The sequence below is a fragment of the Marinobacter sp. S6332 genome (assembly GCF_023016045.1).
In the GTDB taxonomy this organism is placed as follows: Bacteria; Pseudomonadota; Gammaproteobacteria; order Pseudomonadales; family Oleiphilaceae; genus Marinobacter.
Window position 1 is genome coordinate 1 of the sequence record NZ_JALKAP010000007.1, and the last position, 230,686, is coordinate 230,686.

Below are 230,686 nucleotides of genomic sequence, written 5' to 3' on the forward strand. Positions count from 1 at the left end.
CTAGTGTAACGTTCGGTTAATTCGCTCATTTATTATCAATTAAACTCAGCTTTGCCCGAGCCACTGACGTCATAATCGATTCTGCGCTTTTATGCCAACGGAACGGCTTTGCCAGTTTTTCGTTGTGAACCTTGATGAACTTTTTAATCGCAGACTTTAATTCGCCGACGCTGGTGAAAATACCGCGGTATAGGGCTCGTCGTTCCAGTTGGCCAAACCAACCCTCGACCGCATTCAGCCAGGAAGCGCTCGTGGGCGTGAAGTGCAGCTTGAACCGAGGGTGCTCGGCCAGCCAAGCTTTGACTTCCGGCGTCTTGTGAGTCGAGCTGTTATCCAAGATCAAGTGCAGATCCAGACCCTTCGGAGTTTCCCGGTCGATCTGTCGCAAGAAGTCTAAAAACTCCTTGGCTCGGTGACGCTGAGTGATTCGTCCGATCACCTGACCCGTCAGCGTATTGAATGCAGCGTACAGGCTGGTTGTGCCATGACGTTTGTAATCATGTGTCTGTCGCTCAACTTGTCCCGGGCGAAGCTGTAATTTCGGCTGGGTTCGGTCAAGAGCCTGAATCTGGGTTTTTTCGTCAACAGACAGAACCAGTGCATTGTCCGGAGGATTCATATAAAGCCCGACAACATCGCACACTTTTTCAGCGAAGTGGGGATCGTTGCTGATCTTGAACGTTCTGAGCCGGTGCGGCTTCAAATCGGCTGCTTTCCAGATCTGGTGCACTTGCCAGCGCGTTACCCCGGCATGCTCTGCCATGAGACTGATACTCCAGTGTGTGGCCTCTTTCGGAACTTTATGGACTGTGTCGTCTAAAATTTTCTTGACGGTTTTACCGTCGAGTTTTCGAGGCTGGCCAGGTCGCGGCGCATCATGAAGCCCCTCAAGACCTCGATCACTGTAGCGTTTGCGCCACTTGAAGACCGTTTGGGTGCTAACCTGAAGAGACTCTGAGATTCCTTTTGGGGTCTGACCTTCATTCAGTAACAAAAGTATCCTGGCGCGTTGCGCCAGATGCTGGCTCAGCGTATTGGTTCGGCACCAACTTTCGAGTTCCAATTGATCGTTTACAGTCAGATTAAATGGCGCTGCGGGTTTGGGCACAATGGGAACCTTTTATTGCTGTTTGACGATTCCTATTATAACAAACATGCGCCAGCGAATTAACCGGACGAAACACTAGGCAGTTAGGCGGCGACGCGCCGTTGATGGCGGGTATTATCAGTGGCCAGACGCTTCTGGCCATGGTGTCTATTCCTCTAATGCTGAGCATTCTCTGGTAGGCATTTGAGCACAGCGTCGGCGATGCTTTGCTGGAAAGCCGCATAGCCGTCTGCCGTTGCCTCAATATCTGTGGCCAACGGGTCCCAAGTGCTGAAGGTAACATCAAGCCCTTCGGTAATGGAGCGCCACCATTGCCGGTTGAATTGTGGCTCTGTCAGCAAGCAAGGGTGGTTCGCGCTGCGCAGGCTATCTTGAACCTCTGCGATATGCCGGGCACCCGGGGAGCGCTCCGGGTTGAGTGTGAGCACGCCTTCAACCTTTAAGTTGTAGTGTTCGGCAAATCGAGTGAAAGCACTGTGATACGCGAATAGGCTGATATCTTGCATCGGCTCCAATTGCTCCCGAATTTCCACTTCTTTCGCGGCAATCGAGGATTCAAAGGCGCTAAGATTGCGATCCAGAGCCTGTTTGTCTGCTCCGCCTAGTCGCGCCAGAGTATCCCGAATGGTCTCTGCCATGGTAAGCGCCATGTGGGGGTCTACCCAGATGTGCGGGTCTTCTCCATCTCCGTGGTCGTGCCCATGATCTTCGTGAGTATGGTGTGTGTCTTCGTGATCCTGAATCGAGCTCACATCTTCGTTAGCGCCAGTGTTGGCGCTTTCGTCTATGAAAGCAACAGAGCGCTCGCCAAACTCACTGCCTGTTAAAAGGCGGGTTAAAAACGTTTCCATATCAGGGCCCACCCAGAAGATTACGTCTGAGTTTTCTAGCGCTCGGCGCTTGGACGGCGCCATAGAGTAGTTGTGTGGACTAGCGCCGGGAGGTACCAATGTGGTGGTTTGCGTGCCCTCGGTCGCAATGGCGCGAACCAGAAGTTCCAGCGGCTTGATGGAGGCCAGCACACGTGTATCGGCAACGACGGTGCCGCCATACAGAAGGGCAATGGCGCCTAGGGTTAACGAAAGGGCTGTGTTGATAATACGCATAACTGATTTAAGTCCTGGTCACTGGCTGCAATGTTATAATATAACCCTAAAGGGCGAGTAATCGCAAAACCTAAAGTGGGTTTAGAGAATTAGCATGACGATACGCGTGGTGCCCATGGGAAATAACGCTCGGGCCGGTATAATACCGGGTTAACTAAACGGCCACCGATTACAGGAAGGTTTCATGACTGTACGTACCCGAATTGCCCCATCACCCACCGGTGATCCACACGTTGGTACCGCTTACGTGGCTCTATTCAACTTGTGTTTTGCCCGGCAGCACGGCGGGCAATTCATCCTGCGTATTGAAGATACCGACCAAGCCCGCAGTACCGCAGAATCCGAACAGGATATTCTCGGGGCGCTGCGTTGGCTTGGTCTTAATTGGGATGAAGGCCCAGATGTAGGTGGTCCCCATGGACCGTATCGGCAGTCTGAACGCAAGCATTCCTATGGCCAGTACGCCGAAGATTTGGTGACAGCGGGCCATGCATTCTATTGCTTCCGTACTCCAGAGGAGTTGGATGTTATCCGCGAGGAGCGCAAAGCGCAGGGCTTGAACCCCGGCATCAAAGGAAATCTGGAGCTCTCCCAAGAAGAAGTGAAGCGCCGCTTGGATGCGGGTGAGTCTTACGTGATTCGTATGAAAGTGCCTGATGAAGGCATTTGCGAAATTGACGACATGCTCCGGGGCACCATTGAAATCGACTGGTCTCAGGTGGATTGCCAGATATTGCTGAAATCCGATGGCATGCCGACTTACCATCTTGCCAACGTGGTCGACGACCATTTGATGGAAATCACCCACGTGCTGCGCGGCGAAGAGTGGATCAACTCTGCACCCAAGCATAAGCTTCTGTACGAGTATTTTGGTTGGGATATGCCGGTACTATGCCACCTACCGCTGTTGCGCAATCCTGATAAGAGCAAGCTGTCGAAGCGCAAAAATCCAACCAGTATTAATTTTTACGAGCGCATGGGCTTTTTGCCGGAAGCCGTAACCAACTATCTTGGCCGTATGGGTTGGTCTATGCCCGATGAACGTGAAAAGTTCACTCTGGATGAAATGATCGAGAACTTTGACATTCAGCGTGTGTCTCTTGGCGGCCCTGTTTTTGATGTGGAGAAGCTGCGCTGGCTTAACGGCCAATGGTTGCGGGATGAACTGACAGAAGACCAGTTTGTCGAGCGTATGAGTCAGTGGTGGTTCAATAAAGACGCTCTTAAGGCGCTGGTGCCCCATATCAAGGGCAGGGCAGATGTATTCTCCGACGTAGCACCCATGGCTCAGTTCATGTTCTCTGGCATGCTTGGTTTGAAGCCGGAAGACTTTGCGCATAATAAGCTGGAAGAAGGTCAGATTAAACGTGTGCTCCAGTTCACCTTGTGGAAACTCGAAGCGCAGCGTCATTGGAGCAAGGAAACTATTTTCGCCGATATCAAGTTTTTGGCCAAAGCCATGGACCTGAAAATGGGTGACTTTATGTTCTCTGTATTTGTGGCCATCGCTGGTACGCCAAACTCTTGGTCGGTTATGGATTCCATGGAAATGCTCGGCCCGGATATGACCCGTGCCCGTTTGCGTCAGGCTTTGGAAGTACTGGGAGGCTTCTCCAAGAAGGAAACCAAAAAGGTGGAAAAAGAGTACGCCGCACTGGGTACATAATGATCACTTTGGTGAAGAAGTAAGCGGTATGGGCAGGGAAGCTCAGAAAACCGAAAAAAAGTGAGGCAAAAGGTTGACGCCCATAGGGCGGATCCTTAATATACGCAGCCGTTGGGGGCCATAGCTCAGCTGGGAGAGCGCAACACTGGCAGTGTTGAGGTCGACGGTTCGATCCCGTCTGGCTCCACCAATTTCTAGTCCCCTTCGTCTAGTGGCCTAGGACTCCGCCCTTTCACGGCGGCAACAGGGGTTCGAACCCCCTAGGGGACGCCAATACGGCTTGACGGTTTAGTCCACCGGATAGCCATCAAAAAAACCGCCTTCGGGCGGTTTTTTTGTGTCTGAATGATTATCGAGTAATTGCCAGAGAGCGTGAGCAGGGTGCCGCCACCCAAAACACGCCGTGAACCCGTCCGTGGGGGCTTGGTGTTGCCATCCATGGCAACACACAGTTTTGGGCGGCGGCACCCTGCTCACTTGGCTTTGGCGTAGCCTGCTTTCCTGATTTTCTGCTTCAGCGAGAGGCTATGGCGCCTTTACCTACGCCTTCGTAGGCTTTGATTAAAATCGTGTCCGATGGAAATTCTGATTTCAGTTGGTTGGCGATGTGCGCAGCGATTAATTCGACTGTGGTGTCAGTGCTCATCATGTAAACTCGTTTCTCAGGCAGGGTAAGCGCAAACTCGCCTTGATTGGCCTCGTACTCAAAGGTTATGTAAGCCGTCCCATCTTCTTCAACATAGCGTCGCACTACATCCTCTTCAGAACCGACGTAGATGTCTTCCCATAGCTTTGCCCAAGAATGCTCCAGCTCTTCATCGCGTTTGCCGTTACGGTCAATGCGGATGGGTGAGCGGTGGCCGTGGGCTATGCGTTGACAGTTGCCCAAGTGTTTTTTAAGGCCGTGAACATAATGGTAGTAAGCGCCTTCTATGATGTCTTCTCGAAGGTTAATCTCCACCGATGTCACATTCGCAGGCAACACTGCCATTAACTCACGTTCAAGCAAGGCTGCAACGGCAGAGGGTATGACTCGCTCAGCGGAAAGCCATACAACGGCTTCATCCGGCGACCGGTGCACAATATGGCTTCCGTCAGTCAAAGTCCAAGTGAAGGTGTCAGGCGTGTCCTGATTCCAGGATAGGCCCTCGTAGCCTCGGGGTATGACTAGCCGGTGATCCACACGCTCGTCGATGATGCGCTTTATGGTGCGCTTCACATTGCTGAAATCGAATACCATACCCTGATCATCAAGCTCGCCTCCTAGCACCACGTCTGCAATCCAGCTTTCCCCGACTAATCCACGGGTAGGATCCAGGTAAGCGAAATCAATAACAGTGAGGTTGTCTACAAACAGGTGGTTCATTAAATTTCCGGGCGGGTAGGGTTGAATGATGGGTGGATTCTAGCAAAAATCCATGGGCGAGTGTCTTGTGACACTAGCACAAGCCATTTCCTGCCACTCTTTTCGTTTTCATCTTTATATCAGGAGAGACATCATAGCGGCCTCTAGCCATGACATCGATCAGGAGTTTCCGGCACTTATTCTTGCTGCCGGTGCTTCCAGCCGGTTTGGGCGCCCTAAAGCTTTGTTAAGTCTGAATGGCCATGTTGGTGGAAGTCAAACTCTGCTGGATTGTGCCATTGGTCAGGGCAGGGTGCTTAGCCGAGATGTGCGCGTTGTTTGTGGTGCTTGGTATCCATTGATACGGTTTTGTTGCCGTGTGCAGCCGTCTCGTTGGGTGCCTGTGGCTGACTGGCGCGAAGGTATGTCGGCTTCGTTGGGGGCAGGTATCCGAAGCCTTGGCCCTCAGGTAAAAGGTGTCTTTGTTTTGGTTGCGGATCAACCATTGCTAGACGAAGACGCACTTCGGGCATTTGGTGAAGCGGCGAGAGGTTTTCCCAGATTGCCAGCTGCCGCTGATTACGGGCGGCGACCAGGGGTGCCAGCGTATCTGCCCCGTTGGTTATGGCCCCAGGTGCTGGGGCTAGGGGGAGATCAAGGGGCTGGTCGTTTGTTGATGGAGGCGAAGGCGACTAGGTTTATCATTCCGGGTGTCCATGATGACATAGACACCCCGGAGGATTGGGTGAGGGTTCGCGAGTTGCTCAACCAAACAAGCCAGCAAGCCAGGCGATTCCCAAACTGAACACCCCAAGGCTTACGGCAAGGCCAACGGTGTAGAGCTTGGATGAGGCAGAACGCTGCTGTGATACAAACAAATCAATCGTACGTTGTGCAATATCTTCAGCAGTCTCGCGGGAAATTTCGTGGGCTTGTTGAATTGCTTCCGATTGCAGGGTTTGCCAAAACTCGGTGTCGATTGTTTGTACGCTGGTAATGTGATCCTTCAACTCGGCCAAATGGTCGTTTGTAAAGCCGGAGCTTCCGGAAAGTTCCTTTTTCAGATTCGCAAGTTCCCGGCCTAGGTTGAGGTTTACTTCTGCTGCTACATCGTCGCGAAGGTTTCGGGTGCGCTCTTCTATTACCCCGCTCATGGCGCCCAAGCGTTCTTCAATCATGGCCTCCTGCTTGCTCCGTGATTCTTCCAGGGCACGCTTCAGGTGGTCGAATTGCTCATCAAATAAAGAGCTGAGCAGCTCGTGGAGGCGATTGTTTACGTGAGTTTTCACGGCAGATCGGGAAATTTGCTCGATTAAATCGCTGGTTAGCGGGACGCTAGTAGCCGAGTTGCTATCACTGAGGGTTTTTTCGTTTTCTGCCTGATTTGATGGCATTTCCAGAGAGGCGTCCTCCGGGATGCTCGTGAACAGATTTTCCGCTTCAGGTTCGGAATCAACAAGGGGCGCGGTTGGTAGCGTGCCTTCGCTCACATCAATTGCCAACTGCTCCAGAACCAAGCCGAGTCCGTCGGGCTGTGTTGGCTTAGTCAGAATATTGTAAACCCCAAAATTCTTCGCTTCTTTGGTGAATGAAGACGATTTTTGGGACGTGCACATAATGATGGGTATGCTGGAAGTTTCTGGATTGCTTTTAATGGCCTTGGTAGCTTCTACGCCGTTCATTCCAGGCATCAGGTGATCCATGAAGATGACGTCTGGATGTTCGTTGCTATTGAGGAAGTCCAAGGCTTCTTCCGCAGAGCCCGCCATATTGACGTTCATGTCGCGGCTTTCCAGCAGTTTGCTCAGCGCAAACCTGGCTACCTTGGAGTCGTCCACCAGAAGAGCATTCTTGATCGCCATCTTACTACCTCAAGCTGTTACATCAATCGCATTGGTTATCGGGCTGGTTTGATTACTAAAACTACCAGCCTTCCAGTTTCGGGCACTGTGTTGCCCGGTAGCTTTTGTCCCGATAACAAACGCCGGGCTCTGTCGTGCGGGCTGTGAAAATTTCACCGGCCGCGGTGGTCAGGCGAACCTGGCCGTAGGGTTCACCGTAGCGAAAAGTCGCCTCGATGGAGCTGCCATTCGGGTTGCGCAACAAGCCGTTTCCGTGGAACTTGCCGTCTACATACTCGCCTTCGTATTTCTTGCCGTTGGCGAAAACTTCCGAGCCGCGGCCGTGGAAAGCTCCGTTGGAAAAGCTGCCCTCATAGTGGCGGCCATCCGGGTAGGTTAGAGTCCCTCGCCCATGAAAATCACTGTTGCGAAAGCCGCCCACGTAAAGCATGCCGTCAGCGGTTGCCAGCGAGCCGTGGCCGTTAAGCCGCCCCTGAGCCCACTCTCCAGTTAGGATATCACCATTGGCAAGCGTGAGAGTGCCTTGACCAAAAAAAGCATCGTCTTTGAATTGGCCGGTATAGCGCGAGCCATCTGCATCGCGCCACACACCTTCGCCGGCGCGCTTGCCATTCTCCCAGTCACCCTCGTAACGGCTGCCGTCCGGGTACCAGGCGGTGCCCGTTCCGTGAAAAGCGCCGTCTACGAACTGGCCTTCGTATCTCAGTCCATCGCTATCTTCGTAGGTTCCGTCACCGGTTTTTACGCCGCCTCTCCAATTGCCGTTTTGGAAATTGACGGTGGTATAGGCTTCGAGCTTACCTACCAGAGTTAGTTCGTTCCCAGCATCAAGAGCAACACTTTGTTGCCAGGGCTTGAAGCCGTCTTTGCTGATTGTTATGTCGTAATTGCCGGGTGCCAGTTCCAGATCCAAGCGTGTTGCGCCGTAGTTCTTGCCGTTAATTTCAACCTGATCTCCCTCCACATTCGAACGCAGGGTAAGAGAGCCTGTTTTCGGGGGTGGCTCAGGTTTTGGCTTAGCTTCGGCCTTGGCAGTGCCTGTGGTTTCGGCAGCCATAGCCTCTGGCGGCTCTACTGATGCCACCACCAGAGTTTCTTCCGGGAGTTCGGGAATACTAAAAGGTTCCGCGTTAACGGGCGGTTGAGCGGGCGGAGCCTCAACTTCCTCTGGAGCCTCTGCAACTATTTCAGTTTCAGGTGCGGGTTCAGATGTCTCAATAATTGTTTCAATGTTTGGCGTAGGCTTTGGCGCTTTCGCAACGGGTTCTGGGTTGTCTGCCTCAACGGGTGCGCTAACGACTTCCGGCGTTATGTCTTGCTCCACAGGCTCAGACTCTTGAGTGGCCGGGGCTTGTTGCGCAGTTTTCTGGGTAACGTCTGTGGCTGGCAGGTCGCTACGAACAGCAGCGAAACCGGCGGTTACCAGAAGCATAAGAGCCAGAGCATTCAAAAACAAAAGTGGTCTGAAATCGACCATGGCGGAACCTCTTAATCCTGCAATCTACGAATTCGGTAGCAGATTCATCTTACCCAGCGAGAGCGGAGATATGTAACTGAAAGTGCTTGAAGTTGGCGAGAATGCTGGCCAAATCACACTTTGTCCGGAAGTTGTTCATGATTAAGCTGCTCCCACGCCCTCATGTAGACGTCGGCTTCATATTCGTAAGGCGACCTGAACGGTGTAAGAACAAAATCAAAAATCAGAAAGAAAAAGCCGACCGACACCCAAGCAATGGCCACGGTGCTAAGTGTTGTGGCTTGAACCTCTGGGTTGGCGCTTACAAAATCCTGAAGCAGGGGGATCAAATCGGAAGCCAACACAACAGGGTTGAAACTGGACAGCACCAAAGGCACCCAAAAAGCCATGAAGATTGGAAAGAACCCGAAAGACCAAAGTAGGCGGCGCGCAAAATAGATAGCTACTTCCCGCCAGAAGCGCTGCCGCACCTCGGGGGATTTCCGGATGCGTTCAAGATACCGGCGGCGCTCTGCCCAGTAGGCGGCGACTTCGGGAGCCTGATTGGCATTTGCTGGGCCTGACGATGTGCTCATATTCCTGTTAGATGCCTTTATCGCTGGGGTGACGGATACAGGATAACTGATAGTACGTGTTACCCTGTCATTCTCCAATTATTTAAAGATAGGATAGTTTGAATGGCTGCAGTGATCGATAACGCAACCCATCCGGCTTTTGAGAAGCTTCGCAGTCACCGGATTGATACGCTTAATCTTAACGTAGAAGAGTATCGCCATAGAAAAACCGGTGCCCGCCATCTCCACCTCGCGGCGGATAACGATGAAAACGTGTTTTTTGTGGCGCTGAGAACCTTCCCTATGGATTCTACCGGCGTTGCCCATATTCTTGAACATACGGCGCTGTGTGGTAGTGAGCGTTACCCGGTTCGCGATCCTTTTTTTATGATGATCCGCCGCTCTTTGAACACCTTTATGAATGCGTTTACGAGCAGCGACTGGACGGCTTACCCCTTTGCCAGCATGAATCGAAAGGATTTTGATAATCTGTTATCGGTTTATCTGGATTCGGTGTTTTTCTCCAAACTAGACCCGCTAGACTTCGCTCAGGAAGGGCATCGGCTGGAGTTTGAGAAGCCGGATGATCCAAGCACAGATCTGGTATACAAGGGCGTTGTTTACAACGAAATGAAAGGCGCCATGAGTTCGGCAACCTCTCAACTTTGGCAGAATCTGAGCAGCCACCTGTTCCCGACGACAACCTACCACTACAACAGTGGCGGAGAGCCGGATCATATTGTTGATTTGAGCTATGACGACCTTATTCGGTTCTATAAGCACCATTACCACCCAAGTAACGCCATTTTCGCCACTTACGGCAATATTCCAGCCCGCGAACATCACGAGCGGTTTGAAGAGTTGGCTCTCAAGCGCTTCGACAAACTGGACATTGAACTGCCCGTACGCGATGAAAAGCGCATGTTTGCGCCCGTGCGTGTGGAGCAGGGCTATGGCGTGAACGAGGGTGAAGATACTGCCGGTAAAACCCACATTGTTATGGGTTGGCTGCTGGGCCATAGTTTTGACCTGCAAGAGAATCTGGAAGGCCAATTGTTGTCGTCTGTTCTGCTGGAAAACAGTGCATCACCTTTAATGCGCGCGCTGGAGACAACCGATATTGGTCAGGCGCCTTCGCCCATGTGTGGGCTGGAAGACTCCAACCGGGAAATGACGTTTGTTTGTGGCATTGAAGGGAGTGAGGCGGAGAAGCAGAGAGATCTTGAGGCACTGATTGAGGGCACGCTTCAGAAAGTGGTTGAAGAAGGTGTCAGTGAAGAGCGCTTGGAAGCTATCCTTCACCAGCTTGAACTGCATCAGCGGGAAATCGCCGGGGACAGCTTCCCTTATGGCCTGCAACTGATCATGAGTGCCATAGCTCCCATGGTCCATGGTGGGGATCCGGTTGAACTTCTGGATTTAGAGCCGGTTCTTGCGTCTCTGCGCGAAAAAATTCGTGATCCGCAATACATTCCGAATCTGATTCGCCGCAAATTGCTGGATAACCCACACCGGGTTACGCTCACTCTGCGCCCGGATGACAAGTTGGACGCACGACGCCAGCAGGCTATTCGGGAAGCTCTTGCGAAACGCAAAGCTGAGCTCACAAGCGAAGAAGTCTCTCACATTGTCGAGCGTGCGAAAGCCTTGGAAGAGCGCCAGATGCGCAAGGATGACGATTCCATCTTGCCAAAGGTGGATTTGACTGACGTTCCATTGCAAATGCCAGAACCGGAGGCCCGCTTTGACGGCGACATTTCTGCCACGGTCTATGCTCGCGGAACCAACGGGCTGATTTATGAGCAGGTGGTGCTGCCCCTGCCGGACTTGACTGAAGATGAACTTTTGCTCTTGCCGTATTACGGCGCACTGATCTCCGAAGTTGGCTGCGGTGGCTTGGATTATCTACAGATGCAGGATCGGATCTCGGCAGAATCCGGCGGCATCGGTGCCTCTTTTACCGCCAAGGGCCGTATTGACGATGTTCAGAACCTGTCTGGCTATATGATCTTCAGCGGCAAGGCTCTAGCCCGTAACCGAACGGCTCTGACGAAGTTGCTTCGTGACGTTTATACCAGTGCGCGTTTCGACGAACACGATCGCATTCGCGAAATCATTTCCCAAATTCGAGCCCGCAGGGAGCAGGCGGTAACAGGTAGCGGACACGCTCTGGCCATGGGCGCAGCGGCTCAGGGCTCGAGCCCGGGGGCTTGGCTATCTTTCCGTCTGGGCGGTCTGGCCGGAATTCGTGGCACCAAAGAGCTGGATCAGGCCCTGAAAGACCCGGCGGCGCTTGAAGGCTTTTGCCAGAAACTGGCAAATCTGCACGACAGGATTCGTCAGCAGGCTCGCGAGTTTCTGGTTATCGGCGAAGAGGAGCAGCTTCCAGCATTAATCGACGACCTCAAATCATCCTGGCAAGGCGATGCAGGCGCGGAATCATCCCGTTGGACAATGGAGCCGGTGAGCTTTGTAACCCGTGAAGCATGGCTTACCTCCACTCAGGTAAATTTTTGTGCGCGAGCCTACAGTACGGTTCCCGTTGATCACCCGGATGCGGCTGCACTCACCGTACTTGGTGGTTTTTTGCGCAATGGCTATTTGCATAGGGCAATTCGGGAGAAGGGCGGCGCTTATGGCGGCGGGGCGTCTCAGGATAGTGTGAATGGCAATTTCCGCTTTTTCTCCTATCGTGATCCACGCTTGGCTGACACCCTCGATGATTTCGACAAGGCGCTGGTGTGGCTTCAGGAAACGGAGCATGAATATCAAGAGCTGGAAGAGTCTATTCTGGGTGTAATCGGCCAGCTGGATCGGCCACGGTCGCCTGCTGGTGCCGCACGCCATGCTTTCCACAACAAGTTGTTTGGGCGCAGTGCTGAGCAGCGTGCGCGCTTCCGTGAGCGGGTGTTGTCAGTGACGCTTGATGATCTCAAGCGAGTGGCAGCAGCTTGGCTTGTGCCTGAAAAGGCGAGCACAGCTGTGGTAACCGGGCCGGAAAATCGTGCTCTGGTTGAAGGGCTAGGTCTGGCTGTTCAGGAGTTGTAAATTGCGGTGCAGGCGGGCCGGTAAGGGCCTGCCTGCATGTTCAGCTGGTTACACTTTAGCGGTTCCGTTTTAAGCCCGTTGAAACCATGATGCGTGTTGAAATTTCTTCAACAGAATACGCTGTGGTATTTAGAAACGGAATGCGCTCCCTCCGGTACATCAGCTCTATTTCTTCGATCTCGTGCATGCACTGCTGAATGGATGAATAGCGTGAATTGGGCCGCCGTTCGTTGCGGATGGTAGCCAATCGTTCGGGCTCGATTGTCAGGCCGAAGATCTTTTCCTTGTGGGGCCGAAGCGCTTTGGGCATTTGCTGGTCCAGGAGGTCTTCTTCGGTAATCGGGTAGTTGGCTGCTTTTACGCCATATTGAAGCGCCAAGTACAGGCAAGTGGGGGTTTTACCGCTACGGGACGCGCCCACCAGAATCAGGTCTGCTTCATCATAGTGTCGTGTGCGTGCGCCATCATCGTTATCCAATGCAAAGTTCACTGCGTGTATGCGCCGTTCGTATACGCCTTCGTTGTTGATAGCGTGGGATTTGCCAACAGAATATGACGAAGACGACTCCAGTTCTTGCTCAAGGGGGCTAAGAAACGTTCCGAAGATATCAACCATGAAACCTTGCGCATCTGAAATGACTTCCCGAATCGTGCTGTCCACTATGGTGTCGAATACCAGAGGACGGGCGCCATCAGATTCAGCCGCACTGTTTATGCGTTTGACCATATTTCGGGCTTTTTCAACATCGTCAATATAGGGTACGGTAACTCTCTCGAATTCGATTTTTTCGAACTGGGCTAGAAGGCTGTGCCCAAGAGCCTCGGCGGTAAGGCCGGTGCCGTCGGAAATAAAGAAGGCTGTACGTTTCATGATGGTTTTCCGGTTCCGTATGGGGCGAATTTCATGGCGCATTTGTCAGGCCAGCACGGGAAAGTAGAGTGTACTTTCTCGGAGCCTCCCTAGGTAAATTCCGAAGGTTACAGTATCATACACGCCAAGTTCGAGACTCCGCAGTGGTTGTTGTCCGCTTTTAATACTTGATACCACTCGCCCGGTTTTATTCTTTGCCATACAGATTAGAGGGAGACACGCTTTGGAAGATTACATAATCTGGTTTGATCATCTGGGAATGTCCGATGTTGACCGGGTAGGCGGAAAAAACGCCTCCCTCGGTGAAATGATCAGTAATCTCGCCAACGCTGGTGTGACCGTTCCCGGTGGCTTCGCTACCACCGCCCATGCTTACCGTGAGTTTCTGGCCAAAGATGGCCTAAAGGATAAAATCGATAACCTCCTCGACAGTCTCGATATTAACGACGTGAACGAGCTTGCCCGCGTTGGCGCCAAAATACGTCAGTGGATTATCGATACACCCTTCCCGGATGCGCTGGAAGACGCTCTTAAAAAGGCTTACAGCCAAATGCTCAACGGCAACGATAAAATGGCCGTGGCTGTGCGCTCCTCCGCAACCGCCGAAGATCTACCAGATGCGTCCTTCGCAGGTCAGCAGGAAACCTTCCTGAATGTGGTTGGGCTTGAGCAGGTACGCACCTCGGTGAAAGAGGTTTTTGCCTCCCTGTTTAATGACCGCGCCATTTCTTACCGTGTTCACCACGGTTTCGATCACAAGCTTGTGGCTTTGTCTGCCGGCATCCAAAAAATGGTGCGCAGTGAAACCGCTTCCAGCGGTGTCATGTTCACGCTGGATACGGAATCAGGTTTCCGTGATGTTGTGTTTATCACTGGCTCCTATGGCCTTGGTGAAACAGTGGTTCAGGGAGCAGTTAACCCGGATGAATTCTATGTCCATAAGCCGACCCTAGCGGCGGGCCGTCCTGCTGTGTTGCGTCGTAATCTGGGTAGCAAAGCCATCAAAATGATTTACCACTCGGAGCCGAGCACCGGCCAGCTAGTGGAGACCGTTAAGGTAGACCCGGAAGAACGCGGTCGGTTCTGTATTTCCGATGCAGAAGTGGAAGAGCTTGCCAAGCAAGCCATGATCATCGAGAAGCACTACCAGAGGCCCATGGACATCGAGTGGGCCAAAGATGGCGACGATGGCAAAATCTACATCGTGCAGGCCCGTCCGGAAACGGTTAAGAGCCGGGCGTCCGCCAATGTTATGGAGCGCTATCTACTCAATGAAACCGGCACAGTGCTGGTGGAAGGCCGCAGTATTGGTCATAAAATTGGTGCAGGCCCGGTCAAAATCATCACCAGCATTAAGGAAATGGACCGCGTACAAGATGGTGATGTGCTGGTAACTGACATGACAGATCCGGATTGGGAACCTGTTATGAAGCGTGCATCCGCGATCATCACCGATAGAGGTGGTCGTACCTGTCACGCAGCGATCATTGCCCGGGAACTTGGAATCCCAGCGGTTGTAGGCTGTGGCGATGCAACGGAGATATTGAACGACGGCCAAGAAGTTACTGTGTCCTGTGCTGAAGGTGACACCGGCTTGATTTACGAGGGTGCGCTGGACTTTGAACTGCGCGAAAACACCGTAGACTCCATGCCCAATATTCCGTTCAAGATTATGATGAACGTGGGTAACCCGGATCGCGCCTTTGATTTCCAGTCGCTGCCCAACGAAGGTGTTGGCTTGGCACGGCTTGAGTTTATTATTAACCGCATGATTGGTGTGCACCCGAAGGCGCTTCTGAATTTCGAGGGTCTGCCCCGCGACATCAAGCAAACGGTAGAAAAACGCATCTCTGGCTATAGCTCACCGGTTGATTTCTACGTAGACAAACTGGTTGAAGGGATTTCCACTCTGGCAGCCGCATTTTCGCCGAAGAAGGTTATCGTGCGTTTGTCTGACTTCAAGTCCAACGAGTACGCCAACCTGATTGGTGGCACCCTATACGAGCCGGATGAAGAAAACCCGATGCTGGGCTTCCGTGGAGCCTCTCGCTATATCTCTGAAACCTTCCGTGATTGTTTCGAGCTTGAGTGTCGTGCCCTCAAACGTGTGCGCAATGACATGGGCCTGACCAACGTTGAGATTATGGTGCCCTTTGTACGCACCGTGGGCGAAGCAGAGCAGGTGGTCAATTTACTAGCCGAGAATGGTCTCAAGCGTGGCGAGAATGGCCTACGTGTGATCATGATGTGCGAGTTGCCAGGCAACGCTTTGCTGGCGGAGAAGTTCTTAGAGCACTTTGATGGATTCTCCATCGGCTCCAACGATCTGACCCAGCTAACTCTTGGGCTCGACCGCGATTCCGGCATCATTGCGCACTTGTTCGACGAGCGCGATGAGGCCGTCAAAATCCTTCTATCCAACGCTATTCAGGCGTGTAAAAAGGCGGGTAAATACATTGGCATTTGCGGTCAGGGGCCGTCTGATCATCCGGATCTTGCAAAATGGTTGATGGATCAGGGTATTGATACCGTATCGCTCAACCCGGATTCGGTTCTGGATACCTGGTTCTTTTTGGCTGACGAAAAAATCGACTGAGTTTACTTCTGCACATAAGGAGAGCGATAAGGTGGCAACAATTATTACCCCGGATCTGTGTGACGAGTTCCCGGAAGTTGAGGTGGCTGCGCCCGGATTCAATAACTACGGCGGGATAAAAGCTTTCGGTGGCGAAATCGTCACCGTAAAGTGCTTTGAAGACAACTCGGTGGTGAAGGAACAGGTCGGTTTGCCGGGAAAGGGTCGCGTAATGGTGGTGGACGGAGGCGGTTCAATGCGCCACGCGCTATTGGGCGACATGCTGGCCGAGAAAGCTGCCAGCAACGGTTGGGCGGGCTTGATCATATACGGCTGCGTGCGGGACGTTGACGAAATCGGGAAAACAGATCTTGGGGTTCAGGCGCTGGCTACCTACCCCCGAAAAAGCGAAAAGCGTGGTCTAGGTGATTTGGACGTGCCGGTAACCTTCCACGGCGTGACCTTCCGCCCGGGTCATTATGTATACGCTGATAATAACGGGATTTTGGTGTCAGAAAAGCCTCTGGTCTAGCTTTTTTAAATCCTGTTAAGGCAAGAAACTAGCGGGTGACTTCGCTGATGTTGGTTCCCAACAAAAAGCCGTCACCTTCTGGTTCGCACCGTATTACCTCACAGACAGTCTCCAGCGGGGGGAATTGATCACTGCTCGGGTGCAGTACTGTACTCAGCTCTTCCCCAACCATTACCGGTTGCTTCACAAGCAGCTGCATACCCGTAGCACTTAGGTCTTTGCAAATGCCTGAAAAGGTTTTGCCTTTGCTATCCGTGATTTCGATTTCTGACTCAACTTGCATTCGATGAAAATCACGTTTTTCCGAATAGTCCTTCATAACATTTACGCCCAGTTATCGGTTTTTCTTGTAGGTTTGAGCATTGGAATCACCAGTGCTAGAAATACACCACCAAACACCAAAATACCACCGAAAAGCATCATGTCTGAGTCATTGCTGGCCTCAAGCCGCTCATTCTCCGCTATCAGCACTTCCAAATCATTGCGCAGTTTTTGATTTTCTTCCAGTAATTCACGGTTGCGGTTTACCAGATTTATCGAGTCCGAAGCTATGTTTTTGATGCGCCTAAGTTCTTTCTGCAACTCCTCGGAGCGGGCAGAAAGAGATGACTCCGCGTTACTCAAGGTGTCTCTTTCGGTGGATACGTCTTGTAGTTTTTCCTTAACAGCAGACAGCTCGGTTTGTGCCTGTTCGAGTTGCCGGCTAACAGTTTTCAGTCTATCAGCTGCAATGGGTGTATCGCTCAGGTACTGGCTGGAAACCCAACCGTCGTTGCCTTTTGGGGTGCGCACTCGCGTATAGCCGGAATCAGACGTTTCGATAACTTCCAGAGCTGTGCCGCTGGGGACGGCATTTTCAATAATGCGGTACTGGGAACCTGCGCCAGAGCGGACCGGCAGGTAAAGTTGGTCATCCACCCAGACGGTTTTCGCCTGAACAGCTGCTATGGAGGAGAAAATAAAAAGCGCACTGATGGCAAGGCGAAAAAGCGTCACTGGCAAGGTTCCCGAAGTATTCAGTTTAAAAAGCTCGTTTGTGCTAAAGCCGCAATTCTGTCATAGATATGCGCTTGTTCAAGCGAGCTGTCATTACAAAAAGCTCATCGAACTGTATCGGCAGCGTCAGGGTAGAACCACCTTAAAAGGTTTAACCGTTACTTTACTGTAAACGCCGGCATCCATGTAGGGATCGCTGTCTGCCCAGTTCTGAGCTGCTGCAAGGGAATCGAATTCCGCCACTACAAGGCTACCTGAAAACCCGGCATCGCCAGGGTCTGAAGTGTCGATGGCCGGATGCGGCCCAGCTATCAGAAGTCTACCCTCCTTTTTTAGCGTCTGCAGCCGTTCAATATGCGCGGGTCTTGCTGTTTGGCGCAGCGGAAGGCTGTTGTCGACATCTTCACTGATAATGGCGTAATACATACGGAGCTCCGGTTCCTTGGCTGGCTTGGAAATTAATGCATGGAGTGGTGGGGCTGGTACACTGTACGCTTTGGCTGGTTTGATTTGGTCGAGCCTGTCTTGCTATTCGCGCCGCCACTCATTTCAATTGGAAATTTTTGTGACTATACCGCAAGACCCTGTTTTGTGCATTGATCTGCATTGCCATAGCACCGCGTCGGATGGTGCTCTTTCGCCCACGGAACTGTTAGGCCGTGCTGCGGAGAAAAAAGTAACGCATCTGGCTCTTACAGACCACGATACGATTAGCGGGCTTGCCGAAGCTCAGGTCGCGGCAACTGCTAACGGGGTTGTGCTGATTCCCGGTGTAGAGCTTTCCTGCTTATGGCGCAGCCGCACGATACACGTCGTCGGCGTGGATTTTGATGTCGACAACGGTGCCTTTCACTCTGCACTGGAGCAACAAAATCGCAATCGCTGGGCTCGCGCGGCTATGATTGCCGAGCGTTTGAGTAAACTCAATATTCCGAACCTTCTGGAGCGGGCTACTGAGCAAGCGAATGGGGATGTGCCAGGGCGACCACACTTTGCGCGAGTTATGGTTGAGTCTGGTACCGTCAAGAACGCTGCGCAGGCGTTTAAGCGCCATCTGGGAGCCGGGAAGGTAGGGGATGTTAAGGCATACTGGCCGGAGCTACAGGAAGTTGTGCAGTGGATTAATTCGGCCGGCGGGATTGCGGTACTAGCCCACCCAAGAAAATACCAGCTTACGGCAACAAAGCTACGGGAGCTGACTGCAGATTTTCGCCGCGCAGGGGGGCAGGCTATTGAGGTAATTACCTCCGGGCAATCCAGTGGTGACCTCGGGTTTTTAACGGAATTGTGTAGGCGGGAGAAGCTACTAGCGTCTCAAGGCAGTGATTTCCACTTTCCCGGCGCGCCTTGGTGCGAGTTGGGGCGGATAACAAAAATGCCAGACGGGCTGGACCCGGTCTGGCATCATTTCAAGCAGGTGCCTGACGCTAACGCACTGGTTTAATCCGGTGCGTGAAATAGCAGGTATAGGTCAGTCAGTGAGTCAGGGATGGCATCAGCCATTTGGCTCGACAGTTTTTCGCTATTGCGAACGTTCTGAAAATCCTCATCGTCGAACAGGCCTGACAACGTCAGCATCGGCACCATCAGGTCAGCGGTTTCTTCTTCGCTCGCGGCATCCAGCCACTGATCTTCATATTCCATGAAGGTATCCACAAAGCCCGCGCACCAGTTTTCCAGCGCGTTCATCGGGTCACCATCTTCCGGTTCCGGAAGCTCAATGGCCTGCCCCATATCGAGAGCTTTGACCATGTCTCCCGCCAGTTGCGTAACGCACTGGCGGAAAGTGTCCGGAATTCCGCCGCCGGGCGTTTCATCGGTGCCTGTTACAAGGCGGAACACTGTTTCCACGCTCAGTTTCGCAGGGCCGATGACGCTGGCGCAGACAACCCCATGAAAGCCAAAGAAGTCTAGAGCATCGTCGCCCCAGGGATCGGCAAACAGTATGTCTTCCAGTGCTTCAATATCGGAATTGGATAGCATGGATTAGTTGCCCTCTGATTTTTTAGCTGCTTCGGCTGCTCGTTGGCGCTTGCGCACTTCGCGAGGGTCATTGTATGCACGACCCGGAGTGACCGGAACTGTCGTTTCAGTGGAAGGCTTGTCAGCAGGCGCCGACGCTGAGTTGCTTTGCTGGGCCTCCGTTTTCGTTTCAGCTGCCTTAGAAGTAGGCTCTTCTGCCGCTGCTTTGGCTCGACTTCTCGCAGGTGCTGATCTCGGCTTGCGCGCAGGCGCTGCCTTGTTTTCACTCTCGGCAGAGTTGTCTTCTGCTTTGGCAGGAGGTGTTTCTTCTCCTTTTTTGGCCGAAGGCTCTCTATTTTCTTTCGCTGAAGGCTCTTTACCTTCCTCGGCTGAGGGCTCTTTACCTTCTTTAGCTGAGGGCTCTCTACCTTCTTTAGCTGAGGGCTCTCTACCTTCTTTGGCGGAGGGCTCCTTACCTTCTTTAGCCGACGGCAGCTTAGCCTCTTGAGCTGATGGCTCCTTCGTTTCTTTGGCCGGGGCCTCTTTCGCTTCTTTGGTGCCGTCGTCTTTTGCAGCGGGCTTTAGAGCTTCTTTGCTTGCACCGGACTTTTGCTCTGCCGCGACGTCTGGCTTCTGCTCAGCGTCTGCGGAAGGCGTGTTGTCAGGCTTGGCGGTGGGCTCTTGCGCGCTTTGGACCGAGGGCTCTTTCTCTTTGGGGGCAGAGGGTGCTTTGGCCTCTTCAGTTGGAGCTTTTGGTGCGGCTGCTTCAGCGGACGCTTCGGCATTTACCTTTGCTTCACCGGTAACAGGTGCCTGTGAGCTTGGCGCCTGCAAAGACTTTTGCTCACTCTTTTCCAGCGCGGAGGTTTCATCTGCCTTGTTTGCTATCGGATCTTTCTTCTCGGCTGCTGATGGCCTTTGCTGAGTTGCCGGAGCCTTGCCCGTTGCTTGATCAGCGCTCTTTTCAGAGACGACAGCAGCTTTCACATTAGCGTTGTCGCTACTTGTTTCAGGCTGAGTGTCCTTCTGGTGCCTCTCGTTACGGGTATTCTTTCGTGCCGCAGGCGTAGACGCCGGGCTTTCGGAGGGCGAACCGTCCCTGTTACGGGGACGACGTGGTTTGCGGCGACTGTCATCAGAGCTCGACTTGTCAGCAGTTGCCTTTTGAGGTGCGTCTTGCTGGGCAGTATCTTTCTGGTCACTGTTATTTTTGGCCTCGCGCTGTGGGCGGTTACGACCCTGGCCACGGTTCGAGCCGTCTTTGCGGTTATCCCGGCGGTTGTCCCCACCGCGGCTGTCTGTATTTTTGCTATCCGAACCCTTGTTGTCAGTGCCCTTGTCGGCTGATTGACGGTTCTGGTTAGGGCGGTTCTGGTCGTCGTTGCGGTTGCGGCCACGTGAACGGTTATCATCACCACGGTTTTGCTGGTTGCTGCCCTGCCGGCGTTCGTTGCCGTTACGCTTATTTCCACCGGAACTTTGATTATCGCGGGGGTTGTCGCGGGCAACGCGCGTTTTACGGCGGTCCTGACGAGCCTGATTGCGCTGGTCTTCACGATTGTTGCCGGCTTTCGAGCTTTCGCGGGTTTCGCTGCTCTGTTCATCTTCGCCGCTAAAGAAGCACGCTATCTTGCGACCAATTCTGCGAAACAGGCCATCGTCTTGTTCGGCGGCTTCTTGTGCTACTGGAGCTGTGGCAGCCGGAGTAGGGGCGGGCGCACTCGGGCGGATGGCTCTTACTGCGGCCTGTTCACGAACCGGCTTATCAGCGGCTGGCGCCTCAAACACCTCCTCTTCGCGTTCGCTGTATTCCTGCGCCACCTGATGGCTTGAGATGTGCTCAGGCGTTGTTTCGTCGTCGCGCATACGCAGGATTTCGAAGTGTGGCGTTTCCATGTGGGGAACTGGAACGACCACAATGCTAACTTCTTGGTTGGCCTCTATATCTGCAAGCTGCTTGCGCTTTTCGTTAAGCAGGAAAGTGGCAACAGATACCGGCACCACTGCACGGACTTCTCCGGTTTTGTCTTTGGAGGACTCTTCGTAGATCAGGCGCATGATGCTCAGCGCCAGAGACTCGATGCCACGGATTGTGCCTTGGCCTTCACAGCGAGGGCAGACTTCACTGCGGGTCTCTCCAAGGGACGGGCGCAGCCGTTGACGCGACATTTCCAAGAGGCCAAAGCGGGAAATTTTGCCAACCTGAACCCTTGCCCGGTCGATCTCCAAGGCTTCGCGAACTTTTTGCTCGACTTCGCGTTGGTGTCTGGCGGGTGTCATATCGATGAAGTCGATGACGATCAAGCCACCCATGTCCCGCAAGCGTAGCTGGCGAGCAATTTCCTCTGCGGCTTCCAGATTAGTCTGGAAGGCTGTTTCTTCGATATCCTGACCTTTAGTGGCGCGGGATGAGTTGATGTCGATGGACACCAGCGCCTCTGTTGGGTCAATAACGATCGATCCACCAGATGGGAGTTTTACTTCCCGCTGGAAAGCGGTCTCAATCTGGCCTTCGATTTGGTATCGGCTAAACAGAGGGATTTCGTCTTTGTATAGCTTAATTTTGTTCTCGAACGTAGGCATTACGGCGCGAACGAAATTCAGTACGTCCTCGTAAACGCCCTCCGAGTCTATCAGAACTTCTCCGATATCCTGGCGTAGATAATCCCTAACAGCGCGGATAATAACGTTGCTTTCCTGATGAATCAGAAAAGGCGCTTTGCGCTCGCCAGCGGCTTGAGTAATTGCTTCCCAGAACTGTACAAGGTAATCGAGATCCCATTGCAGCTCTTCAGATGTTCGCCCAATGCCAGCGGTGCGTACGATAATGCCCATAGATTTTGGCACTTGCACCTGATTCATGGCTTCTTTCAGGTTCGCCCGCTCTTCGCCTTCGATGCGGCGGGAAATGCCGCCAGCCCGGGGGTTGTTGGGCATTAGAACGAGATAGCGACCGGCTAGAGAGATAAACGTTGTGAGGGCGGCGCCTTTATTTCCGCGCTCTTCCTTATCGACTTGAACGATAACTTCCTGGCCTTCCGCAACGACTTCCTTAATGTTCACCTTGCCTTCGATTTGGCCTGGTGACTTTTTGAAGTAATCTCTGGAAATTTCCTTTAGAGGAAGAAAACCGTGGCGATCAGCACCAAAATCAACAAATGCGGCTTCCAGGCTCGGCTCTACACGAGTGATGCGGCCTTTGTAGATGTTGGATTTTTTCTGCTCACGTGAGCTGGATTCGATATCTAGGTCAAACAGGCGTTGGCCGTCAACTAGGGCGACGCGCAACTCTTCTGGGTGAGTTGCATTGATGAGCATTCTTTTCATGGGAAAAGTGGATTTCCTGTCGTTAGATTTTGACAGAAAACCGATAGGCGTCGCATCTGCGAAGCAGGATGTGCGTGCCGCAAGCCCTGCTGTGCAGGGGTCGAGCGACGGACAGACGAATCACGCCCTGTCGGGGTGTGATCCTATTGGTCTGAGACCGCCGACAACGTACCGCCTGCCTGGTGGCAGCGAAGTGTCGTGTAGGGTTCTTGTCTGTTGACGCATATAATCCGTTTTCAGGTTCACACAAGTGCTTGGGTCTCACGTCGTATTCGTAAGCTGGACGGCCCGGCCTTGCGTGGCAGTGATTCTTCGCGATGTCGCCCGGCGGTTTTCCGCGCGGTTTTAGTTATTTCCGGTGCCAGTTCGCCGTTCTTTTACGGGTATTCCTAGGCACTTCGGAAGCATTTCATACGCCGTGCCCGATAGTGATTGGGCGCTCGGCGTTCAAACTCTTGAATAGTGTCGGTATACTTCTGCCGCTCCGGCTTCTGACTAGAGTAGGTCAGGCCGTAGACAAACGACAGATCACGCTGGAATATAACAGTAATCAGGTACTCGTTCAATCCTGCTTGTGCCGCCAGTTCCGTCACCTCTTAAAGGAATCTTATGTCCCGTAAACCAGCTACCGGAAAGCCAGCTAAAACTCGGGCCAAAAAACCGACGCCTCACCCGGTGCGCAGTGCTGGTGCGCGGAAAGCAGATCCCGCCCGGGAGCCGGTTAAACAGGGCGTTTTGTGGGTGACGGTTGACGAAGACAACCACGGGCAACGGCTAGATAATTTTCTGCTGGCTCAGCTTCGCGGTGTGCCTAGAAGTATCATTTACCGTATCGTCCGAAAGGGAGAGGTGCGGGTTAATAAGGGTAGGGTAAAGCCTGATACGCGCCTTGTAACGGGCGATCAAGTGCGGATTCCGCCAGTGGTTCGAAAAGAAAAGGCGCCTCAGGCGGCCCCCGGGAGCCGCGTTCAGGGCGTTATGGAAGCGGCGGTGGTATTCGAAAATGATCAGATGCTGGTGGTTAACAAGCCTTCCGGCATAGCGGTACATGGCGGTAGTGGCCTCAGTTTCGGTCTGATTGAAGTGTTGCGCTCAGCTCGCCCGGAAGCGCGCTTTCTTGAGTTGGTACATCGATTAGATAGGGATACATCCGGGTTGGTTATGGTGGCCAAAAAACGTTCTGCTTTGCGGTACTTGCAAGACGAACTCCGGCAGCGACGAATTCGTAAGCAGTACCATGCACTGGTGGCAGGAGATTGGCCCGATAAACTTAACCGTGTTGGTGAGCCTTTGTTGCGTTATGAAATGCCGAATGGGGAGCGTAGAGTAAAAGTTGATGAGGCTGGCAAAGCATCGCTTACAACGTTTCGCTGCCTGACGCGCTTTAAAGGCTATAGTCTGGTGGAGGCGTCTCCGATTACTGGTCGCACCCACCAAATCCGTGTGCACAGCCTTTGTGCCGGTCATCCAATAGCAGGGGATGACAAGTATATGGATGATGTAAGCCTCAAAGCTTTTCGAGCCGTTGGCGGTCAGCGCCTAATGCTACATGCCCGTGCTCTCGAGTTGGCCTTGCCTGTTACCGGTGAGGCAGCTCGGTTTGAGGCTCCTTACGATGAAGTATTCAATCACGTGCTAAGCAGGCTTGAAGTGCGTGCAACGGGAGCAGGTTGATGGATGTTAAAGCTGTTATTTTTGATTGGGATGGCACGCTGGTGGATTCCGTAGACCATATCGCGGAAAGTCTCCATCAAGCGGCTACCGAGTTGGGATACCCCGCTCTGGAGAGAGAAGCCTATCGAGATATTATTGGTCTGGGCATGGTGGAGGCTTTAGGGAGGCTGTATCCCGGTATTAGCCACGATGAGATGACGGCCATTCGAGAGGGTTACGCCAATTATTTCTTTCGTAAAGTCACAACGCCGCAAAACTTGTTTGATGGTATGGCGGATGTGGTGCTGGATCTTCAGAGTTCGGGGCGCGGGTGTTCTGTGGCAACCGGGAAGAGTCGCAGAGGCTTGGATCCTGCACTGATTTCCAGTGGGCTGGGAGCGCATTTTGATATTACCCGCTGTGCTGATGAAACTCGGTCCAAGCCAGATCCGCGCATGCTTGAGGAGATTCTTCTTTTTTACGGAATTGAGCCTGCACAAGCCGTTATGATTGGTGATACGCGTTACGATCTTGAGATGGCGCAGCGTATTGGTATGCCCTCTATTGGGGTTGAGTGGGGTGTGCATAAGCGTGATGTGCTTGGTGGCTATGGGCCTCACGCCATCGTGGATTCAGTTTCGGATCTTCGCAGTGTGCTTGGTTTGTAAGTGATTTTGGTGAATTTACGTCTAACAGGAAAAACGCATGAGTGACTGGGATTCTGAAAAAACCCCGGAATGGGGTGATAAACCTGTAGAGCCGCGTTCCGGACGAAACCAGCCGCGCCTGCCGCCCGAATCCGGCCGCGACTGGAAGTTGATCGAAAAACTTGTGATGTCGTTACAGTCCGAGCAGCGTCGTAGCCGACGTTGGGGGGTGTTTTTCAAGTTTCTCACGTTTGCCTACCTGTTTGCTTTGCTGGTTATTGTCTGGTCGCCGTTTGGCGGCAGCTTGGAGGCGACAACGGGCAAGCACACCGCAATTGTCGAGATTAATGGCCCCATATCCGCTGATGAGCTTGCCAGTGCTGACAATATTGTTGGGTCTCTGCGTTCTGCGTTTGAGCAGGATAACGCCGTAGCGGTGATCTTGCGTATAAACAGCCCGGGCGGCAGTCCGGTTCAGTCCGGCTATGTGTACGATGAAATTAAGCGGTTGCGGGGCGAGTACCCCGAAAAGAAAGTCTATGCGGTGATCTCGGATATCGGAGCGTCCGGTGCCTATTATATTGCTGCTGCAGCTGATGAAATATACGCAAACCGGGCCAGTCTTGTTGGATCTATCGGCGTTGTGGCGGGTGGTTTCGGGTTTACCGGCGCAATGAACAAATTGGGTGTAGAGCGTAGGCTTTATACTGCAGGCGAGAACAAAGCGTTTCTAGACCCTTTCTCTCCCGAGCAAGAGGGAGAGGTGGAATTCTGGCAAAGTGTGCTTGAAAATACTCACAAGCAGTTTATCGAGGCCGTAAAACAGGGTCGCGGTGATCGTCTGGCAAACGATGAGCGCTTGTTCAGTGGTCTGGTGTGGAGCGGAGAGCAGGCGCTTGAGCTTGGGCTTGTGGATGGGTTGGGCAGCGCCTCCCATGTTGCTAGGCAGATCGTTGGTCAGGAGGAATTGATCGACTACAGCCGCCGCAAAGGTCCGTTGCGCGATCTTGTTGATCAGCTTGGCGTGTCTTTTGGTCAGGGCGTTGCCAGTCAGCTCGTTGAGTCGCGTCTGGAGCTGCGATAATAATTTGGGCGGGCTCGCTAGCCTTCCAGAAGCGGGTTTCTGCCCCAATCAATTAACATATTGTTGAGGGCGATTAAGGGAAGGCCAATAAGGCTGTTTGGGTCCTGCCCTTGCAGCTCTCGAAAGAGTGTTATGCCGAGGCCTTCCATTTTAAAACTGCCTGCGCAGTCGTAGGGTTCTTCTTTGCGAAGGTATGCCTCGATTTCCTGGGAAGTCAGGTTTCGGAAGTGCACGGTAAAATTTTCGCAGCAGGTTTGCAGTTTTCCGGAATCGGCGTCTAAAAGCGCCAGACCGGTCAGGAAGTTCACACTCTTGTTGCTGCTTTGCTCCAATTGCTGAATGGCTTTTGAATAGGTTCCCGGTTTGCTCAGCAAGGTGCCGTCGGGCAGTGTGGCCACCTGATCCGAGCCGATAACCCAGTGCCCCGGGTACTTGGGAGCCAGGGCTTGGGCTTTACTTCGAGCCAGGCGAATGGCTAGTTCTTTTGGGGTCTCTCCTTTTTTTGGGGATTCATCAATACTTGGACTGGCGCATGAGAAGGCGAGACCAAGTCTTGCAAGAAGCTCTTTGCGGTAGGGTGAGGATGAAGCCAGTAGCAAATGTTTATGGGGTATGGGCGATCCTTTAAGAATTTGCGCCAGTTTTTGAAGCGCATATCGTAGAATACACCTACGGAAACCGGAACCCCTGAGCAAAAGCCGACGAAGTCTTTGACAGCGGCGAGCTTCGCCCCTAGAATTGCGCGCCTATGTCAAATGCGTCTAGTGCCGAGTTGCCAAAAATAGTCGATCCGTACAAGTTGGCGGAACACGAAAGCATACTGGAGGGAGAAATTCCTCTCGATGCCTTGCCTCGTTTCCGTGAAGCTGTTTTGGGGTTCGATGATGGTGCTGTCTGTCGCGTAAAGCTGTCTTTTTATAAAGATAGCCAGCGTCGCCGCATTGTTACGGGGGAATTGGAGGCTCCGGTTAATCTGGAGTGTCAGCGCTGCATGGGGCCTATGAAGTCTGTTTTGGCTTCTCGGTTTACACTGGGGCTGGTGACCAGCGACGAACAGGCGCAGGGGTTACCAAAAGATCTTGAGCCATTTCTGACTGATGATTTCAGTGCGGATCTGTGGTCAATGACCGAAGACGAGTTGCTGCTGGTGTTGGCTCCTTATCCGCTTCATGACCGGGGTGACTGCCCTGCGAGTGAAGAGTTGGAAGCTTATGAGTCAGATGATTCTTCTGAAGTGCCAGAGAAGAAGCAAGCCGACAACCCGTTCAGTGTGCTAGCAGGGCTCAAGAATACAAAGCATTAATTAGGGCGTGGGCCTTCTGATGAAGACCGGCGCAATCAACGAACAAACGTTATTCGTATCCCTATCCAAGTAAAGTTTACGTTAACAGGTCAGGAGTAGAACCATGGCTGTACAGAAGAACCGTAAGACTCGTTCCAAGCGTGGCATGCGTCGTGCCCACGATGCTCTCAGCACTGCAGCTCTGAGCACTGATTCAACAACCGGTGAAGTTCATCGTCGTCACCACGTGTCTCCGGACGGGTTTTACCGTGGTAAGCAGGTGATCGAGTCTAACGACGAGTAATCTCGTTGCATTACCGCACAATCCTCAGTCGAGTGGGCAAGCGGTGAAGCCGGTTACCATAGCGATTGATGCTATGAGTGGCGATCGGGGTGCCGCAGTAGTTGTTGCTGCAGCCCTCGAAGCGGTGCGCGAAAACAAAGCCTTGAGTTTTATTCTGGTGGGAATCCGGAGTGAGCTTGAGGCTTTTTTGCATGATGGGCATCCGCGAATTCGCATTGTTGAAGCTGCAGATGTCGTGCGCATGAATGAGCGCCCCTCCCATGCGCTGCGGCATAAGAAAAACTCGTCTATGGCGATTGCTTTGAGCCTGGTCCGTGATGGCGAAGCTCAGGGGTGTGTTAGTGCGGGTAATACCGGTGCTTTAATGGCGTTTGGCCGCTCTATTATCCGCATGTACCCGGGTATTGAGCGCCCGGCAATAGCCAAGTTGATACCTTCGCTAAGAGGGCGCTGCCATGTTCTGGATCTTGGCGCCAACGTGGATTCCAGCGCCGAGAACCTCTATCAGTATGCGTTGATGGGTTCTTTGATGGCCTCGGCAATCTGCAGCCAGGGCGAGCCCCGCGTAGCTTTGCTGAATGTGGGCGAGGAAGAAATAAAAGGCAACGAACAGGTTCGTCTAGCCTCCCATATGCTTGCCCAGTGTGATTCGATTAACTACATCGGCTATGTAGAGGGTAGTGATTTGTTCCGCGATGTCGCGGATGTAGTGGTGTGCGATGGCTTTGTGGGCAATATTGCACTGAAAACCGGAGAAGGTGTCGCCGGGCTATTGATTGAACTTATGGAGCAAGCATTTACCCGCACGCTATACGGTCGCTTTGTGGGCCTGCTGGCTCGCCCCATCATTGGGCGTCTTCTGCGCTTGATGGACCCTTCCCGCCATAATGGCGCGAGTCTTCTTGGTCTTCAGGGCGTGGTTATTAAAAGCCATGGCAATGCCAATGAACGCGCTATGCTGGCCGCCATTCGTCAGGCGGTTCGTGAAGTTGAGCTTGAAGTGCCAAGGCGCATTAACGAGCGCCTTGATGATCTGATGCTTTGAAAGCATAAAGCTTGGCCGCTTGGCCCGGCTTACTCGCGCAAACATCAGTCAGGTTGTACTATTGGCTAATCTCCTGAAACTTCCAATAACGATAAGATCCCGCTTATGAAATCAGCCTTTATATTTCCCGGACAGGGTTCCCAATCGGTTGGCATGCTATCCGGTGCTGCCGATTCTTGGCCCATGATCAACAAAACCTTCGCTGAAGCGTCTAACGTGCTTGGCTACGATCTGTGGCACCTGTGCCAGAAAGGCCCGGCAGAAGAGCTCAATCAGACTATGAATACCCAGCCAGCAATGCTAACGGCCAGTGTTGCACTATGGCGGGAATGGTTTGTGGCGGGTGGGCCGCGACCGGATTTTCTGGCGGGCCACAGCTTAGGCGAATACAGTGCGCTAGTGGCGGCTGAAAGCCTCGATTTTGTTGAAGCTGTCAAACTTGTGCGCTTGCGCGGCGAATTGATGCAAGAAGCCGTTCCTGCAGGCGAAGGCAAGATGGCTGCTATTCTTGGATTGGAAGATGCAGACGTTGTTGCGGCCTGTGAAGAGGCGGCCAACGGCGATGTAGTGTCCGCAGTGAACTTTAATGCGCCTGGACAGGTGGTGATTGCGGGTTCGGCTGCAGCAGTTGAGCGCGCCATTGAAGCCTGCAAGGCAAGAGGCGCCCGTAAGGTCATGCCTCTGCCAGTTAGTGTTCCCTCTCACTGCGCTCTAATGAATGATGCCGCAGAAGAATTGGCTCAGGCTCTGGATGACGTTCGTTTTAACGATGCAGTCATTCCTGTAATACAGAATGTTAACGCTGCAGCTGTTACAGATTCGGCTACACTGAAGGCTAATCTCATAAAGCAGCTTTATTCGCCGGTGCTATGGGCGGATTCGGTGCGTACTCTGGTTGGGAGCGATGTTAAGGTTGCTCTTGAGTGCGGCACTGGCAAAGTGCTGGCCGGGCTGGCCAAGCGGATTGATCGAGGGCTTGCCGTTCATGGCATGGAAGATCCCGAATCACTGAAGGCTGCGCTTGCTGCATTTGAACAGTCATAAGGATGTCTTGAGAACATTCTTAAAATGCTTTGAAAACGTCATGATAAATAAGTCGTGGTAAAAGGGAGTCCTAAATGTCTCTGGAAGGCAAGACAGCACTGGTAACCGGTGCTACCCGTGGAATCGGAAAAGCCATCGCTCTAGCACTTGCTAGTCAGGGTGCGGAGGTTGTGGGTACTGCAACCAGCGCTGATGGCGCAGCAACCATTACAGAGACCCTCAAGTCTGCGGGTGCCAATGGTTATGGCATTGTAATGAACGTAGCTGATCCTGAAAGCATCGAAGCGGGTCTGAAAGAGATTGCAGAGAAATCAGCAGCCCTTCTGATTTTGGTCAATAATGCAGGCATCACCCGTGATAATCTGCTGATGCGGCTTAAGGACGACGATTGGGCATCGGTGCTCGAAACCAACCTCTCAAGCGTGTACCGTACGAGTAAAGCTGTTATTCGGGGTATGGCAAAGGCACGCTGGGGACGCATTATTAACGTCAGCTCGGTGGTGGCAAGCATGGGTAATGCCGGGCAGGCCAACTATTGTGCCGCAAAGGCCGGTGTTGAGGGCTTTACCCGCAGTCTAGCCAAAGAAATGTCGAATCGGGGTATCACAGCGAACAGTGTTGCGCCCGGATTTATCGACACAGACATGACAAAAAAACTGGACGACAAGCAACGCGAGGCTATGCTGGAAATCATACCCGCGGGTCGTTTGGGGCAGCCTGAAGAAGTAGCGGCTATTGTTGCTTTTCTGGCATCGGATGCTGCCGGTTACGTGACTGGAGAAACCATTCATGTAAACGGTGGGATGTACATGGGATAAGCTCCGGTTTCGGGGCTCGTGCGCAACTCCTTGTCGCACAACATGTTTAACCGGATCCCTGCTTGTTTGCAGGTAGGGTTTACACTAAACTGGCAGCACTTGAGTTGCTTGGTAGATACACAAAGTGAGGACATTATGAGTACAGTTGAAGAGCGCGTTAAGAAGATTGTTTGTGAACAGCTGGGCGTTAAAGAGTCCGAAGTTCAGAACTCATCTTCTTTTGTTGAGGATCTAGGCGCTGACTCACTGGACACCGTTGAGCTGGTGATGGCACTGGAAGAAGAATTTGAAACTGAAATTCCAGACGAAGAAGCCGAGAAGCTAGCCAGTGTTCAGGACGCGATCGACTACATCGTCGCGCATACCTGATACTCTGCATTTTAGTTAGCCAGGCTAGAAGCCGTCCTTGTCATTCAATGAAGGACGGCTTTTTTATTGCCAAAAATTGCCCGTGATTCGGGTCTTTTCAGTAATGCCGATAGATGAAACGATCAGGTGAGTGGAGCTATGAGTAAACGGCGGGTTGTTATCACTGGTATGGGAATGCTGTCCCCATTGGGAAACGATGTTACATCTTCCTGGGAGGGTATTTTAGCTGGACGCAGCGGAATCGGAATGATCGACCGTTTTGACGCGTCTGAGTACAACACTCGCATCGGTGGTGCAATCAGAGATCTGGATCTGGAGTCTTATCTCTCCTCCAAAGAAGCTAGAAAGCTGGATGCGTTTATTCACTACGGTTTGATCGCAGCCCAACAGGCCGTTGATGATAGTGGTCTAGCGAGCTACGAAGCTCTGGACCTTTACCGGGCGGGCATTGCTATCGGTTCGGGTATTGGCGGGCTGGAATACATCGAAAAAAGCGTTCTGACGATGGACAAGTCTGGCCCGCGCAAGGTATCGCCGTTCTTTGTTCCAGCCTCCGTTATCAACATGATCTCAGGCAACGCAGCCATTCGTTTCGGATATCGTGGGCCGAATATTGCCATCGTGACGGCCTGCACCACGGGTACACATAATATCGGATATGCTGCACGCACTATTGCCTATGGCGATGCGGATGTCATGTTGGCCGGTGGCTCTGAAATGGCAACCACTCGCACAGGCGTTGCTGCGTTTGCTTCAGCTCGCGCACTTTCAACCCGAAATGACGAACCAGAGAGAGCCAGCCGCCCATGGGATAAGGATCGCGACGGATTTGTGCTAAGCGACGGTGCTGGCGTTGTAGTCATGGAGGAGCTGGAGCATGCTAAAAAGCGGGGAGCCACTATTTATGGTGAACTAGTCGGCTTTGGCATGAGCGATGATGCCCACCACATTACAGCACCGCCGGAAGCCGGTGAGGGTGCTGCTCGGTCAATGCAGAATGCGTTGCGGGATGCGGGCCTGAAGCCTGAAGATGTTGATTATATCAATGCCCATGGCACCTCAACACAGGTCGGCGATGTGGCCGAAATTGCAGCGGCCAAACGCGTATTTGGCAGTCACGCGGCTCGACTGGCTATGAGCAGTACCAAATCCATGACCGGGCATTTGTTGGGTGCTGCTGGTGCCGTTGAAGCTATCTTTTCTCTGCTGGCTATACGCGATGGTGTGCTGCCGCCAACGATAAATCTCGACAACCCGGATGAGGGCTGCGACCTAGATCTGGTGCCCAATACCTGCCGCAAATCTGATGTTCGTGTAGTTTTGTCTAACTCGTTCGGCTTTGGTGGCACCAACGGCACTTTGATTATGCGCCGCTTCGAAGGCTAGGGCGCAATGTTCAACCTGTACTGGGCTGATGAAAGTGGCTTTCCCGCAGGTGACCGAGGCGCCGCATACGGTGACGGCCTTTTCGAAACCATAAGAATGCACGGCAATCGAGGTGTGCTTTTATCGCGCCACCTCGACCGCATGATTCGCGACGCGGGAAGGTTAGGTATCCCAGTTGCCCCCAGAGATCTAAGTAAAGCCTACAGCGCCGCCGTTAGCCGTTATGCATCTCGATTCACTGGTAAAGCAGGCGACGACTGGGTTCTCAAGTTGACCCTAACCAGAGGGGAGGGGGGGCGTGGGTACCAGCCCGGTGCCGGTATACGGCCGAATTTAATGGTGTCCGCCAGCCCCATGCCTGCATTGCCATCCCCCTCAGGTGTTGCGGTGGATTTCTCCCGGGTTCCGCTTACGGTGAACCCCCTGCTTACCGGCATAAAATCACTCAACCGGCTGGAGCAAGTGATGGCTGCTAGAGAGATTGAAGGTGAGCTGTTTGAAGTCATTATGGCTGACAATGACGGGAATCTGGTTGAGGGTACCCGTACCAACTTACTTCTCAAGGTGCCTAATGGCTGGGTTACCCCGCCCACCAAAAGCCTTGCCGTCGCCGGTATACTGCGGCAGTGGTTGTTGGAACGACTCCGTGCAAATGGGGAGCTTGTTTTAGAGCGCGCCATGGGTATCGGGGATGTTATGGCTCCGGATTGTGAGGGGCTTTACCTTCTGAATAGTGTTTTGGGCATTGTTCCCGTGCGCCAACTTGCTGGTCAGGATTTGCCTGCAGATGATGGAGTTGCGACAATCTTTAATCCTCTCGAACTGTTGGAATAATTCGCTTGTTCAAGAAATTTCTTATCGCGGTAATTTGTGCTGCCGTGCTTGTTGTTGCGGGCACGGGGCTGTGGGTGTGGCACGGGCTTGGTTCTCTGTCTAAACCGGTTACTTTGACCGAGCCGGTGCTGTTTGATGTTCCCAGCGGCACAGCTTTTAATGATGTTGCCCGGCAGTTGCACAGCCGCGAACTGGTGGACGATAGCCTGTGGGTACGAATTTATGGTCGCTTGTTTCCCGATCAGGCCAGAATAAAGGCAGGGGAGTATGAGTTTACCGATGGCATGAGCGCTGAAGCTATGCTTTCTAAAATGGTTGCGGGCGATACCAAACATTGGTCAGTGCAGTTTATAGAGGGCTGGACCTTCCGCGACATGCGCTCAGCCCTCGCAGCCACTGAGCGCCTTGAGAAGCTTACGTCTGAATGGTCGGATGCTCAAATCATGGAAGCTGTCGGTGCTGAGGGAGAGCATCCCGAGGGGCGGTTTTTCCCCGACACTTACCTGTTTACCAGCAGCGAGTCAGACCTTGATTTGCTCCGGCGTTCCTTTCGTCGTATGGAGTCCGTGCTTGCCGATGAGTGGGAGAGCCGCGCCGAGGGCCTGCCATACGATAATGCATACGAGGCTTTGATTATGGCATCCATTGTAGAGCGCGAAACCGGTGCGCCCCACGAGCGAGATCAGGTAGCGGGTGTATTTGTTCGGCGGTTGAAAAAGGGGATGCGATTGCAGACGGATCCTACCGTAATCTACGGCATGGGTGATAAGTACAAAGGCCGTGTAGGCAGCAAAGACCTGCGCACCCACACGCCGTATAACACTTACCGCATTAGCGGGTTGCCCCCAACACCCATTGCTTTGCCGGGCCGTGAAGCCATACATGCATCCTTGCATCCGGGCTCCGGCAAGGCTTTGTATTTTGTTGCCCGCGGTGACGGTACCCATAAGTTTTCGAACACATTAGCTGAGCACCAAAAAGCCGTTCGTGCGTTTCAACTCAATCGCCGGTCGGATTACCGGTCTTCACCTGCTCCCGACAAGGATGAGAACAAATGACTGTCCGTGGCCGTTTTATTACCTTCGAGGGAACCGAGGGTGTGGGCAAGTCGACCCAGATCACTAACGCTGCTGAAACCCTTAAAGAACTGGGGATTGACTGCATAGTGACCCGAGAGCCGGGTGGCACGCCCATGGCTGAAGCGATTCGAGAAGTGCTTTTGGCGCCCCGAGACGAGCCGGTGAACGATCTCACTGAACTACTACTAATGTTTGCTGCCCGCGCACAGCACTTGCACACGCTTATTCTTCCGGCGTTAGAGAAGGGGCGGTGGGTGCTTTGTGATCGTTTTACTGATGCCACATTTGCTTATCAGGGCGGGGGCCGTGGTGTACCAATCGAGCGTATTGCTCTGCTGGAAACCTTAGTGCAGGGGGAGATACGTCCAGATCACGTGGTGTTATTGGATGCGCCAGTCGAAACCGGCATGATGCGGGCGAGGCATCGGGGGCAGTTGGATCGTTTTGAACAAGAGGCGATTTCTTTTTTTCAGCGTATTCGCGATACCTATCTGGCCCGCGCTGGTGCCGAGCCGTCCCGCTATAATATCGTGGAAGCAGCGGGCTCAATCGAGCAAGTCAGTACCCATGTTCGCGAACTTATGTGCAAGTTCGGGTCGGATCTGCTTTAATTGAGTTACATTCTCACTCAAAGGTTCCGGTTGCGTCTATGCTGGATGCCCGTTTACTTAAGCTCCCAATTGCATCTCACCAGCACTGCCATGAACATCATCAGATAGTCATTGGTGTTCAAGGTGAGGCAGATTTGAGTGTTGACGGAACCGGCTCTCATCTTGACACCTGGAAAGCCTGTTTGGTGCCTACAGAAGCCAAACATGATTACTGCGGTGACCAACAAAATCACATGATGGTCATCAATCTTGACCCTTCTACTCCTGCTATGACTACTCCGAACCATGCCGACTATGAGCGCATGGTTCGTGTTTTCGAAAAGCCCCGAACGATCCAAATGGATAGCAGTTTGCAGGGGCTGGTTCAGTTTGCAGCTGGCGAGTTTGACCGTTCGCCCGGCAATCTTGCAATGCACGGCCATCTTGCCGCTAGCATCCTCTATTGCATGGCTGACAGAGTCGTAGACCCTAAGGTGGTGCCCCATCGCCACAGTCTCAGTCCAGATGCCATGCAGCGCTACATACGGGCCAATCTGCATCGGAAGATTAGCGTAAAGGAGTTAGCCAGTGAGGCCTGCTTGAGTGTGAGCCGCTTTCACGAAGTATTTCGCGAAGTGGTTGGAACTACGCCGCACCAATTTTTGTTACAAGCACGTCTCAATCAGGCTGTTAATCTTTTAGCCTCAACATCACTTTCGGTGTCGGAAATCAGCTATCGTGTCGGCTTCTCGTCTCAAAGTGCCCTGACGAATGCGTTGCGTAAACACAAGGGTACGACCCCCACGAGACTGCAAGCCCGTGACGTTGTTGCCTGACCGGTTTTGAAATAAACCTACTCCCGTAGAATTCTATAAAAGAATCGTAGGATTTTGTAAGCCGCAAATACGTAGTAATACTAGGCTTGTCGTGTCAAATCCCGTCCTGTCGAGCTGTTGGCCGGGGTGGTCGCAAATTGCCAATACTTAACTATAGTTAAGGCAAAGAGTGCGACACGTTGCCTCGCTCAAGTTCGAAAGGCATCCCAGTAAACAAGAAGAATCACACAGTAAGCTGGCGCTCGCGCCAGATCTGTGCTTTTGCGAGCGGATATAATCCGACTCATTAAACCGGAGGAGTTCCATGGCTATTGGTGTTTGGATTAGTCTATTTGCTTATTTTGCGGTGATGATTGGCATCGGCCTGTTTGCGATGCGCACATCTACTTCCTCATCCGAGGATTACATGCTTGGCGGCAGGGGGCTCAGTCCCAAGGTAGCAGCTTTGTCTGCGGGCGCGTCGGACATGAGTGGTTGGTTGCTTCTGGGTCTTCCGGGTGCGATGTACGTATCGGGTCTGGCTTCTGCCTGGATCGGTGTTGGTCTGTTTGTTGGCGCATTTATTAACTGGGTTCTCGTTGCACCCAGATTGCGCGCACAGACAGTTCATTATGGCAACGCACTGACTATTCCAGCCTTCCTGGCCAATCGCTTTCCCACTAAGGCCCTACCACTTAGAACTGTAGCAGCGGTTGTTATTGTCGTGTTCTTCTCGGTTTATACAGCCTCCGGCCTGGTAGCAGGTGGCAAGCTGTTTGAAAGTGCATTTGCCGGAATTTTCAACTTCGGTGGTTTGGGTGATTACGGCGTAGGTATTGTCATAACGTTGGGTGTTGTACTCGCCTATACAGTAGTTGGCGGGTTCTTGGCTGTAAGCATGACCGACTTTGTTCAGGGCTGCATCATGATGGTTGCGCTGGTACTCATGCCGGCCGTTGTTCTATTTGGCGAAGGCGGTGGCGGCTTTGCTCAGGCGACTGCAACGTTGAATGAAGTGGATCCCACTCTACTTTCCTGGACAGAGGGGCTTACCTTTATTGGATGGCTCTCAGCAGTAACCTGGGGTCTGGGTTACTTTGGTCAGCCGCACATTATCGTCCGCTTTATGGCAATCCGGTCAGTTAAAGAAGTCCCGACAGCTCGCAACATCGGCATGTCCTGGATGGCAATTTCCCTGATTGGTGCGATTGGTCTTGGTATCTTCGGCCGTGCTTACGCAGTGCGCAATGGCATGCAGATTGACGACCCCGAAACCATCTTCATCATTCTTGCAGACTTGCTGTTCCACCCGCTGATTACAGGCTTCCTGTATGCAGCCCTGTTGGCCGCCGTTATGAGTACTATCTCCAGCCAGCTTCTGGTGGCATCTTCGTCACTGACAGAAGACTTTTACCGCTTGTTCCTGCGTAAAGAAGCAGGTGATCGCGAGTGTGTAAACGTTGGCCGTGTGTGTGTCGTTTTGGTTGGTCTTGTGGCTGCTGTTATCGCCTCTGACCCCAATTCAAACGTTTTGAGTTTGGTTGGTAACGCATGGGCAGGCTTTGGTTCGGCGTTTGGACCTCTGATTATTCTCGCACTCATGTGGCCGCGCACCAACGGTGCTGGCGCACTGGCCGGTATGATTGCAGGTGCAGCTACTGCGATGATCTGGGTGTCCTTGGGCTGGAACGGTGAATTCATGGGTGGCCCTGGCGTTTATGAAATCATGCCTGGCTTCGTGGCCTCGTTCATTGCTATCGTGGTGGTAAGCCTTGCTACTTCCGATGCCAATGAGTATCAGGCAGTCGATCATAGCTAAGCAGTTGAGCTAAAGATTGAGACGTTAGAAATGAGAAAAAGGGCTCCTGCGGGGGCCCTTTTTATGCTTAGTGCGCCCATTCCTAAAAGCCTTCAGTGGCTCGGTAGAATAAGGAATTAGCCAGACGGGATACTAGGGACTATCTTTAATGGGCTAGATTTAGACGAATGCGCTAAAAATAATGATAAATGGAGCAGTTTTATGAGAAATAACAAGATGTTGAAGTGTGCGTCGGGGCTGTTGGCGGCGGCGATGGTTACGCTTTCGGTCGGGGTTCAGGCCGAGGGCAACTACGTTATGGGTACTGCTACAACGGGTGGAACCTACTACCCTGTAGGCGTGGCTGTTTCAACGCTTATCAAAGTGAAGCTCGAGCCCTCAACGAATATATCGGTTTCTGCGATCAGTTCCGCAGGTTCTGGCGAAAACCTAAAACTTATGGACGAAGACCAGATTCAATTCGGCATTCTCCAGGGGCTTTACGGTGCATACGCGTGGAATGGTTCGGGGCCTGTCCCCAAGGCCTATAAAAACCTGCGTTCCGTATCCATGCTTTGGCAGAACGTTGAGCACTTTGTAGTGACCAATAAGGTTATGAAAACTGGCACCATTGAAGATATGAAGAACCTCTATGGGGAGAGTTTTTCCATTGGTGCTAGAAACTCAGGAACCGAAGGCTCTGGCCGCTTCATTTTGGGTAAGGTCGGCATTGATCTGGAGAAGGTCAATCTTGCTTATCAAGGCTACGGTCCGAGTGCGGATGCTCTACAGAATGGCAATATTGATGGTATGAACATACCGGCAGGCGTACCCGCAGCGGCAGTGACAAGAGCGTACGCTAACATGGGCGAGAAGCTTACTACTCTGGATTTCACGCCGGAGCAGATTGCACAGGTCAACAGTGATTTCGAGTTATGGACAGCCTACACCATTCCTGCGGGCACCTACCCGAAGCAAAATGAAGACATTAACACCATAGCCCAGCCTAACATTCTGGCAGTCCGCGACGATGTGTCAGAAAACGATGTTTACGAAATCACCAAAACCATCTATGAAAACCTACCTTTCCTAAACAACATCCACCCGGCAACCAAGGCGATGGCTCTGGAAAAAGCGATTGCTGGCTTACCTATGCCACTCCATCCCGGCGCGGCGCGTTTCTATAAGGAACAAGGGTTGAAGATTCCTGATCGTCTGATTGCGCAGTAATGGTGGCAGATAATACACATAACGAGCCTGTCGTTGCGGTTCGTGACGAGAGCGCAAGCGAGGCGGCTGAGCGTTTAGAGCACCGGCTAATCGGGCCGGTGGTCTTCTGGCTTGCAATTGCAACGGCTCTCGTTCACCTCTACTTCAACACGCTCTCCACCCTGTCGGAGTTGTGGAGTTCTGCTCTACACTTCGGCCTCTTTGGACTGATTTGTACTCTGACCACGCCCATGCTTAAGGCCCGCTCCGCCAGCGGGCAGCGGTTTGTGCTTGGCATTGACCTTATGCTCGGGTTTACCGCGCTTGCCTGTGCTTTTTACCTGATCATCTTTGAGGATGATTTGTATCAGCGAGGGTTTAATTTTGACACCGGCGACTGGCTTGTATCCATCGTATCAGTCGCACTGATATTGGAGCTGGCGCGCCGCACCGTGGGCTGGTTTATCCCCGTTCTTTGTGTGGTGGCGTTAACCTATGTGGCTTGGTGGGGTCAGTATGTTGACGGTATTTTCAATTTCCCCGGCTTGTCTTGGGAAACGGTTTTGTATCGTTCCTATATCGGCGGCCAAGGAATGTTAGGCTCCATCGCCCGAATTTCCTGGACCTACGTGTTCATGTTCATCTTATTCGGTGCTTTTCTGGTTAAGTCTGGGGCAGGGGATTTCATCATAGAATTGGCGCGCTGCGCGGCGGGGCGTTTTGTGGGTGGCCCTGGGTTTGTCGCGGTATTTGCTTCCGGCCTTATGGGGTCGGTCTCGGGCTCCAGTGTTGCCAATACGGTTTCTACCGGCGTGATTACCATTCCGCTGATGCGGAAGGCGGGCTTTCCAGCGCGTTTTGCGGCCGGTGTAGAAGCGGCAGCCTCCACAGGTGGCCAGCTTATGCCTCCGGTGATGGGGGCAGGGGCATTTATCATGGCCTCGTATACTCAGGTGTCCTACCTCACCATTATTGGCGTTGCGGCTCTGCCTGCACTTCTGTATTTCATTTCCGTAGCCATGTTTGTTCGTATTGAGGCCAAGCGTAGCCATGCAGTCAAATTGGAAGACGACGCCGCACCGTCACTCAAAGACGTTCTCAAAGGTGGTTGGCATTTTCTCTTGCCCTTGATCGTTTTGGTTGCGGCCCTTGTGTATGGATTCACTCCAACTTACGCGGCGGGGATAGCCATTGTGTCGGTTATAGTTGCGTCTTGGCTTTCAAAGAACCCTATGGGGTTTAGGGATATCCTCGACGCTCTGGCGATGGGTACCCGAAATATCACCACTACTGCGATATTGTTGATCACAGTGGGCCTCATTGTGATGGTTGTGTCCACTACGGGTATAGGCAATACCTTTTCGCTGATGATTACCGACTGGGCCGGTGGAAGTTTGTTAATTACCATCCTTCTAGTGGCTTTGGCTTCGCTCATCTTGGGGATGGGGCTGCCTGTAACCGCTGCCTATATTGTGCTCGCGACACTTTCGGCACCGGCAATTTACAACCTCATCGCTCAAAGCCAGTTGGTGGAGCTCATGGTAAACGGCAATTTACCGGATCAGGCGAAAGCCATTTTTATGCTTGCCGCCCCTGAGCGCCTGCCGCTGTTAGACGCGCCTATGGATGTGGCAACCGCCCGCGAGATGCTCGCTCTGGTGCCAGACACCTTTAGTGGCCAACTTTTGGAACAGGCGTTATCTCCGGCAGCTCTTTCGATGTTGTTGGTGGCAGCCCACATGATTATTTTTTGGTTGTCGCAGGATTCCAACGTTACGCCACCGGTTTGTTTGACCGCCTTCGCTGCTGCCGCTATTGCGGGAACGCCACAGATGCGCACTGGGTTTACCGCCTGGAAGCTTGCCAAGGGTTTGTATATAGTGCCTTTGCTGTTTGCCTACTCCCCTCTTATTACCGGAGATTTCACCGAAATGATTCAGGTGTTCTGTTTTGGGCTGTTTGGTATCTACGCCATTATTGCAGGCCTTGAAGGCTATCTTGAGCACAAGCTCAACCTGCTGGTGCGGGTTCTAATGTTTCCCCTCGGCGCCCTTATGCTATGGCCCCATGGCCAGATATTGGTTGATGGTGCGGGGCTGATTGTTTTTCTTACAGTGTTGGTCTGGAGTAGTCGAGCGCAGCATGACAGCGCTTGATGTAATGGCACTGCTGGCGCTTGGCGGTATTGCAGGGTTCATTAACGTGCTTTCGGCTGGCGGCTCTATGCTAACTCTGCCGCTTTTAATGCTTCTGGGTTTGCCGCCACAGGTAGCCAACGGCACCAACAGGGTTGCAATCATTCTGCAGAGCACAACAGCGGTGGCGGGCTTCAAACGCCTCGGCCATGGCAATCTCCGGGTAAGCCTGCATCTGGCTGTGCCAGCTGTTCTAGGGTCGCTATTAGGGGCTTGGGTAGCGACTTGGGTCGCTGATGCCGTATTTGAGGTGGTGCTGATCGCTGCCATGATTGGTGCGTCTGTGTTTATGCTGCTGCCCCAGCCTAAGCTGGATACCAATCCGCTAACACCAGAGCGGCTTGGACCGGTTATTTATGCCGCCATGTTTTTGATTGGCGTCTACGGTGGCTTTATTCAGGTGGGTGTAGGCGCTCTGTTTATCGTTGTTTTGTACCGCATGCTGCGCATAGATCTTCGGCAGGTCAATGTGTTCAAGGTGTCTATTATTTTATTATACACCGTCCCAGCTTTGATGGTGTTTGCCATTAATGATCAAGTTCGGTGGGGCATGGGCTTGGTTCTCGCCGCTGGCAACATCACGGGCGCGTTTGTGGCCGTTAAAGTGAATTTGAGTGAGAAGGGCGCGCAATGGGTAAAGTGGATTACCTTGTTTATGGCGGGCGCAATACTGGTTCGGCTGATGTTCTACTAACGAAACAGAGACAGCGGCCATAAAAAACGCCAACCCGGAGGTTGGCGTTTTTCGTGGAGCTAACCCTTAAAGGTTATTGCTTATGCAATGTTCGCTTCAGCAGCCTTCTTGGTGTAGTTCTCCATCTGGTCGAAGTTCAGATACTTGTAGATCTCTGAAGACATACTGTTCAAATCCTTTGCGTACTCCATGTACTCCTGAGGAGTAGGGAGTTTGCCTAGAATTGCGCCTACAGCTGCCAGTTCCGCAGACGTCAGGTACACATTTGCGCCATCGCCCAGACGGTTCGGGAAGTTACGGGTAGATGTAGACAGAACGGTAGACTTGGGAGCTACACGCGCCTGGTTACCCATGCACAGGGAGCAACCCGGCATCTCGGTGCGAACACCGGCCGTGCCGTAGATGTTGAAGTAGCCTTCTTCCATCAACTGGGCCTGGTCCATCTTGGTGGGTGGTGACATCCACAGACGGGTGCTCAGGTTGCCCTTATGTTGCTCAAGCAACTTACCAGCGGCACGGAAGTGACCGATGTTGGTCATGCAGGAGCCGATAAATACCTCGTCTACCTTGTCGCCAGCCACTTCTGACAGGAAGCGTGCGTCGTCCGGATCGTTCGGGCAGCACACGATCGGCTCTTTGATATCCGCCAGGTCGATTTCTACAACGTGTGCGTACTCAGCGTCTTTGTCAGCACGCATAAGCTTCGGATCGGCCAGCCACTCTTCCATCTGCTGTGCACGGCGCTCCAGAGTGCGCGGGTCGCCGTAACCTTCAGCGATCATCCAGCGCAGCATAGTGATGTTGGAGCGCAGGTACTCTGCTACAGACTCTTCAGACAGGTTGATGGTACAACCCGCAGCGGAGCGCTCGGCAGACGCATCAGACAACTCGAATGCCTGCTCAACGGTCAGGTTCTCAAGGCCTTCGATTTCCAGAATGCGGCCGGAGAATTCGTTGATTTTGCCTTTCTTCTCAACGGTCAACATGCCTTGCTTGATACCGTAGAGAGGAATGGCGTGTACCAAGTCACGCAACGTGATACCCGGCTGCATTTCGCCTTTAAAGCGAACCAGTACGGACTCAGGCATGTCCAGAGGCATAACGCCGGTTGCTGCAGCAAAAGCGACCAAGCCAGAACCGGCCGGGAAAGAAATGCCCATTGGGAAGCGGGTGTGGGAGTCACCACCGGTACCAACAGTGTCTGGCAGTAGCATGCGGTTCAACCAGGAGTGGATGATGCCGTCGCCAGGACGAAGGGCAACACCGCCACGGGTTTGAATGAAGTCTGGCATGGTGTGCTGCATTTCAACGTCAACCGGCTTCGGGTAGGCCGCCGTGTGACAGAAAGACTGCATAACCAGATCTGCCTGGAAGCCCAGACACGCCAGATCTTTCAGTTCGTCGCGAGTCATCGGGCCAGTTGTGTCCTGAGAACCCACGGTGGTCATGTGTGGCTCGCAGTAGGTTCCGGGGCGAACGCCTTGGCCTTCGTCCAGGCCACAAGCCTTGCCGACCATCTTCTGGCCTAGAGTAAAGCCTTTGGTTCCAGCTTCCGGATCTTTTGGAAGGCGGAAGAGGTCGGTTGCGCCCAGACCCAGCGCTGCGCGCGCCTTGGCGGTCAGGCCACGGCCGATGATCAGAGGAATACGGCCGCCAGCCTGAACTTCATCCAGAATAACGTCAGATTTGAAATCGAACTCGGAGATGGTTTCGCCGGCTTCGTTCAAAATCTTGCCTTCGTATGGGCGGATTTCAATAACATCGCCCATGTTCATGTTGTCTACAGGTGCTTCGAATACCAGCGCGCCCGCATCTTCCATTGTGTTGAAGAAGATCGGGGCAACCTTGTTACCAATACAAACACCACCGGCACGCTTGTTCGGCACACCTGGAATGTCTTCGCCGAAAAACCACAGCACCGAGTTGGTAGCAGATTTACGGGAAGAGCCAGTACCGACAACGTCGCCAACGAAAGCAACTGGCAGGCCTTTGGCTTTGATTTCATCAATCTGGCTCATAGGGCCAGTAACACCGGGTTCTTCCGGCTTCAGGCCATCGCGTTCCATTTTGTAAGCAGCGCGGGCGTGCAGCGGGATGTCCGGGCGGGACCAGGCGTCCGGAGCCGGAGACAGGTCGTCAGTGTTGGTTTCGCCGGTAACCTTGAATACCACCATCTTGGTGCTTTCAGGAACCTTGTTTTTGTTAGTGAACCACTCGGCGTTGGCCCAAGACTCAACAACAGATTTAGCAACGGCGTTGCCAGCATCCATTTTTTCTTTAACGTCGTTGAATGCGTCAAACATCAGCAGTGTGTGCTTTAACTCTTCACCGGCCAACTCTGCCAGTTCGGCGTTGTCCAGTAGGTCAACCAACGTGGAAATGTTGTAGCCACCCTGCATCATGCCTAGCAGCTGTACCGCTTTTTTATTGTCGATCAGAGGGGAAGAGGCTTCGCCTTTAACAATCGCGCTCAGAAAAGCAGCTTTTACATAAGCGGCTTCATCTACGCCTGGCGGAATACGATTTTCCAGCAGGTCTACCAGAGTTTCTTCTTCACCGGCTGGTGGGTTTTTCAACAGTTCAACCAGAGCTGCAGTCTGCTCGGCGTTCAATGGCTTGGGGGGGATGCCCAGGGCAGCACGTTCTGCAACGTGTTCACGATAAGCTTCTAACACGATATGAACCCTCATCAGTTGGTATGTCCCGCACATTTGGCAATACGCCTGGCGGGAGTTTTATGGCGGAAAGACCGTAAGTTGGCGCTGCATTCTATAGGAAAGCCCTTATAAAGTTAAGCTGGACAGAGGTCGGAGAAAGCTGATAGCTGCGCTATAATCGCCGGCCCTTTGAATTGACGTTGCCGCTTCTATGAACCAAAAAACCGATTCCATGACCCAAGCGCTCCAAGAAATCCATGAGTTTCTGCCGTGCGTTACGCCGCAGCAATGGATTGATAACGCGCTGGCCAATCAGGATTTGATGCTGATAGACCACGCCCATTGCGAGAAAAAAGCCGCCTCTACAGCGCTCAGCTTGATGTACCGCTATGTTGATAACAGCAATCTGCTCAATAAAATGTCCCGGTTGGCCCGGGAGGAATTGCGCCACTTCGAGCAGGTTTTGGCGATCATTGATAAGCGCGGCGTGGCCTATTGCCACCTGACTCCTGCGCGGTATGCCGCAGGCTTACGTAAGGAGGTGCGCACGGATGACCCCGGGCGGCTGGTGGATGTGATGATTGTGGGTGCTATCATCGAGGCCCGCTCATGTGAACGGTTTGCCGCTCTGGTTCCCTTTTTGGATGAGGAACTGGCGGCTTTCTACAGCAGCTTGCTCAAGTCCGAGGCGCGCCATTACCGGGACTATCTGGAGTTGGCTGTACAGGCCAATCAAGGCCCGGTAGATGAGCGGGTTGCAGAGTTCACGGCAATTGAACGGCAGCTCATTCTGGAACCGGATAGCGAGTTCCGCTTTCACAGCGGGCCGGTGAGCTGACATTTGGGAAGAGAGTCAGGCAAGCGCACGGCACAGCCCGATCCATGCATCAATGCCTGCACTCCGGTACTTTTGTTTGTGCAGTATGAAATAGAACTGGCGTTCAAAGTTCCGGCTTTCGGGCGTTTTCAGTGGCACCAAGCTGCCGCGCTTGAAAGCATCTTCAAGTACCACCTCCGACAAGCAGCCTATGCCCAGATTTGCTTCTACGGCGCGCTTTATGGCTTCTGTATGCTCCAGTTCCAGTAAAACGTTAAGGTTTGGAAGCAGGCCGTGCATGCCGCGATCAAAGCTCTGGCGAGTTCCGGAGCCTTCCTCCCTCATGATCCAGGTCGCATCGCGAAGATCCTCGTCTGTTAATGTTCCTTTTTTCGCCAATGGGTGCGAAGGTGAACAGAACACTACCAATTGATCGCCGCGCCAAGGCAAGACTTCAAGTTCTGATGATTGCAGTTCGCCTTCGATAAGGCCGATATCAAGTTCGAAGTCTTTGACGCGGCGCGCGATGGTGCTGGTATTGGCCACCTCCAACGACACTCTGGGCTGAGTAGGGGTATTCATGTATTGGGCCATAACGCCAACGGCCAGATAGTTACCTATTGTTAAGGTGGCGCCAACTTTCAATGCGCCAACTTCGGAATGTTTGCTAAAAGCCTGTTCCAGCTCCGTCGCTTGAGCCAGCACAGCTTCTACCTTGGGTCGGTATAGCCGCCCGAGCTCATTCAGCTGCAGGCGCTTGCCAACACGATCGAACAGTTGGATATCAAACTGGTTTTCCAGTTCTTTGAGTGCGCTGCTAGCAGCAGACTGAGACATAGCCAGCGATTCAGCCGCACGGGTAATATTTTGGAAGTGCGCTGCCGCTAAAAAGACTTCGAGTTGCCGGAAGCTGTATTTCATAACAAAATGCTCTAAATCGATGTAGCCGAATAAGGTTATGGGAATATCCCATTTCATCGATAGGTTAGAGATGGGATAGACTTTAGGCAATTCATATTTGCAACATTCGCCGTCAATAGCGAACCGGACAGGCAAGAGGTTTTCATGAGTAACTTGGCAAAAGAAACAGTGACCAGCGTTCATCACTGGAACGATACCCTGTTCAGCTTCAAGACCAGCCGTGACCCTGGATTCCGATTCAAAAACGGCCACTTTGTAATGATTGGTCTGGAGTCTGAAGGCAAGCCGCTGATGCGTGCTTACAGCATCGCCAGTGCAAATTACGAAGAAGAGCTAGAGTTCTTCTCAATCAAGGTGCAAGACGGCCCGTTAACGTCCCGTTTGCAGAAGATTCAGGTCGGTGATGAAATTCTGGTGAGTCGCAAGCCTACCGGAACTCTGATTTTGGATAACCTGCTGCCCGGGAAAAATCTCTGGTTGATCAGTACCGGTACCGGGCTGGCGCCGTTCATGAGCATCATCAAAGACCCTGAAGTGTACGAGGCCTTTGATAAAGTTATCCTCACCCACGGCGTGCGTTATGTTTCAGAGCTTGCCTATCAGCAAGAGATTGAAGAATTACCCGAAAACGAGTTTTTCGGTGAGATGGTTAAAGGCAAGCTGGAATACTACCCAACCGTTACCCGTGAGCCTTTCCGCAACGAGGGCAGGCTTACTCGGGCCATGCAGAGTGGCAAGATAACCAGTGATTTTGGTTTGCCTAAGTTAAACCCTGAAGATGATCGATTCATGATCTGCGGAAGCCCGAGCATGCTGAAGGATACCTGCTCCATTCTTGATGAAATGGGCTTTAAAGAGGCCAGAGGCGGTGACATGGGGCACTACGTGATTGAGCGGGCGTTTGTTGAGAAGTAAGGCTGCAGCTCGGAAGTTCAGTGCCAGTAACGGCAAACGCTGCGTGGCATTAGTGTGCAAGCAGGGCGGGAGTATAGTTCCTCCCTGCTTGCTTTCAGAAGCGCTCGCCGTCACGTTGGGCGCTGAAGATTGAAGCGGTTAACTCAGATCGCGATTCCCCCCAACTTTGTTTCCAGATATTCTCCAATACCTTCCTGAGCACCTTCCCGACCAAGCCCGCTATTTTTCATGCCGCCAAATGGCGCCGCTGCGCTGGTTGGGTTGATGTCGTTAATACCAATAATGCCGAAATCCAGAGCTTCAAATGCGCGCATCGCTGTCGTCATGTTGTTGCTGTAGATGTAAGCCGCCAGCCCAAACTCTGTGTCGTTGGCCATGGCAATCACATCGTCTTCTGAGCGATAGGTGATCACAGGAGCGACTGGGCCAAAGGTTTCTTCGCGGTAGATTTTCATGGCTGGCGTTACGCCGGAGAGCACGGTTGGCGCATAGAAGTAGCCGTTTGAAAGGCCGTTTTCTGTTAAACGCTGCCCACCGGTTTCCAATGTCGCGCCTTGGGCAATTGCATCCTGAACCTGAGCATCGACCTTCTGGATGGCGTGTTCATTGATCAACGGTCCGATGCCAACGCCTTCGGACATCCCATTACCTGCTATCAGGCGATTGGCCCGGCTGGTTAGTTCCGAAATAAACGGTTTCAGGTGGTCCTCGTGCACAAATATCCGGTTAGGGCTAATGCAGGCCTGACCGGTATTAAGAAACTTCACCAGAGACAGACCTTTCGCTGCGTGCACTGGATCGGCATCGGGGAACACAATGGCGGGTGCATGTCCGCCAAGTTCCATAGATACTCGCTTCATGTTGGCTGCCGCCAGCGCGTTCAACTTTTTGCCAACGGGAGTGGAGCCGGTGAACGTCAGTTTTCGGACTCTTGGGTCAGTACAAAAAGCATCGCCCACCCGCTCTGGATCCCGCACAGTGAGCATGTTGATGACGCCAGCGGGAAAGCCTGCTTCTGCAAAGATCTCGACCATGGCCTTAGCGCACAAGGGCGTGCTTTCAGCGGGTTTCAGTATTACCGTGCAGCCGGCAGCTAATGCAGGTGCCAGCTTGCGCGTAATCATGGAAATCGGGTAGTTCCACGGTGTTATTGCGCCGACCACACCCACGGGCGATTTCTGGACAATAAAGCGCTGATTTTCACGGGCGGAAGGAATGCTTTGCCCATATACACGTTTGGCTTCTTCAGCGAACCACAGCAGGAAATCTGCACCGTACTGTACTTCGTTGAGTGATGCTTTCAGGGGTTTTCCCTGTTCGCGGGTCATCAATTCAGCTAGCTCACGCTTCTGCCGAATCATCAGCTCCCAAGCCCGGTAAAGCAGTTGGGAACGATAATAAGCCGTGGTTTTCTTCCATTCTTTAAAGGCGCAATCTGCGGCCGCGATGGCGGCCTCAATGTCTTGGTTTGTGCAATTGGGCACTTGCCCGATGATCTCGCCCGTTGCCGGATTGGTGACCGAGAGCTCAGAGCGCCCGGTTAACCATTCACCGTTTATGTACATGAGGCTTTACCTTCTGGCTGGTATTAGAATTCAATCTCTGGAAGCGCCATTATGGCATCGTCACCAGATCGTATCGCGCTCAGATGTGATGAACAACGCGGTAAGATGTGGTCAATAAAAAAGCTGGTTGTCGCCAGCTTGTTGGCTGCAAATGTGCTCTGGTCACCCAGATCATTTGCCGCAGCGATAGCTGCTTTCAGCATCAACCAGCCTGCCGTTACTGTGGAGCTCAACATAAGGTAGTCGAATGCAACGGCACCGGTGAATTGGTCGTCATTACCCCGCTCGAGAACCACGCGTGTCGCATCCTCAAGGAAGGCGACTGCCTGGTCAAATTTCGCTTGGCGTTCAGCGGTTAACACACAATTGCGTTGCAGTGAGCCAGTGAATGGGCGCATGTCTCCAATCAGTTCAGCCATTGCCTGACCCTGATCACGAACGGTTTTCCGACCAATCAGGTCCAGTGCCTGAATGCCGTTTGTACCTTCGTAAATCGGCAGAATTCGGGCATCACGATAGTGCTGTGCAGCGCCAGTCTCTTCAATAAATCCCATGCCGCCATAGCATTGGATGCCCAAAGAGGTAACTTCCTGGGCGATTTCTGTGCACCAGCCCTTCACCAGAGGTGTGAGCAGGTCCACTCGGCGCTTGTAACGAGCCCTGATACTGTCTGGCAGGCTTTCCGTATTGGCGTAATCGACGGCCACGCAGCCGGTGTAGGCGAGCCCGCGTGCAGCTTCGGTCAAGGTTCTCATGATCATCAGCATACGGCGTACGTCCGGGTGCTTGATGATAGGTGACACGCCTTGTTCGCCGGGAGCGGTGCCCTGAGTGCGCTCCAAGGTATAATCCCGGGCCTGCTGATATGCGCGCTCGGAAATGGACACGCCTTGCAAACCAACGGTCAGGCGGGCGTTATTCATCATTGTGAACATGCATGCCAAACCACGATTTTCCTCGCCTACCAAATAACCGACGGCGCCTTCATTGTCGCCAAAACTCATTACGCAGGTGGGGCTGGCGTGGATGCCGAGCTTGTGTTCCAGCGAGACCGCCTGGCAGTCGTTTCTTTCGCCGGGCTCTCCGGAAGCATTCGGGAGATATTTGGGTACGGCAAACAGTGAGATGCCTTTCACCCCTGGAGGGGCATCAGGCAAGCGAGCGAGCACAAGGTGGATAATGTTCTCCGCCATGTCGTGCTCACCCCAGGTGATGAAAATCTTTTGACCCTTTATCCGGTAAACATCGCCATCCGGACGGGCCTGAGTCCGAATGCCCGATAAATCCGAGCCAGACTGGGGTTCGGTAAGGTTCATGGTTCCGGTCCATTGACCGGAAATCATTTTCGGCAGTAACAGCTGTTTAAGCTGATCGCTGCCCTTTTCTGAAAGCGCTTCAACCGCGCCCTGAGACAACAACGGACAGAGCCCCCACGCCATGTTTGCGGCATGCCACATTTCCTGAACAGGAATGGCCAGTGAGAAAGGCAGGCCTTGGCCACCAAACTCCGGGTCAAACTGCAGGCTGGCCCAACCACTCTCGGCATACTGCTGGTACGCGCCCCGGAAGCCGTCCGGAGTAACCACGTTGTGGTCCGAATCCAGACGCACACCGGTATGGTCTCCGGTGACGTTGGTTGGCGCGATGACGGAACCGGCAAAACGCGCGGCTTCTTCAAGAATGGCGGCGACGACATCCTCGGAGGCATCTTCATAACCGCAGGCTTTGGCCATTTCTGAAAACCCGGCGACGTGCTGCAGGGTGAACTCCATCTCCCGGGTGGGTGCTCTGAACGCTGTCATGGTGTACTCCCTTAGCTCATGTACTGGCCGCCGTTGACCGACATGTTGGTGCCGGTCACGAAGCTTGCTTCGTCCGCTGTGAGATAGACAACGGCTCGGGCAATGTCTTCAGGCTTGCCAAGGTGGCCAACAGGGATGCCCGCAACAATGTTATTCAGCACTTTTTCGGGTACCTGACGCACCATGGGGGTGTCGATGTAGCCGGGGGAAACCGAGTTTGCAGTTACGCCTTTGCGGGCGCCTTCCTGAGCAATGGATTTGGTGAATCCGTAAATGCCTGCTTTGGTTGCGGCATAGTTGCTTTGGCCAAACTGGCCTTTCTCTCCATTGAGCGACGAAATGTTAACGATGCGGCCAAAACCGCGCCCGCACATGTTTTCGAACACTTGCTGGCACATATTGAACATGGAAGTCAGGTTCACATTGATAACCTGATTCCACTGTTCTGGCTGCATTCTCTTCAACGGTGCGTCGTTGGTGATACCGGCGTTGTTGACCAGAATGTCGATGGGGCCCAAATCCTGTTCTACAGCGGCTGTGAATGCTTTACAGGCTTCAAAGTCGGTTACGTCGAGCGGGTAGATAGCCACGTCAACACCCTCTTCACGAAGGTTGGCCTGCCAGTCTTTTGCTTGGGCTGTGAACTCTTCACCGGGTAGGTGAGTGCCCACCACTTTCCGGCCCTGAGCGGCCAGTGCCTTACACATGGCGGTACCCAGGCCACCGGCTGCCCCGGTAATAACTGCGATACGATTAGTCATGGTGTTCTCCTTACTTTTCAGGGTGGTTTATTTCAAAAGTTTCTTGATATTGGATGACAGGGAAATGGTTCCCTGTGAGGTGTACTGGTTACTGCGATGTACGATTTTTGGAAGCTCGTATAGATAGTTCACCATCAACCCGGCTGATTGCTTTAGGCCTTTATCCGATGTGTCTGCCATCCAGTTGAGCCGCGCGAGTTGCGCACCATTGCTCAAATGGAAGTTTGCGACAGGATCGTTCGCACGGGAGGTGCCAGGCTTGGTCGAGCTTAGATAGGTCGCAGCCAGTTTCATGATGGCTTCTTGCTGGGTGCCAGTGGCATCCCCCTGACTAGCGAGCACGGGATCACGTGGCGGCGGTGTGTTGAGCCACTGTTCACCCCCAGGTAACAGCATTAGCTGGTCGGCTGGCGTGCTGTCCAGCCAGCGGCGGAAGCCGGGGATGGGTGACAGGGTGGCGAACTGTTTAAGCTGAGGGAACTCCACTTGCAGCTTGCTGACCACTTGTTTGATCAGGAAGTTACCGAAGCTGATACCCGCCAAGCCTTGTTGGGCGTTAGAAATCGAGTAGAAAATGGCGGTGTCGGCTTTATCGATGTCCTCTGTTGGCGCGTGCTCGTCCAGAAGCCTTTGAACATTGTCGGCAAGGCCATTTACCAAAGCCACCTCCACAAAAATCAGTGGTTCGTCTGGCATGTTCGGGTGAATAAAGGCGAAGCAGCGACGGTCGAAGTCCAGTCGGTTCTTGAGGTCGCTCCAACTTTTGATGGCGTGCACGGCTTCATAGGCGATCAACTTTTCGAGCATGGCACCACTGGAGTTCCAGCTGATCTCTTCCAATTGCAACAAACCGATGTCGAACCACGTGGCGAGCAGGTCGCGAAGATCCGTTTCCAATGGCTTCAGCTGTGGATAATCTTTGCGCAGGCGAAGCAGTTCCTCTCGCATATCAACCAGGAATTTCACCCCGGAAGGTACCCCGTTGAACTGCTTCAATAGTGCCGTTCGGCTGGGTATCAAAGCCTTGCGTAAGGACTGGGCGGCTTCTGTTTTCTCGTTGTGCTTGGCGTTGTGCCATTGATCGATAGCGCTCTCGACGGATGCCTCGTTAACGCCGTAATGCTCTGCAAGCAATCCCAGGAAGCGTGTCCTTCCGGTCGTAGTCAGCTTCAGATAGGCGCGGCCCAACAAGGCGGCCCGCTTGCGAGCTTCTACCTGACCGCCATTCTCAGAGAGGCAGTCGTCTATCCACTCCTTAACGATTGCGATGTCAGATTCCGGGAGGTCTTCCGCAACGCTCAGGATGTCTGAGCCACGTCGGCCTACGGATTCCAGTCCACCTGAAACCAGCTTCTTGAAGGCCCTTTCAAAAATGCTTACGGGTTGCCTCTGCATGACTGCGACTCCCTTGGTGCAAAGCGGGGTTGTTTGGATTGATGAGAGAAGGCTACCAGAGCATTTTGAAAAAACCAAGTAAAAGTACTTGGTTTGATGGATATAAACCAGTAGTGTAGTCGGTGAATGGATCAACATGAGGAAGCACAATGCAAGAATTACACGGGTACTATCTGGAAGATCTGGAAATTGGAATGGAGGCGTTCTACGCCAAGACTATTACTGAAGCAGATGTGGTTTTGTTCGCGGGCATCAGTGGTGACGACAATCCGGTACATATTAACGCTGAGTACGCGAAGACCACGCCGTTCAAAGAGCGGATTGTTCATGGCATGTTCAGTGCAGCACTGATTTCAGCTGTATTGGGTACGCGTATGCCTGGCCCTGGGGCGATCTATATAGATCAGCAGATTAAATTTAAAGCACCGGTTCACATTGGCGATACGGTGGTTGCGTCTGCAAAAGTTATTGAGATAAACGAAGAGCGTCGCCGAGTAAAGTTGGAAACCATCTGCAAGGTGGGAGATAAGGTTGTTGCGGAAGGTGTCGCCACCAACATGGTTGATCGCCGCCCTGCGTGAGTCTGGAGACTATTATGTTAATGGATATAGAGAAGTCCATCGTTGCGGTTATTGATGTTCAGGCCCGACTATTGGGTGGAGTGCATGAAGCCGATAAACTGGTGAATAACTGCAGTTGGTTGGTTCGTCTGGCAAAGCTGATGGATGTCCCAGTAGTGGGATCGGAGCAATACCCGGATGGGCTGGGGCCCACTGAAGAAGGTTTGCGTGAATTGGTCGGCCCGGCCAATATATACGGCAAAGCTTACTTTTCCTGCATTGACGACCCCGGGTTCGAAAAAGCATTCCAGGCGCATGATCGAAAACAGATTGTCCTGTGCGGCATGGAGTCTCAAGCCTGCGTGATGCAATCAGCCGTCAGGTTGCTGGAGAAGGGGTTGGACGTATTTGTGGTGGCTGATGCCATTTCTGCACGTAACTCATACGATACCGAAGTAGCACTGCGTCGTATGGAGCAGGCCGGTGCCAGAATTGTCACAAAAGAAATGGTCGGATTCGAGTGGATACGACGTTCTGATGCGGCTCAATTCAAGGCTTTCAGCAAAGAGTTCCTGCGCTAGTAAGTCACGGGGTCCTGATGCCTTGTGGCTAAGGGCCCCGGAGACCGTCAGAATAGGGTCCGACCAGGCAACCCGCGTTCCGAGAACCCGTTACCCATGAAAAAACCGTTACCCATGAAAAATCGCACCCCGGAAGAAGGGCTTACCGCCCTGACCGACGACGCTGAGCGCAACCGCTTGCTGGCGGAAATGGCTGAGCAGTCTACCGATATGATTTCCCGGCACACACCGGAGGATTGGCTGTTTATCTATGCGTCTCCGGCGGTTACGCATTTGCTGGGCTATACGGTTGAAGAAATTGTTGGTATCTCGGCTTACGATCTCTACCATCCAGACGATGTTGAAGACTTCCGGTTACGGGCACCCACGGTGAGTTATGACCGGGGGTTGTACACCCATACTTATCGCTTTCGCTGTAAAGATGGACACTACATCTGGTTGGAAAGTACCAGCCGGTCCATTCGAGACCCGGAGACCAATGATATCCGGGAAATCCTTGTGGTGTCTCGGGATGCAACCCATCGAATCATGGCAGATAAAGCAAGCCGGCGTTTGGCGCGGGTGCTGGAGAGCACTCAGGACCTGGTTATATTTGCCAATCTGGATTTTACCGTTTCGCACCTTAACGAAGCCGCCCGGAAAGCTCTTGAAATGGAGTGCATGGAATACAGCTCTTTCCCGCTCTCGAGGCTTGTGACCGAGAAGGGCCTGGCCACCTTGATGGAAGAAGGCTTTCCGGCAGCAAAGGAAACAGGGAGTTGGCGTGGAGAGCTAACGATGCAAAACCTGAACGCATCTCGCATACCGGTCCTGCTCGAGCTCTTGGCTCACCGCTCCTTGCATGGGGATATTGAGTATTTCTCACTGGTCGCTCACGATCTCACCGAGAAAAAAGCAGCTGAAGACCAACTCAAGCAGTATCAGGCCGAAATTGATCATGCCAGCCGGCTGGTCACTATGGGTGAACTGGCATCGAGCCTGGCCCATGAGTTGAACCAGCCACTCTCCGCTATGGTGAATTATCTCCGGGGCATTGAACGGCGTTTTGCGGACAAGCCCACTCTCGCGTGGAGCGATGTGGAACTGCCGATTACTCGAAGCATCCGGACGGCGTTGAGAGCAGGTGAGATCATCCATCGGATGATGGATTTCACGAGAAAGCAGGAGCCAGTCGTTACTCGCCTCAATTTACGGGATTTGATCGGGGAGATGATCAACTTCTGCGAGAGTACGGCGGAAAGGCACAATGTGTCCGTAGTTTTTGAGCCCGACTTGAAGTTGCCAGACGTTAAAGGTGATCGGGTGCAGTTGGAACAGGTAGTGTTGAACCTGATCGTGAATGCTGTGGAGGCGAGTGGTTCTGCTGATCGTGACGACGCTGCCATTGTGCGAGTCAGAGTTGTGCCTCATGAGAGTGGGCAATTAAGAGTAGAAGTTGAGGATCAGGGGCGGGGGATTTCCGAGGTAGATATGTCTCGTCTTTTTGATCGCTTTTTCTCAACCAAGGAAACTGGGCTAGGAATGGGGCTGGCCATAAGCCGTTCATTGGTAGAGAATCTTGGTGGCGAGCTTTGGGCAGAAAACCTCCCTACGGGCGGCGCACGTTTTTCATTTACTCTCAATATTACTGACTGATAATTCATGACCTCTAAAAACGACGCACAAACAGTTTTCGTTATTGATGACGACACGGACGTGAGAGATTCATTGAAGTGGTTGCTTGAGTCTGTAGGTCTCAATGTTCAAACCTACGAGAATGCGATGGCGTTCTTTGAAGCTTTCGATACCGGCGCGAGTGGTTGTATCGTGATGGATGTGCGAATGCCAGGATTGAGCGGCATTAACGCTCAGAAAAAGCTGCCGGAATACAATATTGAGCTGCCGGTGATCATGATTTCGGCCCACGGTAATGTCGATATGGCGGTGACGGCCCTGACTCAGGGTGCCATTACATTTATCGAAAAGCCATTTGATGACCAAACTCTGATCGATCATGTGCATAACGCATTGGAAAGAGATAGGAGCCGGTCTGTTCATCGTCGCTCACAGTCTCGTATACGGGACTGTTATGAACGCTTGACCCGGAGAGAGCGCCAAGTACTAGAGTTGATCGTTAAGGGGTTGTCTAACCAGGAGGCGGCAGACGAACTCGGTATTAACAGGAAAACAGTTGAAGGCCACCGGGCCAATATGACCGCAAAGATGAAAGTAGATTCGTTTGCGGAACTGGTACAGGTAGCCATCGCGCTAGGATTGGTACAGGGTATTACAAGCTTGTAAATCCAACCGCACAACGGGTCAAAGCCGAGCGAGGTTTTCTCTTGCAGCGTCCGGTAACCTGATCGGTCTTTGGATGTTGTCGTCAACGCAAACAATCACCGTTTCAGCGGTCGCGCAACACACCCCATCTTGAAAGATGCCCTGATATAGCTGTATCGAGCTGTTGCCAACACGCGTGACGGCCGTTCCAATATCTACGATTCCTGGCCAGTGAATTTCAGCGCGCAGTTGCAAATTCAGATTGACGATTACGAAGGATGTACCAGGTGAAGTGAGTGGTGCTTCCGAATCGTAGATCAGCTCAACTCGCCCCGTTTCAATAAACGTTGAAAATACCGCATTGTTCACATGCCCCTGTCGATCCGTGTCTGCATAGCGCAGTTTGTCGTAGGTGCGATGCGGAAACTGTTCCAGAGTCCAATCTTTAGTCGCGTCAGCTGCCATTTTCGGTTCCCCCTTTCGTCTGGGCTAAAGGAGTCGGAGCATTGCGCACGGCAGTATGTATGTCAAATTGTCCGTCCCTTCCTGGCGCGTAAGCCAGCTTTGGCATAGGTACGTCATGCCGACCCCCGTCGTGCCTGAGTGCATACCCATACAGGTATGAGTATTTACGCTTAATTAAATTTGCACAAACCGAGTACAACTACTTGCTTTTGGTCTATGCTGTCTTTTCCTAATAACAAAATGAAGAGGGCTCAACCTATGCCATTTGAGCACGCGAAAAAAGGGACGCTTACCAGTAGTCATTGGGGAACCTATCGAGTTCATGCAGATAACGGAACTATTACCGCTTTAGAAGGGTTCGAGCGGGATGAAGATCCATCGCCCATCGGACAAGGTATCGTTGATGTGCTGGACGGGCCGATGCGTATTAAAAAGCCAATGGTTCGACGTGGATGGCTGGAAAACGGGCCGGGAAATGCAGGGGGCGCTCGGGGAGCCGAGGAGTTTGTCGAGGTATCCTGGCCTAGAGTAATCAAGTTGGTGGTGGAAGAACTAAATCGTGTGCGCGATCGCTATGGTAACCAGGCCATCTATGGTGGGTCCTACGGCTGGTCCAGTGCAGGCCGTTTTCATCATGCCCAGAGCCAGCTAAAGAGATTTCTCAACTCGGTTGGTGGGTACACCTACTCACTGAATACATACAGCTATGCAGCGGCTGAAGTCACTTTGCCTCACGTGCTCGGGGACTTCTATTCCATGGTCAATGGCGCAACCAGTTGGGACGTTATCAAGGAGCACACAAGCCTGTTCGTGGCATTTGGTGGGGCGCCCGCCAAGAATGGCCAGGTGACCAATGGAGGGGTTGGTCGTCATGTGCAGAAGCAGGGCATGCTGGATGCAGCTTCTAACGGAGTAAAGGTCGTGAATGTTAGCCCCTTGCGTTCAGATGTTCTGGATGAAATGGACGCAGACTGGGTCGCTCTTTATCCGGGCAGCGATGTGGCACTTCTACTGGGTATTGCCCACATCCTTCATACTGAAAATCTGGCAGATACTGAGTTTTTGTCGACCTATACCGTGGGCTACGAACGCTTTCAGCAGTATTTTATGGGCGAGACCGATGGTGTCGTTAAAGACTGCTCTTGGGCCGCGATCAAGACGGGAATCGCAGCTTCTCGCATCCGGGATTTGGCGCGAGATATGGCTCGCCAGCGCACAATGATCTCTGTGAGCTGGTCTCTTACCCGACAGGACAACGGTGAGCAACCCTATTGGGCCGCAATCGCAGTTGCTTCCATGTTGGGGCAGCTGGGGCTACCCGGTGGTGGTATTGGTTTTGGCTATAGTGCGATGAATGCTATCGGTGCCAACTATCACGGTATTCCCGGTGCCTCTCTTCCCCAGGGTAAAAACCCGATAAAGAGCTTTATTCCTGTCGCTAGAATTACGGACCTACTTCTTCATCCCGGTAAGCGCTTTGAGTACAACGGCGTGGTTGGAACCTATCCGGACATTCGGTTGGTTTACTGGGCGGGGGGCAACCCGTTTCATCACCATCAGGATCTCGTGCGCATGAGGAGGGCGTGGCAGAAGCCCGAAACGATTATTGTGCATGAGTGGTGCTGGAATGCTCAGGCTAAACACGCAGATATTGTGCTGCCGGCCGCGACCTTTCTAGAGCGTAATGACATTGCTTCATCCAGTCGGGATCCTTTCCTTGTGTACATGCAAAAAGCCGCTGAGCCTGTAGGTCAAAGCCTGACAGACTATGAAATTTTCAGTGCGCTGGCGGAAGAACTGGGCGCACGTGAAGTTTTTACAGAAGGTCGTGACGAAGAACAGTGGTTGCAGGTGATTTATGACGGAACCCGGAAGAAGGCGAGTGGTAGTGGTATTAATCTACCGACCTTTGAGGAATTTAAAACAAAGGGTTGGTTTGAAAACGCGATGCCAAAAGAACCTCAGAATTTGTTGAAAGCTTTCCGCGAGAACCCTGCGGCGAATCCACTTGGAACGCCAAGTGGGAAAATAGAGATATTCTCTGAAACTGTCGCGGGCTTTGGTTATGAAGAATGCCCAGGCTTTCCATTTTGGAATGAGCCGAAAGAGTGGTTAGGGCAGGAATCCCCCGAATACCCCTTGCACCTGGTTTCCAATCAGCCGAAAAACAAACTGCACTCTCAATTGGATCACGGTTCTTATAGCCGGAAGTCGAAGATAAATGGCCGAGAGCCAGTGGTTATCCACCCGGTTGATGCAAAGGCCAGAAACATAGTAGATGGCAGCTTGGTTCGCCTCTTCAACGGACGCGGTGCCTGTTTATGCTCTGCCGTCGTGAGCGACGAGGTGCGCCCAAGAGTTTTGCAGCTGAGTACGGGAGCCTGGTTTGACCCGCCACTGCCTGGAGACTCAGCGATATCTTGCCAGCATGGTAACCCGAATGTTCTTACCCGGGATCAAGGAACATCACGCCTGGCCCAGGGACCGAGTGCATTGTCATGCCTCGTGGAAATTGAATTGTTCGAGGGGGAAGCGTCGGCTATGCCGATGGGTGCCTTTTCACCGCCTAAAATCCGTAGCGAAGCTGTTCCGGGCTCCTAAACCTCCAGTTTTTTACCTGTGCAGCACCTAGTCAGTGACAAGAAATGTGCTCGCGCTGTTGAATGGCATCTGGATTTAAGTATATGTGCTCAAATTTCCGAGTAAAAACCCTTGATTGAAAAAGGGTTAGTGTCTAGTATTTGGGCGGAGATAGTCTCTTCGCTATGCAATTCGAAATTCAGTTGGATGGAGAACAACAACAATGTCCCTAAAAAAGAGATCAACTGGCGGTGAGCAGCCGTCAGCCCTGGGCGCACTAAACCTTCGTGTGCCCTTTGTGCATTACAAAATAGAGATTCCCGATATTCTGCAAGGTGCGATCTTGTGTGTCGTTCCGCTGAGTATTACCGCATTGATGACATCTGTTCTGGGGATTCCGTTTGAAATTGCGGTTGCTTTTGTCCTCTTGAACAACATTCTCTATCTGGTCCACACGCATTTCGGTGATCCCACGGTTGCCGGTTGGATTACAGCCGGGATTCCCTTGTATGTAGCCTTTTTATCAAGCTATCCAGAGGGGGACGCCAGAATACTGGCGTTAATTGCTTTACAGCTAACCGTCTCAGGTATTTTTCTTGGTCTCGGGGTGTTCAAGGGGGCTGACGCGCTGGTGCGGAAAATGCCCGCGTCATTGAAATCCGGGATTTTAATTGGTGCGGGTATTTCGGCCATTATGGGTGAGTTTGGCTCAGACGGCCGGGTCTGGACTATGCCGATTACCATTCTGACCGGCGCGGTGCTGGGGTTCTTCATGTTGTTCTCGGAAACTGCCGGTCCCTTGCGTGCACGCTACGGTTTTTTCCGCTTTGTAGCTCAATACGGCATTGCTGTGCCTTTCCTGTTTGCTTACGTCTTGGGCATGATCATCGGTGAGGTAGATACGCCGGTCATTGAGTGGGGGTTCACTACCATTCCCATGGGCACTATCTTGAGCGAATACAGCATTTTTGGGTTGGGTATGCCGCCACTTCAATACTTTATTGATGCCATCCCTTTGGCGCTGGCGGCTTACATTATTGCCTTTGGCGATATTCTGGTAATGGACTCCCTGTTCAAAAATGCTGATGCTGTTCGCAAGGACGAAAAGCTGGTATTTAGCCCACGCCGTAACAGTTTCATCGTCGGGATTCGCAACCTTGTGCACGCGATCTTTGCGCCCTTCATCAGCTTGTCTGGCCCCGCGTGGACCGGTGGTCAAGCGTTGGTGATTAACCGCTACATGAACAACCCACGTTCGGTGATGGACAGTTATTGGGGTGGTGCGACCAGTCTGTACTGGGGTATGACAATCGCTGTTGTGCTGGTGCCTGTAGTGACCTTGTTCAAGCCGGGCCTGAACATCGGTATGGCGCTGACGCTATTGATTCAGGGTTATCTATGCGGGTATTTGGCTATCGAAATGCTGGATCGCCAGACCAACCTTGAGCGTGGCATTGCCGTTATCGTCGGTTCGGTGCTAGCCGTGCAGGGTGCGGCCTGGGGGTTGGGAGTCGGCCTTGTACTCTGGTTCTTCCTCGAGAAGAACTGGTTTGCGGACGCCTATGTAGCAACTCATCACCAAGACAGTGGAGAGGCAGCGGACGATTCAGTAACCGAAAAAACTAATTGATCGCGACAAAGCTTGTTTGGAAGGACAACTAAAGGTTTAAAACAATGGAAAACATGTTTGAGCTCGGGCTCGATAAAACAGATGCTAGCTACACGCCCCTGACGCCGATTTCATTTATTCAGAGAACGGCTCTGGCGCATCCAACCCGTACCGCGGTTATCCACGGCAGCATCCGTCGTACGTGGGCGGAAACCTATCAGCGGTGCGTTAAGATGGCATCGGCATTGCGTAAGTTGGGTGTCCGGAAAGGGGATACAGTGGCCGCACTGCTACCAAACATTCCGGAAATGCTGGAATTGCATTTTGCAGTGCCAATGATTGGAGCTGTTCTGAACGCCCAGAACACCCGGCTTGATTCCAAAACCATGACCTTCATGCTCAACCATGGGCGTGCAAAAGTGTTCTTTACCGACATGGAGTACAGTGATCGGTCCCGTGATGCTCTTGTTGGTTGTGACGCCAAGTCGATTGTTATTGATGTTGATGACCCGAATTTCGCTGGCGGCGAACTGATCGGCAAGATGACATACGAAGATTTGTTGGCGACGGGTGACGACGATTTCGCGTGGGATATGCCTGACGACGAGTGGCAGGCAATTGCCCTGAACTACACGTCGGGCACTACCGGAAATCCAAAAGGTGTGGTTTACCATCATCGTGGTGCGCATTTGAACGCTTTGAGCAATATCATCGGTTTTGGGCTGCCATCAGGTGCGGTTTACCTCTGGACACTCCCGATGTTTCATTGCAATGGTTGGTGTTATCCATGGGCGGTAACCGCTGTGGCAGGAACTCATGTGTGCCTGCGCTCTCCACAACCTAAGCCAATATATGATGCCATTGCCGAGTACGGGGTTACCCATCTTTGCGCTGCACCGGTTGTGTTGAATATGCTTATTAACGCCCCCGAAGAATATAAAAAGCCGTTCAGTCAGCAGGTAACCGCCGCGACAGGTGGCGCGGCACCTCCCGCGGCAACGATTGCAGCTATGGAGTCCATGGGGGTGAAAGTAGTGCACCTGTATGGTTTGACAGAAACCTATGGTCCGAGCTTGATTTGCGAATTCCAGGATGAGTGGCATTCTCTGGATGGCAAGGACAAAGCGGCGAAGATGGCTCGGCAGGGGATACTGTCATTGTCCATGGCGGACATGATGGTGGCGGACCCTGTGACCCTCGAGCCAGTGGAACAGAACGGCAAAGCGATTGGAGAGTTGTTTGTTCGGGGCAACTCCGTTATGAAGGGGTATCTGAACAACCCGGAGGAAACTACCAAATCCTTTGCTGGAGGCTGGTTCCATACTGGAGATTTGGGGGTATGGCACTCCGACGGCTACGTGGAAATAAAAGACCGCTCCAAAGATATTATCATTTCGGGAGGGGAGAATATTTCGACCCTTGAGGTGGAAAGTACGCTCTACGACCATCCTGCGGTACTGGAAGCGGCGGTTGTTGCGGCACCCGACAACCACTGGGGTGAAATACCCTGTGCGTTTATCACCTTGAAATCCGGCAACGATCACCTCACCGCATCGGATATTGAAATTTATTGCCGGGCAAACCTCGCGGGCTTCAAGGTGCCCAAGAAAATTATCTTTGTAGATGATTTGCCGAAGACATCGACGGGAAAATTACAAAAGCATGTGCTGCGCGAACAGCTCACCGGTTAAAGGTTTTCTTGCTCTATCATAGACACAAATTTTCCCCGGCCAATGCTGGGGTTTTTTGTAAATGCGCACCGAAAAAGTCTACAGTTGGCATGTTCAATCATCTGTTGCTCACGCTGTTATAATAGCCATAATCTCTTCATACTACTCATCTGTTTTCGTGGGTGAGGGACGTGATTTGACTAGAGTGCTTGGGTGGTTTTGTTTGTTAACAATCGTAGGGCTTTCGGGCTGTGATTCCGACAACAATTCCGGAAATGCAGATGCAGTAACGGGTGCTATAGTCAAGGAAATTGGCTTGGCTTCAGAGCAACCTTTTAGTGACATATCTCTTGCCCTCAAGCCTGCACAGTTAGACTGGGTTGGCCAAAAAATATTTCAGAACGAGTGCGCAGGCAAGTACGAGTGCCTTGTTCATTGGAATGAATCGGAGGCATTCCCTTCGCTGGGTATTGGTCATTTTATCTGGTATCCGGAAGGGGTTAACGAGCGATTTGTTGAGAGCTTCCCTGCCCTTTATGAGTATATGGAGCAGCGCCAGCGCAACATTCCTGAATGGTTGCGGGAGCTAGAGCCTTTTGATGCACCTTGGCCAGACCGGGCGACTTTCCTGAAAGTGGCGGATTCCCCCGAAATGGCGGAGCTAAGGGAGTTTCTCGCAGGAACCCAGGGCGTTCAGGCGGAGTTTATATTTCGCCGGGCAAAGGAATCTCTGGTCAAAATAATTGATGCAGCGCCTGACGAGCGCCGGGCTGATGTAAAAAGGTATTTGCAGACGTTGAGCCAGACCCCGGGCGGCGTTTACGCGATTATGGATTACGTGAACTTCAAGGGGGAGGGGCTATCTCCCGAAGAACGCTACAACGGTGAAGGTTGGGGGTTGTTGCAGGTTTTGCTGGCTATACCTGTCAAGGTAACGAAGCCCCCCGGTACAGATGCTGTTGATTCAGTGAAAGCAGCCCCGAGCATGTTGGAAGAGTTTCGTGAGGCGGCGGGTGATGTGCTTACGCGCCGCGCTCAAAACGCAGAAAATCCGGTTGAGCGGGATCGCTGGTTGGCCGGCTGGCTAAAGCGCTTGGAAACCTACCGGGAGCCCGTAAATATGCGTTCAGTTCCGGGCGTATCCTCAAGCTGATATGAATAGTCTGCCTTAGCCATTCTTCTGGGGTTCAGGCAGGGTGCGAACATGAATATCCCGCTGTGGGAAGGGGATATTTATACCAGCTTCCATCAACGCTCTTGTGATTGCTGCGTGTATTTCATGAGACAGCGGCATGATATCCAAAAGGTCTTTTACAAAAACCCGAACTTCGAAGTTGATGCTGCTATCCGCAAGCCCGACACAAAAGACCTCGGCGGCGGGGTCATCCACAACCCGCTCGTTATCATGGGTAACCCGAGTGAGTATTTCTTGAACCTTGTCTATATCGGTACCATAGGCGACGCCGACGCGAAGGACGACACGGGTGATTGGATCAGACAGTGTCCAGTTGGTAAGGTCTTGGGTTACAAAGGTTTTATTGGGAATGATTTGTTCTTTTCGATCCCAGTCTACCAGTGTTGTCGCTCGGATACGTATACGTGAAACCGTGCCGGTAATACCATCAATTGTGACCGTATCGCCAACCCGGATGGGCCGTTCAAATAATAGAATGATGCCCGACACAAAATTGGCCACGATTTCTTGTAACCCGAAGCCGAGCCCTACCCCGAGGGCCGCAACGAGCCACTGCAATTTTGACCATTGCACTCCGATAACTCCAAGGCAGGTGATCACGCCAAGAAGCACAAGAACATAGGTGGTGATTGTGGTGATCGCGTAGCCAGAACCAGGCTCTAGATTCATCCGGCTTAGTATTGTGACTTCCAGAGTTCCGGGAAGATTCCTCGCAGCGAGAACCGTGCCAGTTGCTACCAGTATGGCGAGTAGAGCGTCGGCAAGAGTTATGGGTAAGGGATCGCCTCCTTTAAGGTCTGTGGCAATCGTCCACAGCGTAATCTCGTTAAACAGTTGCAATGCAGGTATAACGCTTGCCCAGAGAAATAACAGGCCGGTTACTGCCAATGCCGATATTATTATCCTAAGCAAAGAGGAGCTCTGTTGGCTGATATCCTTCAGGTTCATTTCTGGCATGTCCAGATTTGAGAGGGCTCCGTCTCCAATGGAGTCAGATGTCTCTCTGGCTTCTGCCAGTCTGCGCTCGGCCGCTCGCTGCTCCTTTAAGCGCTCAAGGGTGAGCCTGCGTTCGCGCACGGAAAGCGCGCGCAAGCCTATATAGTAGAGCAGTGCGTTAAAGGCTAGCCAGCAAATCGTGATGAACAGATTGCGCTCAAGTTGCAGGGCTGTGTAGTGGTAACCAATAAGTGATGCGGATGCCAGCACTAGAGGCGCCGCAACTGCAATAACATGCAAGAAAAGCAGAAAGCGCCCGTGGGATTTGTAGGCTCTTACGGTCGTCATTATGCGCTGAGCAAAGACAGCGAGCGCGATGGAAACAAGAGTGAAGAGAAGCCTACCTAGGCTGTCATCAAATTTTGCGCCTTCCGGTGTTGAGCTGGCAGAGGTTGTGATAACCACAACGGGGATTACAAAGGCCATTAGCAGAGGTAATTCTCGTCGGATAACCAGCAGGGAGTTGGTGTTCCAGTGAAAGTGGCTTTCTCCCAGTCCCTGTTTGCGTGCAATATTACGGATGAAAGCGAGCAAAAACATGACAAAACTGGCTGCTGTGAAACCTTTCGAAAGTGCAGAGAAAAATTCGTTTCCTTCCATTAGCAGCAGTGCTGCCAGAGCGAAGGCCAGAACCCCCGGTAGTGCCAGAAGAATCGTGTTTACGAGCGCCAGAAGCGTAAATGCTGTTCTGTCATGGCCAACATTGCCGATATGACTGCTGTTGGTCAGTAGGTTGTTTGTGATGGCTCTGCGCCTAAATAGGAGCACGGCTAAGAGCAAAACTACCAATGCAATGCGAGTACCACGAGCACTCACTGACAGTGTAACCGCTTCGCTTAAAGCGCTATAGCGAAGCTGAGCAACAAACCATTTTGCAGACTGGTACAGCTCGCCCGCTGTATCTGCACTGATTGCCTTAGCGCTTGGCAACCAAAAAAGTCGTTGCTGCAGTAGCTCTTGATAGCTTTGTACTTGGTCCTGGAGTGTTGTCACCGTGCTGTAGTATTCATTGAGCACATTGATATGTTCGGTAACCGCTTTATGAAGCTCCCTCAACAGCACGGAGCGGCGGCTTCTCAGTTGCCCTCCGGTACCTTCATTTGGTTCTGCTATGGCTTCAAACTCTTCCAGCCTTAACTGCTCTTCCCGGGCTGTAGAAAGCTTGTTTTCTATTCCTTCAATCAAGTCGCTTGCAATGCTTTGCCTTTGCAAACGCTCCAGCCGCTGCTTTAAAAGTTCCGCGTAGTTGGCTGTTAGGTTAAGTCCTGCCTTTTCAAGCCTCAGCTCAAAGCTCTCGTATTCGTCCTGTAGCCGGGTCAGAATAGACTCGGCGTAGGTTAGCCGTCCTCGGCTTTCTCTAACTGCCGCCTGACGTTGTTCGAGCGAGGTCTGCAATGCCCGAACCTGCTCTTGTATGTCGGTATCAACGGTGTCTGGTAGTTTTATTTCCGGTGGGGTGTCTGTGCTGGCTTTCAGTTCTGGCTGAACGGCTGGGCGAGCTTCTTCCGGCTTTTCCTCCTTGTTGTCGCTTTGCTCCTGCACTTCACCTGATTGCTTGGCGGTGTCTCCAAATTCTTCGGCTTGCGCAGAAAGTGCCAGCATGCAGATTAGAAGCAAGCTGGTTAGGTAGGTTGCCAGAGCAGTATGGCGGGGCGGGCGCTGCTTCATGTTTTGCAATCCTCGTAGGTTGCGCCTCCGAACCTCTAAGCAGGCGGGTTTCAGAAACTTGAGATCGCGGCCTTTTTCAGCTCAGGCTCTTGCCCGGGGTTTGCCTCCAGCCACCAAACGTTTTTGTCCCAGTCCCCCAGAACAATCCGCTTAGCGGTTTCGCCGTTCACTTCTAAGCTGTGCACGGCTGGTCTATGGGTATGGCCATGAATCAATAGCGGCACATTGTACGACTCCATGGTGCGCACAACGTCCTCAGGCGTAACGTCCATAATGTCTTCTGCTTTGCCTTGGTTCGTTGCCATGCTCATTTCCCGCAGCTGCCGTGCCATTTGCTGACGGTCTTCGAGGGGGCGGGCCAATAGCATTTTTTGCATCTGTGGATTACGTATTTTTGCGCGAAATTTTTGGTACTCCACATCGGCCGTGCAAAGGCTATCGCCATGCATGAGCAAGGAAGGTGTGCCGTATAAATCGATATGCGTGGGATCGTCCAACAAGGTGGCGCCCGCTCGAGCACAGAAATCCTCGCCCAGCAGAAAATCCCGGTTACCATGCATTAGAAATATGTCCGTGCCGCTGTCGCTCACAGCACGCAGTGCTTCCGCAGCTTGGTCTTGCAGCGGGGTGCGCTCATCGTCTCCGATCCAGGCTTCAAAGAAATCGCCAAGTATGTATAGCTGCTCGGCACCTTGAGCCTTGCTCTCAAGAAATTTAAGAAACGCCCCGGTGATGTCGGGGCGTGACTCTTCCATATGTAGATCGGAAATAAACAGCGTGGTCACGCCGCGCCTCCGTCCTCTACAACACTGGCTTTCTCAATCACTACGTCTTCGTAGGGTACATCTTGATGACCCGCGTTCATGGTTGTGCGCACGGCCCGGATGGCGTTAACCGTTTCCATGCCTTCTACGACCTTGCCGAACACGCAGTAGCCCCAGCCTTCTGCATTTTTTGCGGTGTGATCCAGAAATCCATTGTTCTCTACGTTAATAAAGAACTGCGCCGAGGCGGAGTGAGGGTCCATGGTGCGCGCCATGGCAACGGTGCCTTTCATATTGCTCAGGCCGTTATCGGCTTCGTTCTTGATTGGCTCACGGGTTTTGCGTGCAGTCATACCGGGCTCAAAGCCACCGCCCTGAATCATAAAATTGCTAATAACCCGGTGGAAAATTAGGCCGTCATAAAATCCGTCACGGACATACTGCTCAAAATTTTTGGCGGTTTCGGGTGCTTTTTCGTAGTCCAGTTCGAGCTTGATATCGCCGTGATTGGTTGTCAGCAGAATCATCAGGGTTTCCTGTTCGTAGGGTTAGAATCGGTTAAAGCCGGTATTGTACTCAAGAGTTTCCGGTGATGCATGAGTCCGGCCCGAATTTGTGAGTATAATAGCCGGTTTACGACCCACTTCTTTTAACAGAGATTGTATGAGCGCCGAGCCGAAGAAAGCCCATAACTTTATTCAGAGCCTGATTGAAGACGCCGTTACCAAAGGCGAGCATACCGGTCAGGTTGTAACCCGCTTCCCGCCTGAGCCCAATGGTTACTTGCACGTTGGCCATGCGAAATCCATCTGCCTTAACTTTGGTATTGCCCAGACGTTTTCCGGTATATGCAATCTGCGGTTTGACGACACCAATCCGGAGAAGGAGAGTCAGGAGTATATCGATGCCATCAAGCAAGACGTTGAATGGCTGGGTTATACCTGGAACGGCGATGTACGTTATGCCTCCGATTATTTTGATTCTATCTATTACTTTGCCGAGGAATTGATTGAAAAGGGCAAGGCCTACGTGTGCGCACTGTCTGCGGAAGAAATGGCGGAGTACCGTGGCTCCCTAACAGAGCCGGGCAAAAATAGCCCATACCGCGATCGCCCTGTTGAGGAAAGCCTGAAACTTTTCCGCGACATGCGTGACGGAAAATTCCAAAATGGCGAGCTGGTGTTGCGGGCGAAAATTGATATGGCGTCCCCCAACATTAATATGCGCGACCCCATTCTTTACCGCATTCGCTATGCCGAACATCACCAGACGGGCGATAAGTGGTGCATCTACCCGATGTACGATTTCACCCACCCCATTTCCGATGCCATGGAGGGAATTACCCACTCCCTGTGCACACTGGAGTTTGAAGACCATCGCCCTCTTTATGATTGGGTGCTGGAAAATATTACCGCTCCTTGCCAGCCGAGGCAGATAGAGTTTGCCCGCCTGAACCTGAACTACACCATCACCAGTAAGCGTAAACTCAAGCGTCTGGTGGATGAGCGTTTGGTTGATGGCTGGAACGACCCGCGCATGCCCACCATTTCCGGTATGCGCCGCCGGGGCTACACGCCAGAATCCCTGCGTACCTTCTGCGACATGATAGGCGTTAACAAGGCTGGCGGCACTGTGGATATGGGTATGCTGGAATTCGCTATTCGGGAAGACCTGAACACTCGGTCTCCCCGCGCCATGTGCGTGATGCGCCCGTTAAAAGTGACACTCACCAACTACCCGGCTGGCAAGTCAGAAACCCTCAGCTTGCCGGTTCACCCGCAGAACCCGGATATGGGTCAGCGGGAAGTGGTCTGGAGCCAGACTCTGTTTATCGACAGGGAAGACTTTGTTGAAGAAGCTCCGCGTAAATGGAAGCGTTTGGCGCCGGATCAGGCGGTTCGCCTACGCGGTGGCTATGTGATGACCTGCAAGGAAGTGGTTCGGGACGCCACTGGTGAGATTGTGGAGCTGCGTTGCGAATACGATCCGGCTACTCTCGGTGTGAATCCAGAGGGTTATAAGCCGAATGGTGTTATCCATTGGGTATCCGAAAGCAACAGTGTGGATTGCGATATCAACCTTTACGATCGCCTGTTCAACCACGAATCACCGGACAGTGATAAGGAAGGCGATTTTCTGGATCATGTAAATCCAGAGTCACTGGTAGTGCTCAAGGGAGCGAGGGCAGAGCAGAATTTGGCCACGCCGCTTACAGATCTGCCGTACCAGTTCGAACGCGAAGGGTACTTCTTTTGCGATCAAGAACTGACTGCCAAATCCGGTAAACCGGTATTCAATCGCACCGTTACCTTGCGGGATTCCTGGGGTAAGTAAGGGATAGCATTCTGGAGACCAGCTTTGATCAAAATTTATAATACGCTCACCCAGCAAAAAGAAACCTTCACGCCCATCGAGCCTGGCAAGGTTCGCATGTATATGTGCGGAATGACGGTTTACGATTACTGCCACCTGGGCCACGCCCGGGTGCTGGTGGCGTTTGACGTGGTATCACGCTACTTGCGTAGCCGCGGGTACGATGTGACCTATGTTCGCAATATCACCGATATTGACGACAAGATTCTTCGCAGAGCTGAGGAAAACGGCGAGCCGTTCACTGATTTGACCGAGCGCATGATTGACGCGATGCATGAAGATGAAGCTAAACTCGGTGTGCTGCCACCTAGCAAAGAGCCCCGTGCTACGGATTACATCGCTGAGATGATTGCGATGATTAAAACTCTGATTGAGTCCGATCATGCCTACGTGGCTGATAACCGAGATGTGTATTTTTCCGTAGAATCTTTTGAAGATTACGGAAAACTCAGCAAGAAAAAACTCGAAGACCTGCTGGCAGGCGCGCGCATTGATGTTCAAGAAGCCAAGCGCAGCCCGGCGGATTTTGCGTTATGGAAGGCGGCCGATGAAGGCGAAGTAAGCTGGCCTTCGCCTTGGGGTAATGGTCGGCCTGGTTGGCATATTGAATGCTCTGCCATGTCGACACACTGTCTCGGTGATACCTTTGATATTCATGGTGGCGGGCCGGATTTGATGTTTCCCCACCATGAAAACGAAATTGCCCAGTCCGAGTGCGCCACCGGGCACAGGTTTGTGAATACCTGGATGCACGCAGGCGCCATCCGAGTGAATAAGGAAAAGATGTCCAAGTCCCTTGGCAACTTTTTCACCATACGGGAAATACTGGAAACCTATCCGCCCGAGGTCGTCCGCTTCTTTTTGGTTTCAAGTCATTACCGAAGTCAGGTCGACTATTCCGAAGACAACCTTGCGGAAGCGGGACGTTCTTTGGCCCGGCTTTACCATGCGTTGCGTGGCATAGAGCCGATGCGTTCAGAGGATGTGTCGGAGACAGAGCATGATCAGCGTTTTGTTGAGCTCATGAACGATGACTTCAATTGCCCGGGTGCCATCTCCGTTTTGCACGGGCTTGCCAATGACATAAATCAACACCGCCGTGAAGGTCGTGAAGATGAAGCAAGGCAAGCGGCGAGAGTATTGATCAGGCTTGGCGATATTCTTGGCATTTTGCAGCAAAATCCGGATGCGTTTTTTCAGGCGGATACCGGTGGTGAGCTGACCGCAGAAGACATTGAGGCGAAAATTCAGGCCCGAGCGGATGCCCGGAAAGCCAAAGACTTTGCTGGCGCTGATCGCATTCGTGATGAGCTCGCAGAGCAGGGCATTATTCTGGATGACTCCCGTGAGGGAACAAGTTGGCGGCGAAGCTAACGCCAATACCAAGGTCGTGTTGTGCTCGGGGAAATGACCTTGTAAGGAAATTCCCGTATAATGCGGCCTTCGATTTTTCGAGCCCGACTGCCAAATAGTTGTCGGGACAGGGCTAACCCACTGAGGCTAAAAACGATGACAGAGCGCGTACAACTCGGCGGCATTCAAGTCGCAAAGAATTTGTATGACTTCGTTAATAACGAAGCAATTCCGGGCACCGGACTGGATGCCGATAAATTCTGGGCGGAATTCGACAAGATCGTTAACGATCTGGCGCCCCGTAATCGTGAATTGCTGGCCAAACGTGAGTCCATCCAGAAACAAATGGATAGCTGGAATCGCGACCACAAGGGCCAGAAGCTGGATATGGCAGCCTACAAGAGCTTCTTGAAAGAAATCGGCTATTTGGTCGACGAGCCAGCGGATTTCCGTATCTCTACGGCCAATGTTGATCCGGAAGTTGCCATCATGGCGGGGCCTCAGCTTGTGGTACCCATCATGAATGCCCGTTTTGCGTTGAACGCGGCAAACGCCCGTTGGGGTAGTCTGTACGATGCACTTTACGGTACGGATGCCATTTCGGAAGAAGGTGGCGCAGAGAAAGGGCGCGGTTATAACCCGGTCCGTGGTGCCAAGGTTATTGAGTTTGCTCGTAACTTGCTGGATAACTCTGCACCTTTGGCTGCGGGCAGCCACAAAGATGCAGCTTTGTATCAGATTGCTGATGGCAAGCTGTCTGTCAAATTACAGAACGGTGACGTGACAGGTCTGAAAGATGAATCTGGTTTCGTGGGCTACACAGGAGCGGCTGATGCACCTACCGGTATCCTGCTGGTTAAAAACGGCATGCACTTCGAAATCCAGATCGACGCCAGCCACCCGATTGGCAAAGATGATGGCGCTCACGTCAAAGACGTACTGATGGAGTCTGCACTGACTACCATTATGGATTGTGAAGACTCGGTTGCCGCTGTGGATGCTGACGACAAAACTTTGGCCTACAGCAACTGGCTCGGCCTCATGAAGGGCGATCTGGAAGAAACCTTTGAGAAGGGTGGTGAGCGTCTGACCCGTAAAATGAATGCGGATCGCGAATACACTGCTGCCGATGGTAGTCAGATCAAATTGAAGGGTCGCAGCCTGATGTTTGTTCGCAACGTTGGTCACCTGATGACTAACCCGGCGATCTTGCTGAAAGACGGTAGTGAAGTGCCAGAGGGTCTGATGGACGGCCTTATGACCTCGCTAATTGCCATTCATGATTTGAAGGGCAATAGCAAATTCCAGAACACCGCAACCGGCTCTGTGTACATTGTTAAGCCTAAAATGCACGGCCCAGAAGAAGTGGCGTTTACCAATGAGTTTTTTGGTCGTGTTGAAGATGCCCTTGGTCTGCCGCGCTTTACCCTGAAAGTCGGCATTATGGACGAGGAGCGCCGCACCACCGTTAACCTGAAGGCTTGTATTCACGCTGCTAAGGACCGTGCAGTATTCATCAATACTGGCTTCTTGGATCGTACCGGTGATGAAATGCATACTTCCATGGAGCTTGGTCCGTTCATTCGCAAAGGCGAAATGAAACAGGCGGCATGGATTGGCGCTTACGAGCAGTGGAATGTGGATATTGGTCTGGAAACCGGCTTCCGTGGCGTTGCCCAGATTGGTAAAGGTATGTGGGCCATGCCGGATTTAATGGCGGGAATGCTTGAGCAGAAAATTGGTCATCCGAAAGCAGGTGCCAATACGGCGTGGGTACCCTCGCCAACGGCGGCTACTCTGCATGCTACCCATTATCACCAAGTGTCTGTGGCCGATATTCAGAAAGATCTGGAAAGCCGCGTCCGCGCCAGTCTGGACGACATTCTCACCGTGCCGGTGATGGAAGATCCATCCAAGCTGACAGAAGCAGATATTCAGCAGGAGCTGGATAACAACGCTCAGGGTATCCTGGGTTACGTTGTGCGCTGGATTGATAGTGGTGTGGGTTGCTCCAAGGTGCCCGACATCAACGATATTGGCCTTATGGAAGATCGCGCAACCCTGCGTATTTCCTCACAGCATCTGGCTAACTGGCTGTACCACGGCATCTGCACCGAAGCGCAGGTTGAAGAAACAATGAAGCGAATGGCGCAGGTTGTGGATAAGCAGAATTCAAACGATCCAAGCTACCGGGCTATGGCGCCCAGCTTCGTTGACAGCGTTGCGTTTCAGGCTGCAATGGATTTGGTTTTGAAAGGTCGCGAGCAACCAAGTGGCTACACTGAGCCGCTGCTGCACGCTTATCGCCTCAAAGCGAAAGAGAAGTTTGGCCAGTAATATTGGCTGACACTAAAAAACCCGCTTCGGCGGGTTTTTTAGTTTTTATCCAGGGGAGAAGGTTAAGGGTGCTGAATAATCACTCGCTGTGCAGTTCGTTTGCTGCGTACAGGGTGTTTTGTAGGAGAGTAGCAATTGTCATGGGGCCCACGCCACCCGGCACTGGTGTGATGTAGGCTGCGCGGGTAGAGGCGGCTTCGAAGTCCACGTCGCCTTGCAGTTTGCCGTTTTCCATACGATTTATACCCACATCAATCACGGTTGCGCCAGGCTTCACCCAGTCGCCTTTAATTAGGCCGGGTTTGCCTACCGCAGCAATCAAAATATCGGCTTCACGGACAAACTTTTCTAAATCCGGTGTGAAGCGGTGGCACACTGTGGTGGTTGCGCCTTTGAGCAGTAATTCCATGGTCATAGGGCGGCCGACAATATTGGATGCGCCTACAATCACTGCGTGCTGCCCTTTGTAGGGGGTGTCGATGCTATCGAGTAGGGTGATCACGCCAGCCGGTGTACATGGCCTGAGTGCAGGCTTACGCTGCACTAGGCGCCCTATGTTGTAGGGGTGAAAGCCATCTACATCTTTATCTGGCCGAATTTTCAGTAAGATCGGGTCTGCATCCAGATGGCTGGGCAGTGGAAGCTGCACCAGTATTCCGTCTACTGCAGGATTGTCGTTCAGCTCATCGACCAGAGCTTCTAATGCTTGCTGTGAGGTGTCTGTAGGTAGGTCGTAGGACAGCGAAAGAATCCCTGCGGCGTCACACGCTTTGCGTTTATTGCCTACATAGACTTCGGAAGCCGGGTCGTTTCCTACTAGCACTACAGCTAGGCCTGGCGCGCGCAGGCCCCTGCGGGTGCGGGCTTCTACGCCGGCAGCGACTTGCTGTCGCACTGCGGCGGCAATTTCTTTTCCATTGATCAGTTTGGCGCTCATGTTTGGTCTTGTCGGTTGGCATGGGTAAATAAAAGGGGCAGTATTGTCTCACGCTTGTCGCCTAACTCCAATTAGTGGAGCTCTGGGTTAAAGTCGCGGTTTGCCGGTCAGTCGAGTTTGAAAATTACTGATTTAAGAGAGAAATTGATTTTCTTTGTTGACGAAGTGGATTGGCGACGGTAATATGCGCGCCAACTTTGCTGAAGCACGAATTGATCAGTCAAACGGGGTATAGCGCAGTCTGGTAGCGCGCCTGCTTTGGGAGCAGGATGTCGGGAGTTCGAATCTCTCTACCCCGACCATTTTCTGAATGTTCAGCTAGGCCAACGGTCAAGCGCCCGTAGCTCAGCTGGATAGAGCATCGGCCTTCTAAGCCGAGGGTCGCAGGTTCGAGTCCTGCCGGGCGCGCCATTAAAGCGTCGGCTTGATCGAAGCTGGTTTAGCACTCATGTTTTTGTGCTAAGTAAGTTGAACAGCAGCTTTAGAGAGCTGTAGGAATATACCGAAAGGTATTTCCCTATGTGGTGGACGTAGCTCAGTTGGTAGAGCTCAGGATTGTGACTCCTGCGGTCGAGGGTTCGATCCCCTTCGTCCACCCCACTTTTTCTTAGAATTCCGGGTTGTGGCGAAATTGGTAGACGCGCCAGATTTAGGTTCTGGTTCCGAGAGGAGTGGGAGTTCGATTCTCCCCAACCCGACCATATTAAAAGGCTCTTAGAGATGATCTAAGAGCCTTTTTTCTTTTCAGTTTTTGCCCCAAACTCCTACACATAGAGTGTGTCGCTGTTGTCACGAACCCTGAAACTACCTCGGTAGGTGATTCTCTCACTGGGGTAAACCGTGATAAACTGTCGGCTTTTAATTTTGGGTCCTTTCCGGGGAAACCTCCCAGAAACGGACTTTTGGTTTTAATTTCATTCACATACCGAACCCGAAATTTGAGGATCTTCCATGCAAGTGTCTGTTGAAACGACCTCCAACATCGAGCGTCGCATGACGATTGGTGTGCCCGCCCAGGAAATTGAACAGGCGGTTCAGAAACGCCTGCAGGAAACTGCGCGCACTGTGCGCCTGAATGGTTTCCGCCCTGGTAAAGTGCCCATGAGCGTGGTCAAGCGTCGTTTCGGTGACAGTGTTCGCCAGGAAATTGTCGGCGAAATTATGCGCGACAACTACATTAAGGCACTGCAGGAGCAGGATATTAATCCGGCGGGTTGGCCAAAGCTTGAGCCTAAAACAATGGAAGCTGGCAAAGATCTGGAATTTGTTGCCATTTTCGAAGTGCTTCCTGAGATTGAATTGGGCGACCTGAGCAATGTCTCTATCGAGAAAATGACTTCTGAGATCACCGATAAGGATATCGACACCATGATCGATAACCTGCGTCGCCAGCAGGCCACCATGAAGTCTGTGAAGCGTAAGTCCAAGAACAAGGACGTGCTGACCATTGACTTCAAAGGCTTCATTGACGGTGAAGAGTTCGAAGGCGGCGCTGCAGAGGGTCACAAGCTGACTCTGGGCTCGGATCAAATGATTCCGGGTTTTGAAAAAGCGATTGTTGGTGGTAAGGCCGGTGAAGAGCTGGAAATCGAAGTGACCTTCCCAGAGGACTATCACAACGAAGACCTCAAAGGTAAGCCAGCGAAGTTTGAAATCAAAATTCACGAAGTTGAAGAGCCTCAGCTGCCTGAATTAAATGCCGAGTTCTTTACCAAGTTCGGTATTGAGGCGGAAGACGAAGCTGCGTTCCGCGAAGAAGTGAAAAAGAACATGGAGCGCGAGCTCAAACAGGCTGTGTCTAACAAGGTTAAAAATGACGTTGTAGACGGTCTTCTCGAATCAACTGAATTCGAGGTTCCTGCTGCACTAACAGATCAGGAAATCGATCGCCTTCGTCAGGACGCAGTTCAGCGCTTTGGCGGACAGGTAGACTTTCAGCAGTTGCCTAAAGAAATTTTTCAGGAGCAAGCTGAGCGCCGCGTGAAGACCGGCTTGTTGTTCCAGGAAGTTGTTAAGGCAAACGATCTGAAAGTTGATGCTGCCAAGGTCGATGAAAAGATCCAAGAAATTGCGTCAACGTATGAACAACCTGACGAGGTTATTGCTCACTTCAACGGTAATCCGGAGCAAAAGAGCCAGATTGAGTCTTCTGTGCTGGAAGATCAGGTTGTTGACTATGTTCTCTCTCAGGCTAAGGTCAAAGAGAAGAAAGTTAAGTACGAAGAAGCTATTCAGGCAGGACAGCCCCAGCGCTGATAAGCCGGGGCATTGGTGTCAGGGCCAGATATACGTCTGGCCCGGGCTGGCCGAACAGAGCTAACAGCCGGCATGTCCGGCTGTTTTCATCTTGGCTTGCCACTGGCACAGTACAAGAATACTGAAGAAGTAGCCGTGGTGTGAAGCCACGTTCCATCTGTCCATAAGGAGTTCAGGCGCATCATGATGCAGAAACCGATTGATGATCCCGCAATGCTTACCAGATCCGCTCTGGTGCCGATGGTTATTGAGCAGACCGCTCGTGGAGAGCGTTCGTTTGATATTTATTCCCGTCTGCTCAAGGAGCGGGTGATCTTCATGGTTGGGCAGGTGGAAGATCACATGGCGAACCTGATCGTGGCTCAGCTTCTGTTCCTGGAGTCTGAAAATCCGGATAAAGATATCCACCTGTACATCAACAGCCCAGGTGGGTCCGTAACAGCTGGTATGTCTATTTACGACACCATGCAGTTCATCAAGCCGGACGTCTCTACTTTGTGTGTTGGCCAAGCAGCTAGCATGGGCGCCTTCCTTTTGGCTGGCGGCGCGCCTGGTAAGCGTGCTTGCTTGCCTAACTCGCGGGTTATGATTCACCAGCCTTTGGGTGGTTATCAGGGACAGGCAACTGATATTGAAATTCATACCCGTGAAATTCTTAAAATCCGGCATACGCTGAATTCCATACTGGCCCATCACACCGGTCAGGATTTGGAAACGCTTGCACGAGATACGGATCGCGATAATTTTATGGATCCGACACAGGCTAAAGAGTACGGGCTTATTGACTCGATACTTGATAAGCGCGTGCCGAATAAATAATACTGGTAGTAATAGCATCACCCCTGGCCAGCGCTCGACTATCTGAAGCGCTGGCAAAACGAGATCAGAGGTATTTCAATGGCAGATGAAAGAAACGGCAGAGGCGACGATAACGGCAAGTTGCTCTACTGCTCGTTTTGTGGAAAGAGCCAGCATGAAGTCCGTAAGCTCATTGCAGGGCCTTCGGTGTTCATCTGCGACGAGTGTGTCGACCTGTGCAACGATATTATCCGCGAAGAAATTCAGGAGAACGCACAGGAGGAGCCGAGTGATCGCCTTCCGACGCCGGCTGAAATCCGCAATACGCTGGATGAATATGTCATTGGTCAGGATCGTGCCAAAGTTGTACTCGCAGTAGCGGTTTATAACCACTACAAGCGCCTCCGTTATGGTGAAGGTAAAGGCGACGTAGAGCTTGGTAAGAGTAATATCCTGCTGATTGGGCCGACTGGTAGCGGTAAAACGCTGCTCGCAGAAACACTCGCGCGTATGCTCAATGTACCCTTTACCATCGCAGATGCCACAACGCTTACCGAAGCAGGCTATGTGGGTGAGGATGTTGAGAATATCATCCAGAAGCTGCTCCAAAAATGCGACTACGATGTAGACAAGGCCCAGCGCGGTATTGTGTACATTGACGAGATCGATAAGATTTCTCGCAAATCTGATAACCCGTCCATCACCCGGGATGTTTCAGGTGAGGGTGTGCAGCAGGCGCTGCTGAAGCTGATTGAAGGTACGGTTGCATCGGTTCCGCCCCAAGGCGGGCGCAAGCATCCTCAGCAAGAATTTTTGCAGGTTGACACCGGCAATATGCTATTCATCTGTGGCGGTGCGTTTGCAGGCCTCGACAAAGTTATCCGTGACCGCACTGAAAAGAGCAGTATTGGCTTCTCGGCAGCAGTCGCCAGTCGAGAAGAAAGCAAAAATACTGGTGATGTTATCAAGGATGTCGAGACCGAAGATTTGGTTAAGTACGGTCTGATCCCCGAGTTCGTCGGTCGTTTGCCGGTCGTGGCCACTCTGATGGAGTTGGATGAAGATGCTCTGGTGCAAATTCTGACAGAGCCGAAAAACTCCTTAACCAAGCAGTATCAGAAACTCTTTGATATGGAAGGTGTAGAGCTGGACTTCCGGGACGACGCACTGCGTGCAGTAGCTGGCAAGGCTCTGGAACGCAAAACCGGTGCCCGTGGCCTTCGTTCCATCATGGAAGCCACGCTGCTGGATACTATGTATCAGATTCCTTCGGAGCACGACATCTCCAAGGTTGTGATTGACGAAAGTGTGATCAAGGGCGATTCAGAGCCGTTCAAGATATACGCCAACAACGATCACGCTAAAGCAGTGCCGGATGATTGATCAGGCCCCACTGAAAAGTGGTTAGCGACTTAGAGAAATAAAAAAGGGGCGGGAACGCCCCTTTTTTAATGGTTTGTATCAACAGCGCTTTACGCTGTGTCGTTTGGTAAAAAGATTGCAATTTCAGAGGTCGCCCCAATGAAGGGTGGTATGCTGAAAGAAACATCGTCAGAGGATTCCTTATGACCCGGATACCCCAAGATATTGTGCAAGAATACCCGCTACTCCCGCTTCGGGATGTGGTGGTGTTTCCGCACATGGTGGTCCCCCTGTTTGTGGGCCGCGAGAAATCCATTCAGGCTCTTGAAGCCGCAATGGAAGGAAGCAAGGAAATCCTTCTAGTGGCCCAGCGAGACGCCTCTACGGATGAGCCTGGTCCAGGTGACGTTTTTGAAATGGGTACGCTGGCAACCGTGCTGCAAATGCTGCGGCTTCCGGACGGCACCGTTAAGGTATTGGTCGAGGGTAATGCCCGGGCTGCGATCAGTAATATAACAGAAGCGGAATACCTGTCCGGCGGGGCTACCCTGATGGACGAAGAGGGCCTTCCTGAGCGCGAAGAAGATGTGCTTATGAAGACCCTTACGGACGAATTCGAAAAGTACGTGAAGCTGTCCCGAAAAGTCCCTTCGGAAGTCTCCAATGCGCTGACTGGAATCGAAGAGCTCGAGCGCCTTGCCGACACCATGGCTGCCCATCTTGAGATGCGCATTCCAGAAAAGCAGGAACTTCTGGAAGCACTGGATATTAATGTTCGCGTTGAACTTCTACTCGGGAAACTGGATGGTGAAATCGACCTTATTGAGGTTGAGAAACGCATCCGTGGGCGAGTTAAGAAGCAAATGGAGCGCAGCCAGCGAGAGTATTACCTGAACGAGCAAATGAAGGCTATCCAGAAAGAGATGGGTAACCTGGGTGAGGGTAATAACGATTTTGAGGAGCTGGAACAAAAGCTCGAAGAAGCTGGTCTGCCTGAAGAAGCCCGCAAAAAGACAGAATCTGAACTGAATAAGCTCAAGATGATGTCGCCGATGTCTGCTGAGGCTACGGTTGTTCGGGGCTATATCGATTGGATGCTGGCCGTCCCCTGGAAAAAACGCAGCCGGGTGCGCCACGATATCGAAAAGGCTCGAGAGATTCTCGATCAGGATCACTACGGCCTTGATGAGGTCAAGAAGCGTATCCTTGAATACCTTGCGGTGCAAAGCCGTGTCAAAAAGGTGAAAGGCCCTGTGCTGTGCCTTGTAGGGCCTCCTGGTGTTGGTAAAACATCTCTAGGACAGTCTATTGCCAGAGCGACAAACCGCAAGTACACGCGAATGGCTCTTGGTGGTGTGCGTGATGAAGCCGAAATTCGCGGCCATCGAAAAACCTATATTGGTGCCTTACCGGGCAAGCTGCTGCAAAAGCTGTCTAAAGTCGGTGTGAAAAACCCTCTATTTTTGTTCGACGAAATCGACAAGATGGGTATGGACCACCGGGGCGATCCCGCCTCCGCATTACTTGAAGTGCTGGATCCTGAGCAGAATCACACGTTCAATGATCACTATCTGGAAGTAGATTACGATCTTTCCGACGTTATGTTTGTGTGTACTTCCAACTCTATGGATATCCCGGCAGCACTGCTGGATCGCATGGAGATTATCCGGATCCCGGGTTATACCGAGGATGAAAAAGTAAATATTGCATTGCGCTATCTGTTACCGAAACAGATCAAGGCCAATGGTTTGCGTAAAGATGAGCTCACTCTGAGCGAAGCCGCGTTGCGGGATATTGTGCGTTATTACACTCGCGAAGCCGGTGTGCGTGGCCTGGAGCGGGAAATTGCCAAACTATGCCGTAAAGTAGTGCGTGAGCATGTGGAAGCCAACGAGAAAGCCGTCATCACCATCGAGCCTGACATGCTCGAGCACTATTCCGGAGTGCGCAAGTTCAATTACGGGTTGGCGGAGGAGACCAACCAAATTGGGCAGGTAACGGGTCTTGCTTGGACTCAGGTGGGAGGCGAGCTGTTGACCATAGAGTGTGCACTTACGCCGGGTAAGGGCAGAGTGGTTAAAACAGGCTCACTTGGTGACGTGATGCAGGAGTCTATCCAGACCGCGCTTACCGTTGTAAGAAGCCGAGCGCCGGGGCTGGGTATCGCCGACGATTTCCACGAAAAACACGATCTTCACGTGCACGTACCAGAGGGCGCTACGCCAAAAGATGGCCCAAGTGCCGGTATTGGCATGTGTACAGCGCTTGTTTCTGCATTGACGAAAATTCCGGTTCGAGCAGACGTCGCGATGACCGGTGAGATCACACTCCGGGGGCGGGTGCTGCCTATTGGAGGGCTTAAGGAAAAGCTTCTTGCAGCTCATAGGGGTGGTATCAAAACGATTGTGATACCTGATGAAAACGTTAGGGATCTCAAAGAGATACCGGATAATATCAAGGAGTCACTCGAGATAATTCCGGTCAAGTGGATTGATGAAGTGTTGGATATTGCGCTTGCCTATGCGCCCGAGTCGCACAACGACAGCTCATCGTCTGAAGCAGGGTCAAGCAAGCCTCGTGACGACGAAAGTGACAGTGCAGAACGCATAAATACACATTAAACCCAACATGAGTTGTTGACATGCCGGAGAGCCCATTGGTATAACTGTTTCGCCGTGAAGCAGCCAATACCAAGGGCTCCCGCGCCATATGTGCCTATTCCGAACACCGGTTGAACGCCGAAAGGAATAAGAAAACCGAAGAATGGAATTCTCCGACCGCTTATGCGATAGTCGAGAGCATCCGAGAAAAAAATAATCCGACCTAGAACATCTTCAACCTGACAGCGAAGGGGTTTAGTGTGAACAAGTCCGAACTTATCGATGCAATTGCAGAATCAGCAGATATTTCCAAAGCCGCCGCTGGCCGCGCTCTGGACGCAATGACCAACTCTATTACCGGTGCCCTCAAAAAAGGCGATCAGGTTACTCTGATCGGTTTTGGTACTTTCTCCGTGAAAGACCGTGCTGCGCGCACGGGCCGTAACCCGCAAACGGGTGCCGAGATCAAGATTGCGGCTTCCAAAGTGCCCGGGTTTAAAGCAGGTAAGGCCCTGAAAGACGCCGTTAAGTAACGGTTCTTTCTCCGGCGGCTCCAGCTAAAAGGAGCCGCCAAGAAGAATTCAAGGCGCATTCCTACAGGGTGCGCCTTTTTACGTTAAGTTAATCGGTATAGGGGTTTGGGAGAAACATGCTTCAAGATATACGGGAAAACTCCCAGGGAACGATTGCCAAGATCATCATCGGTCTGCTGGTCGTGTCCCTCTCCATTTGGGGAATGGACGCCATTGTTGGTGGCTTCTCGGGCGAGCCGGAAGTGGCAACAGTTAACGGTGAAGATATTACCGAGCGGGATTTCTTGCGAGTTGTGCAGCTGGAAAGCCAGCGCCGCTTGGGTGAAATGGAGCGTCCAGATCCTGCTTTGCTTAATGAAGACCAGATTCGTAAAGACGTTCTTGATCAGCTGATTCAGGAACAGGTTTTGATTCAGGATGCCAGCGCCCAAGGCCTTTCACTCAATGATGCGGATATTGATGCTCTGATTACGCAAATGCCGCAATTTCAGGTGGATGGGCAATTCAACCGCGATCGATTTGTCGCATCAGTGCGCAATTTGGGCATGGGTGTGGGCGAATTCCGGGAGGCCATGCGTAAGCAGTATGTGGTCAACCAGATTCGCGCAGGTCTTATGCAAAGCGGCCTTGTTGCCGACGAGAATGCCGCACAGCTTCTACGAATCCAGAACCAGACCCGGAGTTTCCGTGTTCTTCAGGTTCCGGCGAGTGCGGTTTCCGATGACGTAGAAGTCACAGATGCAGATATCGAGGCGTTTTACCAAGAGAACGGTTCGGTATTTAGACAGCAGGAGCAGGTTGATGCTGCCTACATCACTTTGTCTTTGGGCTCTCTCGCCGAGAACATCGAGATCACTCAGGATGAGCTTGAAGCATATTACAAGCAGCGTGCTGGCGATCTGGCGCGGGAAGAACGTCGTGCCTCCCATATTTTGGTGGAAGCCGGTGACGCAGAACAGGCCATAGGCTCGATTCAGGAGCGCCTGAAAGCCGGAGAGAGCTTTGAGGATTTAGCAAAAGAATTCTCCGTGGATACTGTGTCTGCAAAAGAAGGCGGAGACCTCGGTTTTGCTGGCCGTGGTGTTTACGACGAAGCCTTTGAAGAAGCTTTGTTTGCGCTTGACGAAGGGCAGGTGTCTGACCCGGTATCAACCAGCTTTGGTGTTCATCTGATTCGTTTAGATGAGGTTCGTCGCTCCGAAGTGCCACCGTTGGCTGACTTGGAACAGAAGCTCCGTGAAGAGCTTGCTCGAGAACGCGCTGCGACAGAATTTGCTGAGGTACGTGCAGAGTTAGCGGATTCCGCATATGAGGCAGACGATCTTGCTGGCCCGGCGCAAGAACTAGGTCTGGAAATTCGTGAGGCTAATGGCATCACCAAAGATGGCGGCCGTGCGCCGTTTGATCACGCAGGATTGGTGCGTCAGTTGTTCTCCGAAGATGTGCTTGAGGGTGGCTACAACACCGAGCTCATAGATGTTGGTGATAATGTTTCCGTTGTTGCCCGTGTTCGTGAATATCGCGAAGCTCAGCAGCTTGCGTTGGAAGATGTGCGCGATGATATTCGCAGGACTCTAGAGGCACGTAAGACCCAAGAGCTTCTAAACGAACGTGCAGATGCAATCATCGCAGGTCTTGAGGAAGGCGAGTCATTGAGTACTCTGAGTTCTGGTGATTGGAAATCGTTCGAGGATCAGCCACGTAATGCGTCGGGGCTAGATCCTCGGGTTATTCAGGCAGCCTTTTCTATAAAGCGGCCAGCAGATGGCGAGCCGAGCTATGGTTCTGCAATGACGCATAATGGCGTTGAAGTGGTTGCGCTGGACGCCGTTAACGAGGGCGATGCGGAAACCAATGATAGTGATCTAGGTCAGTTGCGAAGCTTTCTTGCATCACTTGAAGGCCAGCGTGAATACGCCGCTTACCAGCAGTTCCTAAGAAACACGGCTGAGGTATCTCGCCCGTAAGCTAAGGCAGAAGCAATAAAAAACCCGAACAAAATGTTTGTTCGGGTTTTTTATTGCCTTGAATAACCTCAGGCAACAATTTCATCACCCGGGAGCAGACGGAATACGTGTAGGCATTAGGCTGTCTTTGATTTTTTTGAGGTGGCTTAAAAAGTCTGCGCCACGCTTTAGCGTAACGCCCGTAGCCAGAATATCGATCACTGTTAGATGAATAATTCTGGACGACATGGGCATATAAACCTCGATATCCTCCGGCGCCGTAATTTCCAAAGCGGTGGTGCAAACGTCTGCGAGTGGCGAGTTTGGCGTCGTAATGCCAATAACCGTCGCCCCGTTATCCCGTGCAATGCGCGCAATTTCAACGGTCTCTTTGGTGCGCCCGGTGTAAGAAATCATCACGATGACATCGCCAACTCTTGCGCCTGCGGCGACCATTCTTTGCATCAGTGCGTCATCGTAAGACATCACGGGAATGTTAAAGCGAAAAAACTTGTGCTGTGCGTCCAGCGCCACAGAAGCGGAGCCGCCCATGCCAAAAAAATTGATTTGTTTGGCCTGAATTAGATAGTCGATTGCGGTTGCCAAGGCATTAGGGTCCAACGCTTGGCGCGCTTTGTCCAAGTTTGCAATGGTGCTTAGCATGATTTTGTCTGCAAACTCAGCAACCGTGTCGTCAGGTTCAATGTTTTGACCAATATAGGGCGTGCCGGTGGCAATGCTCTGAGCGAGACGGATTTTGAAATCTGGGAAGCCTGTTGCTGAGAAACCCCTGCAAAACCGATTAACGGTGGGCTCGCTGACATTTGAGGCTCTTGCCAGAGCAGCAATGCTATAACGCGTAGCTGCGCTTGGGTCCCGCAGGATAGCCTCTGCGACTTTGCGCTCTGATTTGTTCAGAGTGTCCAACCGGGACTGGATATCCTCCAGCAGATTATCGTCACGATGTGCCTGTTTCGGGGCCATCAAAGCTACTCCCTGAAATCTGGATGGAACTTTTGTTAAGTATTTGATGATTATAGCGGGATTCTAAAGCATTTTGGGTAGTAAACGTATCAGTGCGATGGTCTTGCTCTTGGAATAATTCAGCTCAAGTGCCATTATTTGGATAAAATTACTACATTTATTATCGAGTGTGAGCCACAAGCGTGGTCTGACTCACCGGAGAGAAGCGTGCAATGGCCAATAAAATAGCAACCCGCTGCGACATCATGTTATTTGGTGCTTTGGGTGATCTGGCGCAGCGTAAGCTGTTTCCCGCTCTATACCAACTCGAACGAGCTGGTTTATTGGCCGATGGGAGCAGAATACTGGGACTTGCCCGCAGGGAGCTCAGTACAGATGACGTGCGCAAGGAGCTGAGGGAAGGACTAAAGCAGTACGTTAAATCTGAAGAGTTTGACTCTTCAGTTGTCGAAGCCTTTTTGCAGCGGGTTGAGTACCAGATTCTGGATTTCAATAACGAATCTGGATTTGGGGTGTTGAACAGCTGGCGGGACGAAGAGAACAGCGAGCTTATTGTGTATTTAGCCAGCCCGCCTGCCATGTACGGTGTGATTGCCCGCAACCTTCGTTCCGCCAGTTGCTGTACCGAAAAGACCCGGGTTGTTGTTGAGAAGCCGATTGGTCACGATTTGGAGTCGTCCCGTGTTATCAATGATGAATTAGGCGAGGTTTATAGAGAAAGCCAGCTGTTCCGAATTGACCATTATTTGGGTAAGGAAACAGTTCAGAATCTGATTGCGTTGCGTTTTGCCAATAACCTGTTCGCATCCCAATGGGATCAAAACCATATATCCCATGTGGAAATAACGGTTGCCGAGAGCGTGGGAATTGAAGGGCGTTGGGGTTATTTCGACAAAGCGGGTCAGATTCGCGACATGATCCAGAACCATATGCTGCAGCTTTTATGTCTGATTGCCATGGATCCTCCCTCGGACTTGTCTGCAGATAGTATCCGAGATGAAAAGGTAAAAGTGCTAAAAGCACTGCGTAGGATTACGCCGGATATGATGGAAACCTATGTGGTTCGGGGCCAATACACAGCAGGAACCAGTACAGGAAAGCCGGTTCCGGGGTATCTGGAAGAAGAGGGTGCCAACAAAAGAAGCGAAACGGAAACCTTTGTGGCCTTGAAGGTCGAAATAGACAACTGGCGCTGGTCAGGCGTGCCTTTTTATATCCGTACTGGCAAGCGCCTCCCGGAAAAGTTGTCGCAGATTATTATCCACTTCAAGCCTGCCCCCCATTACATCTTTGATCCGGATCAGAAGCATTTGGCGAATAACAAGCTGATTATCAGGTTGCAGCCGGACGAGGGTATGTCGCTGAAAATACTCACCAAGGATCAAGGTTTGCATAAAGGCATGCGCCTACGGCAGGGGCCATTGGAGCTTACTTTCTCAGAAGCATTTGAATCCGAGCGAATCCCGGATGCTTACGAACGCCTACTTTGGGAAATTATGAAAGGAAACCAATACCTGTTCGTGCGCCGTGACGAAGTTGAACATGCTTGGCATTGGGTTGACCGGATTATTCAAAACTGGAGCGATGGTGGTGATCCGCCTAAGCGATACGCGGCAGGAACCTGGGGGCCGGTGGCGTCCATAGCAATGATCACCCGTGATGGAAGGAGTTGGTATGAAGACGCCTGAACTGGATTTGCCGTCTGGTATAGAGACCCACTTTTCAGAAACGCCACAGGAGGTTGGGCAGCAGCTTGCTCACACGGTCGCCGAGCTCCTGAGAGGCCGTCTTCATAGTGCAGAACGCGCGAGCCTTGCAGTGTCTGGAGGCTCTACACCCTTGCCCTTTTTTCAGGCATTGTCCCGCAAAACACTCGACTGGGGCAGGGTAGACGTGTTGCTTGCAGATGAACGCTGGGTAGACGAGGCCGACGAGGACAGTAATACCAAGCTGGTCAAAGAAAATCTGTTGCAGAAAAACGCTGCAGTGGCACAGTTCTTATCTATCAAGCAATCAGGAAATACGCCTGAGGAAAGTTTGGGCGCCGCAGAAGCTGAGCTCTCCAAGCTAATGCGCCCGCTGGATGTTCTGATTTTGGGGATGGGGAATGACGGCCACACCGCATCGTTATTTCCGGACGCCCCCGAGCTTGCCCACGCTATGAGTGTTGAAAACCGTAATGCCTTGGCGGCCATGACCCCGCCCTCTCAGACGCACCAGCGTATTACGCTGACCTATGCCTTAATGCGGGAGGCTCGTTTCATCGCGCTTCACCTTAAGGGTGAAGATAAGCTAGAAACGCTGAAGCGTGCGTTCAGTGAACCGAATGATGTGCTCGAGATGCCGGTTCGTGGATTCCTTAAATCTGGCCTTCGAGTTTTCTGGAGCCCCTAAAACATAGTTAGCCCTACTAAGCCCCTGTGGAGAGAACCATGAATCATGTATCCGGCTTTCACCGCGAGCGCATCAGATCTGTTCTGGGTGCTTCACAGATAATGCCTGTGATCACCATCAAGCATCCTGACGATGCCGTCCCGCTTTGTCAGGCGCTCTTTGAGGGCGGTATACGAGTAATGGAGATAACCTTGCGAACGGAGCATGGGCTTAAGGCGATTAAAAGTGTACGAGAGGCTCTACCAGAAGCCTGGGTTGGTGCTGGTACGGTTACTTGCATTGCCCAGTACCGTCAGGCGGAAACTGCTGGTGCACAATTTATCGTCACCCCCGGCGTTACCAAAGCGATGCTTGATTTTGCATTGACGTCGGAGGCGGCGCTTTTACCCGGAGTGTCTACGGCATCCGAGCTAATGCTGGGCTATGGTTTGGGCTATCGTGAGTTTAAGTTCTTTCCAGCAGAGGTGGCGGGAGGCATTCCTGCGTTGAAAGCCTTTAGCGGCCCCTTTCCGGATGCAATCTTTTGCCCGACCGGTGGCATTCGCCGCGACACCGCCAGAGGGTATCTGGATTTGAACAACGTGCAAACCGTAGGGGGCAGTTGGCTGATCCCTGACGATGCGGTTGCAGCGAAAGACTGGGCTAAGATTACCGAGATTGCGTCGGGTAGTTTGCGTGATATCAGCTGATATCAGAGCCAACCCGCACAATCTTCATGGTGTTGGTTCCGCCTTGAGCGTTTACATAGTCACCTTTGGTGATGACCACTAAATCGCCTTTGCCTACGGCTTTCCTGTTTACCAATTCCGATATAGCCAGCGCATTGGTTCGTTCATTCGGTATCTTTGCGGAATCAAAGGGGACCGTTTGAACGCCGCGATACATCACCACTCGATGCTGCGTTGAATGGTGCCGGGAGTACGCGAAAATGGGTAGGCTAGATTTGATTCGTGACATAAGTCTGGGCGTTGCACCTGTTTCCGTCATACAAATAATTGCCGTGACACCATCTAGGTGATTGGCTGCATACATAGCAGACAAAGCAATGGCTTCATCTACGTGTTCCATGCTTTCGTGTATGCGGTGGTTCGATTGGTGCATCGTAGGGTGCTTTTCTGCACCTATACATATTCGGACCATTGCTTCTACGGCTTCTACCGGATAATCACCAACCGCTGTTTCCGCCGACAACATAACGGCATCTGTGTAGTCCATAACAGCATTGGCCACATCGGATACTTCAGCTCGCGTCGGCATTGGGCTGGTGATCATAGACTCCATCATCTGGGTTGCAGTAATCACTGCGCGATCCAGCACTCGAGCTCGCGCAATAATATGCTTCTGCACACCCACAAGCTCTGCGTCACCTATCTCGACGGCAAGGTCGCCACGGGCCACCATCACAACGTCGGATGCTTCGATAACCGCATCCAGTGCTGCCACATCGTGGGCTAATTCGGCCCGCTCGATTTTTGCAACCAAACCTGCATCAGAACCGGCTTCTTTAAGCAGTCTGCGAGCGGTGTGCATGTCCTCGGCCGTGCGGACAAATGAAACGGCTACGTAGTCGGCTCCAAGGCGTGCGGCCGTTACGATATCCTGCTTGTCTTTATCGGTTAGCGCATCGGCGGAAAGCCCGCCGCCACGCTTATTGAGCCCTTTATTATTGGAGAGGGGGCCGCCGATCAGAACCAAAGATGTGATGCTGTGACTGTCAACCGACTGCACTTCCATTTCGATACGGCCGTCGTCCAGAACAAGAATGTCGCCCGGCTTTACATCGTTAATCAGCTGTTCATAGTCGATGCCTACACGCTCTTCCGTACCCGCCTCTTTATCCATTGAGGCATCCAGAACGAAGGTTTGCCCTGTTTTCAGAGTCACCTTGTTGTTCGCAAAGCGTGCAATGCGTAGCTTTGGACCTTGCAGATCGGCAAGTATAGCCACGAACCGCCCCTGTGCTGCGGCCGCCTTGCGCACGTGTTTGGCGCGCTCCAAGTGTTCGTCAGCGCTGCCGTGGGAAAAGTTTAACCGGGTAACATCTACTCCGGCGCGGATGATGGCAGCCAGCGATTCTGGTGTGTCTGTGGCGGGGCCGAGGGTGGCGACTATCTTGGTACGCCTGAGCATATTTCGTGTCCCTTTGATGTTCGAGTTAATGTCGCCCACGTGTGCGGGCGATTGCGGGTTGATCGATTCTATTGGCTGGCCTTCATCAGCGCGAGTGCGTTGTCTAGCATTCGGTTTGAAAAGCCCCACTCATTATCGTACCAAGCCATGACTTTTACATGACAGCCCAGCACGCGAGTGTGGTTGGCGTCGAAAATGCTAGAAAGTGCATTATGGTTGAAATCAATACTAACCAATTTCTCAAGGTTGTATCCCAGCACCGGATTTGATTCAGCAGCGGCTTTTACAGCTGCATTGACCTCTTCTACCGATGTTTCTCTACTTGCGATAAAGCCGAAATCAACCAAAGATACGTTAATAGTCGGTACCCGAACTGCCAGCCCGTCAAGCTTTCCCGAGAGCTCAGGGATAATTTTGCCAATTGCGGCTGCAGCACCGGTTTGAGTTGGAATCATCGACTGAGTTGCAGAGCGTGCACGGTAAAGGTCTGAGTGATAGACGTCGCTCAAATTTTGATCGTTGGTGTATGAATGTATTGTCGTCATTAAACCACTTTCGATACCAATGGTCGTGTGCAGGGCTTCGGCAACCGGTGCAAGACAATTAGTTGTGCAGGAGGCACTCGAAATAATAGTGTGCTTTGCTGTAAGAACGTCGTGGTTAACACCATAGACGACCATGGCATCAGCATCCGGACTTGGTGCAGAGATAATGACTTTTCGGGCTCCGGCCTTTAGGTGGCCTTCTGCTTTAGCGCGCTTGGTGAAGAGCCCTGTGCACTCGAAGACAACGTCAATATTGAGGTCATTCCATGGCAGTTCTTCCGGGTTGCGGGTGGCAGTAATGACAATTCGATCGCCGTTTACGGTGAGGGAGTCCGCATCGTGGCTGACTTCAGCATCAAACCGCCCGTGTACACTGTCATATTTGAGTAGGTGGGCGTTGGTTTCTGCATCCCCAAGGTCATTGATGGCGATGACCTGAAGTTTGTCGCGGTAGTTGTTTTCATAAAGTGCCCGTAAAGTGTTGCGGCCAATCCGCCCAAAACCATTGATCGCGATACGAATTGTCATAGTCTGAGTCCTGATCTAGATGTTTTTGTTCGAGTTATGTTTGTGATGTAGTAAATATAACAAAATAATGCTCGAATATGAACATTGAAGCGATGTTGGGCGAAAAAAGAAGGTAAAATTACGTAGTATTTATTGTGATTGCATTTGTTTTGAGACTGGAGCTCCACCATGCACCCGACTGTCCAATCAGTAACGCAAAGAATTATCGACCGCAGCCGCGCTTCTCGACAGGATTACCTCGAACGCATGCGTGAGCTGAAAGCCCGCTCCCCCCATCGGGGCACGCTTTCCTGCGGTAATCTTGCCCACGGTTTTGCAGCCTGCGGCCAGAGCGACAAAGACACCTTGAAGCTGATGAACAAGGCCAATGTGGCGATGGTTTCTGCCTATAACGACATGCTCTCGGCACACCAGCCTTATGCGGCTTTTCCGGACGTTATCCGTGACGCGGCTCATGGCATGGGGTCCGTGGCACAGTTTGCCGGTGGCACGCCTGCTATGTGTGACGGAGTGACTCAGGGGCAGCCGGGGATGGAGCTCAGCCTGTTCTCGCGGGACACCATTGCCATGAGCACAGCGGTGGCACTTAGTCACAACATGTTCGATGCCACACTGCTATTGGGCATTTGCGACAAGATTGTTCCGGGGTTGTTGATTGGCGCACTTAGTTTTGGCTACTTACCCAGCATTCTAGTGCCTGCAGGCCCTATGCCGTCAGGCCTGCCAAATAAGGAAAAGCAGCGTATCCGGCAATTGTATGCAGAGGGAAAAATTGACGAAGGCCAACTGCTAGAGGCTGAGAGCCAGTCCTATCACAGCCCGGGAACCTGCACATTCTATGGCACAGCAAACAGTAACCAGCTTCTGGTGGAAGTTATGGGCTTGCACTTGCCGGGCGCCGCTTTTATCCATCCGAACACACCACTGAGAGAACAGCTGACCCGTGCAGCGACAGAGCAGGTTATTCGGTTGTCCAAACCTCAAGGTGGGGAGCTTGGCCTTGGCGATATGGTTAATGAAAAAAGCATCGTCAACGCACTGGTTGCGCTTCTGGTAACCGGAGGATCAACCAATCATACGTTGCACTGGGTTGCGATTGCCCGTGCCGCGGGCATTATCATTGACTGGGCTGATTACGCCGATCTGTCCTCCGTTGTGCCCTCCATGACCCGAATATACCCCAACGGCGAAGAAGATATTAATGCGTTCCACGAGGCAGGTGGTACGCCATTTCTGATTCGTGAGCTGCTTGAAAAGGGGCTGTTGCATAACGATGTAGAGACGGTTGTCGGGCATGGTCTTGAGCGATATACCCGAATGCCAGAGCTTGAATCTGGCAAGCTGGTTTGGAAGCCAGCACTCAGAGAGAGTTTGCGCCCGGACGTGCTCAGTAGTGCGGCAGAGCCTTTTGCACCAGACGGTGGCCTAAAGGTATTGGACGGGAATTTGGGGCGGGGCGTTATCAAAGTATCTGCGGTTGCGCCAGAGCATCATCGAGTTGAAGCACCTGCTGTCATATTCAATGATCAAAACGAGTTAAAAGCGGCGTTTGAGGCTGGAGTGCTTGATAAGGACTGCGTTGTTATTGTGCGTTTTCAAGGCCCGAGATCGAACGGCATGCCTGAGCTACACAAGCTGACACCCTATCTTGGTGTGTTGCAGGACCGCGGGTACAAAGTTGGTCTGGTAACCGATGGCCGTATGTCTGGCGCTTCAGGCAAGGTTCCGGCGGCGATTCATGTGTATCCCGAAGCACTCGACGGTGGCCCCCTTGCAAGGGTTCAGGATGGCGACCTGATTTGTCTGGATGCCGATAGAGGTATCTTATCGATTGTGATGGATGAGGCCGAGTTCGCAAAGCGAGAGCCAGCTAGGCCGGATTTATCGGCATATCAGCAGGGCTACGGCAGAGAGCTGTTTGGCTGGATGCGGCGCGCGGTGAGCACGCCGGAAGAGGGCGCCAGCGTTTTGGGTGTCAGTAGCCCCTGAAAAATCAGGGGCAGACCGCCGACAGGCTTTTTACAAGTAGTGAACGAGAGTTTTCTGATCGAATCTGTACTGGCGGTTATATACGCCGTTTTCGGCGCGACGGCCAGCCGCCAATACCATGGTTACCAGCCCTTTGGAGGGTAGGTTCAACAGTTTCTTCACGCGGCATTCGTCCATTCCTTCCATGGGGCAGGAGTCGAAACCGTGTGCGCGCAATGCCAGCATCAGGTTCTGTGCGGCCAAAGCGGTGGACTTGGTTGCCCACACCTTCATTTCATTCACTGAATAGGGTCCTCGGGGAACCGGTCGAGCTAGGCCCACAGCCAGCCCAGCGGTCTTTTTGGCCACGCCCAGAAGCCCGAACGGCCCTTGATTGTAGTGAATGGGTGCGATTTTTTTATAGTACTTCTCAACGATAGAAGGCAGTTTTTCGTCCTTTGGCCAATCTTCTATCGCAAGTTGAGCGTGCTTGCGCCATGTGTCCGGGCGCGCAACGATGGCGATCAGCACCGGGGCAGTGGTGGCTGCATTCTGGCCCAGACAAGCTTCTGCTAGTTTGCTTCGCAGTTCTGGTGTTCTTACGACGTAAAATTCCCAAGGTTGCAAATTGCTGGAGTTTGGCGCCAGCGTGGCCAGCTCCAAACAATCTTCAAGTACGGCATCCGGGATGGGCTCATCTGTGAAGCGCCGAACAGACCTGCGGCTGCGAACAACCTTTCGGAACTCTTCAACATCAATCTCTGGCAAGGAAAGTTCACCAACTTTTGCGTTCATTGTTCATTCCTGAATTATGCAGTTGTTCCGGAGATCAGCACCAGCTTGCTGCATTGAATTTTGAGCTATATGGTTACGGGAAAACGCTTTGGTTGCAATCGCCCGGATGACGCAGAGCCTATGACGCAAACCCTTGAAGAGCTATCTTTTGAAGAACTAGTTCAACAGGTGCGAGCCTGCACGATTTGTGCGGAGGCTTTACCCTATGGACCCAGGCCTGTGGTGCAGCTATCACCGGGCTCTCGTATTCTGGTGGTGGGTCAGGCACCGGGTAGGCGTGTTCATGAAACCGGGTTGCCGTTCAATGACCCCAGTGGAGACCGCCTTCGGCAATGGATGGGTATAACACGAGAGGCGTTTTATGACGACCAGAAGCTGGCCATTTTGCCCATGGGTTTTTGCTACCCGGGCACAGGCAAATCCGGTGATTTACCGCCCAGGCCGGAGTGTGCCCCGGCTTGGCGTAACGCTTTGCTGCAGCGATTACCCAATATAGGGCTGACACTGGTGATTGGCCAGTATGCTCATGCCTGGCATCTTTCAGGCGCAAAAAAATCCGTTACTGAAAACGTCCAGAACTGGCGACAATACTGGCCAGATGTACTGCCTATGCCTCACCCGAGCCCGCGTAACAACCTTTGGCTGCGCCGGAATCCTTGGTTTGAAAAAGAGGTGATTCCGACACTTCAGGAACAGATTGCGTCGTTGCTATAACTTTGCTTCCAAGGTAGGTGTCAAGCGCATCGACATCGCTGGCAGATGCATAGAGCCCCTGTTTGGTTCTACGCCAGAGTATATCCTCTGAGGTCATAGCCCACTCGTTTTCCACAAGATGCTGAACCTCTTTCTCATAAAGCGTACCAGCGAAAAGCTCACCTAGGTCGGCTATTGAGGTGCAGCCCTGCAAAATGTCCCGGGAAGTCGTGCCGTAGGTTCGCACATAACGGCTTAGAACAGCCTCGGGTAACCAAGGAAACTCCTGTTGAAGCGCCGCAGTGAGGTTGTCTTGATTATCGAAATCGCCACCGGGCAAAATAGCGGTTTTCGTCCAATAGCCACCAGCCTCCGGAAAAAAGTGGCAGAGTTTGTTAGTTGCTGCCTCTGCAAGCTTCCGGTAAGTGGTGATTTTCCCTCCAAACACAGAAATCAGGGGTGCTTTGCCTTTCTCTTGGTTAACTTCAAAAGAGTAGTCCCGGGATGCTTTCTGCGCGTTTTCCTCTTCGCCATCCATTAGGGGTCTCACACCGGAGTAGGACCAAACCACGTCGGAGGGCCTCAGTTGACGAACGAAATGGGCATTTACAATATCCAGAAGGTAGTCTGTTTCTTCCGGTGAAATCTTCGCTTCCTTGGGGTCACCTTCGTACTCAACATCTGTAGTTCCCACCAGAGAGAAGTGATCCTCGTAAGGAATTACGAACACAATACGTTCGTCTTCGTTTTGCAGAATATAGGCTTCCTGCTCACTATTGAGCCGGGGCACAACAATATGACTGCCTTTGACCATGCGGATCATCTTGGGCGCAGGCATGGAGAGAGTTTCACCAAATAGCTTGCTCACCCAAGGGCCGGATGCATTAACAATAACCTTGGCCGAGACAGTTTTCTCTTCCGCGCTCACCGTATTGCGCAGCGTGATCTTCCAGTTTTCGTCCCCTCGCTCAGCATGAACACACTTGGTTCTTGTCATGATAGTTGCGCCGCATTGCTGAGCTTTCTTGGCGGTTAGTACAACCAGTCTGGCATCATCAACCCAGCCATCGGAATACTCAAAGCCTTTGGTAATATCGGGCTTTAGCGGACCTGATCCATCAAAACGGATCGACCGCGATCCGGGAAGGATTTCACGCTTTGCAAGATGATCGTATAGAAACAAGCCTGTACGTATCATCCAGGCTGGCCGCAGGTGGGGACGGTGAGGCAGGCGAAAGCGCATTGGCCACATGATATGGGGTGAGTTTCTCAACAGAGACTCACGTTCAGCCAAAGCTTTTTGCACAAGCCGAAACTCGTAGTGCTCGAGATAGCGTAGCCCACCGTGAATGAGCTTACTGCTGTTCGACGAAGTCGCGGAGGCCAAATCGTTCATTTCACAAAGCAGTACCTTGAGGCCACGACCTGCGGCATCCATCGCTATACCTGTTCCATTGACGCCGCCCCCAACGATGACAACGTCATACTGTTCATGCCCCATAGTCATTGCTGGTCATCTCCTGCTGCCAAACGAAAGGCATCTTTTTGAAGTGAAATGTTCGATATTAAAATGCGTTATCGAACAGTATGCGAAAGACGCAGATATTCGTAAAGGAAAATTTAGAAAATAAACGAAGATTTAAGCGTGAAGCAATAGATGGCAAGCTGCCTAAACATCTCCTGTATCTGTCGGGCTGGTTAAACGAGGTGAAGCTTGATCCCTTGCTCGTTCAGAAGCTGGGATATTTCAGCGGGGGGCTGTTGGTCGGTAAATACATGATCGGCTTGAGTAATATTGCCTAGCCTTACCATTGCATTGCGGCCAAATTTCGAGTGGTCTGCAGCGAGCAGTACTTGGCTTGAGTTGGCAATAATGGCCTGTGCGACACGGACTTCCCGGTAATCGAAGTCTAGTAGAGAGCCGTCATTGTGAATGCCGCTGATTCCGATAATGCCAAAATCCATCTTGAACTGGTTGATAAAGTCCCGCGTGGCTTCGCCTACAATGCCGCCGTCACGACTGCGCACTTCGCCACCCGCGATAATTACGTGGAAGTCCTCTTTTGCGGAGAGGATGGAGGCAACATGAAGATTGTTGGTTACCACCTGCAAGTTATTTTTTTCCAGCAGGGCTTTAGCGATGGTTTCAGTAGTGGTACCAATATTGATGAACATTGAGGAATTGTCTGGTATGAGTGCGATCATGGCAGAGGCAATGCGTTCTTTTGCCTCCAAGTCCATGATTTTTCTCGCCTGATAGGCAGTGTTCACGGTGCTCGAGTCGATTCCGGCGCCGCCATGGTGACGTCGGAGCTTCTTCTCTTTTGCGAGTTCGTTCAAGTCTCTGCGGATGGTTTGAGGCGTTACTTTGAATTGCTCTACTAGCTGCTCGGTTGTCACAAAACCGTTTTGCTGGATCAGCTCCATAATCAGATCCTGTCGCCGCCGCTGCGCCATTAAACTAACCTCCACTCTGTCGCTTTTCTTATTCGAAATAATGAGCGTTTGTAAACTCTGCTAGAATAAAGTTTAGTCTTTTTGGCGTTTTTTTACAGCCTTTTGAGAGGCTTATCTGCTCGGTAGCTGGCGCGGTTTGCAAAACTTCTTGGCATTCATATTCAAAAAGGCAAAAATGCGAACAAATAAGAAAGCGAGGACGAAAACGAAATGAGCCAGTACCTACTGTCCATTGATCAGGGAACAACGAGCTCTCGAGCCATACTTTTTGACTTGAGAGGGAATATACACGCCGTTCGCCAGCAGGAGTTTCCCCAGCATTTTCCAGATAGCGGATGGGTGGAGCACAATCCTGATGACATTTGGTCCTCTGTAAAGCAAACCTGCAACGACCTTATGTCGGAAGAGTGCGGTGAGGGCGATGAAGTGGTTGCTGTCGGTATTACCAACCAGCGGGAAACCACTATCGTCTGGGACAGGAAGACAGGTAAGCCGGTTTATAACGCAATTGTTTGGCAAGATCGACGAACAGCCTCATATTGCAGATCACTCAAGAGCGCGAGCCACGAGCCGGGCGTTCATAGCAAAACCGGTTTGTTAATTGATCCCTACTTTTCGGCCACTAAAATCCGCTGGATTCTAGACAATGTTCCGGGGGCTCGTGAACGCGCGGAACGTGGAGAATTGGCATTCGGAACAGTCGACTGCTTTCTGCTGTGGCATCTGACCGGTGGGCGCGAGCACAAAACCGACGCCACCAATGCAAGCCGAACCTTGCTTTTTAATATCCATACCCAGCAATGGGATCCAGAGCTGCTCGAATTATTCAATATACCAGAATCGCTGCTGCCAGAGGTGATGGACTCGGCCGATGATTTTGGGGAAATTGTGGATGGCGGGGCGCTTAACGGGGTACCTGTACTTGGGGTGGCAGGCGACCAGCAGGCCGCTCTGTTTGGTCAGACCTGTTTCGACGTTGGCATGGCGAAAAGCACCTACGGCACCGGGTGCTTTCTGATGCTTAATACCGGCGATAAGGCACTGAAATCTGAACACAGGCTCCTAACCACCGTAGCCTACCGCCTAAACGGTAAGCCCACTTACGCTATGGAAGGCAGTATTTTTGTAGCCGGCGCGGCGATTCAATGGTTACGGGATGGCCTTCAGCTCATTCAAAACGCCTGTGATACAGAACCTTTGGCAGAGGGCACGCCAGTGGATCACGGTGTTTATTTGGTTCCGGCTTTTACCGGTTTGGGTGCGCCCTACTGGGACCCAGACGCACGCGGCGCCATTTTTGGCTTAACCAGAGATACTGGCATCAAGGAAATCGTCACTGCGGGTTTGCAGTCTGTGTGCTACCAAACCAAAGATCTACAAAAGGCCATGGAAAAAGATGGTATGCGGCCAATCAACCTGCGAGTTGATGGCGGCATGGTAACGAACAACTGGGTTTTGCAGTTCCTTGCGGATATTTTAGGTGCGAGGGTTGATCGGCCGTCAGTGGTAGAAACAACGGCTTTAGGGGTGGCTTATTTGGCTGGGCTTAAAGCAGGCGTTTACAAGTCGCTGGATGAACTCGCCAGTTTGTGGCGATGTGATCGGAGCTTTGAACCGATCATGACAAAGGAGAAACGCGACGCTTTGTATGAGGGCTGGATTAAAGCTGTCCATAAACTCTAAGCCGGGCTTGTGATGGGGTGGGGGTTAACGAACCCCCAGTTCCCGGAGTCGCTTGTATAGCGTATTTCGGCTGATGGATAACTCTCTAGCCGCGCTTGATACGTTGCCTTTGCACTTATGATAGACCTGTAAGGTTAGAGCGTTGCTGTGTTGATCCCCGTTTTCCTGTCGATGTCCTGTTGGGGTTTTGGGATTTTGAGTAGAAGCAACAGGAAGCTCGTTAGTTTCCGTTTGGGTGGATGGGGTAGTGGTGTCAAATTCCGCCAGAAAATCCGCAGGCAAGTGCCAGATCTGCACATCGTCGCCGTCGGCAATAGCGATAGCCACCCTCAAAACATTGGTCAACTGGCGGATGTTGCCTGGCCAGAGGTGATTTTCCAAAGCTGATAATACTCTCGGAGTTAGAGATTCACTCTGCACCGGATCACGATGCTGCCTGTAGATATGCTGAATCAGGTTGCGTTTGTCTGTGCGGTTCCGCAGCGCCGGCAGCTCAACACATAGCCCGTTAATTCGGTAATAAAGGTCTGCACGAAACTGGCCCGATTCAATGCTGGACAGCGGCGAGCGGTTGGTGGCGGTGATAAGCAGGATATCCACAGGGATGCTCTCCGTGGCACCAACCGGTGTCACCACACGCTCCTGCAGCACACGAAGAAGTCTTGACTGGGCGGATAGGGGCATCTCGCCAATCTCATCAAGAAATAGAATGCCTTTGTGCGCCTTGCGGATGAAACCGAGGGAGCCTTGCGCCCGGGCGCCTGTAAAAGCCCCGGCTTCATAGCCGAATAGCTCCGATTCCACTAACTCTGGTGGGATAGCGGCGCAGTTCACTGCAACCAAAGGCTGGTCTCTGCGGTGTGTTGCCTTGTGCAGAGCATTTACCAAAACCTCTTTGCCAACACCGGTCTCCCCGGTTATCAAAATTGGCACGCCCCGTTCGAGGACTTTCAAGCTTTGCTCGGCACAGCGACGTACTGATACATCACCGTATTCGAGGCCAGAAAAGCTGGCCGGCTTGCTCCGGAGGTCTGGTTTCTGAGTGCCTCGTCCAGCCTCCAAGGGCATTGTTTCAACTGGGGAAGGCCGCTTCACACGGGCGCTTAGCCTCACCTTGCCTTTGGTCATTAGTTGAAGTGGCGAATGTTCCGGATACCCGAGAATATCGTTGCGGTGAGTGGTGAAGAGGTCATCAAGCCAGACGTCTGTGGTTTGCGTGCCTAGAAGTTGATCCGCACGCTGATTGCTGGCAACAACCTTGCCCGACTCATCGCATATAAGAATGCCTGACCAGGGGCTGTCAAAGTTGTCGGCAGTTGTGTTTAGCGTAATCTGAAAGTAGTCCGCCTCAAACTGCCGGTTTAATAGGCGGTTTTCAACCGACTGGGCAAGCAATTTTACCATGCCAAGGGTATGGGCTTGCGGTAGGTAGGCATCACTGAAAACGCTCAACACACCGGTAAGCTGTTTTCGGGTGTCAAAAATAGGAGCAGCAGAGCCAATAATGCTTCGGTGGAATTTAAGAAAGTGCTCGTTTCTCTGGATCTGTATCGCTTTGCCGCTGGCAATGGCGGTTCCGATGGCGTTGGTGCCGCACTGTTGTTCCTGCCAGTTGGCACCTTCCTGAAAAAAGGGCCTGAGGCCGGACTCCGTAATGCGCTGGTCGCCCCAGACTTTCAATACGGTGGCATGTTGGTTTGCCAGAAGGATTAAGCACCGGCTGCTGGAGAGCACATTGGCGTAATAGGGAACTACCTCCGCCTCTGTGCTGGAGACCAGTTCATTGTGTTGGCAGCTTAGGTCTTCCAGCCGCATATCACTGAATGCTGGTGGTGTGGGCTGGTGTTCCGGGTCAAGTCCCCACGCAATACAGCGCTCCCAAGATAACGCAATGTCATTTCGGTCATCCAAATGTTTGTTCTTCCGCATCAGGTTACTTCCCTGTGTTCATTTTCTTATCTGAAACTGTTCAATACTCTGTGCAAATAGTGTTTGCGTCAATGTTCAATTTGAACAAAGTAGTGTTAAACGAACATTTGTGTTTTCGGTTTAGAAATGGGTCATTAATTAAATTGCTTTTTAAATCAAAGATGTAGGGGTAAACACCTAGCCTCTATATGAGTTTGGTACGAGCTTTGCGTTCAAAAAATAGAAATTGAATTCCCGGGCGTTCGTTTTCGTACCCGGGCACGCTTCCATAAGAACAACAAGGAATGCACATGTCCCTAACGCTGGAGAACCTCTCCCGAACGGTTGACGGTATTGATTATGTTCGGGATGCCAACCTCACTTTTGAGGCGGGATCCTTCAATGTTCTGCTTGGCCGAACTTTGGCTGGTAAAACCTCGATGATGCGGCTGATGGCCGGCCTTGATAAGCCGACGGAAGGTCGTGTGCTTCATAGAGGTGAAGATGTTACCGGGCAAAGCGTACAACGCCGGAACATTTCAATGATTTATCAGCAATTCATTAACTACCCCACACTCACCGTTTACGAAAATATCGCCTCCCCACTGCGGTTGGCTAAGATGGCAAAATCCGAGATTGATCGCCGAGTCAAAGAAACGGCGTCAATGCTACAGATTGAACCACTTCTCAAGCGCTACCCCCTTGAGTTATCCGGCGGCCAGCAGCAACGGACCGCTATGGCCCGCGCTCTGGTAAAAGATGCAACTTTGGTGTTGTTCGACGAACCTCTGGTAAATCTGGATTACAAGTTGCGGGAAGAACTTCGCGCCGAACTAAGGGAGCTGTTTCGGGAGCGGCAGTGTATTGCGGTGTACGCAACCACTGAAGCCAACGAAGCTTTGGCTCTGGGTGGCACAACCACCTTGTTACATGAAGGTCGAGTGGTTCAGACCGGGCCAGTTATGGATGTTTACCGTGCGCCGACGAACACTTTGGCTGCGCAGCTGTTCAGCGAACCACCGATGAACATGATCCGCGGGCGTGTGACGTCTACGGAAGTGACCTTCGATGAGTACTCTCATCACGCGTTGACTCAGGAACTGGAGAAACTAACGCCCGGCGATTATTGGTTTGGCATTCGCCCCAGCCATATTTCATTGGTGCCCACCAACGATGACGACCTAGAAATGTCCATGGAGGTCGCGCTGAGCGAAATCAGCGGTTCCGAGACCTTTATGCATGTTGAAAACAGTCACTTTGAGATGGTCATGCAACTGATGGGTGTTCACCAATACCACACAGGTGCTCCTGTAAAGGTCTACTTGCCCGTTAATAAACTCTTTGTTTTCGATAGCAGTGAGCAGTTGGTGCATACACCATCCCGGGTTTCAGGAGGCGCGCTCTAATGGCTGAAATTCAATTAAAAGCTTTGGCTCATAGTTACATCGCAAACCCAGTAGGACCTGATGATTACGCCATTCGCCAGCTTGACCACATTTGGCACAAAGGGGGTGCCTATGCACTGCTTGGGCCTTCCGGATGTGGCAAGAGCACTATGCTGAACATTATTTCCGGCTTGGTTCAGCCCTCTGAAGGTGAGGTGCTGTTTGATGGGAAACGTGTCAATGAGCTGTCACCGCGGGACAGAAACATTGCACAGGTGTTTCAGTTCCCTGTGATCTACGACTCTATGACCGTTTACGAGAATCTCGCGTTTCCGCTCAAAAACAACAAAGTGCCCGCAGCCAAAATCAAAGCGCGAGTACAAGAAATTGCAGAGGTTCTGGAGATCGAGGACAAGCTGCATAAAAAGGCGAAGAACCTGACGGCAGACGAAAAGCAGAAGGTGTCTATGGGGAGGGGGTTGGTTCGAGAAGATGTCTCGGCAATTTTGTTTGATGAACCTTTGACGGTAATTGACCCTCAGCTTAAGTGGAAGTTGCGCAGGAAACTCAAACAGATTCACGAGCAGTTCGACATTACTATGGTGTACGTCACGCACGATCAGCTTGAGGCGTCGACATTTGCCGACAAAATTGCAGTGATGTACGACGGACAAATTGTGCAGTTCGGCTCGCCAACAGAACTTTTTGAGGCTCCCAATCATACGTTTGTCGGTTACTTCATCGGAAGTCCGGGTATGAATATTGTTGAGGTTGAGCGTTGTTCTGGAGGTGTGCGTTTCGGCTCTATCGTGTTGCCGCTTGAAGCATGGCAGCTCGAACTTCTCGAGCGCATCAAATCCAGAAACGTGAAGGTTGGCATAAGGCCCGAGTTTATCGAGATTTCACCTGTAGTCTCTGATGAAACCTACGCGGCGGAAGTGCTGGATATAGAAGATCTGGGCACCTATAAAATTGTGACTACACAGCTTGGCGGGCAGGAGATGAAAGTGCGCCAGAATGAAGAGTTTGATGCCACTATTGGTGCCCGCATAGACCTGTTATTCCCAAAGCAGTGGCTCTTGCTGTATGTGGATGAATTTCTGGTACAGGAGAAGCAGCCATGAATAAAATACCCGATAACCGCGCCTGGTGGCTGGTTCTTCCGGTTTTCCTTTTGGTTGCCTTTTCGGCACTTATTCCTCTTATGACGGTCGTCAATTACTCGGTTCAAGATATATTCGGTCCGGGTCAGGCCTACTATGTGGGCACCGAGTGGTTCAAAGAAGTGCTGGCGGATGAACGTCTTCGGGACTCTCTGGTTCGGCAGTTTGTGTTCTCTGGCTTCGTATTGTTGATACAGATTCCATTGGGTATTGGTGTGGCTTTGATGATGCCGAGATCCGGCATCAAGGGCTCCTTGTGCCTGATCCTAATTGCCATACCATTGTTGATTCCCTGGAACGTGGTAGGCACGATTTGGCAGATTTTTGCCCGCGGCGATATTGGGCTGTTCGGCTGGGGTATCAACCAGCTTGGCATAGATTACAACTACACCGGCGACACTTTGGACGCCTGGCTGACGGTGCTTTTGATGGATGTCTGGCACTGGACGCCTTTGGTTGCGCTACTCTGCTATTCCGGCCTGCGCGCTATCCCTGAGGCCTTTTATCAGGCAGCCGAAATCGACCGTGCTTCCAAGTGGGCAGTATTCCGCTACATCCAGTTGCCGCGTCTGAAGAGCGTATTGATCATTGCTGTGCTGTTGCGATTTATGGACAGCTTCATGATCTATATCGAGCCATTCGTTCTTACAGGTGGCGGCCCCGGGAGCTCGACAACCTTCCTGAGCCAGACGCTCACAACCATGGCAATAGGGCAGTTCGACCTGGGGCGTGCAGCCGCATTCTCTTTGATCTACTTCCTCATTGTATTGCTGATCTCTTGGTTGTTCTTCACTGCCATTACTCACGCCGACAAAGAAAAATAAGGAGAGAGCGATGAGACAGACACGTTCCAAAAATATAGGGATTACAATATACATCCTGTTATTGCTCACGCCGGTCTATTGGTTGTTGAACATGTCATTCAAGACGAGCAGGGAAATTCTGGGAGGGCTTACCCTGTGGCCGCAGAATTTCACATTTGATAATTACGTTGTGATCTTTACAGACCCTAGTTGGTACAACGGCTACTTAAATTCAATGGCGTATGTTTCTATCAACGTCGTCATTACACTGCTGGTTGCCCTGCCTGCGGCTTACGCGTTCAGCCGATATAAGTTTCTAGGTGATAAACACCTATTCTTTTGGTTGCTCAGTAACCGCATGGCGCCACCTGCAGTATTCCTGCTGCCATTCTTTCAGCTGTACTCATCCATCGGTCTTTTCGATACCCACATTGCCGTCGCTTTGGCGCACTGTCTGTTCAACGTGCCATTGGCGGTGTGGATACTTGAAGGGTTTATGAAGGGTGTTCCGCGTGAATACGACGAGATGGCTTACATCGACGGCTACAGCTTCCCGCGATTCTTTATCAAAGTGTTTTTGCCGATGATTCGATCTGGCATAGGCGTAACAGCGTTCTTTGCCTTCATGTTCTCTTGGGTGGAGTTACTTCTCGCGCGAACACTAACTGCCGTCGATGCCCAGCCTATAGGTGCAATCATGACCCGTACCATTGGGGCGAGTGGTATTGATTGGGGTGTGCTAGCGGCAGCTGGCGTTCTAACAATTATCCCCGGCTTGCTGGTTATCTGGTTCGTTCGCAACCATGTGGCCAAGGGCTTCGCTCTTGGGCGCGTTTAAGGAGAATTTGTATGATTGCTTGGATGAACTGGACACCCACCGTCATAGTGTTTTTTGCCGTTATTGCCGCGATTCTTTCGATAATGACCGTTTACGAAATTGTTTCGCCCTGCACGGAGCGAAAAGGCTTTCTGCCGATTGAAACAACGCGCGGAGATCGTTTGTTTATCGGGTTGCTTTCGGCGGCCTATATCCATCTAACGTTTCTTGCAGTGAGCGATATAACACTGTGGGTCGCGCTGGCGGTCTCTGTTGTTTGGCTACTGGTACTGTTGCGTTGGGGTTAAAAAACGGCCGGAAGCGCGTTTTAAAGGTTGTAAAGAATTCGAAAGCGAACTAGTTTTTAAGCCATGATCGAAAACGATCACCGATTGCTTTTCGCAAAGGCAATTTTCATCAGTTTAAGTGCTGTAACAAGCCTAAACGGAGTGCGGATTTACCTCGCTCCATTCACAAGAAAGTAAACGAGGTTGGGTATGTTCAAAAATAACAAATATCCGAAGAGGCTACTGCTGGGCGCTGCAATCGGTGCTGTCAGTATGGGACTGAGCCTGCAGGCTAGTGCTGATCAATACTCAGACGCGGCTGAAAAGTGGGTAAACGACGAATTCAAAAAGTCGACTCTTACAAAAGAACAACAGATGAAAGAGATGGCATGGTTTACCAAGGCCGCGGAGTCTTTCCGTGGCATGGAGATCAATGTTGTTTCTGAAACCATTGCCACCCACGAATATGAATCTAGTGTGCTGGCCAAAGCGTTCACTGAAATTACGGGTATTAAACTCAATCACACCCTGATTCAGGAGGGTGATGTGATTGAAAAGCTACAGACTCAAATGCAGTCTGGGCGTAACATTTACGATGGTTATGTGAATGACTCAGACCTAATCGGTACGCACGTTCGGTACGGCAAAGTCGTAGCAGTTGAAGACATAATGAACGGTGAAGGAAAAGAGTTTACGCTTCCTACACTGGACCTCGAAGACTTCATCGGTCTTGATTTCACGACAGGGCCTGATGGCAAGCTCTACCAGTTACCAACTCAACAGTTTGCCAACCTTTACTGGTTCCGCGCTGACTGGTTTGAGCGTGAAGATCTAAAAAAGCAATTCAAAGAAATCTACGGCTATGAGCTGGGTGTTCCTGTCAATTGGTCCGCTTACGAAGACATTGCAGAGTTCTTCTCGGTTCACGTTAAAGAGATAGACGGCGAAAAAGTATACGGCCACATGGACTACGGCAAGAAGGACCCCTCTCTGGGGTGGCGTTTCACAGATGCCTGGTTCTCAATGGCTGGAGCAGGCGACAAAGGATTGCCTAACGGTTTGCCTGTAGATGAATGGGGTGTTCGGGTAGAGGACTGCCACCCAGTTGGCTCTGATGTCTCTCGTGGTGGTGCTACAAACAGTCCAGCCGCGGTGTACGCAACTCAAAAGTACATTGACTGGATGGGTAAATACGCACCGCCAGAGGCCACAGGTATGACTTTCTCTGAGTCTGGGCCAGTTCCGGCACAAGGGAATATTGCGCAGCAAATCTTTTGGTATACCGGCTTTACAGCCAGCATGATCGAAGAAGGTCAGCCAGTGGTTAATGAAGATGGCACCCCGAAGTGGCGCATGGCTCCTTCCCCCCGCGGACCATACTGGGAAGAAGGCATGAAGCTTGGGTATCAGGATGTGGGATCATGGACATTCCTGAATTCAACCCCGGAGAAACGTCGCTTGGCAGCGTGGTTGTATGCGCAGTTCACGGTTTCGAAAACAGTGTCTCTTGAGAAGCTAGTTGCTGGCCTTACACCTATTCGTGATTCCGATATCAATTCAGATGTCATGACCGAGATGGCCCCGAAGTTAGGCGGCCTAGTTGAGTTCTACCGCAGCCCAGCGCGTGTTCAGTGGACGCCTACGGGCACCAACATTCCTGATTATCCGAAAATGGCCCAGCTTTGGTGGCAGTACGTGGCTCAAGCCGCGAGTGGTGAAGCCACAGCTCAGGAAGCACTTGATGGTCTAGCAAAGGCGCAGGATAGAGTTATGGAGCGGCTTGAGCGGGCTAATATTCTGGCCACTTGTGCACCGAAACTGAATGAGCCTCGTGATCCCCAATACTGGTTCGATCAGCCTGGCGCACCTAAGCCGAAATTGGCTAATGAGAAAGTTCAGGGCCAAACCGTTTCGTACGATGAGCTAATTAAAACGTGGGAGAATGATCGCTAAAGCTTAGTTTTAAAATGAAATGCCCGCCGCAACAGGTTTAGCTGTTGCGGCGGGTACTGTCATATTGGTCTTAAGTAGCCTTGCTCTAATAAGAGTTGGTGAGTTCACAAAGTCACTGGCTTGCCCGCCTCCCTGCGACGAGCTTCCCATTCTTCACGGGTCTGTGCGGCGTTATCGCCAGACATAGAGCCGATGATGCTGAAGTAATCCGCACCATACTCGTCGGCCATAATAGCTGTCCGGGGCTTAACTTTAACCACGTAAACAGACTGTACGTTTTGGTGGTCAAAGTCACGCCAGTACTGTTCGTCTTTCAGGAACGTGTATCTATGCCCTTCAAGGGCTCGAATCAATGCTCGGGTATCGGTTGTTCCGGCGCGTTCTACCGCGCTTTTGTATTGGTATACAATGCTGTAAGCGGAAGCAGCGGCGGTCGATGGCCGCATTTCATAGCGCTTTGAGAAGGCTTCAACAAATTCTTTACCCCGTGAATAGTTCATTTCATAGGGGACGTTCCATACCCATGGGCTACCACCAACAACACCTTCCATGATGGTTGGGCCAACCTGAATTGCCATGCCCAGAGTAAGGTTGGGAACAACAATCTGCATTTTTTTAGTCAGGCCCATTTCGTAAGCTACGTTGAGGGCGCGAACCATGTCATCCCCAAACAGTACCAGCATAAGCACTTTCGCACCGCTTGCATCGGCCTGTTCCAGAGCATTCTGGAAGTCGTTTACCAGAGCTCGTGGAAAGGGAGTTTTTACACCGGGATGGCGTTCTGTGTCTTCCGTATCAGAAAATTTGCGCACTGACTCCTCAACCGACCAACCCCATGTGTAATCAGACGTAATATAGAAATAATTCTCACCGCCATGGTTTTGTTTTAGATACTGACTGAGAACCTTAGCCGTCATCCAGGCATTATAAGGTTCGCGGAACATGTGAGTGTGTGCAGCGCTTCCGGTGGTCGCATTAGAATATGTAAGGGTGCCGAAATATAGCCGGTCGCGCTCGCGGGCGGCATTTCCCGAGGCAATTGCAACGGAGCTGGATACGCCACCAAACACCATTTGAACGCCTTCGTTGTCGATCATTTCAGCCGTGTTTCTTGCACCTCGGGCGGGCTTTCCGCGGGTGTTGCGAATCACCAGTTCCAGAGGTTGCCCCATGACACCGCCGGCTTTGTTGATTTCATCTACCGCCAAAAATGCCCCCAGCCTTTGTTGCAGGCCCTGATCTTTGTAACGACCTGTTTGCGGATAATTCAGGCCGATTTTTAGTGTTTCAGCACCAAGGGTGCTTGCCGAAAGCAGAAGCAAACAGACGGTTAAAAGGGCTTTTCCGGGTAGCATAAATGGCTCCAGCTTTAGGGGGTGGCCAAGTGAGAAACACTCGGGCCAGCGCTCTGGTTGTTTTGGTTTGATTATTGGTGAGGCTGAGGGTTAGTTTCTTTTTTTGAGGCAGAGCGCGGCAATCAGACAAAAGTGGGAATTTGCGTAAATATTTGTACGTTTGCACACTCACTTACATGAGTCATACTGCGTTTGCTGGTGTCGAGAGCGATTGAAAAACCGGGAAACCGAAACCGAGGAGCTTTCCATGACGGGTAAGAATGCGCAGGACGAAACGATCACCTGGCAGACTGGCCACTGCTATCTCGGTGAAATTCTAGTTGCCTGCACATCTCAGGGCGTATGTGCTGTTCTGCCGGGTGACTCGGTAGAAGAGTTAACTGCAGATCTCGCTCGTCGCTTCCCCAACGCCTGTTTTGCTCATGCAAATAATTCCCGCGCAGAGTGGTTTTCCAGCGTGATGAGTTATCTGATTGATAGCCGCAAACCGCTCACCGCTCAGCTTGACCTTCGTGGAACGGATTTTCAGTGCAAAGTTTGGCAGGCGTTGCAGGAGATACCTTCGGGCAGTTCATCCACTTATGGCGACATTGCACGGCGCATGGGAATGCCTACCGCATCAAGAGCAGTAGCCGGAGCCTGCGCCGCCAACCCCCTTGCGGTGGTGGTGCCGTGCCATCGTGTGCTCCGTGGCGATGGCAGCCTTTCTGGCTATCGCTGGGGTGTTAAGCGCAAACAAGCGGTGCTTAGCCATGAGCAGGGGCTGTCTGAACGATAATGTCGGTCCCTACTTTGTATCTCCTTCAGATTCGCCGACTGTTTGGCGCGTTTCCCTCTGCGCTTGTCATGCTTGGTTTGCTGCTGCCCGTGACGTCGTATGCCCAGTGGTTTCGGTATACAGATACCGCCATGACAACGCCCGTGGAGCTGGAGTTCTGGTTTTCTGACCGGAGTGCCGCCGATGCAATTGCGGAGGACGTGCTGGCGGTATTTCATCAAGTAGATAGGGATATGAGTCGCTACCGGGAGGATTCCGAACTTTCCGCTCTTAACCGCCAAGCTGCGGAGCACCCAGTGCCCGTAAGCGCCGGTCTTTTTCGGGTACTCAAAAGAGCCGAAGACGTAGCCGTGCTCAGTGATGGGGCATTCGATATCAGTTTCGGCTCTGTTGGTTATCTTTATGACTTCCGTGAGCATCAGCAACCGTCGGAAGAAGATATTCAGGCAAGGCTAAGCCATATTAACTATCAGGATATTGTTTTGGATAAGGCCGAACACACGGTTTGGTATCGGCAAAAAGGGCTGTTGATTGATTTAGGCGGCATTGCAAAAGGCTATGCGGTAGACCTTGGGATCGAGCAACTGATACGGGCTGGGGTTCGCCATGCTCGGCTCAGTGCTGGCGGAGATCTCCGGCTGCTTGGAGACAAACGTGGCCGACCTTGGTTAGTGGGGGTTCGCGACCCTCGTTCAGAGAAGCGCAATGCGGTGGTGTTACCTCTTGAGAACCTTGCCATTTCCACCTCTGGCGATTACGAGCGGTTTTTCATCAACGGGCAAGGCGAACGGGTGCATCATATTCTGTCACCCGGTACGGGAAAGTCTGTGCGCGGCGTACAGAGCGTGACTATTATTGGCGAGAGCGCACTCACAACGGACGGGTTGTCTACGGCCGTTTTTGTTCTCGGGCCGGAAAAGGGCTTGAAGATGATTGAAAAACTGCCGGGTGTTGATGCGATCATTATTGATGATCAGCGTGTAATGCACTTTTCTGAAGGGCTGGCGCCTCCGGAGTCAGAACACTGATTCCGAGGCATTTTCACCCCTCAATGCGTTAGCGCCTCGGTGGAATGGTTCCGCTGACCACATCAGAGAATGCAATCAGCCTGTCCTGACTAGCCGCATTGCCTAACCCATGGCCAAGAAACTTTGATGCGAAAGCACCTTGCTCTCCGTGAAGTGCCATATAGTTCAGCAGAACCGTTTGTACCAACTGGTTTACATTGTTTGCAGCCGGGCTGGATGCGGTTTCCACAGATGCGTCGGGGCGCATAAAGCCAATCTGGTTGCGTATCGGGGTAGGGCGCCCGTTGGGGTTATAAACCAAGAAAAACGAGGCTGCGGTCTGCTGGTTATCGCCGGTCCACTCGCCTTTACCACGGCCGTCTTCAGAATCGTCCAGGCGACCGTTGCTGGACACGGAACCATCACTGAACACGTACAGCATGAGTGGTACCCCAACCCTTGCCGCGTATTCGAGGCAGGCGCCCATGCAACGGCCAGCCAGTTCATCGCGGCGCTCACCGGTTGCCCGCTCGCCCGTATGGTAGTCATAGCCGCCCATGGTTACGGTGCCGGCACCTGCGTAGCCGTTCATAACCAATTTCATTACAGAGGCAGTCTTTTGGAACTCTCGGTTGCTTTCGAATTCGGTACTCGAGAATATCCCGCCGGGGCCCACAATATCGGTATCCAGCATAGGGTCAAGAATGGCTGGGTTGCCGTAATTCTCGATTAGGTTCGCACTCTTGGCGTAGCCGCAGCGCACCAACTTTTTGATGTCTGCGTCGGCACCAGAACCGAGTTTGGTATTCACCTTATCCATTTTTGCATCACTGATGCGCTGAACAGCCTCCATCACTGAGACGGCATCGGATTGATTCAGGATAGACGTCAGATCGCCCACATCCACCAGACCTTTTGCATCCGACGGGCGGTCTATTTTAGTGGGGCGCACTTTCGGGTTGATCATGCTCATTGGCGCCATGGAGTTGCCGCCTGATTGCGAGCTTTGAGAACCAATCAGCGAGAGTAGAGATCCGTCGGCACCGGCCTGATAGATGCCATACATAGGATTGTGCGGGTTGTTGCCGGTATCGTTTTCGGAGCGTGCAGCAATAACGGCACCATTGATTGCCGCTCGGGTTCCGGCGCTGGTGCTTTGTTGAATTCCCCGCAAGAAGCCGCTGTCGGAATGGAACGCAAGCCCAAGCTCCTCATTCACAAAAGCTGGGTCATTAGGAAGCATGTCTCCAGGCAACCCCAGTTTGTTGTACCCAGCAGTGCTTAAAAAGTCCTTTTGGCCGCCGCTTCCACCCATAAGCACGTTTGAGCCTGCAATGCTGGCGCCTCCGGCAAGATCAAAACAGATAAAGGGGATTTTTCCCGCACCGGGTATGCCGATGCCACAGCTGTCTTTTAGCTCCTGCGATAGTTCTGCGGCGGCCATTCTTGGATTGGCGAATAGGCTAAACATGGATGCGCCTAACACAGTGGCAGTGCCAGCCATCATGCCTTGGGCAATGAACTCCCGCCGGGTCTTTGGTCGCGAGTGGTCGCTGTGGAGGAGGGGCTCACCATTGGCCAGGGGCCGTTTACGAGATTTGCGTATAAACATGAGCGTTGTCCTCTACTGAACCAAGGTGGTGGCGCTGCCAAGCACCGCGGCACAACTTGCTTTAACAATGGTTTCGGTGCGGTCCGCCGGGCAGGTGGCGCCGCCACACTGCGACAGGGTGTCTATGAGGCTGTCCAGCTCCCCTTCGATTGACTGTGTGCTGGGCTGAGTTCCAAGATTGTCCCCCACAAATCGCTTCAACAGAGGGCCGGTAATCTGGCGCTTGCCGCTGGTATTAAACGCAGTGGCTGCAGAGGCGGAGAAGTTGAAATCTGGGAAGAAGGCCTGCCTTTTCGAAGCGTCTGCAACCAACGCGTCACAATACTGAATGGCCATTTGAGTGATGGCCATTTGGTGTGAGGAAAGAAAGCCCTCAACATTCTCCACGGTTGGCAACTGCTGCTTCACGGTGTTGAAGGTGTTTGCAACTGCCTCGTTGGTCCGGGGAATGCCCGTCATGCGTGCCATGGATGCATTAATCTCATCGAAGGTTTTTAGTCCAATGTCCGATGAAGGCGGCAAAATTTGCGGCGCTACGGTTCCGGGCAAGGGAGGCTCAGAGCGCGAGAACGTGCTGCTTCCGAGTCGATCAAAGGTTAAAAAGAACTCATCGCTGGCAGGGCCATTTTCTAGGGCGATGATCGTACCTAGCCGCGATAAGGATTGGCCGGTTCCGGGTAGGTATGTTTCGCTATCAAGAGTTACATCAAGGTTTGCCCAAGATTGCCCCACGGTTGCTTCTTTGCCGTTAATACCCAAACGCATGCCCTGAAGCGGGATATTCGACGGCTCTGCATTCTCATCCAAGCTGATAAAGAAGGGGGCCGTGAAGCGATAGCTGTAGTTATCGAATACGCTAACATCGAAAACAACGAAGCTTTCAGGCACGTCAATCAGGTGGGATACGCCAAACAGCAAGTAGAACTTCTGCCCCACACCCACATCATAATTGGTTCTGATTTGTTCCGGCGTCAGCGACCGACTATGAAAGGCAACCATGCGAATGGCACCCTGCCAAGGTGAGTTGCCGTCGGTTTCGTTGCCTAGAACCAGCGCAAAACTGTTATCCCATTCGGACAGCAGGCCTGCATTGTCCGGGTCGACATCGCCAGAGTGCTGGCCGTTAATAAAGATTTGCCGTCCGGTGCCCGGGGCATAGTTAATCACCACATGCTGCAGTGTGGCTTGCAGGAGCTTGTCGCCGTCTTGAGTAGCGAATGGGGTGTTCTCATCGCTGGTGGTGCTGCGATGAAGCACTTCATAGCGTTGCAGGCTTTGGCTTAGCGTAAGATTACGCGTGGTGGCAGAGCCGGAGTAGGTGATGATTCGTGCGTCTTCCTGAGTAATATTGCCCGGCGCGACCCAGGCTTCGATGGCATATTCACCAGAGCCGGTTAGCATGGTATGCAGTTTGCGGCTGTTGGCGGTAGAGCCCTGAGCTTTGCCTGCAGGTGTTACAGGGCCGCTTTGTGTTTGGACTTCGGGGCCAATATTGATGCCCCAACCCAACACCCAGTCCACGTTGCCGCTGAGTGTAAGGTCCAGAGCCGTGGAAACGCCGCTGGTATCATAAGCGATTTGGCCTTGTCCGGCCTTGAACTCGTAGAGCGCAATGATGTTGTCTTCAAAACGACCGCCGGAATTCGCCAATAATCCATCCTGCTCCAGCACTAGTGCCCTGCTGGCAACCAGAGCTGGGTCGACTGGAGTGGGTGATAAAGGTTGAGCGAATTCTTCGATCGCCATTTCCATCATGCCTGCCGACCAATCGCAGTCTGCTTCGCCTTGATTCGCCCAGCAGTTGTGGAAATCCCTTTTCAAGCGAACAACAAAACGGGAGTTTTCAGGAGTGTTTAGGTCCATTCGGCTCTTGGACTGTTGGTAGGCAACGTCCGGATTCTCACTAGCAATGTAAGGCGTTTGCCCGCCGTCGCCGTGGCAGTCGGTACAGTGTGCTTTCAGAACCGGGTACACGGTGTTTTCAAAAGCACTACTGTCTGTTGGGAAGGCAAGGGTGGCTCCCGGAGGCCTCAGAACGGGTGCCTTTAACTCAATGGTTTTAAGGGAGCCGGTTCCCCCGTCAGCCCATTTGGAAAGGTAGGTGATTATAATATCGGCGCAGACTGAATCGCTGGTTGTCCAACAATTATGGCCACCGGCGACCTTGGTAACCATCTGCGACTGCGAAGGCGTAGCGAGATTCACAATGCTATTTGCTTGGGCATAGGCGCTGTTGATGTCTTGCTGGTTTACAAACGTAGGCGATTGGCCACCAGCACCGTGGCAAGAGCCGCATCGGTTATCTTGTACAAGCTTATCCCAAACATTGAGTTTGAAACTTTGTACATCGCCTGTGGCGGGTGGCGGGCCACTGTAATTTGCAGCGCCGGAACCGGATGACGTGTTGGGCAGTGCTTCTGTGGCCTCACCGCCGCAAGCGCTTAACAGCAGAGCAGCGAATACCATTGAGGCAATGGACAGTGTTGATTGGCGTTGGCCTGAACGGGGGTAGGTTAGTGGTCTCATCAGGTATCAATCCCCCGCACAGTAAACAGCAGATTCAGCAAACACCTGCTTCAGATTGAAATTATGGGACCTGAAGCTCGCCACCATGTTGCTGACCTGTGAGTGATCCGCGCTGGTGGAGGGTGGCCTGAGACACACATTTTTGAACACTTTTTTAACCTGACATTCGGCGAACGCATCAGAGTGCGCCAACTCCTTACCCAAGCTCTTTGCACCACTGCCTGAGCCGGGCAGGCTTGCATCCCAGCCCATTCTCCGGTTAGCACCCTGACGCCAGTAATTGTCCCACTGATCGTCAGGGGTTACATAGCCTTGTTCGAAGGTTGTCGAATTGATGTGGTACTTACCCTGAACCCGCGACTGAGTATCCGGGTCGATGTCGTTGACAGTGTTATACACCAGCTGGCCTAGAGTACCATCCGGGTCGTTGTCGGGGTTGTAATCATAATCGTAGTAAGCGAACGCCTGTGTCATCGGGTCCATGCCTGTGTGGCAACCCACGCAGTTATTTAAAAATACGCGGCTGTCGCCTCCAGGGCTGCGGGAAACGTCCTGACGAATTCTGTCCGGCGGCAGGTTTACATCGGCCACTTGCTCCAGATCGCGGCACATGTGGTTGATGAGCGTAAACCGAAACATGGCGCGGTTGGTTCCAGCACTGAAAAAGGCTCTGGCTGCCGCACGGGAGGTCAGTACGCCTGCGGTTGCTGACGTGGGCAGGCCGTTATAGGCGGATTGGCTTACACCTTTGAAATTTTGCGTGTCAGACAGGTCGTAACCAAGCTGATCTATCTGCTCATAATGCGTGTTGTCCGAATTTGAATAGGGCGACAAACCACTCCAGATGCCGACGTATAGCGTGTCGTCATATAGCACTTTACGAAAATCTGCACCGTCCCTCACTAGGCCAATCACCGTGGCGGTGTAATCGTTTAGCGGCACGAAAGGCGTCATCGCCTCGTTCGTCCAAGGTGCTGCAAAATTTTTCAGAGTTATGTTGTAAAAAGCTGGATCAGCCAATGCGGTATAGGCCGCATCAAGTTTGCGACCGGACAAAATGTCCTGCTCCATACTATTAAGCACAGAGGGCGCTGGCGGTACGCCTGCAATTCGGTCATGAATTCGCTTGGCTTGTTCCCGCGCTCCGGCGGTAGCCGCACCTGCATGTGTAGCGGCAAACAAAATCAGGAGTGACATACCGCACGCCTTGAATGCGCTGAATCGCACTCCCACTTTGGCTTTCATGTCGCCGTCCTCGATAATTTTAGCTGGTGCACAATAGGTCAATTTTACAATTGTTAATAGTTTATACTTGCAATTTACTACGGTAGTTGTGGGGTGCGCCACGGAATTACATTTGCTTACGCAAAGCCCGTAGAGATATACAGCGGCACAGACTTAGTTTATGTCATGCATTTCGTTCGCTGCAGAGCAGTGACAACGTTTTTTACTGGAGCTAGGGCGCGTGCCTTACATACCGAAAGAGCTCATTGGGGTGATACTTTCTATCTTCAGAGCACTGCTTTGCCTTGGCCTTGTAGCTTCTCTTGCAGGCTGTTTGTCGGGCACGGATAGCCAGCAGACTGACCCTGTAGTGCTTGAGAATCCGGTTCTTTTTGTAAAGCGGCCATTGCTGGTCGACGGCAATGGGGCGCTGGCTCGAGATAATCTGGCCGATCCTTCGGCCTTCCGCCCGGGCGCCCAGTTGTATTTAAAAGCCAATGCATCCGTTGACGCCAGTGCAGTCGATGTATCTTCTAGAGCCTTTGCTAGCCCGGAGTTTCTAGATGATACGGGCCGCTTGCGTTACGACGTGAAAGACTTGCACGTTTCCCATGATGGCAATCGCGCGCTGTTTGCCATGCGCGCTCCGGAAATAGAAGGCGCCGATGACGAAGATCAGCCCACATGGAACATCTGGGAATACAATCACGCGAACGATTATCTGCGCCGAATCATCACCTCAAACGTCATCGCCAAAACAGGTCAGGACGTGGCACCGGCCTATCTGCCGGACGGGCGCATTGTGTTTTCTTCCACCCGACAGCTTATATCCAAAGCCATCTTGTTGGATGAAGGTAAAGGCCAGTTTGCGGGCTTGGATGAGAACCGGAATGCGCCAGCGTTTGTGCTTCATACCATGGACGACGACGGCAGCGATATTCAACAGATTACGTTTAACCAGAGCCACGACCTATACCCATTGGTAACTGATGATGGCTCGATTCTATTCAGTCGTTGGGACAATGCGGGTCAAACTCGCAACAACGGGGTTAACCTTTATCGTGTAAATCCCGATGGCACAGGACTGGCTTATCTCTACGGGCGAAACTCTCACGATTCTGTTCCAGCGGCTCCCGACATCGAGTATCTGAAGGTACGCAAAACCGACTCAGATTCTGTGCTGGTGCCCTTGCGTCCTTTTGCAAGTGACAGTTATGCCTCCATGCCGGTCGAAATTGATGTCGACAATTATGTGGATGCCGAAATACGTATCGACGGCACTGAAGGAAACGGCCAAGTTCCTTTGGTTGCGGGTGTCAGGCTTGATGGCGAGTTGACGCTGGAGGGGCGCTATAGCTCCATTTCGCCCCTTATGGATGGCACCGGCAGGTATCTTGTGAGCTGGACTCCATGCCGACTCGAAGAGGCAGCATCTGGCCGAATCGTGAATTGCACCGAGGCGCGACTGGCATCTGACGCCTATGTTCCCGCGCCGCCGGTATACGGTATTTGGCTTCTGGATATTACAAACGGAACCCAAAAGCCCGTTGTGGTGCCCTTGGAGGGTGAGCAGTTTGACGAGGCCGTTCTAATGCGGGATCGTCCCTTGGAAGACTATATTCCTGACTCACAGTATACGGGGGAGGCCGCTCAGTTAGCGGATTCAGGCTACGGTATTTTACACATTCGCAGTGTGTACGATGTAGACGGTGTCGATATGGCGCCAAACGGTATCGTGACAACGGCAAATCCCTCCATCACACCAGCTGCGCAGCGCCCGGCCCGGTTCCTGCGCTTGGAAAAGCCTGTTTCCATGCCTGATGACAACGTATGGGACTTTGATAACAGCGCGTTTGGCCGCAGCCGTGGCCAGCTTATGCGGGAAATTCTCGGGTATGTGCCGGTAGAGCCGGATGGCTCGGTAAAAGTAGCTGTGCCGGCAAATGTCGCCTTTGCGGTCAGCGTGTTGGACGCTCAGGGGCGCAGGATCAGCGATCGCCACCAAAATTGGCTGTCGGTGCGCCCCGGTGAAACTGTGGAATGTCAGGGTTGTCACGATTCCCAATCGTCCATTCCCCATGGCCGCCCCGGGGCGGGTCCGGATCCTGTGTGGGCTGGTGCGAGCACAACGGGCCTGCCTTTTCCGGGGACGGACCCGGCCCTGTTTGCCGATATGGGCGAAACCATGGCAGAGGTCTATGCGCGGACACAGCAGCTGCGTCGGCCACTACCAGATCCGATATACAGCGAAGGTGAGTGGACGAACCTTGCCGGGAGTGTAGAGGATCGAACACTGGCCTATGAAAACCTGCAAACACCGCCTCCTGTTTCCGCAGTGTGTGCCAACGATTGGACGGCCAATTGCCGGACGGTTATCAACTACGAAGCCCATATTCATCCGCTTTGGGGCTTGAACCGCGATGTTCTAGGCGTTGATGCAACATGCATTAGCTGCCATACCAACGCCGACGCTGCCGGTGTGCCATCCATTGCAGCGGCACAACTGGACCTTACAGACGGCCCTTCCGATGCCGAGCCGCTGCATTTTAAAGCCTATCGAGAGTTGCTCTTTCCTGATAACGAGCAAGAGCTCAGCGACGGTGTTTTGCGAGACCGGCTGATCGACTCGGGCGAGGTGCTTAGAGATGAAGAGGGCGTGCCTATTCTGGATGAAAATGGTAATCAGCAACCTATTCTCGTTCCTGTGCCGGTGAGGTCCAGCATGTCTGTCAATGGTGCCCTTGCCAGCGATGGGTTTCGGGGTGCATTCGGAGCGGAGGGCTCCCATAGAGGTTTCCTGTCACCTGCGGAATTGCGTCTTGTAGCGGAATGGCTAGATTTAGGTGCCCAGTATTACAACAACCCATTCGCTGCTCCAGAAAACTGACCCGGGACCCACAACACACTCATGCCCATTGTCATTGTGTTACTTATGCTCTGTTTACCTGCGACTGTATGGGCGGGCTGGTTGTGGAGTGACGATGAACCTGCGCAGGTGGTTCAGGTTGTGGAGCCGTTTGTTGCTTGGCGCACAGGCCCGGCGGTGGGGTATCCCGTATTTCACAGCAGTGAAAAGGGCGAATGGCTGACACTTTTACAACGCAAAACCGGCTGGGTAAAAGTACGGGACCGCAAAGACCGTGAGGGTTGGGTGGCGGTGGCCGATATTGCCCAAACAAGGGATGCAACCGGTGAAAGGGTTACCCTCAGTGTGCCGGACTTAGCCGCGTTCAGTGAGCGGAATGTTGAAGCCGGAATAATGATGGGAAGGTTCCAAGGTGCGCCGGTAACCGCCGGTTATGGAGGCTACTGGTTTACGCCCAATCTCGCCGCAGAGCTCTGGGGTTCGCAGATGCTGGGCAGCGCTTCGGAAATGTTGATGGTAAACGCCAACATTGTGCATCAGCCATTTCCCCATTGGCGGGTGTCGCCGTTTTTCACCCTCGGGGTAGGACATATTTGGGTGGACCCGAAAGCAACCTTGGCGGTGCCAGAGGAACGAGACAACAGCGTTGGCCATGCTGGTGTGGGGTTGCGAGCCTACATCTCAGAGCGTTATTTCATACGGGCCGAGGTTAAGGACTACAAAGTCTTTACCAGCCGATCAACCAATGAAGAAGCGACAGAATGGAAAATCGGACTAAGCATCTTTTTCTGACCGGGTTTTGCCTTGCACACCTTATGGCTATTGCGCCTTCGGTGTTAGCTGCAGATGAAACCGAGCGCGACGACCGGCCTTTAATCGAGCCGGATGTAAAGCCTGTGCCCGTTGATCAAGCGCTCATTGATACCGAAAACTTCGAGATAGGCGCCTTTGCGGGTGTGCTCAACATTGAGGATTTTGAATCGTCGTTTGTGTACGGCGGCAAGCTTACCTACCACCTGAGTGAATCGTTTTTTTTCGAGGCTGGGTTAGGCTTTGCCGAGGCCGGTGCAACCAGTTTCGAGAATCTTGCGGGTAACGTACAGGTGCTAACAGATAGCGAGCGTGATTGCAGCTATTACAACATCAATCTGGGCTACAACATTCTGCCCGGGCAGGCGTTTCTTACTGAAAACTATGCGTTCAATACCAATTTCTATCTGATTGGCGGTACTGGTGCAACCGAGTTTGGAGGCGATACCCGATTTACTATCAACGCCGGAGCTGGCTACCAAATTTTGCTTACAGACAGCCTTGCGATACACCTTGGTGTACGCCAGCACTATTACCAGATTGATGTGGTGGGCGCGGAGAAGACATCCATGAACACTGAGATCAGCACCGGGCTGTCGGTCTTTTTCTAAACACAGGAGCCTTGAAATGAACAACCCCGTTAAAGCTGCTGCATTGGTACTGGCATTGTCTGGCGTTGCAACCTTGGCGCAGGCAGAGGCGATTAACGTTCCGGCTCCGGATTTTACGTTGGAAAGCCGAGCTGGGGACAATATTCGGCTTGAAGATCATCGCGGCGAAGTGGTTATGCTTAATTTCTGGGCTTCCTGGTGCGGCCCTTGCCGACAGGAAATGCCATTAATGGACGATCTCTACGGCCGTTATCAGGATTTAGGTTTTACTATTTTGGCGGTGAATGTAGATGAAAACCGGGGTGAGGCCTTACGTTTTCTGGACAAGGTTCCGGTGAGCTACCCGATCTTGTACGACCCGGAAAGCTCAGTTAGCGAGCTTTACGAGGTGCCTGCCATGCCAACGACCGTGATGATCGATCGCGATGGCAACGTCCGCTACATTCACTATGGCTACAAACCCGGTTACGAAGACGAGTATGAAGCCCAAATTAGAGAGTTGGTGCGAGAGTGATTCCCGGGTGGGCAAGTGTAATGTTTAAAACAACCGCCATTATGCCTTTGCTTGTGGCATTAATGCTGTCGGCGACCGCTGGGTGTAGTTCTATAGAGCCTTGGGTAAAACCCTATGAAAGGGATCGCTTAGCCGACCCAATCATGAGCCTGAGCCGCCACGGCAAAGCGGATTCCTACATGAACCATGTGTATCAATCCAGAGAGTCTGCCCGTGGAGCGGAAGGTGGCGCGGGAGGTGGTTGTGGGTGTAACTGATGGCCGCAGGTTGTTCAGGCTGTTGTGGGCAAGTTTCACAGCCATGGTTCTATTCCCGCTTGGCCCGCTTGCCCATGCTGCAACCCTGCCGGTTGATAGCGTAGACATGCTATACCATCGCTATGATGGCGGCGGAATGGTGATCGACGGTCCGGTACTTTTAGCGCGCAAAAGTGTTGGGCCGCAAGTGTCGGTGTCTGGGCAGTATTACGTGGATATGGTGTCTGCGGCCTCTGTCGATGTACTGGCAACCGCAAGTGCGTACAAAGAAGAACGCACTGAATACACACTCGGTGTCGACTATTTGTACGACCGGGCGATTATGAGTCTGGGCTTTACCAACAGCTCGGAGAACGACTACGAAGCCAATACCCTCTACTTCACTGTAAGCCAAGAGTTCTTTGGCGGAATGTCTACGCTCACTCTTGGCTATGCAGGTGGCTGGGATGAAGTTGGCAAGCGTGGTAACGACAGTTTTAGTGAAGACGCCGACCGCCGCAACTTCCAACTCGGTTTGAGTCAGGTGCTAACCCGCAACATGCTGGTTGGGCTGGATTTGGAAGTGGTTACAGATGAGGGGTTTTTGCAGAACCCCTATCGCCAGAACCGGTATTTGGATCCGAATGATGCCACTGCATTTCTTTACCAGCCCGAGCGTTACCCGGAAACCCGAACCAGTACAGCGGTGGCTGCACGAGCGATTTATCACCTGCCTTATCGAGCCTCCATTCGTGGCGAGTACCGGTATTTTACGGATACCTGGGGCATTCAGGCCCATACGGTTCAATTGGGCTATGTGCACGGTCTGAACCAACACTGGTCGTTGGAAGGCTCGGTTCGTTATTACCGCCAGAGTGAGGCGGATTTCTACAGTGATCTATTTCTCTATGAAAACTCACAGAACCATTTGGCGAGAGACAAGGAAATGAGTGCGTTTTCGGGCACAACTCTGGCAACCGGTGCGGTCTATGAGTGGAAGCAAACATCCTTGCCCGGCATCAAACGCCTGCAATTCAGCTTGCTGCTGGATTGGCTGAATTTCGATTATGACAATTTCCGGGATGTAACCGCTTCGGGCAATTACTTGCCGGGAGAGGAGCCGCTTTATTCATTTGATGCACTGGTGACCAGAGCATCACTGATTCTTGAATATTGAGTAAGCAGGAAACCAGATTATGACGGATTCATTGAAAACCTTGGCCGCCGCTTTACTGGCTGCATTGATGCTGCTCACGGGTGCTGCTTTGGCAGCCGAACCTGATGCAGCCAACGATAGCAGAGCCGTTGCGGAGCGCGTTGAGGATCTCAAAAAGAAAGTCATTCGCCTTAACCGGGATCTTTTTATTCTGGAAGAGGATCTGTTGTTTCCCGCTAGCACCCAATTTGCCGTTTTCCTAAGCGTCGACGCAGGTGAATTCTTAAAGCTGGACGCGGTGAAGTTAAAAGTTAACGGCGAGATTGTAGCTTCCCACCTCTATACGGAGCGTCAGGTCACTGCTCTTGAACGGGGCGGCATGCAGCGTTTGTATATGGGTAACCTCAAAACCGGAACCCACGAGGTCACGGTTTTTGTAGAAGGTATGGGGCCAGACAATCGCGCCTACAAGCAAGCAGCCACTCTGGCGTTTGATAAGGGTACCGAGACGGCGGCTCTGGAAATTCGTATTCAAGATCGTTCATCGAATTACCAGCCAGTGGTTTCTATTGTGGAGTGGGAGTGACCCAGCCTGTGGTTTTCCTCGCAAGAGCAACTAGGACTGATATAGGCGCGCGTCTAGTCGCGTTAGCTGCCGTGTGCTTGTTGTTTATGCTTGATGCGGCTTTGGTTAATGCTGATGTAGCACCAGCAAGGGCTAAGGATCCTGCGTACGGCCGGGTACTCTATAACTATCATCAAGGCGAGGCACTCAAAGCGCTAACCTTGCTGGAGGTTGCCCGTGAACGTGGCCGCATTCGTGGCCATGGAGCCTATCCGGAATTAGTCGAAGGCGGGCTAATGCTTTCCTACGGAATGCCGCGGGAAGCTCGCGATCTCTTCACCCGGTTACTTGAAGAGACCAAGGCTACTGACACTCAACCTGACATAAATGAAAGCAGTGCAGGTGAGCGCGGCGCAGACTCTGGCGTAACTCTGGCGCCCGGTATACGCAGCCAAGCGTGGTTTTATCTCGGTAAAGTCTTCTACTTAGAGGGTGACTACCCTCAAGCCCATGAAAACTTTCAAAAGGTGGATGCTCTGGTACTAGAAGAAAGTAACTCAGAGTTATACGCAGAGTGGCTCTACCTGAGAGCAAGGTTAGCCATGTTGTCCGATAGCGATAACGGCAGTTACGCAAGCTCTCATGAAAGCCCTCGTGAAAACCCTCGTGAAAACCCTAGCATGAATGCGAGCGGCGAGACGCTGGTGGAGCACTTGCGCGCACAACTAAAACACTCAGGCTTATGGGCTCACTATTTGAGTTACAACATAGCTATGGCAGAGGTTTCGGCCGGTGATGCCGAGAAAGCACAGCAAAGTCTGCGAGAACTGATTTCCGGTATGGAAGGCGAGACGCCAACAGGCGATAGGGGTTCAGAGTATCGCGCTTTGTTGGATAAAAGTCGGTTATCGCTCGCCCGGCTATACCTGAGAGAAAGCCGATTTGATGACGCATTGAGGCTATTAGGCGCAATGCCTCTGGACGGCGTATTTTCCGATACAGCATTATACGATTACGCAGTTGCAGCGGCAGAGCAGGGGCAGTTGCAACGGGCTTTGGATGCGTTGGAGGCACTGTCGCAACGCACCTTGTTTTTATCCTGGCGGGAGCAGGTACCTTACGCCCGGGGATACGTGCTTGAACAGTTGAACCAGCCCCGTAAGGCGCTAAATGCCTTTGCTCAGGCTTCCGAACACTACGAATCTCGTGGTCGAGAGCTCATTGCGGCGCGTCAGAGTCTGACTGAAGAGAGTTTGATGGCGCGCTTGAGCTTTCTCCGGAACAACGACGACATTGCAACAGACGCCTACGGTCGCCTGCGGGTGATGCCTTCGGATTTTGGCATTTCAGATGTGCTGGCAACGGAGCCTTTCCAGCAGGCCTTGAGCGAACTCAATGAGCTTTACCAGGTGCAGGCCTTGCTGATACAGCGGGAAGGCCAACTCGGCACCTTTGAAACTATGTTGGAAACCCGCCGGGTGCAGCGCGAACGCCGAAGTCGTGAGGCGCGCTTTGAGCTGGAGCAGCAAAAGGCGGATGAATGGGTGGAGCAAAAAAACTCCTTTCGCGTTGAGATTGAAGCTGCCCTTGCGGCTGAAGATGTCGGCTTCTTTATGACAACGAAGCAGAAAGAACTCAAGGCTAGGCTGGAGAGGGTTGCCGCGACCCTTGCACAGCTTCGTGACGGCTCACTTGGCAACGACAAGAGTGCTGAGCGCCAGCGCGATAAGTATGCGCGAATGAAAGCCTACTTCGATTGGACCCTCGCGAACGATTACGGCGTAAATCGCTGGGCCGCCCAGAAACAGTTGCGTGAACTGAACGCGGAAATGCAACAGTTTGAGAATCAAAGAGCGGCCATAGAAGCTCTGATGGCAGGGGATGAAAAGCATAACGAGTTGGCTGGTCGGCTCATCCGCAAAGGCGAGGACATTCAATCGCTGAAAGCGCAGGTACGAGAAGCCATCGCGCAAGCACGCAGCATTCTCGTGGGGCGCTTGGATAAGGCGCTTGAACAGCAGGGCAGGGATTTGCGGCGCTATCTGGTGGCATCACGCCATGCTCAAGCACGGCTGGCGGATCGACTGTTCCGGGCAGGCCAGAGCACGGAGGCCGCTAATGAGTAAGAGGCGCCTAACCTGTGAGTTTTCGGCCTGCAATTATTCTCTCAAAGCTGCCCGAGCGTTAACGCCGATAGTGTCGGCTCTGCTGATTACTGGGTGTCAGACTCTATGGTGGGGGCAGAGCGATGGCGATATCCCCGTTGCCGAGCCGGGAACCTTTGCTTCTCTTACTTCTCGAAATACAGAACCCGCTTCAGAGCTTAAAGAGCGTGGGGCAACGCCGGATCAGTTACCAGCGGATCGGGTCTCCCTTGAAGCCGTGATGCGCAGTTATCAGAATTTACTGCCGCTGGTGGAAGACCCCAACAAACAGGTCACGATTCGACACAGGCTTGCCGATCTCGAATTCACCCGGGCCGAACGCGTACTGACTGAAACCGCAGAGGATGATCTGTCTGGTGCCATCGCTTCATATACGGGTTTGCTGTCGGACTACCCGGAGCGTGACGGTAACGATCAGATTTACTACCAGTTGGCCCGAGCCTATGAGTTGCGGGGCATGACCAGCGAACAGCTGAGTGCGCTGGATACTTTGGTAGCAAATTATCCGGGGTCAGCTTACTGGGAAGAAGCCCAGTTTCGGCGTGGGGATATCCTGTTTATAAACGGCCGCTATCCGGAAGCGGAACAAGCGTTTAACAGGGTTACTCAGGCGAGAATCGAGCGTAACTCAGATTCATCCTTCTTAATGAATGCCCACTACATGAAAGGGTGGAGTCAGTTTAAACAGGGCGACTATCAGCAAGCACTTTATAGCTACATCGCTGTGCTGGATTTGATCATGCCAGCTGAAAGGGTGGCAGAAATGCCGGATCAGCCTTATCAAACCCTTACTGAAGACCTGTTCCGGGTTTTTGGCCTTTCACTATCTTATCTGGATGGCGCTGAAACCCTTCAATCCCTATTTCGCCAAACAGGCAGCCGACCCTACGAAACACTGGTGTACGAGCGCTACGCCACCTTGCTTGTTGCGCGTGAACGATACAGCGACGCGATTGCGGTTTTTGATGCTTTTATTGAAGAGCGTCCGCAAAGCCGGTGGGCCCCACGTTACTCTATGCGAGCAATCGACACGCTCGAGTTAGCCGGTTTTGATAAGTTTGTTCCTGGTCGTAAAGCAGGGTTTATTGCAAGCTATGGAATATACAGCGACTTCTGGCCGGAGGCTGATTCTGAAACGCAGGCCTATATTGAAAGCCAACTTGAAATACTGCTGCCAGAGTTAGCAGACCGCCACTATTTGCTGGCAGGGGAAAAGCGACGGCAAGGGCGCAAGCCACAAATTTCTCAGAACCGCGAGGCAGATAGAGGGGAACGAAGCTTGAGTGCTGAGGAGCATTACCGACAGGCTGCGGCTTACTACGCGGAATTTGCCGCTACTTTTCCGAACCACCTGCGTACGCCGGAGCGGTTGTTTCTGTTGGCTGAAACCTATGTAGAGCTACAAGAGTGGCCAGATGCCATCAGCGCATTTGAGCGCGTTGCCTATGATTTTCCAGCTGTTGGTACTGTATCTGACCGTGCTGCGGAGGCGGGTTATGCCTCGGTGCTGGCATACCGGGAATATGCCCGCAGTTGGATGAGTGAAACAACGGTGGATCTTTTTGCTTTGCAGGAGATGCAACAGCTTAATCGCCTTCGATTCGTCAATGCTCACCCGCAAGACCCCCGAGCGCCAAGCGTTTATTACATCGCTTTGCAACGGGAATTTGACCAGCAAAACCTTGAAGAGGTCATTCCCATGGCCGAGCGCTTGGCCAACTGGGCGCCAGCAGCAGATCCTATGCTGGTTACCGAGGCTCTACTGCTGGCGGGCCACAGTCTGTTTGAGCTTGGGCGCTACGCTGAAGCCGAACAAACCTACCATGATGCATTGGCTATGATGGCCGCTCAAGACGACAGGCGATCCGGCATAGAAGAAAACATGGCGGCAGCGGTATTTCGTCAAGCAGATCAGCTGGCAAAGGCTGGAAATTTAGACGCTGCCGTAAGTGAGTACCTGCGTGTTGGCGCCGTTGCGCCAGCTTCTATACTGAATGCCAATGCGCAATACGATGCGGCCTCTCTTTTGGTTAGCGCCGCACGCTGGGAACAAGCGATTAACGTACTAACCGGGTTTCGCTCGCGTTTTCCCGAGCATGAGCTGGTTGATACTGTGCCAGCAAAACTGGCCCTTGCTTATCGGGAAACGGGACAATGGGAAAAGGCCGGAGACGAGTTGAATCTAATGGTGGCAATGGCCACCACACCAGAGGAACGAAGGCAAAACCTGCAGATAGCAGCAGAGCTTTACGATCAGGCCGGTAATCACGCCAAAGCTATAGATACCTGGCGGCAATACGCCAATCGTCACCCCGAGCCAGCGGACATCTATATGGAAGCGGCTAACCGACTGGCCGAGCTTTACCAAATCCGTGGTGACATTGAGAAGCGTAATTTCTGGTTAAACCGGCAAATGGAAAAGGTTGATCAAAACCCCGAGCTTGTAGATGAACGCATGCGCTACTTGGCCGCATCTGCCTCCGCAACTCTGGCGCGGGATGCTTTGGCACGCTACGACAGTATCCGCCTGACCTTACCTCTGAATAAAAGCATGGTGGCCAAAACGAATGCATTGGAAACGGCTGTGCGTGCCTACCAAAAAACAGCGAGCTATGGGCTGTCGTCGTATGCCACAGAAGCTGGCTTTCAGATTGCTCACATATACAGCCGCCTCGGCGCAGATTTGATGGATTCCGAACGTCCGGAAGGCCTCAGCGAACTGGAGCTTTCGCAATACGAGCTCTTGTTGGAAGAGCAGGCTTATCCATTCGAAGACAACGCTATAGATATCCACGAACAAAACATACTCCGTGCCCGTGAGGGTATTTTTGACGAGTGGGTACAACGTAGCTATGAATCCTTGCGTCGCTTGCTTCCCGGCCGCTACAACAAGCCTGAAGTTACCGCCGGGGTGGTTCATGAACTGGGATAAGAATCTAAGCGCGACGCTTCTGCTACTGTTGCTTCTGTCTGGTTGTGCGCTGGGGCCCGGGGGGGTGGATACACCAGAAAACAAGGACGCTCTGAAAGAATCGGAAGCGCAATTGCAGGCGGCATTCGCCGAAGCCGTTGTGTTGATGCAAAATGGCGATACGGATGAGGCCGAAGCCCGCTTTGAGCAGATGGCTGCACAGTACCCCCAGCGGCCTGGCCCTATTGCCAATTTAGGCTTGCTGGCCTTTCAGGCAGGTGACATGGGACTCGCCCGAAACCGGTTTGAACAGGTTTTGGACATGGACCCGGCCCATATCGTTGCGCTCAACCATCTTGGTGTTATTGCCCGGATGACCGGTGATTTCCCGGTAGCTGAACAACATTACCGGAAGGCGCTTGCTGCAAACCCCGAGTACTTGCCCGCAATACTCAATTTGGCATTTTTGTTGGACATATATCTTGGGGAACCAGCCAAGGCTCTGCCGTTGTATGAGCAATATAAAGCACTTGCAGATGACCCGGACCCACGATTGAAAGACTGGATATTCGATGCAAAAAGCAGAATTTAATGCGAGGTACAGGGTGTGAGTCCAATAGGAAAAAGAATCCTTTTTGTGGGCCTGCTATTGCTTAGTGGTTCGTTTGCCCAAGCTCAGGAGTCGAACATAGTGACTATTGAAGGCACCCGTATTCGGGGCGATCAGGAGGTGCCTACTGTGATGTATTTGGTGCCCTGGCAGCCAGCAAAAGTAGAGGAGCTCCGGGCACCCGACGAGCAATTAATAGTGGAGCACCAATTTGCGCCGTTAGAGCGCTACGAGTTTCAACGGTTTGTCCGCTATCATGACGCATTCAATAGTGAGCAGGGCGCAGTGAAACCGGAGGTTCAGTGAGATGTGTGTCACAGTGTATCTGTGCCCGAGTGCAAACTACAACAAACCACAACAAAGACTTCTGCTAACTTAGCCCCTTTAAGGCAGAGCAGCGCTTAGACTATCTCAAAATTCGGACTATGGAGTGCCCAGAATATGATCGATACCGCCGTTCGCTTCTTCCAGGAAGGTGGCTTTTTTATGTTTCCGATCGCCGTTGTGCTGATCATCGGACTCATTGTAGCCATTGAGCGATACGTATACTTATCTGCTCAAAAGATAACCAATCGCAGGGATTTCAACCGTCTGCACCAGATGATTGCAAAGCGGGATTTCAAGGGGGCGCTCAATTACGCTCAGGAATCCGGTACCGGCATGTCGACCATGATCGGCTATGGACTTCAGCGGTTAGCACGTCGTCAGGGCCGTGAAGACATAGAATACGCGATGGAAGAGGGGCTACTGGATGTTATTCCGCGCCTTGAAAAGCGCACTCAATATCTTGCAACCCTCGCCAATATTGCAACACTGCTTGGTCTATTGGGCACCATCATTGGTTTGATTGCCGCGTTTACGGCGGTTGCAGCCGCTGACCCTGCACAAAAAGCCAGTTTGCTGTCCCAGAGTATTTCCGTGGCCATGAACACCACTGCTTTTGGCCTTATGTCGGCAATTCCCATGTTGTTGGTTCATTCCGTTCTGCAAACCAAGACCAATGAAATTGTAGACAGCTTTGAAATGGCCGGTATAAAGGTTCTTAACCTGCTCAGCGATGGCTCGGGATCGCGCCCGGGTGCCCCGGTGCAAGCTGCATCACCTGCTACCCCGGCGGCAGCGTCGGCCTGATAACCAGTTGAAGGATTTCAGGCTATGAGACGGAAACATCGTCGATTACAGAGCGAGCCGGATCTCGACATCACGCCATTCATGAATCTCATGATCGTGCTTGTACCGGTGTTGCTTTTGAACATGGTGTTTGCACACACCAGTGTTCTGGAGCTCAACTTCCCCACCGGCGAGAGTCTTGCGACAGAGCAGGCTGAAGAGCTGCAAATACAGGTGGTGATCCATGAGGATCGTTTTGTGGTTGCGGATAATCAGGGCGGCGTTATCAAAGCCATTGCGCAAAACAACGGCGAGTACGATTTCGCCGTACTCAAAGACGTTATGAAGGAGCTGAAAAGCCGCGTTCCCGAGAAAAGGGATGTAATCATCATGCCGTCTCAGGAAACCTCGTATCAGGTTTTGGTCAGCGTGATGGATACGGTTCGCTCCTACGATGCCGTGGTTGCAGGCAATCTGGTGGAAGCAGAGCTGTTTCCCGAGATTTCCCTGGGTGATGCGCCGGTAGTGAATACTGACGAAGCGCAAGAAGCCGGGGGCCAATCATGAAAGAATCCGCAAAAGCCCGCCGTTTGAAGCGCCATCATAGGCGCAACAAGAGCCAGAGTAAGATGAATCTGGTGTCGTTAATGGACATCTTTACGATTCTTGTCTTCTTCCTGATGGTTAACTCATCGTCTGATGTGCAGGTGCTTAACCAGAGCAGTACTATCAAGTTGCCGGACTCTTCGGCTGTGCAACCGCCGGATGATGTGCTGGCACTGATAGTGACCGATCAGGACATCCTCATCAACGGCCGCTTAATTATCAAGCGCGAAGCGCTGCAAAACCTTGAAGGGCAGGTAGAGCCGGGGCTTAAACAGGAGCTGGATTATCAGGCTAGCCGGTCGGGTGCACCCGCACCGGAAGCTGGGCGGGCGATTACCATTTTGGCAGACCGCGAACTGCCCTACGATCTACTCAAAAAAATCATGTCGACCTGTGTGGATGCAGGGTATGCGAGCATATCGCTAGCGGTTAACCAACGCTCTAAAGAGAGCACCGGGGTATGACCCGGAATCAGGCTGAGTATCGGTATAGGTTGCCTTGGAGTCAGGAGAGTGGAGAGCGCAAGCGGTTGCTTTCTACTGCTCTGGTTGTGGCCCCGTTGTTCGTCGCCTTTGCCGGTTACGTCAGCTTGATTGAGTTGCCTGAACTAGATAGGCAAGTGGCGGAAGCCTTACCGCCGCAATTGGCCAAATTGGTGATCGAGAAGAAAGAGCCCCCCAAGCCGGTTTTACCCGAGCCAGAGCCCATACCTGAGCCAGAGCCGGAACCTGAAATAAAGCCGGAAGAAAAGCCGGTTGAGGTAGAGCTTGCTAAACCGGAACCCCAGCCCGAACCTAAACCCGAGCCTCCGGTGCCTGAGCCAGAGCTAAAAGAAGCACCGAAGCCTGAAGCTGTTGCCCAAGCCCGTGAAAAAGCAAAAAACACAGGTGTTTTGGCGATGGGTGACGAGCTTTCAAAGCTCAGTTCACTGGCTAACTCGATAAAGCTGGATACACCGTTGGCGCAAACTGCCGAGCCAATCACCAGAAAAACCGAAGATACTTTGGCTGCTAGAGCTACCACCAATGCGCGCAGTGCAGGTGTTCAGGACGCTGCGCTTGAGCGCGAAAGCCGTCAGCTTGCGTTGGCAGAGCGCGAAAGGGCAGAAGTAGCGGAAGCTGAACGTGTTGCCGAAGCTAGAGAAGTTGTACGGCGCGAAAAGCAGGAAACCGCCTCCAGAACACGGAGCAAGGAAGATATGAGGCGAACAATGGATACGAACAAGTCCGCTATTTACAGCATCTACAACCGTGAACTTCGGCGTAAACCGTCACTGCAGGGAAGCATTACCCCTGAGTTGGTTATTGAGCCCAGTGGCGTTGTGTCCAAATGCTCGGTGGTTGAATCGACACTGGGTGAGCCGGGACTGGAGAATAAAATCTGTAACCGGCTAAAGCTTGTGAATTTCGGATCGCGGCCCGGAATAGGCCAGACAACGATCCGTTACCCGATTGAGTTGCTGCCCGGCTGACGGCTTTCAATTTATTGGAAAGCCCAATACACCGGAGAGCGCCTAAGCTTCAAATTTTCCTGCTTTAGGGTTTTACCCAGCGGCTTCTGCCGCCTTCACCCGCACATAGCTACCGGGTGCGTCTTCGATGACTTCAAGTTCGCCATCCCCGGGCACCCTAGCGGCGACAGGCTCACCTGCATATTGCTGTATCCATTCCAGCCAATGAGGCCACCAGGACCCCGGGTGATCCTCTGCGGTTTCAAGCCATTCATCGGGGTTCTCGCTCATGGTTTCGTTTGTCCAATAGCCGTATTTTTCTTTATATGGCGGGTTAATTACCCCCGCAATGTGGCCTGAACCAGACAAGACGAAACGCACATCGCCGCCATGAACAAGCGCGCCCTTATAGGTGGTTTTCCACTTGGCAATATGATCCTGCCGTGCCGAAAGAAAGAACGAAGGCACATCGATTTCCTTCAGGTTAATGCTCTCCCCTGCAAAGCTAAGCGCATCTGGTTCAACTAGCTTGTTGTTGAGGTACATCTCACGCAAATAAAAACTGTGCATGGCTGCGGGCAGGTTGGTGCCATCCGTATTCCAGTACAGTAGGTCAAAGGCCGATGGCTTTTTCCCTTTCAGATAGCTGTTTGTCCAGAACGACCAGAAAAGCTCGTTCTCCCTAAGCAAATTGAAGGTAAATGCCATGGCGCGGCCATCGAGATAGCCTTTGTGTTCCAGCATGCGTTCAATGCCGCGGATTGAATGCTCATTGATGAACACGCCAATGCCGCCTGGATCGGAGAAGTCCAAAAGGCTGGTCAAGTAAGTCGCACTAACGACTGGCTCTTTCCCTTTCTTCTTTAGCCAAGCCAGAGTTGAAGCCAACAGGGTTCCGCCAATACAGTAGCCGAGAAGGTTCATCTCGTCTTCGCCGGTGGCCGCAGTTACTGCCTCCATAGCCGCCAAAGGGCCTTCCAGCATATAGTTTTCCCAAGCTTTATCTCGCATCTCCGGCCCGGGGTTGCGCCAGGATATAACAAAAACTGTTTGGCCCTGATTAACCAGCCACTGTATGAAAGAGTTTTTGGCTGTGAGATCGAGGATGTAAAATTTGTTGATCCATGGCGGCACAATAAGCAAGGGGCGCTTACTCACACTTTCTGTTGTCGCCGTGTATTGGATAAGCTGCATCAGGTCATTTTGATACACCACTTTGCCTGGCGTGGTAGCAAGGTTACCGCCCACTTCGAACGCCGACCTATCAGTCATGCCGACATTGAATAGCGAAGGGTTTTGGCGGAAATCGTCAATAAGCAGCCGTGTGCCATCGACCAGATTCATCCCCTTGCGCTCCCAGGTTATTTTCAGCGCTTCGGGGTTTGTTATAAGAAAGTTGGCAGGGGAGAGGGCACTGGTGAGTTGGCGCGCATAAAACATCATCTGCTCACGGCCTGCGGGTGGCAGGCCTTCCATCTCTTCAACCCAATTAAGAAATGCTCTGGAATTGATCAGGTAAGATTGGTGCAGGACATCGAAGGGCAAACGAGTGTGCCATTCCTCTGCTTTAAAACGCCGGTCATCTGGATCTGCTTTGGCTACCTGCTCCTTTTCCTGACCGGTCAGCCGGGCTAGAGCATAAGCCCCAAGGGCCGCGTGCTTGCGGGCGAGATCTACTTCAGCGCCGACAAAGCGTAACGGATGCAGAAGCAGGTCTTCAGCCATGGCTCGATAGGCATCTGACATTTCAGTCAAGGTGGAGAGTTTGGCGGCATCCATCATGCCGGAATCTCCAAGCAGTTTCTCGAGCTGCTTTTGACCTTCGCGCACTTTTTTCTCAAATGTACCAACCAGTTGGTTGGTCTTTTTTCCTAGCAGATCCAATCCCAGCATAGTGTGCTCCAGCTACTTGGTATCGGGGGTTTCTTCAGATTCACCAGAGACGGCTTGCTGCATCTCGTCGCGGGCTTCCTTAAGGTAGCTCTGCCATGCCTTCCAATCCTCAGTGAGTTGTTCACTCATAGTTTTCAAGGTTTCTGCTTGGTCGCCAGTAACCGTCTTGAGGTCTTCAAGGTTGCGTACTTCCGATACTTTCTTCGCCTGCTCCATGGTTACGTCAGCGTAACGACGGAAGGCGCTCATCTGCATTTCTGCAGCCTTGCTGAATTGCTCAAAAAGTGCCTGATTAATGCGTGTAGCTTTTTCAAACATATCGTTGGTCATTAGAACAGCTCCTTTGTGTATGATGATTGCATCATCCTTATTGTGACTGCTCCAGCATGCCATAATCATGACGAACATCAACTAAAGGGTCTGCTTATACTCTGGCGAGACCTATAACTTTTAGTTAAGAAGCGGAGCTGAGTGTTTCCATGTCTGAGCAGCATTTAGATGTCGTGCAGGGCTATCCCAAAAGCCGGTTGATCGGTTTGATTCTGGGTGCCGGTTTTCTTTTGATGACAATTCTTGTACCACCACCTGAATCCATGGCGGTAGAGGCTTGGTCGGCACTTGGCTTGATGCTGCTGATGGCAACTTGGTGGTCAACAGAAGCCATCCCTATACCCGCCACGGCTCTACTGCCCATTGTGTTGGTGCCAGGGCTCGGTTTAGGGAGTGTGTCTCAGGCGACGTCCCCTTACGCCCATCCCATCATCTTTCTTTTTCTAGGTGGTTTTACTCTGGGTCTGGCTATGCAGCGTTGGGATCTTCACCGCCGCATTGCCTTAATGACGCTCAAGGCAGTTGGCAATCAACCGAAGCGCCAAATTGCCGGCTTCATGTTGGCGACGGCCTTCCTGAGCATGTGGGTGAGCAATACCGCAACCGCAATCATGATGCTGCCGATAGGTTTGTCGGTTATTTCGATGATGGGTAATGGCCAGTCGGAGAATGTCCAGCGTTATGCTACGGCATTGCTGCTGGGTATAGCATACGCCGCCAGTGTAGGTGGCATTGCCACTCTTATTGGTACTCCGCCCAACGCACTTCTGGCAGCCTACCTGAGCGAGACCCAAGGGGTATCTGTGGGGTTTGCCCAGTGGATGCTGCTTGGTGTTCCCGTTGCCACAGTCATGCTGGTTCTAATTTGGTGGTGGCTAACCCGTAGAGATTTTGGCCTATCTGCACAGGAAGGTGCCGGTCAGGCTATTGATGATGAGCTTGCGGCTCTCGGCGACATGAGTCGAGGCGAAAAACTGGTGGCTGCGGTGTTTGTGCTAACAGCCAGTGCCTGGATCTTCAGGCCACTGCTCTCTGCCAGTGTCATGCCTTGGCTTACGGATACCGGCATTGCTATATCCGCAGCGATTGCCATGTTTATTATTCCGGTCAATGTGCGCCAACAAACGTTTGTTCTAGACTGGGACACGGCCAAAGCGATTCCATGGGGTGTGCTCTTGTTGTTTGGCGGCGGACTTGCCATGGCCGGAGTTATCAGCAGTTCCGGGCTGGCTAGCTGGATTGCTGCGAGCATGGGCGCGGCAAGTTTACTGCCGGTGATTGTTATGATTATGCTGGTGGTGGCGGTCATTATTTTCCTCACGGAAGTAACCAGTAACACGGCAACTGCAGCTGCCTTTTTGCCCCTTCTTGGTGCGCTGGCACTCTCTCAAGACGCGTCGCCTCTACTGTTGACAATTCCAGCGGCTATTGCTGCGAGTTGCGCATTTATGATGCCAGTCGCAACGCCGCCCAACGCTATAGTGTTCTCTAGTGGCCATATGAAAATCGGCGATATGATCCGAGCCGGGTTTGCGCTGAATGTTATGGGCATTGTGGTTGTAACTTTGCTGTGTTATCTGCTTATGGATTTTGTTTTCAAGATGTGACCGCAGTGCTGTCGCGGCGCCAGATTTGAGGCACAGTTATCTTTAAACACGCTGCTATTTCGGTATCTTCCCGTAACAATATGTAATCCGATAAATGCTACGGATAACAACAAACAGGGATTTCGTCTGACATGCTAATGGTGCTCGCTGGGTCCATTCTTACATTCGCCATAGTGCAAGAAGCTACTGTGGTAGAACCCTTTGAAAAGGGTTCTGTTGTCATCGAACAAAAGGTCGATGCTAGCCCGGTGGAATTGCGTTCGGATTTTCGCATTGAGCCGCTGGTTGAGCAGAAGTTCCGGAATATTGTGCGTCAGGCCTACGACTACAGTTGCGGAAGTGCAGCCCTGACGACCATTCTCAATTTTTATTTGGGGCGCACTTTATCTGAGCGCCAAGTAATGGAAGGCCTGCTGCATTACGGCGAAAGCGACCGTATCGTCTCGCGCCGGGCCTTTTCCATGCTCGATATGAAACGCCTAGTGACGGCGCTTGGTTATCCGTCGGGCGGCTTCCGCGCGACCATTGACGATCTGATTGATCTTGACCACCCGGCTATTGTTCCAATACACCATGCGGGCTTTAAGCACTTTGTTGTGCTCAGAACCATTCGTGACGGGCGTGTATACATGGCGGATCCGGCCGTAGGTAATTTGTCGTTTACGCTGGCTCAGTTTGAGGAAAAGTGGGACGACAACGTTCTGTTCATCGTTTTCCCGGGCAGTGATAAGCCGCTAGACAATCTGGAACTCAAGGAAGAAGACCTGCGCTTTGTAGATGACCAAACCATGACGCTACTGGCTCTGGAACGAATGCCAGTGTTTCATGAATCGACAGCTAGACGTATCCAGAACGTACTCGAACGTCAGAAAAACAACCCTGACGGCAGTGTTGAGAATACCCGAAAGCAATTGCATTACCGTCGCAATTAACATTTGCCCGGCACATTGTCTGGCTTAGAACTATTACCAATAAAAATTAAGGGAGTTAGGATGAATCGTTGGTTTATGCGAGGTCTTATCCTTGTTTCCGCGGCAGGTTTGCTTCCGGGCATGGCCCTGGCGCAGGACGACAATGTAGGTCAGGCGAGGGATGCACTCGCAAAGCAGGAGGGGGATGAAGACTCTTCGCGCCAGCTTGAGGAAGTGTTTCAAGCTGCGGAGAAAAACTACTCCCTGCAGAAAAAAGGGACCCACTCCCTTAACTATTCGTTCGATTATTCCTATACCGCCGACCAGCGGCTGGATCTTGCGATTACAAACGGCTCTGTGCGGAATCTGGATGTGGTGCCCTCCGCAACCCACAACTTCACTAATTCTTTTTCCTACGATTTCGGTCTTTTGGACAACCTGACGGTTGGTGCCAGAGTACCTTTGGTCGTGAAGTACGATACTGAAGACGAACTGAACGTTTACGATTTTGGCGATATCTCCTTCACAGGTCGTTGGCAGCCTTTCTCCTACGTGCCGGGCAAGATGTCGACCACTCTATTCGGCACCTTTACCAGTAAAACTGGTGTTAGCCCTTACGAAATAGATATCAATGAGCAGCTCTCAACCGGTAGCGGTTACTACTCTGTTGGCGGTGGTGCAAGCCTCTCAAAAGTGCTTGATCCGGTTGTGGTGTTCGGATCCATAAGTGTTACCTACAACCTGCCTGCTGAGGATCTACAGCAAGTACGTGGTGCGCGGCTGCTCGACAAGGTTGAACCAGGGTTTGGTCTTTCCGGCTCTGCCGGGTTTGCCTACTCGCTCTCCTACGATATCTCCCTGAGCATTTCGGCTCAGTTGAGCTACAGCGACGAAACTGTTCTCACATTCACGAACGGTGACCAAGCAATGGCGCAGGATCAGATGACCGGTTTCCTGAGCATGTCGCTAGGGACACGGGTTAGCGATACCACTATCGTGAACACCAGTCTTGGTATCGGCCTGACTGAGGACGCACCGGACTTCTCTCTGGGTGTATCCCTACCCATCAATTTCTCCGGCCTAAAAGAGTGATTGGCGCCGCTGACGTTTTAACGGGAAGGGTAGGATTTCATGGGACATAATAGCCACAAGCGGCAACTTCTCGCGGCAATGGTAGCCACAACCTTATCGTGTGGGGTTCAGGCTCAGCTCGCGCAGAACTTGACCATTCACCCGAAGGCACTGGCGCTGGGTAATGCGGTAACCGCGGACCCACCCGGAATTATGGCGGTTCACTACAACCCGGCAGGTCTGACAAAGCTGGACGGCCGCCAGTTTGAAGTCAATTTGTTGAGTATATACCTTGATGTCGATGCTGATTTTACAGCTCCTGAAGGCTATGAAATATTTGGCATTGACGGCCTTGAGATTGACCCTAATACGGGCAAGCAGCGGGATCCAGTTGCAAATTCACACAGCCACTCCAATACGGTTGCTTTGTATGTTCCCGGCTTTGGTATTCTTCGCACGCCTTCAGGGCCCGCGGTCGCGCCATCTGCGGGTTTTAGCATCAATCCGCCAGGATCTAAGCTGACCTTTGGCAATGCTTTTTATCTACCAATGGCGGCGGGCTTCTATCGGGACAAAAATGATCCCGCTCGTTACCAGCCTCAGGCTGCAGCACTGCAGCGTACAACCTACCTGGCCCCAACCGTGGGTTACAAAATTAACGATGAGTGGTCGGTGGGTGCCGGGATTCACCTGTCCCACATGGGCATTGCTGCTGACCAGTATATGCGTGCGCCCAACATGCTGCTGGGCGTTGCGGAAATTCTGCAGGACGCATTCAACTGTGAAAGCGGTGACGAACCATTGCAGCCCTGGCTTGCTCTCTGCGGCGGTAACGTGGGTCCTTGGGATGACATTGGAGCCATGAGCCTTAACGTTCAGGAAACTCTGTCACCCACCTATACGCTCGGGGTGATGTGGGATCCTCTGGACTGGTTCACTTGGGGGGCAAGCTATACCTCCGAAGCTGAAATGAACATGAAGGGCACCTTCGAGATCGAGTACACCGATAACTGGTCTGGATTTTGGCAGAGTGTTAACGGATCGGTTCTGGGTGCCATTACTTCCGCCATTCTTAGCTTGCCGTCCGGTGCTCCCCGGGAGGCCGGTAACGTCAGTATGGATTTGGTTTACCCGCAACATTTTCAAACCGGCATTAGTGTAGATCTGCACCCGAAGCTGACATTTAATGTTGATGTGGGCTGGACTGACTACAAACAGTGGGATGCCTTTCTGTTCCGCTTTGATCGAAACCTTGAATTTCTTAACGCTGCGCGGATTTTGTCTCCAGACAACGCCACACCGAACACACTCAAGCTGCCGCTGGGCTTTAGTAGTCAGTGGAACTGGGCATTTGGTGCAGAGTTCCATGCTTCATCGCGGCTTGATTTGAGAGCAGGTGTTGAAATCCGAGATTCTGTTATACCGGACGACCAGCGTTCGGTAATGGCACCCTTTGGTGGTGCTAACCTGTACAGTGTCGGTATGGGGTATAAGTGGGACAAAAATACGGAAATTGATATGAACCTCAGTTATCTGCATTCTGTTGAAAGCATTCCGGCGAATACCAGTTGCAACATTAACTGCGATAATATTACCAACATCATCTACAACCCCTATGCCGGGTTGGATGTGAAAACCTCTTTGCGGGTTGTTATGGCGGGTCTTAGCTTCCGGAAGAAATTCTGACTGCACGCTGCTTCGTGCTCAAAAGGGCATATCCGTGACAACACATAAACTCCTGACAGCAGTTACTAGCATGCTTTTGGGCGCACTGCTGTCCGGCTGTCAGGTTGGCGGTTCAATAGTATCAGATAGGGAAGGCTATTTTTCTTGGGTGGATGAGCAGGGGCGCGTGCGATATTCGCCTATCGTAGAAGCGCTTGCTCAGGAAAAACCCGTCGCCAGTCAGGCTGTGGCAGAGGATGAATTTACCACCGACAACTACCCAGACGCGGAAGAGCTTCGGCGCAAGGGGTACGTGCGAGAGGGCGATGGTAAGCCATATTTTATCTGGCGCGATGCTGACGGTAATCTCCGAACCAGTTATTACCAGCCTGACACTCGCACGGATGAAGAAAAAGGGCGTGTAGCACTGCCTGTTGAGACAACTCCGGCAACGGTATATCACGCAGAGGATACACTCCTTGAGTCAACGCCCGTGGAAGGCCACGACCCCAACGCTTTTGCCATTCTGGGCATTAAAGACAGCGGCGACGCCTATCTAACACGCTTCGCTGAAACTTGTTGCCAGACACTAGATACCCAGAACCATGAGCGCTGGCAGGAAGGTCGCGAATTTGGCGTACAGCTGACTGAAAACTCTCCGGAACACCAATTTCTTACTGGGCTAAGCCCCTACCAACTGATTGCGCTGCCCCAAGAGGAGCCGGGCGAGGAGCGGGTGTTCCGTTTGCGCTCATACGCTAGCAAAGGTGTGTTTGTGCCATCGGTGGTATTTCTTGATGGCCAATTAAGACCGGTTAGGCTGGTCACAGAAATGGTCTCGGATTTTGAGCCGGAGAATTGGCATCGTCGCGGCTACCTTGAAGCGCGGATCCCGGTTTCAAGCGCCAGAAAAGAGCGCTGGATGCTCATCTTTACGCGCAACGATGATCTCGAAGGCCAGACGGTTATTGAAACCCGTCGTGGCCCTCGCAAGATACCCCACGTAAAAAACGGCGAAATCGGCCTGATCTTGGTAGAAGCTCGTTGAGTCCGCTTCAATCTTCCGGTTGGCTCAAATCCAGCCACTGCTGAGATAGCCAATAAAAGCCGCCCCCTTGAGCAGGGTGGGTGCAGTTATAGCGGAACCGACGGCTGTTGAAAGGTCCCGGTGCCGTTATCGAAATCGAGTCATCCAATACGTCAAAATCAATCCGTCCCATACCCGATGCGAAGCAGGTTAGCCTGCTGGGCTGAATCTCGTCCACCAGCGGCAGAGTAAGGGTTGGAGGATTCTCATCCATGACGCCGTCAGGCAGCTTGCCAGTATCTACAGGAAACGCTTTACTGGTCAGCTTGTCTCTAAGGCCATCGAGCTGACCGTAGGTATTCGCCATAGGAAATCGGGGTAAGCGCGTTTGCCCGGAAAGCGGGCCTATGGCTCCCGATTGCTGTCCATATCCGTACCAGCCCCTTTTCGCTACCTCTGCCTCAAGAGCTTCATCGAACTCGCCATACGGATATGCAAATAGAGGTAAATCGGCTCCGAGTCTTCGCTTTAGCTCAGCCTGCGCAGTATCCAAACTGTGGGTTATTCGTTTTTTCCAGTCGCCTTCTGCCTCTTCAGGGCGCCGCGCTAGGTGGCCATGCCCGGAACTGTGGTTTGCAATGCTTACACCATCCCGTTTAGCCAGTTCTTCGAGTTGCTGCCAAGTCATATACCCATGGCTTCCAATGGCGGCTGTATCGACAAAAATGGTGTAGGGCAAGCCTCGTTTCTGGAGGATCTCTGCGCCTTTGCTATAAACCGACTCATAGGCATCGTCAAAGGTAATTGCGATGCGCTGGTTGGTTGATGGGTCATCAGAAAACTGGTTTTCTGTGGCATCGCGCAGGTCTGCAACCTCAAGGCTTAGTTCTGAGATTAGATCAAGCTGCGCGTTAAATAGAGATGCGGATGTACTGGTAGAAGGCGGTGTCGTGTCGCTGATGTGATGGTATTGAAGGACGACCAAATCAGCTTTTACGGTGGCGCTTGCTAGAAACATTGTAAATAGAGTGCCCGACATCCTAAATTTTCCGGCTTTCATGTTTGCTCCATCATTTGACTGAAATGTGTCTTCAGGACGGTAAAGGCTTCATTAAGAGACTGTATTTCTTCGGTCTTCCCGCCTCGATCTGGATGGGCGTGCATGACGGCCCGACGAAATGCCTGTTTTACGGTGTTAAAACAATCGGGAACTGAATCGAAACCCAATACTCTTGCCGCGTGTAGAGTCTCTGGCTTACTTGGCCCCAAGCCCTGATAGCCCGCCCAAAAACGATCCATCATTTGTTGAATGGCATCCTCTGGCAGCTTGTATTGGGATAGGTCCAAATAGAAATTACGGAGGCTGTCCACTGCCCCGGGCAAGCCAGTGCCAGCAACGGTATCCTGAGGTTCAATAATAATGCGTAAGGGCGATATCGTCAGATGCTCTCCGGCTTCCATCAAGGTGTCTTTTAAGCGGTAAAGCACGTGGAATAGCAAAAAATGTACAGGATAAAGTTTTTGCGTGTCGTGAAACTCTAAGTCACCGATCAAAAACCACGGTGGGCGCTGAAGTGTTTTAATGAGGTTGAGTTCATCAGTGCCTTCAGGGGCGTTACGGAGCTCATGTTCAACCGCTATCAGCATATGTTGGATCTGCTGATCCAATATTTCATCTGACGCAGTCGCAGGTAGGCTGTGCAAGAGCTGCGGGGAGGCAGAAGTGTCTTTCATAGGCCCATGTTAGGCCAGTCAATGCGTTCAGGGAAGGGCAGCTAGCCCGGGTAGCCCGCCTTTAAATAGCGCTGTTGCCATTTCGGCCGCGCGCGCTACTTCAATACTGGCCCGTTCTGGGTGTTGATACACACGCCGAGCAACCATCAGACCGGTCTCATAAGCCACACCGAAGAACGCGGCGCACAAGTACTCCTGATCGACATTCGGCAAGATGTTTTGGTCAATCGCGTCCCGAACATCGTCTTCAAGGGATAACATGATAAGTTCGAGTATTCCGGAACCAAAGAGCTCTTTCAGGGCACGGTCATTACGGTGGGCAAGTTCGTAAACAAGTGGGTCACTTGCAGTGGCGCTGTATACGGCGAGATAGGACTGATGAATGAAGTCCTCCGCGGTGTCTGCCGAACGCCGCGAGTGGGTTAGGTTCTCGTTGAGGCCGCCCAGAAAGTCGGACAGCAGTGCGGCAAAGATGTCTTGCTTGCTGCGGAAATAGTTGTAGAAAGTACCCGAGGCCAGATGTGTATGTTGGATGAGGTCACGTATGGTGGTATTTTCGTACCCCTTCTCCTGAAAGCAGAGGCGAGCGGCTTTGAGTATCGCCGCGCGGTTGCGCAGGCGGTTGCGTTCGCGTTTTCCTTTGGCTTCTTGCCCTGAACTCAACATATCCATGTCAGTAACCTGTCCCTAAAAGAAGTGGATGCGTATAATCTCACGATCATTTCCCCACTGAACACAGTTGATATGCCCGAAGCGATAAGTGACAGCCCCGAACAAACTTATAGTTCAGAATACGAACGCCGTCAGAAACTGGAGCAGAATAAACTGCAGAAACGCCTGCGCCGAGAGGTTGGTCAGGCGATTGCAGACTTTTCAATGATCGAAGCAGGCGATAAGGTAATGTGCTGCCTGTCCGGTGGCAAGGATTCCTATGCCATGCTGGATGTCCTGCTGAATTTGCAGAAAAGCGCACCGGTATCGTTTGAGCTGATTGCTGTCAATTTGGATCAGAAACAGCCGGGCTTTCCGGAAGACATCCTGCCGAATTATCTGGCTGCCATAGGCATCGAGTATCACATTATTGAGAGAGATACCTACAGCATCGTCAAAGACAAGGTGCCGGAGGGTAAAACCACCTGTGGTTTATGTTCGCGTTTACGCCGAGGTATTCTCTACAACTTTGCCGAAGAGCAGGGTGTTACCAAAATCGCACTGGGGCATCACCGTGACGATCTGTTGGAAACCCTGTTTTTGAATATGTTTTACGGGGGCAAGCTTAAAACCATGCCGCCAGTGCTGCACAGCGATGATGGCCGGAATACCGTTATCCGGCCTTTGGCATACAGTCGAGAGAAGGATATTGCCAGATATGCAGAGCTTAGGCAGTACCCAATCATACCCTGCAACCTATGCGGCTCTCAGGAAAACCTGCAACGCCAAGTTATCAAGGATATGTTCCAACATTGGGACAAACAACACCCTGGGCGACTTGAGACCATGTTCCGGGCTTTATGCAATGTGGAACCATCGCACCTTGCTGATACCAACCTTTATGATTTTCGCGAAGGCAAACGCCTTGGTGGCAAGCGTCAGGCGGTACAGACTGCGTCACCCGGGCAAGAGCCCGAACAGAGCTTTGGCCGTTTGGATGTATTAAATATCTAGACCCATGAACCCCGAGACCTGTGCGAAGGCCACTTTTAGTGGCCCATTAACGCCATCAGAGGCAGAGTCCAAAGCCCGAACAGAATCAGCAGAGCACCGGTAAACTTCCGGAATTTCTGATTGCTTTTTAGCCCGTTGATCCAGCTGGCGGCATAGCCAGCTGCAAGCATGGAGGGCAAGGTGCCCAGCCCGAAAAATACCATGGTGAGTGCAGCCGAGCCAACGGTTGGCTGCAGTGCGGCCCAACCCAAGGTGCTATAAACCAATCCGCAGGGTAGCCACCCCCACAGCGCGCCGAGAGCAAGAGCTTGACCGGAGTGATGAATAGGGAGAATCCGTCGGGAGAGGGGTGATAAACGCTCCCAAAGGGGTGCGCCAATTCGTTCCACATAACGGATTCCTTGCCACCATTGCCCCATGGATAAACCCATAGCAATAAGTAACAAACCCGCTACCGACCGCAAAACCATGCCAAGCTGCGCCCATTGGTTGGCGGCTGTAGTGCTCAAAAGTGCAATAAGTGCTGCGATCAGTGCATAGCTTGCAATTCGCCCGACGTTATAGGCAAGCAACAGAAAGGATTGTCGCGTACGAAAGCCCTTGCCAACGGGCAGCGCCATGGACAGAGAGGCGCTGATTCCTCCGCACATGGCAAGGCAATGTGTGCTGCCAAGCAGCCCGATGAGAAATGCACTGGGGTAGCTTAGGTAAAGTTCCGGCGTCATGATCTATCAGGTTTGTCTTCTGGGCTTTCCGCTTTGTGTGGTTTGTTCTGGCGTGCATCGTCCGGGATCATGTCTTCGTCGTCGTCGTATAGAATCCGGTGTGCGGGGCCTTCCAGATCGTCGTACTGGCCATTTTTAACCGCCCAGGAAAACAGCAAGATACCCATCACCACCAAAATTAGCATGACTGGTACCAAAAACATTACGATTTCCACGGCATAAACCTCATAGTTAGAGCTCGGTGTTTACGGTATCAGGGCTAAACCTGCGCGCCAACTTGTGGTGCTTTGATTCTAGCTTTTGCGCGGGGTTGGGTTCCCAGTCGCAACGCGTTCAGTACAACAATTAGAGAGCTGAGTGACATGCCTATAGCGGCTAGCCAGGGCGCTACTAAACCGGCAGCGGCAAGGGGTAGGGCACAGACGTTATAGATGAGTGCCCAAGCCATGTTTTGGCGGATGATTTTGCGTGTGCGACGGCTGGTATCCAGCGCCTCTACCAATTGCATCAGCTGACCATTAAGTAGCACGGCATCCGCTTTCAGTTGCGTGAGATCTGCTGCGGTTCCCATGGCAACCGAGATGCCCGCACCCGCCATAGAGGGAAGGTCGTTAAGGCCGTCTCCAACCATCATAACCTGACGACCTTCGGATTTCAGTCCTTGGAGGACCTCAAGCTTTTGTTCTGGCGAGGCTTGGCCTATGGCCTCGTCAATACCCAGCATGTCCGCAATCTCACGCACATGGCCGGAGCGGTCGCCACTCAGCAGCAGGGTGCGAATGCCCAAGCTTTGAAGGGCTTTCACGGCCTGTGCTGCATCCTCTCTGGGCTGGTCATCAAGTCGGAAGCAGGCAAGCCACTCGTTTTCTGATGCTAGCCAGATCTCCATACCCGAGTGTTGCTCAGACTCTGGCTCCGGAGCGCTTAAATGCTCGGCAACAAAGTCTCTATGGCCTATGAATAGTGCCTGACCATCGTAATGGCCGGAAAGTCCGCCCCCAAGATGGTTTTTAACCTGATCAATGGCGGCCGCAGGGCGGTTATGGAAGACTCGTGCAATCGGGTGTTCTGAGTGCTGCTCCAAACCCGATGCCAGACGCAAGCATGTGTCTCTGTCTCTACTGCCTACAATATGGGTGTCGATCAGGCTTAGTTCGCCTCGGGTCAGGGTGCCGGTTTTATCGAAGACCACCGTGTCGATGGAGTTCATGGATTCCAGTGCATGGCCCCGGGTGGGCAGAAAACCCAAACGACGCAGCTTTACGGTGGCAGAGGTAATTGCGGTAGGCGTTGCGAGCGACAGGGCGCAGGGGCAGGTGACCACAAGCACAGACAATGTAATGTCAAAGGCGTTGTCGGCACCGGCAAGCCACCAGCCAACCCATACCACCGGGGCAAGAATAAGTACGCGACCGACAAACTTACCGGCAATGCGGTCGGCCATAAGGGCTACCCGTGGTTTTTCTGACTGCACGCGGTCCAGTATCCGCAAAATGCCGGAGAGTCGGGTTTGGGCTCCGGATTTTTCTACCTTAATGTCTAAGGGGTTTTCGCCGTTAATGCTACCGGCATGTACGAGGTCTCCGTGCACTCGGGTTTCGGGCAAATATTCGCCTGTTAAGGCCGATTCGTTGAGGGTGGATTGCCCCCGAAGGATGGTGCCATCAACGGGTAGGGTTTCGCCGGGCCTAATGCGAACCACGTCCCCGGGCTGTACCTGATGTGCGGGAATGATCTCGGTGTGTTCGCCTTGCACCCGGGTGGCAACTGTTGGTTGGAAGCCTGCCAGCGCGTTACCGGTAAGCCCTGCACGATACCTTGCTTGTACCTCAATATAGCGCCCGAGCAATAGGAAAAAAGTAAACATGCACACGGATTCAAAATAGACCTCTTCACCGCCCATAACCGTTACCCAGGCGCTCGCGAGGTAAGCCAGACCTATGGCGATAGCGACAGGTACATCCATGGTCAGGTGACGGGTTTTGACATCCCTTTGCGCATTGCGGAAAAACGGTCCAGCGCTGTAGAACACGACCGGCGTGGCGACCAGTAGCCCGAACCAACGAAAAAACGATACAAACTCCGGCGACAAACCGCTGATCAGCTCAAAATAAAGCGGGAAGGCCAGCATCATGCTCTGGAACATGCCAATGCCAGCAACCGCCAGACGAATCAGCATGGAGCGGTGCTCTGCTTTCAGTTGGTCTTCAATGGCATCAGATTGATAGGGGCGGGCCGTGTAACCGAGCTCATGAATGGCAACCAGTAAATCGCTCAGAACTGCTTTATCTTGGGCCCAAACAAGCCGCGCTCGCTGGGTTGTATGGTTTACGGAGAAAGAAAGCACTCCCGGTTGCTTTTTCATGTGGTTCTCAAGCAACCAAATGCAAGCGGCACAGGTGATGCCACCGATCAAAAGCTGGGCTTCTTGGCCAGCTTTAACCGGAGAAACAAAGGCTTGCTGTACCAGAGGGTGATCCAGCTCTCTGAGCCGGTCCAGTTCTGAGCTCGTCAGCTGGCGAGGTGTAACTGCGGGCTCGGTACGGAGTTGGTAAAAACCAGTCAGGCCTTCACTGTGAATGGTTTCGCACACTGCCTTACAGCCCTGACAACAGAAGAGTCGTGTTTGGCCATCAAGCTTCAGCGTAATGCGCGGCTCACCGTCAGCCGGTTCGCCGCAATGAAAGCAATCCACAGGGGTCACCCTTGGGCGGATCCTTTCGGGCCCATATGAAGGCTGCCGTCGGTTGGTAGCCAAGCTTCGCCTTTGAGGCGCCATTGGTTGTCTGGCCCGCGAAGTTCGTAATACCAGCGCCCCTTAATGTCATCAAGCAGGCTGCCTGTGTAATGGCCGTTTCCGTCGCTGCGGAACTGGATGGTACGGTCGTTTTGGGCAAGTGTTGGATGAAACAAGTTGAGTATCAGGTAGGGGAATTCCGCTGGCCCTTGCTGCGTTTTTACATTTAGCAGAATACTGCGTTCCTCAAATGCCATGTCGGCGTTGAGACCCATATCGCTTGCTGCCTGATCACGGGCGATCTCTAAGTTAATACCACGGCCTTCTTTCGAATAGTCGTCGGTCACCATCGTATCTTTCATATTTGACGCAACAAACAGCATGAACATGCTAAAGGTGATTGCGGATAGCGGTGCAATGGTCAGAAACCAGAACCAGGGTTGCCGATACCAAGGTGCTACAGGTACTTCTTGATTCATAATGCTCAGTCTCGTCTGTTTACAGGTTGCCAGCGGTGACCCAGAGGATCACTGCGTTGGACCGACAAATCGGCTTTCGGTTTCCAGCTTCAGTGAAGCATCCGTTTCAGACTGTGCATGGAATATTATTTCGTTGTTTGATTGCGGAATAGACTCGGGTGGTACATCTACAACGGTTGGAAGTGAACGGTTTTCACCGCTATCCACTGAAACCTGAGTCTCGGTCAGAATACGAATGCCATCCATGCCTTGCACAGATAGGCTGAAGGTCTGAGGTACTTCCGACATGTTCACGATTTTCAGTGTGTAGGAGTTCTCAATGCGCCCCTCTCCGTTGAAGCTAAATAGCGCACCGCGGTCCCGCAAGACGTCCATTTGAGCGGGTACACGAGTTGCGATCACGAATACAATCGTACCAATCATGGCAGTGAGAACGGCGCCATAACCAAAGGTGCGAGGCCGCAAAAGTTTTGATGGTTTGCCTTCGAGTTCGTTTTCAGTGGTGTATCGAATCAGGCCGCGGGGGTAGTCCATTTTGTCCATGATTTCATCACAGGCGTCGATGCACAGGGCACAACCAATGCACTCGTACTGAAGGCCGTCGCGGATATCAATACCAGTGGGACACACGTGAACACACTGCCCGCAATCAATGCAGTCGCCTAAACCTGCCTCTTCAGGCTTTACGCCCTTTTTACGCCCCCCACGAGGCTCCCCTCGATTGGGGTCGTAAGAAACAATACGTGTGTTCGGGTCGAACATAACGGACTGGAAACGGGCGTATGGGCACATATACAAGCACACCTGTTCTCGCATCCAGCCCGCATTGAGATAAGTGGCAACTGTGAAAAACGCTACCCAGAAATAGGCCCAGCCATTGGCTTGTAAGGTGAAGATGTCGGCAATTAATTCACGAATCGGATAGAAATACCCAACAAACGTTAGGCCGGTTAATAGTGCGATAATTAGCCAGATCGTGTGCTTAGCGGACTTCTTGAATATTTTTTCTTTAGAGTTGGGCGCTTTATCCAACTTCATGCGCTTGTTACGGCTGCCTTCAATGCGCTCCTCCACCCACATGAAGATGAAGGTCCACACCGTTTGGGGGCAGGTGTAACCACACCATACACGGCCAAAGAGCGTGGTTATAAAAAACAGGCCAAAGGCACTGATAATCAGCATGCCTGAAAGTAAAAAGAAGTCTTTGGGGTAGAAGGTTACGCCGTAAAGATGGAACTCACGAGCAGGCAAATCAAAATGAATCAGTGGGGCGCCGTCAAGAGTAAGCCACACGAACAAGAAATACATACTCATAAGGAGTAACAGGCTGACTGTTCGGATGCGCTGGAACAGCCCCGTTACTTCTTTAACGTAGATCTTTTTGCGACTGGCGTAGAGCTCGACTGTTTTTGTGCCCTTGTTGTCGCCCGAGGGTTCTGAGGAGGGGTCGATCTGTTTGACCGGGATTTCATTACTCATGAGTACCTCCAGATGGAGTAGTAAAGCGGGCGCGGTGCCTTTTTAGGGGCAGGTGCTGATCTTTTCAAGCCTGTGCCCGCAAGGGCAGACACAGGGTTGAACAGACCATGCCGAGCCAAAAGCTCGGCAGGAAAGTCAGTTGGACAAGCTGTAAACGTACGCAGCCAGAATCTGGATCTGATCGCTGGAGAGGCGGCCGCTTTGAGCCGGCATCTCGTTCTGGCGACCATGCAGAACCGTTTCCTTGATCCACTCATAGTTGGAACCGTACAGCCACACGTTATCCGTGAGGTTGGGTGCTCCCATCGCTTCTATGCCCTTGCCTTCAGGACCATGACAAGCCACACAGCCTTGTGCGAATACAGCTTTACCCGCTTCAGCGGCTGCAGCATCTTTTTCGCGACCACTGAAGCTCAGCACGTAATTCACTACTTGATCAACCTGCTCGTTAGTCATGTTGGGCATTACGCCCTTGGCTGGCATGTTACCCATGCGACCATTGTGCAGTGTTTGCAGAATAGCCTCGGGTGTACCACCCCATAACCAGTCGTCGTCTGTCAGGTTCGGGAAGCCGACCTGTCCGCGAGCGGCAGAGCCGTGGCAAACAGAGCAGTTATTAGCAAACAAACGTTGACCAATTTTTAGCGCGTCTTCATCTTGCGCAAGTTCTACGACAGGGGTCTGCCCGTACTGAGCGTATATTTCACCATACTTTTCATCAGCGGCGGCAACTTCGGCTTCCCACTGGTTCGTAGATGTCCAATTTAGAAGCCCATTGAAGTTACCTAGACCCGGGTAGAGGGCTAGATAACCAAGCGCAAACACGCACGTACTTAAGTAAAGGTAGAACCACCACTTTGGAAGCGGGTTGTCATACTCTTCGATGCCATCGAAAGAGTGACCCACGGTTTTCTCGGTTTCCACATCGGTTGTCTGGCTCTTGCGAGTAGCGTATAGAAGCCACCAACAGCCAAAGACGGTACCGAGCACGATCACACTGACCCAGATGCTCCAGAAGGTACTCATTGTTTTTTCTCCGTTTTTTCCTGTTCAAGAGTACGCTTTTCCACTTCTTCATCATCGAAGGGAAGATGGGCTGCTTCTTCATTTGCTTTTTTACGGTGCGCACTGAAGGCCCACCAGATGATGCCGATAAAAACCGCCATCACTAAAAGCGTATGCATGCCGCGTAACTCGTTAATATCCATCAAATCACCGTTTGTCTGAAAGAACGGTACCCAGCTGTTGCAAGTATGCGACTAGGGCTTCGATCTCAAACTTACCTTCTAACTCACCTGCCGCACTGGCGATCTGCTCGTCAGTGTAGGGCACACCAAGCGTCTGCAAAGCAGATAGCTTGGCAGCGGTGCCTTTGTGGTTCACTACGTCTTCGAACAGCCACGGGAAAGCAGGCATGTTGGATTCAGGAACTACGCTACGCGGGTTATACAGGTGCTGGCGCTGCCAGGCATCAGAGTAACGGCCGCCAACACGGGCCAGGTCCGGACCTGTGCGCTTGGAGCCCCACAGGAACGGGCGCTCGTAAACGAACTCGCCCGCAACGGAGTAGTGCCCATAACGCTCGGTTTCAGCGCGGAATGGGCGGATTTGCTGGGTATGACAAACGTGACAGCCTTCACGGATGTAGATGTCACGGCCTTCCAGTTCCAGCGCCGAAAGTGGCTCAAGGCCTTCGATCGGCTCATTCACGCTTTTCAGGAAGAACAGCGGCAGTACCTCTGCTAGAAAACCACCACTGATGACCAAGATGATAAAAACAATCATCAGGCCAATATTTTTTTCTACAATTTCGTGTTTCATCTGGTCTCTCTCCGTTACGCCGCCTGAATTGCTGCGTTGTCTTGAGCAGCTGCTTCTTTCTGGCGTACGGTCATGTAGACGTTATAGGCCATGAACAGCATACCGCTCAGGAAGATGACGCCACCAAGGAAGCGTACAAAGTAACCCGGGTAGGATGCTTCAAGACTTTCTACAAAGCTGTAGGTGAGGGTGCCGTCGTCGTTAACTGCACGCCACATCAAACCTTGCATGATGCCGTTTACCCACATGGCAACGATATATAGAACAGTGCCTACTGTCGCTAGCCAGAAGTGCACGTTGATCATGCTGGTGCTGTACATTTCCTTGAGGCCCCAAAGCTTGGGAATCAAGTGGTAAATCGCACCGATACTGATCATTGCAACCCAGCCCAGAGCGCCGGAGTGAACGTGGCCAACAGTCCAGTCAGTGTTGTGGGAAAGCGCGTTAACAGTCTTGATAGACATCATCGGGCCTTCGAAGGTCGACATGCCGTAGAATGACAAGGAAACCACTAGGAAGCGCAGGATGGGGTCAGTGCGCAGTTTGTGCCATGCGCCAGATAGGGTCATCATACCGTTGATCATGCCACCCCAGGATGGTGCAAGCAGAATCAGGGACATAATCATACTGGCTGTTTGAGCCCAGTCTGGAAGGGCAGAGTAGTGCAAGTGGTGGCCACCAGCCCATACGTATGTTGCGATCAGTGCCCAGAAGTGAACGATGGACAGACGGTAGGAGTAAACCGGGCGCCCGGCCTGCTTGGGAACGAAGTAGTACATCATGCCCAGGAAACCAGCAGTCAGGAAGAAACCTACTGCGTTGTGGCCATACCACCACTGCATCATCGCATCGGTTACACCGGCATAAGCAGAGTATGACTTGAACGCACTTACCGGCAACGCCAAGTTATTACCGATATGAAGAACTGCAATGGTAATAATGAAAGCCCCGTAGAACCAGTTGGCTACGTAAATGTGCGGGGTGCTGCGCTTCATGATCGTGCCGAAGAATACTAGGGCGTAGGTAACCCAGACCACTGCAATGGCAATATCAATCGGCCATTCCAATTCCGCGTATTCTTTGGTGCTGGTAAGGCCCAATGGAAGCGTAATTGCTGCAGCAACGATGATTGCGGTCCAGCCCCAGAATGTGAAGGCTGCTAGTTGATCCGAAATCAGGCGCGCCTGACAGGTGCGTTGTACAACGTAGTACGATGTTGCAAACAGTGCACTACCACCAAAGCCGAAGATAACAGCGTTGGTATGCAGCGGTCGCAGGCGACCGAAGTGAGTAAATGGTAAATCGAGGTTGAGGGATGGCCAAACCAGTTGTGCTGCAATCAACACGCCCAGCGCCATGCCTACAATACCCCATACCACTGTCATGATGGCGAACTGTCTTACCACCTTGTAGTTATATGTCAGGTTCGGATTTTGTGTGCTCATAGCCTTACCAATGGGTTCAGAGTGGGGAATTATGCGAGCGCAAGTATGGAGAAACCATTGCCTGTTTGCAATGACGCGGGTCAACTCCTGACATCCGTCAAATGCACCCGAATCAGTGGCATGGCGCCTTTTGGCAAACGCCACACCAGCCGAAGCCCTATAATAGCTCCAGAGTTGTTCAAGGTGAACTTGCCAAAATTGACTAAGAACAAAAAACGCAGCGTTGAAGCGAAAGAATGCGGTTTAAATATCGGCTATTACGGTCTGATTACGCCCTTGGGCTTTGGCTTTGTATAAAGCGCTGTCTGCGCGCTCAAAAAACTCCTGCTGATTCTCATTAGGCAGCAGAGTTGCGATGCCGACGCTCATGGTAAGGCGAGAGTTTGCACCGTCCGGGGCTTCAACTGAGGTAGCGCGAACATCCTCTAACACGGCTTCACAAACTTTTCGTGCGCCCTCAAGGTCCGTGCTTGGCAGTAGCAATGCAAACTCTTCACCGCCAAAGCGAACAGAAGTGTCCCTCGGGCGCGTTGCGTGTTTGGTTAAAATGTCAGCAATCAACTTTAGCCAAGCGTCACCAAACCCGTGGCCCCAGGTGTCGTTGACGGCTTTAAAGTGATCAGCATCCAGAAGAGCTATTGTTAGAGGCTGCCCGGTTCTGCGGGCTTCGGCACATAGTTCTGGCAAAACATTGTCCATGTGGCGGCGATTGTAAAGGCCTGTGAGGGAGTCGTTCAGGCTTAGGGTCGCCAGTTTGCGGTTGGCGTTCTCCAACTCTCGCATGGTTGAGCGCAATTGCGCAGTGCGCTCGTGAACTTTGTATTCCAAGTCATTTCTGGCTTTCTGCTCCACTTCTAACAATTTGTCAGTTAGTAGCCGCCAGCGCTGGACCATAGCGTAGTTCAGCAGGAGAACTTGCCCACCGATTGCGACCTGCATCAACGACTCCCGCGCAAGAAAATCGGCCAAATACCCAAAGGCTGCAGCCGCATAAACCAGCGCCCCAGCCGCCATGACCGCCCAGGCAAGCACATACCACTTCGCGGGCTGGTAGCCCTGCTGCCAACGGCTTATGGCGATGATTGAGAGAATGAATATGATCACCAGCCCAAGTACAGTATTGATAAGGATGGCTTGGCTGTATGGGATGACCATTGTCAGCCCGGTGAAACCGGCACAAATCCAAAGAATTGCTTTCAGGGTTTTATCTGCTCGCGTGTGTGCTGCTACTTCGAGGAACGAACGCCCGAAAAAGGTCATGGCTAAAGCGCAGAGCGCTAGAGTCAAAGGAATGGATGTGTTCGCGAATTTGGGGTTTTCAGGCCAAAAATACTGGTTGGCAAAACCACCCATTGCGAACAGAAAGAGTCCCATAGCCACCATATAAAGGGCGTTGTAAAAATAGTAGGTTGTTCCGGAACTGAAAAATAGGAGTAGGTTGAAAATGGCAAGGATCAGAATGGCGCCGTAAAATAATCCGTGGGTCACCGCCAGATGATTACTTTCAGCGATAACTTCTTCTGGGGTTTCCAGCTTTAGCGGGATGTTTAAGGCACCACTGCTGTGAACCCGGATTGTTATAGAACGGGTTTCGCCGCTGTTAAGGGTTATTGGCAAAAGGAAATAACGGTAATCTACAAGTCTTGAACCAAAGCGATGTTGGTCACCCGTTACCAGTGTGTCTTCAGGCTGATTGCCTCGCCAGAAAGTGACTTCGTCCAGCAATGGGTAGTGGAGATTGAGATACCAGAGCCGCCGTTCACTGCCGTTGTTTCGGATATTTAGCCGTATCCAGTACACCGAACGAGTCTGGCTAAAAACCAACTCGTGCCCTTGAGAGGGTGTCCATTTGATGTGCTCCGGCAATTCCTCCGGATTTGCTGCGGTATGCGCCGGTTCGCCCGGCGAAGATTGGTGGTAGCAAACATAGTACATTAATGAGTTGCGTGCCTGCGCGTCATTTGCATCGACTGCTGGGCACTCGGAGCTTGCCACGGCGACGTTGGCAAGAGCAAGTGCCGGAGTAGTGATGCAAATCATAAGAAAAGCTAGGCGCGCTAAGAGTGACATCAGCATTTTCCGAGAGCATTAGACTTCGAAAGTGTAGCGAATGTGCGCAAGCTGTGTTGTTAAACTGTTTAAAATTATGCGAACTATCACAGGCTTTCGCTTCGAAGGTCAAACGCCGCTTTGTGCAAGTACTGTTATGGCTTCATCTTTATCCATCATGGGAACCAGCTCTGCCATCAGATCGCGCCTGTCATCAGATTGGTACCAGCGATTCCAGTCAGCTTCTGAGCGCCAGTTGGCCAGAGTAATCCTGTGATTGGAGTCGTTGCTGTCGACCAGTGTTTCTCCGGAAATGAATCCTGGTGCAGCAACAGCACGTTGCAAAACCTTTCGGGAGCGCTCCTCATAAGCAGTTTCAAGTGACTCGGCGATATGGCGTTCGATCAGAACCCGGATCATGCAAACCTCCAGATGTTTTAATGGTATAAACAGTAATTTAGCACGTATTTCTAAAAAATCAGGTCATGCAAAATAGGAGTTTTTTGTGAGCACTACCGATTATGACGCCGAGCTTGATGCCTGCGGGCTGTATTGTCCGGAGCCCGTGATGATGTTGCATAACCGCATCAGTGATGTAGCGCCCGGGAAAGTATTGCGGGTAATTGCGACAGACCCCTCAACAACCCGGGATATTCCCAGATTTTGTCAGTTTTTGGGGCATGAATTGGTCAGCCACGTAGAGCAGGGTGATCAGTTCATTTATTTAATACGTCGCGGAGAGTAAAAAAAGTTTCCACGGCTCTGCATTATGTTTATGTCGTTAGATAGACGGCATAAGATTATTCACGTGGTCCATGAACTGACTGCGATTCATTTCGCCCAAAACTCGCTGTTGTGTCATCTCTTCGCCATTGCTGTTGTAGAACAGAATGGCGGGGGGGCCGAACAGGCCCAATTCATCGAGCATTGCCTGTTGCGCGGGCGTGTTGTCCGTCATATCAATTTGTATCAGAGTGAAGGGGTTTAGTAAGGCGGCCACCTCGGCTTTGCTGAACACGTTGCGCTCCATGACTTTGCAGGAAATGCACCAATCTGCGTAGAAGTCCAGCATTACCGGGCGGCCTTCTTGACGAGCTTCCGAGAGCTTGGTCTTGATGTCGGAAGGTGCCTCCACCCGGTTGAATCCCCCGTGGTCATTGTTATACCCGGCTGGACTCACTTGCAGGCCAGTGGAACTTGCCTTGGCGACGAAAGGATCCAGCGGCGCGAGTGGATCATTTGCACCGGCAACGGCTCCTGCCAGTAATGCTATGCCATAGGCAAAAAAGATCAGCCCCAGGCCTTTGCGAGTTCGCTCCCAGCCCGCTTTTGCTGCGTCGAAAGCGCCCAGTTGTACGCCAGTGATAGCAATCAGAACACCCCAAAGTGTAAGTCCAATCCAGCCTGGAACCAGACGTTCAATCAGCCATATAGCAACAGCGATCAGCATTACGCCGTAGAAGTGCTTGACCGTGGTCATCCAGTGTCCTGTGGTTGGCAGAAGCTTGCGTCCACCTACAGCAACCAGAATAAGCGGGACGCCCATGCCCAGCCCAAGGGCAAAAAGTGCTATGCCTCCGATGAACGCATCCTGTGTTGTGGATATATAAAGCAGGCTGCCAGCAAGCGGGGCGGATACGCAGGGAGATACAACCAGAGCGGAAAGGGCGCCTATGCCAAAAACGCTGATAACACGGCCTCCGGTTAGTCGCTGGCTTGCGTCATTCAGGGGCTCTCGGATAAACCGTGGAAGCTGTATTTCGAACACATCGAACATAGACAGCGCAAACACCACAAACATCAGCGCAAATACGCTCAGAACCCAAGGAGACTGAAGCTGTGCCTGCAGGTTGAAGCTAGCCCCCAACAGCCCGGTAATAACGCCAGCCGCCGCATAGGTAAGTGCCATGCCCAAAACATAGCTGCTGGCAAGCAGCAGTGCGTGCCCGGTGGTTTTGGTGTTCTGGTTAGACACCAATGATGAAATAATCGGAACCATTGGTAGCACGCAGGGAGTGAAGGTCAGGCCCAAGCCCAACAGCAGGAATAGGCCGGCAATCATCAAGGTTGACTGCTCAGCCAGAAACCCCGCAAGCCCGGTGGCAGAATTGGTGTCTACCTTGGGGGAGGTGCCCGCCAGTCCGGAGCCGGTGTTTCCCGGTGACTGTGCACCGGGCCCTGAGCTTTGGCTTTGGTAAAACAGTACCTCGCGGGTCTGCGGCGGGTAGCAGAGGCCCGCTTCGGCGCAGCCTTGATAGGTGACTTCGAAACGGGCTTCCCGTGTATTGTCCGGAAGCGTTACCGGAACACGGGCTTCGATAGGGTCGAAAAAAACGGTGGTTTTACCGAAGAACTCGTCTTCGGTCTCAGTGCCCGGGCTGGAATAAATAGGTACGCCGGCACTGGCGCCCTCATCTAACGCCTTAATACTGATTCGGTCTCGGTATAAATAGTGTTTGGGTGTAATGTCCCAGAATAATACGATCGCATTGTCATCCGTGGTGTGGCTGAAAGGAAGCGCTTCGTCCACAGGGAGAAACTGGTTGCTCTGGCCACCGAAAAGAGAGTTGCTGCTGCCAAAAGCCCAAGATGGGGTTGTAATGAGCAGCAGCAGAACAAGAAAAAACAGGCTTGCGAGGGAGATCTTGTGGCGAGCGTTGCTGGATGCGATGGATAGGGCTGTCATTGAGTCCACAGTTTCCCGGTAAATGTCTTGGTAGAGAAGGGCCTGATCATACAAAGTATGCCAGTGCCCCGATCGATGCTTGCGAGGGAGTGGACACAGTGGCCCCTAGAAAGTTCCCTCTGGCATTGGGCGCATTAAAGTCGCACAATAGCGTCCCAATGAATCACAGTCCCAACGATCTTATCATGTTGTTTAATGGCCTGTTCCGGGAAGCATTTCGGACTATTTTGGTCAAAGGCGACAACGAACCTGAATACCTGCCAGCAGGCGGTACCGATGACGTTGCGCAGGTTGTGTTCGCCCACGGCTATTATGCCAGCGCGCTTCATGAAATTAGCCATTGGTGCATTGCAGGTGAGCACCGGCGCACACTCCACGATTACGGGTATTGGTACTGTCCTGATGGCCGAACATCTGCGCAACAGAAGGCTTTTGAGCAGGTTGAAGTAAAGCCGCAAGCGATTGAATGGCTTTTTTCTGCAGCTGCAGGCTCACGCTTTCATATTAGCGTAGACAACCTCTCTGGAGGTGGTGCATCTGATGAGCACGGCTTTCGGTGCAGGGTGTTGGCTCAGGCAGAGGACTATCTAGCCAGCGGTCTGCCAGAGCGGGCGCAGGCCTTTTTTGATACGCTTAAATCGTTTTACGGGACTGGCGCAAGCTTCAGTAAAGCTTGGCGTGAAGACGCCAGACGTGTGGTTCCGTTATATTTTGCAAAAGAACATTTTGAGGCAAATTGAGACCCCATGACATCTGACCCAAAGCACACCGGCGATCTAAGATTCACTGACCTGAATCTGGACAAGCGCCTATTGGACGCCATTGCTGCCATTGGTTTTGAATACTGCACACCAATACAGGCTGAAACTCTGCCCTGGACGCTGGCATGTGAAGACTTGATTGGCCAAGCCCAGACAGGTACCGGCAAAACAGCCGCTTTCCTTATTACCGCCATTCAGAGCTTGTTGGAGACCCCTATACCTGAGGGAGACCGCTTTGCATCGGAACCTCGTGTGCTGGCGTTGGCGCCAACCCGTGAATTGGCCATGCAGATTGCTAAGGATGCTGAAGAGCTATGCAAGCACACAGGCCATAACGTAGTTACCGTTGTGGGCGGAATGCACTACGACAAACAGCGGGAACAGCTGCACAACGGAATCGTTGATATTCTTGTGGCAACCCCCGGCCGCTTGATTGATTTTCTCGGCTCTCAGGATGTGTTTCTCGATCAGCTCGACATCCTTATTCTGGATGAGGCGGATCGGATGCTGGACATGGGCTTCATACCAGACGTTAAGCGCATTATCCGCAAATGCACACCCAAGGATGAACGCCAGACGCTGCTGTTCAGTGCCACGTTCAATCAGGACGTTCTGAACCTTGCGTCTATGTGGACCAGTAATGCCGAGTTTGTCGAAATTGAGCCGGAACAGAAAACCGCTGAACGGGTTGAGCAAACGGTTTACATGGTTGGTGATGACGAAAAGCTGCCAGTGCTGGTGAACTATCTCAAGCGTCCTGAGGTTGAAAAAGCCTTGGTGTTTGCCAACCGCCGTGATCAGTGTCGGGATCTTGAAGAGGATTTGCGCAATCAAGGCGTTAAAGTTGCACTAATGTCTGGAGAGATTGCTCAGGCAAAGCGCTTGAAAACGCTTGATCAGTTCAAAGCCGGCAGCATTCAAGTGCTAGTGGCTACGGATGTTGCCGGGCGCGGAATCCATGTAAACGGCGTTACCCATGTATTCAATTATAACCTTCCAGACAGCGCTGAAGATTACGTGCACCGAATCGGGCGTACCGGTCGGGCTGGCAAAACTGGCGTGTCAGTCAGTTTTGCGGGCGAGGATGATTCCTTCGGGCTTCCGGCTATCGAGAAATATATCGGCCAGAAACTGAAAACAACTGTGCCCGAAGAAGAGTTGATGGCTGAAATGCCTAACCCGCCAATTACCCGTAAGCGTGGCCGTCGTCCGTCGCAAGGCGCGGGTGGCCGGAGTCCGGGCGGGCGCGGTGGCCCACGTCCACGCAGGAACTGATGGGGCGGAGCCTTCGCATGTTGATTGTCGCAGATGAGAATATTCCGCTTTTGGACGCATTTTTCGGTGACATAGGCGAAATCCGCCGCGTCTCCGGGCGTACTATGAGTTCCGAAGATGTTAAGGATGCTGATGTGCTTCTGGTTCGGTCCGTCACCCGGGTGGACAGCGATCTGCTTGAAGGCAGTCGGGTGCGCTTTGTCGGCACCGCGACCATAGGAACCGACCATGTAGATCTTGGTTGGCTTAAGGAAAAGGGGATTCGATTTTCTGCCGCGCCAGGATGTAACGCCAATAGCGTTGTGGATTATGTGCTTGCGGTTTTGTCCTTGTATGCAGAGCGCTGCGCACTGGACGACTGGTCACAACTCAGCGTCGGCATTGTCGGCGTAGGGAATGTTGGAGGGGAACTTGCGGAAAAGCTGTCCCGTCTCGGTTTTACCGTCAAACTTTGCGACCCGCCACGCGCCGACCGTGAGCCTGAGAGCGAACACAGGTTTGTTGCTTTGGATGAGGCGTTGGCTTGTGACGTTGTTTCTCTGCACACCCCACTGACCCGTGACTCGGCATATCCAACCTATCACATGGTGGGTGAACAGCAACTTGCCGGGATGAACTCGGAACAGCTTCTTATTAATTCCGGGCGTGGCGAGGTGATTGACTGCGCTGCACTTGGGAAGTGTCTGGCGGGGGCTAACGCACCCTTGGTTGCTCTCGATGTTTGGGAGCAGGAGCCAAGGATAAACCCGGATCTGGTGAGTAAAGTTTGGTTGGCCACGCCCCATATTGCAGGTTATAGCTTAGAGGGCAAGGTGCAGGGAACAGAGATGATTTATCAGGCTGCATGCCAGTTTCTTGGCCTACCAACGCGAAAAAAGGCCGGACAGTTTCTGCCCGAGCCAGCGTTAAGCAAAGTATCGTTTACAAGCGCCGCCGATGAACATGCGGCAGTCCGAATTGCATTGCGTGCCTGCTATGACCCGCGTCAGGATGATGCGCGCTTGCGTAATGCAATGAAGAAACCCTCAGCTGATGATCGGGGAACGGCTTTTGACCGTCTGCGCCGCGACTACCCTGTACGGCGGGAGTGCTCGAGCTTAAAAGTTCAGCTCAAAGGTACGAGCAAATCCTTGCAGGACAGCTTTCGCGCTATCGGTTTTAAGCTGAAAATATAATGGGTTGCTATGAATGGGCGGGGGCTTTAAGCCCCCGTTTTGCTTTTCTAAGGCGGTGATTTACCGGGTTTACTTGCTGGCGAAGAGAGTCGCCCGAACAGCATGGCCAATGCGCAGGGAGTGGCGACTTTTAAGTGCAGTTCGCACCAGATGAACATGGCTAGAGAGATCTTCTCTTAAAGATGGTGGCAAAGGCTCTACAGCGAGGTCTTCGGGGTGGCTCAGCTCTTGAACGAGCGCGTCGGGCGCAGGCGAGCTAAGGCGTACAAAGGCCTCTTGGGTAAGAACTGCTTGGTCAAGGGCCTCCTGCCGGATGGTGTCAACGTACCGGAGAAACCCTTCTTCTGCCAGCCATAACAATGTGCCAAAGCAGGCCATGTGGCGCTTGCTGTGTAAGCCAAACTCATCCGGCTCGTCCGGGCCAGCGATATCCTCTACGAACAAATTTACCCGCCTCGGAAAAGCCCCGTACAGTTGAACCAGAGCTATGGCGGCATCTTTGTAAAACTCTTCAACGTGGATGTCGGCCATGAGCGAATCCGTCCTGCCTGTGCATTTTACTGTCGGTGCGCTTCACTGTCGGTAGTTTGCCAAAAAGTTACCCAGTCTACCCATTGCGTCTTCAAGCGTGTCTTTGCGGGGCAGGAAGACAACCCGAAGGTGTTGTTTGTCATCAATGTTGAAGGCGGAGCCTTGAACCAGAAGTATTTTTTCCTGCAATAGTAAATCTAGAACCAGTTTTTCGTCATTTGCGACCGGGAACTTTTTCGGATCTAGTCTGGGGAACAGGTACAGAGCGCCCTGAGGCTTTACGCAGCTAACCCCGGGAATATCATTGAGCATTCGCCAGGCGGTTTCCCGCTGCTCATAAAGCCTGCCTTCAGGGGCCACCAAATCGTTAATCGACTGGTAGCCGCCCAGCGCTGTTTGTATCGCCAGTTGCGCTGGAACGTTGGCACACAGGCGCATGTTCGAAAGCATGTCTATGCCTTCAATCAGGTCTTTAGCCCGGTGCTTTGCGCCGCTAATAATCATCCAGCCAGAACGATAGCCGGCAGCGCGATAGTTCTTTGACAGCCCGTTGTAGGTAAAAAATAGCACGTCGTCGGCCAGCGATGCTGTGGAGACGTGCTGGGTGCCGTCGTACAAAATCTTGTCGTAAATCTCGTCAGAGAGAATAATCAGATTATGCTTACGAGCCAGTTCAATAACCTGCTCAAGAAGCTCTTGGCTATAAACGGCGCCTGTGGGGTTGTTGGGGTTGATCAATACAATGGCGCGGGTGCGACGAGTGATTTTTTTACGGATATCGTCAATGTCCGGAAACCAGTTTTGCTCCTCGTCGCAGCGATAGTGCACGGGCTTACCGCTAGAGAGCGTTACAGCGGCTGTCCAGAGAGGGTAATCCGGGGCTGGTATAAGTACTTCGTCGCCGGTATTAAGCATGGCCTGCATCGACATCACTATGAGTTCGCTGACGCCGTTGCCCAGAAAGATATCGTCGATATCGACCTTGTCGATGCCCCTCTGCTGGCAATAATGCATCACTGCTTTGCGGGCCGAAAACAAGCCCTTAGACTCAACATAGCCCTGCGCCTGATGCATGTTATAGATAACGTCCTGCTGAATCTCCTCAGGAACGTCCAGCTCAAACGCCGCAGGGTTGCCGATGTTGAGTTTAAGTACCCGGTGGCCTTCTTCTTCCAACCGACGCGCTTCACGCATCACTACGCCACGTATTTCGTAACACACGTTATCCAATTTGGCGGATTTGTAGTAGTTCTGCATAAGACCCGGGCTTCCTCAGTCAGTAAACGTAATACAGGCACCTGCAATTCAGGCAAGCGACTATTCTAGCGGAGGCGAGGGCTACGGCAACAGGGTAATTGTGATGAATTATGGCAAGTTAGCGTTATATCCTATTAATTTACACTTGCGTTAACGGCGGCGCTTTTCATTAGCCGCATTTTTGTGAAGTGTTTTCTATGTTTTGAGTGGTGATTGCCCTTTATCGAATTCATCCAAAAAGCGATGGCGCTCCGCTCGGGCTGTTCTGGTTTCTGCTTCAAGGCTGTGTGCCAATACTTCCTGTACATAGCTAATGTGCTCACCGGCGATGCGTCGAGCTTCGTCGGGTTGGTTTTCCATGATCGCCGTGAACAGCTCAAAGTGCTGTTTCACCAACCGTTCGCGTGCTTCATCCCGTAATTGATAAATGCCTCCAATGTTGGTGGCCACATTACGTTTAAGCATATCGAGTAGTCCGCGCATGGTGTGTATTAAAACCATGTTATGACTGGCTTCCGCGATGGCCATATGAAACCGGGCGTCTGCAGCGCTTTCTTTGACGCGTGCGTCGCTGGACTGAGGGCTTGCGCTATAGCAGGCATGGAGGTCGTCAAAGGCTACTTGCAGATGTTGTCGATCAAGATCAGTGGCGCGCAAAGCGGCGTAGTATGCGCAATCCGCTTCCAGTGTGTGGCGAAACTCGAGCAAGTCTTTGTGTACTTCCGGGCTGTTTTCCATCAGTGCCAATAGTGGATCACTGAAACTGGAACCGAGTTTGTTACTGACAAAGTTACCGCCGCCTTGACGGCTAACTAGAAGTCCTTTTGCCACTAGCTTTTGAACGCCTTCCCTCAACGAAGGGCGTGATACGCCGAACTGATCAGCCAACACCCGCTCCGGGGGTAGGCGTTCGCCGGGTTTTAGGGCTCCCTCCAGAATCATGGTCTCCAACCGTTCGACGATGGTGTCTGACAGTCTACGCTGTTGAATTAGTGACATTCTCACCTACCTTGACTTTGGTAAGACCAAAATCTTTTAGATCCAATTTCAGGCTACAGTGTTGGTGCGCCAGCATTACACTATAGACCAATGAAAAGTCGGTTTTGTTTGACATAGTGCTTGAATGTTTTTTAACCTATAAACATTGATTTGTAAATTGGTATTACCAATTATTTTTCTTGCAGTGCTGGTTCGCATCAACGAAAGAGAGCGCCTGATGATCATTTCTGCTTCCACTGATTACCGTGCCGCCGCCAAACGCAGGCTGCCGCCCTTTTTGTTCCATTACATCGACGGCGGGTCCTATAGCGAACACACGCTTAAGCGCAACGTTGACGACTTGTCGGGGATTGCTCTGCGTCAGCGGGTTCTCAATGACATGACCGAGCTAGACCTAACCACTGATTTGTTCGATGAGGCACTGTCTATGCCGGTGGCTTTGTCTCCGGTGGGTCTGACAGGCATGTATGCTCGGCGCGGAGAGGTTCAGGCTGCCCGTGCTGCCGCTAATTTGGGCGTGCCGTTCACCATGTCGACTGTTTCGGTGTGTCCGATTGAAGAGGTCGCCCCCGCCATCAGTCGGCCCATGTGGTTTCAGCTGTATGTTTTGAAAGACCGGGGCTTTATGCGCAATGCCTTGGAGCGGGCTAAAGCTGCCGGTGTAACAACCTTGGTGTTTACGGTGGATATGCCGGTGCCGGGCGCTCGTTATCGGGATGCTCACTCCGGCATGAGTGGGCCCTGTGCAGCGCCCCGGCGCATATTGCAAGCAATGACCCATCCACACTGGGCGCTGAACGTGGGCTTGCTTGGTAAGCCTCACGATCTAGGCAACATTTCTGCCTATCGGGGCAACCCGACGGGCCTCGCGGACTACATTGGCTGGCTGGGAGATAACTTTGATCCCTCCATCTGCTGGAAAGATCTTGAGTGGATTCGCGAATTTTGGGATGGGCCTATGGTTATCAAAGGCATATTGGATCCTGACGACGCCCGCGATGCACGCAGCTTTGGTGCAGATGGCATTATTGTGTCGAATCATGGAGGTCGCCAGCTTGACGGCGCACTTTCTACTTGCCGAGCATTGCCCCCGATAGCAGATGCGGTAAAAGGCGACATGAAGATACTGGTCGACTCTGGCATTCGCACAGGGTTGGATGTACTGCGAATGCTCGCCTTGGGCGCTGACTGCACCATGCTAGGACGCGCCTATATTTATGCGTTGGCTGCCGATGGCGAAGCTGGCGTTACCAATCTGCTGAAGCTGATTGAAAACGAAATGCGCGTTGCCATGGTGCTAACCGGAGCGCGAACCATCGCTGATGCAAGCTCTGAGTTGCTGGTTCAGCCATAGATGAGTGATCAGAGGGTTGTTATGAGTTTGCCAGCCGATTTTGTGAGTGCCGTAAATCAAATAATTCCTGCAACGCGCCGTTTTGATGATCCGTTATCGACACTGGCGTTCGGAACGGATGCTAGTTTCTACCGTTTGATACCGAAACTGGTTGTGCGGGTGAGCGAAGAGCAGGAGGTTGTTGCGCTGTTGCAGCTGGCTGGCGAACATGGAGTGCCCGTGACTTTTCGTGCTGCGGGCACCAGCCTTTCGGGGCAAGCCATTAGCGATTCGCTGCTGATTGTATTGGGTGACGGCTGGAGCCAGCGGAATGTTTTGGATAAGGGGGCGCGCATTCGCCTTCAGCCCGGCGTTATTGGAGCACAAGCCAACGCCGCGCTGGCCCCCTTGGGTCGCAAAATTGGCCCAGATCCCGCTTCGATCAATGCCTGTAAAATTGGCGGTATTGTCGCCAATAATGCCAGTGGAATGTGCTGTGGCACTGCCCAAAATAGCTACCAAACCCTCCATGCTATGCGGCTGGTGCTTGCAGATGGCAAAGTGCTCGACAGTGAAGACCCCGACAGCGTGGCAGATTTCCGCAGCAGTCACCGTGAATTGCTAGCTCAGTTGGAACAATTGGGCCGTGACACCCGAGCCAACAGTCCGTTAGCTGAGCGTATTCGCCATAAATACCGGATGAAAAATACCACCGGTCTGTCACTGAATGCCTTGGTAGACTTTGACGACCCGCTGGATATTCTGCTCCACCTGATGGTGGGCTCCGAGGGGACTTTGGGCTTTATTAGCTCGGTTACTTACAACACAGTGCCAGAGTACCCGCACAAAGCTACCGCCTTGGTGGTGTTCGAAAGTGTAGAGGAATGCTGCCGTGCTGTGCCGCTACTGAAGCAACAGCCGGTAGATGCGGTAGAGCTCTTGGACCGGCGAAGCATGCGCGCCGTGGAAGATCAGGATGGTCTACCCGAGTGGGTAAAAGCGCTTTCGCAGAATGCTTGCGCCTTGCTGATTGAAACCCGTGCTGCCAGTCAGTCGATACTGCACGAACAGATCGAGCGGGTGCGCTCGGTATTGGCGCCTTTCGCGGTGGAAAAGCAGGTGGCGTTCACCGAGGATGCAACGCTATCGAACAAACTCTGGGCCATTCGCAAAGGTACGTTTCCCGCTGTTGGCGCGGTGCGCCCTAATGGCACCACGGTAATCATCGAAGATGTTACTTTTCCTATTCCTCAGCTGGCCGAAGGTGTTAAACGGCTGACCAAACTGTTTGAAAAACACGATTACCATGAAGCGATCCTTTTCGGGCATGCTCTGGAAGGTAACCTGCATTTTGTATTTACCCAGAGCTTTGAAGATCCTGCTCAAGTGGCCCGTTACGAAGCATTTATGGGTGAAGTTGCCCAAATGGTGGCTGTGGAGTTTGGTGGCTCGTTAAAAGCGGAGCACGGAACCGGGCGGAATATGGCGCCTTTTGTGGAGCTGGAGTGGGGCAGTGATGCCTATCAACTGATGTGGAAAATAAAGCGCCTGCTGGACCCACAAGGCATTCTTAATCCGGATGTGGTGCTGTCGAAGGATCCCGATATTCATTTAAAGAATCTCAAACCGCTACCGGTGGCCAATGAGATTATCGACAAATGCATAGAGTGCGGCTTTTGTGAGCCCGTGTGCCCGTCCCACGGCTTAAGCTTGAGCCCGCGTCAGCGCATAGTGATTTGGCGAGACATTCAGGCTAAAAAGCGAATGGGCGTAGATACGCATGAGCTCGAAAAAGCCTACCAGTATCAGGGCATAGACACCTGTGCCGCCACGGGTCTGTGTGCCCAGCGCTGCCCGGTTGGGATTAATACCGGTGACTTGGTGCGTGAGCTGCGCGCCGATCAGGCGCAGGCTCACCGACGCGCCGACTGGCTGGCAGAACACTTCGCCGGTGCGTTAAAAGGGGTTCGGTTGGTTCTTGCGGCGGCGGATAACGCAAACCGACTTTTGGGCGCACCGCGTTTGCAGCGTTGGACCGAAACCAGTAAAAAACTCAGCGGCGGTCGCGTTCCGTCGTGGAATCCAGCTATGCCGCAACCGGTAAGATGGGTGGAACACACAAAACTGCCGGCCGATACTTCACGCCCTCGCGTGGTGTATTTGCCGTCCTGCGCCTCCCATACCCTGGGGCCATCTCGTTCCGACAGCGAGCAGGTTCCATTGTTAGCGAAAACCCGTCAGCTGTTGGAAAAAGCTGGCTACGAGGTGGTGTTTCCAGACGCTATGGATTCGCTGTGCTGCGGCCAGCCTTTCGCCTCTAAAGGTTACCCACAACAAGCGGACCGTAAACGGGCTGAAATGCTGGCAGCGGTGAAACGTGCCAGCCGTGAGGGCTTGGACCCAATCTACTGTGATACCAGCCCCTGCACACTGCGGTTGCTGCAAGAGCAGAATCAAGGTCTGGATATATACGACCCGGTGCGTTTTATTCGTAGTCACCTATTCGACCGACTTGAATTCACACCGCAGACTGAATCAGTCGTGGTGCATGTTACCTGCAGCACTCAACACTTGGGCGAAGGGCTGGCACTCATAGAGATTGCCCGTAAGTGCAGCATGAACGTAGTGGTGCCGGAAGATATACACTGCTGCGGCTTTGCGGGAGACAAGGGCTTTACCCTTCCGGAACTAAACGATCATGCACTGCGCTCTTTAAAACCTGTGGCTCAGCACTGTACAGAAGGGGTATCAACTAGCCGAACCTGTGAAATTGGTTTGAGCAGTCACAGTGGCGTGGATTATCACAGCTTGGTGTATTTGGTTGACCGAGTAACCCGCCCGAGCTCTCAGTGATAGTGAATCTGAGCTGACCCAAAAACTGTTGCGTGGCTCATCATAACCCGATATCCTCTAATTACATTGTGCACAATATAAATGTGCAAAATTTAGAATTCGCCTGTCAGTTACAGGTGTTTATGGTTCTGTTGAGGAGAAGCTCGTGGCCACAGATTCAATTTATGACTTTACCGTTCAAGATATTAAGGGCAATGAAAAAACGATGGCTGAGTATCAGGGGCAGGTGCTCTTGATTGTGAATACAGCCAGTAAGTGCGGTTTAACGCCGCAGTTCGAAGGCTTACAGTCGTTGCACAAAGAACTTGGTGCCAAGGGTTTGGAAGTGCTTGGATTTCCCTGCAACCAATTCTTGAACCAGGATCCTGCCGATGACAAGGCCATCAGTGAGTTCTGCAGTTTGAACTATGGTGTGGACTTTCCGATGTTCTCGAAAGTTGATGTCAATGGCCCCACTGCGCACCCTCTCTTCAGATTTTTAAAAGCCGAAGCGAAAGGGCTCCTCGGGTCTGAGAAAGTAAAATGGAATTTTACGAAATTTCTAGTAAGCCGGGATGGCAAGGTTGTGCGTCGCTATCCGCCTACCACTAAGCCCGAAGATATCAAAGCAGACATCGAAAAACTTTTGTAGGGCGCAGTTTTGGACGATCTACTCGCACTGGATAACCAGATCTGTTTTAGTTTATACGCCGTTAACCGGGCTGTTACTTCGCGTTACCGCCCGCTACTTGCCGAATTGGATCTGACATATCCACAATACCTAGTGATGCTTGTGTTGTGGGAGCGCGCCCGGGCGGATCGGCCTACTCGGGTTTCAGATCTTGGAGCGAGGTTGAGGCTTGATTCAGGCACGCTTACCCCACTATTAAAACGCTTGGCTCAGCGCGGCCTGATTAGCAGAGACCGCAGCCTAGTTGATGAACGTGTGGTGACCATATCGCTGACCGAAAAGGGTGCTGACCTCAGGGAATTGGCTATACAGGTACCGAAAAAGCTCTTGTGTGGTTTGGATGTTGCGCCAGAGCGCTTGCTTGCCCTGAGAAATGAACTAAATGCGGTGCTAAAGGCTATGGAGATTCGAGGGTAGGGGGAGGCGCCCAACGAGTAATGGCCTCGGATAACTGGGTTCGGTTATAAGGCTTGGTAATATAATCGTTCATGCCGCAAGCAAAGCAGTCATCCCGGTCTCCTTGCATCACGTTGGCTGTAACGGCAATGATTGGCAGATTCCGCCACTCGGGATTTTTGCGGATTCTGCGAGTGGTTTCGTAACCGTCCATTACCGGCATTTGGCAATCCATGAGAACCAGATCGAAATGTCCTTGTTCAAGGGCTTCGATCGCCACAATGCCGTTTTCCGCAGTCTCTACTTGGTGCCCCATCTTTTTCAGCAGTGTACAGGCGACCATCTGATTCACTTCGTTGTCCTCAACCAGAAGTATTTGGAGAGAGTTCTGCGCTGGCTCTGTGTGTTCGGGTATCTCGGCCTTCTCGGGCAGCATGAGGGAGTTGCCTGCGCCCTGATGGTCGTGAACCGGTAATGGCAGAGTGACGGTGAAGCGGGTTCCCTGATGCTCTTTCGAATCGACCTTGATTTCACCCTGCATGCGCTCAACCAGTTGACGGCAAAGCGTCAGACCCAGCCCGGTGCCGCCATACAGGCGTGTGGTTTGCGTGTCAGCCTGTGAGAAGGGCGAAAAGATCTTGCGCAAGCCCTCCTTGCTCATACCTATACCGGTATCGCTCACCTTGATTGTTACAACACCCGCGGAATAGTCTGCTGTGATGCGTACACTGCCGGAGTCGGTAAACTTGACGGCATTGCTGAGAAGGTTGTTTAAAATCTGACGAATGCGCGTTGGATCACCCAAAAACTGATCCGGGAATTCGGGTTCAGTCTCTGCAATCAGCTCAATGCCTTTCTTGCGTGCTTGCTGGGTGTGCAGAGTTGAGCACTCCTTAATCAAGCCTTGCAAATCGAAGGGAATGTTTTCCAGATTGAGTTTCCCGGCCTCAACCTTGGAGATATCCAGAATATCGTTGAGTATGCCGAGTAGACTTTGACCTGCTGACAAGGCGATTTCAAGGCGCTGGCGTTTGGATTCGTCCTGCTCAGCTTCCACCGCAAGCCCAAGCATTCCCAGAACGCCATTTAGCGGGGTGCGTATTTCATGGCTCATGCTGGCGAGAAAGTTCGCTCTGGCTCTGGCTCTGCGCATGGCGTCTTCTTTGGCTTTTACCAGCGCTCGGTTGCCGCGCTGTAACGCCTGATTCTTTTCGGATATTTCACGGGTTCGGGTCTCGACTTCATGCTCCAGCTCACTCGAATAGTTTTTCATGGCACTTTCCGCCATGCGGAGCTGGGCCAAAGTGAAGTCTATGGTTTCCAGATGCTGGTTAATAATCCCTACCATAGTGCCTATTTCATCGTGCTGATGGCTTGAGGGAACAGGTAAGCGGATTTTTTCCGGAGACCGCGTATTAACCTCACTTAAGGCACTAATAACGCTGAGCATAGGTCGCGTTAGTATCAGATAGAAAATTCCAAGCAGCGATACCGAGAGAATCAAGCTTTTCAGGAGCCCACTAAGCAACGTGTAACTGGAGCGTTCCAAAAATTGCAGGCCGTAGTGGTAAGTGTCGACGGTGACCACGAGTTGGCCTAGAGGTAGGTTGTTCAGCTGGGAAACCTGCAGCTCACGGCTGAACACCCGGCTTTCGTCAAACAGTTTGTCGCTTATCCAGCGATAGGGCGATAGAGGGCTACTTTTGCTCGCGGCTGCCATGGTGCTGCCGTCGCTATCAACTATTCTGGCGTCAATGGTTGCAGGGTGCATTAGGAGGCCGTCCAGCAGTTCTTCAGCCAAACGTACGTCGATATTGTAGGCAATCTGAGAGGCAGGGCTATGGCTAATCTCAATTAGCGCCTGAATGTCCTCATTCATCGATTTGTGGGCGGCAAAGTAGTCCAGAGTAATTTGTACGATATTAAGGATAAGACCCAGCACCATAGCGATAAGGACTGTATCGCGAGTGAGTCGGTAGGAAAGGCGGTGTTTGAAGCCTTGGGTCACGGGTGTCACTGTACCTGTACTCGGGAGTGATTAAACTGCCCGGTTTAACCTTTCAGTCGTAGTCGGCTTTTTTCTTCCACTCTTCATCATGAAGAAAGTTGTCCCACTGTTTGTCTAGCTGCGACTCGGAATCCGCTGGCTTGGTATCCTTACCTTCCAAGCTCATGGCTTCCAGTTCCTTAATGCGGATGCGGAAGCTTTTTACGGCTTTCATGGCAAGAGGATTATCCCGGGATTTGCCCATTTCTGTGCTGGCCAGATGATAGGCGTGTATGGCTTTGCGTGTCTGGTTCTGCCGGATATGCTCTCGCGCTTGAAAAACGTGTAGATCCGCGTGGGTTTTGTGCACCAGAAACAAAACATACTTCAGGTTCTTTTTTGCGGTGGCACCATCTATGCGGCCACTTTTATGCATGGCCTCGATCATCTTGAACAGATTTTGCAGCAATTCTTTAACGTAGTTCGACTTCTCCGCCGAATCGATCTTTACCGGGCGTGCCTCGTCGCGATTTTCCCGAATCAGTGTTTTTCTTTGTACGGCGGCCTCGCGCCATTGTTCAACGGGCAGGCCGGATTTAAGCCCTGTCAGATCGTTGCAGATGTCTTCCATGCGCTTTAGTAGTAAAAGCTTCAGGTCGGGTGTCAGGTATTGCCCGGGGATTTCTGAGAGCAAGCGGTCACACCGCTTATAGCTATCTTGAAGAGACGTGATTTTACGAGCACGCTCAATACGGGCCTTTTCACGCATTTGGCTAAACACAATAACGATAATCGAGGCAGCGACGATGGCCGCCAAAGCAATAACAATTGTGATGGTATTCATTAGTTGTGTAATGACTCCGGCTTTTGGGCAAGTCATGCCTGCTAAAGAATTCTGACCCGAGTTACCGATATTACCGGCAAGTATCAGAAAGATTAGCAGAAATTCTGAATTGAATCCGGAATCAAATGTGAAAGTTCGTTTTTCTTATTTATTTTATGAATTTAAAATTTTATGTATATTAAATCGGTGAATGGCTTGCGAGTTTTTCGCCCAACTAATGGTTTTCGTTGTGCTCTGGAGTTTTTATGAATCTCTCACGCATTGATCTCAACCTGCTTGTTTATCTTGATGTTTTATTGCGGGAGCGCAATGTAACAAAAGCTGCCAACCACCTTGGCATCACCCAGCCTGCCATGAGCAATAGCTTACGACGCTTGCGGGACTTATTTGGTGACCCTTTGTTGGTGCGGACAAGCGAAGGCATGACTGCCACCGAACGCGCTCAGGAATTGCAGCCATTGGTGAGAGGGATTCTTTCAGATATTGAGCAAGCCGTGCAGGAGAAAACGCCGTTTGCAGCACTTGAAAGCCAGCGGGTGTTTCGCATTATGGCCAGTGATTATGCTGAATCCTGCTTAATGCCACGGGTATTGCGACGCATCCGGCAGGAGGCGCCTTATGTCACGCTTGATGTTTTGACTCCCAGTGATGTGAGCTTTTTGGACGTGGAGCAGGGTCGTCTGGATATGGCGATCAACCGTTTTGATAAAATCCCTCAGTCCTTTCATCAAAAAACTCTGTGGATTGAGTATTTTGCCTGCCTGATGAACGCCCGCAACCCAATACTCAGGGAGCCGTTCACCTTGGACACCTATCTGGATGCGAGCCATATATGGGTCAGTAAAACCGGCTTTGGTGTCGGTGTTGGGGTAAACCCGAAAGACGTACAGCGGCTTGGCTGGGTTGATGAAGCTTTGTCCCGGATGGGTAGCAAACGCCAAATTTCAGTATTCACCCGGCATTACCAGTCGGCTATGCTTTTGGCTGAACAGCATGATCTAATCGCCACATTGCCGTCCAGAGCTGCCTGGCTGCAAAAAGACAATGCAAATCTTGTGGTAAAGATTCCACCCTTCGAGATCCCACCTTTTGAGCTAAAAATGGCATGGAGCCCGTTGCTCCAGCACAACGCGGATCATCAGTGGCTGCGACGGTTAATTTCAGATGTGGCGGAAGAGGTGGATGAGGAGTTCGCGCCCTTTGGCGCTCGCTTTGAGTCTATCGAAGTTACCGATACTGATTAAGGCGCCCATTAAATCGGTAGCTCGCGCAGCTCAAGGGAGCTGCGCCCTGTGTCCCACATACGCTGGAAATTATCGGAAAGCAGCTTAACCCTTCCGCCGTCAGCAAAGCCCGCAAACCCTGCTGGTTGGCTAAAATCGTGCCGATATATGACACCTTCGCGATCTGCGAGGATAAATGGCTGGTCTTCGTGGGGATAGTCATTGTTGACCAGCTTTAGCTCAATGCGGCTGGGTAGTCTGCGCATTAATTCGACCAATTGATGGCGGCGCTTTACAAGGGGCTGGTCATCGTGGATTAACAGCCGAATTTCGCTGAGCCTGTGCTGGCGCGCAAGGCCAGAAACTAGCTCTCGGAATCTATGGCGATCGTAAAGGTCGTGATCCAGTATGCGATCGTAAAGCCACAACCGTTGGCTCGCTTGCCCCACCATCGAATCCATCAAATCCAGAAGATGGCTTTCGCTATCAAAGAGCCAAGACTTTGTGTCTGCGCCAAGCAAGAGAGGCGTTGGCCGTCCGGGCTGAGGCTGCCCTGCAAGAAGGGTCGGAGCAAAACAACGCATATCTAAATGCGGTATACCTGCATCATCATATGGCTCTGAGCAGACATGAAACCCTGCGCGTTGGTAGAAGGGTATGGCGTGTTGTTGAGCCGAGAGCTTCAATTCCTGATATTGTCCGGCGGACTCAGTGATTAGATGTTGGAGTAGGGCGTCACCGATACCTTGGCCACGGAATTCAGGCAGTATGGCCATCCGCCCTATATGACCGGTTTCGTTCAGCGTCGAGAACATCCGGGCGACGCCAGCGGGCGTATTGTCGGGCAGCACCGCAAGAAAATGATCGGCAATTTCGTCGGTATCGTCCCATTCAAGCTCAGGCGGTACCTTTTGCTCTTCAACAAAAACCTTCTGGCGGATACTCCGGATGTGCGCCGGAGCGAGCTGCCAGCTGTATTTGCGAATTCGGATGGTCATGGCATCACTCGAAATACACAGAACCCTGATTATAAAGATTTGTTAGCAGGCCGAGCAGGGCCGGGTCTCCGGCAAACTGCGCCAGCGCACTCATATCGATGCGTGAGCCCGCACATAGTAACGGTGCCAGTGGTCGAGCATCGCCCTTGAGCAGAAATTGCTCGCCGTCTGCGAACAAGGCGGTTTCGTCGCCTACTTCATGGTACGCAAAACGAGAGCCTTCGTTCCACCGCAGCTGTTCTCCGGCTCGAAGCGCTTCGGCGAAGTCTTCATCTGAAGCTGGCTCCTCGGCAGGCACAACTACATCCATGTTTTTCGGTGCGGTGGCGTATTGGCCAAACCACAAAGCCAGTTGGCGCTTGTTCTCAAGCTTGTCTGAAAGCACGGCTTGTAATCTGTCAATCACGGCGGGTGCGATGGTGCCCGGGTTTTCCTGTACCTGGAGATCCGGATCATTCATGTGCTCGTCGGCGCCCGGTTGGTTGCACAGAAAGTCTGTGAACCCCGTAAGCAGGTCGTCAATTGTCGGCGCACGGAAACCTACCGAGAGGGTAATGCAATCGTCCTCGGCTACCCCGTGATGACCAATTCCGGGGGGCAGATACAGCATATCGCCTGGCTCTAGGGTCACGGTTTCTTCACCTTCCCAACTGCTGAGTATGCGCAGGGGTGTGCCCTCTACACGGGGAGAGGTTTGGTCGCAGCGGCCGCCGAAGGTCCAACGCCTGTGTCCCTGTGCTTGCAGCAGGAATACATCGTATTGATCGTAGTGAGGCCCCACGCTGCCCCCTTTGGGTGCGTAGCTGGCCATAATGTCGTCAAGGCGCCAGTTGGGCACAAAACGAAAATGCTCAAGCAGGTCGGCAACTTCCGGAACCCAGTGGTCCAGTCCCTGAACCAGCAGTGTCCAATCTTGCGCCGGTAGCTTGCTGAAGTGATCTTCCGGGAAGGGGCCGTTATGCAGCTGCCAAGGTTTACCGTTATCGTTTTCGATAACGATGCGCGACTCCACTCCTTCTTCGCAGGCAAGGCCTGCTAGTTCGTTGGCATCCACGGGGCATTGGAAACCGGGAAATGCCTGACGGATGACCAGAGGCTTTTTCTGCCAGTAGTCCCTTAAAAATTCCGAAGGTGAACGTCCGCCAAGCATATCCATGGGATGCTTCCTCAAGTTAGATGTTTCGGGCCTGATCAACGGCGTTGCCGATATAGTTGCCCGGTGTGAGTGCCATCAGCTCTGCTTTTGCGCTTTCTGGCATCTCAAGGCTTTCTACAAAGCTTCTGATTACGTCTGGTGTCATGGCTTTGCCACGAGTCAGAGCTTTCAGCTTTTCATAGGGTTTTTCAATGTTGTACCGGCGCATGACGGTCTGGATGGGCTCTGCAAGCACTTCCCAGGCTTTGTCCAAATCTTCGTTCAGGCGCTCGGGGTTGATTTCCAGTTTACCCAACCCTTTCAACGTGGCTTCATAGGCGATCAAACTGTGGGCGAAACCGACGCCTAGATTGCGCAGTACCGTGGAGTCGGTTAGATCGCGCTGCCAGCGAGAGATAGGTAACTTCGCTGATAGGTGGCCAAGTAGGGCGTTTGCAATGCCGAGGTTACCCTCGGAGTTTTCAAAGTCGATGGGGTTAACCTTGTGGGGCATGGTTGAGGAACCCACTTCGCCTTCAATGGTTTTTTGCTTGAAGTAGCCCAGTGAAATATAGCCCCAGATGTCCCGGTCCAGATCAATCAAAATAGTATTGAAGCGGGCTACAGCATCGTAGAGCTCGGCAATATAATCGTGAGGTTCGATCTGGGTAGTGTAGGGGTTGAAGTCCAGACCGAGGCTTTCGATAAACGCCTTGGCGTTAGCCGCCCAGTCAACTGCAGGGTAAGCAGAGATGTGCGCATTGTAGTTGCCCACCGCACCGTTGATCTTGCCCAAAATTTCAATGTTGCGGATTTGCTTGATCTGTCTGTGCAGTCGATACACCACGTTGGCTAATTCTTTACCAACGGTGGTGGGGGACGCCGTTTGGCCGTGGGTGCGCGAGAGCATTGGTTGTTCGGCATGTTCTTTCGCGAGCTCGCCCAGCTTGTCGGCAACGCGGGCCATTGCCGGTAGCAAGCCATTGTCCAAGCCTTCGCGCAGCATCAGGGCGTGGGACAGGTTATTAATATCCTCTGAAGTGCAGGCAAAGTGGACAAACTCAGTAACCGCATGCAGCTCCGGAACTTCGGCAATTTTTTCCTTAATGAAATACTCAACCGCTTTTACATCGTGGTTTGTGGTGCGCTCAATCTCCTTGATACGTTCAGCATCTTGAAGGCTGAAGTCTGTGACCATTTTATCAAGAAAGGCGCTAGCCTCTGAACTGAATGCTGGAACCTCGGTGATTTCCGGATGTGCCGCCAGCTTTTGCAGCCAACGGATTTCCACCGTCACGCGGTTTCTAATCAGGCCATACTCACTGAAAATATCACGGAAAACGCTGACTTTACTGCCATAGCGTCCATCGACCGGAGAAATGGCGGTCAGGGCGTTGAGTTCCATCGAAAACCTCACAAATAATCGGTTCAGAAAAGGGGTTTAGAAAAAAGGGTTTGGAAAATAATGGTACTTATAATACACCAGCATGGCTGACGAATCAGTGGCGACACAGAATCAGTGGTGACACATTAGCTATCGAACGAGCGGTTTGCCTTCTCTGCAAGCTCTCGCGCATGCGCAATCACCTTGCGGCGCGACAGTACCAACTGCCAGCGACGCCCACCGGATTGTCTCCAGAGCACGGCTGATCGAATGCCTGCCAGCAGAAGCGCTCGAACTTTGGCAGCATTCTCGTCGCGCTGAAGTAGTGAAGGGTTACCACTTACCTGAATACGCAGGCTGAATGTGCTGATGGTGTCGGTGTAGATAGAAGCCAGATTGCTGATCAAATTTGAATGCACATAGCCAAAGTGGCTGGCGGTGTGCCGAGCCTGTTCGATGCGGCTACCGATCACTTCCAGCATGTCGCTGTGTCGGTTGAGCTTGGATTCTAGATGAATGAGGTTGAGAACGTAGCGCAGCACCTCAATATCCTGCTGCTTTTTTTGATCGCTCATGACTGTCGCAAGTGTCACGAGGCCTTCACGTACATCTGCAAGCTCACCGCCATATACATCTAAAGTGCTGGCAGGGTTGGTAGCAAACAGTGAACGCAGGCAGGTTTCCAAACTGGTTTGATTACAAGTACCGTTGTTAGCGATTTGCTGAACCAGGTTGGCCGCTTGAAATACGCCTGCCAGTGCAAGGGTTTGGTCATGAAGCGACCGGCTCATTGGTGTAGTTCCTGCGTTAACTGAGTCTGCGAAATACGGTCGGGAAGGGCTTCGCCATCGCGCCAGGTTTCTGTAATCACTCCGCCACCAAGGCAGGTGTCCCCATCGTAGAAAACCACAGATTGCCCCGGTGTTACGGCTCTTTGGGCGTCGTCAAATACCACTTTTACGCCACCCTCAATAACAGTCACTTGGCAGTCTTGATCCGGCTGGCGATAGCGGGTTTTCGCTTTGCAACGGAAGGACTTAGAGGGAGGTTCACCGGCAACCCAGTCGATTGGGTCGGAGACTAAACCCCGAGAAAACAAAAGTGGGTGCTGCTTACCCTGTACGGCAGTCAGTACGTTTCGCTTCAGGTCTTTGCCCGCCACGTACCAAGGATCGTCGCCAAAGTCACTGAGTCCTCCGATGCCGAGGCCCTGACGCTGGCCAATCGTGTGGTACATAAGCCCCTGATGCCGACCGATCTTTTTGCCTTCCGGGGTTTCAATATCACCCGGTTGAGCGGGCAAATACTGCTTCAGAAAATCGCTGAATTTACGCTCGCCGATAAAGCAGATGCCGGTGGAGTCTTTTTTGTCATGGGTGATGAAGCCTTGCTGCTCGGCAATCCGGCGAACTTCGGGCTTTTCCAGCTCGCCCACAGGGAAGAGTGTGCGGGCAATGCGCTCACCGGACACAGCGTGAAGGAAGTAACTCTGATCCTTGTTGCCGTCCAGACCTTTCAGCAGCAATGCTTTGCTTGAACCATCCGCGAGCGGTCGCTGGCGAGTGTAATGTCCGGTGGCAATGTAGTCGGCACCCAGTGTGATGGCGTAATCGAGAAAGGCCCGGAATTTGACCTCTTTGTTGCAAAGAATGTCCGGATTGGGCGTGCGACCAGCCTGATATTCCGAAAGGAAGTGTTCGAAAACACGATCCCAGTATTCAGCGGCAAAGCTCGCGGTATGAAGTTTTATGCCCATTTCATCCGCGACCGCTTGAGCGTCTGCTAGGTCGGTCATGGCGGTGCAGTACTCTGTGCCGTCATCCTCGTCCCAGTTCTTCATAAACAGGCCTTCGACCTGATAGCCCTGATCTTTGAGTAACCAGGCCGCCACCGATGAATCAACACCGCCGGACATGCCGACGATAACGCGTGTTTTCTCTGGTGAGCGAGCTTCGGATGATGGATTCGTCATGACAATTCTTGGCACCGGTGCAAAACGCGGGAGTTTAACATTTTGTGCCGGTTACGTCTGCGAGTCTGCGATCACATCCAGCGGATAGCAGCGGCCATCTCGGTAATCTTCTATGCACTTGATAACCAGAGGGCTGCGTAGTTTGTCGCCAAGCTGCCGGATGTCTTCTAGTGGCAACCAGTGAGCTGCGATGATCCCTGTGTCGAGCTCTTCAGTGACTTGTTGTCGTGCCTTTCCGATAAAGCAGAACCGATAATAGGTTACTCCGTTTGCAGGGGCTTTATAGGTGTATAGACCAAGAAAGTGCTTAGGTTCGACCTCCCAGCCGGTCTCTTCCAAAGCTTCTCGGCGCACTGCATCGAGAATTGCCTCGTCTTCTTCAACGTGACCGGCAGGCTGATTGAATACAACCTTCCCGCTGCTGCGTTCTTCCACCATCAGGAAGCGGCCGTCGGAGTCTTCTACAACCACGGCTACCGTGGCGTGTGGCGTCCAGGTCATGAGCGTCGTCGTCTCCTTGGCGTATTGCCTGATTTAGTAGGTGTCGGGCGCTTTGCGGATTTTGGTGTTGTAGGCAAGTTAACGGGTATTTTGCGGTACTTGCCCGGCTCAAGCCCATCCAGCGACCAGTCGCCAATACGATAGCGGATCAGTCGCAACGTTGGAAACCCAACCGCAGCGGTCATTCGTCGTACCTGCCGGTTGCGACCTTCGGTAATGGTTAACTCGATCCAGCTGGTGGGCACCGTGTTGCGTTGGCGCACTGGCGGCACTCTGGGCCAAAGCTCTGGCTCACCCATTATGCGGGCTTTAGCGGGTCGAGTTCGCCCGTCTTTAAGTGAAACGCCTGCGGCGAGTTGGTCTATTGCGCTTGCACAAATCTCGCCTTCTACCTGAACCCAGTAGGTTTTAGGCATCTTTTGTTCGGGGGATGCTATTCGGTGCTGTAGGGCCCCGTCGCTGGTTAGCAGCAGTAAACCCTCGGAATCGTAATCGAGCCGCCCGGCAGGGTAGATGTACGGGATGCGAATCCAGTCGGCTAGAGTGGCGCGCCGTTTTTCTCCGTCTTTAGCCGGTTCATCCGTGAACTGGCAGAGTACCTGAAAGGGCTTGTTGAATAGAATAAGATCGGCCATCGAGGCAGCTCCAGAGCGGAGAAATTAAAAGCAGGGGAAAGATTACGTAGAAAAGGTGAGATTGAAAAGCGCGGGATAGATCCCGTGCCCAACGCTCAGCAAATAGACAGCCCCCAGCTTTACTTCAGCAAGAGGGCTTCTAAATAACAAAATGGTAGAGTCGGTTGGTTAGCCGTTCGCAGCGCGAGGTGAGTAGTCTGCATGATCCGACGCCTCGTTAGAGGTGGCTGCTTGCTCATCCGGTACTATGTTGACGGCGTGCACACCCTTGTCGCTAGGCTTTTTATCAAAACTGACTGTTTGGCCTGCCTTTAATGTTTTATACCCGTCTATCTGAACGGATGAAAAATGGGCAAACAGGTCGTCACTGCAGCCATCTTCAATAATGAAGCCGTACCCTTTGGCATTGTTGAACCATTTTACTTTGCCTCTTGGCATGATGAACTCCCCTGTTCTTTCGCTGTCACTTGTTGTTGTAGATTCCAAAACAACCGGCAAACGCGTCTGTACCTCACCGGTCTTCAGTTACAAAAAATGCACGTGTATTTACATTATTTAACACTCTTGGGTAACTGTCGACCAAACCCGGGGTCGAGTCAATAGCCTCTATTACGGTAATGTGTGGTTGAACGCAGTCCGGAAGCGGTATCATGCTCGTATTGTTAAATACCTCACGCTCGGGTTTGAATCTGACTTGAAAACCCGGGTCCAGACAACCACATTGATTAAAGGCACCGATAACCGGTAAAGAATGATGCGGACTATCGAAAATTCTCTACTAGTATTAAATCAGGGGGAGGAAGAACTGCCCGGGCGTCACGATGAGCTCAGCGTTGCTCCCGAAAAGCCTGCACTGAAGCGTCCGGCTCAATATAAGGTGATGCTTCTTAACGACGACTACACACCCATGGATTTTGTTGTGGATGTGCTAATGACCTTCTTCGGTATGAATGAAGAAAAGGCGACGCAGGTGATGCTGCTCGTCCATACGCAGGGAAAGGCAGTATGCGGGGTGTATACCCGGGACATCGCGGAAACAAAGGCGGCACAGGTGAACCAGTATTCCTCGGAATGCGAACATCCGCTCCTTTGCGAGATTGAATGTGCAGACTGATAGACGTTGGGGTGGCCCATGCTGAGCAAAGATCTTGAAATTACGCTGAATACGGCCTTTAAAAGTGCCCGCGACAAGCGCCATGAGTTCATGACCGTAGAGCATTTGTTGTTAGCTCTGCTGGAGAATGAGTCTGCTGTGGGTGTTCTCAAAGCCTGCGGTGCAGACCTCAAGCAGCTCCATGATGAGTTGGTTGAGTTTGTGGATTCCACAACACCCTTGATTCCGGGTAGCGATGATGAGCGCGAGACTCAGCCCACTCTCGGTTTTCAGAGAGTGCTACAGCGCGCTGTGTTCCATGTGCAATCCTCCGGTAAGAAAGAGGTAACCGGCGCTAACGTTCTGGTTGCCATTTTCAGTGAACAGGAAAGTCAGGCCGTGTACGTGCTCAAAAAACAGAGCGTCGCGCGCATTGATGTCGTCAACTTTGTGTCTCATGGGATCTCCCGTGTTCAAGGCGCTGAAGACCCGGATAGCAGTGAGCAAGCCTCACATGAGGAGGCTGGCGAAGAGGGCGGGCAGTCCAAGCCGCTGGAAACCTACGCAACCAATCTAAATGAACAGGCCCGCCAAGGGCGCATTGACCCGTTAATTGGGCGTGAGCACGAGGTTGAGCGAGTGGTGCAGATTCTTGTGCGCCGTCGCAAGAACAACCCGTTGCTTGTGGGTGAAGCCGGAGTAGGCAAAACCGCCATTGCGGAAGGGCTTGCCAAGCGCATTGTTGATGGCCAAGTGCCAGAGATTATCGCCGATGGCGTGGTGTATTCATTGGATCTCGGCGCTTTGCTGGCAGGAACCAAGTACCGTGGTGACTTCGAAAAGCGCTTGAAGGCTTTGTTAGCGGAGTTGAAAAAACAGAAGCACGCGATTCTGTTTATTGATGAGATTCACACCATTATTGGTGCAGGGTCCGCATCTGGTGGCGTGATGGACGCCTCCAACCTACTCAAACCTATGCTGGGTTCGGGTGAGATCCGCTGCATCGGTTCCACCACCTATCAGGAATTCCGGGGTATCTTCGAGAAGGACAGTGCGCTGGCCCGTCGCTTCCAGAAGATTGATGTGAACGAGCCCAGTGTTGAGGATACCTACCAGATTCTTAAAGGGCTGAAGCCAAACTTTGAAAAGCACCACGATCTGAAATATACGGATCAGGCTTTGCGAGTGGCTGCGGAATTGGCAGATCGTTACATTACAGATCGCCACCTCCCGGATAAAGCCATTGATGTGATTGATGAGGCCGGAGCCAGGCAGCGTTTGGTGTCTGAGGACAAGCGTCTGAAAACGGTTGATGTCCCGGAAATCGAGGAAGTGGTTGCGAAAATTGCCCGTATTCCGCCTAAAAACGTTTCCAGTAGCGATAAAGACTTGCTGCGGAATTTGGAGCGGGATCTCAAGATGGTGGTCTTCGGGCAAGACCCGGCCATTGAATCCCTCACAATGGCAATCAAGCTGGCGCGGGCGGGTTTGAAGTCACCAGAAAAGCCGGATGGTTCCTTCCTGTTTGCCGGGCCTACGGGTGTTGGTAAAACAGAGGTTACCAAGCAGCTTGCCAAGGCACTCGGTGTCGAGTTGGTTCGATTCGATATGTCCGAGTATATGGAGCGCCACACGGTCTCCCGTCTTATTGGCGCGCCCCCGGGCTATGTGGGCTACGATCAGGGTGGCCTGTTAACAGAAGCCGTTAACAAGCATCCACACTGTGTTTTGTTGCTGGATGAAATCGAGAAGGCGCATCCGGAAGTCTTCAACTTGTTGTTGCAGGTTATGGACCACGGTACTTTGACTGATAACAACGGGCGCAAGGCTGACTTCCGGCACGTGATTCTCGTGATGACCACCAACGCTGGGGCTGAAAGCATGGCTCGCCGTTCGATGGGCTTTAGCGAGCAGGATCACAGCAGTGATGGTATGGAGATTATAAGCAAAACCTTCACGCCGGAGTTCCGTAACCGTCTGGATAGCATTATCCAGTTTGGTGACTTGCAGAAGGTAACCATCACTCATGTAGTGGACAAGTTCCTCACAGAGCTGCAAGCGCAACTAGACGAGAAGCATGTCGTTCTGCATGTGGATGATGACGTTAAGTCTTGGCTCGCAGACAAGGGGTACGATGTGACGATGGGCGCCCGCCCGATGTCGCGTCTGATTCAGGACAAGATTAAACGTCCTCTAGCTGAACAAATTCTGTTTGGTAGTTTGTCTGAGAAGGGTGGGGATGTGTTTATCCATCTTAAAGATGATGATCTGGTATTTGACTATGAAGATGAGCCTGCAGAAGCCGTTTAAGAGAGACGGGTAGGCTAGAAAAAAGTCAGTAACAAAAAAACCGCTGCAGTGATGCAGCGGTTTTTTTATTTTTCGATATCGCCGTCGTTTTAACGGGCGCGGTACACAATCCGACCTTTACTCAGGTCGTAAGGTGTTAATTCAACCTTGACCTTGTCGCCGGTCAGAATGCGGATATAGTTTTTGCGCATCTTGCCGGAAATGTGGGCGGTAACAACGTGTCCATTGCTCAACTCAACCCGGAACATGGTGTTTGGAAGGGTATCAAGAATAACGCCTTCCATTTCAATAGCATCTGTCTTCGCCATTCAGTAAAAACCTCTATTGGGAATACTTTCTATAATTTTAAAGTGCGCAATTTTGCCTGATTTATGAGCGTTTGGCAAAGTGAGTTCGCTAACGACTGCAAAAAAGAAGCTTATTGACTCCTTATACTGCTATTTATAACGCTAAATTAGCTTATTCGGCGTTGATTTCACGCCATTGGCCATCATGGAAGGCCTCCATGGGCTTGAAGCGGGTTTTGTAATTCATTTTCTGACACTGCTTTATCCAGTAGCCAAGGTAGAGGTGAGGCTGTTCACGATTTTTGGCTTCTTCAATTTGCCAGAGTACCGCAAAGGTGCCCAGGCTGCGGCTCTCATGGGCCGGGTTGAACACGGTGTATATGGCGGAGAGCCCGTCATCAAGCATGTCTATGGCCGCCAGAGCGAGGAGTTCTCCATCTTTGCGCATCTCCAAAAACCAAGAATCTGTGGCGCCTTCTACCAAAAATGAAATGAACTGCTCTCGAGAAGGAGGGTACATATCGCCATCTTTGTGTCTGAGTTCGACGTAACGGGCGTATAGCTGGTAATAGCTCTCGTTGAATTCTGCGGGCACCAGAGTGCATTGAAGGTCGTTGTTCTTTTTCATGACCCGGCGCTGGCTGCGATCCGGGCGAAAGTTGTTTACATTCAGCCGTACTGGAATGCAGGCGTTGCACGTTTCACAGTGTGGCCGGTAGTAATGCGATCCGCTACGCCGAAATCCTAGTGCGGTAAGTTGGCTGTAGAGCTTTTTGTCGATGTGGGCACGCGGATCCACGAACATGGTTGTAGCTTCGCGATCGGGCAGGTAGCTGCAGTCGTGGGCTGGTGTAGCAAAGAATACCAGGGTTTTGAGACTACTCATTCAGGCCTCCGGCCCGGGCCATTGCCAGTGGAATGTCCAGTCGGGCTGATCCGGTTTTCGATCTGAGTATTCATTGATTATAGATAAAAATTCGCTTCTGGGTAGGGTGTGTGCACCCATGGTAAGAAGGTGATCGCTTTCCACTTGGCAGTCCATCATGCGATAGCCCCAATCCTGAAGCTGGTGGGCCAGATGGACCATGAGGACTTTGGAGGCGTTGGTTTCAAGGGAGAACATGGATTCGCCGAAGAAGCATTGCCCGATGGCGAGCCCATACATGCCGCCTGCCAGTTCGTCATTTTGGTTCCATACTTCTATGGAGTGGGCGATGCCTTGGCGGTGCAGTGCGGAGTAGCTGGCGATCATGTCGTCGGTGATCCAGGTGCCTTCGCTTCGGGTGGAGGCGCATAGGCGGATGATGCGGCCGAAGGCTTGGTCTGTGGTTACTCGGAAGCGGCGTTTGTTGAGTGTTCGGCGTAGGCTTCGGGAGATGTGTATGTTTTCAGGGAAGAGCACGCACCGGGGGTCTGGGGACCACCAGAGTATGGGTTGGTCGTCGCTGTACCAGGGGAAGATGCCGCTGCGGTAGGCGAGGATTAGGCGCTCTGTGGAGAGGTCGCCACCCAGAGCCAGTAGGCCATCGGGGTCGTCGAGGGCTTCTTCGGCTGGGGGGAACCACAGGTGGTCGGGGTCTAGCCAGGGTAGTGAGGTCATTCTGCTTCAGTTTTTACCGAGCTGGTTTTAACTTGGGAGTACCGGCAGGCAGGAAGCCCCTTCTGAAACACGCTGTGGATACGTCCTTGTACGCTTGGCTTCGCCATCCATGGCTTCGCACAGTTTCAGAAGGGGCTTCCTGCCTGCCTCATCTAGTGAAGGTGAAGACCAATAGTTTCAGAGAGCTGGCCTCGCCCCACCTTCTTGTCATGGGAGTTGCCTAGCCTCATTAGGTCTAGACCTGCTGATCCAAAAACTTCTCAGCGTCCAGCGCCGCCATGCAGCCGAAACCGGCGGAGGTTACAGCTTGGCGGTAAACGTGGTCGGCTACGTCGCCGGCAGCGAATACGCCCGGGATGCTGGCTTGTGTGGCCATACCTTCGAGGCCGGACTGGATTTTGATGTAGCCGTTTTCCATGTTCAGCTGGCCTTCGAACAAACCGGTGTTGGGTTTGTGGCCGATGGCGATGAAGACGCCAGCCAAGTCGAATTCCTGAGTGGAGTCGTCTTTCATGCTTTTTATGCGCATGCCGGTTACGCCGGTGCCGTCGCCCAGAACTTCGTCCAAGGTGTGGTCCCAGACAATTTTAACGTTGCCGTTTTCGGCTTTTTCGAAGAGTTTGTCTTGGAGGATTTTCTCTGCTCGTAGGCTGTCGCGGCGGTGTACCAGTGTCACTTCTGCGGCGATGTTGGAGAGGTACAGGGCTTCTTCAACGGCGGTGTTGCCGCCGCCGATTACGGCGACTTTCTGTTTTTTGTAGAAGAATCCATCGCAAGTGGCACAGGCGGATACGCCCTGGCCTTTGAATTTTTCTTCGGATTCCAAGCCAAGGTACATGGCAGATGCGCCGGTGGCGATGATGAGGGCGTCGCATGTGTATTCGCCGCTGTCGCCTTTGAGGCGGAAGGGGCGGTTTTTCAGGTCGGCTTCGTTGATGGTGTCGTACACGATGTTGGTTTCGAAGCGCTCGGCGTGTTTAAGCATGCGCTGCATCAATTCAGGGCCTTGTACGCCGTCGTTGTCGCCGGGCCAGTTGTCTACGTCGGTGGTGGTAGTGAGCTGGCCGCCGACTTCGATGCCGGTGATCAAGGTCGGGTTTAGGTTGGCTCTGGCTGCGTAAACGGCGGCGGTGTATCCGGCGGGGCCGGAGCCGAGGATGATCAGCCGGGAGTGTTTGGTTTCGCTCATGGGTGTCTCTCGTTAATTCGGTGCGTGTCGGGCTCTTTAAGAGCCAGTATTGCGAGGAAGATCAAAAGGCTACCATGAAAGCAGACGGCTGCCATTTGTTTTGGTCAATTCCCCTGATAAAGCAATGCTATCTATCCGGTTATTCCAGTACGGATACGGTGGCGAGCAGTTGGCGCACCCGTTCAGCACTTTTTCCGGATTCACCTTGTTCAATGCGGTGTTCGGCAACGGCTGGAAACACCGCTTGAATGTCGTCGGGCAAGGCGTGATGTCGGCCTTCCATTAGAGTCCAGGCCTTGGTGGCTCTGAGCAGTCCGAGCCCCGCTCTAGGTGATAAACCGTAAAGCAGTCCGGGCATGCGGCGGCTTTGTTCCAGCAAGCGCTGGATGTAGTCCAGCAACGCCGGGCTTGCTGTCACGCGGGTGACTTCTTGCTGGAGCTTCGCCAAGTCAGCTTCTGAAAGCAGGGTGCCAAGCCGGTCTGTCATTACCCGTCGGTCTTCGCCTTGCAATAGTTCTCGCTCAGCTCTCGGGTCAGGGTATCCAAGTCTTATGCGCATCAAAAAGCGGTCAAGTTGCGACTCGGGCAGTGGGTAGGTCCCGCCTTGCTCTGTGGGGTTCTGTGTGGCGATCACAAAGAAAGGATTAGGCAGCGGCCGGGTCTCGCCTTCGATGGAGACTTGCCGTTCTTCCATGGCTTCAAGCAAGGCGCTCTGTGTTCGTGGCGATGCACGGTTAATTTCATCCGCCAGTACAACTTGTGCAAAAATAGGCCCCGGATGGAACACCAAACTACCGGCTTGTTTGTCATACATGGAGTAGCCAAGTACGTCGGCAGGCAGTAGGTCGTTTGTGAATTGAATGCGTTGATAGCTCAAGCCCATAACTTTCGCCAAGGCGTGGGATAGTGTGGTTTTGCCCATGCCGGGAATGTCTTCAATCAACAAGTGACCACTGGCAAGCAGGCCACAGAGAGCCAAGCGAACCTGACGCTCTTTGCCAAGCAGGATTTGATTCAATTCGGTAACAACGTTGTCCACCAGGTTTTTCATGCCGAGTTCAGTCCCTCACTCTCTTGAGAATGTCGCCGTAAGCGTCGATGCGCCGGTCTCTGAAATACGGCCAAATGCGCCGAATAGATTCGCTGCGATGGCGGTCAAGGGTTACGCTCAGTATGCACTCTGCGCTGTCATCGGCGCGTTCAAGAAACTCGCCTTGAGGGCCGCATATAAAGCTGTTGCCCCAAAAGCGAATGCCGTCGGAATGCCCGGTGGGGTCTGGTTCAGTACCTACGCGGTTGGGCGCAATTACTGGCAGGTTGTTTGCTACTGCATGGCCTCGCTGAACGGTGACCCATGCCTCTAGTTGCCGCGCCTGTTCATCTGGTTCGTCGGTAATATCCCAGCCGATCGCGGTGGGGTATATGAGTATTTCAGCGCCAGCCAGAGCCATTAATCGGGCAGCTTCTGGATACCATTGATCCCAGCATACGAGAACGCCTAGCTTACCTACAGAGGTTTCGATGGGAGAAAACCCATTGCGGCCGTCGTTGAACTGAGCATCGCCTGGCGTGAAGTAGAACTTTTCATAGAATCCGGGGTCGTCGGGGATATGCATCTTTCGATACAGGCCGGCAATCGAGCCGTCGGTTTCGATGACAACGGCGGTGTTGTGATATACGCCGTTCATGCGGCGCTCAAATATAGAGCCAACGATCACCACGCTAAGTTCCCGGGCAAGGTCTGAAAGCCGTTCGCTTGTCGGGCCGGGGATGGGTTCGGCAAGGTCGAATACGCCGGTGTCTTCGGTCTGGCAAAAATATTGGGTAGCATGCAGTTCTTGCAACACGACAAGCTGAGCACCACCTGCGGCAGCTTCTCGAACCAGCATTTCAGTCGTTGCTAAACTGGCGGCTTTGTCTTGACTGCACGCCTGTTGGATAGCGGCAACTGCGAGTTGCCCTGTCACTTGAGTTTTGCCGGAATGATCGCTCATAAAGTGACAACTCCTTCGGGGATTTGCATGGTGACGCAGTGCAGGCTGCCGTGCTGTTTTACCAGCGGGCGACAGTTGATAGGAATGATTTCCCGGTCTGGGAAAATGCAGCCCATAATGCGAATGGCTTCTTCGTCCTGCGCAACATCGTATATCGGCAACAGCACTGCTCCGTTGATGATCAAGAAGTTGGCGTAGGTTGCCGGGAGGCGTTCGCCTTCGCCACCGAATACGGGCTCTGGCCAGGGTAACGCGGTCAGTTTATAGGGAGAGCCGTCCCGCTGACGAAACTCTTGAAGATCTTCTTCCATGGCGGCCAAAGCGCTGTAATGCTCATCTGCGACATCGGGGCAGGCAACGTAGCAAATATGGTCTGGAGCGCAAAAGCGGGCCAGTGTATCTATGTGACTGTCGGTATCATCGCCCGCCAGATAGCCGTGGTTGAGCCATAAAATTCGGCCTGCACCAAGCATTTCAGACAAGGTATGTTCTATGGCTCCTCGGTCCATGGAGGCATTGCGTGAAGGGGTCAAAAGGCATTCGCTGGTGGCTAGTAACGTGCCCTCGCCGTCAGACTCGATAGAGCCCCCCTCAAGAACGAAGTCCACCGTCTGCATGGGGGTGGATCCGAACACGCCGAAATTGGTGAGATGTCGGTTCAGGGCGTCATCTTTTTCCCAGGGGAATTTGCCGCCCCATGCGTTGAAGCGAAAATCCAACAAGGTCGGCTTGTCGTCTATAAGCACTGTAATAGGGCCGTGATCGCGCGCCCAAGTGTCGTTTGCCGGGGCTGGCACAGCGCGAACTCGCCCCGGAATGCTATGTTCGCTTGCCCAGTTGTTGAGTTCGCGTTCCAGTTCTTGCAACCGAATCACGTGTTCACAGTTGATAACCAGATGTTGGAAGCGAAGAACCGAACGGGCGATTTCGAGAAATACCGGTTCTACCTCATCCATAATCCTTGCCCAGTCGGTACCTGGGTGAGGCCAAGTAAGCACAACGGCGCTTTGGGGTGCCCACTCAGCGGGCAACACGCGTCGAGATGTCACGTTATAGTCACCTTAAAATTGCAAAAGCCGCCATTCTAAACAAAGGGCGGCGTATCGTCAGAATGTGTGTCCGGGCGTGCCGGGCGAAAACGTTCGCTTTAGAGATCTCAGCGCCGGGGTTTCAACACCGAATGGATGACCTTGTCGCTTTCGAAATAAACCACAAATTTGCCGTAGTGCCACTGGCTAATAGGGGGCTGCCCGACAGGACCTTCCACGGAATCCGGTTGGCCCCAAGAGGCGCGTACCGATGATTGAGACATGCCTGTGTGAGGCATACTCTGCTGACTCCTATCTGCCTGGTTGCCAACCGGCACGCGCAGATCTTCAGCCAAGGCGCCAGATACTGGAGCCAGAGTGAGAATTATGGCGGCTGCGAAGGTGCAAGTTACCACTCGCTTTATTGTCATTGAAGCTTCTCCATTCATGCACAGGTCTCCGGCAAGTGCTCCCGGGGACATGGATAAAACGTAATATCCGAGAATTACGGACAAAAGTCACATGTTTTCGCCAGTCTACTCCTTTTGTCGCTGGCGTATCTGCCAACGCATCACATGACGGGCGATTTGCTGGCGGTCGCTATCTTGTATCTTAATAAAGCGGGTATGAACCCTTGCTCTGCCTGTTTCGCTGGCCTGTACGTCCAACACCTCCGCAATGGCGCGGGGTTGGAACAGTTCTGGTGGTAGGGTCATGCGAACCGCAAGCTGATCACCAGTGTGCCATGTGTGTATACGCCCGGAAAAGGCCAGACCGCCTTCGCTCAGAGTGACCTGCTGCCACTCGTCCGGTTGCAAGGGATTTTGCTGAAAGGCCATAATGCGCGCTAGCGTGTCCAGCTTGCCGTTGAGGGACTTAACCAGCCCCGTAAGTAGGCGGTCCTGATCCGAAAGGCTGGCAAGCTGGGATTTGATGTCCTGGTCCAGTCGCCTGAAATCAGCTTTCAGGCTCTCGAGGTGATCGTCACCAAAGAGGTTGTCATCGAATTCTTCGGGGGACGAAAGCTTACGAACTTCCAGACCAATACGGTCTTCGATGCGGAAAAATTCCCGACGCTCAGGTAGATTGTCTGCCGGATCAGAAGGCGTGTCTCGGGTGTGCATTCGGGGCTCCGCGTTTGAGAAATATAGCAAGTAGTTAAAGTTTAGCAGTTTCCCTCCGTGCTGAAAGGCTGCGAGGGGGAATTCCAGACCACGATCGACCTGAAGGTAGCGACAGGCAACCCTCCATGTTCAGACCCTTATCGTTGTATATCGGCTTGCGTTATACCGCAGCCAAAAGGCGCAATCACTTTATATCCTTTATCTCCCTCACATCCATGATCGGGCTCATGCTCGGCGTTGCCGTGCTCATTATTGTGCTCTCCGTTATGAATGGTTTTGATCGTGAACTCAAACAGCGAATACTGGGCATGGTTCCCCATGCCATCATCCAAGGCAGTGGGCCGCTGGATGACTGGGAATCGGTAGATGCCCAAGTGCAGCAACACCCACGAGTACTTGCAGCTGCGCCGTTTATTCAGGGGCAGGGGATGGTTACCGGAGGCGGTGATGTGCGAGGCGTTATGCTAAACGGCATATTGCCTGAGGAGGAACGTTCGGTCTCCATCATCGAAAATCACATGATTGATGGCAAACTGGATGATTTGGTTTCAGGAGAGTTCGGCATCATTGTAGGGCGCACTATGGCGTCCAGCCTGCGCTTACAGTTGGGGGATAAAGTAACCGTGGTGCTCCCCGAAGCGTCTGTAACGCCCGCCGGTGTGTTGCCGCGTCTCAAGCGTTTTACAGTGAAAGGCATATTCAGTGTTGGTGCAGAGTTGGATGGTAATTACACGCTTATCCACATGGATGATGCGGCAAAACTCATGCGCACTGGAGGCAAAGCTCAGGGCGTAAGGCTGTTGGTAGATGATCTTTTTGCAGCGCCCAAGGTGGCTGAAGAGGCGGCGGGCAACTTGTCAGGCCGCTACTACATTTCAGACTGGACCCGCACCCACGGCAACCTATTCCAGGCTATTCGCATGGAGAAAACCATGATCGGCCTGTTGCTGATGTTCATTGTAGCAGTGGCAGCGTTCAATATTGTGTCCACATTGGTAATGGTGGTCACCGACAAAACAGCGGATATCGCGATTCTGCGAACCATGGGGGCAACCCCCGGGCGAATTATGCGTATCTTTATTGTGCAAGGTGCAGTTATTGGGGTTTTTGGCATTTTGATTGGCACCACGCTAGGCGTTTTGGGTGCACTTAATATCAGTGCATTTATTGCCTGGCTGGAGGGTGCCATCGGGCAGCAGTTCCTGAGTGCAGATGTTTATTTTATCAGTTACTTACCTTCCCAGCTGCAATGGCAAGACGTAGCCATTATCAGTGGCGCCGGGCTTGCCATGAGCTTGTTGGCAACCATTTACCCGGCGTGGAGAGCGTCACGAGTTGACCCTGCGGAGGCTCTTCGTTATGAATAAGGAAAACGGTGCCATGAAGGATGTCCCCCTGGTGATCGACTGTCGGAAAGTGACCCGAACCTACACTCAGGGACCGGAAAAGCTGACCATTTTCTCTGATATCTCGTTGGAAGTGACGGCGGGTGAAACTGTGGCGATTGTGGGCAGCAGCGGCGCGGGTAAAACAACACTGCTAAACCTCCTTGGTGGGCTAGACAAGCCTTCAACGGGGCAGATCTCTATCTGTGGCAAGGATATTCACCGCTTGTCTGAGGCTGGGCGCGCGCGCTTTCGAAACCGGCATCTGGGTTTTGTTTACCAGTTCCATCATTTGCTGCCTGAATTCACTGCGCTTGAGAATGTCATGATGCCCTGCGCCCTTGGAGGCATATCGGTGAGCGATTCACGTTCCCGCGCGCAGTCAATTTTGCAAAGGGTCGGACTTGCCGAGCGCTTGGAGCATAAACCCGGGGAGTTGTCCGGTGGCGAGCGCCAGCGTGTGGCCATCGCCCGTGCGTTGGTGAATGAGCCTGATTGCGTGTTAATGGACGAGCCCACCGGTAACCTCGATGAGCACACGGGCGAGGGTGTACGGGCACTTATCGAGTCTTTGCGGGACCAGCTAGGAATTTCGTTTGTCATGGTAACCCATGACATGAAGATGGCTAGAAGCTTGGGGCGGGTATTGAGGCTGGAGCAGGGGCGGCTGGTTCAAGAGGTGTGATCGCGACTGGCTCGCTGGATTTCCCGGCGAGCCTTGCGACGAAGTTGCCAATCCGTTCGGATCTTTCTGCGCCAAATAAACTGTATTCCTAAATACGCAATGCATGCGGAAACGGTGGCGACAATCAGCGAACCCAAATATAGCGGTATGCCAATGTCCAACAGGCGCTCGCTAAGCCATGGCCACGAGAGCTGTAAGTCGAAGCTAAGTACCGGCCGGTTAAGCGCCCATGCACCAACCTTGTAATTGAAATAAAAAATAGGCGGCATGGTAATCGGGTTGCTGATCCACACCAGTACCGCAGAGAGGGGCAGATTGGCGTTAAACCAGATGGCAAAAAAACCTGCGGCAAGCATCTGGAATGGCATGGGGATAAAACAGAAAAACACGCCAATCAGAAACGCCCGGGAAACACTGTGACGGTTTATGTGCCATAGGTTGGGTTCATTAAGGATATCGCCAAGGAATCCAAGCGATTGCATCGCTTGTACCTTCTCAGGTGATGGCAGATAGCGTTTCATGAACTTCTTCGGCATTAAGAAAGTCTACCTTCGAGTAGAATGAAACTCCGGCGTCAAGGATGTCGCCGACGGATAAACTCATCGGGAGGACATGGATTGTCCGGAAGATCTACAGTGCTGAGCGTTTTCGCTTTTTCCTGCGGCGTCATCTTACTTTATAGGTTGGCGGTGTTGCCAGCTCAAGTGTGGCTGTGTCTGGCTACAGTCGCGGCTATATTCCTACTTTTTCCAGTTAGACGAATGCTTCCCGAGGCATGTTGGCCGCTTATTATTGGTTTTACATTGGGGGCCTTTTGGGCCGCCTTATGGGCTCACGAACGCCTTGATCAGCGCCTTCCTGATGGGCTTGAGGGTGAAAAGGCCAATGTGTCCGGCTACGTATGTAGCCTTCCAGCAGCTGGTAGTTTCAATAGCATCCGGTTCAGCTTTTGCGTAACACGTTGGTACGGGGTTTCCCTGACCCAGCAGGCTAACAGTTCTCTACCCAAAACACTGCGTTTGGCTTGGTACGGCCTATCTGAAACACGGCTCCCAGATCACCGGTTGCGCCTTGAGGTGGTGCTAAAAAAGCCCCATGGTGCCTTGAACCCCGCAGGCTTTCGCTACGAAGATTGGCTGTTTCGTAAAGGCTACCGAGCTACCGGCAGTGTTCGAAGTGCCGCTTCGGACCCTTCTGTCAGCTGTGCACTCGAATGCCAGTACCATCGTTTTCACATGCAACTTGCAGATTGGGTAGATGAGCAGTTTGTTAAATCCAGCTACCACCCTCTTATTGCCTCACTGCTTATAGGGAACCGAGGGCATTTGTCTTCGGAGCACTGGGATGTTTTAAAAGCGACGGGCACGATCCATTTGGTTGCTATTTCCGGCCTTCACTTAGGCTTGGTGGCATTAGGTGCCGGGCTAATTGCTCGCCGATTTTTATTGGTTATATCGTCCTATCGGCTTAGTGAGCGCTTTGTTCGTTTAGCCGCCTTTGGTGTTGTGCTTTCGTGTTGTCTGCTCTATGCGCTGGCGGCAGGCTTCACAGTGCCAACCCGCAGGGCTTTGATTATGGTTGCGGTTGGCAGCTGGGTTCTGCTCAAAGCCCGGCATGAGCCTGCTTGGCATTCGCTAGTGATTGCGCTAGGGCTGGTGCTCTTACTTGATCCCTTTGCACCACTGGATCAGGGGTTTTGGCTGTCGTTCGGGGCTGTCTCTGTTCTCCTTTGTGTGTTTGCTGGTCGTCTGGGCGGCACAGGCTGGCTGACGGGCTTGTTGCTGGCTCAAGGGGCAGTATTTGCCGGGCTCTGGCCGCTGCTTGAGCTGGTCGGGCAGGGGCAGCCGGTTGCAGGCTTACTTGCAAATATTTTCGCTATTCCTTGGGTTTCTTTGGTGGTTATGCCGGTGCTTGTTGTTAGCGGAATTTTGGTCGCTTTGTTTCCGCCGGCGTTGGATTTGGCTATTGCCTTGATGGACGCTGTGCTCGGTATAATTTGGGGCTTCCTAGGTTGGGTTGCCCATATGAAATGGCCTGATCTGAACGGAAACACGATTGAAATCGGTGGCTTTGCAGTCTTGGTGCTGCTGATTGCAACAGTGCCTATTCGTGCGTTTCAGGCGGTGGGGCTTGTTGTTGTGCTGAGTTGGGCTGCAGCTGCGGGTCTGCCGAGCGATGCAGGCAACTCACGTGTTGCAGAGCCCGAAGTAAGGGTTTGGGATGTGGGGCAAGGTCTATCGGCCATGCTCAGGGCGGGCGATGAAGTTCTGCTCTATGACACAGGGCCGGAGGTAAAAGGTGTCTTTTCTGCGGCAGAATCTGTGCTCATACCGAACCTCAAGGCGTTGGGTGTCAATCGTATCGACACCTTGGTTATAAGCCATGCCGACAGTGATCATTCCGGCGGGCTTAATCGGGTTTTGGAGGCCTTTGAGGTTGGCCGCATTGTTACAGGTGAGCCTGCGGCCGTTCGGGAAAAACTGGAGCAGGGCGCAGCGGTGAGTGTCCACGGGTGTGCGGGCAAATCTCTATTTGGTAACGAATTTTCGCTTTTCTACTGGCAGGCAACCGGAGATTTCAAAGGCAACGACGCATCCTGCGTTCTTTCTGCCCGGCAGGGTCAGGCCGCAGAGTGGCTGTTCTCAGGTGATATCAGCTCCCGAATCGAGCCGCTGTATTTGGAAGCTGCAGAGGCTGACACTCCGGATTTTAAGCCTCGTGAGCGTATTATTCTCGCGCCCCACCATGGCAGTAAAACCTCATCTTCCGAAGTTTGGGTCAACGAGCTCAACCCGAGCTTAGTAATCTATACCGCTGGATATCGGCATAGGTACGGCCATCCTCATAAAGACGTAACGGCGCGCTACCGCAGCGTTGGTGCTCGGGCGCTTAACACAGCTTGCTCGGGCAGCCTGATCATGAAGGTGGCAGATGGCATCGTGGAAACCACCGAAGCACGCCACAAAGCACCCTTCTGGATTAGCGGCCGCGGTTTGGCAAGGGATAGGTGTAAAATACCGTGACATTGCGGGTGTGGCCTCGACCTGCAGCTATGCTAAAGTAGCGCGGCTTGTAAACAATCAGGGAGATCAAGCGTGTTCGAGCTGTTGAAAGCTGGTGGCATTTTGATGGTGCCAATTATTGCCTGTTCCATTCTGGCGCTTGCGATTATTCTGGAACGTTTCTGGACTCTTCGGGCGTCGCGCGTTGCACCGCCTCAGACGATTAATGAGCTTTGGCGCTGGATCAAGAAAAAAGAGCTGAATGGCCGCAAACTCAAAGCACTGCAAGGTTCTTCGCCCATGGGGCGTATCCTCGCGGGTGGTCTTATGAATGCCAAGCACGGCCGTGAGATCATGAAGGAGAGCATTGAGCACGAGGCCAGCCAGGTTATCCATGAACTGGAGCGCTTCCTGAACCCCTTGGGTACCGTAGCAACGATAACGCCGCTATTGGGCCTTCTGGGCACGGTTATTGGCATGATTAAAGTGTTTGCCGAGATTCAACTGGCAGGCGTAGGCAATGCAGGCAATCTGGCAGGTGGTATTTCCGAAGCACTGATTACCACGGCAGCCGGTTTGAGCATCGCGATTCCTGCTCTGATATGTCACCGCTATTTCATCCGGCGGGTAGACGAGCTGGTGGTTAGCATGGAGCAGGAAGCCATCAAGCTGGTTGAAGTGGTGCATGGTGACCGTGAAATTGACGTGGAAGGGGCTTGAGCGCCGTGAAGTTCACACGCCAGAGAAGCCAGGAAGTCGGAGTAGATCTGACGCCGCTGATCGATGTGGTGTTTTTGCTGCTGATTTTCTTTATGGTCTCGACTACCTTCACGCGGGAAAGCCACTTGCAGGTAGAGCTTCCAGAGGCCAGCGGTGAACCGTCCGCGCCTTCGGAAGTTAAACAGATAGATGTTGTTATCAACGCTGAAGGTCAGTACATCCTGAACGATAAGGCGCTGGTCAATAACCGTCGTGAGACCCTCGAGCGGGGTGTGGGCGAGCTGGCCGAAGGTGACAACAGCCTACCATTCGTTATTACCGCGGATGCACGCACACCCCACGAGTACGTGGTTAGAGCCATGGACGTTGCAGGTCGTTTGGGCTTTGCCCGGCTGAGTATTACTACCGAACGTGAGACCGAAAGCCAGTGAGTCAGCCAGTACCGCCAACAGGCCCCAAAAAGGTCCAACCAGGCGAAAGTTGGGAGACGTACAAACGCCTGCTGGCGTATGTGAAGCCTTTCTGGTTGGCCTTTTCGCTTGCGGTTGTCGGTAATATTATTTACGCGGCAGCTTCTACGGGCATGGCCGCCGCTATGGAATACGTCATAGCGGCTATTGAGAATCCCACCGAGCAAAATCGGATTCTGCTGACTGCGCTAATCATCGGTATGTTCATGTTTCGTGGGGTCGGAACATTTCTAAGTCAGTACTTCATCAGCTATGTCGGTCGACAGGTCATAAATTCACTTCGCACCGATGTGTTCAATCGGCTAATGACGCTCCCGTCCCGTTACTTTGACGACAATGCCGCGGGAAGGTTGGTTTCCAAGCTTACCTTCAACGTAGAGCAGGTCGCTGAAGCCACCACAAATGCAGTAACCATAACCCTTAGGGAAGGCCTCACAATCGTGGGTCTGCTCAGTTTTATGCTGTACACCAACTGGAAACTGACCCTGATTTTTCTCGCTGTCGGGCCTTTGATTGGAGCCGTTGTTGGGTACGCAAGCAAGCGGTTTCGCAAGATAAGCCAGCGTATTCAGGGCTCGATGGGTGATATAACCCACGTGGCTTCCGAATCTATTACCGGCTATCGGGTGGTGCGTACGTTTGGTGGTGAAGGGTATGAAAAAGAGCGTTTTCAAAAGGTTAATGACAGAAACTTAAAGCAAAGTCTTAAAATGGCTTCTACCCAAGCGATCAGCGTACCGGTGATTCAGACGCTGGTAGCCGTTGCTATTGCCGCCTTGGTCTGGACCATGTTAGCCCCAGAGATACGGGGTGAAATGACAACCGGCCAGTTGGTTGCGTTTATTACCGCAGCTACCACCATGGCCAAGCCCATCCGTCAGGTTACCTCGGTTCACGCTCAGATCCAGAAGGGCGTGGCAGCCGCTTACGATGTATTCGAAACCATCGATGAAGCCCCCGAACAAGATCTCGGCACCTTTGCGCCCGAGCGCGTTGAAGGCAACATTGAATTTGATGAAGTGTCGTTTCGTTACCGCGACCAACTCGACAATGTGTTAGAGGGCATATCCGTTGATATCCCAGCAGGTCAGAGCGTTGCATTGGTAGGGCGCTCGGGAAGCGGAAAATCAACCATGGTGAGCTTGTTGCCCAGATTCTACGAATATACTGGTGGCGATATTCGTATTGACGGACACTCCCTCAAAGACTTTTCTCTGAAAGCGTTGAGAGCCCAAATTGCTCTGGTTACCCAGAACGTTGTGCTGTTTAACGACTCGATAGCAGCCAATATTGCTTACGGCGCACTGAGAGATTGCAGCCGGGAAGAAATACGTGAAGCAGCGGCGAAAGCCCATGCACTGGAATTTATCGACCGCATGCCCGAGGGGCTAGACACCATGATCGGTGACAACGGCGTTATGCTCTCAGGTGGTCAGCGGCAAAGACTGGCCATTGCCAGAGCGCTGTTGAAAGATGCTCCCATACTAATTTTGGATGAGGCCACCTCCGCCTTGGATACCGAATCTGAGCGGCACATTCAGCAAGCTCTGGAAACCGTTATTCAAGGCCGCACTACCTTGGTTATTGCCCACAGGCTTTCGACCATTGAAAATGCCGACAGGATTTTGGTTATGGACAACGGTCGCATAGTGGAGTCCGGCGCGCATAACGAGTTGCTTGCCAGCAATGGCGCTTATGCCCAACTACATCAAATGCAGTTCAGCGAGTACTCATGACCTCCTTGGTGGATCGCCTGTGGTATGGCAAGGGTCGGCCCTTGCTTTTGTTGACGCCGCTTTCATGGCTGTACCGCACCATCGCTGAAGCGCGACGACGCAAGGCAGTGGAAGTCCAAACCAAGAAGTTGGGTGTTCCGGTCGTGGTGGTGGGCAACATTACCGCAGGAGGTACCGGAAAATCCCCGCTAACCGCTTGGCTTGTCAGCGCCATGAAGGCGGAAGGCTGGCGACCTGTGGTACTGAGTCGCGGCTATGGTGGCAAGGCTTCGGATTATCCCCTGCTGGTAACCGAAGATACATTGCCGTCCCTTGCCGGTGATGAGCCAGTTATGTTGGCGCAGGCAGGGCGCGTACCAGTGATTGTTGACCCGGATAGGCGCAGGGCAGCCTCATTTGCGCTTGATAATGCCTTAGGCGATGTTTTAATCAGCGACGATGGGCTTCAGCACTACAGACTGCCTCGGGATATTGAGCTTTCTGTATTTGATGGCAGTCGCGGTATCGGCAATGGTGCCTTAATTCCAGTGGGGCCTCTGCGAGAGCCGATCAGTAGGCTGGATTCCGTCGATTTCGTGATAGTGAACGGTGCCATGGCAACGGATGATGAAGGCAAGGTGCCACCGGAAGCCCTATCGGGCATCCGGCACCGGCAAATGTACGCCATGAGCCTCAAGCCAACACGTTTGGTTAACCTCAAAACCGGTGAGGTTCGAGCCCCCGAGAGCCTCCAAGGTCAGAAAATTCGCGCGATAGCCGGTATAGGTAATCCGACACGCTTTTTCGATACACTCAAAGGATTGGGCGCGAAATTAATTGCTGTGCCATTTCCTGATCATCACCGGTTTCGCCCTGAGGATCTCGGTTCCGAATCCGGTCACATGCTCGTCATGACCGCCAAAGACGGCGTTAAATGCAGCGGTTTTGCACCGGATAATGCCTGGGTGCTCTATGTTGAAGCGTCCTTGCCAGAGGCATTTTCAGAAGCTGTTCTAGAAAAACTGCGGGCTAGCTTCGAAGAGCCTGCTTCTTAACCGTTAGTGAGATTGCATTATGGACAAAAAACTCGTGGCTTTGCTTGCTTGCCCTGTTTGTAAGGGTGAATTGAAATTGAATGAAGCGAAAACGGAACTGACTTGCTATCAGGACGCCATGGCCTTTCCCATTCGTGAAGGTATTCCGGTTATGCTCGCGACTGAAGCCCGTACACTTTCCACCGACGAACGTCTTCACAAAAGCTGAGTAAGCTCTCTGCAGGATCGAAGCCCCATGTCTTTTACGGTTGTGATACCGGCCCGTTACGCGTCCACCCGCTTGCCCGGAAAACCATTGCTGGATATTTGTGGCAAGCCGATGATTCAGCACGTTTGCGAGCGCGCCTCTGAAAGCCAAGCCAGTCGTGTTGTTGTTGCTACGGATGACTCTCGTATTCACGATGCCTGTGAAGCCTTTGGTGCCGAAGTGGTCATGACATCGCCCAATCATGTGAGTGGGACAGACCGTCTTGAAGAAGTGGTGCGTAAGTTGGGGCTTGATGCCGATCATCGCGTGGTGAATGTGCAGGGGGATGAACCGCTGATTCCGCCCGAGTTGATAGATCAGGTAGCTGACAATCTCGAACGCTATCCCGATGCTGCGATTTCAACGCTGTGCGAGCGCCTCCACGAAATGGAACAGATCTTTAATCCCAACGTGGTAAAGGTCGTTTTCGACTCACAGGGCATGGCACATTATTTTAGCCGTGCACCCATACCTTGGGCCCGCGATTACTGGAGCAGTATCGGTAAAGACAACCTTGCGGCTCCGAATGCCAGCGCTGCATTAAAAGACGGTACCGGATATTTTCGCCACATCGGCATCTATGGATATCGTGCCAGCGTACTCAGTCGATTTGTCAGCTGGCCCCCGGCGCCGACAGAGCTGGCGGAGTCGTTGGAGCAGTTGCGGGCGCTGTACAATGGCGCACGAATTCACGTTGAGGTCGCTTCCGGAACGCCTCCGGCTGGAGTTGATACCGACGAGGACCTGCAGCGGGTTAGAGGGTGGATGGCCAAATACATTGAAAGGGGAGTAAATCGGGTATGAGTAAGCGCGCCAGTGTGCTTTTTGTGTGTCTTGGCAACATTTGCCGTTCACCAACCGCAGAAGGTGTGTTCCGCAAGCTGGTGGAGCAGGCTGGATGGCAGGAGCAAATCCATATTGATTCCTGTGGAACCAGTAACTGGCACATCGGAAAAGGCCCAGATTCCCGGTCAGTTGAAGCTGCCGGCAAGCGAGATATTAATATAAGTACGCTAAAGGCAAGGCAGTTTACCGAGAAAGATCTGGACACCTTTGATTACGTGGTGGTTATGGATCGACAGAATCTTGCCGACGTAAAAGATATTTGGCACCAAAATGGCGGCACTAGGCCCACACTTTTTCTTGAATACGGCAGCACTGAGCTCGCAGAAGTTCCCGATCCCTATTACGGCGGTGAAGATGGTTTCGAGCATGTGCTCGATCTGATTGAAGACGCCAGTGTTGGCCTGCTTAAGAAAGTTCAGGAGAGTATGGCGTGAGCCAGCAGGCGGAACCTCACGAGAATGTTCAGCTTAAAAAGCTCAATACTCTTTGCGTGTCCGCAACGGCAAAACACTACACGGATGTTGCTAGCCTGAATGAGCTACGCCTTGCGCTGGCATGGGCGCAGGATAAAGGGCAAAAAACACTGGTGCTTGGTAGTGGCAGCAATCTGGTTTTTGCTGGAGATTTTCACGGCCTAGTGATTCGCATGCAAATCGCTGCGCGTTATTGGGAGCAGGTTGACGACACAGGCGCCACACTGGTTTTGGGTGCCGGTGAAAACTGGCACGACGCTGTACTCTACGCCGCTGGGGCGGGGTACCGGGGTATTGAAAACCTTGCACTTATCCCCGGCACAGCAGGTGCAGCACCGGTTCAAAATATAGGTGCTTACGGCGTTGAACTTTGCGATACCTTGATTTCTGTTACAGCCTTGGATCGCGACTCCAATCAGCTAGTGTGCATTGATAACTCGGAGTGCGGTTTTGCCTACCGAGATAGCCTGTTTAAGCGCTCACCCGGCCGCTATATCATCACTGAAATTCGCCTTAGGCTGTCGCGCTCAAAGCCCTTGCAGCTGGGCTACAAAGATATTGAGGACTATTTGGGCGGAGCGATTGCTCAGGATTTGAATGCGCTGACAGTGGCCGAAGCTGTGATGGCAATTCGCAGACGAAAGTTGCCAGACCCCGAGATAATTCCAAACGTAGGCAGCTTTTTCAAAAACCCGGTTGTACCCGTTGAACAGTTTAATCACCTTCAGGCGAGGTACCCAGACGTTGTGGGCTACCCTCAAAGCAACACAGTAAAGCTGGCAGCCGCTTGGTTGATTGACCAGAGTGGATGGAAAGGGTACCGAAATGCCCGGGTAGGGGTTCACAACCGGCAGGCTCTTGTACTGATTAACCACTCAGGTGGAACAGGACGTGATGTGCTGGAACTTGCGGCGGAAATCCGCAAGTCGGTACAGGAGCGTTTCGGTGTTACTTTGGAAATGGAGCCGGGGGTTGTAGGGGGCTGAATGGCGCCAATGAGGTTTCGAGAATTAACCCGGTGATTCAAGGCCTTGCTACAGGCCTTGAATCAGAGTTTTCTTTACAAGCCTTTGCGAGGCGATGCGTTGATTAAAAACGGCAGGGCTTCCTCAATGGCAATGTCCTGCTTATCTTCGTCCCTGCGACCCTTGTACTCCAAAGTGCTCGCGGCAAGCCCGCGATCCGAAATAACAAAGCGGTGGGGGATTCCGATCAGTTCCATATCGGCAAACTTTACACCGGGACGCTCTTTACGGTCGTCCAGCAGCACATCATAGCCAGCTTGTTTTAACTGCTCATAGAGCTTCTCACCGGCTTCAGCCACTATGGGCGTTTTGTGGGCGTTCAGCGTAACTATAGCTACTTGGAAGGGGGCGATGGCGTCCGGCCAAATTATGCCTTTGTCATCGTGGTTCTGCTCAATCGAGGCTGCAACGATGCGAGAAACGCCAATTCCATAACAGCCCATGTCCATGATGACGGTTTTACCGTTCTCATCAAGTACTGTGGCATTCATGGCGGTGCTGTACTTGTTGCCCAGCTTAAAGATATGGCCAACTTCAATGCCCCTGCGTATCTCCAGTGTTCCCTTACCATCAGGGCTGGGGTCACCCTCAACGACATTACGAATATCTTCAATGCGCCCAAGAGGCAGATCCCGTTCCCAGTTCACTCCGGACAGGTGATAGCCTTCCTTGTTAGCGCCGCAGACAAAATCAGCAAGATGGGCTGCGCTGCGATCTACAATAACCGGCATGTTCAGATTAACCGGGCCAATGGAACCGGCTTTGCAACCTACGGCGGCCTCGATTTCTTCATCGGTTGCCATGGTCAGGGGGTCTGCCACGCCTTCCAGATTTTCCGCTTTGATTTCGTTTAGAGAGTGGTCACCGCGCAGGACCAAAGCGACTAGACCGGCATTGCTATCGTCACCTTCTTCTTTCGCTTCTGCCTTAACCAGCAGTGTTTTAACCGTGCGAGTGGCGTCAATATTCAGGAATTCGGAGATTGCTTCAATCGTGCGTTGATCTGGCGTTGCAATTTCTTTCAGTTCTTCAGCCGGTAGGGCGCGTTCGCCACTTGGAGCAACGGCTTCGGCCTTTTCAATATTGGCGGCGTAATCGCTTTGCGTGCTGAATACAATGTCGTCTTCCCCGGAGGAAGCGAGTACGTGGAATTCGTGGGATGCATTGCCACCTATGGCACCTGAATCGGCCTGAACCGGGCGGTAGTCCAGCCCCAAACGGTCAAAGATGGCGCAGTAAGTGCGATGCATAACCTGATAGGTTTCATCCAGTGATTCGGCATTCACATGGAAGGAGTAAGCATCTTTCATGATGAATTCCCGAGCACGCATTACCCCAAAACGGGGGCGACGCTCATCGCGGAATTTGGTTTGGATTTGGTAGAAGTTAGCTGGAAGCTCCTTGTAGCTGTTCAGCTCATTACGGATAAGATCGGTAATGACTTCTTCGTGAGTAGGGCCGAAGCAAAAATCGCGGCCGTGACGGTCGTTCATCCGCAGTAGTTCGCCGCCGTACTCTACCCAGCGGCCAGACTCCTGCCACAGCTCTGCTGGCTGAACTGCAGGCATGAGAACTTCCTGAGCGCCGCTTTTGTCCATTTCTTCACGAACAATCCGCTCAACCTTGCGCAGGGTTCTCAGGCCCATGGGAAGCCAAGTGTAAAGGCCTGCTGCCAATTTGCGGATCATGCCTGCACGCAGCATCAGCTGGTGGCTGATAATCTCCGCGTCAGAAGGCGTCTCTTTCTGGGTTGCAATCAGATAACGGCTTGCTCGCATTGTGGTTTCCGTTCAGTGATGTTTCGTAGAAGGGTAAGTCGTAAAGTGGCGGTTATTGTACGGAGCCTGTCGCGCAAGGTACAGATAGTGAGCACTGTTATCCGCCAAGCAAGCGCAGCATCAGGATAAATACCCTAAAGGCAAGGCAGTGCTATCAATAACACGCTTGAGCACGAAGCTTGAGTGAACCCCGCTAACTCCCTGAATTCGGGTGATGCGATTGAGGAGAAAGTGATGGTAGTGATCCATATCCGGCACCACTACCTTCAACATGTAATCCGCATCATGGCCGGTCACCAAATAGCATTCCAGAATCTCCGGGTACTCGCTTACCTGTTCTTCAAACGCAGCAAAGCGTTCAGGGGTGTGCCTGTCCATCCCGATTAGAATGATAACCGTAAGCGAGAGGCCGAGTTTTTTGTGATTAAGCACGGTGACAGTGCGTACAAGAATTCCCGCATCTTCAAGCGCACGAACCCGTCTCAGGCAGGGGGAGGGGGACAGCCCCACCTTTTCTGCGAGTTGTTGGTTGGTCAGGGAGGCGTCTTTTTGTATTTGGGCCAGAATGCGGCGGTCGATTTTGTCAATTTGTACGAGAGTTTCTTTGTTTTGGAGCATAAAATTGCCAGAAAAAGGATTTTATAGGTATGTATGGCCAATAAATTACGCTTTCGAGTGTGATTTCGCAATCACCTATCGCACAGGACGCGTTAAACTATTCATTCTTGTTAGAAATCCTAAAATTACGACGGAGCACGACAAACATGGCTTTTGATCATCGCAAATACGTTGCCTTCCGGCCGATCGCTAAAACGGATCGCCGTTGGCCCGACAAGGTTATCGAAAAGGCACCTACGTGGTGCGCGGTTGACCTTCGCGATGGTAATCAGGCTCTCGTAAAGCCTATGAATGTGGCTCAGAAACAGCGCATGTTTGACCTGTTGGTAAAGCTTGGGTTTAAAGAAATCGAAATTGGTTTTCCGGCCGCGAGCCAGCCCGATTTTGATTTTTGCCGCAAACTGATTGAAGAAAACCGTATTCCGGATGATGTGAAAATCCAAGTGCTCACCCAGGCTCGCCCTGAGTTGATTGAGCGTACCTACGAAGCCCTTAAAGGTGCCAAGCAAGCGATTGTGCACGTATACAACTCTACCTCAACGGTACAGCGTGAGCAGGTGTTCGGTCTGGATCGTGCGGGCATTCGCAACATTGCAGTGAATGGCGCACAAGTGGTGAAAGATCTGGCTGCCCAGCACCCGGAAACCGATTGGACGTTCCAGTATTCCCCCGAGAGCTTCACGGGCACCGAACTGGATTTTGCGGTTGAGGTTATTGATGCGGTATCCGAGGTATGGCGCCCGGATCAAGGTCAGCCGGTGATCATTAATTTGCCTGCCACTGTAGAGATGTCTACACCAAACGTATTCGCAGACCAGATTGAATGGGTGTGCGACAACATCCGCCACCGAGAGCACATCAGCGTTAGCGTTCACACCCACAACGATCGGGGTTGTGGTGTGGCTGCGGCAGAGTTGGCAGTTATGGCGGGTGCAGATCGTGTGGAAGGTACTTTGATGGGTAATGGTGAGCGCACCGGCAATATGGATTTGGTGACCATGGCCATGAATCTTTACTCGCAGGGTATTGATCCTACGTTGGATTTGTCTGGCATGGCGGAAATAACGGAGGTGGTTGAAGCCTGTACCGAAATCTCCACCCATCCGCGCCATCCTTACGCTGGCGAGTTGGTGTTCACTGCATTCTCCGGCAGCCATCAAGACGCGATACGCAAGTGCCTTGCACTCAGGAAAGAGGGGGATGTATGGAATGTCGCCTACCTGCCAATCGATCCGTTCGATTTGGGGCGCCGATACGAAGAGGTTGTTCGTATCAACAGCCAGTCGGGCAAGGGCGGCGTAGCCTATGTTCTTGAGCGGGACTACAACATTAGCCTGCCACGTTGGCTGCAGATCGAGTTCAGTAAGGTCGTTCAAGGTGCTGCAGAAACCAATGGTGGCGAAATTGATTCCATGGCCATTCATAGCCTGTTTGAACAGCGTTACCTAAAAGTTCACGATAATTGGGCGTTGCGGGGCTATGACCTGCATAGAGACGAGCAGGGCGTGCATGCTGAAGTAACCTTTGGTAACGAATCCGCGCCAGCGCGCCTTGAGGGTCGAGGTCTTGGAGCAGTTGAGGCGGTATCTGCAGCACTGGAAAAAAGCTTCGGCTTTAAAATTGCGGTAGAAGCTTACGATGAGTTCGCGTTGGGCGAAGGCACCCGTGCCAATGCGCTTGCTTGCATACGACTGACCGCAGGGGGTAAACACTGCAGTGCGGCTGCGCTGGCTGAAGATACAACGTCCGCAACGTTACAGGCGCTGTTTTCAGCGGTTGCGCAAGCGGTTGGTGGTGCTGAAGCAAAGATTGGTGATAAGGCTAGTGATAGGGAAAGAGCAATAAGTGCCTGAATAGAAACCAACAAGCCAGCTTGAACGCTGGCTTGTTGCTTTTCTCGTGCCCGTGAGGGGCAGAGGGCGAATAAATAACCTCAGACAGGGGTTACGTTTTCCGCCTGCGGGCCCTTAGGGCCTTGTGTTACTGTAAACTGCACCTGCTGACCTTCGGTCAGTGTGCGGAAGCCGCTTGAAGTAATAGCGCTGTAGTGGACGAAGACATCACTGCCGCCTTCCTGAGCAATGAAGCCAAACCCTTTGGATTCGTTAAACCACTTAACGCTACCTGTTTTTATATCAGACATTGAACTTTCCTGTATTTCTGAGATTTGCCCTCACGGGGCACTGTAGATTTTCCACAGCAATTTTAGTATAGACCGACTTTGGGGGTCGTCAACGTTTTGCTGAGCTTTTAAGTCTTTTAAAAACAGGTGGTTATATTTATTTTGATAAAAAACACCCACTCGGCTTTGCAGAGTGGGTGTTTGGTCGTCGGTTCAACCATGCTCAGCGCCGAAACTGCTCACTGATCTCTTCAAGAATTGCCGGGTCGTCAATCGTGCTTGGCACGACATACTCTTCGCCATCGGCAATCTGCCGTATCACCCGTCGCAGTATTTTTCCGGAGCGTGTCTTGGGCAGGCGGTCTACTACCAAGGCTCTACGGAAGCAGGCAATTGCGCCGATCTTGTCCCGCACCATCTCAACCAGCTCTTCCTCTAGCTCGTCATGATCAATGGTAGCGCCATCTTTAATAAGCACGAGGCCGAGTGGAACTTGGCCTTTCATATCGTCGTGGGCACCAACAACACAGCACTCAGCAATGGCCGGATGAGATGCAACCACCTCTTCCATTTCGCCTGTAGAAAGTCGGTGGCCAGCAACGTTGATCACATCATCCGTGCGACCCATAACAAAGACATAGCCGTCGTCATCAATGTATCCACCGTCTCCCGAGCTGTAGAAGCCCGGTATGGGATTAAGGTAGCTGTCCTGAAATCTCTGGTCGTCTCCCCATACGGTTACCAGGCACCCCGGGGGGAGTGGCAGTTTGACTGCAATCTGGCCTTGCTCCCCCGCAGGCACTTGGCTGCCACGGGGGTCGACAACCTGCACGTTATAGCCGGGGGATGGCACAGTGGCTGAACCAGGCTTGGTAGCCATCGTCTCAATCCCGACTGGGTTGCAGCAAATGGCCCAACCAGTTTCGGTTTGCCACCAGTGATCCAAAATGGGTAGCTGGGTGTGCTCTCTGAGCCATTCATATGTTGGCGGGTCCAAGCGCTCGCCCGCAAGGAATATCTGCCTCAGGGAGCTAATGTCGTAGCGTGAAAGGTGATCGGCCTCAGGGTCTTCCTTGCGAACTGCGCGGAATGCTGTAGGGGCGGTAAACAGTAGGTTTACACTGTGTTCCTGAACCACTCGCCAGAAAGCACCGGCATCCGGCGTTCTCACTGGTTTACCTTCATAAAGGATGGTTGTGCAACCAGCAAATAGGGGCGCATACACAATATAGCTGTGCCCAACCACCCAGCCTACATCGGAGGCGGCCCAGAATACGTCACCCGGGTTTGCGTCATAAACTAACTTCATACTGTACTTAAGCGCGACAGCATGCCCCCCGTTGTCCCTAACTACACCTTTAGGCTTACCGGTAGTGCCAGAGGTATAAAGAACGTAAAGCGGATCTGTGGCTTTCACAGGAACCGGGCTGGCTAGCTCGGCGCTGGCCATTAGGTCGCTCCAGTCGTAATCGCGGCCATCCTGCATGTGGGCTTTTACCTGCGGCCGCTGGTAGACCACACAAAAATCAGGCTTGTGAGACGCTTGTTCAATGGCTTTGTCTACGAGAGGCTTGTATTCGATGACCTTCGCCACCTCTATCCCGCAGGATGCGGTAATCACCGCCTTGGGTTGCGCATCGTCGATACGTACTGCTAGTTCGTGAGCGGCAAAACCACCGAAGACAACCGAATGAACCGCTCCAATGCGGGCACAGCCCAGCATCGCAATCACGGCTTCAGGAATCATGGGCATATAGATAATAACCACATCGCCCTTATTAATCCCTTTTGCTTTCAAGGCTCCAGCAAAGCGTGCGACTTCGTTGGTTAGCTCCGTATAGGTATAGCTGCACTTGGTGCCTGTAACCGGTGAGTCGTATATGAGGGCTTTCTGGTCGCCCCGGCCTGCCCGTACGTTGGCATCCAGAGCTACATCAGAGGTATTGAGTGTTGCGTCAGGGAACCACTTGCCGTGGCCGTTATCAGTGGCTTGCCAGATGGCCTCGGGCGTCTGAATCCAGTCAATGCTGCCTGCCTTCTCACGCCAAAACTCTTCCGGTTTATCAATGGATCTCCGGAACTCTGAGTTGTAGTCCATACAATCTGCCTCGTAATGCCTGCTGTTATTTTGTTGTCAGATATTTCAACTTTAGGCGCTTTGAGGCAGTGAACCAGTAGACCATAGGATTAGTCAGCGGAGTTTTTGGGCCAAGTGCTGTTCAGGTTAACGGATTTTATTTCGGCTGTAAGGCTGCCATTTGCCAAGTGTGCGGAAATTTGGCCGCCGGTGGTTACGTCAGTTGCATTGCGGACGATATTGTCTTGTTGGTCGCGAACAATAGCGTATCCACGCCCCAGTGTGGCCAGAGGGCTCACAAGGTTAAGGGTGCTGGCTGTATGGCCCAGCTTGTCATTAAACCTCGCTAGAGTCTGTTGTATTGCTTTCTCCAGTTGAAGAGCAGATCGATCCAGTGCTTCCCGGCTGTTTGTGAGCTGTTTTCCGGGAGACTGCATGGTCAGCCGTTGCGCCAGGTGGGTGCTGCGCACCTGCGAACGATCCAAACTTTGTGCAATGGCTTTGCCCAGCCGGACCTCCAATTCGTCAAGTCGCTGGGCTTTATCCAGCAACTCTCGTCTCGGGTCGCGCAAGCGTGCACGGAGGTGCTCCAGTTTTGTGTTCAGGCGTTGAAGCACTCTTTTGGCGGCGTTAGCCAAGCGGTGCTCTCGGTCATACACCTGTCTTAGCATCTCGTTTTGATCCGGCGACACCTTTTCAGCCGCTGCAGAGGGTGTGGGTGCCCGGAGATCTGACACAAAGTCGGCAATGGTAACGTCAGTCTCATGCCCGACGGCGCTAACTGTGGGGATGGTGCAGGCTCCAATGGCCCGTGCTACGGTTTCCTCGTTAAAGCACCAGAGGTCTTCTAGTGAGCCGCCACCGCGACCGATAATCAGCACATCCGCCACGCCATGGGCCTGCGCCGCCTCGATAGCGTGTACTATTTCCGCCGTAGCCGGTTTACCCTGAACCGTTGTGGGGTAAAGTGTGATCGGTATAGCGGGGCAACGCCGTGCCAAAACCGTGAGGATATCGTGAATTGCGGCGCCGGTAGGGGAGGTGACAACACCAATGTGTTTGGGCATCGCAGGAATCGGCTTTTTTCGGCCTGTTTCGAACATACCCTCTGCTTGCAACTTACGCTTTAATTCCTCGAAAGCTTGCTGCAGAGCGCCGAGGCCCGCGGGCTCCATGTGCTCGACAATAATCTGAAAGTCGCCACGATTTTCGTAAAGAGTCACTTTGCCTCGAATGCGAACCTGATCCCCCTCCTTAGGTAGTGGGCGAATACGTTGGTTCTGGCCTCGGAACATGGCACAGCGAACCTGACATTTTTGGTCCTTTAGGGAAAAATACCAATGCCCGGACGAGGGCCGGGAAAAACCTGATAACTCACCCTCAACCCACACTTGCATGAAGCTGGATTCCAGCAGATGCCTGGCCTGATGATTCAGCTCGCTGACGGACAACGCTCTGAGCCGGGTATCCTGAAATAGGTTATTCACCAAAATCTCCTAACCGGCTTATACGCAATAGCCGAAAAATATGAGTGTAAATTGCTGGAATTTCAAACGCATGCGGTAAATGATAGGAAACTGTGCAGTTTACTGACTTGCGACACCTCTTTATAATAGGCCGATTACGCATTTTACTTTGCGGCGGTAGCCTTTCTTCTTTCACCTTCAGGTAGAAAGGCTCCGTTCGAAAGGTTCAAATTTAGCACGTTCAAAAGGCCGATCCCAATGCTGCGAATTGCCGAAGAAGCTCTCACATTTGATGATGTTCTGTTAGTGCCCGGTTATTCCGAGGTTTTGCCACACCAAGTGGATCTGCGCACCAAACTGACTCGAACGATTACGCTGAATATACCGCTTGTCTCTGCCGCTATGGACACAGTAACCGATGCAGAGCTGGCGATTGCCATGGCTCAGGAAGGCGGCATTGGCATCATGCACAAAAACATGAACCCGGAACAGCAGGCTGCTGAAGTACGCCGGGTTAAGAAGTTTGAAAGTGGCGTGGTGAAAGATCCGATTACCGTTAGCCCGAAAAACACCGTGCGCGAGCTGGTGGAAATCACCATGGCCAACAATATTTCCGGCTTGCCAGTGGTTGATGGAACCGAGCTGGTTGGCATAGTGACAGGCCGCGACATCCGGTTTGAAAGCAGCATGGATACGCCGGTGCACCAGATTATGACACCGAAAGACAAGCTGGTAACCGTTCAAGAAGGTGCTAGCTTGGATGAGGTGAAAGAACTTCTGCACCGCCACCGCATAGAAAAAGTGCTGGTGGTAAACGCCGACTTCCAATTGCGTGGCTTGATTACCGCTAAAGATATTCAAAAGTCGAAAGACTACCCTTTGGCGTGCAAAGACAGTCAGGGTCGCTTAAGAGTGGGTGCTGCAGTTGGTACCGGTGGCGACACCGAAGCACGTATTATTGCCTTAGCAGATGCCGGTGTGGATGTGATTGTTGTGGATACAGCCCACGGTCATTCACGCGGTGTGATTGAGCGTGTGCGCTGGATCAAAAAGCACTATCCAGACCTTCAGGTGATTGGTGGCAATATTGCTACCGGCGAAGCGGCCAAAGCGCTGGCTGATGCGGGTGTAGATGCCGTAAAGGTTGGCATAGGCCCAGGCTCTATCTGCACCACCCGCATTGTTGCTGGGGTGGGTGTACCACAGATTTCTGCGGTATCCAGCGTAGCGGAAGCATTGAAAGATACTGATGTACCATTGATTGCCGACGGTGGTGTGCGTTTCTCCGGCGATATTTCCAAAGCCATTGTTGCTGGCGCCCACTGCGTCATGATCGGCAGTTTGTTGGCGGGTACAGACGAAGCACCCGGCGAAATCGAGTTGTATCAAGGCCGCAGCTATAAAGCCTATCGCGGTATGGGTTCACTCGGTGCCATGGGGCAGGGGTCAAGCGACCGCTACTTTCAGGACGCCAGTAAAGGTATTGAAAAGCTGGTTCCGGAAGGCATTGAGGGTCGTGTTGCCTGCAAAGGCCCAATGCGCAACATCATCCATCAGTTGATTGGCGGCTTGCGTGCATCCATGGGCTATACCGGAAGTGCGAACATGCCTGAAATGCGCACCAAGCCGCAGTTTGTGCGCATTACCGGTGCTGGCATGCGCGAAAGCCATGTACATGATGTAACCATCACCAAAGAAGCGCCGAACTACCGCGTTAGCTGAGAACAGACAGCCTGAGTGCGGCTCATATCAGAGCCGCGCAGCTTATTTTTTCGAGGATTCTATGGCCCACAACATTCACGACCACCGTATCCTGATTCTGGATTTTGGTTCTCAGTACACTCAGCTAATTGCACGCCGTGTGCGCGAAATAGGCGTTTACTGCGAAGTCCGCGCGTTTGATATCACCGATGAAGAGCTAAAAGAGTTCAACCCCAAAGGCATACTACTGGCTGGCGGTCCTGAATCGGTCACAGAGCTGGACTGCCCGCGTGCGCCGGAAGGGCTGTTTGAGAGCGGTATTCCAATTTTGGGTATCTGTTACGGCATGCAAACCATGGCCGAACAACTGGGTGGCCGGGTTGCCAGCTCGGAGAAGCGCGAGTTTGGATACGCTCAGGTGAAAGTGCGTGCCAAAGGTCCGCTTTTGCAAGATATTACCGACCACCTGACAGCGATCGGTGAGTCCTTGCTTGATGTGTGGATGAGCCACGGTGACAAGGTGGTAGCCATGCCTGAGGGTTTTGAGCTGTTGGCGTCAACCGAAAGTGCGCCAATCGCAGCGATGCAAGACCTGTCGCGCAATCTTTATGGTCTGCAGTTCCACCCGGAAGTGACCCACACTCTGCAAGGCAAACGGATTCTTGAGCACTTCGTAATGTCCATCTGCGGCTGCGAAGCCTTATGGACACCGGCCAAAATTGTTGACGATGCAGTCAACAAAATCCGTGAGCAGGTCGGTACCGACAAAGTGCTGCTAGGCCTTTCCGGAGGCGTGGATTCGTCAGTCACCGCTGCGCTGCTGCACAAGGCCATTGGCGATCAGCTTACCTGTGTGTTTGTAGACAATGGCCTGCTTCGCCTGAACGAAGGCGACCAGGTGATGGACATGTTCGGTAGCAGCATGGGCGTGAAGGTGATCCGTGCTGACGCTGAAGAGCGTTTCCTTACTAACCTCAAGGGCGTAAGCGATCCGGAACAGAAGCGCAAGGTCATTGGTAACACCTTCATTGACGTCTTCGACGAAGAAGCCACGCGCATTAAAGATGTGAACTGGCTAGCCCAAGGCACTATCTATCCCGACGTGATCGAATCTGCAGCCTCGAAAACCGGCAAGGCCCATGTGATCAAATCTCACCACAACGTGGGTGGTTTGCCGGAAACCATGAAGCTGAAGCTGGTAGAGCCGCTGCGTGAACTGTTTAAAGATGAAGTTCGCCGCATTGGTTTGGAGTTGGGCCTGCCTTACGACATGGTCTACCGCCACCCTTTCCCCGGGCCGGGCTTAGGTGTCCGCATTTTGGGTGAAGTTAAAAAAGAGTATGCGGACATACTACGTCGCGCCGATGCTATCTTCTTGGAAGAGCTGCACCGCGCTGACTTCTACCATAAAACCAGTCAAGCCTTTGCCGTATTTCTGCCGGTGAAGTCTGTGGGTGTTGTGGGAGATGCGCGTCGCTATGAATGGGTAATTGCATTGCGTGCTGTTGAAACCGTAGATTTCATGACAGCACGCTGGGCGCACCTGCCGTACGACTTGCTGGAAACCGTATCCAATCGCATCATCAATGAAATCAGCGGTGTATCACGGGTTACTTATGACGTCTCCTCCAAGCCGCCTGCGACGATTGAGTGGGAGTAAGTTAGGTCTCGCAAAGACAGGCGCATAAACTGGGATAAAGCCATTGCCTGACAGAATAGCGACAGTTTCAAGGCGCGCACTGTGTGCCAAAACTCTATGTATTCTGTTCGTCATCTTGTTCATGCAGGGTTGCGCCCAGCTGCCGCCTCACAATGCACCGCCGCTGTCCTACGCGTTTGATCGTCCTGATGAAACGCGTTTGGGCCGTCAGGTTCAGCCCCATCTGCCGGATCAATCAGGTTATTCCGGGTTTTATATTCAGGATGCCGGCCGTCAGGCATTTCTTCAGCGTGCCGCGCTGATTGAGGCAGCCGAGCAAAGTATTGACGCTCAATACTATATCTGGAACAGCGATGTGTCGGGATCTTATCTGGCGCGACGTCTGCTAGTGGCTGCCGACCGTGGTGTGCGGGTGCGGTTGTTGTTGGATGATGTCAATCTAGATGGGCGCGATACCTTGCTTGCCGCCTTGGATCAACACCCCAATATTGAAATTTCCATTTACAACCCCTTCGCGATCCGCTCGGGTATCGGTAAATGGCTGAATTTCATCTCGGACTTCCAGCGCCTCAATCAGCGCATGCACAACAAAACATTCGTGGTCGATGGTGCGCTAGGCATTATGGGTGGCCGAAATATCGGGGATGAGTACTTCGATCTCCACCCACAAGTGAACTTTCGCGATCGCGATGTTCTGATTGCCGGTCCAGTTGTGGCTGACCTGACTGCCAATTTCGACGCTTTTTGGAACAGCAGGTCAAGCTACCTAATGAGTCAGCTGGAGCCAGATGCTGCGCAAGAGCTGGGACTGAGTACAGAGTTAGAGCAGATCCGTGCGGCAGCCTCCGATGGCACTGGGCTTACCCGGGTGCCGCCACAAGATTCTGCGTCGGCGCTTGAGTATATATCGCAAATCCTACCTGCGCTCGTCTGGGCCGAAGGGGAGTTGGTGTTTGACTCCCCCACGGTATATGGCCAAGACGTTACGGATAGCCCCCAGCGCAGCGCTCAAGCTTTGTACCAACTGGTTGAGGAGGCAGGCAAGGAAATCTTGGTGGAATCTGCGTATCTCATTCTCGGAGATGACCAGCTCGATATACTGAGGCAAGTGAAGGCGCGAGGCGTTCGTGTCTTGGCTCTGACCAATTCGTTAGCCTCCAATGATCTCACCACCAATCATGCTGGCTACGCACGTCGACGCGGTGCAATGCTCGCCAACGGACTGGAGTTGTATGAGCTGCGGCCCGATGCAGAAGCCTGCTTGAGTTGGATTGCCATGCCAGACTTTTGCCGTAGCGGTTCGGTGGGTTTACACGCTAAATCTGCGGTATTCGATCGCAAAGCCTTGTACATCGGCTCGTTCAACATCAATCTTCGCTCGATCTATTTAAACTCCGAAACCGTGTTGGTGATACATAGTGCCCAACTGGCTGAGCGGCTTGCGCAGGATATCGAAGCCGCGATGACGCCTGAAAACAGTTGGATGGTGACACGAGAGGCTGGTGGGCAGCTGTTCTGGTCGGCCGGTGAGGAACAATTCTGGACCCACGAACCGGCCACAGGATTCTGGCGGCGCTTCAAGTCCGGCCTGTTCAGCTTGTTGCCGATGGAGAAGTATCTTTAGCTTCTGACGTTTTCCCGTGGGTTGAGCAAAGCCTCCCATAATTCAGTATTACCCGCTCAGCACTTGTTGGCTGGACACCCCCTTCGTTATTTAAGTGCGTTAATTCCGAGCGCCGTGTGTTGCCCGAAGCAGGGTGATTCCATTGCGTTACTTGCGGAAAAGATAGTAACTAATTACTATCTTGAGGGTGAAGAACTTTATTGAAGAGAGAATCCAATGGCTAGGGCTCGGTTCCGCAATACAAAGATGTTGGCTTTTGTCGGTCTGGTGGGTGGAGTTCTGCTGATTGCCCTTCTGGTTTTTTTAAAGGAGACGCCGGCACGCAGTGAATCGACTGCGTCTCCTATGTCTCTTACGGTCATTGAAGCCCAGCCCATACCATTTGTACTAACGGCACGTGGATTTGGGATTACCCGTCCGGCACAGGCCTGGCAGGCTGTGGCCAATGTTGCCGGTCGTGTTGTTTATCGCCATCCCGAGCTTAACAGCGGTACATTGTTGCCCGCGGGTACACTGTTGTTGGCGTTGGATCCCGGGCGCTACCAGTTGGCGATTGCAGAAATCGAAGCTGAGCTGGCCTCTTTGATGGCCGAACAGCGCCAGCTTGCGGCCGAAACACAAAATACTCGTCATTTGCTACAACTTGAAACTGAGCGGCTGCAGTTATCTGAAGGCGAGCTCAAGCGAGTTGAACGGCTACTTGAAACCGGCGCTGTATCTCGGTCACGACTGGATGAGCAGCTCCGTGCCACTCTGGCGCAACGCCAACTTGTACAGTCTCTGGATAACCAGCTCTCGTTGTTGCCCTCGAAAAAACAGCATCTCGAAGCCCAGACTCAGCGCGCTCGTACGCGACTGAATCAGAGACAGCAAGACCTTGAGGATACGCGCTTTGTTGCCCCCTATGACTTGCGTGTACGCTCCGTTGAAGTTGAGGAGCATCAGTATGCCGTCCTAAGCCAACCATTATTCCTTGCGGACAGTATTGAGCAGGCTGAGGTTGAAGCTCAGGTACCATTGAGCATGCTGCGCAGGCTTATGAGCGCTGTGTCGATACCGTTTGATGCACGTCGAACGGCATTGGATATTACCGAACGCATTGATTTTTCTGCTATCAGCAGCGAGGTGGAGTTGACTGGCTTTCCGGGCGAGCGCTGGCCGGCAAGTGTAAGCAGGGTAGCCAGTGGCTTGGATCCCGGTACACGCAGTGGGCGCGTGGTGGTGACGGTAGACCAACCGTATAGCCTCGCCAGAGTGCCCGAGCGGCCCGCGCTTCAGCGTGATGTGCATGTGCAGGTTGTGTTCCGTGCAAACAGCCCCCGATCCTTGCTGGCGATACCGTCTTCAGCAGTTCATCAGGGCGAAATTTACATGCTGGGCGAGGACAACCTGTTGCAACGGCGCCCGGTAACCATAGCTTTCCAACAAAGTGGTCTAGCTGTCATTGAAACGGGCCTTGCTGCTGGCGAATTGTTGATTACCGATGATCCAGTACCCGCTATTGCAGGAATGAAAGTAGCGCCTCATCGCAATAAAGCTCTCGAGCAACACTTGAAGCAATTGGCTCTCGGTGCAGAGCAATGATCCGCTGGTTTGCAGGACATCCAACAGCTGCTAATTTGCTGCTGATACTCATGCTGGCGGCGGGGTTATATGCGGCGCCAAGTCTCAAGCGTGAAACCTTTCCCGATTACCGGCCTGTTGAAGTTAGCATCGATGTTGTCTATCGCGGCGCGAGTGCTGTGGATGTAGAGGATGCCATCTGTCGGCGCTTGTACGATGCCGTCAAGGGGGTTGATTATCTCGACGAAGTAAAGTGTGTAGCACAGGATAATCTGGCCCGCGCCGTAGCCTCCATGGATGCGAGTGGTGAATCGGTGCGCTTTCTGAGCGATATCGATACCGAGGTTAACGCGCTCACCGATCTGCCAGCGCGAGCTGAAAGGCCCGTAGTGCGAGAACTGCATCGCAGTGACCTTGTAGCCGCCGTTGCTGTTCATGGCGACATGGCATCAAACCGGCTTGAAGATTACGCGCTGCAGCTGGAAGAGCGCATCATGGCGTTGCCCGGAGTGGCGCAGGTCAACCTACAGGGGCTTTCCCAACGACAGTGGCAGGTGGAGGTGCCGCGGGCGGTATTGGCGCAGTATGGGTTGTCGGCCAGTGATTTGGGGGTGCGGCTCAGGCAGCAAAGTATCGATGTGCCTCTCGGCACTTTGGAAACCGCGGATCGCGATATTTTGCTACGTTTTACCGATCAACGGCGTAGCTTGCAGGAACTTGCAGATCTGGTGGTGGTTTCAGGCAGCGCTGGTGGTGAGCTTACTCTGGGTCAGATCGCTACCCTTCGGGAAGCTGGCGAAAGGCCGGAAGCGCAGATTCTTTTCAACAACCAACGCGCGATAGTTCTGGAGGTCAGTAAAACACTTCGTGATGACTCTTTGAATGTGCTAGAGGAACTTACGAGGTTAATAGATTTCGAACGCCAGCGTATCGACGGGCCTTTGCAGCTAACCCTTACCCAGAACATGACCAGCATTGTTCGGGATCGCCTAGAAATGTTGGTGAGTAATGGCATAGCAGGGCTTGTGCTGCTGATTGTGGTATTGGGCCTGTTCTTCCGACCGCGCCTCGCACTGTGGGCCGTTTTGGGGCTCCCCGTAGCCTTCGCAGGGGCATTTTTTATGATGAGTCTGGTCGGCTTATCGCTGAATATGATTACCTTGGTGGCGCTCTTGATGGCGATTGGTATCGTAATGGACGATGCCGTAGTTATCGCCGATAACATTGCTGTACAGGCCCGAGCGGGCGCGTCGCCTCTGGACGCGGTAGTTGAAGGCACCCGGCAGGTGTTGCCCGGGGTGGTGTCGTCCTTCCTCACAACCGTTTGGGTATTTGCGCCTCTGGCGTTTTTAGTGGGCGAGTTGGGTTCGGTGCTCAAAGTGCTGCCGGTTGTATTGATTGCTGCTCTGTTCGCGAGCCTTATCGAAGCCCTCTGGATTCTGCCGCATCATTTGAGGGGCAGTATTTTATCCATACAGGCGCCAACTCAATCCCGTTTTCGTACAGCCTTTGATCGGCATTTTGGAATGTTTCAGGAACGTGTCGGCAGGCTCGCAGATACAGCAGTGAGCTGGCGCTATGCCGTGTTGGGTGGTGTGTTGTTTATTTTGCTGGGTACGGCTGGCTTTATGAGGGGTGGCCATGTCAGCACAGAAGCCATGCCGGATCTCGACGGCGACACACTGGAAGCACGGCTTTTACTGCCTCAGGGTACGCCACTAGAGCGCACAGAATTGGCCGCCGTACAGGTTGCAGATGCCATGTGGCATCTCAATGACGCTCTGACGCCGGAGCAACCCGCTGCGTCTGCGTTGGTCAATGCCATCCAAGTCCGCTTCAATCACAACCCCAGTGCGCAAGAGACTGGCGCGCATGTTGCGACGGTGATGGTCGATTTGCTCAGTGCCGAGGTCCGAACCATGACGTTGGATGAGCTGACGATTGCCTGGCGCAAGCAGATAGGTGTGATTCCGGGGCTCTCTAGCCTGATTATTCAGGAGCCGGGGTTCGGCCCGGCTGGCATACCCATTGAAGTGCGGCTACAAGGGGCAAATCTCGAAGATCTTAAGTTGGCCGCAAGAGACGTAGGTGATTACCTGAGCGGTTACGATGCGGTTTACAACATCATTGATGACCTTCGTCCCGGTAAGCCACAACGAACCTTCACGCTAAAAGACGGGGCCTCTGCGGCAGGGTTAACCGCCGAAATGGTCGCATCCCAATTGCGTGCGGCTTTTTTGGGGGAGGTTGCAGGTACCCAGCGTATTGGTAGGCGCGATGTGGATATTCTGGTGCGTCAGGCTGAGGGTGACAGATCCAGCCTGAATGATCTGGCCAACCAAACCATTCTGCTGCCCGGTGGGCGTCAGGTGCCGTTAGAAGTTGTAGCCGATATTCATGAACAACGGGACTGGGCCATGATTACCCGTATCGGCGGCCGTCGCACTGTAACGGTTCAAGCCAATGTGGATGCGAGCAAGGCAAGCGCTCAGGCTGTTGTTGACGACATGCGTGGTCAGTGGCTAGCGGGCTTTGAGCAACGCCATCCAAATGTCGAGGTCAGCTTTGAAGGACAGGTGGCACGCTCTGCAGAAACCGGCGGCTCCATTGCTCGTGGCTTATTGATTGGGTTGTTGGGTGTATTTGTGATTCTTTCATTTCAGTTTCGCAGCTATGCCGAGCCACTTATCGTTATGCTGGCCATTCCTTTGGCCTTTGTCGGTGCGCTTTGGGGGCACGTGTTGCTGGGGTGGTACATCTCCATGCCGTCGATGATTGGTGCTGCGTCATTGGCAGGCATAGTGGTAAACGATTCCATACTGTTGGTGCAGTTTATCAAAGAAAACCGCCGCAAGGGTTTGAGCGCAATCGTCGCGGCAGGGCAGGCCAGTCGCGACCGGCTTCGAGCCATTTTGATTACGTCCACCACCACGATTGCCGGTTTGCTTCCCTTGCTGGCGGAAACCAGCGTACAGTCTGCCGCCATCAAGCCATTGGTGATTTCTGTGGTATTTGGTCTGCTGGCAACCACTGTGCTGGTGTTGGTCATGATTCCGGCGGTCTATGTGCTATTTGACGACTGGGGCTGGACCCGAATAGAGCCTGCTGAGGCAGAGTAGCTTTTAACTACGTATGAGAGCGTTTGATGGATAAAGCCAGACAAAAGAACCTCCCCGCCGAAGAGCGGCGCAACGTAACGGTTGAAGCGGTGATTGAGCTTGCCGCAACGACCAACCCGGGCGATATAACGACAGCGGCGATTGCTAAACACATGCAGCTGACCCAAGGGGCGCTGTTTCGGCACTTTCCTAATAAAGAAGCGATTTGGCAAGCGGTAATGAGCTGGGTTGCCGAACGACTGATGTCGCGGATTGAGAAGGCAGCGAAAGGCATTAAATCACCTCTCGAAGCAATGCAGGCCATGTTTATGGCTCATATTGATTTTGTTTCGGAGCACCCCGGGGCGCCTCGCATGTTGTTTGGTGAGCTTCAAGGCGCTAAAGCCACACCGGCCAAGCGTTTGGCACATGCTTTGCTAAAGCATTACGCAGAACATTTATACGAGCTTATTGATGCGGCAAAGTCTTGCGGCGAACTTCCGAGTGGGCTTGATAATCAGGCTGCAGCGACATTGTTTATCGGCACCATTCAGGGGTTGATCATGCAGTCGCTGATTTCTGGTGACATGGAGCAAATGCGCCGGGCCGCCCCAGGTGTGTTTGCCATTTACCGCCGTGGAATTATCTGTAAAGAGTTTGAGGGCTAGTGTCCCGTCTGGGTTTGTGTGAATCAGGGAGGGCCAATTTGGTTTACTTGGTAAAAAAAGTGAATAATGGTATTTTCTCGGCCCTGTGAAGCCTTCCTAATAGGTCACTCAATAAACCACTCGCACCGCAAGTTCTCCGCTGAGCCGTGTTATGCCCGACTTACACAAAGACGATGATTACTGGATGGCTCGGGCTCTTACCTTGGCAGCTCAGGGCGCATCCTTAGGCGAGGTGCCTGTCGGCGCAGTAGTCGTTCGGGATGGTAAGGAGTTGGGTACAGGCTTTAATTTGCCAATTTCCGGCTGTGACCCTACCGCTCATGCAGAAATATGTGCGCTGCGTGATGCAGCGGCGAGAGTGGGGAATTATCGGCTGACAGGGGCCACCCTTTACGTCACTCTAGAGCCCTGCACTATGTGTGTGGGTGCCATTGTACACAGTCGCATTAGCCGGCTTGTTTACGGTGCGCGCGAACCGAAGGCCGGGGCGGTGGAATCGGCGCGGCGCACATTGGACGAACCTCATTTGAACTGGCAAGTGGACGTTGTGGGTGGCATCCTGCAAGACGAGTGCAGTCAGATTATCAGCAACTTTTTTAGCCATCGACGGGCCGAGATCCGGCGGCGTAAACAAAGTTCAGGGAAGGAGTAATTCTGCATGAGAGTATTGGTAACCGGCGGTGCCGGGTATATCGGTAGTCATGTTGTTCGTCAGTTGGCTGAAGCAGGGCACGATATTGTTGTATTCGATAACCTGTCCACTGGTTACCGCTGGGCTGTAACGGCTGGGGAATTGGTGGTGGGTGATCTCGCTAACGAAGCAGAGATTGATCAGGTTTTCTCCAATCACGAATTCGAAGCGGTTTTGCACTTTGCTGCCAACATTGTGGTCCCGGAGTCGGTTGCCAACCCGTTGAAATATTACAGTAACAACACCCGCAATACGCTCAATCTACTTAAAGTTGTCGATAAGTATAAAGTGCCCTATATGGTATTTTCTTCAACGGCTGCGGTATACGGAATGCCAGAGCAGACGGTCCTCACAGAAGACCTGCCTCTTGCACCAATTAATCCCTACGGCGCATCGAAGATGATGAGCGAGCGGATGATTACCGACTATGCAGCTGCATCTGACCTTAATTACGTTGTGCTGCGTTACTTCAATGTGGCGGGAGCCAACCCGGATGGTTTGCTCGGGCAGGCGACGCCGGAAGCGACCCACCTAATCAAAGTGGCCTGCGAATGCGCGACCGGGCAGCGGGATGGTATGAGCATCTTTGGTACGGACTATGACACCAGCGATGGCACCTGCGTGCGCGATTACATTCATGTGGAAGACCTCGCCAGCGCCCATGTTATGGCGCTGGATTATATGGCGGGGGGTGGTCAATCAAAGATTATGAACTGCGGCTATGGCCGCGGATTCACCGTTCGGGAAGTGATTGATGTGGTGCGCGAGCAATCCGGTGTCGAATTCCCGGTAGTGGAAGCAGGCCGCAGAGCGGGTGACCCTGCCGCATTGATGGCAGATAATGCATTGATTAAAGAGACTCTGGGCTGGCAGCCTGCCTACGACAATCTGGAAACGATTGTTAGCACTGCGCTGGCCTGGGAAGCGATCTGGCAAAAGAAGAAAGCTACGGCTGGCCAGTAATAACTTGTTTATACATTAAAATGTCGGGATTTAACGGATGAAAATAACGATTTTTGGTACCGGTTATGTCGGGCTTGTTACCGGAGCCTGTCTGGCCGATGTCGGCCATCACGTACTCTGCATGGATGTTGATCAGGCAAAGATCGACAAGCTGAAAAATGGGCAAATTCCCATCTTTGAGCCCGGCCTTGAAGATATTGTAAAGCACACGGTAGAAGCTGGACGTCTGGCGTTCACCACCGATGTAGAAGAAGCCGTTCAACACGGCACACTCCAGTTTATTGCGGTGGGTACACCACCCGATGAGGATGGCTCGGCAGATTTGCAGTATGTCACTGCTGTAGCCAAGTCCATCGGTCAGTACATGGACGACTACAAAGTGATTGTGGACAAGTCCACGGTGCCGGTCGGCACGGGAGACAAAGTAAAGGCGGCGGTTCGTGGGCAACTTGATAGCCGTGGTTTGGAGCTTGAGTTTGATGTGGTCTCCAACCCCGAGTTTCTCAAAGAAGGCGCGGCAATCAACGATTTCATGAAGCCGGATCGCATTATTATTGGAACGGACAGCGATAAGGCGGCGGATGTACTTCGGGAAGTGTATTACCCGTTTAACCGCAACCATGACCGCATGATCTTCATGGATATCCGGTCTGCGGAACTGACTAAGTACGCAGCCAATTCTATGCTGGCTACCAAAATCAGTTTTATGAACGAGATTGCCAATCTTGCCGAACGTCTAGATGCCGATATTGAAGCGGTGCGTCGCGGCATTGGCTCAGACCCCCGTATCGGCTATCACTTTATTTATCCGGGGTGTGGCTACGGCGGCTCTTGCTTCCCGAAAGATGTACAGGCTTTGGCCCGCACGGCGAAACAAGTTGGCTACGATGCGCGCTTGCTCAATGCCGTAGAGGCCGTCAACTATGCTCAAAAACACGTGCTTTTCGATAAGATAAGCCATTATTTTGGTAGAGATCTGAAAGGTAAGGTGGTGGCTATCTGGGGCTTGGCGTTTAAGCCAAACACCGATGATATGCGTGAAGCATCTGCCAGAACCTTGATGGAAGACCTATGGAAAGCTGGTGCGACCGTTCAGGCGTTTGATCCGGAGGCGATGGAAGAGACCCAGCGTATCTATGGCGACCACGAAGGCTTGACGCTTTGCGGCACTAAGGAACAGACGCTTCGTGGTGCGGATGTGCTGACGATCTGTACTGAGTGGAAAGAGTTCCGTTCACCGGATTTTGCCGCTATTGCATCAGCTCTGCGCGAGCCTGTTGTGTTTGACGGCAGAAATCTTTACGAGCCCGAAATGCTAGAACGTCATGGCTTGATTTACTACGCCATTGGGCGCGGCCGGAATCAATTCCACTCCTAGTGACAAGGTTTTGAGCGCACCCGACAAGGGGCGCGCTCGGCCGTCAGTACGTTCGAACAGAGGTGCCACAATGACTCAGGATCAAGATTTCAGCCTCCATGAACGGTTGGCCAAGGACACCATCAGCCTTGGGCGGAGCAATTTGTGTGAAATCCGGCTGATGAATGATCAAACATGGCCCTGGGTGTTGCTGGTGCCAGCGCTTGCAGACATGCGTGAAATCTACGACCTAAGCCCGGAGCAGCAGCACCTTCTGCTGCAAGAATCCTCTGCGCTCAGCCGTGGGATGATGGACGTCTTTAGTGGCGACAAGATGAACGTAGCGGCACTCGGGAACATGGTTCCCCAGCTACACGTTCACCACATCGTCCGTTTTGAGGGTGATCCTGCTTGGCCAGCCCCGGTTTGGGGTAGGCAGCCGCCTATGCCTTACGATGAGGCTCGACTTGCAGAGTTTAAAAAGGCAATGGCACCTGTCCTTTCACAGCTTTGCACTGTTTGAAGCGCCTAAATTGCTTCGCTTATTATTGCCAATTATCGGATTGATACATGCTTGGCCATCATTTGTGAGCCAATCAGAATCATTCGGAGCTCGGTTTTCAATTTTATTTTTAGCTCCTCCCGCTCTTTCGGCGTTGCATCCAGAGCCTCCGATCCTTGGTTGAACACCAGTGTAACCATAGCTTCTGCAACTAAGCGGGCGTCCGCCAAAGGTTTGTGTTGTTCATCTGCAAAACGTCGAAGGTCGTCGGCAAGCTCTGTTACGAAATGATCAATCTCGGCTTTGATTGCGGTTCGAAAGGGCTTGGACCCGCCGGTACGTTCCCGGAGCATCAATCGGAATAAGTTAGCGTTATTGCCAAGATACTCCATAAACGTCTCTACAGAGGTCGATATAGCACTGCCATCCCGGGCAATCCGCTTGCGCGCTTGTCTCATAAGTTGCCGTAAAGCCACACCGCCTTCATCTACCAATACCAAACCCAATTCATCAAGATCTGCGAAATGGCGATAGAAAGACGTGGGTGCGATTCCAGCCTCCCGAGCCACTTCACGTAGGCTAAGGCTTCCGAATCCACGGTCCGGACTCAGCTGGGCGAGGGCCGCATCCATAAGTGCGCGCCGGGTGACAAGCTTCTGCTCGGCTCTGGTTGACAAGGTTGGGGCTCCAGCAATAAGTGAGTGCCGTAGTCTAGCCGTCTGTTACCAATGAGGGAACCCGCTATTGGTTGTCTGGAGGATCCTCGCGGGTGACTCTTGTCTTGTGGGAAACAAGCCTGATTTTCGTGGCCATTATGTTTATAATAAGCGGCTTTTACAGTATGGTCCTGCCATATTTAGCAGGCAAGAACAGAGCTAGCCGCAAGCGGGCGTGTGGGGCCTTCCGAAACCGTGCGGAGCCATGGATGGCGGAGCCGAGCGTACACGGATGTATTCACAGCGTGTTTCGGAAGGCCCCACACGCCCGATTGCTTGCAAGTTTTACCAGACACAAACACTAATCTCAGACACCAGACACTACGGGAACCGGTATGCGCAGTCATTATTGCGGTGGGATCAACGAATCCCACATTGATCAGGAAGTTACACTTTGCGGATGGGTACATCGCCGCCGGGACCATGGTGGAGTTATCTTTCTGGACCTGCGCGACCGAGATGGTATTGCGCAAGTCGTTGTAGACCCAGACACCGAGGAAAGCTTTGCCCTCGCGGAAAAAGTGCGTAGCGAGTTTGTGGTGAAGGTTACCGGGTTGGTTCGCCGCCGGCCTGCTGGAACCGAGAACAGCAACATGTCCACAGGTCAGGTTGAGCTACTCGGTAAAGACGTAACAATTCTGAACGCCGCTGCAACTCCTCCGTTCCCACTGGATGAGCACGTAGATGTAGGCGAAGACGTACGCCTGCGCTATCGCTTTGTAGACCTGCGCCGCCCGGAAATGCTCAACCGCCTGCGGTTCCGTTCGCGGGTAACCAGCTACATCCGCAACTACCTCGACAGCAACGGCTTCATGGACGTGGAAACACCGATCCTAACCCGTGCAACACCTGAAGGTGCCCGTGATTATCTGGTGCCGAGCCGCACCCACGAAGGGGCTTTCTTTGCACTTCCACAATCGCCGCAGCTGTTTAAGCAAATGTTGATGGTGTCTGGTGTGGATCGCTACTATCAGATTGCCAAGTGCTTCCGCGATGAAGATTTGCGCGCAGATCGTCAGCCAGAATTTACTCAGGTAGATATTGAGGCTTCGTTCATCAGTGAAGAAGATCTCATGAACCTGAATGAAGGCATGATTCGTGCCTTGTTCAAAGATGTCATGAACGTTGAACTGCCGGCCTTCCCCCGCATGCCATACGCAGAAGCTATGGATCGTTTCGGTAGTGATAAGCCGGATTTGCGCATTCCGCTAGAGCTTCAAGATGTGGGTGACTTGGTTGCTGGCGTTGATTTCAAGGTGTTTGCTGGGCCTGCGAATGATCCTAAAGGCCGAGTGGCGGCTTTGCGTGTTCCCAAGGGTGGCGAGCTGAGCCGTAAGCAAATCGATGAGTACACTAAATTTGTCGGCATCTACGGCGCCAAAGGTCTCGCTTACATTAAGGTGAATGAGCTTGCCAAAGGCGTAGAAGGCTTGCAGTCGCCCATCGTTAAGTTCCTCGGCGATGAAGTTGCCATGTCTGTCATCGAGCGGACCGGAGCTGAAGACGGCGATATCGTCTTCTTCGGTGCCGATAAGACCACAGTTGTGAACGAAGCTCTTGGTGCACTACGTATTCGTGTTGGCCACGACTTGAAGATGCTGACCTGCGAATGGGCACCGATGTGGGTAGTCGACTTCCCCATGTTTGAAGTTCTGCCGGATGGCGGCCTGACCGCGATTCATCACCCGTTCACCGCACCTAGTTGTAGCCCTGAAGAGCTGGCGGCGAACCCGGAAACGGCTTTGTCTCGTGCCTATGATATGGTTCTTAATGGCACCGAGCTGGGTGGTGGTTCTATTCGTATCCATAGTGACAAGATGCAGCAGGAGGTCTTCCGCATTCTTGGTATCAGTGAAGAGGAGTCCCGCGCTAAGTTCGGGTTCCTGCTCGATGCGCTCAAATACGGGTGTCCGCCGCATGGTGGTTTGGCATTCGGTCTTGACCGTCTGATTATGCTGATGACAGGCTCAAGCTCGATTCGCGATGTAATCGCCTTCCCGAAAACCCAGAGTGCAACCTGTTTGATGACTCAGGCGCCGGGTGAGGTAGACGAAAAGCAGTTGCGTGAGCTAAATATCCGTCTGCGCAAAAAACCGGCTAAAGCGTCGGGTGAGCAGGCTTCCGAAGCTGACGAGAAGTAATTAGGGCATTAATGTGGCGATTATTCTGGGTGTCGACCCCGGCTCAAGGATAACCGGATACGGTATTATCCGAGTCGATGGCCGGCACATAGAATATATCGACAGTGGTTGTATCCGCGTGGGCGAAAAGCCCATGGCGGAGCGCCTGAAAATTATTTTCCAAAGCCTCGTGAGCTTGATTGGCGAATACCGACCACAGGAATTTGCTATTGAGCAGGTTTTTATGGCGCGTAATCCGGACTCTGCGCTCAAGCTCGGACAGGCTAGAGGTGCTGCTATTGTCGGCGCTGCAACCAGCGGGCTTACGGTGCATGAATACTCTGCACGGCAAGTAAAGCAAGCCGTGGTGGGCAAAGGTGGTGCCGAAAAATCTCAGGTACAGCACATGGTTCAGGTGTTGCTGTCACTTTCTCGCAAACCTCAGGCTGACGCAGCCGATGCCTTGGCCATCGCGTTGTGCCACGCACACATGAATCAGAGTATTCTTCGAGTGGCCGGCAGCACGGGTAAGGCGCGAAGTGGGCGTGTGCGACAACAATAAACTGCTCTGCGGAGCGGCAGGAGGCAATCCTTGATAGGTCGTATCCGAGGTATTCTGGTTGAAAAAACACCGGGGCAGGCATTGGTTGAATGCGGCGGCTTGAGTTACGAAGTTGATATCCCTTTCACTACGTTTTATCACCTGCCGGACCCCGAGCAGGAGGTTACCCTTCATACACATTTCGTGGTTCGTGAGGATGCACAAAGTCTGTTCGGCTTTGCATCTCGGCTGGATCGGGATCTGTTTCGTTTGTTGATCAAGGTTAATGGTGTTGGCCCCAGGATGGCTGCCGGTATTCTGTCCGGTCTTGATGCGCAGCAGTTCATTCGTTGTGTGGAGGGGCGGGATATAGCATCTTTGATAAAACTTCCCGGTGTTGGCAAGAAGACTGCAGAGCGCTTGTTGATAGAAATGACAGACCGAATTAAACAACTGGAGGGGCAGTTTATACCTGCCACAGCAGGCATAGACGGTGGTGTCACCGCATCTCCCCAGCTTGCTATTTCCGCTCACAACCCCGCCGATGAAGCAGAGGCAGCGCTTATAGCGCTTGGGTATAAACCTCAGGAGGCCGCCCGGGCAATTAGCAAGGTGGCAGAAGAAGGAATGACCAGCGAGGCGCTTATTCGTTTGGCTTTGCGCAACATGATCCCGGCTTGATGACGCGACTTTGCCTTTTTAGCTTGCTCGGTCGTCTGTATAGCGCCAAACCTGTAGAGAGCGTAACGTGACACGTAGAGGGCTGTTTGTACAATTGGCTAACTTCAGTCTTCACGTGGCAATTTATTGATTCCCTATAAACGGATAAGTACATGATCGAATCCGACCGACTGATTTCAGCCCGGGCCGGTGACAACGAAGAGGTTCAGGATCGAGCTATCCGGCCAACGTTGCTTTCGGAGTATGTGGGGCAGCCCGCGGTGCGGGAACAGATGGATATTTTTATCTCCGCGGCTCGTGGTCGCCGGGAAGCCTTGGATCATGTTCTGATTTTTGGGCCTCCGGGGTTGGGTAAAACCACGCTTGCCAATATTGTTGCTAACGAAATGGGTGTGTCGATAAAGACGACGTCTGGGCCAGTGCTTGAAAAAGCCGGTGATCTTGCGGCCATGCTCACCAACCTGGAAGAGGGTGATGTCCTCTTTATTGATGAGATTCATCGTCTCAGTGCTGTAGTGGAGGAAATACTGTATCCGGCAATGGAAGACTACCAACTCGATATTATGATCGGCGAGGGGCCAGCGGCTCGTTCGATCAAGTTGGATTTGCCGCCCTTTACCTTGGTAGGCGCAACCACTCGTGCTGGTCTGCTTACGTCTCCGCTTAGGGATCGATTCGGCATAGTCCAGCGTCTAGAGTTTTACAATACGGCGGATCTGACACACATTATTGTTCGTTCCGCGCGATTGTCAGGTGTTGATATAGATGAGGACGGTGCATACGAAATAGCGCACCGCTCAAGAGGGACGCCCCGCATAGCCAATCGCCTGTTGCGGCGGGTGAGAGACTACGCAGAGGTGAGAGCCGATGGCCACATTAACGCTGCCATTGCTGATCAGGCTCTGAATATGTTGAAGGTGGACAGTCAGGGCTTTGATCACATGGATCGGCGCTTGCTGCTTGCAATGATTGAAAAATTTGATGGCGGGCCCGTGGGTGTCGAAAGTCTGGCAGCAGCGATCAGTGAAGAGCGCGGAACGATCGAAGACGTTCTTGAGCCTTTCTTGATTCAGCAGGGCTTTATGGTGCGCACGCCTCGCGGTCGCATGGTGACATCTCATGCGTACCAGCACTTCGGAATTGTACCGAAGGTTTCGGAGGCCCCGAATGCTGAAGGAGGCGGTCTTTGAGTGACAGCCAAGCTTCTGCAAAATTTGAATGGCCAATTCGCGTTTATATTGAAGATACAGACGCTGGCGGCATTGTTTACCATGCGCGTTACCTGCATTTCATGGAGCGTGCTCGTACCGAGTGGGTTCGAAGCTGCGGAGTTGGTCTTCGGGCTGGGTTGGCTGAAAACATAAGTTATGTAGTGCAGCGGTTGTCCGTTCACTATGCAGTGCCCGCCGTGCTGGATGATGAGATTACCGTTACTGCAGAGCCTGTGGCCTTCGGGCGCGTTTGGATGGACTTTAGGCAGCAGGTCGTGCGGGCAAGAGATGGCAAAACACTGTGTGAAGCGAATGTGAGAGTTGCTTGTATAGCCTTAGATAGCGGGCGGCCAAGACGTTTACCTGAAAACATGCGAGACCTGCTGGCGCAGCATAGCCAGCACCTTCAAAAAGATAACCAAACAAAACACGAAATAACCCAGGAGTAAGTGGTGGATTCGGAACTGTCAGTCTGGAGTCTGATTGCAAATGCCGGTGTGTTGGTTCAGCTGGTCATGTTGTTACTTGCCGCTGCATCGGTGATGTCCTGGGCGCTTATTTTTCAGCGCCTACAGGTTTTTCGCAAAGCCCGTCAGGCCCAGTTGGCGTTTGAGGAGCGCTTTTGGTCAGGCATGGACTTGGGGCAGCTCTATCGCGAAGTAAACGCAGAGCCCACGCCTTTCTCCGGTATGGAAGCTTTGTTCCGGGCCGGGTTTAAAGAATTTTCCAGATTACGTCAGCAAAGCCGTGATGCGGATGCAGTTATGGAGGGCACGCAGCGGGCCATGCGGGTAGCTTTCTCCCGTGAGCAGGAACGTTTAGAAACTCATTTGCCCTTCCTTGCAACCGTGGGCTCCACCAGCCCTTATGTCGGTTTGTTTGGAACCGTTTGGGGCATCATGAACTCGTTCCGCGGCTTGGCGCAGGTTCAGCAGGCAACACTCGCAACCGTGGCTCCCGGTATCTCGGAAGCGCTGATTGCTACGGCCATGGGTTTGTTTGCGGCGATTCCAGCTGTTATCGCTTACAACCGCTTCTCAGCGAAGTCAGATGCATTGTTGAAAAATTACGAAACCTTCGCGGAGGAGTTTTCCAGCATTTTGCATCGTCGTGTTCATAGCGCCGAGAAGGGCGCAGCCTGATGGTATTTATGGTTAACAAACGGAGCACGCCGCTATGAAAGGCATGGGGATGATGCCTGAAAATCGGAAGAAGCCGATGTCGGAAATCAACGTTGTTCCGTATATCGACGTGATGCTGGTACTGCTGATTATTTTTATGGTCACCGCGCCTATGCTTACTCAGGGCGTGAAGGTGGACCTTCCTGAAACAGCATCTGACCCGATTCAGGCAGATAAAAATGTGGAATCCATCGTCGTATCGGTAGACTCCAACGGCGCCTATTACGTGGAAGTTGGGGATAAAGGCAGTGACCCCATGCCTCTGGCTGAGGTTCGTGCTCAGGTTGCAAAAATACTGTCCCAAAGATCATCCGGCGATATTTTGGTGCGTGGCGATGAGAATGTTGATTACGGCACTGTGGTTCGTTTGATGGCGGCTCTTCAGGGTGCAGGGGCAACCAGTATTGGCCTGATTACCGATACGGCCCCGGACGAAACGTGATATCAGAGCAGGAAAAATTGTTGTGACAGGTCAGGAGCGGGAATATACCAGCACCGGAGTGCCGCCTTGGAAATCGCCCTTCGCGATTTCTGTGGCTTTGCACCTGCTCATTGCGGGCGTCGCTCTGGCAGGCTGGTCGTGGTCGTCTCCTGTCCACGAACCGCCCCCCAGCAGTATTTCTGCGCGCCTTATTACCCAGCAAAAACCGGAGCCGAGCCCGGTTGTTGATCCGGTAGATCAGCCGGATCAGGAGCAAGAGCGCAAAGAGCTGGAAAAACAGAAGCAGGCTGAAGCGCAAAAGCGTCAGAAAGAAAAGGAGGCTCGTAAGCTCGAGGATCAGAAAAAACGCGAAGAAGCCAAGCGCAAAGCTGAAGAGCAAGAGCGTAAGCGCGAGCAGGCCAAGGCAGAAGAGCTAAAAGAAAAAAAGGCGCGTGAAGCAGAAGAGGCTGCACGGCAGAAAGCAGAAGCGGAAGCAAAAGAGCGTGAGCGTCGCAAGGCAGAAGCGGAAGCTGAAAAGCAGCGCCAGCAAGAAGCCAAGCGTAAGGCGGAAGAAGAAAAACGCCGTCAGGAAGAGCAGCGTAAGCGCGAAGAAGCTGAACGTAAGAAGCAGGAAGAGCAGGCTCGTAAAGAAGCTGAGCGCAAGCGTATGGAGGCCGAGCGTCGGCTTCAAGAGCAGCAGCTTGAGGCTCAAGCAGAACAAGCTAGAAAAGCCCGTGCGGATGAAGAGCTACGTAGAGAGCGAGCGGCAGCGGCAAAAGCCCGCGAATCCCAGATGTTGTCTGAGAGCCAGAAATATCAGGCGCTGATTCGTGAAAGGCTTAGCCAAGCTTGGTACCCACCTTCTTCAGCGACAGAAGATATGACGGCCCGCTTGCAGATCACCTTGCTTCCAACGGGCGAGTTGGCCAGTGTAAAACTGGTTGCCAGTAGCGGGAATACCGCGTTCGATAACTCGGCACTGAGCGCAGTCAGGTCGCTGAACAGGTACCCGGTACCCTCTGAGCGGGACACGTTTGAGACCTATTTCCGCCAGTTTACGATTGAATTCAATCCTCGAAGGTTGAGATAAGGATGCGGGTAACACCATGAAGCAGAAAATGTCGTTCAGCTTAATGAAAGCTACTCTTGCAGCGGTCGCCTTGATGTTTGCAGCGGTTACCAGCGCTCAGGCCGAACTGCTGATTCGTATTACCGAAGGGGCAGACTCCGCAATTCCTGTTTCTGTGGTGCCGTTTGCAGAAAACGGCAGCATGCCTGCAGGAGACAAACTGAGCAGCATTGTACAGGCAGATTTGGCACTGAGCGGTGAGTTCCGCCCCTTGCCTCCCGAGAAAATGCTAAGCCTTCCTTCAAAGCGCTCTGATGTGTATTTCCGAGACTGGCGCATGCTTGGCCAGCGTTATGTTTTGGTGGGCGAGTTAACCCGCAACGGCGACAGAGTGCAGGCTCGTTATGAGCTATTTGATGTCAATCGTGAAGAGCGAATTCTTGGTGAAACTGCTGCCGCACCAGCCTCGAATATTCGCTCTTTGGCACATCACGTAAGCGATAAAGTCTATGAGGCGATTACCGGCGTTCCCGGCGCTTTTTCTACCAAATTGGCTTATGTAACGCTTCAGAGAGCAAATGGAAAAGCGCTTTACCGGTTGCAGGTAAGCGACATTGATGGCAAGCGTGCGGGAATTCGCTTGGAAAGCAAAGAGCCTATTTTGTCCCCCGCGTGGTCACCGGATGGCAAAAAGCTGGCTTATGTGTCGTTTGAAACGGGTAAGCCAGCGATTTTCGTCCACCAGCTTAGCTCGGGCGAGCGCACGAAAGTTGCGGACTTCCCCGGTTTGAACTCGGCACCTAACTGGTCTGCCGATGGGCAATCACTACTAATGACCTTGTCCAAAGATGGCAATGCCGAGATTTATCAGATGAACCTGCAGTCCCGCAAGGTTACCAAGCTCACGAACCACTGGGCGATAGATACCGAGGCCGCTTGGGACAGTTCGGGCAAGGGTATCTTCTTTACGTCGGATCGTTCAGGCGGGCCACAAATTTATTACATGGAAAAGCCGGGCGCCGAGCCGCGGCGCTTAACTTTCGGCAGTCGCTATAATGCTCGCCCTCGCCCCGACAGCACCGGAAAATATGTGTATTACGTTCATCAGCGCGATAGGGCGTTCACTATTGCCCGTACAAACCTCGAAAGCGGTGAGGAAACAGTGCTCACGCGCACAGAATCCGATGAGTCTCCCAGTGTGTCGCCTAACGGCCGAATGCTGATATACGCTACTAAACAGAGCGGTGAAAGCATACTGACTGTTATCTCCGCAGACGGTGGTGCGGCGTATAGCCTTCCTGCATCGGAAGGCGACGTTCGTGACCCGGCCTGGGGACCAATTGTTCGGTAGCCGGTGGGTGTGAGAGCACCTGTCGGAAACGGCAAGAATTTACGTCAACCAACGAAAAGGAATGAAATATGAAATTGTCAGCTCAAGCCAAAGTAATTGCACTGTTGTTTTCAGTAGGTCTGGTCGCCGGTTGTAGTACAACTGGTGAGAACATGGAAGATGGCGGTTATGGCTCCGATGTTGAGCCTATTGATCAAGATGGTGGTTCTACCGTGTATGGCGGTGGCGATCAGGGTGGTATTTCTTCGTCCTCGATGACCGAAGAAGAGCGAATGGAAATCCAGAAGCAAACCGAACAGCAAGCCCTACGCGAAGTGACGACTTTCTATTTTGATTTCGATACGTCTGAAATTAAGCCGGAAGCCCGCGACGTGCTCATGGCACACGCCCGCTATTTGTCCAACAACCCGGGTCAGAAGGTGCGCCTTGAGGGTCACGGTGACGAGCGTGG

At 52.5% G+C, this 230,686-nt stretch carries 202 protein-coding genes, 6 tRNA genes and 1 pseudogene (1 of these 209 cut by a window edge); 128 read left to right on the forward strand and 81 right to left on the reverse strand.

The genetic code is table 11. From position 1 onward, the window contains the following. Positions 1-25 precede the first annotated feature (25 nt). A complete protein-coding gene (locus MWU62_RS11350; RefSeq protein ID WP_208006341.1) occupies positions 26-1,108 on the reverse strand; it encodes an IS630 family transposase in 1,083 nt (360 codons plus the stop codon). Positions 1,109-1,185: 77 nt separating this feature from the next. Between MWU62_RS11350 and MWU62_RS11355 the strand changes: the two are divergent. Further along, a pseudogene (locus MWU62_RS11355) lies at positions 1,186-1,287 on the forward strand (AEC family transporter); the annotation flags it as partial. On the opposite strand, the gene MWU62_RS11360 reads toward MWU62_RS11355, so the two are convergent. Continuing rightward, positions 1,264-2,214 carry a zinc ABC transporter substrate-binding protein gene (locus MWU62_RS11360; RefSeq protein ID WP_247114978.1) on the reverse strand — a complete coding sequence of 317 codons (951 nt, stop codon included), beginning with the start codon at positions 2,212-2,214 and terminating at the stop codon, positions 1,264-1,266. The pseudogene MWU62_RS11355 and the gene MWU62_RS11360 sit on opposite strands and share 24 nt — an antisense overlap. 184 nt (positions 2,215-2,398) lie before the next feature. Between MWU62_RS11360 and gltX the strand changes: the two genes are divergently transcribed. The 3 genes from gltX to MWU62_RS11375 all read left to right on the forward strand — a co-directional run bounded on the left by gltX (position 2,399) and on the right by MWU62_RS11375 (position 4,153). Further along, a complete protein-coding gene (gene gltX / locus MWU62_RS11365; RefSeq protein ID WP_247114979.1) occupies positions 2,399-3,880 on the forward strand; it encodes a glutamate--tRNA ligase in 1,482 nt (493 codons plus the stop codon). Between the two features lie 114 nt (positions 3,881-3,994). Further along, positions 3,995-4,070: transfer RNA gene (locus MWU62_RS11370), tRNA-Ala, on the forward strand. 7 nt (positions 4,071-4,077) lie between these two features. Next, a tRNA-Glu gene (locus tag MWU62_RS11375) sits at positions 4,078-4,153 on the forward strand. A gap of 241 nt (positions 4,154-4,394) precedes the next feature. Here MWU62_RS11375 and MWU62_RS11380 read toward each other — a convergent pair. Then, entirely contained in the window at positions 4,395-5,246 is an 852-nt protein-coding gene (locus tag MWU62_RS11380; protein ID WP_247114980.1) for a 6-carboxytetrahydropterin synthase, read from the reverse strand. Between the two features lie 67 nt (positions 5,247-5,313). Between MWU62_RS11380 and MWU62_RS11385 the strand changes: the two genes are divergently transcribed. After that, positions 5,314-6,030 carry a nucleotidyltransferase family protein gene (locus tag MWU62_RS11385; RefSeq protein WP_247114981.1) on the forward strand — a complete coding sequence of 239 codons (717 nt, stop codon included), beginning with the start codon at positions 5,314-5,316 and terminating at the stop codon, positions 6,028-6,030. On the opposite strand, the gene MWU62_RS11390 is transcribed toward MWU62_RS11385, so the two are convergent. From MWU62_RS11390 to MWU62_RS11400, 3 genes are all read right to left on the reverse strand, one after another. Beyond that, the gene (locus MWU62_RS11390) at positions 5,990-7,087 is read right to left on the reverse strand and encodes a response regulator (RefSeq protein ID WP_247114983.1); all 1,098 of its coding nucleotides are present in this window, start codon (positions 7,085-7,087) and stop codon (positions 5,990-5,992) included. The two genes, MWU62_RS11385 and MWU62_RS11390, sit on opposite strands and share 41 nt — an antisense overlap. A gap of 61 nt (positions 7,088-7,148) precedes the next feature. Next, positions 7,149-8,564: a PEGA domain-containing protein gene (locus tag MWU62_RS11395; protein ID WP_247114984.1), complete on the reverse strand. Its 1,416-nt coding sequence runs from the start codon at positions 8,562-8,564 to the stop codon at positions 7,149-7,151. 113 nt (positions 8,565-8,677) lie between these two features. Then, complete coding sequence (locus MWU62_RS11400; protein WP_200361438.1) at positions 8,678-9,139, reverse strand: hypothetical protein; 462 nt, start codon at positions 9,137-9,139, stop codon at positions 8,678-8,680. Between the two features lie 102 nt (positions 9,140-9,241). On the opposite strand from MWU62_RS11400, the gene MWU62_RS11405 reads away from it, so the two are divergent. Beyond that, positions 9,242-12,166: an insulinase family protein gene (locus MWU62_RS11405; RefSeq protein WP_247114985.1), complete on the forward strand. Its 2,925-nt coding sequence runs from the start codon at positions 9,242-9,244 to the stop codon at positions 12,164-12,166. A 55-nt stretch (positions 12,167-12,221) separates the two neighbouring features. Here MWU62_RS11405 and MWU62_RS11410 read toward each other — a convergent pair whose 3' ends face one another. Next, positions 12,222-13,037: a pyruvate, water dikinase regulatory protein gene (locus MWU62_RS11410; RefSeq protein WP_247114987.1), complete on the reverse strand. Its 816-nt coding sequence runs from the start codon at positions 13,035-13,037 to the stop codon at positions 12,222-12,224. Between the two features lie 223 nt (positions 13,038-13,260). On the opposite strand from MWU62_RS11410, the gene ppsA reads away from it, so the two are divergent. Continuing rightward, positions 13,261-15,633, forward strand: a complete 2,373-nt coding sequence (gene ppsA, locus MWU62_RS11415; protein ID WP_247114989.1) for a phosphoenolpyruvate synthase — start codon at positions 13,261-13,263, stop codon at positions 15,631-15,633. A 31-nt stretch (positions 15,634-15,664) separates the two neighbouring features. Then, positions 15,665-16,144, forward strand: coding sequence for a ribonuclease E activity regulator RraA (gene rraA / locus MWU62_RS11420; RefSeq protein WP_200361430.1), 480 nt, complete (start codon positions 15,665-15,667; stop codon positions 16,142-16,144). Between the two features lie 28 nt (positions 16,145-16,172). On the opposite strand, the gene MWU62_RS11425 is transcribed toward rraA, so the two are convergent. The 3 genes from MWU62_RS11425 to MWU62_RS11435 form a co-directional block, all read right to left on the reverse strand. After that, positions 16,173-16,463 (reverse strand): PilZ domain-containing protein, encoded by a 291-nt coding sequence (locus tag MWU62_RS11425; protein WP_247114990.1) that lies wholly within the window; start codon positions 16,461-16,463, stop codon positions 16,173-16,175. A gap of 5 nt (positions 16,464-16,468) precedes the next feature. Continuing rightward, on the reverse strand, positions 16,469-17,140 hold the full coding sequence (locus tag MWU62_RS11430; RefSeq protein WP_247114991.1) for a TIGR04211 family SH3 domain-containing protein: 672 nt from the start codon (positions 17,138-17,140) through the stop codon (positions 16,469-16,471). 126 nt (positions 17,141-17,266) lie between these two features. Next, positions 17,267-17,566 carry a YciI family protein gene (locus MWU62_RS11435; protein WP_247114992.1) on the reverse strand — a complete coding sequence of 100 codons (300 nt, stop codon included), beginning with the start codon at positions 17,564-17,566 and terminating at the stop codon, positions 17,267-17,269. A gap of 139 nt (positions 17,567-17,705) precedes the next feature. Here MWU62_RS11435 and MWU62_RS11440 point away from each other — a divergent pair, with 139 nt between their 5' ends. Continuing rightward, the gene (locus MWU62_RS11440) at positions 17,706-18,584 is read left to right on the forward strand and encodes a PHP domain-containing protein (protein WP_247114994.1); all 879 of its coding nucleotides are present in this window, start codon (positions 17,706-17,708) and stop codon (positions 18,582-18,584) included. On the opposite strand, the gene MWU62_RS11445 is transcribed toward MWU62_RS11440, so the two are convergent. Beyond that, positions 18,581-19,123 carry a YecA family protein gene (locus MWU62_RS11445; RefSeq protein ID WP_247114995.1) on the reverse strand — a complete coding sequence of 181 codons (543 nt, stop codon included), beginning with the start codon at positions 19,121-19,123 and terminating at the stop codon, positions 18,581-18,583. The two genes, MWU62_RS11440 and MWU62_RS11445, sit on opposite strands and share 4 nt — an antisense overlap. A gap of 3 nt (positions 19,124-19,126) precedes the next feature. Next, entirely contained in the window at positions 19,127-22,429 is a 3,303-nt protein-coding gene (rne, locus tag MWU62_RS11450; protein ID WP_247114997.1) for a ribonuclease E, read from the reverse strand. A gap of 609 nt (positions 22,430-23,038) precedes the next feature. On the opposite strand from rne, the gene rluC reads away from it, so the two are divergent. Genes rluC through MWU62_RS11465 form a run of 3 tightly spaced genes read left to right on the forward strand, consistent with a single transcriptional unit; the run spans position 23,039 to position 25,813 of the window. Further along, positions 23,039-24,103, forward strand: coding sequence for a 23S rRNA pseudouridine(955/2504/2580) synthase RluC (rluC, locus tag MWU62_RS11455; RefSeq protein ID WP_247114999.1), 1,065 nt, complete (start codon positions 23,039-23,041; stop codon positions 24,101-24,103). Continuing rightward, positions 24,103-24,750 (forward strand): HAD-IA family hydrolase, encoded by a 648-nt coding sequence (locus tag MWU62_RS11460; protein WP_247115001.1) that lies wholly within the window; start codon positions 24,103-24,105, stop codon positions 24,748-24,750. The genes rluC and MWU62_RS11460 overlap by 1 nt, the downstream gene beginning before the upstream one ends. A gap of 37 nt (positions 24,751-24,787) precedes the next feature. Beyond that, positions 24,788-25,813, forward strand: coding sequence for a S49 family peptidase (locus MWU62_RS11465; RefSeq protein WP_247115002.1), 1,026 nt, complete (start codon positions 24,788-24,790; stop codon positions 25,811-25,813). Between the two features lie 17 nt (positions 25,814-25,830). Here MWU62_RS11465 and MWU62_RS11470 read toward each other — a convergent pair whose 3' ends face one another. Then, on the reverse strand, positions 25,831-26,427 hold the full coding sequence (locus tag MWU62_RS11470; RefSeq protein WP_247115218.1) for a nucleoside triphosphate pyrophosphatase: 597 nt from the start codon (positions 26,425-26,427) through the stop codon (positions 25,831-25,833). Positions 26,428-26,561: 134 nt separating this feature from the next. Between MWU62_RS11470 and MWU62_RS11475 the strand changes: the two genes are divergently transcribed. From MWU62_RS11475 to MWU62_RS11545, 15 genes are all read left to right on the forward strand, one after another. Beyond that, positions 26,562-27,116 (forward strand): YceD family protein, encoded by a 555-nt coding sequence (locus MWU62_RS11475; protein WP_247115004.1) that lies wholly within the window; start codon positions 26,562-26,564, stop codon positions 27,114-27,116. Positions 27,117-27,219: 103 nt separating this feature from the next. Then, on the forward strand, positions 27,220-27,399 hold the full coding sequence (rpmF, locus tag MWU62_RS11480) for a 50S ribosomal protein L32 (RefSeq protein WP_200361407.1): 180 nt from the start codon (positions 27,220-27,222) through the stop codon (positions 27,397-27,399). Positions 27,400-27,442: 43 nt separating this feature from the next. Beyond that, positions 27,443-28,444 carry a phosphate acyltransferase PlsX gene (gene plsX, locus MWU62_RS11485; RefSeq protein WP_200361405.1) on the forward strand — a complete coding sequence of 334 codons (1,002 nt, stop codon included), beginning with the start codon at positions 27,443-27,445 and terminating at the stop codon, positions 28,442-28,444. Positions 28,445-28,549: 105 nt separating this feature from the next. After that, the gene (fabD, locus tag MWU62_RS11490; RefSeq protein ID WP_247115005.1) at positions 28,550-29,488 is read left to right on the forward strand and encodes an ACP S-malonyltransferase; all 939 of its coding nucleotides are present in this window, start codon (positions 28,550-28,552) and stop codon (positions 29,486-29,488) included. A 74-nt stretch (positions 29,489-29,562) separates the two neighbouring features. Then, positions 29,563-30,306 (forward strand): 3-oxoacyl-ACP reductase FabG, encoded by a 744-nt coding sequence (gene fabG / locus MWU62_RS11495; protein WP_247115006.1) that lies wholly within the window; start codon positions 29,563-29,565, stop codon positions 30,304-30,306. Positions 30,307-30,441: 135 nt separating this feature from the next. Continuing rightward, complete coding sequence (gene acpP / locus MWU62_RS11500; RefSeq protein ID WP_012136033.1) at positions 30,442-30,675, forward strand: acyl carrier protein; 234 nt, start codon at positions 30,442-30,444, stop codon at positions 30,673-30,675. Between the two features lie 138 nt (positions 30,676-30,813). Further along, positions 30,814-32,061: a beta-ketoacyl-ACP synthase II gene (gene fabF, locus MWU62_RS11505; RefSeq protein WP_247115008.1), complete on the forward strand. Its 1,248-nt coding sequence runs from the start codon at positions 30,814-30,816 to the stop codon at positions 32,059-32,061. A gap of 6 nt (positions 32,062-32,067) precedes the next feature. Further along, complete coding sequence (locus MWU62_RS11510; RefSeq protein ID WP_247115009.1) at positions 32,068-32,895, forward strand: aminotransferase class IV; 828 nt, start codon at positions 32,068-32,070, stop codon at positions 32,893-32,895. 5 nt (positions 32,896-32,900) lie between these two features. Further along, positions 32,901-33,953, forward strand: coding sequence for an endolytic transglycosylase MltG (gene mltG / locus MWU62_RS11515; protein WP_247115011.1), 1,053 nt, complete (start codon positions 32,901-32,903; stop codon positions 33,951-33,953). Next, the gene (tmk, locus tag MWU62_RS11520) at positions 33,950-34,585 is read left to right on the forward strand and encodes a dTMP kinase (RefSeq protein WP_247115013.1); all 636 of its coding nucleotides are present in this window, start codon (positions 33,950-33,952) and stop codon (positions 34,583-34,585) included. Before mltG ends, tmk begins: the two co-directional genes overlap by 4 nt. A 38-nt stretch (positions 34,586-34,623) precedes the next feature. Beyond that, positions 34,624-35,400 carry an AraC family transcriptional regulator gene (locus tag MWU62_RS11525; protein WP_247115014.1) on the forward strand — a complete coding sequence of 259 codons (777 nt, stop codon included), beginning with the start codon at positions 34,624-34,626 and terminating at the stop codon, positions 35,398-35,400. 304 nt (positions 35,401-35,704) lie between these two features. Continuing rightward, entirely contained in the window at positions 35,705-37,198 is a 1,494-nt protein-coding gene (gene putP, locus MWU62_RS11530) for a sodium/proline symporter PutP (protein WP_247115015.1), read from the forward strand. 201 nt (positions 37,199-37,399) lie between these two features. Continuing rightward, the gene (locus tag MWU62_RS11535) at positions 37,400-38,407 is read left to right on the forward strand and encodes a TAXI family TRAP transporter solute-binding subunit (protein WP_247115017.1); all 1,008 of its coding nucleotides are present in this window, start codon (positions 37,400-37,402) and stop codon (positions 38,405-38,407) included. Continuing rightward, entirely contained in the window at positions 38,407-40,542 is a 2,136-nt protein-coding gene (locus tag MWU62_RS11540; RefSeq protein WP_247115018.1) for a TRAP transporter permease, read from the forward strand. Before MWU62_RS11535 ends, MWU62_RS11540 begins: the two co-directional genes overlap by 1 nt. Next, the gene (locus MWU62_RS11545; RefSeq protein WP_247115020.1) at positions 40,529-41,275 is read left to right on the forward strand and encodes a sulfite exporter TauE/SafE family protein; all 747 of its coding nucleotides are present in this window, start codon (positions 40,529-40,531) and stop codon (positions 41,273-41,275) included. The genes MWU62_RS11540 and MWU62_RS11545 overlap by 14 nt, the downstream gene beginning before the upstream one ends. A gap of 80 nt (positions 41,276-41,355) precedes the next feature. On the opposite strand, the gene MWU62_RS11550 is transcribed toward MWU62_RS11545, so the two are convergent. Beyond that, positions 41,356-43,950: a bifunctional aconitate hydratase 2/2-methylisocitrate dehydratase gene (locus MWU62_RS11550; RefSeq protein ID WP_247115219.1), complete on the reverse strand. Its 2,595-nt coding sequence runs from the start codon at positions 43,948-43,950 to the stop codon at positions 41,356-41,358. Positions 43,951-44,164: 214 nt separating this feature from the next. Here MWU62_RS11550 and miaE point away from each other — a divergent pair, with 214 nt between their 5' ends. Beyond that, positions 44,165-44,770 (forward strand): tRNA isopentenyl-2-thiomethyl-A-37 hydroxylase MiaE, encoded by a 606-nt coding sequence (gene miaE, locus MWU62_RS11555; protein WP_200361851.1) that lies wholly within the window; start codon positions 44,165-44,167, stop codon positions 44,768-44,770. Between the two features lie 15 nt (positions 44,771-44,785). Here the strand turns inward: miaE and MWU62_RS11560 are convergent, their stop codons facing one another. After that, entirely contained in the window at positions 44,786-45,670 is an 885-nt protein-coding gene (locus tag MWU62_RS11560) for a LysR family transcriptional regulator (protein WP_200361368.1), read from the reverse strand. A gap of 144 nt (positions 45,671-45,814) precedes the next feature. On the opposite strand from MWU62_RS11560, the gene MWU62_RS11565 reads away from it, so the two are divergent. Beyond that, positions 45,815-46,585 (forward strand): ferredoxin--NADP reductase, encoded by a 771-nt coding sequence (locus MWU62_RS11565; protein WP_200361366.1) that lies wholly within the window; start codon positions 45,815-45,817, stop codon positions 46,583-46,585. Positions 46,586-46,728: 143 nt separating this feature from the next. Here the strand turns inward: MWU62_RS11565 and MWU62_RS11570 are convergent, their stop codons facing one another. The 4 genes from MWU62_RS11570 to MWU62_RS11585 are packed head-to-tail and all read right to left on the reverse strand — an operon-like array spanning position 46,729 to position 52,108. After that, positions 46,729-48,150, reverse strand: a complete 1,422-nt coding sequence (locus MWU62_RS11570; protein ID WP_247115022.1) for an NAD-dependent succinate-semialdehyde dehydrogenase — start codon at positions 48,148-48,150, stop codon at positions 46,729-46,731. 23 nt (positions 48,151-48,173) lie between these two features. Next, positions 48,174-49,952 carry an acyl-CoA dehydrogenase gene (locus MWU62_RS11575; RefSeq protein WP_247115024.1) on the reverse strand — a complete coding sequence of 593 codons (1,779 nt, stop codon included), beginning with the start codon at positions 49,950-49,952 and terminating at the stop codon, positions 48,174-48,176. A gap of 11 nt (positions 49,953-49,963) precedes the next feature. After that, positions 49,964-50,713: an acetoacetyl-CoA reductase gene (phbB, locus tag MWU62_RS11580; protein WP_247115025.1), complete on the reverse strand. Its 750-nt coding sequence runs from the start codon at positions 50,711-50,713 to the stop codon at positions 49,964-49,966. A gap of 27 nt (positions 50,714-50,740) precedes the next feature. Next, complete coding sequence (locus MWU62_RS11585) at positions 50,741-52,108, reverse strand: malonyl-CoA decarboxylase (RefSeq protein WP_247115027.1); 1,368 nt, start codon at positions 52,106-52,108, stop codon at positions 50,741-50,743. A gap of 149 nt (positions 52,109-52,257) precedes the next feature. On the opposite strand from MWU62_RS11585, the gene MWU62_RS11590 reads away from it, so the two are divergent. The 4 genes from MWU62_RS11590 to MWU62_RS11605 all read left to right on the forward strand — a co-directional run bounded on the left by MWU62_RS11590 (position 52,258) and on the right by MWU62_RS11605 (position 55,529). Continuing rightward, a complete protein-coding gene (locus MWU62_RS11590; RefSeq protein WP_247115028.1) occupies positions 52,258-52,689 on the forward strand; it encodes a MaoC family dehydratase in 432 nt (143 codons plus the stop codon). 14 nt (positions 52,690-52,703) lie between these two features. Then, the gene (locus MWU62_RS11595) at positions 52,704-53,249 is read left to right on the forward strand and encodes a hydrolase (protein ID WP_247115030.1); all 546 of its coding nucleotides are present in this window, start codon (positions 52,704-52,706) and stop codon (positions 53,247-53,249) included. A gap of 96 nt (positions 53,250-53,345) precedes the next feature. Then, on the forward strand, positions 53,346-54,884 hold the full coding sequence (locus MWU62_RS11600; RefSeq protein ID WP_247115031.1) for an ATP-binding protein: 1,539 nt from the start codon (positions 53,346-53,348) through the stop codon (positions 54,882-54,884). A gap of 6 nt (positions 54,885-54,890) precedes the next feature. Then, complete coding sequence (locus tag MWU62_RS11605; protein ID WP_247115033.1) at positions 54,891-55,529, forward strand: response regulator; 639 nt, start codon at positions 54,891-54,893, stop codon at positions 55,527-55,529. Positions 55,530-55,547: 18 nt separating this feature from the next. Here the strand turns inward: MWU62_RS11605 and MWU62_RS11610 are convergent, their stop codons facing one another. After that, entirely contained in the window at positions 55,548-55,973 is a 426-nt protein-coding gene (locus MWU62_RS11610; RefSeq protein ID WP_247115035.1) for a thioesterase family protein, read from the reverse strand. A 258-nt stretch (positions 55,974-56,231) separates the two neighbouring features. Between MWU62_RS11610 and MWU62_RS11615 the strand changes: the two genes are divergently transcribed. The 4 genes from MWU62_RS11615 (at position 56,232) to MWU62_RS11630 (ending at position 62,985) form a co-directional block, all read left to right on the forward strand. Continuing rightward, entirely contained in the window at positions 56,232-58,574 is a 2,343-nt protein-coding gene (locus MWU62_RS11615) for a molybdopterin-dependent oxidoreductase (protein ID WP_247115036.1), read from the forward strand. A gap of 202 nt (positions 58,575-58,776) precedes the next feature. Further along, positions 58,777-60,183 (forward strand): hypothetical protein, encoded by a 1,407-nt coding sequence (locus tag MWU62_RS11620; RefSeq protein ID WP_247115037.1) that lies wholly within the window; start codon positions 58,777-58,779, stop codon positions 60,181-60,183. A gap of 44 nt (positions 60,184-60,227) precedes the next feature. Then, positions 60,228-61,853, forward strand: a complete 1,626-nt coding sequence (locus tag MWU62_RS11625; protein WP_247115038.1) for an AMP-binding protein — start codon at positions 60,228-60,230, stop codon at positions 61,851-61,853. A 289-nt stretch (positions 61,854-62,142) separates the two neighbouring features. Further along, a complete protein-coding gene (locus MWU62_RS11630) occupies positions 62,143-62,985 on the forward strand; it encodes a hypothetical protein (RefSeq protein WP_247115220.1) in 843 nt (280 codons plus the stop codon). 15 nt (positions 62,986-63,000) lie between these two features. Here the strand turns inward: MWU62_RS11630 and MWU62_RS11635 are convergent, their stop codons facing one another. From MWU62_RS11635 to MWU62_RS11645, 3 genes are read right to left on the reverse strand one after another with little or no spacing between them, the layout of a single operon-like run. Further along, positions 63,001-65,691: a mechanosensitive ion channel domain-containing protein gene (locus MWU62_RS11635; protein ID WP_247115040.1), complete on the reverse strand. Its 2,691-nt coding sequence runs from the start codon at positions 65,689-65,691 to the stop codon at positions 63,001-63,003. 50 nt (positions 65,692-65,741) lie between these two features. Then, positions 65,742-66,476, reverse strand: coding sequence for a UDP-2,3-diacylglucosamine diphosphatase (gene lpxH / locus MWU62_RS11640; RefSeq protein ID WP_247115041.1), 735 nt, complete (start codon positions 66,474-66,476; stop codon positions 65,742-65,744). Beyond that, on the reverse strand, positions 66,473-66,982 hold the full coding sequence (locus tag MWU62_RS11645) for a peptidylprolyl isomerase (RefSeq protein ID WP_200361350.1): 510 nt from the start codon (positions 66,980-66,982) through the stop codon (positions 66,473-66,475). The genes lpxH and MWU62_RS11645 overlap by 4 nt, the downstream gene beginning before the upstream one ends. 136 nt (positions 66,983-67,118) lie before the next feature. Here MWU62_RS11645 and MWU62_RS11650 point away from each other — a divergent pair, with 136 nt between their 5' ends. From MWU62_RS11650 to MWU62_RS11660, 3 genes are all read left to right on the forward strand, one after another. After that, on the forward strand, positions 67,119-68,789 hold the full coding sequence (locus MWU62_RS11650) for a glutamine--tRNA ligase/YqeY domain fusion protein (protein WP_247115043.1): 1,671 nt from the start codon (positions 67,119-67,121) through the stop codon (positions 68,787-68,789). 24 nt (positions 68,790-68,813) lie between these two features. Further along, positions 68,814-70,202: a cysteine--tRNA ligase gene (gene cysS, locus MWU62_RS11655; protein ID WP_247115044.1), complete on the forward strand. Its 1,389-nt coding sequence runs from the start codon at positions 68,814-68,816 to the stop codon at positions 70,200-70,202. A 135-nt stretch (positions 70,203-70,337) separates the two neighbouring features. Beyond that, a complete protein-coding gene (locus MWU62_RS11660) occupies positions 70,338-72,518 on the forward strand; it encodes a malate synthase G (protein WP_247115045.1) in 2,181 nt (726 codons plus the stop codon). A 79-nt stretch (positions 72,519-72,597) separates the two neighbouring features. Here the strand turns inward: MWU62_RS11660 and folD are convergent, their stop codons facing one another. After that, positions 72,598-73,455, reverse strand: coding sequence for a bifunctional methylenetetrahydrofolate dehydrogenase/methenyltetrahydrofolate cyclohydrolase FolD (gene folD / locus MWU62_RS11665; protein WP_247115047.1), 858 nt, complete (start codon positions 73,453-73,455; stop codon positions 72,598-72,600). A 225-nt stretch (positions 73,456-73,680) separates the two neighbouring features. Here folD and MWU62_RS11670 point away from each other — a divergent pair. The 10 genes from MWU62_RS11670 (at position 73,681) to MWU62_RS11715 (ending at position 82,971) form a co-directional block, all read left to right on the forward strand. After that, positions 73,681-73,757: transfer RNA gene (locus MWU62_RS11670), tRNA-Pro, on the forward strand. A gap of 32 nt (positions 73,758-73,789) precedes the next feature. Then, positions 73,790-73,866, forward strand: a tRNA-Arg gene (locus tag MWU62_RS11675). A 113-nt stretch (positions 73,867-73,979) separates the two neighbouring features. Continuing rightward, positions 73,980-74,055 (forward strand) — tRNA-His (locus tag MWU62_RS11680). Between the two features lie 16 nt (positions 74,056-74,071). Beyond that, positions 74,072-74,156 (forward strand) — tRNA-Leu (locus tag MWU62_RS11685). A 250-nt stretch (positions 74,157-74,406) separates the two neighbouring features. Then, positions 74,407-75,711, forward strand: coding sequence for a trigger factor (gene tig / locus MWU62_RS11690; RefSeq protein ID WP_247115048.1), 1,305 nt, complete (start codon positions 74,407-74,409; stop codon positions 75,709-75,711). Between the two features lie 183 nt (positions 75,712-75,894). After that, positions 75,895-76,530, forward strand: a complete 636-nt coding sequence (gene clpP, locus MWU62_RS11695; protein WP_247115050.1) for an ATP-dependent Clp endopeptidase proteolytic subunit ClpP — start codon at positions 75,895-75,897, stop codon at positions 76,528-76,530. A 78-nt stretch (positions 76,531-76,608) separates the two neighbouring features. Beyond that, a complete protein-coding gene (gene clpX / locus MWU62_RS11700; RefSeq protein WP_216009243.1) occupies positions 76,609-77,892 on the forward strand; it encodes an ATP-dependent Clp protease ATP-binding subunit ClpX in 1,284 nt (427 codons plus the stop codon). Between the two features lie 182 nt (positions 77,893-78,074). Then, a complete protein-coding gene (gene lon, locus MWU62_RS11705) occupies positions 78,075-80,492 on the forward strand; it encodes an endopeptidase La (RefSeq protein ID WP_247115052.1) in 2,418 nt (805 codons plus the stop codon). A gap of 239 nt (positions 80,493-80,731) precedes the next feature. Further along, positions 80,732-81,004 carry an HU family DNA-binding protein gene (locus MWU62_RS11710; protein WP_044386154.1) on the forward strand — a complete coding sequence of 91 codons (273 nt, stop codon included), beginning with the start codon at positions 80,732-80,734 and terminating at the stop codon, positions 81,002-81,004. A gap of 116 nt (positions 81,005-81,120) precedes the next feature. Beyond that, positions 81,121-82,971, forward strand: a complete 1,851-nt coding sequence (locus MWU62_RS11715) for a SurA N-terminal domain-containing protein (protein ID WP_247115054.1) — start codon at positions 81,121-81,123, stop codon at positions 82,969-82,971. A gap of 84 nt (positions 82,972-83,055) precedes the next feature. Here the strand turns inward: MWU62_RS11715 and hexR are convergent, their stop codons facing one another. Next, the gene (gene hexR / locus MWU62_RS11720; protein ID WP_247115055.1) at positions 83,056-83,934 is read right to left on the reverse strand and encodes a transcriptional regulator HexR; all 879 of its coding nucleotides are present in this window, start codon (positions 83,932-83,934) and stop codon (positions 83,056-83,058) included. Between the two features lie 212 nt (positions 83,935-84,146). Between hexR and zwf the strand changes: the two genes are divergently transcribed. Genes zwf through MWU62_RS11735 form a run of 3 tightly spaced genes read left to right on the forward strand, consistent with a single transcriptional unit; the run spans position 84,147 to position 87,017 of the window. Further along, a complete protein-coding gene (gene zwf, locus MWU62_RS11725) occupies positions 84,147-85,622 on the forward strand; it encodes a glucose-6-phosphate dehydrogenase (RefSeq protein ID WP_247115056.1) in 1,476 nt (491 codons plus the stop codon). Further along, entirely contained in the window at positions 85,609-86,328 is a 720-nt protein-coding gene (pgl, locus tag MWU62_RS11730; protein WP_247115058.1) for a 6-phosphogluconolactonase, read from the forward strand. The genes zwf and pgl overlap by 14 nt, the downstream gene beginning before the upstream one ends. Before the next feature lie 38 nt (positions 86,329-86,366). Then, the gene (locus tag MWU62_RS11735) at positions 86,367-87,017 is read left to right on the forward strand and encodes a bifunctional 4-hydroxy-2-oxoglutarate aldolase/2-dehydro-3-deoxy-phosphogluconate aldolase (protein ID WP_247115060.1); all 651 of its coding nucleotides are present in this window, start codon (positions 86,367-86,369) and stop codon (positions 87,015-87,017) included. Here MWU62_RS11735 and pyk read toward each other — a convergent pair. Further along, entirely contained in the window at positions 87,010-88,458 is a 1,449-nt protein-coding gene (pyk, locus tag MWU62_RS11740) for a pyruvate kinase (RefSeq protein ID WP_247115062.1), read from the reverse strand. The two genes, MWU62_RS11735 and pyk, sit on opposite strands and share 8 nt — an antisense overlap. 68 nt (positions 88,459-88,526) lie before the next feature. Beyond that, positions 88,527-89,531 carry a type I glyceraldehyde-3-phosphate dehydrogenase gene (gene gap / locus MWU62_RS11745; RefSeq protein ID WP_247115063.1) on the reverse strand — a complete coding sequence of 335 codons (1,005 nt, stop codon included), beginning with the start codon at positions 89,529-89,531 and terminating at the stop codon, positions 88,527-88,529. 168 nt (positions 89,532-89,699) lie between these two features. Between gap and edd the strand changes: the two genes are divergently transcribed. Continuing rightward, positions 89,700-91,520, forward strand: a complete 1,821-nt coding sequence (gene edd / locus MWU62_RS11750; protein WP_247115064.1) for a phosphogluconate dehydratase — start codon at positions 89,700-89,702, stop codon at positions 91,518-91,520. 30 nt (positions 91,521-91,550) lie between these two features. Here edd and MWU62_RS11755 read toward each other — a convergent pair whose 3' ends face one another. Continuing rightward, positions 91,551-92,294, reverse strand: a complete 744-nt coding sequence (locus MWU62_RS11755; RefSeq protein WP_247115066.1) for a nitroreductase family protein — start codon at positions 92,292-92,294, stop codon at positions 91,551-91,553. A gap of 120 nt (positions 92,295-92,414) precedes the next feature. On the opposite strand from MWU62_RS11755, the gene MWU62_RS11760 reads away from it, so the two are divergent. Next, positions 92,415-93,008: a uracil-DNA glycosylase family protein gene (locus MWU62_RS11760; protein ID WP_247115068.1), complete on the forward strand. Its 594-nt coding sequence runs from the start codon at positions 92,415-92,417 to the stop codon at positions 93,006-93,008. On the opposite strand, the gene glpD is transcribed toward MWU62_RS11760, so the two are convergent. Further along, positions 92,902-94,494: a glycerol-3-phosphate dehydrogenase gene (glpD, locus tag MWU62_RS11765; RefSeq protein ID WP_247115069.1), complete on the reverse strand. Its 1,593-nt coding sequence runs from the start codon at positions 94,492-94,494 to the stop codon at positions 92,902-92,904. The genes MWU62_RS11760 and glpD overlap by 107 nt on opposite strands. A 191-nt stretch (positions 94,495-94,685) precedes the next feature. Further along, complete coding sequence (locus tag MWU62_RS11770) at positions 94,686-95,444, reverse strand: DeoR/GlpR family transcriptional regulator (protein WP_247115071.1); 759 nt, start codon at positions 95,442-95,444, stop codon at positions 94,686-94,688. A 210-nt stretch (positions 95,445-95,654) separates the two neighbouring features. Between MWU62_RS11770 and glpK the strand changes: the two genes are divergently transcribed. Next, on the forward strand, positions 95,655-97,127 hold the full coding sequence (glpK, locus tag MWU62_RS11775; RefSeq protein WP_247115072.1) for a glycerol kinase GlpK: 1,473 nt from the start codon (positions 95,655-95,657) through the stop codon (positions 97,125-97,127). 24 nt (positions 97,128-97,151) lie between these two features. Here glpK and MWU62_RS11780 read toward each other — a convergent pair whose 3' ends face one another. Beyond that, positions 97,152-99,056 carry a sigma-54-dependent Fis family transcriptional regulator gene (locus MWU62_RS11780; protein ID WP_247115074.1) on the reverse strand — a complete coding sequence of 635 codons (1,905 nt, stop codon included), beginning with the start codon at positions 99,054-99,056 and terminating at the stop codon, positions 97,152-97,154. A 290-nt stretch (positions 99,057-99,346) separates the two neighbouring features. Between MWU62_RS11780 and MWU62_RS11785 the strand changes: the two genes are divergently transcribed. From MWU62_RS11785 to MWU62_RS11810, 6 genes are all read left to right on the forward strand, one after another. Beyond that, on the forward strand, positions 99,347-100,441 hold the full coding sequence (locus tag MWU62_RS11785) for an ABC transporter ATP-binding protein (protein ID WP_247115076.1): 1,095 nt from the start codon (positions 99,347-99,349) through the stop codon (positions 100,439-100,441). Next, complete coding sequence (locus MWU62_RS11790; RefSeq protein ID WP_247115078.1) at positions 100,441-101,544, forward strand: ABC transporter ATP-binding protein; 1,104 nt, start codon at positions 100,441-100,443, stop codon at positions 101,542-101,544. Before MWU62_RS11785 ends, MWU62_RS11790 begins: the two co-directional genes overlap by 1 nt. Beyond that, complete coding sequence (locus MWU62_RS11795; RefSeq protein ID WP_247115080.1) at positions 101,541-102,407, forward strand: sugar ABC transporter permease; 867 nt, start codon at positions 101,541-101,543, stop codon at positions 102,405-102,407. The genes MWU62_RS11790 and MWU62_RS11795 overlap by 4 nt, the downstream gene beginning before the upstream one ends. Positions 102,408-102,417: 10 nt before the next feature. Beyond that, positions 102,418-103,224 carry a carbohydrate ABC transporter permease gene (locus MWU62_RS11800; RefSeq protein ID WP_247115082.1) on the forward strand — a complete coding sequence of 269 codons (807 nt, stop codon included), beginning with the start codon at positions 102,418-102,420 and terminating at the stop codon, positions 103,222-103,224. 11 nt (positions 103,225-103,235) lie between these two features. Continuing rightward, positions 103,236-103,511, forward strand: coding sequence for a DUF2160 domain-containing protein (locus MWU62_RS11805; RefSeq protein WP_247115084.1), 276 nt, complete (start codon positions 103,236-103,238; stop codon positions 103,509-103,511). Positions 103,512-103,700: 189 nt separating this feature from the next. Further along, positions 103,701-105,443, forward strand: coding sequence for an ABC transporter substrate-binding protein (locus MWU62_RS11810; protein ID WP_247115086.1), 1,743 nt, complete (start codon positions 103,701-103,703; stop codon positions 105,441-105,443). 104 nt (positions 105,444-105,547) lie between these two features. Here MWU62_RS11810 and MWU62_RS11815 read toward each other — a convergent pair whose 3' ends face one another. Further along, entirely contained in the window at positions 105,548-106,798 is a 1,251-nt protein-coding gene (locus tag MWU62_RS11815) for an ABC transporter substrate-binding protein (protein ID WP_247115087.1), read from the reverse strand. Between the two features lie 247 nt (positions 106,799-107,045). Between MWU62_RS11815 and MWU62_RS11820 the strand changes: the two genes are divergently transcribed. Together MWU62_RS11820 and MWU62_RS11825 are read left to right on the forward strand one after the other, a co-directional pair. Continuing rightward, the gene (locus MWU62_RS11820) at positions 107,046-107,576 is read left to right on the forward strand and encodes a methylated-DNA--[protein]-cysteine S-methyltransferase (protein WP_247115089.1); all 531 of its coding nucleotides are present in this window, start codon (positions 107,046-107,048) and stop codon (positions 107,574-107,576) included. Further along, positions 107,576-108,604, forward strand: coding sequence for an FAD:protein FMN transferase (locus tag MWU62_RS11825; protein WP_247115091.1), 1,029 nt, complete (start codon positions 107,576-107,578; stop codon positions 108,602-108,604). Before MWU62_RS11820 ends, MWU62_RS11825 begins: the two co-directional genes overlap by 1 nt. A 28-nt stretch (positions 108,605-108,632) precedes the next feature. Here the strand turns inward: MWU62_RS11825 and MWU62_RS11830 are convergent, their stop codons facing one another. Genes MWU62_RS11830 through MWU62_RS11840 form a run of 3 tightly spaced genes read right to left on the reverse strand, consistent with a single transcriptional unit; the run spans position 108,633 to position 113,966 of the window. Continuing rightward, the gene (locus MWU62_RS11830) at positions 108,633-110,195 is read right to left on the reverse strand and encodes a general secretion pathway protein GspF (RefSeq protein WP_247115092.1); all 1,563 of its coding nucleotides are present in this window, start codon (positions 110,193-110,195) and stop codon (positions 108,633-108,635) included. 12 nt (positions 110,196-110,207) lie between these two features. Continuing rightward, on the reverse strand, positions 110,208-112,721 hold the full coding sequence (locus tag MWU62_RS11835) for a LamG domain-containing protein (RefSeq protein ID WP_247115095.1): 2,514 nt from the start codon (positions 112,719-112,721) through the stop codon (positions 110,208-110,210). Positions 112,722-112,727: 6 nt separating this feature from the next. Further along, a complete protein-coding gene (locus MWU62_RS11840) occupies positions 112,728-113,966 on the reverse strand; it encodes a hypothetical protein (protein WP_247115097.1) in 1,239 nt (412 codons plus the stop codon). A 220-nt stretch (positions 113,967-114,186) separates the two neighbouring features. On the opposite strand from MWU62_RS11840, the gene MWU62_RS11845 reads away from it, so the two are divergent. From MWU62_RS11845 to MWU62_RS11915, 15 genes are all read left to right on the forward strand, one after another. Beyond that, positions 114,187-116,832, forward strand: coding sequence for a hypothetical protein (locus MWU62_RS11845; RefSeq protein WP_247115098.1), 2,646 nt, complete (start codon positions 114,187-114,189; stop codon positions 116,830-116,832). Between the two features lie 21 nt (positions 116,833-116,853). Beyond that, positions 116,854-117,603, forward strand: coding sequence for an SH3 domain-containing protein (locus tag MWU62_RS11850; protein ID WP_247115100.1), 750 nt, complete (start codon positions 116,854-116,856; stop codon positions 117,601-117,603). After that, a complete protein-coding gene (locus MWU62_RS11855) occupies positions 117,573-118,232 on the forward strand; it encodes an outer membrane beta-barrel domain-containing protein (protein ID WP_247115102.1) in 660 nt (219 codons plus the stop codon). Before MWU62_RS11850 ends, MWU62_RS11855 begins: the two co-directional genes overlap by 31 nt. A 16-nt stretch (positions 118,233-118,248) precedes the next feature. After that, entirely contained in the window at positions 118,249-118,746 is a 498-nt protein-coding gene (locus MWU62_RS11860) for a TlpA disulfide reductase family protein (protein ID WP_247115104.1), read from the forward strand. A gap of 20 nt (positions 118,747-118,766) precedes the next feature. After that, entirely contained in the window at positions 118,767-119,003 is a 237-nt protein-coding gene (locus tag MWU62_RS11865) for a DUF4266 domain-containing protein (protein ID WP_247115106.1), read from the forward strand. 43 nt (positions 119,004-119,046) lie between these two features. Then, on the forward strand, positions 119,047-120,159 hold the full coding sequence (locus MWU62_RS11870; protein WP_247115221.1) for a DUF3570 domain-containing protein: 1,113 nt from the start codon (positions 119,047-119,049) through the stop codon (positions 120,157-120,159). A gap of 19 nt (positions 120,160-120,178) precedes the next feature. After that, positions 120,179-120,724, forward strand: coding sequence for an AraC family transcriptional regulator (locus MWU62_RS11875; protein WP_247115108.1), 546 nt, complete (start codon positions 120,179-120,181; stop codon positions 120,722-120,724). Then, positions 120,721-122,829 carry a tetratricopeptide repeat protein gene (locus MWU62_RS11880; protein ID WP_247115109.1) on the forward strand — a complete coding sequence of 703 codons (2,109 nt, stop codon included), beginning with the start codon at positions 120,721-120,723 and terminating at the stop codon, positions 122,827-122,829. Before MWU62_RS11875 ends, MWU62_RS11880 begins: the two co-directional genes overlap by 4 nt. Continuing rightward, entirely contained in the window at positions 122,822-125,800 is a 2,979-nt protein-coding gene (locus MWU62_RS11885; RefSeq protein ID WP_247115111.1) for a tetratricopeptide repeat protein, read from the forward strand. The genes MWU62_RS11880 and MWU62_RS11885 overlap by 8 nt, the downstream gene beginning before the upstream one ends. Beyond that, on the forward strand, positions 125,787-126,371 hold the full coding sequence (locus tag MWU62_RS11890) for a tetratricopeptide repeat protein (RefSeq protein ID WP_247115112.1): 585 nt from the start codon (positions 125,787-125,789) through the stop codon (positions 126,369-126,371). Before MWU62_RS11885 ends, MWU62_RS11890 begins: the two co-directional genes overlap by 14 nt. Before the next feature lie 45 nt (positions 126,372-126,416). Further along, positions 126,417-126,695, forward strand: a complete 279-nt coding sequence (locus MWU62_RS11895) for a hypothetical protein (protein ID WP_247115113.1) — start codon at positions 126,417-126,419, stop codon at positions 126,693-126,695. A 135-nt stretch (positions 126,696-126,830) separates the two neighbouring features. After that, positions 126,831-127,520: a MotA/TolQ/ExbB proton channel family protein gene (locus MWU62_RS11900; protein ID WP_247115114.1), complete on the forward strand. Its 690-nt coding sequence runs from the start codon at positions 126,831-126,833 to the stop codon at positions 127,518-127,520. Between the two features lie 24 nt (positions 127,521-127,544). Then, positions 127,545-128,066: a biopolymer transporter ExbD gene (locus tag MWU62_RS11905; RefSeq protein WP_247115115.1), complete on the forward strand. Its 522-nt coding sequence runs from the start codon at positions 127,545-127,547 to the stop codon at positions 128,064-128,066. Beyond that, positions 128,063-128,569: a biopolymer transporter ExbD gene (locus tag MWU62_RS11910; protein WP_247115116.1), complete on the forward strand. Its 507-nt coding sequence runs from the start codon at positions 128,063-128,065 to the stop codon at positions 128,567-128,569. The genes MWU62_RS11905 and MWU62_RS11910 overlap by 4 nt, the downstream gene beginning before the upstream one ends. Next, entirely contained in the window at positions 128,566-129,576 is a 1,011-nt protein-coding gene (locus tag MWU62_RS11915) for an AgmX/PglI C-terminal domain-containing protein (protein WP_247115117.1), read from the forward strand. The genes MWU62_RS11910 and MWU62_RS11915 overlap by 4 nt, the downstream gene beginning before the upstream one ends. A gap of 72 nt (positions 129,577-129,648) precedes the next feature. Here the strand turns inward: MWU62_RS11915 and phaC are convergent, their stop codons facing one another. Together phaC and MWU62_RS11925 are read right to left on the reverse strand one after the other, a co-directional pair. Next, on the reverse strand, positions 129,649-131,448 hold the full coding sequence (gene phaC / locus MWU62_RS11920; RefSeq protein WP_247115118.1) for a class I poly(R)-hydroxyalkanoic acid synthase: 1,800 nt from the start codon (positions 131,446-131,448) through the stop codon (positions 129,649-129,651). A 12-nt stretch (positions 131,449-131,460) separates the two neighbouring features. Beyond that, entirely contained in the window at positions 131,461-131,778 is a 318-nt protein-coding gene (locus tag MWU62_RS11925) for a phasin family protein (RefSeq protein ID WP_247115120.1), read from the reverse strand. A gap of 149 nt (positions 131,779-131,927) precedes the next feature. Here MWU62_RS11925 and MWU62_RS11930 point away from each other — a divergent pair, with 149 nt between their 5' ends. The 5 genes from MWU62_RS11930 (at position 131,928) to MWU62_RS11950 (ending at position 138,080) form a co-directional block, all read left to right on the forward strand. Further along, a complete protein-coding gene (locus MWU62_RS11930) occupies positions 131,928-133,385 on the forward strand; it encodes a DASS family sodium-coupled anion symporter (protein ID WP_247115122.1) in 1,458 nt (485 codons plus the stop codon). Positions 133,386-133,516: 131 nt separating this feature from the next. Then, the gene (locus MWU62_RS11935) at positions 133,517-134,317 is read left to right on the forward strand and encodes a C39 family peptidase (RefSeq protein WP_247115124.1); all 801 of its coding nucleotides are present in this window, start codon (positions 133,517-133,519) and stop codon (positions 134,315-134,317) included. A gap of 60 nt (positions 134,318-134,377) precedes the next feature. After that, positions 134,378-135,388, forward strand: a complete 1,011-nt coding sequence (locus MWU62_RS11940; RefSeq protein WP_247115126.1) for a transporter — start codon at positions 134,378-134,380, stop codon at positions 135,386-135,388. A gap of 39 nt (positions 135,389-135,427) precedes the next feature. Beyond that, positions 135,428-137,053: an outer membrane protein transport protein gene (locus MWU62_RS11945; protein ID WP_247115128.1), complete on the forward strand. Its 1,626-nt coding sequence runs from the start codon at positions 135,428-135,430 to the stop codon at positions 137,051-137,053. A 34-nt stretch (positions 137,054-137,087) separates the two neighbouring features. Continuing rightward, positions 137,088-138,080, forward strand: coding sequence for a MalM family protein (locus tag MWU62_RS11950; RefSeq protein ID WP_247115130.1), 993 nt, complete (start codon positions 137,088-137,090; stop codon positions 138,078-138,080). Positions 138,081-138,087: 7 nt separating this feature from the next. Here the strand turns inward: MWU62_RS11950 and MWU62_RS11955 are convergent, their stop codons facing one another. The 3 genes from MWU62_RS11955 to MWU62_RS11965 are packed head-to-tail and all read right to left on the reverse strand — an operon-like array spanning position 138,088 to position 140,465. Continuing rightward, a complete protein-coding gene (locus MWU62_RS11955; protein ID WP_247115132.1) occupies positions 138,088-139,119 on the reverse strand; it encodes a polysaccharide deacetylase family protein in 1,032 nt (343 codons plus the stop codon). Next, positions 139,116-139,793, reverse strand: a complete 678-nt coding sequence (locus MWU62_RS11960) for a DNA-J related domain-containing protein (protein WP_247115134.1) — start codon at positions 139,791-139,793, stop codon at positions 139,116-139,118. The genes MWU62_RS11955 and MWU62_RS11960 overlap by 4 nt, the downstream gene beginning before the upstream one ends. A 27-nt stretch (positions 139,794-139,820) precedes the next feature. Next, positions 139,821-140,465: a TetR/AcrR family transcriptional regulator gene (locus tag MWU62_RS11965; protein WP_247115135.1), complete on the reverse strand. Its 645-nt coding sequence runs from the start codon at positions 140,463-140,465 to the stop codon at positions 139,821-139,823. A gap of 72 nt (positions 140,466-140,537) precedes the next feature. On the opposite strand from MWU62_RS11965, the gene ttcA reads away from it, so the two are divergent. After that, positions 140,538-141,458: a tRNA 2-thiocytidine(32) synthetase TtcA gene (gene ttcA, locus MWU62_RS11970; protein ID WP_247115136.1), complete on the forward strand. Its 921-nt coding sequence runs from the start codon at positions 140,538-140,540 to the stop codon at positions 141,456-141,458. Between the two features lie 35 nt (positions 141,459-141,493). Here ttcA and MWU62_RS11975 read toward each other — a convergent pair whose 3' ends face one another. The 11 genes from MWU62_RS11975 to MWU62_RS12025 all read right to left on the reverse strand — a co-directional run bounded on the left by MWU62_RS11975 (position 141,494) and on the right by MWU62_RS12025 (position 152,613). Next, positions 141,494-142,183: a sulfite exporter TauE/SafE family protein gene (locus MWU62_RS11975; RefSeq protein WP_247115137.1), complete on the reverse strand. Its 690-nt coding sequence runs from the start codon at positions 142,181-142,183 to the stop codon at positions 141,494-141,496. Beyond that, positions 142,180-142,386, reverse strand: a complete 207-nt coding sequence (gene ccoS / locus MWU62_RS11980) for a cbb3-type cytochrome oxidase assembly protein CcoS (protein WP_247115138.1) — start codon at positions 142,384-142,386, stop codon at positions 142,180-142,182. Before ccoS ends, MWU62_RS11975 begins: the two co-directional genes overlap by 4 nt. A gap of 56 nt (positions 142,387-142,442) precedes the next feature. Next, entirely contained in the window at positions 142,443-144,887 is a 2,445-nt protein-coding gene (locus MWU62_RS11985) for a heavy metal translocating P-type ATPase (protein ID WP_247115139.1), read from the reverse strand. Beyond that, positions 144,884-145,399, reverse strand: coding sequence for a FixH family protein (locus MWU62_RS11990; protein ID WP_247115140.1), 516 nt, complete (start codon positions 145,397-145,399; stop codon positions 144,884-144,886). The genes MWU62_RS11985 and MWU62_RS11990 overlap by 4 nt, the downstream gene beginning before the upstream one ends. A 48-nt stretch (positions 145,400-145,447) precedes the next feature. Continuing rightward, positions 145,448-146,878, reverse strand: coding sequence for a cytochrome c oxidase accessory protein CcoG (gene ccoG, locus MWU62_RS11995; RefSeq protein ID WP_247115141.1), 1,431 nt, complete (start codon positions 146,876-146,878; stop codon positions 145,448-145,450). A 135-nt stretch (positions 146,879-147,013) separates the two neighbouring features. Next, complete coding sequence (ccoP, locus tag MWU62_RS12000) at positions 147,014-147,904, reverse strand: cytochrome-c oxidase, cbb3-type subunit III (RefSeq protein WP_247115142.1); 891 nt, start codon at positions 147,902-147,904, stop codon at positions 147,014-147,016. Continuing rightward, on the reverse strand, positions 147,901-148,086 hold the full coding sequence (locus MWU62_RS12005; protein WP_200361160.1) for a cbb3-type cytochrome c oxidase subunit 3: 186 nt from the start codon (positions 148,084-148,086) through the stop codon (positions 147,901-147,903). Before MWU62_RS12005 ends, ccoP begins: the two co-directional genes overlap by 4 nt. Before the next feature lie 4 nt (positions 148,087-148,090). Then, the gene (gene ccoO, locus MWU62_RS12010) at positions 148,091-148,699 is read right to left on the reverse strand and encodes a cytochrome-c oxidase, cbb3-type subunit II (protein WP_247115143.1); all 609 of its coding nucleotides are present in this window, start codon (positions 148,697-148,699) and stop codon (positions 148,091-148,093) included. Between the two features lie 14 nt (positions 148,700-148,713). Next, positions 148,714-150,144: a cytochrome-c oxidase, cbb3-type subunit I gene (ccoN, locus tag MWU62_RS12015; RefSeq protein WP_247115144.1), complete on the reverse strand. Its 1,431-nt coding sequence runs from the start codon at positions 150,142-150,144 to the stop codon at positions 148,714-148,716. A gap of 243 nt (positions 150,145-150,387) precedes the next feature. After that, the gene (locus MWU62_RS12020; RefSeq protein ID WP_247115145.1) at positions 150,388-152,214 is read right to left on the reverse strand and encodes a diguanylate cyclase; all 1,827 of its coding nucleotides are present in this window, start codon (positions 152,212-152,214) and stop codon (positions 150,388-150,390) included. 108 nt (positions 152,215-152,322) lie between these two features. Further along, positions 152,323-152,613, reverse strand: coding sequence for an antibiotic biosynthesis monooxygenase family protein (locus MWU62_RS12025; protein WP_247115146.1), 291 nt, complete (start codon positions 152,611-152,613; stop codon positions 152,323-152,325). An 85-nt stretch (positions 152,614-152,698) separates the two neighbouring features. On the opposite strand from MWU62_RS12025, the gene tusA reads away from it, so the two are divergent. After that, positions 152,699-152,938, forward strand: a complete 240-nt coding sequence (gene tusA / locus MWU62_RS12030) for a sulfurtransferase TusA (protein ID WP_247115147.1) — start codon at positions 152,699-152,701, stop codon at positions 152,936-152,938. Between the two features lie 36 nt (positions 152,939-152,974). Here tusA and dsbD read toward each other — a convergent pair whose 3' ends face one another. Continuing rightward, on the reverse strand, positions 152,975-154,879 hold the full coding sequence (gene dsbD, locus MWU62_RS12035; protein ID WP_247115148.1) for a protein-disulfide reductase DsbD: 1,905 nt from the start codon (positions 154,877-154,879) through the stop codon (positions 152,975-152,977). A gap of 158 nt (positions 154,880-155,037) precedes the next feature. Here dsbD and MWU62_RS12040 point away from each other — a divergent pair, with 158 nt between their 5' ends. Genes MWU62_RS12040 through pdxB form a run of 3 tightly spaced genes read left to right on the forward strand, consistent with a single transcriptional unit; the run spans position 155,038 to position 158,090 of the window. Continuing rightward, entirely contained in the window at positions 155,038-155,619 is a 582-nt protein-coding gene (locus tag MWU62_RS12040; protein WP_247115222.1) for an elongation factor P hydroxylase, read from the forward strand. Between the two features lie 6 nt (positions 155,620-155,625). Continuing rightward, entirely contained in the window at positions 155,626-156,915 is a 1,290-nt protein-coding gene (locus MWU62_RS12045) for a DEAD/DEAH box helicase (protein ID WP_247115149.1), read from the forward strand. Positions 156,916-156,932: 17 nt separating this feature from the next. After that, positions 156,933-158,090 carry a 4-phosphoerythronate dehydrogenase PdxB gene (pdxB, locus tag MWU62_RS12050; RefSeq protein ID WP_247115150.1) on the forward strand — a complete coding sequence of 386 codons (1,158 nt, stop codon included), beginning with the start codon at positions 156,933-156,935 and terminating at the stop codon, positions 158,088-158,090. A gap of 69 nt (positions 158,091-158,159) precedes the next feature. On the opposite strand, the gene MWU62_RS12055 is transcribed toward pdxB, so the two are convergent. The 3 genes from MWU62_RS12055 to MWU62_RS12065 all read right to left on the reverse strand — a co-directional run bounded on the left by MWU62_RS12055 (position 158,160) and on the right by MWU62_RS12065 (position 160,877). After that, the gene (locus MWU62_RS12055) at positions 158,160-158,621 is read right to left on the reverse strand and encodes a hypothetical protein (RefSeq protein WP_247115151.1); all 462 of its coding nucleotides are present in this window, start codon (positions 158,619-158,621) and stop codon (positions 158,160-158,162) included. Between the two features lie 42 nt (positions 158,622-158,663). Further along, a complete protein-coding gene (locus MWU62_RS12060; protein WP_200361131.1) occupies positions 158,664-159,878 on the reverse strand; it encodes a pyridoxal phosphate-dependent aminotransferase in 1,215 nt (404 codons plus the stop codon). 195 nt (positions 159,879-160,073) lie between these two features. Further along, entirely contained in the window at positions 160,074-160,877 is an 804-nt protein-coding gene (locus MWU62_RS12065) for a GntR family transcriptional regulator (RefSeq protein WP_247115152.1), read from the reverse strand. A 217-nt stretch (positions 160,878-161,094) separates the two neighbouring features. On the opposite strand from MWU62_RS12065, the gene lldD reads away from it, so the two are divergent. The 4 genes from lldD to MWU62_RS12085 all read left to right on the forward strand — a co-directional run bounded on the left by lldD (position 161,095) and on the right by MWU62_RS12085 (position 166,150). Further along, on the forward strand, positions 161,095-162,231 hold the full coding sequence (gene lldD / locus MWU62_RS12070; protein ID WP_247115153.1) for an FMN-dependent L-lactate dehydrogenase LldD: 1,137 nt from the start codon (positions 161,095-161,097) through the stop codon (positions 162,229-162,231). Positions 162,232-162,252: 21 nt separating this feature from the next. Then, positions 162,253-165,063: an FAD-binding and (Fe-S)-binding domain-containing protein gene (locus MWU62_RS12075; protein WP_247115154.1), complete on the forward strand. Its 2,811-nt coding sequence runs from the start codon at positions 162,253-162,255 to the stop codon at positions 165,061-165,063. A gap of 145 nt (positions 165,064-165,208) precedes the next feature. Beyond that, positions 165,209-165,694, forward strand: a complete 486-nt coding sequence (locus MWU62_RS12080; protein ID WP_348645647.1) for a glutathione peroxidase — start codon at positions 165,209-165,211, stop codon at positions 165,692-165,694. A gap of 9 nt (positions 165,695-165,703) precedes the next feature. After that, a complete protein-coding gene (locus MWU62_RS12085) occupies positions 165,704-166,150 on the forward strand; it encodes a MarR family transcriptional regulator (RefSeq protein ID WP_247115155.1) in 447 nt (148 codons plus the stop codon). Here the strand turns inward: MWU62_RS12085 and MWU62_RS12090 are convergent. Together MWU62_RS12090 and MWU62_RS12095 are read right to left on the reverse strand one after the other, a co-directional pair. Further along, positions 166,131-168,137: an ATP-binding protein gene (locus MWU62_RS12090; RefSeq protein ID WP_247115156.1), complete on the reverse strand. Its 2,007-nt coding sequence runs from the start codon at positions 168,135-168,137 to the stop codon at positions 166,131-166,133. The two genes, MWU62_RS12085 and MWU62_RS12090, sit on opposite strands and share 20 nt — an antisense overlap. Positions 168,138-168,189: 52 nt before the next feature. Further along, positions 168,190-168,960 carry a hypothetical protein gene (locus MWU62_RS12095; protein WP_247115157.1) on the reverse strand — a complete coding sequence of 257 codons (771 nt, stop codon included), beginning with the start codon at positions 168,958-168,960 and terminating at the stop codon, positions 168,190-168,192. Between the two features lie 245 nt (positions 168,961-169,205). Here MWU62_RS12095 and MWU62_RS12100 point away from each other — a divergent pair, with 245 nt between their 5' ends. After that, a complete protein-coding gene (locus MWU62_RS12100; RefSeq protein ID WP_247115158.1) occupies positions 169,206-170,204 on the forward strand; it encodes a LysR family transcriptional regulator in 999 nt (332 codons plus the stop codon). 8 nt (positions 170,205-170,212) lie between these two features. Here MWU62_RS12100 and MWU62_RS12105 read toward each other — a convergent pair whose 3' ends face one another. The 8 genes from MWU62_RS12105 to MWU62_RS12140 form a co-directional block, all read right to left on the reverse strand. Continuing rightward, the gene (locus MWU62_RS12105; RefSeq protein WP_247115159.1) at positions 170,213-171,181 is read right to left on the reverse strand and encodes a GNAT family N-acetyltransferase; all 969 of its coding nucleotides are present in this window, start codon (positions 171,179-171,181) and stop codon (positions 170,213-170,215) included. Positions 171,182-171,185: 4 nt separating this feature from the next. Continuing rightward, a complete protein-coding gene (locus MWU62_RS12110) occupies positions 171,186-172,337 on the reverse strand; it encodes a cupin domain-containing protein (RefSeq protein WP_247115160.1) in 1,152 nt (383 codons plus the stop codon). A 16-nt stretch (positions 172,338-172,353) separates the two neighbouring features. After that, a complete protein-coding gene (purB, locus tag MWU62_RS12115; protein WP_247115161.1) occupies positions 172,354-173,721 on the reverse strand; it encodes an adenylosuccinate lyase in 1,368 nt (455 codons plus the stop codon). A gap of 125 nt (positions 173,722-173,846) precedes the next feature. Further along, positions 173,847-174,491 carry a high frequency lysogenization protein HflD gene (gene hflD / locus MWU62_RS12120; protein WP_247115162.1) on the reverse strand — a complete coding sequence of 215 codons (645 nt, stop codon included), beginning with the start codon at positions 174,489-174,491 and terminating at the stop codon, positions 173,847-173,849. After that, on the reverse strand, positions 174,488-175,672 hold the full coding sequence (gene mnmA / locus MWU62_RS12125) for a tRNA 2-thiouridine(34) synthase MnmA (RefSeq protein ID WP_247115163.1): 1,185 nt from the start codon (positions 175,670-175,672) through the stop codon (positions 174,488-174,490). Before mnmA ends, hflD begins: the two co-directional genes overlap by 4 nt. Positions 175,673-175,723: 51 nt before the next feature. Then, positions 175,724-176,173, reverse strand: coding sequence for an NUDIX hydrolase (locus MWU62_RS12130; protein ID WP_247115164.1), 450 nt, complete (start codon positions 176,171-176,173; stop codon positions 175,724-175,726). After that, entirely contained in the window at positions 176,170-176,808 is a 639-nt protein-coding gene (locus tag MWU62_RS12135) for a pseudouridine synthase (RefSeq protein WP_247115165.1), read from the reverse strand. Before MWU62_RS12135 ends, MWU62_RS12130 begins: the two co-directional genes overlap by 4 nt. A 168-nt stretch (positions 176,809-176,976) precedes the next feature. After that, positions 176,977-177,246 (reverse strand): cold shock domain-containing protein, encoded by a 270-nt coding sequence (locus tag MWU62_RS12140; protein ID WP_247115166.1) that lies wholly within the window; start codon positions 177,244-177,246, stop codon positions 176,977-176,979. A gap of 316 nt (positions 177,247-177,562) precedes the next feature. Here MWU62_RS12140 and clpS point away from each other — a divergent pair, with 316 nt between their 5' ends. Beyond that, on the forward strand, positions 177,563-177,922 hold the full coding sequence (gene clpS, locus MWU62_RS12145) for an ATP-dependent Clp protease adapter ClpS (protein WP_100639663.1): 360 nt from the start codon (positions 177,563-177,565) through the stop codon (positions 177,920-177,922). 18 nt (positions 177,923-177,940) lie between these two features. Continuing rightward, entirely contained in the window at positions 177,941-180,211 is a 2,271-nt protein-coding gene (gene clpA, locus MWU62_RS12150; RefSeq protein ID WP_247115167.1) for an ATP-dependent Clp protease ATP-binding subunit ClpA, read from the forward strand. 89 nt (positions 180,212-180,300) lie between these two features. Here the strand turns inward: clpA and infA are convergent, their stop codons facing one another. The 9 genes from infA to MWU62_RS12195 all read right to left on the reverse strand — a co-directional run bounded on the left by infA (position 180,301) and on the right by MWU62_RS12195 (position 187,433). Further along, the gene (infA, locus tag MWU62_RS12155) at positions 180,301-180,519 is read right to left on the reverse strand and encodes a translation initiation factor IF-1 (protein ID WP_071263575.1); all 219 of its coding nucleotides are present in this window, start codon (positions 180,517-180,519) and stop codon (positions 180,301-180,303) included. A 151-nt stretch (positions 180,520-180,670) separates the two neighbouring features. Next, positions 180,671-181,384 (reverse strand): arginyltransferase, encoded by a 714-nt coding sequence (locus tag MWU62_RS12160; protein WP_247115168.1) that lies wholly within the window; start codon positions 181,382-181,384, stop codon positions 180,671-180,673. Next, on the reverse strand, positions 181,385-182,098 hold the full coding sequence (gene aat, locus MWU62_RS12165) for a leucyl/phenylalanyl-tRNA--protein transferase (RefSeq protein WP_247115169.1): 714 nt from the start codon (positions 182,096-182,098) through the stop codon (positions 181,385-181,387). Between the two features lie 235 nt (positions 182,099-182,333). Then, a complete protein-coding gene (gene trxB, locus MWU62_RS12170; protein WP_247115170.1) occupies positions 182,334-183,287 on the reverse strand; it encodes a thioredoxin-disulfide reductase in 954 nt (317 codons plus the stop codon). Positions 183,288-183,426: 139 nt separating this feature from the next. After that, positions 183,427-184,338 carry an AAA family ATPase gene (locus tag MWU62_RS12175; RefSeq protein ID WP_247115171.1) on the reverse strand — a complete coding sequence of 304 codons (912 nt, stop codon included), beginning with the start codon at positions 184,336-184,338 and terminating at the stop codon, positions 183,427-183,429. A 7-nt stretch (positions 184,339-184,345) separates the two neighbouring features. Continuing rightward, positions 184,346-185,281: a carbon-nitrogen hydrolase gene (locus MWU62_RS12180; protein ID WP_247115172.1), complete on the reverse strand. Its 936-nt coding sequence runs from the start codon at positions 185,279-185,281 to the stop codon at positions 184,346-184,348. Beyond that, positions 185,278-186,330, reverse strand: a complete 1,053-nt coding sequence (locus MWU62_RS12185; protein ID WP_348645648.1) for an agmatine deiminase family protein — start codon at positions 186,328-186,330, stop codon at positions 185,278-185,280. The genes MWU62_RS12180 and MWU62_RS12185 overlap by 4 nt, the downstream gene beginning before the upstream one ends. Positions 186,331-186,437: 107 nt before the next feature. Continuing rightward, positions 186,438-186,740, reverse strand: coding sequence for a hypothetical protein (locus tag MWU62_RS12190; protein WP_247115173.1), 303 nt, complete (start codon positions 186,738-186,740; stop codon positions 186,438-186,440). 105 nt (positions 186,741-186,845) lie between these two features. After that, on the reverse strand, positions 186,846-187,433 hold the full coding sequence (locus tag MWU62_RS12195; protein WP_247115174.1) for a PilZ domain-containing protein: 588 nt from the start codon (positions 187,431-187,433) through the stop codon (positions 186,846-186,848). A 125-nt stretch (positions 187,434-187,558) separates the two neighbouring features. Between MWU62_RS12195 and MWU62_RS12200 the strand changes: the two genes are divergently transcribed. Together MWU62_RS12200 and lolD are read left to right on the forward strand one after the other, a co-directional pair. Continuing rightward, positions 187,559-188,800, forward strand: a complete 1,242-nt coding sequence (locus MWU62_RS12200) for a lipoprotein-releasing ABC transporter permease subunit (protein ID WP_247115175.1) — start codon at positions 187,559-187,561, stop codon at positions 188,798-188,800. After that, entirely contained in the window at positions 188,793-189,503 is a 711-nt protein-coding gene (lolD, locus tag MWU62_RS12205; RefSeq protein ID WP_247115176.1) for a lipoprotein-releasing ABC transporter ATP-binding protein LolD, read from the forward strand. The genes MWU62_RS12200 and lolD overlap by 8 nt, the downstream gene beginning before the upstream one ends. Here lolD and MWU62_RS12210 read toward each other — a convergent pair. After that, positions 189,491-190,039, reverse strand: coding sequence for a DUF2062 domain-containing protein (locus MWU62_RS12210; protein ID WP_247115177.1), 549 nt, complete (start codon positions 190,037-190,039; stop codon positions 189,491-189,493). The genes lolD and MWU62_RS12210 overlap by 13 nt on opposite strands. Before the next feature lie 24 nt (positions 190,040-190,063). Between MWU62_RS12210 and MWU62_RS12215 the strand changes: the two genes are divergently transcribed. The 9 genes from MWU62_RS12215 to murB all read left to right on the forward strand — a co-directional run bounded on the left by MWU62_RS12215 (position 190,064) and on the right by murB (position 199,017). Then, positions 190,064-192,526, forward strand: a complete 2,463-nt coding sequence (locus tag MWU62_RS12215) for a DNA internalization-related competence protein ComEC/Rec2 (protein ID WP_247115178.1) — start codon at positions 190,064-190,066, stop codon at positions 192,524-192,526. Between the two features lie 72 nt (positions 192,527-192,598). Further along, positions 192,599-193,225: a MotA/TolQ/ExbB proton channel family protein gene (locus tag MWU62_RS12220; RefSeq protein ID WP_200361059.1), complete on the forward strand. Its 627-nt coding sequence runs from the start codon at positions 192,599-192,601 to the stop codon at positions 193,223-193,225. A gap of 5 nt (positions 193,226-193,230) precedes the next feature. Then, positions 193,231-193,656: a biopolymer transporter ExbD gene (locus tag MWU62_RS12225; protein WP_200361057.1), complete on the forward strand. Its 426-nt coding sequence runs from the start codon at positions 193,231-193,233 to the stop codon at positions 193,654-193,656. Next, entirely contained in the window at positions 193,653-195,431 is a 1,779-nt protein-coding gene (gene msbA / locus MWU62_RS12230; RefSeq protein ID WP_247115179.1) for a lipid A export permease/ATP-binding protein MsbA, read from the forward strand. Before MWU62_RS12225 ends, msbA begins: the two co-directional genes overlap by 4 nt. Beyond that, a complete protein-coding gene (gene lpxK, locus MWU62_RS12235; RefSeq protein ID WP_247115180.1) occupies positions 195,428-196,465 on the forward strand; it encodes a tetraacyldisaccharide 4'-kinase in 1,038 nt (345 codons plus the stop codon). Before msbA ends, lpxK begins: the two co-directional genes overlap by 4 nt. Before the next feature lie 19 nt (positions 196,466-196,484). After that, positions 196,485-196,673, forward strand: a complete 189-nt coding sequence (locus MWU62_RS12240) for a Trm112 family protein (RefSeq protein ID WP_247115181.1) — start codon at positions 196,485-196,487, stop codon at positions 196,671-196,673. A 27-nt stretch (positions 196,674-196,700) separates the two neighbouring features. After that, entirely contained in the window at positions 196,701-197,516 is an 816-nt protein-coding gene (gene kdsB, locus MWU62_RS12245) for a 3-deoxy-manno-octulosonate cytidylyltransferase (protein ID WP_247115182.1), read from the forward strand. Further along, entirely contained in the window at positions 197,513-197,992 is a 480-nt protein-coding gene (locus tag MWU62_RS12250) for a low molecular weight protein-tyrosine-phosphatase (protein WP_247115183.1), read from the forward strand. Before kdsB ends, MWU62_RS12250 begins: the two co-directional genes overlap by 4 nt. Then, on the forward strand, positions 197,989-199,017 hold the full coding sequence (gene murB / locus MWU62_RS12255) for a UDP-N-acetylmuramate dehydrogenase (protein ID WP_247115184.1): 1,029 nt from the start codon (positions 197,989-197,991) through the stop codon (positions 199,015-199,017). Before MWU62_RS12250 ends, murB begins: the two co-directional genes overlap by 4 nt. A gap of 74 nt (positions 199,018-199,091) precedes the next feature. On the opposite strand, the gene MWU62_RS12260 is transcribed toward murB, so the two are convergent. Both MWU62_RS12260 and MWU62_RS12265 read right to left on the reverse strand, forming a co-directional pair. Beyond that, on the reverse strand, positions 199,092-200,834 hold the full coding sequence (locus MWU62_RS12260) for a proline--tRNA ligase (protein ID WP_247115185.1): 1,743 nt from the start codon (positions 200,832-200,834) through the stop codon (positions 199,092-199,094). 120 nt (positions 200,835-200,954) lie between these two features. Next, the gene (locus tag MWU62_RS12265; protein WP_247115186.1) at positions 200,955-201,452 is read right to left on the reverse strand and encodes an Lrp/AsnC family transcriptional regulator; all 498 of its coding nucleotides are present in this window, start codon (positions 201,450-201,452) and stop codon (positions 200,955-200,957) included. 146 nt (positions 201,453-201,598) lie between these two features. Here MWU62_RS12265 and leuA point away from each other — a divergent pair, with 146 nt between their 5' ends. Further along, a complete protein-coding gene (gene leuA / locus MWU62_RS12270; RefSeq protein ID WP_247115187.1) occupies positions 201,599-203,305 on the forward strand; it encodes a 2-isopropylmalate synthase in 1,707 nt (568 codons plus the stop codon). An 80-nt stretch (positions 203,306-203,385) separates the two neighbouring features. Here the strand turns inward: leuA and MWU62_RS12275 are convergent, their stop codons facing one another. From MWU62_RS12275 to xseA, 3 genes are all read right to left on the reverse strand, one after another. Next, on the reverse strand, positions 203,386-203,586 hold the full coding sequence (locus MWU62_RS12275; RefSeq protein WP_247115225.1) for a cold-shock protein: 201 nt from the start codon (positions 203,584-203,586) through the stop codon (positions 203,386-203,388). A gap of 211 nt (positions 203,587-203,797) precedes the next feature. Next, the gene (locus MWU62_RS12280) at positions 203,798-205,672 is read right to left on the reverse strand and encodes an acetate--CoA ligase (protein ID WP_247115188.1); all 1,875 of its coding nucleotides are present in this window, start codon (positions 205,670-205,672) and stop codon (positions 203,798-203,800) included. Between the two features lie 89 nt (positions 205,673-205,761). Beyond that, positions 205,762-207,138, reverse strand: coding sequence for an exodeoxyribonuclease VII large subunit (gene xseA, locus MWU62_RS12285; protein ID WP_247115189.1), 1,377 nt, complete (start codon positions 207,136-207,138; stop codon positions 205,762-205,764). Positions 207,139-207,375: 237 nt separating this feature from the next. Between xseA and guaB the strand changes: the two genes are divergently transcribed. From guaB to MWU62_RS12335, 10 genes are all read left to right on the forward strand, one after another. Continuing rightward, complete coding sequence (guaB, locus tag MWU62_RS12290) at positions 207,376-208,839, forward strand: IMP dehydrogenase (RefSeq protein WP_247115190.1); 1,464 nt, start codon at positions 207,376-207,378, stop codon at positions 208,837-208,839. Positions 208,840-208,900: 61 nt separating this feature from the next. Continuing rightward, entirely contained in the window at positions 208,901-210,478 is a 1,578-nt protein-coding gene (gene guaA, locus MWU62_RS12295) for a glutamine-hydrolyzing GMP synthase (protein WP_247115191.1), read from the forward strand. Between the two features lie 43 nt (positions 210,479-210,521). Further along, positions 210,522-212,102 carry a phospholipase D family protein gene (locus tag MWU62_RS12300; RefSeq protein ID WP_247115192.1) on the forward strand — a complete coding sequence of 527 codons (1,581 nt, stop codon included), beginning with the start codon at positions 210,522-210,524 and terminating at the stop codon, positions 212,100-212,102. A 216-nt stretch (positions 212,103-212,318) separates the two neighbouring features. Continuing rightward, positions 212,319-213,686, forward strand: coding sequence for a hypothetical protein (locus MWU62_RS12305; RefSeq protein WP_247115193.1), 1,368 nt, complete (start codon positions 212,319-212,321; stop codon positions 213,684-213,686). Further along, positions 213,683-216,784 carry an efflux RND transporter permease subunit gene (locus tag MWU62_RS12310; RefSeq protein ID WP_247115194.1) on the forward strand — a complete coding sequence of 1,034 codons (3,102 nt, stop codon included), beginning with the start codon at positions 213,683-213,685 and terminating at the stop codon, positions 216,782-216,784. The genes MWU62_RS12305 and MWU62_RS12310 overlap by 4 nt, the downstream gene beginning before the upstream one ends. Positions 216,785-216,810: 26 nt before the next feature. Continuing rightward, positions 216,811-217,431, forward strand: coding sequence for a TetR/AcrR family transcriptional regulator (locus MWU62_RS12315; RefSeq protein WP_247115195.1), 621 nt, complete (start codon positions 216,811-216,813; stop codon positions 217,429-217,431). Between the two features lie 151 nt (positions 217,432-217,582). Next, positions 217,583-218,083, forward strand: coding sequence for a tRNA adenosine(34) deaminase TadA (tadA, locus tag MWU62_RS12320; protein WP_247115196.1), 501 nt, complete (start codon positions 217,583-217,585; stop codon positions 218,081-218,083). Between the two features lie 6 nt (positions 218,084-218,089). Then, complete coding sequence (galE, locus tag MWU62_RS12325) at positions 218,090-219,085, forward strand: UDP-glucose 4-epimerase GalE (RefSeq protein ID WP_247115197.1); 996 nt, start codon at positions 218,090-218,092, stop codon at positions 219,083-219,085. Between the two features lie 37 nt (positions 219,086-219,122). Continuing rightward, the gene (locus MWU62_RS12330; protein ID WP_247115198.1) at positions 219,123-220,463 is read left to right on the forward strand and encodes a UDP-glucose/GDP-mannose dehydrogenase family protein; all 1,341 of its coding nucleotides are present in this window, start codon (positions 219,123-219,125) and stop codon (positions 220,461-220,463) included. A 70-nt stretch (positions 220,464-220,533) separates the two neighbouring features. Continuing rightward, positions 220,534-220,965, forward strand: coding sequence for an HIT family protein (locus tag MWU62_RS12335; protein WP_247115199.1), 432 nt, complete (start codon positions 220,534-220,536; stop codon positions 220,963-220,965). A 32-nt stretch (positions 220,966-220,997) separates the two neighbouring features. Here MWU62_RS12335 and fabR read toward each other — a convergent pair whose 3' ends face one another. Then, positions 220,998-221,621 carry an HTH-type transcriptional repressor FabR gene (gene fabR / locus MWU62_RS12340; protein ID WP_247115200.1) on the reverse strand — a complete coding sequence of 208 codons (624 nt, stop codon included), beginning with the start codon at positions 221,619-221,621 and terminating at the stop codon, positions 220,998-221,000. A gap of 374 nt (positions 221,622-221,995) precedes the next feature. Between fabR and aspS the strand changes: the two genes are divergently transcribed. From aspS to pal, 10 genes are all read left to right on the forward strand, one after another. Continuing rightward, positions 221,996-223,801, forward strand: coding sequence for an aspartate--tRNA ligase (gene aspS / locus MWU62_RS12345; protein ID WP_247115201.1), 1,806 nt, complete (start codon positions 221,996-221,998; stop codon positions 223,799-223,801). A gap of 13 nt (positions 223,802-223,814) precedes the next feature. Then, positions 223,815-224,342, forward strand: coding sequence for a crossover junction endodeoxyribonuclease RuvC (gene ruvC / locus MWU62_RS12350; RefSeq protein WP_247115202.1), 528 nt, complete (start codon positions 223,815-223,817; stop codon positions 224,340-224,342). A 30-nt stretch (positions 224,343-224,372) separates the two neighbouring features. Next, complete coding sequence (ruvA, locus tag MWU62_RS12355) at positions 224,373-225,002, forward strand: Holliday junction branch migration protein RuvA (RefSeq protein ID WP_247115203.1); 630 nt, start codon at positions 224,373-224,375, stop codon at positions 225,000-225,002. A 152-nt stretch (positions 225,003-225,154) separates the two neighbouring features. Beyond that, positions 225,155-226,192, forward strand: coding sequence for a Holliday junction branch migration DNA helicase RuvB (ruvB, locus tag MWU62_RS12360; RefSeq protein ID WP_247115204.1), 1,038 nt, complete (start codon positions 225,155-225,157; stop codon positions 226,190-226,192). Then, positions 226,189-226,662: a tol-pal system-associated acyl-CoA thioesterase gene (gene ybgC, locus MWU62_RS12365; RefSeq protein ID WP_247115205.1), complete on the forward strand. Its 474-nt coding sequence runs from the start codon at positions 226,189-226,191 to the stop codon at positions 226,660-226,662. The genes ruvB and ybgC overlap by 4 nt, the downstream gene beginning before the upstream one ends. 3 nt (positions 226,663-226,665) lie before the next feature. Further along, complete coding sequence (gene tolQ, locus MWU62_RS12370) at positions 226,666-227,355, forward strand: protein TolQ (protein WP_200360961.1); 690 nt, start codon at positions 226,666-226,668, stop codon at positions 227,353-227,355. A 34-nt stretch (positions 227,356-227,389) separates the two neighbouring features. Beyond that, positions 227,390-227,836: a protein TolR gene (gene tolR / locus MWU62_RS12375; RefSeq protein WP_216009116.1), complete on the forward strand. Its 447-nt coding sequence runs from the start codon at positions 227,390-227,392 to the stop codon at positions 227,834-227,836. 22 nt (positions 227,837-227,858) lie between these two features. Further along, positions 227,859-228,905: a cell envelope integrity protein TolA gene (tolA, locus tag MWU62_RS12380; RefSeq protein WP_247115206.1), complete on the forward strand. Its 1,047-nt coding sequence runs from the start codon at positions 227,859-227,861 to the stop codon at positions 228,903-228,905. A gap of 43 nt (positions 228,906-228,948) precedes the next feature. After that, positions 228,949-230,235 (forward strand): Tol-Pal system beta propeller repeat protein TolB, encoded by a 1,287-nt coding sequence (tolB, locus tag MWU62_RS12385; RefSeq protein WP_247115227.1) that lies wholly within the window; start codon positions 228,949-228,951, stop codon positions 230,233-230,235. 68 nt (positions 230,236-230,303) lie between these two features. After that, positions 230,304-230,686 carry the 5' portion of a peptidoglycan-associated lipoprotein Pal gene (pal, locus tag MWU62_RS12390; protein WP_200360957.1) on the forward strand. Its footprint extends 187 nt past the window's final position, so the window shows 383 of its 570 coding nt (coding positions 1-383); the start codon lies at positions 230,304-230,306; its stop codon lies beyond the right edge, outside the window.

Excerpts from the sequence above, each read along its gene's own strand:
- MWU62_RS11360 (WP_247114978.1), bottom strand. The coding sequence starts at position 2,214 with ATGCGTATTATCAACACAGCCCTTTCGTTAACCCTAGGCGCCATTGCC.
- gltX (WP_247114979.1), top strand. The coding sequence starts at position 2,399 with ATGACTGTACGTACCCGAATTGCCCCATCACCCACCGGTGATCCACAC.
- MWU62_RS11380 (WP_247114980.1), bottom strand. The coding sequence starts at position 5,246 with ATGAACCACCTGTTTGTAGACAACCTCACTGTTATTGATTTCGCTTAC.
- MWU62_RS11390 (WP_247114983.1), bottom strand. The coding sequence starts at position 7,087 with ATGGCGATCAAGAATGCTCTTCTGGTGGACGACTCCAAGGTAGCCAGG.
- MWU62_RS11395 (WP_247114984.1), bottom strand. The coding sequence starts at position 8,564 with ATGGTCGATTTCAGACCACTTTTGTTTTTGAATGCTCTGGCTCTTATG.
- MWU62_RS11400 (WP_200361438.1), bottom strand. The coding sequence starts at position 9,139 with ATGAGCACATCGTCAGGCCCAGCAAATGCCAATCAGGCTCCCGAAGTC.
- MWU62_RS11405 (WP_247114985.1), top strand. The coding sequence starts at position 9,242 with ATGGCTGCAGTGATCGATAACGCAACCCATCCGGCTTTTGAGAAGCTT.
- MWU62_RS11410 (WP_247114987.1), bottom strand. The coding sequence starts at position 13,037 with ATGAAACGTACAGCCTTCTTTATTTCCGACGGCACCGGCCTTACCGCC.
- MWU62_RS11425 (WP_247114990.1), bottom strand. The coding sequence starts at position 16,463 with ATGAAGGACTATTCGGAAAAACGTGATTTTCATCGAATGCAAGTTGAG.
- MWU62_RS11435 (WP_247114992.1), bottom strand. The coding sequence starts at position 17,566 with ATGTATTACGCCATTATCAGTGAAGATGTCGACAACAGCCTTCCGCTG.
- MWU62_RS11445 (WP_247114995.1), bottom strand. The coding sequence starts at position 19,123 with ATGCTATCCAATTCCGATATTGAAGCACTGGAAGACATACTGTTTGCC.
- rne (WP_247114997.1), bottom strand. The coding sequence starts at position 22,429 with ATGAAAAGAATGCTCATCAATGCAACTCACCCAGAAGAGTTGCGCGTC.
- rluC (WP_247114999.1), top strand. The coding sequence starts at position 23,039 with ATGTCCCGTAAACCAGCTACCGGAAAGCCAGCTAAAACTCGGGCCAAA.
- MWU62_RS11460 (WP_247115001.1), top strand. The coding sequence starts at position 24,103 with ATGGATGTTAAAGCTGTTATTTTTGATTGGGATGGCACGCTGGTGGAT.
- MWU62_RS11465 (WP_247115002.1), top strand. The coding sequence starts at position 24,788 with ATGAGTGACTGGGATTCTGAAAAAACCCCGGAATGGGGTGATAAACCT.
- MWU62_RS11475 (WP_247115004.1), top strand. The coding sequence starts at position 26,562 with ATGTCAAATGCGTCTAGTGCCGAGTTGCCAAAAATAGTCGATCCGTAC.
- rpmF (WP_200361407.1), top strand. The coding sequence starts at position 27,220 with ATGGCTGTACAGAAGAACCGTAAGACTCGTTCCAAGCGTGGCATGCGT.
- fabD (WP_247115005.1), top strand. The coding sequence starts at position 28,550 with ATGAAATCAGCCTTTATATTTCCCGGACAGGGTTCCCAATCGGTTGGC.
- fabG (WP_247115006.1), top strand. The coding sequence starts at position 29,563 with ATGTCTCTGGAAGGCAAGACAGCACTGGTAACCGGTGCTACCCGTGGA.
- acpP (WP_012136033.1), top strand. The coding sequence starts at position 30,442 with ATGAGTACAGTTGAAGAGCGCGTTAAGAAGATTGTTTGTGAACAGCTG.
- fabF (WP_247115008.1), top strand. The coding sequence starts at position 30,814 with ATGAGTAAACGGCGGGTTGTTATCACTGGTATGGGAATGCTGTCCCCA.
- MWU62_RS11510 (WP_247115009.1), top strand. The coding sequence starts at position 32,068 with ATGTTCAACCTGTACTGGGCTGATGAAAGTGGCTTTCCCGCAGGTGAC.
- tmk (WP_247115013.1), top strand. The coding sequence starts at position 33,950 with ATGACTGTCCGTGGCCGTTTTATTACCTTCGAGGGAACCGAGGGTGTG.
- MWU62_RS11525 (WP_247115014.1), top strand. The coding sequence starts at position 34,624 with ATGCTGGATGCCCGTTTACTTAAGCTCCCAATTGCATCTCACCAGCAC.
- putP (WP_247115015.1), top strand. The coding sequence starts at position 35,705 with ATGGCTATTGGTGTTTGGATTAGTCTATTTGCTTATTTTGCGGTGATG.
- MWU62_RS11535 (WP_247115017.1), top strand. The coding sequence starts at position 37,400 with ATGAGAAATAACAAGATGTTGAAGTGTGCGTCGGGGCTGTTGGCGGCG.
- MWU62_RS11540 (WP_247115018.1), top strand. The coding sequence starts at position 38,407 with ATGGTGGCAGATAATACACATAACGAGCCTGTCGTTGCGGTTCGTGAC.
- MWU62_RS11545 (WP_247115020.1), top strand. The coding sequence starts at position 40,529 with ATGACAGCGCTTGATGTAATGGCACTGCTGGCGCTTGGCGGTATTGCA.
- miaE (WP_200361851.1), top strand. The coding sequence starts at position 44,165 with ATGACCCAAGCGCTCCAAGAAATCCATGAGTTTCTGCCGTGCGTTACG.
- MWU62_RS11560 (WP_200361368.1), bottom strand. The coding sequence starts at position 45,670 with ATGAAATACAGCTTCCGGCAACTCGAAGTCTTTTTAGCGGCAGCGCAC.
- MWU62_RS11565 (WP_200361366.1), top strand. The coding sequence starts at position 45,815 with ATGAGTAACTTGGCAAAAGAAACAGTGACCAGCGTTCATCACTGGAAC.
- MWU62_RS11570 (WP_247115022.1), bottom strand. The coding sequence starts at position 48,150 with ATGTACATAAACGGTGAATGGTTAACCGGGCGCTCTGAGCTCTCGGTC.
- MWU62_RS11575 (WP_247115024.1), bottom strand. The coding sequence starts at position 49,952 with ATGACAGCGTTCAGAGCACCCACCCGGGAGATGGAGTTCACCCTGCAG.
- phbB (WP_247115025.1), bottom strand. The coding sequence starts at position 50,713 with ATGACTAATCGTATCGCAGTTATTACCGGGGCAGCCGGTGGCCTGGGT.
- MWU62_RS11585 (WP_247115027.1), bottom strand. The coding sequence starts at position 52,108 with ATGCAGAGGCAACCCGTAAGCATTTTTGAAAGGGCCTTCAAGAAGCTG.
- MWU62_RS11590 (WP_247115028.1), top strand. The coding sequence starts at position 52,258 with ATGCAAGAATTACACGGGTACTATCTGGAAGATCTGGAAATTGGAATG.
- MWU62_RS11595 (WP_247115030.1), top strand. The coding sequence starts at position 52,704 with ATGTTAATGGATATAGAGAAGTCCATCGTTGCGGTTATTGATGTTCAG.
- MWU62_RS11600 (WP_247115031.1), top strand. The coding sequence starts at position 53,346 with ATGAAAAAACCGTTACCCATGAAAAATCGCACCCCGGAAGAAGGGCTT.
- MWU62_RS11605 (WP_247115033.1), top strand. The coding sequence starts at position 54,891 with ATGACCTCTAAAAACGACGCACAAACAGTTTTCGTTATTGATGACGAC.
- MWU62_RS11610 (WP_247115035.1), bottom strand. The coding sequence starts at position 55,973 with ATGGCAGCTGACGCGACTAAAGATTGGACTCTGGAACAGTTTCCGCAT.
- MWU62_RS11615 (WP_247115036.1), top strand. The coding sequence starts at position 56,232 with ATGCCATTTGAGCACGCGAAAAAAGGGACGCTTACCAGTAGTCATTGG.
- MWU62_RS11620 (WP_247115037.1), top strand. The coding sequence starts at position 58,777 with ATGTCCCTAAAAAAGAGATCAACTGGCGGTGAGCAGCCGTCAGCCCTG.
- MWU62_RS11625 (WP_247115038.1), top strand. The coding sequence starts at position 60,228 with ATGGAAAACATGTTTGAGCTCGGGCTCGATAAAACAGATGCTAGCTAC.
- MWU62_RS11635 (WP_247115040.1), bottom strand. The coding sequence starts at position 65,691 with ATGAAGCAGCGCCCGCCCCGCCATACTGCTCTGGCAACCTACCTAACC.
- MWU62_RS11645 (WP_200361350.1), bottom strand. The coding sequence starts at position 66,982 with ATGATTCTGCTGACAACCAATCACGGCGATATCAAGCTCGAACTGGAC.
- MWU62_RS11650 (WP_247115043.1), top strand. The coding sequence starts at position 67,119 with ATGAGCGCCGAGCCGAAGAAAGCCCATAACTTTATTCAGAGCCTGATT.
- MWU62_RS11660 (WP_247115045.1), top strand. The coding sequence starts at position 70,338 with ATGACAGAGCGCGTACAACTCGGCGGCATTCAAGTCGCAAAGAATTTG.
- folD (WP_247115047.1), bottom strand. The coding sequence starts at position 73,455 with ATGAGCGCCAAACTGATCAATGGAAAAGAAATTGCCGCCGCAGTGCGA.
- tig (WP_247115048.1), top strand. The coding sequence starts at position 74,407 with ATGCAAGTGTCTGTTGAAACGACCTCCAACATCGAGCGTCGCATGACG.
- clpP (WP_247115050.1), top strand. The coding sequence starts at position 75,895 with ATGATGCAGAAACCGATTGATGATCCCGCAATGCTTACCAGATCCGCT.
- clpX (WP_216009243.1), top strand. The coding sequence starts at position 76,609 with ATGGCAGATGAAAGAAACGGCAGAGGCGACGATAACGGCAAGTTGCTC.
- lon (WP_247115052.1), top strand. The coding sequence starts at position 78,075 with ATGACCCGGATACCCCAAGATATTGTGCAAGAATACCCGCTACTCCCG.
- MWU62_RS11715 (WP_247115054.1), top strand. The coding sequence starts at position 81,121 with ATGCTTCAAGATATACGGGAAAACTCCCAGGGAACGATTGCCAAGATC.
- hexR (WP_247115055.1), bottom strand. The coding sequence starts at position 83,934 with ATGGCCCCGAAACAGGCACATCGTGACGATAATCTGCTGGAGGATATC.
- zwf (WP_247115056.1), top strand. The coding sequence starts at position 84,147 with ATGGCCAATAAAATAGCAACCCGCTGCGACATCATGTTATTTGGTGCT.
- pgl (WP_247115058.1), top strand. The coding sequence starts at position 85,609 with ATGAAGACGCCTGAACTGGATTTGCCGTCTGGTATAGAGACCCACTTT.
- MWU62_RS11735 (WP_247115060.1), top strand. The coding sequence starts at position 86,367 with ATGAATCATGTATCCGGCTTTCACCGCGAGCGCATCAGATCTGTTCTG.
- pyk (WP_247115062.1), bottom strand. The coding sequence starts at position 88,458 with ATGCTCAGGCGTACCAAGATAGTCGCCACCCTCGGCCCCGCCACAGAC.
- gap (WP_247115063.1), bottom strand. The coding sequence starts at position 89,531 with ATGACAATTCGTATCGCGATCAATGGTTTTGGGCGGATTGGCCGCAAC.
- edd (WP_247115064.1), top strand. The coding sequence starts at position 89,700 with ATGCACCCGACTGTCCAATCAGTAACGCAAAGAATTATCGACCGCAGC.
- MWU62_RS11755 (WP_247115066.1), bottom strand. The coding sequence starts at position 92,294 with ATGAACGCAAAAGTTGGTGAACTTTCCTTGCCAGAGATTGATGTTGAA.
- MWU62_RS11760 (WP_247115068.1), top strand. The coding sequence starts at position 92,415 with ATGACGCAAACCCTTGAAGAGCTATCTTTTGAAGAACTAGTTCAACAG.
- glpD (WP_247115069.1), bottom strand. The coding sequence starts at position 94,494 with ATGACTATGGGGCATGAACAGTATGACGTTGTCATCGTTGGGGGCGGC.
- MWU62_RS11770 (WP_247115071.1), bottom strand. The coding sequence starts at position 95,444 with ATGGCGCAGCGGCGGCGACAGGATCTGATTATGGAGCTGATCCAGCAA.
- glpK (WP_247115072.1), top strand. The coding sequence starts at position 95,655 with ATGAGCCAGTACCTACTGTCCATTGATCAGGGAACAACGAGCTCTCGA.
- MWU62_RS11780 (WP_247115074.1), bottom strand. The coding sequence starts at position 99,056 with ATGCGGAAGAACAAACATTTGGATGACCGAAATGACATTGCGTTATCT.
- MWU62_RS11785 (WP_247115076.1), top strand. The coding sequence starts at position 99,347 with ATGTCCCTAACGCTGGAGAACCTCTCCCGAACGGTTGACGGTATTGAT.
- MWU62_RS11790 (WP_247115078.1), top strand. The coding sequence starts at position 100,441 with ATGGCTGAAATTCAATTAAAAGCTTTGGCTCATAGTTACATCGCAAAC.
- MWU62_RS11795 (WP_247115080.1), top strand. The coding sequence starts at position 101,541 with ATGAATAAAATACCCGATAACCGCGCCTGGTGGCTGGTTCTTCCGGTT.
- MWU62_RS11800 (WP_247115082.1), top strand. The coding sequence starts at position 102,418 with ATGAGACAGACACGTTCCAAAAATATAGGGATTACAATATACATCCTG.
- MWU62_RS11805 (WP_247115084.1), top strand. The coding sequence starts at position 103,236 with ATGATTGCTTGGATGAACTGGACACCCACCGTCATAGTGTTTTTTGCC.
- MWU62_RS11810 (WP_247115086.1), top strand. The coding sequence starts at position 103,701 with ATGTTCAAAAATAACAAATATCCGAAGAGGCTACTGCTGGGCGCTGCA.
- MWU62_RS11815 (WP_247115087.1), bottom strand. The coding sequence starts at position 106,798 with ATGCTACCCGGAAAAGCCCTTTTAACCGTCTGTTTGCTTCTGCTTTCG.
- MWU62_RS11820 (WP_247115089.1), top strand. The coding sequence starts at position 107,046 with ATGACGGGTAAGAATGCGCAGGACGAAACGATCACCTGGCAGACTGGC.
- MWU62_RS11825 (WP_247115091.1), top strand. The coding sequence starts at position 107,576 with ATGTCGGTCCCTACTTTGTATCTCCTTCAGATTCGCCGACTGTTTGGC.
- MWU62_RS11830 (WP_247115092.1), bottom strand. The coding sequence starts at position 110,195 with ATGTTTATACGCAAATCTCGTAAACGGCCCCTGGCCAATGGTGAGCCC.
- MWU62_RS11835 (WP_247115095.1), bottom strand. The coding sequence starts at position 112,721 with ATGAGACCACTAACCTACCCCCGTTCAGGCCAACGCCAATCAACACTG.
- MWU62_RS11840 (WP_247115097.1), bottom strand. The coding sequence starts at position 113,966 with ATGAAAGCCAAAGTGGGAGTGCGATTCAGCGCATTCAAGGCGTGCGGT.
- MWU62_RS11850 (WP_247115100.1), top strand. The coding sequence starts at position 116,854 with ATGCCCATTGTCATTGTGTTACTTATGCTCTGTTTACCTGCGACTGTA.
- MWU62_RS11855 (WP_247115102.1), top strand. The coding sequence starts at position 117,573 with ATGGAAAATCGGACTAAGCATCTTTTTCTGACCGGGTTTTGCCTTGCA.
- MWU62_RS11860 (WP_247115104.1), top strand. The coding sequence starts at position 118,249 with ATGAACAACCCCGTTAAAGCTGCTGCATTGGTACTGGCATTGTCTGGC.
- MWU62_RS11865 (WP_247115106.1), top strand. The coding sequence starts at position 118,767 with ATGTTTAAAACAACCGCCATTATGCCTTTGCTTGTGGCATTAATGCTG.
- MWU62_RS11870 (WP_247115221.1), top strand. The coding sequence starts at position 119,047 with ATGGTTCTATTCCCGCTTGGCCCGCTTGCCCATGCTGCAACCCTGCCG.
- MWU62_RS11875 (WP_247115108.1), top strand. The coding sequence starts at position 120,179 with ATGACGGATTCATTGAAAACCTTGGCCGCCGCTTTACTGGCTGCATTG.
- MWU62_RS11885 (WP_247115111.1), top strand. The coding sequence starts at position 122,822 with ATGAGTAAGAGGCGCCTAACCTGTGAGTTTTCGGCCTGCAATTATTCT.
- MWU62_RS11890 (WP_247115112.1), top strand. The coding sequence starts at position 125,787 with ATGAACTGGGATAAGAATCTAAGCGCGACGCTTCTGCTACTGTTGCTT.
- MWU62_RS11900 (WP_247115114.1), top strand. The coding sequence starts at position 126,831 with ATGATCGATACCGCCGTTCGCTTCTTCCAGGAAGGTGGCTTTTTTATG.
- MWU62_RS11905 (WP_247115115.1), top strand. The coding sequence starts at position 127,545 with ATGAGACGGAAACATCGTCGATTACAGAGCGAGCCGGATCTCGACATC.
- MWU62_RS11910 (WP_247115116.1), top strand. The coding sequence starts at position 128,063 with ATGAAAGAATCCGCAAAAGCCCGCCGTTTGAAGCGCCATCATAGGCGC.
- MWU62_RS11915 (WP_247115117.1), top strand. The coding sequence starts at position 128,566 with ATGACCCGGAATCAGGCTGAGTATCGGTATAGGTTGCCTTGGAGTCAG.
- phaC (WP_247115118.1), bottom strand. The coding sequence starts at position 131,448 with ATGCTGGGATTGGATCTGCTAGGAAAAAAGACCAACCAACTGGTTGGT.
- MWU62_RS11925 (WP_247115120.1), bottom strand. The coding sequence starts at position 131,778 with ATGACCAACGATATGTTTGAAAAAGCTACACGCATTAATCAGGCACTT.
- MWU62_RS11930 (WP_247115122.1), top strand. The coding sequence starts at position 131,928 with ATGTCTGAGCAGCATTTAGATGTCGTGCAGGGCTATCCCAAAAGCCGG.
- MWU62_RS11935 (WP_247115124.1), top strand. The coding sequence starts at position 133,517 with ATGCTAATGGTGCTCGCTGGGTCCATTCTTACATTCGCCATAGTGCAA.
- MWU62_RS11940 (WP_247115126.1), top strand. The coding sequence starts at position 134,378 with ATGAATCGTTGGTTTATGCGAGGTCTTATCCTTGTTTCCGCGGCAGGT.
- MWU62_RS11945 (WP_247115128.1), top strand. The coding sequence starts at position 135,428 with ATGGGACATAATAGCCACAAGCGGCAACTTCTCGCGGCAATGGTAGCC.
- MWU62_RS11955 (WP_247115132.1), bottom strand. The coding sequence starts at position 139,119 with ATGAAAGCCGGAAAATTTAGGATGTCGGGCACTCTATTTACAATGTTT.
- MWU62_RS11960 (WP_247115134.1), bottom strand. The coding sequence starts at position 139,793 with ATGAAAGACACTTCTGCCTCCCCGCAGCTCTTGCACAGCCTACCTGCG.
- MWU62_RS11965 (WP_247115135.1), bottom strand. The coding sequence starts at position 140,465 with ATGGATATGTTGAGTTCAGGGCAAGAAGCCAAAGGAAAACGCGAACGC.
- ttcA (WP_247115136.1), top strand. The coding sequence starts at position 140,538 with ATGCCCGAAGCGATAAGTGACAGCCCCGAACAAACTTATAGTTCAGAA.
- MWU62_RS11975 (WP_247115137.1), bottom strand. The coding sequence starts at position 142,183 with ATGACGCCGGAACTTTACCTAAGCTACCCCAGTGCATTTCTCATCGGG.
- ccoS (WP_247115138.1), bottom strand. The coding sequence starts at position 142,386 with ATGTTTTTGGTACCAGTCATGCTAATTTTGGTGGTGATGGGTATCTTG.
- MWU62_RS11990 (WP_247115140.1), bottom strand. The coding sequence starts at position 145,399 with ATGAATCAAGAAGTACCTGTAGCACCTTGGTATCGGCAACCCTGGTTC.
- ccoG (WP_247115141.1), bottom strand. The coding sequence starts at position 146,878 with ATGAGTAATGAAATCCCGGTCAAACAGATCGACCCCTCCTCAGAACCC.
- ccoP (WP_247115142.1), bottom strand. The coding sequence starts at position 147,904 with ATGAGTACCTTCTGGAGCATCTGGGTCAGTGTGATCGTGCTCGGTACC.
- MWU62_RS12005 (WP_200361160.1), bottom strand. The coding sequence starts at position 148,086 with ATGGATATTAACGAGTTACGCGGCATGCATACGCTTTTAGTGATGGCG.
- ccoO (WP_247115143.1), bottom strand. The coding sequence starts at position 148,699 with ATGAAACACGAAATTGTAGAAAAAAATATTGGCCTGATGATTGTTTTT.
- ccoN (WP_247115144.1), bottom strand. The coding sequence starts at position 150,144 with ATGAGCACACAAAATCCGAACCTGACATATAACTACAAGGTGGTAAGA.
- MWU62_RS12020 (WP_247115145.1), bottom strand. The coding sequence starts at position 152,214 with ATGTCACTCTTAGCGCGCCTAGCTTTTCTTATGATTTGCATCACTACT.
- MWU62_RS12025 (WP_247115146.1), bottom strand. The coding sequence starts at position 152,613 with ATGATCCGGGTTCTGATCGAACGCCATATCGCCGAGTCACTTGAAACT.
- dsbD (WP_247115148.1), bottom strand. The coding sequence starts at position 154,879 with ATGACAGCCCTATCCATCGCATCCAGCAACGCTCGCCACAAGATCTCC.
- MWU62_RS12040 (WP_247115222.1), top strand. The coding sequence starts at position 155,038 with ATGAATCACAGTCCCAACGATCTTATCATGTTGTTTAATGGCCTGTTC.
- MWU62_RS12045 (WP_247115149.1), top strand. The coding sequence starts at position 155,626 with ATGACATCTGACCCAAAGCACACCGGCGATCTAAGATTCACTGACCTG.
- pdxB (WP_247115150.1), top strand. The coding sequence starts at position 156,933 with ATGTTGATTGTCGCAGATGAGAATATTCCGCTTTTGGACGCATTTTTC.
- MWU62_RS12055 (WP_247115151.1), bottom strand. The coding sequence starts at position 158,621 with ATGGCCGACATCCACGTTGAAGAGTTTTACAAAGATGCCGCCATAGCT.
- MWU62_RS12060 (WP_200361131.1), bottom strand. The coding sequence starts at position 159,878 with ATGCAGAACTACTACAAATCCGCCAAATTGGATAACGTGTGTTACGAA.
- MWU62_RS12065 (WP_247115152.1), bottom strand. The coding sequence starts at position 160,877 with ATGTCACTAATTCAACAGCGTAGACTGTCAGACACCATCGTCGAACGG.
- lldD (WP_247115153.1), top strand. The coding sequence starts at position 161,095 with ATGATCATTTCTGCTTCCACTGATTACCGTGCCGCCGCCAAACGCAGG.
- MWU62_RS12075 (WP_247115154.1), top strand. The coding sequence starts at position 162,253 with ATGAGTTTGCCAGCCGATTTTGTGAGTGCCGTAAATCAAATAATTCCT.
- MWU62_RS12095 (WP_247115157.1), bottom strand. The coding sequence starts at position 168,960 with ATGAATACCATCACAATTGTTATTGCTTTGGCGGCCATCGTCGCTGCC.
- MWU62_RS12100 (WP_247115158.1), top strand. The coding sequence starts at position 169,206 with ATGAATCTCTCACGCATTGATCTCAACCTGCTTGTTTATCTTGATGTT.
- MWU62_RS12105 (WP_247115159.1), bottom strand. The coding sequence starts at position 171,181 with ATGACCATCCGAATTCGCAAATACAGCTGGCAGCTCGCTCCGGCGCAC.
- MWU62_RS12110 (WP_247115160.1), bottom strand. The coding sequence starts at position 172,337 with ATGGATATGCTTGGCGGACGTTCACCTTCGGAATTTTTAAGGGACTAC.
- purB (WP_247115161.1), bottom strand. The coding sequence starts at position 173,721 with ATGGAACTCAACGCCCTGACCGCCATTTCTCCGGTCGATGGACGCTAT.
- hflD (WP_247115162.1), bottom strand. The coding sequence starts at position 174,491 with ATGAGCCGGTCGCTTCATGACCAAACCCTTGCACTGGCAGGCGTATTT.
- mnmA (WP_247115163.1), bottom strand. The coding sequence starts at position 175,672 with ATGACGAATCCATCATCCGAAGCTCGCTCACCAGAGAAAACACGCGTT.
- MWU62_RS12130 (WP_247115164.1), bottom strand. The coding sequence starts at position 176,173 with ATGACCTGGACGCCACACGCCACGGTAGCCGTGGTTGTAGAAGACTCC.
- MWU62_RS12135 (WP_247115165.1), bottom strand. The coding sequence starts at position 176,808 with ATGGCCGATCTTATTCTATTCAACAAGCCCTTTCAGGTACTCTGCCAG.
- MWU62_RS12140 (WP_247115166.1), bottom strand. The coding sequence starts at position 177,246 with ATGCCAAGAGGCAAAGTAAAATGGTTCAACAATGCCAAAGGGTACGGC.
- clpS (WP_100639663.1), top strand. The coding sequence starts at position 177,563 with ATGCGGACTATCGAAAATTCTCTACTAGTATTAAATCAGGGGGAGGAA.
- clpA (WP_247115167.1), top strand. The coding sequence starts at position 177,941 with ATGCTGAGCAAAGATCTTGAAATTACGCTGAATACGGCCTTTAAAAGT.
- infA (WP_071263575.1), bottom strand. The coding sequence starts at position 180,519 with ATGGCGAAGACAGATGCTATTGAAATGGAAGGCGTTATTCTTGATACC.
- MWU62_RS12160 (WP_247115168.1), bottom strand. The coding sequence starts at position 181,384 with ATGAGTAGTCTCAAAACCCTGGTATTCTTTGCTACACCAGCCCACGAC.
- aat (WP_247115169.1), bottom strand. The coding sequence starts at position 182,098 with ATGACCTCACTACCCTGGCTAGACCCCGACCACCTGTGGTTCCCCCCA.
- trxB (WP_247115170.1), bottom strand. The coding sequence starts at position 183,287 with ATGAGCGAAACCAAACACTCCCGGCTGATCATCCTCGGCTCCGGCCCC.
- MWU62_RS12175 (WP_247115171.1), bottom strand. The coding sequence starts at position 184,338 with ATGAAAAACCTGGTGGACAACGTTGTTACCGAATTGAATCAAATCCTG.
- MWU62_RS12180 (WP_247115172.1), bottom strand. The coding sequence starts at position 185,281 with ATGAGCGATCATTCCGGCAAAACTCAAGTGACAGGGCAACTCGCAGTT.
- MWU62_RS12190 (WP_247115173.1), bottom strand. The coding sequence starts at position 186,740 with ATGACAATAAAGCGAGTGGTAACTTGCACCTTCGCAGCCGCCATAATT.
- MWU62_RS12195 (WP_247115174.1), bottom strand. The coding sequence starts at position 187,433 with ATGCACACCCGAGACACGCCTTCTGATCCGGCAGACAATCTACCTGAG.
- MWU62_RS12200 (WP_247115175.1), top strand. The coding sequence starts at position 187,559 with ATGTTCAGACCCTTATCGTTGTATATCGGCTTGCGTTATACCGCAGCC.
- lolD (WP_247115176.1), top strand. The coding sequence starts at position 188,793 with ATGAATAAGGAAAACGGTGCCATGAAGGATGTCCCCCTGGTGATCGAC.
- MWU62_RS12210 (WP_247115177.1), bottom strand. The coding sequence starts at position 190,039 with ATGCCGAAGAAGTTCATGAAACGCTATCTGCCATCACCTGAGAAGGTA.
- MWU62_RS12215 (WP_247115178.1), top strand. The coding sequence starts at position 190,064 with ATGAAACTCCGGCGTCAAGGATGTCGCCGACGGATAAACTCATCGGGA.
- lpxK (WP_247115180.1), top strand. The coding sequence starts at position 195,428 with ATGACCTCCTTGGTGGATCGCCTGTGGTATGGCAAGGGTCGGCCCTTG.
- MWU62_RS12240 (WP_247115181.1), top strand. The coding sequence starts at position 196,485 with ATGGACAAAAAACTCGTGGCTTTGCTTGCTTGCCCTGTTTGTAAGGGT.
- kdsB (WP_247115182.1), top strand. The coding sequence starts at position 196,701 with ATGTCTTTTACGGTTGTGATACCGGCCCGTTACGCGTCCACCCGCTTG.
- MWU62_RS12250 (WP_247115183.1), top strand. The coding sequence starts at position 197,513 with ATGAGTAAGCGCGCCAGTGTGCTTTTTGTGTGTCTTGGCAACATTTGC.
- MWU62_RS12260 (WP_247115185.1), bottom strand. The coding sequence starts at position 200,834 with ATGCGAGCAAGCCGTTATCTGATTGCAACCCAGAAAGAGACGCCTTCT.
- MWU62_RS12265 (WP_247115186.1), bottom strand. The coding sequence starts at position 201,452 with ATGCTCCAAAACAAAGAAACTCTCGTACAAATTGACAAAATCGACCGC.
- leuA (WP_247115187.1), top strand. The coding sequence starts at position 201,599 with ATGGCTTTTGATCATCGCAAATACGTTGCCTTCCGGCCGATCGCTAAA.
- MWU62_RS12280 (WP_247115188.1), bottom strand. The coding sequence starts at position 205,672 with ATGGACTACAACTCAGAGTTCCGGAGATCCATTGATAAACCGGAAGAG.
- guaB (WP_247115190.1), top strand. The coding sequence starts at position 207,376 with ATGCTGCGAATTGCCGAAGAAGCTCTCACATTTGATGATGTTCTGTTA.
- guaA (WP_247115191.1), top strand. The coding sequence starts at position 208,901 with ATGGCCCACAACATTCACGACCACCGTATCCTGATTCTGGATTTTGGT.
- MWU62_RS12305 (WP_247115193.1), top strand. The coding sequence starts at position 212,319 with ATGGCTAGGGCTCGGTTCCGCAATACAAAGATGTTGGCTTTTGTCGGT.
- MWU62_RS12310 (WP_247115194.1), top strand. The coding sequence starts at position 213,683 with ATGATCCGCTGGTTTGCAGGACATCCAACAGCTGCTAATTTGCTGCTG.
- MWU62_RS12315 (WP_247115195.1), top strand. The coding sequence starts at position 216,811 with ATGGATAAAGCCAGACAAAAGAACCTCCCCGCCGAAGAGCGGCGCAAC.
- tadA (WP_247115196.1), top strand. The coding sequence starts at position 217,583 with ATGCCCGACTTACACAAAGACGATGATTACTGGATGGCTCGGGCTCTT.
- galE (WP_247115197.1), top strand. The coding sequence starts at position 218,090 with ATGAGAGTATTGGTAACCGGCGGTGCCGGGTATATCGGTAGTCATGTT.
- MWU62_RS12330 (WP_247115198.1), top strand. The coding sequence starts at position 219,123 with ATGAAAATAACGATTTTTGGTACCGGTTATGTCGGGCTTGTTACCGGA.
- MWU62_RS12335 (WP_247115199.1), top strand. The coding sequence starts at position 220,534 with ATGACTCAGGATCAAGATTTCAGCCTCCATGAACGGTTGGCCAAGGAC.
- aspS (WP_247115201.1), top strand. The coding sequence starts at position 221,996 with ATGCGCAGTCATTATTGCGGTGGGATCAACGAATCCCACATTGATCAG.
- ruvB (WP_247115204.1), top strand. The coding sequence starts at position 225,155 with ATGATCGAATCCGACCGACTGATTTCAGCCCGGGCCGGTGACAACGAA.
- tolR (WP_216009116.1), top strand. The coding sequence starts at position 227,390 with ATGAAAGGCATGGGGATGATGCCTGAAAATCGGAAGAAGCCGATGTCG.
- tolB (WP_247115227.1), top strand. The coding sequence starts at position 228,949 with ATGAAAGCTACTCTTGCAGCGGTCGCCTTGATGTTTGCAGCGGTTACC.